At 42.1% G+C, this 175,531-nt stretch carries 171 protein-coding genes, 10 tRNA genes, 10 pseudogenes, 1 riboswitch and 1 other annotated feature; of the genes and pseudogenes, 44 read left to right on the forward strand and 147 right to left on the reverse strand.

Annotated features, from left to right (window positions below):
* Nucleotides 1-256: 256 nt before the first annotated feature.
* The 9 genes from M8E35_RS11480 to M8E35_RS11520 form a co-directional block, all read right to left on the reverse strand.
* On the reverse strand, nucleotides 257-991 hold the full coding sequence (locus M8E35_RS11480; RefSeq protein ID WP_252469425.1) for a nitroreductase family protein: 735 nt from the start codon (nucleotides 989-991) through the stop codon (nucleotides 257-259).
* 97 nt (nucleotides 992-1,088) lie between these two features.
* On the reverse strand, nucleotides 1,089-1,451 hold the full coding sequence (locus M8E35_RS11485) for a phenylalanine--tRNA ligase beta subunit-related protein (protein WP_252469203.1): 363 nt from the start codon (nucleotides 1,449-1,451) through the stop codon (nucleotides 1,089-1,091).
* A 143-nt stretch (nucleotides 1,452-1,594) separates the two neighbouring features.
* Complete coding sequence (locus tag M8E35_RS11490) at nucleotides 1,595-2,917, reverse strand: MATE family efflux transporter (protein ID WP_252469205.1); 1,323 nt, start codon at nucleotides 2,915-2,917, stop codon at nucleotides 1,595-1,597.
* A gap of 90 nt (nucleotides 2,918-3,007) precedes the next feature.
* Nucleotides 3,008-3,838: an AraC family transcriptional regulator gene (locus M8E35_RS11495; protein WP_252469207.1), complete on the reverse strand. Its 831-nt coding sequence runs from the start codon at nucleotides 3,836-3,838 to the stop codon at nucleotides 3,008-3,010.
* Nucleotides 3,839-3,903: 65 nt separating this feature from the next.
* The gene (locus M8E35_RS11500; protein WP_135551150.1) at nucleotides 3,904-4,119 is read right to left on the reverse strand and encodes a hypothetical protein; all 216 of its coding nucleotides are present in this window, start codon (nucleotides 4,117-4,119) and stop codon (nucleotides 3,904-3,906) included.
* Nucleotide 4,120: 1 nt separating this feature from the next.
* The gene (locus M8E35_RS11505) at nucleotides 4,121-4,798 is read right to left on the reverse strand and encodes a response regulator transcription factor (RefSeq protein ID WP_252469209.1); all 678 of its coding nucleotides are present in this window, start codon (nucleotides 4,796-4,798) and stop codon (nucleotides 4,121-4,123) included.
* 213 nt (nucleotides 4,799-5,011) lie between these two features.
* Nucleotides 5,012-5,920, reverse strand: a complete 909-nt coding sequence (locus M8E35_RS11510) for a VOC family protein (protein WP_252469211.1) — start codon at nucleotides 5,918-5,920, stop codon at nucleotides 5,012-5,014.
* Nucleotides 5,921-5,952: 32 nt separating this feature from the next.
* The gene (locus M8E35_RS26915) at nucleotides 5,953-6,057 is read right to left on the reverse strand and encodes a DUF3102 domain-containing protein (RefSeq protein WP_373887440.1); all 105 of its coding nucleotides are present in this window, start codon (nucleotides 6,055-6,057) and stop codon (nucleotides 5,953-5,955) included.
* 102 nt (nucleotides 6,058-6,159) lie between these two features.
* Nucleotides 6,160-6,501: a winged helix-turn-helix transcriptional regulator gene (locus M8E35_RS11520; RefSeq protein WP_252469213.1), complete on the reverse strand. Its 342-nt coding sequence runs from the start codon at nucleotides 6,499-6,501 to the stop codon at nucleotides 6,160-6,162.
* Nucleotides 6,502-6,614: 113 nt separating this feature from the next.
* Here M8E35_RS11520 and M8E35_RS11525 point away from each other — a divergent pair, with 113 nt between their 5' ends.
* Nucleotides 6,615-7,007, forward strand: coding sequence for a pyridoxamine 5'-phosphate oxidase family protein (locus tag M8E35_RS11525; protein ID WP_252469215.1), 393 nt, complete (start codon nucleotides 6,615-6,617; stop codon nucleotides 7,005-7,007).
* Between the two features lie 333 nt (nucleotides 7,008-7,340).
* On the opposite strand, the gene M8E35_RS11530 is transcribed toward M8E35_RS11525, so the two are convergent.
* The 18 genes from M8E35_RS11530 to M8E35_RS11615 all read right to left on the reverse strand — a co-directional run bounded on the left by M8E35_RS11530 (nucleotide 7,341) and on the right by M8E35_RS11615 (nucleotide 23,771).
* Complete coding sequence (locus tag M8E35_RS11530; RefSeq protein ID WP_252469217.1) at nucleotides 7,341-8,090, reverse strand: phosphate ABC transporter ATP-binding protein; 750 nt, start codon at nucleotides 8,088-8,090, stop codon at nucleotides 7,341-7,343.
* Entirely contained in the window at nucleotides 8,087-8,914 is an 828-nt protein-coding gene (locus M8E35_RS11535; protein WP_252469219.1) for a PstA family ABC transporter permease, read from the reverse strand. Before M8E35_RS11535 ends, M8E35_RS11530 begins: the two co-directional genes overlap by 4 nt.
* A gap of 31 nt (nucleotides 8,915-8,945) precedes the next feature.
* Nucleotides 8,946-9,818, reverse strand: a complete 873-nt coding sequence (gene pstC / locus M8E35_RS11540) for a phosphate ABC transporter permease subunit PstC (protein WP_252469220.1) — start codon at nucleotides 9,816-9,818, stop codon at nucleotides 8,946-8,948.
* Nucleotides 9,819-9,915: 97 nt separating this feature from the next.
* Nucleotides 9,916-10,830, reverse strand: coding sequence for a phosphate ABC transporter substrate-binding protein (locus M8E35_RS11545; RefSeq protein ID WP_252469223.1), 915 nt, complete (start codon nucleotides 10,828-10,830; stop codon nucleotides 9,916-9,918).
* Nucleotides 10,831-11,052: 222 nt separating this feature from the next.
* Nucleotides 11,053-13,731, reverse strand: a complete 2,679-nt coding sequence (locus M8E35_RS11550; protein ID WP_252469225.1) for a PEP/pyruvate-binding domain-containing protein — start codon at nucleotides 13,729-13,731, stop codon at nucleotides 11,053-11,055.
* A 31-nt stretch (nucleotides 13,732-13,762) separates the two neighbouring features.
* A complete protein-coding gene (locus tag M8E35_RS11555) occupies nucleotides 13,763-14,848 on the reverse strand; it encodes a C45 family autoproteolytic acyltransferase/hydrolase (protein WP_252469227.1) in 1,086 nt (361 codons plus the stop codon).
* Between the two features lie 144 nt (nucleotides 14,849-14,992).
* Nucleotides 14,993-15,628 carry a TetR/AcrR family transcriptional regulator gene (locus M8E35_RS11560; protein ID WP_252469228.1) on the reverse strand — a complete coding sequence of 212 codons (636 nt, stop codon included), beginning with the start codon at nucleotides 15,626-15,628 and terminating at the stop codon, nucleotides 14,993-14,995.
* Between the two features lie 95 nt (nucleotides 15,629-15,723).
* Complete coding sequence (locus M8E35_RS11565) at nucleotides 15,724-15,999, reverse strand: recombinase (protein ID WP_309446460.1); 276 nt, start codon at nucleotides 15,997-15,999, stop codon at nucleotides 15,724-15,726.
* A gap of 174 nt (nucleotides 16,000-16,173) precedes the next feature.
* Nucleotides 16,174-16,656: a GTP-binding protein gene (locus M8E35_RS11570; protein ID WP_252469229.1), complete on the reverse strand. Its 483-nt coding sequence runs from the start codon at nucleotides 16,654-16,656 to the stop codon at nucleotides 16,174-16,176.
* A 629-nt stretch (nucleotides 16,657-17,285) separates the two neighbouring features.
* Nucleotides 17,286-17,771, reverse strand: a complete 486-nt coding sequence (locus M8E35_RS11575) for a pyridoxamine 5'-phosphate oxidase family protein (RefSeq protein ID WP_252469230.1) — start codon at nucleotides 17,769-17,771, stop codon at nucleotides 17,286-17,288.
* A gap of 92 nt (nucleotides 17,772-17,863) precedes the next feature.
* Complete coding sequence (gene sugE / locus M8E35_RS11580) at nucleotides 17,864-18,181, reverse strand: quaternary ammonium compound efflux SMR transporter SugE (RefSeq protein WP_252469231.1); 318 nt, start codon at nucleotides 18,179-18,181, stop codon at nucleotides 17,864-17,866.
* 49 nt (nucleotides 18,182-18,230) lie between these two features.
* Nucleotides 18,231-18,330, reverse strand: a riboswitch (guanidine-I (ykkC/yxkD leader).
* A 324-nt stretch (nucleotides 18,331-18,654) separates the two neighbouring features.
* Nucleotides 18,655-18,951: a type I restriction enzyme HsdR N-terminal domain-containing protein gene (locus M8E35_RS11585; RefSeq protein ID WP_252469232.1), complete on the reverse strand. Its 297-nt coding sequence runs from the start codon at nucleotides 18,949-18,951 to the stop codon at nucleotides 18,655-18,657.
* A gap of 924 nt (nucleotides 18,952-19,875) precedes the next feature.
* The gene (locus M8E35_RS11590) at nucleotides 19,876-20,139 is read right to left on the reverse strand and encodes a hypothetical protein (protein ID WP_252469233.1); all 264 of its coding nucleotides are present in this window, start codon (nucleotides 20,137-20,139) and stop codon (nucleotides 19,876-19,878) included.
* Nucleotides 20,140-20,151: 12 nt separating this feature from the next.
* Nucleotides 20,152-20,334: a hypothetical protein gene (locus M8E35_RS11595; RefSeq protein WP_252469234.1), complete on the reverse strand. Its 183-nt coding sequence runs from the start codon at nucleotides 20,332-20,334 to the stop codon at nucleotides 20,152-20,154.
* A gap of 16 nt (nucleotides 20,335-20,350) precedes the next feature.
* Nucleotides 20,351-21,580: an MFS transporter gene (locus M8E35_RS11600; protein WP_252469235.1), complete on the reverse strand. Its 1,230-nt coding sequence runs from the start codon at nucleotides 21,578-21,580 to the stop codon at nucleotides 20,351-20,353.
* A gap of 1 nt (nucleotide 21,581) precedes the next feature.
* Nucleotides 21,582-22,313, reverse strand: coding sequence for an ABC transporter permease (locus M8E35_RS11605; protein ID WP_252469236.1), 732 nt, complete (start codon nucleotides 22,311-22,313; stop codon nucleotides 21,582-21,584).
* Nucleotides 22,306-23,034: an ABC transporter ATP-binding protein gene (locus M8E35_RS11610; RefSeq protein ID WP_252469237.1), complete on the reverse strand. Its 729-nt coding sequence runs from the start codon at nucleotides 23,032-23,034 to the stop codon at nucleotides 22,306-22,308. Before M8E35_RS11610 ends, M8E35_RS11605 begins: the two co-directional genes overlap by 8 nt.
* A gap of 83 nt (nucleotides 23,035-23,117) precedes the next feature.
* Nucleotides 23,118-23,771, reverse strand: coding sequence for a TetR/AcrR family transcriptional regulator (locus M8E35_RS11615; RefSeq protein WP_252469238.1), 654 nt, complete (start codon nucleotides 23,769-23,771; stop codon nucleotides 23,118-23,120).
* Nucleotides 23,772-23,952: 181 nt separating this feature from the next.
* Between M8E35_RS11615 and M8E35_RS11620 the strand changes: the two genes are divergently transcribed.
* Nucleotides 23,953-24,111 carry a helix-turn-helix domain-containing protein gene (locus M8E35_RS11620; protein WP_252469239.1) on the forward strand — a complete coding sequence of 53 codons (159 nt, stop codon included), beginning with the start codon at nucleotides 23,953-23,955 and terminating at the stop codon, nucleotides 24,109-24,111.
* On the opposite strand, the gene M8E35_RS11625 is transcribed toward M8E35_RS11620, so the two are convergent.
* From M8E35_RS11625 to M8E35_RS11700, 16 genes and pseudogenes are all read right to left on the reverse strand, one after another.
* Complete coding sequence (locus M8E35_RS11625; protein WP_252469240.1) at nucleotides 24,070-24,915, reverse strand: nitroreductase family protein; 846 nt, start codon at nucleotides 24,913-24,915, stop codon at nucleotides 24,070-24,072. The two genes, M8E35_RS11620 and M8E35_RS11625, sit on opposite strands and share 42 nt — an antisense overlap.
* A gap of 357 nt (nucleotides 24,916-25,272) precedes the next feature.
* Nucleotides 25,273-25,981, reverse strand: a pseudogene (locus tag M8E35_RS11630) (alpha/beta hydrolase).
* Nucleotides 25,978-26,397: a pyridoxamine 5'-phosphate oxidase family protein gene (locus M8E35_RS11635; RefSeq protein WP_252469241.1), complete on the reverse strand. Its 420-nt coding sequence runs from the start codon at nucleotides 26,395-26,397 to the stop codon at nucleotides 25,978-25,980. The pseudogene M8E35_RS11630 and the gene M8E35_RS11635 overlap by 4 nt, the downstream one beginning before the upstream one ends.
* A 92-nt stretch (nucleotides 26,398-26,489) precedes the next feature.
* A complete protein-coding gene (locus M8E35_RS11640; RefSeq protein WP_252469242.1) occupies nucleotides 26,490-26,849 on the reverse strand; it encodes a winged helix-turn-helix transcriptional regulator in 360 nt (119 codons plus the stop codon).
* A gap of 161 nt (nucleotides 26,850-27,010) precedes the next feature.
* Complete coding sequence (locus M8E35_RS11645; protein ID WP_252469243.1) at nucleotides 27,011-27,637, reverse strand: type 1 glutamine amidotransferase family protein; 627 nt, start codon at nucleotides 27,635-27,637, stop codon at nucleotides 27,011-27,013.
* 119 nt (nucleotides 27,638-27,756) lie between these two features.
* Nucleotides 27,757-28,719 (reverse strand): helix-turn-helix transcriptional regulator, encoded by a 963-nt coding sequence (locus M8E35_RS11650; RefSeq protein ID WP_252469244.1) that lies wholly within the window; start codon nucleotides 28,717-28,719, stop codon nucleotides 27,757-27,759.
* Nucleotides 28,720-29,402: 683 nt separating this feature from the next.
* Nucleotides 29,403-29,708, reverse strand: a complete 306-nt coding sequence (locus M8E35_RS11655; protein WP_252469245.1) for a hypothetical protein — start codon at nucleotides 29,706-29,708, stop codon at nucleotides 29,403-29,405.
* Between the two features lie 679 nt (nucleotides 29,709-30,387).
* On the reverse strand, nucleotides 30,388-31,185 hold the full coding sequence (locus M8E35_RS11660) for a hypothetical protein (protein ID WP_252469246.1): 798 nt from the start codon (nucleotides 31,183-31,185) through the stop codon (nucleotides 30,388-30,390).
* Nucleotides 31,186-31,669: 484 nt separating this feature from the next.
* Nucleotides 31,670-31,946: pseudogene (locus tag M8E35_RS11665) on the reverse strand (23S rRNA (uracil(1939)-C(5))-methyltransferase RlmD); the annotation flags it as partial.
* A gap of 3 nt (nucleotides 31,947-31,949) precedes the next feature.
* Nucleotides 31,950-36,293: a DNA polymerase III subunit alpha gene (gene polC, locus M8E35_RS11670; protein WP_252469247.1), complete on the reverse strand. Its 4,344-nt coding sequence runs from the start codon at nucleotides 36,291-36,293 to the stop codon at nucleotides 31,950-31,952.
* A 370-nt stretch (nucleotides 36,294-36,663) separates the two neighbouring features.
* Nucleotides 36,664-37,245 carry a Uma2 family endonuclease gene (locus tag M8E35_RS11675; protein WP_252469426.1) on the reverse strand — a complete coding sequence of 194 codons (582 nt, stop codon included), beginning with the start codon at nucleotides 37,243-37,245 and terminating at the stop codon, nucleotides 36,664-36,666.
* A gap of 152 nt (nucleotides 37,246-37,397) precedes the next feature.
* The gene (locus M8E35_RS11680) at nucleotides 37,398-37,754 is read right to left on the reverse strand and encodes a rhomboid family intramembrane serine protease (protein WP_309446464.1); all 357 of its coding nucleotides are present in this window, start codon (nucleotides 37,752-37,754) and stop codon (nucleotides 37,398-37,400) included.
* 45 nt (nucleotides 37,755-37,799) lie between these two features.
* Complete coding sequence (locus tag M8E35_RS11685) at nucleotides 37,800-38,924, reverse strand: RNA-guided endonuclease TnpB family protein (protein WP_252469250.1); 1,125 nt, start codon at nucleotides 38,922-38,924, stop codon at nucleotides 37,800-37,802.
* A complete protein-coding gene (gene tnpA / locus M8E35_RS11690; protein ID WP_252469252.1) occupies nucleotides 38,921-39,322 on the reverse strand; it encodes an IS200/IS605 family transposase in 402 nt (133 codons plus the stop codon). Before tnpA ends, M8E35_RS11685 begins: the two co-directional genes overlap by 4 nt.
* 117 nt (nucleotides 39,323-39,439) lie before the next feature.
* Nucleotides 39,440-39,772, reverse strand: coding sequence for a rhomboid family intramembrane serine protease (locus M8E35_RS11695; protein WP_373887441.1), 333 nt, complete (start codon nucleotides 39,770-39,772; stop codon nucleotides 39,440-39,442).
* A gap of 782 nt (nucleotides 39,773-40,554) precedes the next feature.
* Entirely contained in the window at nucleotides 40,555-41,058 is a 504-nt protein-coding gene (locus tag M8E35_RS11700) for an RrF2 family transcriptional regulator (protein ID WP_252469254.1), read from the reverse strand.
* A gap of 221 nt (nucleotides 41,059-41,279) precedes the next feature.
* On the opposite strand from M8E35_RS11700, the gene M8E35_RS11705 reads away from it, so the two are divergent.
* The 3 genes from M8E35_RS11705 (at nucleotide 41,280) to M8E35_RS11715 (ending at nucleotide 44,171) form a co-directional block, all read left to right on the forward strand.
* Nucleotides 41,280-41,654 (forward strand): pyridoxamine 5'-phosphate oxidase family protein, encoded by a 375-nt coding sequence (locus tag M8E35_RS11705; protein WP_252469256.1) that lies wholly within the window; start codon nucleotides 41,280-41,282, stop codon nucleotides 41,652-41,654.
* 439 nt (nucleotides 41,655-42,093) lie between these two features.
* Nucleotides 42,094-42,804, forward strand: a complete 711-nt coding sequence (locus M8E35_RS11710) for an alpha/beta hydrolase (protein WP_252469258.1) — start codon at nucleotides 42,094-42,096, stop codon at nucleotides 42,802-42,804.
* A 473-nt stretch (nucleotides 42,805-43,277) separates the two neighbouring features.
* Entirely contained in the window at nucleotides 43,278-44,171 is an 894-nt protein-coding gene (locus M8E35_RS11715) for a hypothetical protein (protein WP_252469261.1), read from the forward strand.
* A 375-nt stretch (nucleotides 44,172-44,546) separates the two neighbouring features.
* Here the strand turns inward: M8E35_RS11715 and ppsA are convergent, their stop codons facing one another.
* Nucleotides 44,547-47,159, reverse strand: coding sequence for a phosphoenolpyruvate synthase (gene ppsA, locus M8E35_RS11720; protein ID WP_252469427.1), 2,613 nt, complete (start codon nucleotides 47,157-47,159; stop codon nucleotides 44,547-44,549).
* A gap of 228 nt (nucleotides 47,160-47,387) precedes the next feature.
* Here ppsA and M8E35_RS26715 point away from each other — a divergent pair, with 228 nt between their 5' ends.
* A complete protein-coding gene (locus M8E35_RS26715; protein WP_309446461.1) occupies nucleotides 47,388-47,588 on the forward strand; it encodes a YkvA family protein in 201 nt (66 codons plus the stop codon).
* Between the two features lie 530 nt (nucleotides 47,589-48,118).
* Here M8E35_RS26715 and M8E35_RS11730 read toward each other — a convergent pair.
* From M8E35_RS11730 to M8E35_RS26500, 7 genes and pseudogenes are all read right to left on the reverse strand, one after another.
* Nucleotides 48,119-49,954: a hypothetical protein gene (locus M8E35_RS11730; protein ID WP_252469264.1), complete on the reverse strand. Its 1,836-nt coding sequence runs from the start codon at nucleotides 49,952-49,954 to the stop codon at nucleotides 48,119-48,121.
* 493 nt (nucleotides 49,955-50,447) lie between these two features.
* Entirely contained in the window at nucleotides 50,448-51,977 is a 1,530-nt protein-coding gene (locus M8E35_RS11735; protein WP_252469267.1) for a methyl-accepting chemotaxis protein, read from the reverse strand.
* Nucleotides 51,978-53,390: 1,413 nt separating this feature from the next.
* Nucleotides 53,391-53,939: a hydrolase gene (locus M8E35_RS11740; RefSeq protein WP_073032307.1), complete on the reverse strand. Its 549-nt coding sequence runs from the start codon at nucleotides 53,937-53,939 to the stop codon at nucleotides 53,391-53,393.
* 211 nt (nucleotides 53,940-54,150) lie between these two features.
* Nucleotides 54,151-54,276 carry a DNA-3-methyladenine glycosylase gene (locus M8E35_RS26920; RefSeq protein ID WP_373887442.1) on the reverse strand — a complete coding sequence of 42 codons (126 nt, stop codon included), beginning with the start codon at nucleotides 54,274-54,276 and terminating at the stop codon, nucleotides 54,151-54,153.
* Between the two features lie 106 nt (nucleotides 54,277-54,382).
* Complete coding sequence (locus M8E35_RS11745; protein ID WP_252469269.1) at nucleotides 54,383-57,835, reverse strand: pyruvate carboxylase; 3,453 nt, start codon at nucleotides 57,833-57,835, stop codon at nucleotides 54,383-54,385.
* 398 nt (nucleotides 57,836-58,233) lie between these two features.
* Nucleotides 58,234-58,665, reverse strand: a pseudogene (locus M8E35_RS11750) (DsrE/DsrF/DrsH-like family protein); the annotation flags it as partial.
* On the reverse strand, nucleotides 58,634-58,765 hold the full coding sequence (locus M8E35_RS26500; protein WP_289710799.1) for a hypothetical protein: 132 nt from the start codon (nucleotides 58,763-58,765) through the stop codon (nucleotides 58,634-58,636). The pseudogene M8E35_RS11750 and the gene M8E35_RS26500, both read right to left, overlap by 32 nt.
* A 329-nt stretch (nucleotides 58,766-59,094) precedes the next feature.
* Here M8E35_RS26500 and M8E35_RS11755 point away from each other — a divergent pair, with 329 nt between their 5' ends.
* The 5 genes from M8E35_RS11755 to M8E35_RS11780 all read left to right on the forward strand — a co-directional run bounded on the left by M8E35_RS11755 (nucleotide 59,095) and on the right by M8E35_RS11780 (nucleotide 64,633).
* The gene (locus M8E35_RS11755; protein WP_252469271.1) at nucleotides 59,095-60,567 is read left to right on the forward strand and encodes a glycosyltransferase family 39 protein; all 1,473 of its coding nucleotides are present in this window, start codon (nucleotides 59,095-59,097) and stop codon (nucleotides 60,565-60,567) included.
* Nucleotides 60,564-61,478 (forward strand): UbiA prenyltransferase family protein, encoded by a 915-nt coding sequence (locus M8E35_RS11760; RefSeq protein ID WP_252469273.1) that lies wholly within the window; start codon nucleotides 60,564-60,566, stop codon nucleotides 61,476-61,478. The genes M8E35_RS11755 and M8E35_RS11760 overlap by 4 nt, the downstream gene beginning before the upstream one ends.
* 15 nt (nucleotides 61,479-61,493) lie before the next feature.
* Nucleotides 61,494-62,456, forward strand: a complete 963-nt coding sequence (locus M8E35_RS26720) for a haloacid dehalogenase-like hydrolase (RefSeq protein ID WP_309446462.1) — start codon at nucleotides 61,494-61,496, stop codon at nucleotides 62,454-62,456.
* A gap of 79 nt (nucleotides 62,457-62,535) precedes the next feature.
* Nucleotides 62,536-63,237, forward strand: a complete 702-nt coding sequence (locus M8E35_RS11775) for a response regulator transcription factor (RefSeq protein WP_252469275.1) — start codon at nucleotides 62,536-62,538, stop codon at nucleotides 63,235-63,237.
* Entirely contained in the window at nucleotides 63,221-64,633 is a 1,413-nt protein-coding gene (locus tag M8E35_RS11780; protein ID WP_252469277.1) for a sensor histidine kinase, read from the forward strand. The genes M8E35_RS11775 and M8E35_RS11780 overlap by 17 nt, the downstream gene beginning before the upstream one ends.
* A gap of 147 nt (nucleotides 64,634-64,780) precedes the next feature.
* On the opposite strand, the gene M8E35_RS11785 is transcribed toward M8E35_RS11780, so the two are convergent.
* The 10 genes and pseudogenes from M8E35_RS11785 to M8E35_RS11830 form a co-directional block, all read right to left on the reverse strand.
* On the reverse strand, nucleotides 64,781-65,395 hold the full coding sequence (locus M8E35_RS11785) for a rhodanese-like domain-containing protein (RefSeq protein ID WP_252469278.1): 615 nt from the start codon (nucleotides 65,393-65,395) through the stop codon (nucleotides 64,781-64,783).
* A gap of 259 nt (nucleotides 65,396-65,654) precedes the next feature.
* A complete protein-coding gene (locus M8E35_RS11790) occupies nucleotides 65,655-66,683 on the reverse strand; it encodes a CPBP family intramembrane glutamic endopeptidase (RefSeq protein ID WP_252469279.1) in 1,029 nt (342 codons plus the stop codon).
* Between the two features lie 47 nt (nucleotides 66,684-66,730).
* Nucleotides 66,731-68,065, reverse strand: a complete 1,335-nt coding sequence (locus tag M8E35_RS11795; RefSeq protein ID WP_252469280.1) for a sensor histidine kinase — start codon at nucleotides 68,063-68,065, stop codon at nucleotides 66,731-66,733.
* Nucleotides 68,066-68,078: 13 nt separating this feature from the next.
* Nucleotides 68,079-68,783 (reverse strand): LytR/AlgR family response regulator transcription factor, encoded by a 705-nt coding sequence (locus M8E35_RS11800; protein ID WP_252469281.1) that lies wholly within the window; start codon nucleotides 68,781-68,783, stop codon nucleotides 68,079-68,081.
* 43 nt (nucleotides 68,784-68,826) lie between these two features.
* Nucleotides 68,827-70,044, reverse strand: coding sequence for a pyridoxal phosphate-dependent aminotransferase (locus M8E35_RS11805; protein WP_252469282.1), 1,218 nt, complete (start codon nucleotides 70,042-70,044; stop codon nucleotides 68,827-68,829).
* Nucleotides 70,045-70,173: 129 nt separating this feature from the next.
* Nucleotides 70,174-70,410 (reverse strand) — a binding site (T-box leader).
* Between the two features lie 113 nt (nucleotides 70,411-70,523).
* Nucleotides 70,524-70,911: pseudogene (locus M8E35_RS11810) on the reverse strand (DNA alkylation repair protein); the annotation flags it as partial.
* A gap of 337 nt (nucleotides 70,912-71,248) precedes the next feature.
* The gene (locus M8E35_RS11815) at nucleotides 71,249-71,776 is read right to left on the reverse strand and encodes an Imm42 family immunity protein (protein ID WP_252469283.1); all 528 of its coding nucleotides are present in this window, start codon (nucleotides 71,774-71,776) and stop codon (nucleotides 71,249-71,251) included.
* Between the two features lie 405 nt (nucleotides 71,777-72,181).
* Entirely contained in the window at nucleotides 72,182-73,918 is a 1,737-nt protein-coding gene (locus M8E35_RS11820) for a sigma-70 family RNA polymerase sigma factor (RefSeq protein ID WP_252469284.1), read from the reverse strand.
* A 585-nt stretch (nucleotides 73,919-74,503) separates the two neighbouring features.
* A complete protein-coding gene (locus M8E35_RS26725; RefSeq protein WP_309446465.1) occupies nucleotides 74,504-75,193 on the reverse strand; it encodes a DUF4830 domain-containing protein in 690 nt (229 codons plus the stop codon).
* Nucleotides 75,194-75,237: 44 nt separating this feature from the next.
* Nucleotides 75,238-75,774 carry a DUF4256 domain-containing protein gene (locus M8E35_RS11830; RefSeq protein ID WP_289710800.1) on the reverse strand — a complete coding sequence of 179 codons (537 nt, stop codon included), beginning with the start codon at nucleotides 75,772-75,774 and terminating at the stop codon, nucleotides 75,238-75,240.
* 840 nt (nucleotides 75,775-76,614) lie between these two features.
* Here M8E35_RS11830 and M8E35_RS11835 point away from each other — a divergent pair.
* Nucleotides 76,615-77,034, forward strand: coding sequence for a hypothetical protein (locus M8E35_RS11835; RefSeq protein ID WP_252469288.1), 420 nt, complete (start codon nucleotides 76,615-76,617; stop codon nucleotides 77,032-77,034).
* 101 nt (nucleotides 77,035-77,135) lie between these two features.
* On the opposite strand, the gene M8E35_RS11840 is transcribed toward M8E35_RS11835, so the two are convergent.
* The 6 genes from M8E35_RS11840 to M8E35_RS11865 all read right to left on the reverse strand — a co-directional run bounded on the left by M8E35_RS11840 (nucleotide 77,136) and on the right by M8E35_RS11865 (nucleotide 80,061).
* Nucleotides 77,136-77,360 carry a hypothetical protein gene (locus M8E35_RS11840; RefSeq protein ID WP_252469290.1) on the reverse strand — a complete coding sequence of 75 codons (225 nt, stop codon included), beginning with the start codon at nucleotides 77,358-77,360 and terminating at the stop codon, nucleotides 77,136-77,138.
* A 50-nt stretch (nucleotides 77,361-77,410) separates the two neighbouring features.
* Nucleotides 77,411-77,692, reverse strand: coding sequence for a hypothetical protein (locus M8E35_RS11845; RefSeq protein WP_252469292.1), 282 nt, complete (start codon nucleotides 77,690-77,692; stop codon nucleotides 77,411-77,413).
* Nucleotides 77,689-78,126 (reverse strand): hypothetical protein, encoded by a 438-nt coding sequence (locus tag M8E35_RS11850; RefSeq protein WP_252469293.1) that lies wholly within the window; start codon nucleotides 78,124-78,126, stop codon nucleotides 77,689-77,691. The genes M8E35_RS11845 and M8E35_RS11850 overlap by 4 nt, the downstream gene beginning before the upstream one ends.
* 182 nt (nucleotides 78,127-78,308) lie before the next feature.
* Nucleotides 78,309-78,695, reverse strand: a complete 387-nt coding sequence (locus tag M8E35_RS11855) for a hypothetical protein (RefSeq protein WP_252469295.1) — start codon at nucleotides 78,693-78,695, stop codon at nucleotides 78,309-78,311.
* A gap of 48 nt (nucleotides 78,696-78,743) precedes the next feature.
* Complete coding sequence (locus M8E35_RS11860; RefSeq protein WP_252469297.1) at nucleotides 78,744-79,508, reverse strand: DUF4367 domain-containing protein; 765 nt, start codon at nucleotides 79,506-79,508, stop codon at nucleotides 78,744-78,746.
* On the reverse strand, nucleotides 79,498-80,061 hold the full coding sequence (locus M8E35_RS11865; RefSeq protein WP_252469298.1) for an RNA polymerase sigma factor: 564 nt from the start codon (nucleotides 80,059-80,061) through the stop codon (nucleotides 79,498-79,500). Before M8E35_RS11865 ends, M8E35_RS11860 begins: the two co-directional genes overlap by 11 nt.
* Nucleotides 80,062-80,427: 366 nt before the next feature.
* Between M8E35_RS11865 and M8E35_RS27225 the strand changes: the two genes are divergently transcribed.
* Nucleotides 80,428-80,583 (forward strand): Rpn/YhgA-type helix-turn-helix domain-containing protein, encoded by a 156-nt coding sequence (locus tag M8E35_RS27225; RefSeq protein WP_508012314.1) that lies wholly within the window; start codon nucleotides 80,428-80,430, stop codon nucleotides 80,581-80,583.
* Between the two features lie 166 nt (nucleotides 80,584-80,749).
* Here M8E35_RS27225 and M8E35_RS11870 read toward each other — a convergent pair whose 3' ends face one another.
* From M8E35_RS11870 to M8E35_RS11990, 25 genes and pseudogenes are all read right to left on the reverse strand, one after another.
* Entirely contained in the window at nucleotides 80,750-81,742 is a 993-nt protein-coding gene (locus tag M8E35_RS11870; protein ID WP_252469299.1) for an NADH:flavin oxidoreductase, read from the reverse strand.
* Nucleotides 81,743-82,019: 277 nt separating this feature from the next.
* Nucleotides 82,020-82,502, reverse strand: a complete 483-nt coding sequence (locus M8E35_RS11875; RefSeq protein ID WP_252469300.1) for a GNAT family N-acetyltransferase — start codon at nucleotides 82,500-82,502, stop codon at nucleotides 82,020-82,022.
* Nucleotides 82,503-82,704: 202 nt separating this feature from the next.
* Complete coding sequence (locus tag M8E35_RS11880) at nucleotides 82,705-83,385, reverse strand: GntR family transcriptional regulator (protein ID WP_252469301.1); 681 nt, start codon at nucleotides 83,383-83,385, stop codon at nucleotides 82,705-82,707.
* Nucleotides 83,386-83,492: 107 nt separating this feature from the next.
* On the reverse strand, nucleotides 83,493-84,410 hold the full coding sequence (locus tag M8E35_RS11885) for a selenium metabolism-associated LysR family transcriptional regulator (protein WP_252469302.1): 918 nt from the start codon (nucleotides 84,408-84,410) through the stop codon (nucleotides 83,493-83,495).
* Between the two features lie 110 nt (nucleotides 84,411-84,520).
* Nucleotides 84,521-85,987, reverse strand: a complete 1,467-nt coding sequence (locus tag M8E35_RS11890) for a glycine betaine uptake BCCT transporter (protein WP_252469303.1) — start codon at nucleotides 85,985-85,987, stop codon at nucleotides 84,521-84,523.
* Between the two features lie 115 nt (nucleotides 85,988-86,102).
* Nucleotides 86,103-87,422 carry a betaine reductase selenoprotein B gene (grdH, locus tag M8E35_RS11895; RefSeq protein ID WP_252469304.1) on the reverse strand — a complete coding sequence of 440 codons (1,320 nt, stop codon included), beginning with the start codon at nucleotides 87,420-87,422 and terminating at the stop codon, nucleotides 86,103-86,105.
* Between the two features lie 14 nt (nucleotides 87,423-87,436).
* Nucleotides 87,437-88,762, reverse strand: a complete 1,326-nt coding sequence (locus tag M8E35_RS11900; protein WP_252469305.1) for a glycine/sarcosine/betaine reductase component B subunit — start codon at nucleotides 88,760-88,762, stop codon at nucleotides 87,437-87,439.
* Between the two features lie 82 nt (nucleotides 88,763-88,844).
* Nucleotides 88,845-90,227, reverse strand: a complete 1,383-nt coding sequence (gene selA, locus M8E35_RS11905; protein WP_252469306.1) for an L-seryl-tRNA(Sec) selenium transferase — start codon at nucleotides 90,225-90,227, stop codon at nucleotides 88,845-88,847.
* Nucleotides 90,228-90,251: 24 nt separating this feature from the next.
* The gene (grdD, locus tag M8E35_RS11910; RefSeq protein ID WP_366946875.1) at nucleotides 90,252-91,406 is read right to left on the reverse strand and encodes a glycine/sarcosine/betaine reductase complex component C subunit alpha; all 1,155 of its coding nucleotides are present in this window, start codon (nucleotides 91,404-91,406) and stop codon (nucleotides 90,252-90,254) included.
* A gap of 22 nt (nucleotides 91,407-91,428) precedes the next feature.
* Nucleotides 91,429-92,910, reverse strand: coding sequence for a glycine/sarcosine/betaine reductase complex component C subunit beta (grdC, locus tag M8E35_RS11915; RefSeq protein ID WP_252469430.1), 1,482 nt, complete (start codon nucleotides 92,908-92,910; stop codon nucleotides 91,429-91,431).
* A gap of 311 nt (nucleotides 92,911-93,221) precedes the next feature.
* Nucleotides 93,222-93,692 carry a glycine/sarcosine/betaine reductase complex selenoprotein A gene (gene grdA, locus M8E35_RS11920; RefSeq protein WP_252469309.1) on the reverse strand — a complete coding sequence of 157 codons (471 nt, stop codon included), beginning with the start codon at nucleotides 93,690-93,692 and terminating at the stop codon, nucleotides 93,222-93,224.
* 79 nt (nucleotides 93,693-93,771) lie between these two features.
* Nucleotides 93,772-94,089, reverse strand: a complete 318-nt coding sequence (gene trxA, locus M8E35_RS11925; RefSeq protein ID WP_252469311.1) for a thioredoxin TrxA — start codon at nucleotides 94,087-94,089, stop codon at nucleotides 93,772-93,774.
* Between the two features lie 42 nt (nucleotides 94,090-94,131).
* On the reverse strand, nucleotides 94,132-95,061 hold the full coding sequence (trxB, locus tag M8E35_RS11930) for a thioredoxin-disulfide reductase (RefSeq protein WP_252469313.1): 930 nt from the start codon (nucleotides 95,059-95,061) through the stop codon (nucleotides 94,132-94,134).
* 49 nt (nucleotides 95,062-95,110) lie between these two features.
* Entirely contained in the window at nucleotides 95,111-96,979 is a 1,869-nt protein-coding gene (gene selB, locus M8E35_RS11935) for a selenocysteine-specific translation elongation factor (protein WP_252469315.1), read from the reverse strand.
* Nucleotides 96,980-97,180: 201 nt separating this feature from the next.
* Nucleotides 97,181-97,276, reverse strand: a tRNA-Sec gene (locus M8E35_RS11940).
* A gap of 325 nt (nucleotides 97,277-97,601) precedes the next feature.
* Nucleotides 97,602-97,766, reverse strand: coding sequence for a hypothetical protein (locus M8E35_RS11945; RefSeq protein ID WP_252469316.1), 165 nt, complete (start codon nucleotides 97,764-97,766; stop codon nucleotides 97,602-97,604).
* A 104-nt stretch (nucleotides 97,767-97,870) separates the two neighbouring features.
* A complete protein-coding gene (locus tag M8E35_RS11950; protein WP_252469317.1) occupies nucleotides 97,871-98,785 on the reverse strand; it encodes an ABC transporter permease in 915 nt (304 codons plus the stop codon).
* Nucleotides 98,782-99,846 carry an ABC transporter permease gene (locus M8E35_RS11955; protein WP_252469318.1) on the reverse strand — a complete coding sequence of 355 codons (1,065 nt, stop codon included), beginning with the start codon at nucleotides 99,844-99,846 and terminating at the stop codon, nucleotides 98,782-98,784. Before M8E35_RS11955 ends, M8E35_RS11950 begins: the two co-directional genes overlap by 4 nt.
* Nucleotides 99,836-101,368, reverse strand: a complete 1,533-nt coding sequence (locus M8E35_RS11960; RefSeq protein WP_252469319.1) for an ABC transporter ATP-binding protein — start codon at nucleotides 101,366-101,368, stop codon at nucleotides 99,836-99,838. Before M8E35_RS11960 ends, M8E35_RS11955 begins: the two co-directional genes overlap by 11 nt.
* 374 nt (nucleotides 101,369-101,742) lie before the next feature.
* Nucleotides 101,743-102,768 carry a BMP family protein gene (locus tag M8E35_RS11965; RefSeq protein ID WP_252469320.1) on the reverse strand — a complete coding sequence of 342 codons (1,026 nt, stop codon included), beginning with the start codon at nucleotides 102,766-102,768 and terminating at the stop codon, nucleotides 101,743-101,745.
* 172 nt (nucleotides 102,769-102,940) lie between these two features.
* Nucleotides 102,941-103,738: a response regulator transcription factor gene (locus tag M8E35_RS11970; protein ID WP_252469321.1), complete on the reverse strand. Its 798-nt coding sequence runs from the start codon at nucleotides 103,736-103,738 to the stop codon at nucleotides 102,941-102,943.
* 8 nt (nucleotides 103,739-103,746) lie between these two features.
* Nucleotides 103,747-105,465, reverse strand: a complete 1,719-nt coding sequence (locus M8E35_RS11975; protein ID WP_252469322.1) for a sensor histidine kinase — start codon at nucleotides 105,463-105,465, stop codon at nucleotides 103,747-103,749.
* A 323-nt stretch (nucleotides 105,466-105,788) separates the two neighbouring features.
* A pseudogene (locus tag M8E35_RS11980) lies at nucleotides 105,789-105,962 on the reverse strand (HepT-like ribonuclease domain-containing protein); the annotation flags it as partial.
* A gap of 145 nt (nucleotides 105,963-106,107) precedes the next feature.
* Nucleotides 106,108-106,410: a nucleotidyltransferase family protein gene (locus tag M8E35_RS11985; protein ID WP_135553209.1), complete on the reverse strand. Its 303-nt coding sequence runs from the start codon at nucleotides 106,408-106,410 to the stop codon at nucleotides 106,108-106,110.
* A 302-nt stretch (nucleotides 106,411-106,712) separates the two neighbouring features.
* Nucleotides 106,713-108,365: an FAD-dependent oxidoreductase gene (locus M8E35_RS11990; RefSeq protein ID WP_252469323.1), complete on the reverse strand. Its 1,653-nt coding sequence runs from the start codon at nucleotides 108,363-108,365 to the stop codon at nucleotides 106,713-106,715.
* Between the two features lie 216 nt (nucleotides 108,366-108,581).
* Between M8E35_RS11990 and M8E35_RS11995 the strand changes: the two genes are divergently transcribed.
* Both M8E35_RS11995 and M8E35_RS12000 read left to right on the forward strand, forming a co-directional pair.
* Nucleotides 108,582-109,007 carry a MarR family winged helix-turn-helix transcriptional regulator gene (locus M8E35_RS11995; protein ID WP_252469324.1) on the forward strand — a complete coding sequence of 142 codons (426 nt, stop codon included), beginning with the start codon at nucleotides 108,582-108,584 and terminating at the stop codon, nucleotides 109,005-109,007.
* A gap of 212 nt (nucleotides 109,008-109,219) precedes the next feature.
* Nucleotides 109,220-109,939 carry a DUF169 domain-containing protein gene (locus M8E35_RS12000; protein WP_252469325.1) on the forward strand — a complete coding sequence of 240 codons (720 nt, stop codon included), beginning with the start codon at nucleotides 109,220-109,222 and terminating at the stop codon, nucleotides 109,937-109,939.
* 329 nt (nucleotides 109,940-110,268) lie between these two features.
* Here M8E35_RS12000 and M8E35_RS12005 read toward each other — a convergent pair whose 3' ends face one another.
* The 4 genes from M8E35_RS12005 to M8E35_RS12020 all read right to left on the reverse strand — a co-directional run bounded on the left by M8E35_RS12005 (nucleotide 110,269) and on the right by M8E35_RS12020 (nucleotide 115,018).
* Complete coding sequence (locus M8E35_RS12005) at nucleotides 110,269-111,072, reverse strand: MBL fold metallo-hydrolase (protein WP_252469327.1); 804 nt, start codon at nucleotides 111,070-111,072, stop codon at nucleotides 110,269-110,271.
* 373 nt (nucleotides 111,073-111,445) lie between these two features.
* A complete protein-coding gene (locus tag M8E35_RS12010; protein ID WP_252469329.1) occupies nucleotides 111,446-112,702 on the reverse strand; it encodes an FAD-dependent oxidoreductase in 1,257 nt (418 codons plus the stop codon).
* 16 nt (nucleotides 112,703-112,718) lie between these two features.
* Nucleotides 112,719-113,039 (reverse strand): thioredoxin family protein, encoded by a 321-nt coding sequence (locus M8E35_RS12015; RefSeq protein WP_252469331.1) that lies wholly within the window; start codon nucleotides 113,037-113,039, stop codon nucleotides 112,719-112,721.
* Nucleotides 113,040-113,134: 95 nt separating this feature from the next.
* The gene (locus tag M8E35_RS12020) at nucleotides 113,135-115,018 is read right to left on the reverse strand and encodes an aryl-sulfate sulfotransferase (RefSeq protein ID WP_252469332.1); all 1,884 of its coding nucleotides are present in this window, start codon (nucleotides 115,016-115,018) and stop codon (nucleotides 113,135-113,137) included.
* Between the two features lie 241 nt (nucleotides 115,019-115,259).
* Here M8E35_RS12020 and M8E35_RS12025 point away from each other — a divergent pair, with 241 nt between their 5' ends.
* Nucleotides 115,260-116,177 carry a LysR family transcriptional regulator gene (locus M8E35_RS12025; protein ID WP_252469334.1) on the forward strand — a complete coding sequence of 306 codons (918 nt, stop codon included), beginning with the start codon at nucleotides 115,260-115,262 and terminating at the stop codon, nucleotides 116,175-116,177.
* A 521-nt stretch (nucleotides 116,178-116,698) separates the two neighbouring features.
* A complete protein-coding gene (locus M8E35_RS12030) occupies nucleotides 116,699-118,096 on the forward strand; it encodes an SLC13 family permease (RefSeq protein WP_252469336.1) in 1,398 nt (465 codons plus the stop codon).
* A 38-nt stretch (nucleotides 118,097-118,134) separates the two neighbouring features.
* Here the strand turns inward: M8E35_RS12030 and M8E35_RS12035 are convergent, their stop codons facing one another.
* Nucleotides 118,135-118,839, reverse strand: a complete 705-nt coding sequence (locus tag M8E35_RS12035; protein WP_252469338.1) for a DUF429 domain-containing protein — start codon at nucleotides 118,837-118,839, stop codon at nucleotides 118,135-118,137.
* A gap of 381 nt (nucleotides 118,840-119,220) precedes the next feature.
* Between M8E35_RS12035 and M8E35_RS12040 the strand changes: the two genes are divergently transcribed.
* Together M8E35_RS12040 and M8E35_RS12045 are read left to right on the forward strand one after the other, a co-directional pair.
* Nucleotides 119,221-119,418: a hypothetical protein gene (locus M8E35_RS12040; RefSeq protein ID WP_252469340.1), complete on the forward strand. Its 198-nt coding sequence runs from the start codon at nucleotides 119,221-119,223 to the stop codon at nucleotides 119,416-119,418.
* On the forward strand, nucleotides 119,402-119,851 hold the full coding sequence (locus tag M8E35_RS12045; RefSeq protein WP_252469342.1) for a putative toxin-antitoxin system toxin component, PIN family: 450 nt from the start codon (nucleotides 119,402-119,404) through the stop codon (nucleotides 119,849-119,851). Before M8E35_RS12040 ends, M8E35_RS12045 begins: the two co-directional genes overlap by 17 nt.
* Before the next feature lie 148 nt (nucleotides 119,852-119,999).
* Here the strand turns inward: M8E35_RS12045 and M8E35_RS12050 are convergent.
* Nucleotides 120,000-120,260 (reverse strand): annotated as a pseudogene (locus tag M8E35_RS12050) (helix-turn-helix domain-containing protein); the annotation flags it as partial.
* A 107-nt stretch (nucleotides 120,261-120,367) separates the two neighbouring features.
* Between M8E35_RS12050 and M8E35_RS12055 the strand changes: the two are divergent.
* Together M8E35_RS12055 and M8E35_RS12060 are read left to right on the forward strand one after the other, a co-directional pair.
* Nucleotides 120,368-120,586 (forward strand): helix-turn-helix domain-containing protein, encoded by a 219-nt coding sequence (locus M8E35_RS12055; protein ID WP_252469345.1) that lies wholly within the window; start codon nucleotides 120,368-120,370, stop codon nucleotides 120,584-120,586.
* Entirely contained in the window at nucleotides 120,579-120,797 is a 219-nt protein-coding gene (locus M8E35_RS12060; RefSeq protein ID WP_252469346.1) for a hypothetical protein, read from the forward strand. Before M8E35_RS12055 ends, M8E35_RS12060 begins: the two co-directional genes overlap by 8 nt.
* Nucleotides 120,798-121,250: 453 nt before the next feature.
* Here the strand turns inward: M8E35_RS12060 and M8E35_RS12065 are convergent, their stop codons facing one another.
* The 5 genes from M8E35_RS12065 to M8E35_RS12085 all read right to left on the reverse strand — a co-directional run bounded on the left by M8E35_RS12065 (nucleotide 121,251) and on the right by M8E35_RS12085 (nucleotide 126,454).
* Nucleotides 121,251-121,832, reverse strand: coding sequence for an MATE family efflux transporter (locus M8E35_RS12065; protein WP_445012474.1), 582 nt, complete (start codon nucleotides 121,830-121,832; stop codon nucleotides 121,251-121,253).
* A gap of 192 nt (nucleotides 121,833-122,024) precedes the next feature.
* Complete coding sequence (locus tag M8E35_RS12070; protein ID WP_252469347.1) at nucleotides 122,025-122,597, reverse strand: MarR family winged helix-turn-helix transcriptional regulator; 573 nt, start codon at nucleotides 122,595-122,597, stop codon at nucleotides 122,025-122,027.
* A gap of 165 nt (nucleotides 122,598-122,762) precedes the next feature.
* Nucleotides 122,763-124,505, reverse strand: a complete 1,743-nt coding sequence (locus M8E35_RS12075; protein WP_252469348.1) for a sigma-70 family RNA polymerase sigma factor — start codon at nucleotides 124,503-124,505, stop codon at nucleotides 122,763-122,765.
* A gap of 309 nt (nucleotides 124,506-124,814) precedes the next feature.
* Nucleotides 124,815-125,003: a hypothetical protein gene (locus tag M8E35_RS12080; protein WP_252469349.1), complete on the reverse strand. Its 189-nt coding sequence runs from the start codon at nucleotides 125,001-125,003 to the stop codon at nucleotides 124,815-124,817.
* Between the two features lie 89 nt (nucleotides 125,004-125,092).
* A complete protein-coding gene (locus M8E35_RS12085; protein ID WP_252469350.1) occupies nucleotides 125,093-126,454 on the reverse strand; it encodes a DUF4830 domain-containing protein in 1,362 nt (453 codons plus the stop codon).
* Nucleotides 126,455-127,039: 585 nt separating this feature from the next.
* Between M8E35_RS12085 and M8E35_RS12090 the strand changes: the two genes are divergently transcribed.
* A complete protein-coding gene (locus M8E35_RS12090; protein ID WP_252469352.1) occupies nucleotides 127,040-129,205 on the forward strand; it encodes an ATP-dependent helicase in 2,166 nt (721 codons plus the stop codon).
* Nucleotides 129,206-129,590: 385 nt separating this feature from the next.
* Here M8E35_RS12090 and M8E35_RS26930 read toward each other — a convergent pair whose 3' ends face one another.
* Nucleotides 129,591-129,830: a PhzF family phenazine biosynthesis protein gene (locus M8E35_RS26930; protein WP_373887443.1), complete on the reverse strand. Its 240-nt coding sequence runs from the start codon at nucleotides 129,828-129,830 to the stop codon at nucleotides 129,591-129,593.
* A complete protein-coding gene (locus M8E35_RS12095; RefSeq protein ID WP_252469354.1) occupies nucleotides 129,746-130,462 on the reverse strand; it encodes a DUF5131 family protein in 717 nt (238 codons plus the stop codon). Before M8E35_RS12095 ends, M8E35_RS26930 begins: the two co-directional genes overlap by 85 nt.
* Nucleotides 130,463-130,995: 533 nt before the next feature.
* On the opposite strand from M8E35_RS12095, the gene M8E35_RS12100 reads away from it, so the two are divergent.
* The 4 genes from M8E35_RS12100 to M8E35_RS12115 all read left to right on the forward strand — a co-directional run bounded on the left by M8E35_RS12100 (nucleotide 130,996) and on the right by M8E35_RS12115 (nucleotide 136,694).
* Nucleotides 130,996-131,382, forward strand: a complete 387-nt coding sequence (locus M8E35_RS12100; RefSeq protein ID WP_373887444.1) for a 3'-5' exonuclease — start codon at nucleotides 130,996-130,998, stop codon at nucleotides 131,380-131,382.
* Between the two features lie 322 nt (nucleotides 131,383-131,704).
* Nucleotides 131,705-133,348, forward strand: coding sequence for a sigma-54-dependent Fis family transcriptional regulator (locus tag M8E35_RS12105; RefSeq protein WP_252469356.1), 1,644 nt, complete (start codon nucleotides 131,705-131,707; stop codon nucleotides 133,346-133,348).
* Nucleotides 133,349-133,702: 354 nt separating this feature from the next.
* Nucleotides 133,703-135,733 carry an anaerobic carbon-monoxide dehydrogenase catalytic subunit gene (locus M8E35_RS12110; protein ID WP_252469359.1) on the forward strand — a complete coding sequence of 677 codons (2,031 nt, stop codon included), beginning with the start codon at nucleotides 133,703-133,705 and terminating at the stop codon, nucleotides 135,731-135,733.
* Between the two features lie 121 nt (nucleotides 135,734-135,854).
* Nucleotides 135,855-136,694 carry an HPP family protein gene (locus M8E35_RS12115; protein ID WP_252469362.1) on the forward strand — a complete coding sequence of 280 codons (840 nt, stop codon included), beginning with the start codon at nucleotides 135,855-135,857 and terminating at the stop codon, nucleotides 136,692-136,694.
* A gap of 52 nt (nucleotides 136,695-136,746) precedes the next feature.
* Here M8E35_RS12115 and M8E35_RS12120 read toward each other — a convergent pair whose 3' ends face one another.
* Nucleotides 136,747-137,715, reverse strand: a complete 969-nt coding sequence (locus M8E35_RS12120; protein ID WP_252469363.1) for a DMT family transporter — start codon at nucleotides 137,713-137,715, stop codon at nucleotides 136,747-136,749.
* Nucleotides 137,716-137,916: 201 nt separating this feature from the next.
* Between M8E35_RS12120 and pdxR the strand changes: the two genes are divergently transcribed.
* Together pdxR and M8E35_RS12130 are read left to right on the forward strand one after the other, a co-directional pair.
* Nucleotides 137,917-139,242 (forward strand): MocR-like pyridoxine biosynthesis transcription factor PdxR, encoded by a 1,326-nt coding sequence (gene pdxR, locus M8E35_RS12125; RefSeq protein ID WP_252469364.1) that lies wholly within the window; start codon nucleotides 137,917-137,919, stop codon nucleotides 139,240-139,242.
* A 135-nt stretch (nucleotides 139,243-139,377) separates the two neighbouring features.
* Nucleotides 139,378-140,506: pseudogene (locus tag M8E35_RS12130) on the forward strand (IS110 family RNA-guided transposase); the annotation flags it as partial.
* 184 nt (nucleotides 140,507-140,690) lie between these two features.
* Here the strand turns inward: M8E35_RS12130 and M8E35_RS12140 are convergent.
* The 4 genes from M8E35_RS12140 to M8E35_RS12155 form a co-directional block, all read right to left on the reverse strand.
* On the reverse strand, nucleotides 140,691-141,236 hold the full coding sequence (locus M8E35_RS12140) for an AAA family ATPase (RefSeq protein WP_252469367.1): 546 nt from the start codon (nucleotides 141,234-141,236) through the stop codon (nucleotides 140,691-140,693).
* A gap of 269 nt (nucleotides 141,237-141,505) precedes the next feature.
* Nucleotides 141,506-141,946 (reverse strand): YiiD C-terminal domain-containing protein, encoded by a 441-nt coding sequence (locus M8E35_RS12145; protein ID WP_252469368.1) that lies wholly within the window; start codon nucleotides 141,944-141,946, stop codon nucleotides 141,506-141,508.
* A gap of 355 nt (nucleotides 141,947-142,301) precedes the next feature.
* Nucleotides 142,302-142,832 (reverse strand): group II intron maturase-specific domain-containing protein, encoded by a 531-nt coding sequence (locus M8E35_RS12150; RefSeq protein WP_309446463.1) that lies wholly within the window; start codon nucleotides 142,830-142,832, stop codon nucleotides 142,302-142,304.
* Nucleotides 142,804-143,112 carry a GNAT family N-acetyltransferase gene (locus M8E35_RS12155; protein ID WP_252469370.1) on the reverse strand — a complete coding sequence of 103 codons (309 nt, stop codon included), beginning with the start codon at nucleotides 143,110-143,112 and terminating at the stop codon, nucleotides 142,804-142,806. The genes M8E35_RS12150 and M8E35_RS12155 overlap by 29 nt, the downstream gene beginning before the upstream one ends.
* A gap of 364 nt (nucleotides 143,113-143,476) precedes the next feature.
* On the opposite strand from M8E35_RS12155, the gene M8E35_RS12160 reads away from it, so the two are divergent.
* Together M8E35_RS12160 and abc-f are read left to right on the forward strand one after the other, a co-directional pair.
* Nucleotides 143,477-143,629, forward strand: coding sequence for an RAxF-45 family protein (locus M8E35_RS12160; protein ID WP_252469371.1), 153 nt, complete (start codon nucleotides 143,477-143,479; stop codon nucleotides 143,627-143,629).
* 99 nt (nucleotides 143,630-143,728) lie between these two features.
* The gene (gene abc-f, locus M8E35_RS12165; protein WP_252469372.1) at nucleotides 143,729-145,651 is read left to right on the forward strand and encodes a ribosomal protection-like ABC-F family protein; all 1,923 of its coding nucleotides are present in this window, start codon (nucleotides 143,729-143,731) and stop codon (nucleotides 145,649-145,651) included.
* Nucleotides 145,652-145,738: 87 nt separating this feature from the next.
* Here abc-f and M8E35_RS26935 read toward each other — a convergent pair whose 3' ends face one another.
* The 9 genes and pseudogenes from M8E35_RS26935 to M8E35_RS12205 all read right to left on the reverse strand — a co-directional run bounded on the left by M8E35_RS26935 (nucleotide 145,739) and on the right by M8E35_RS12205 (nucleotide 151,780).
* On the reverse strand, nucleotides 145,739-145,897 hold the full coding sequence (locus M8E35_RS26935; protein ID WP_373887445.1) for a PhzF family phenazine biosynthesis protein: 159 nt from the start codon (nucleotides 145,895-145,897) through the stop codon (nucleotides 145,739-145,741).
* A gap of 146 nt (nucleotides 145,898-146,043) precedes the next feature.
* Entirely contained in the window at nucleotides 146,044-147,492 is a 1,449-nt protein-coding gene (locus M8E35_RS12170) for a M56 family metallopeptidase (RefSeq protein ID WP_252469375.1), read from the reverse strand.
* Nucleotides 147,489-147,869: a M56 family metallopeptidase gene (locus M8E35_RS12175; RefSeq protein WP_252469377.1), complete on the reverse strand. Its 381-nt coding sequence runs from the start codon at nucleotides 147,867-147,869 to the stop codon at nucleotides 147,489-147,491. Before M8E35_RS12175 ends, M8E35_RS12170 begins: the two co-directional genes overlap by 4 nt.
* Nucleotides 147,866-148,225 carry a BlaI/MecI/CopY family transcriptional regulator gene (locus M8E35_RS12180; protein WP_252469378.1) on the reverse strand — a complete coding sequence of 120 codons (360 nt, stop codon included), beginning with the start codon at nucleotides 148,223-148,225 and terminating at the stop codon, nucleotides 147,866-147,868. The genes M8E35_RS12175 and M8E35_RS12180 overlap by 4 nt, the downstream gene beginning before the upstream one ends.
* Nucleotides 148,226-148,712: 487 nt before the next feature.
* Nucleotides 148,713-149,756 carry a YncE family protein gene (locus M8E35_RS12185; RefSeq protein ID WP_252469379.1) on the reverse strand — a complete coding sequence of 348 codons (1,044 nt, stop codon included), beginning with the start codon at nucleotides 149,754-149,756 and terminating at the stop codon, nucleotides 148,713-148,715.
* A gap of 204 nt (nucleotides 149,757-149,960) precedes the next feature.
* Nucleotides 149,961-150,356 (reverse strand): DUF6262 family protein, encoded by a 396-nt coding sequence (locus tag M8E35_RS12190; protein ID WP_252469380.1) that lies wholly within the window; start codon nucleotides 150,354-150,356, stop codon nucleotides 149,961-149,963.
* Entirely contained in the window at nucleotides 150,343-150,954 is a 612-nt protein-coding gene (locus M8E35_RS12195; protein ID WP_252469381.1) for a TerD family protein, read from the reverse strand. The genes M8E35_RS12190 and M8E35_RS12195 overlap by 14 nt, the downstream gene beginning before the upstream one ends.
* A gap of 231 nt (nucleotides 150,955-151,185) precedes the next feature.
* A pseudogene (locus tag M8E35_RS12200) lies at nucleotides 151,186-151,369 on the reverse strand (NADH:flavin oxidoreductase); the annotation flags it as partial.
* Between the two features lie 258 nt (nucleotides 151,370-151,627).
* Complete coding sequence (locus M8E35_RS12205) at nucleotides 151,628-151,780, reverse strand: hypothetical protein (RefSeq protein ID WP_252469382.1); 153 nt, start codon at nucleotides 151,778-151,780, stop codon at nucleotides 151,628-151,630.
* A 273-nt stretch (nucleotides 151,781-152,053) separates the two neighbouring features.
* Here M8E35_RS12205 and panB point away from each other — a divergent pair, with 273 nt between their 5' ends.
* Complete coding sequence (panB, locus tag M8E35_RS12210; RefSeq protein WP_252469383.1) at nucleotides 152,054-152,890, forward strand: 3-methyl-2-oxobutanoate hydroxymethyltransferase; 837 nt, start codon at nucleotides 152,054-152,056, stop codon at nucleotides 152,888-152,890.
* Nucleotides 152,891-153,485: 595 nt separating this feature from the next.
* Here the strand turns inward: panB and M8E35_RS26940 are convergent.
* A complete protein-coding gene (locus tag M8E35_RS26940) occupies nucleotides 153,486-153,623 on the reverse strand; it encodes a DUF6904 family protein (protein ID WP_373887446.1) in 138 nt (45 codons plus the stop codon).
* The gene (locus M8E35_RS26945; protein ID WP_373887447.1) at nucleotides 153,616-153,741 is read right to left on the reverse strand and encodes a DUF6904 family protein; all 126 of its coding nucleotides are present in this window, start codon (nucleotides 153,739-153,741) and stop codon (nucleotides 153,616-153,618) included. The genes M8E35_RS26940 and M8E35_RS26945 overlap by 8 nt, the downstream gene beginning before the upstream one ends.
* Nucleotides 153,742-154,102: 361 nt before the next feature.
* Between M8E35_RS26945 and M8E35_RS12215 the strand changes: the two genes are divergently transcribed.
* Complete coding sequence (locus M8E35_RS12215; RefSeq protein WP_252469384.1) at nucleotides 154,103-154,243, forward strand: hypothetical protein; 141 nt, start codon at nucleotides 154,103-154,105, stop codon at nucleotides 154,241-154,243.
* A gap of 40 nt (nucleotides 154,244-154,283) precedes the next feature.
* Here M8E35_RS12215 and M8E35_RS12220 read toward each other — a convergent pair whose 3' ends face one another.
* From M8E35_RS12220 to M8E35_RS12245, 6 genes and pseudogenes are all read right to left on the reverse strand, one after another.
* Entirely contained in the window at nucleotides 154,284-155,450 is a 1,167-nt protein-coding gene (locus M8E35_RS12220; RefSeq protein ID WP_252469387.1) for an iron-containing alcohol dehydrogenase, read from the reverse strand.
* Nucleotides 155,451-155,850: 400 nt separating this feature from the next.
* Nucleotides 155,851-157,713 carry a sigma 54-interacting transcriptional regulator gene (locus M8E35_RS12225; RefSeq protein WP_252469389.1) on the reverse strand — a complete coding sequence of 621 codons (1,863 nt, stop codon included), beginning with the start codon at nucleotides 157,711-157,713 and terminating at the stop codon, nucleotides 155,851-155,853.
* Entirely contained in the window at nucleotides 157,714-157,983 is a 270-nt protein-coding gene (locus M8E35_RS12230) for a hypothetical protein (RefSeq protein WP_252469390.1), read from the reverse strand.
* Between the two features lie 156 nt (nucleotides 157,984-158,139).
* Nucleotides 158,140-158,517, reverse strand: coding sequence for a hypothetical protein (locus M8E35_RS12235; RefSeq protein ID WP_252469391.1), 378 nt, complete (start codon nucleotides 158,515-158,517; stop codon nucleotides 158,140-158,142).
* A gap of 269 nt (nucleotides 158,518-158,786) precedes the next feature.
* Nucleotides 158,787-159,140 (reverse strand): type II toxin-antitoxin system HicB family antitoxin, encoded by a 354-nt coding sequence (locus tag M8E35_RS12240; RefSeq protein ID WP_252469392.1) that lies wholly within the window; start codon nucleotides 159,138-159,140, stop codon nucleotides 158,787-158,789.
* Nucleotides 159,079-159,974 (reverse strand): annotated as a pseudogene (locus tag M8E35_RS12245) (DUF3102 domain-containing protein). The gene M8E35_RS12240 and the pseudogene M8E35_RS12245 overlap by 62 nt, the downstream one beginning before the upstream one ends.
* A gap of 352 nt (nucleotides 159,975-160,326) precedes the next feature.
* On the opposite strand from M8E35_RS12245, the gene M8E35_RS12250 reads away from it, so the two are divergent.
* The 4 genes from M8E35_RS12250 to M8E35_RS12260 all read left to right on the forward strand — a co-directional run bounded on the left by M8E35_RS12250 (nucleotide 160,327) and on the right by M8E35_RS12260 (nucleotide 162,464).
* Nucleotides 160,327-160,752 (forward strand): hypothetical protein, encoded by a 426-nt coding sequence (locus M8E35_RS12250; protein WP_252469393.1) that lies wholly within the window; start codon nucleotides 160,327-160,329, stop codon nucleotides 160,750-160,752.
* A 565-nt stretch (nucleotides 160,753-161,317) separates the two neighbouring features.
* Complete coding sequence (locus tag M8E35_RS12255; RefSeq protein ID WP_252469394.1) at nucleotides 161,318-161,656, forward strand: four-helix bundle copper-binding protein; 339 nt, start codon at nucleotides 161,318-161,320, stop codon at nucleotides 161,654-161,656.
* Nucleotides 161,657-162,175: 519 nt separating this feature from the next.
* Nucleotides 162,176-162,301 carry a hypothetical protein gene (locus M8E35_RS26510; protein WP_289710804.1) on the forward strand — a complete coding sequence of 42 codons (126 nt, stop codon included), beginning with the start codon at nucleotides 162,176-162,178 and terminating at the stop codon, nucleotides 162,299-162,301.
* Nucleotides 162,302-162,320: 19 nt separating this feature from the next.
* On the forward strand, nucleotides 162,321-162,464 hold the full coding sequence (locus tag M8E35_RS12260; protein ID WP_252469395.1) for a hypothetical protein: 144 nt from the start codon (nucleotides 162,321-162,323) through the stop codon (nucleotides 162,462-162,464).
* 536 nt (nucleotides 162,465-163,000) lie between these two features.
* Here M8E35_RS12260 and M8E35_RS12265 read toward each other — a convergent pair.
* Complete coding sequence (locus M8E35_RS12265; RefSeq protein WP_252469396.1) at nucleotides 163,001-163,594, reverse strand: hypothetical protein; 594 nt, start codon at nucleotides 163,592-163,594, stop codon at nucleotides 163,001-163,003.
* Between the two features lie 389 nt (nucleotides 163,595-163,983).
* Between M8E35_RS12265 and M8E35_RS12270 the strand changes: the two genes are divergently transcribed.
* Complete coding sequence (locus M8E35_RS12270; protein ID WP_252469397.1) at nucleotides 163,984-164,250, forward strand: four-helix bundle copper-binding protein; 267 nt, start codon at nucleotides 163,984-163,986, stop codon at nucleotides 164,248-164,250.
* On the opposite strand, the gene M8E35_RS12275 is transcribed toward M8E35_RS12270, so the two are convergent.
* Nucleotides 164,218-164,931 (reverse strand): class I SAM-dependent methyltransferase, encoded by a 714-nt coding sequence (locus M8E35_RS12275; RefSeq protein ID WP_252469398.1) that lies wholly within the window; start codon nucleotides 164,929-164,931, stop codon nucleotides 164,218-164,220. The two genes, M8E35_RS12270 and M8E35_RS12275, sit on opposite strands and share 33 nt — an antisense overlap.
* A gap of 179 nt (nucleotides 164,932-165,110) precedes the next feature.
* On the opposite strand from M8E35_RS12275, the gene M8E35_RS12280 reads away from it, so the two are divergent.
* Nucleotides 165,111-165,893, forward strand: a complete 783-nt coding sequence (locus tag M8E35_RS12280) for a DUF2268 domain-containing putative Zn-dependent protease (RefSeq protein WP_252469400.1) — start codon at nucleotides 165,111-165,113, stop codon at nucleotides 165,891-165,893.
* A 120-nt stretch (nucleotides 165,894-166,013) separates the two neighbouring features.
* Here the strand turns inward: M8E35_RS12280 and M8E35_RS12285 are convergent, their stop codons facing one another.
* Nucleotides 166,014-166,268: a hypothetical protein gene (locus M8E35_RS12285; RefSeq protein ID WP_252469402.1), complete on the reverse strand. Its 255-nt coding sequence runs from the start codon at nucleotides 166,266-166,268 to the stop codon at nucleotides 166,014-166,016.
* Between the two features lie 159 nt (nucleotides 166,269-166,427).
* Between M8E35_RS12285 and M8E35_RS12290 the strand changes: the two genes are divergently transcribed.
* Complete coding sequence (locus tag M8E35_RS12290) at nucleotides 166,428-166,574, forward strand: hypothetical protein (protein ID WP_252469404.1); 147 nt, start codon at nucleotides 166,428-166,430, stop codon at nucleotides 166,572-166,574.
* A 151-nt stretch (nucleotides 166,575-166,725) separates the two neighbouring features.
* Nucleotides 166,726-167,127, forward strand: coding sequence for a hypothetical protein (locus M8E35_RS12295; protein ID WP_252469406.1), 402 nt, complete (start codon nucleotides 166,726-166,728; stop codon nucleotides 167,125-167,127).
* Nucleotides 167,128-167,157: 30 nt separating this feature from the next.
* Here M8E35_RS12295 and M8E35_RS12300 read toward each other — a convergent pair whose 3' ends face one another.
* From M8E35_RS12300 to M8E35_RS12325, 6 genes are all read right to left on the reverse strand, one after another.
* Entirely contained in the window at nucleotides 167,158-167,331 is a 174-nt protein-coding gene (locus tag M8E35_RS12300) for a DUF1540 domain-containing protein (RefSeq protein WP_252469408.1), read from the reverse strand.
* A 54-nt stretch (nucleotides 167,332-167,385) separates the two neighbouring features.
* Nucleotides 167,386-167,583, reverse strand: coding sequence for a DUF2383 domain-containing protein (locus M8E35_RS12305; protein WP_252469410.1), 198 nt, complete (start codon nucleotides 167,581-167,583; stop codon nucleotides 167,386-167,388).
* Nucleotides 167,584-167,599: 16 nt separating this feature from the next.
* Nucleotides 167,600-167,800, reverse strand: coding sequence for a hypothetical protein (locus M8E35_RS12310; protein WP_252469412.1), 201 nt, complete (start codon nucleotides 167,798-167,800; stop codon nucleotides 167,600-167,602).
* Nucleotides 167,801-167,816: 16 nt separating this feature from the next.
* Complete coding sequence (locus M8E35_RS12315; protein ID WP_252469414.1) at nucleotides 167,817-168,524, reverse strand: DUF421 domain-containing protein; 708 nt, start codon at nucleotides 168,522-168,524, stop codon at nucleotides 167,817-167,819.
* Nucleotides 168,525-168,537: 13 nt separating this feature from the next.
* Entirely contained in the window at nucleotides 168,538-169,236 is a 699-nt protein-coding gene (locus M8E35_RS12320; RefSeq protein ID WP_252469416.1) for a YetF domain-containing protein, read from the reverse strand.
* Between the two features lie 806 nt (nucleotides 169,237-170,042).
* The gene (locus M8E35_RS12325) at nucleotides 170,043-170,231 is read right to left on the reverse strand and encodes a hypothetical protein (protein ID WP_252469418.1); all 189 of its coding nucleotides are present in this window, start codon (nucleotides 170,229-170,231) and stop codon (nucleotides 170,043-170,045) included.
* Between the two features lie 353 nt (nucleotides 170,232-170,584).
* Here M8E35_RS12325 and M8E35_RS12330 point away from each other — a divergent pair, with 353 nt between their 5' ends.
* The 4 genes and pseudogenes from M8E35_RS12330 (at nucleotide 170,585) to M8E35_RS12345 (ending at nucleotide 173,247) form a co-directional block, all read left to right on the forward strand.
* Complete coding sequence (locus M8E35_RS12330) at nucleotides 170,585-171,625, forward strand: RCC1 domain-containing protein (RefSeq protein ID WP_252469420.1); 1,041 nt, start codon at nucleotides 170,585-170,587, stop codon at nucleotides 171,623-171,625.
* 55 nt (nucleotides 171,626-171,680) lie between these two features.
* Nucleotides 171,681-171,923, forward strand: coding sequence for a hypothetical protein (locus tag M8E35_RS12335; protein ID WP_252469421.1), 243 nt, complete (start codon nucleotides 171,681-171,683; stop codon nucleotides 171,921-171,923).
* 636 nt (nucleotides 171,924-172,559) lie between these two features.
* Nucleotides 172,560-172,760, forward strand: coding sequence for a helix-turn-helix transcriptional regulator (locus M8E35_RS12340; RefSeq protein WP_252469422.1), 201 nt, complete (start codon nucleotides 172,560-172,562; stop codon nucleotides 172,758-172,760).
* Nucleotides 172,761-172,771: 11 nt separating this feature from the next.
* Nucleotides 172,772-173,247, forward strand: a pseudogene (locus tag M8E35_RS12345) (DUF6773 family protein).
* A gap of 85 nt (nucleotides 173,248-173,332) precedes the next feature.
* Here M8E35_RS12345 and rhuM read toward each other — a convergent pair.
* The 11 genes from rhuM to M8E35_RS12400 form a co-directional block, all read right to left on the reverse strand.
* Nucleotides 173,333-173,968, reverse strand: a complete 636-nt coding sequence (gene rhuM, locus M8E35_RS12350) for a RhuM family protein (RefSeq protein WP_445012475.1) — start codon at nucleotides 173,966-173,968, stop codon at nucleotides 173,333-173,335.
* Nucleotides 173,969-174,096: 128 nt separating this feature from the next.
* Entirely contained in the window at nucleotides 174,097-174,312 is a 216-nt protein-coding gene (locus M8E35_RS12355; RefSeq protein WP_252469424.1) for a hypothetical protein, read from the reverse strand.
* A gap of 156 nt (nucleotides 174,313-174,468) precedes the next feature.
* A tRNA-Phe gene (locus M8E35_RS12360) sits at nucleotides 174,469-174,544 on the reverse strand.
* Nucleotides 174,545-174,559: 15 nt separating this feature from the next.
* Nucleotides 174,560-174,648: transfer RNA gene (locus M8E35_RS12365), tRNA-Ser, on the reverse strand.
* An 8-nt stretch (nucleotides 174,649-174,656) separates the two neighbouring features.
* Nucleotides 174,657-174,732, reverse strand: a tRNA-Asp gene (locus tag M8E35_RS12370).
* A gap of 5 nt (nucleotides 174,733-174,737) precedes the next feature.
* Nucleotides 174,738-174,813 (reverse strand) — tRNA-Val (locus tag M8E35_RS12375).
* Nucleotides 174,814-174,821: 8 nt separating this feature from the next.
* Nucleotides 174,822-174,897, reverse strand: a tRNA-Glu gene (locus tag M8E35_RS12380).
* Between the two features lie 11 nt (nucleotides 174,898-174,908).
* Nucleotides 174,909-174,982: transfer RNA gene (locus M8E35_RS12385), tRNA-Trp, on the reverse strand.
* A gap of 6 nt (nucleotides 174,983-174,988) precedes the next feature.
* Nucleotides 174,989-175,068 (reverse strand) — tRNA-His (locus M8E35_RS12390).
* Nucleotides 175,069-175,070: 2 nt separating this feature from the next.
* A tRNA-Gly gene (locus tag M8E35_RS12395) sits at nucleotides 175,071-175,145 on the reverse strand.
* Nucleotides 175,146-175,154: 9 nt separating this feature from the next.
* Nucleotides 175,155-175,231 (reverse strand) — tRNA-Lys (locus M8E35_RS12400).
* Nucleotides 175,232-175,531 lie beyond the last annotated feature (300 nt).

Here is a 175,531-nt window from a genome sequence, read left to right on the forward strand (position 1 = left end):
CCCTGTAAAACAGAGTCAGTTAAATTTTGGCTATAGAGCCTCTTTTTCTAACTGTCTATTTTACAGGGTCCATTTTAAAAAGATTTTAGCCCCTTTTTTAGTGGTCTCTCCCCAATCGACCTGGCATGAGTACGAGTTCGTAACCATTTGGGATAAGTTAACACAATATAAATCAAATCGCACTTACGGGAACAGTTACCCGTTCAAAAGAAAGGAGAGCCGGGCAGCTCTCCTTTCTTTTTTTACCAAAACACCTTTATAAAATTCTATAATTTGCAACGGCAATTAAATCTTCATCTTCATCCTTTTTTTGCCCTGCATATAACATTCGTTTAAACTCATAGCCTTTATTCTTCATGGTAATTTCCATAAAGCACAGAAATATGCCCATATCAATGCTATTAAAATATGGGCGTCTGCCTTCCGGTATCATGGAACGAACTTGCGTTGAGCGATATATTTGAATATCCGCGCTCTCGCAAAAAACACGCCATGGCTGCGAATTACACGAACTTGGCGCATACCTCACTACATTTGCTACATCTACTAAACTCTCACCATTCCAAATAATCGCTAATTCTTTGCGTTTTGCTTTCGTATAATCTTTTCTGAATTCTACCGAATGACCTTTACCAAAAGCCAACATAATCACAAAATCCAATCCGCCATACTGTTGCTCAGTGGTTTTCCCCATACCATACCAACACGCGCCTATATTTTCCGAGGCCATCCATAAATCGAGCTGCGCCAAAACGTATCCTATATTCAAAAGATAATCCTCTTTTTTTTCACTGTAAACTAAAAGGCAGTATTCTCCACGTTTACACGTTGTTTTATCTTGTTTAACGATCTGATATTTTAAGTTAATATCATCAACTAAAGGTGGAAATTTGTAAAGCTGCTGCTCAATCTTCTGCAATTCCTCATTTGAAAGCGCAAGTGTATCATCAAAGCGTCTGAACGATTTTCGTTTAAATATCATATCATACATATCATACAAAATCTTTCTCTCCCCTCATAGAACATATTCGGAGAGTAACCGATTAAAAAATAATATTCAACTTAATTTTTAAAATATCCTTTCATTGCTATCCTTCAAAAACCTGATTTAAACAAGTAATTGATTTTTCTGAAAATATACGGACATAAGATTCAATATCTCTCAAATGTTCACGCACCAATTGTTCTTCTACTCCGAAAGGCGCATATACCGTATAAATAACACGGGTTGTATGCTCCGTTATGGCAGTTCGCAGGTCCGGGCCCCGAAGGATACTTGAGATGATGGCTTCTTGATCCTCAATCATAATGTCACCAGGTATGGTTGTTACATTATGACCACTCAGAGTTGTGAAGCTTTCGCTCCCAGTTGAGACTTTCAAACTCAGCGGTGTCTTTATTTTATCGAGATCGTGGCTGGCTGTCAGAAACGTATTTTTTAGCTCCGCCATAACATTGCTTCAACCAACGTTGTAGAACCTGCCGCAAAAAGGGCAGGTTTCACACATGTCAGATATTCTATCTGCAGGAAAAGATTATTCACATACTGCCTGACAGCAACATCATATTCTTAATTCCTTTAGGGGCTATTCTGTTACTCCGCCGGACACTTTTCATTTTGCCGAATTAAAACAAAGGTTATGATAATCGTAAAGGCTTCTGTTACAGGTGCTACAAGCCATACACCTGTCATACCAAATAATGAAGGTAATGTGAAGATACATATTAATAACACCACCAAGCCTCTGGAGGAAGAAATGAGTGCTGACTCTTTTGCTTTTCCAATGGATGTAAAGTAGAAGGTGGTAATGGTATTGATTCCCGAAAACAAAAAGGAAAACATAAAAATGCCAAGTCCTGAACGAATTAGGATTGCAACACTTTCACTGCTGACAAAAACATTGCTAAACCAGTCTGACACAACTGACAATATAATCATGACCGCTGCTCCTGATAAAAATACAAACAGATTGGTCAACTTTCGAATCGTTTTGCTTAATTCAATTTCTTCCGCACCATAAGAGAAACTGATCAGGGGACTCGCACCCTGTCCAAAACCAATAATGACCATTCCAAATAAATATGCCACATATCCTACTATGGTAAACGCAGCCACTCCCGGAACACCTACTGTTCTCATAATCACCCAGTTATACGCAAACATAGAGATACTCATGGACATCTGTCCAATGAATTCTGAGCTACCGTTTAATACAGTATCCCGTAACACACTTTTTGAAAATTTCAATCTCCGGAACTTGTAAACACTTGATTTTTTCAGAAAAAACATAACCATACAAATCAACCCGATTAAAAGTGATATAAACGAGGCCGTAGCAACCCCCTCTATACCAAAATGGAACCATCGTATGAATAAATAATCCAAAAATATATTGCTTACTACAGTCAGGATATTAATCAACATAAACAACTGCGGTTTACCTTCTCCTCGAATAAACATGCCAAACGTAGAATTTACGATCATAATAGGATACGCTATGATCATAATGCAATAATATTTTTCAAAAAAGCTGGCAACCTGTACATCCATATTAAGTGCACCCATAATAGGTCTGAAAAAAGCAAGCACAAGTATACTTAATATTAACGATACAATGATGGTGGACATAACGGTCTGGTTAAACACATCATTACTTTTCTTTATATCCCCTGCTCCCAGTGCCATTCCCGCAATTGATATGCCCCCGACGCTAAGCATGAGACCCACTCCCAAATAAATAAACAAAATGGGAAGACCAAGATTTACAGCAGCAATGCCTTCCTTCCCAACATAATTTCCAATAAAAAAGCCATCTACTATGGTAATAAGAGAAGTTAGCACCATTGCAATAATTGAGGGGATGGAAAACTGTAAAATCGTCTGCACCATTTTGTTTCTAATACTTTCTAAATTCATAAAAAATAGACTCCTTTCAAATCGAACTATAACTCAGTGGCAGTTCTCATTATAGAAAGAAGTCTATTTTTTTACTTCTGAATTCTTGCTCTATTTAATCGGTATACACAAGTCCATCACAACATGCATGTTTTCTCTATCAACCGCCCGATAAATATCCAAACCATATCTTTCATCCATTTCATAGCCACTACATGCCAGCCAGATATTAAAGATACCTTGAAAAGCGACAAAAATCTCCTGAATGAATCCTTCGAAACGGTAAACTGCAAATTTGCCGCCTTTTATAGTGGTCACGTTATCCAGAGAACAGCGTTTATCAACTGTCATACAGATATCATATAAACATTGCTCTACACTTGTTATGGAAGGATCGTCATAGGATCTTTCAATCAATAGCGTATTTTCCGTAAAGAAGTTTTTATACTTTTCTGTAAAGGCGCACCAATTATTTCCCAGATCAATATAGTTTCCAATGTGTCTTTCATAGATAACAAAGAAATCATCAAATACCTGAATTGAAGTCTGTTGATTATATTCTTCAAATGATTTAAATTTGGCAAGATCAGGATAAAAGGGATGAGGTACACAGGTAGTATTCACACTCTTTCGAAATTCTGCCGGAGAAATGCTATGATGCTTCTTGAATACAGAACTGTAATTTGATGAACTATATCCATAGTCAAATCCTATGTCAGTAATGGACCTGTCTTTTTCAATCTTCAGTCGAATAGCACTTTGTTCCATTTTTAACCGTTTTATGAAGCTATAGATACTCTCTCCGGTTTCTGCCTTAAAAACTCTGCTAAAGTAATATTTTGAAAAATTACAGTAATTTGCAACATCTTTAACGGTAATTTCCTCATCTAAATGAGGCATGATATAATCAATACTTTGATTTACCAATTCGTTTGTGATCATAATACGCAACTCCCATTGCTTTCTGCTATCATTTTACAATAACATCATATATTTAACTAGAAAATCTAAGGTGCCATAGCTCGCTTTAGATATTCGGTTAGCTTTTCTATTTGCTGATATCTCCATCTCGTAAACATGAAGGATACTGCACCCATTAAAAGCAACGCTAACAAGGCGATGATCCCTGAGACGGGATTAAAAAAATAGCAGGCAACAAAACCTACTATTACAACTGCAGCCAAAAGTGTGATATATAGTTTAATTTCCTTATTTCGCAACACCTTAGCTGCCCCCTTTATATCCGATTCCACGAACAGTTTTGATAATTGATGGGTTTTGACTATCATCCTCGATCTTTTCGCGCAGACGTTTAATATAGACCGTTAAGGTATTATCATTGACAAATTCCCCTGCAAAATCCCAGAGACCTTCTAGAAGCTGATTACGACTGAGGACTTGTCCCTCGTTATTCGCAAAAAATAAGAGCAAGCGATACTCTAGAGAGGTTAATACAATTTCCTGTTCTCCTTTATAGACCTTTGCCTGTGCAGTATCTATCTTAAGATTACTCAACTGATAAACTGTTTTTATAAGCTCTGTCTTGTCATACCTGCGAGTAACAGATTTTAGACGAGAGAGCAGCTCTCTTATTCGAAAGGGCTTTGTTATATAGTCATCAGCGCCCATATCGAGACCCATAACGACATTAACCTCGTCATCGATTGCCGTTAAAAATATAACTGGGATATCGACCTTTGCCTTGATTAATTTGCAAAGATCATAGCCACTTCCGTCTGGAAGGGATAGATCAAGGATCGCTAAGTCAAAGCTATTCTCATAAAGTGTAGTTTTTGCTGACTTAACATCCACACAGTGAGTTACAAGATATCCTTCTTGGGTGAGTGAGTAGCAAAGACCTGACGCAATGATTCGATCGTCTTCAACAAATAGTATTTTCATTTTGCCATGATCTCCTTGTCTCTGTAATCAATTCCCTTAACCTTTTCCGCCACACCTCATAGTGAACTAACAAGGCTTCCCATACTCTTCCATCGTGTATTCGTTAAATTCAACAGTATGGTATTAGCCACACTATGTCAAGAAGAAGCACACCCTAAGACAGACAAAAGGAGCATCACGTTTCATGATGCCCCTAACCGAATCAACCATTACTCATCCAGGCGAATACTTCATGGACTGGATTATTTTATAAGCCTTTATCAATTCAGCAATATCAAATTTCTTCATTTTAAGAAATGCTTCCGTTACTTGTGCCAATTTTGCAGCATTCTTAGTCTGCATCATCTCATTCATTACCGTGGGGACAATTTGCCATGAAAAGCCATATTTGTCCTTCAACCAACCACATTGTTCTGCTTCAGGGACTGCGGATAGCTTATCCCAATAATAGTCGATTTCTTCTTGAGTATCGCACATCACCATCAAGGAAATGGCCTCATTAAACGTAAAGTTGTGCTCATGAGCGCTGTCCATCGCTGCAAAGGTTTGGTTTTCAAGTACAAAGTCGACATGTTGAATCGTGTTAGCTTTGTCTGGGGCAGCATCCTCGCCGTATCTAAGGATATGACCAACACTTGAATGTTTAAATAATGATGTATAGAAGCGGATGGCGTCTTCTGCATTTCCACACTGATCCCCGACAAACATCAGCGTTGGGGTTATTTTTTGCTTAATCTCAAAATCACCCATGTACATTACTTGCCAAGAAAGGCCGTATTTGTCCATTACCCATCCATATTTTTCGCTAAACGGATAGGAGTCTAGCTCCATCAGCGCTGTGCCATTTTCGATAAGTTTGCCCCATAACCTTTCAACCTCTGAGACAGAACTACAAGCAATCAGAAAGGATACCGCTGGCGTAAATTTAAATAAGGGTCCCGCAGACAGCAACATGAATTCTTGTCCAGCAAGCTCAATTGTGATCATATCCACGGAGCCTGATGGTGTGTCATTCAAGATAGTTTTGTCCTTGAGTTTTGATCCTTCAAATAGGGACATATAGAACTTTGATGCCTCATCGGCTTCCTTGTCAAACCATAAGTGTGGGACAATCCTTTGCATATAGGTCTCCCTCGCCTTCACGCAGATTTTCCTCAATTATACTGCGTATTTAGAGAGACTCCAAATTTATAGAAAAACCGCTCCTCTTCCGGGACCCCAAGAAGGATGAGCGCCTGGGTGTAGGTCAAATTCGTCACCAGTGACGAATTTGGATTACCGTCACTGTCGAGGGAAGCAAGCAGTTTGTCCCATACTCTTCGCAGAGCTGCATCAGTACGACATGAAGGCAGCTCTTCAATTTAACAATTCTTATCCTTCAAAGTTTCGATGTATTCGTTTCCCCAAACTGCCAATTCTGCCAACACTTTTTTAAACTTTATCCCAATATCACTTAAAGAGTATTCGACCTTTGGCGGGACTTGGGGATAAATCTTTCTTTCAATCAATCCGTTCTCCTCCAAAGTGCGTAACTGTTTCGTCAGCGTTGACTGGGTTAAATCAGGCAACTGCCGCTGCAATTCTCCAAAGCGCATGGTCTTTTTTCCGAGATGGTAGAGAATAATTATTGACCATTTACCAGAAAGAACCTTCTGTGCAGTTGTATAAGGGCATATCCCAAATAAATCTTTCTCCAATTCCACAATCTCCTCCCGACAGTATCTATTTAGATACTATGTATCATAAATAATCGTACTTGTTATTTCAAGACTTTTACTGTAAATTTATTGTATAAATTTGAAAGGAGATTTCTTTAATGCAAGAAGTTTTTGATTTCTTAAAGAAGTGCCAGACTTATTACTTAGCAACCGTCGATGGAGATCAGCCACGAGTTCGTCCCTTTGGAACTGTCAACATTTTTGAGGGTAAGCTTTATATTCAGACTGGTAAGGTAAAGGACGTTTCAAAACAAATGACAGCAAATCCCAAAATTGAAATTTGCGCTTTTAATGGCCAAGAATGGATTCGTATCCAGGCCGTTGCAGTAGAGGATGACCGTGTTGAAGCAAAGGAGAGTATGCTTGAAAGCTATCCTACACTTCAGTCTCGGTACTCTGCAACAGATCCTAACACCCAGGTATTGTATTTGCAGGATGCAGTAGCTACGATAGCTACCTTTACAGGTGAACCTAAAATAATTAAGTTCTAATTTCCATTAAATAGCCACTTAAACATTACAAGCCGCCTGGCACTGTGATATGCTCCCCATTTTCGGTAGTAGGTTAGAATTATTTAACCTGTCTACCTTTAGGGGAGCATACCTGTGAACGGTGGCTTGTTCTTTTCACTTTTTAATCAATCATTAAAACACATCAAAAAGACTCATCTGATCACTTTCCGGAATTCCTTTAAAGCAGCCAAATTTCCGAAGTGAATCGATCGTGGCATTCCCAATCTTAGCCCTTTTCTTCACATCCTCTACGGAATCGAAGGGCTTTTCTTGGGCCGCGTAATTAATCCATGCAACAACAGAGAAGAAACCCTATCCAAATAATCCTTGCAGATATTGTTTTGTTTCTTCTTCTTGAGGGTTTGTGAAAAATTCCTCAGTATTATTCATTTCGATGAGCTTACCTTCTAGGAAAAAGGCAGTACAATCTGCAATTCTTCTCGCTTGCTGTAAATTATGAGTAACAATGACGATGGTATAATGCTGGGAGAGCTTCACGATCAGATCCTCAATTATTTTAGTATTATGGATATCAAGGGATGAACAAGGTTCATCCATCAATAAAACCTCAGGTTCTACACATAAGGAGCGAGCTATACTGAGTCTTTGTTGTTGTCCACCTGAAAGCTTTAAAGCAGACATCGTTAAATGATCTTTTACTTCCTCATAAAGTCCACATAATCTTAATTTAGCTTCGATAATCCTATATAAGTTGACCTTACCTCTTACGCCATGATATTTCAAAGCGTAGGCTAGATTATTATAAATCGACATGGGAAAGGGTGTGGGTTGTTGAAAAACCAGGCCAATGTCCTTCCTTAACTTTGCTAAGGGTATCTGATGAATAGACTTCCCCTTAAAGAGGATCTCACCTGATACTCTTGCTTGCTTTTCCTCGTCAATGAGTCGATTTAGAGTCCTAAGCAAAGTGGTTTTTCCACAACCGGATGGCCCGATAACCGCTAAGATTTTATTGTAAGGAATGGCCAGATTAACCTTTTTAAGTATTTCCGCATCCCCAATAGCGACACTTAAATCGTTGAGTATTAGATGATGTTTCATCGCTTTCCTCTCATTCCTAGTAGGGTAGGCACTGCTGCTAATAAATTAAGGAGTAAAACTAAAATCATCAAAACGAAAGCTGTACCATAAGCGTTTTCTAAGGAGATTCCTTGCCCTATTAAAACATAGAGGTGATAGGGCAAGGACATAAAGGGCGAGGCTAGGGACTCTGGCACGGGTGCATTCATCATGCATCCTGTCAGCATGACCGGGGCAGCAGCTCCCATCGCAAAACCTGAGGCCAGGGTGATGATTGAAAGGATCTGTTTTCTATACATTGGTAATAGCAGGTTAATGATGGTATAGGATCGATTGATGCCTAAAGAAGCCGACGCTTCCAGGAGCTGTTTGTTGGTCTCTAGAAATAGTTTTTGTAGCCTAATTTGAATATAGGGGAAAATCATAATGGCTAGAGTTAGGCCAGAAGCAAGGATCGATAATCCAAGCTCTAGCTTAATGACTAAAAAGGCATAACCGAAAAGTCCCAATACTATAGAAGGAATACCTGCAATACATTGAATGATTAGGTTAACGACTAGCTTAATCCTATCATCTCTACAGTAAAAAACCATATAAACTGCTGTAAAAAAGGCAAGGATCGTGGCAAAGAGGCTGGCAATCAAGGTAACAAGCAGGCTGCCTGCAACTGCTGGCCAGATGCCTCCTGCTGAACCCACCGGAAAACCCGCAGGTTTTGCCAGAATGAAATTCAGGCTTATAACTCCCTGGGCTTTTATGAAAACGAAACTCAGCAAAAAAAACAGAAGGCCTATGGAGAGAACAGTGCTTAAGACAGTCCAGCACCTCAGTGGAAAATTAGTCATGTTAATATTATCACCTCTGTTCCTCTCTACCTCATTCGAGATGTTCAGTCAAGTTCTTCTTGATTAGATAGAAAAGAGCGTTCAGGAAAATCAAGAACATCATCAGTACAAAACCCGACGTAAAAAGCGCGTGGTAATGTAAACTCCCAAGACCCGCAGTTCCTATTTCCAAAGCGATGAGCGCCGAAATGGTCTCACCTTTCCCTAGCAGTTTTGGAAGAATCGGTGAATTTCCCATGACCATCATCACTGCCATCGTTTCACCCATCGCCCTGGAAAAGGCCAAGATCATGGAGGTTAAAATTGCCCCTTTGGCGTTCGGCAAAATTAGAGCTCTTAACATATAACTCTTAGAAACACCCAAGGCTAGAGAGGTTTCCTTATACTTCTTATAGGATTTTTCCATTGTTTCTGTGACAGATGAAACGATGTACGGTAAAACCATTACTGCTAGGACAATTCCACCGCTAAGGATGGATTCACCGGCGGCCAGTCTAAACGTTTTCTCAAGAAATTTTACCACAACCAGAAGACCAATAAATCCATAAATAACGGAAGGTATTCCCGCTAACACCGCCAATATTGATGTAAAAAAGCCCTTTAGCCTTTCATTTTCAAGCGCAGCTAACTCTAGGGCACAGCCAATTCCTATCGGTAGAGAGATTAACACTGCAACCATTGAGACATAAAAGGTGGCTAAAATCATAGGCAGAATTCCTACCGTTGGCTCGCTAGCTAATGGGTTCCAGGTTAACCCACTAATAAAGTCCAAGAAATTAACTTCTTGAAAAATCAGCATGCTTTCCTGGGTAATAAAAAAAATCACTAGAAATAGCAAGACTACTGAGATTACCGTAAAGATTGTGCTTAAAATGCTAAATAGTTTTTCAAAGGTCTGCTCCACAAAAAACACCTCATCTGAAAAGACGCTCATTGGATATACTAGTGCAAAAAATTCAGAGGCTGAGTGCCCCTGAATTTTTTGTTTTCCTTATCTGGTACTATCTATTAGGAACAAAACCTAATTTTTCGATAATGTCCATCCCCTCGTCGGAAACGACATAGTCCATGAACGCTTTTTCTTGGGGTAACAGGTCTCCCTTTTTAAGTACAATCAGAGGTCGGGATACTTTGTAGGTACCATTCAAAATATTTTCTGACGTTGATTCTATCCCATCCACTTTAAAGGGAGCAAGTTTCCCTTTATTCTGATTAACCATACCATAGGAAGCATAGCCTATAGCATTTTCATTCTCAATAATTTTTGTAACTAACGCTCCCATAGAAGGTGCTTGAATCACATCGGCACGAACCTTGGCGTCTCCCATAATCGCTTTTTGGAACACCTCATGCGCTCCACCCCCGATATCACGAGTCACAACGACAATTTCTGTTTTTGGTAAAAAAGGATCAACGTCATTCCAAGTCTTAAATTCTCCGGCGAATATTTTCTTTATCTCTTCTGTCGTTAGTGAGTCTTTTAGTTTTGTGAGATTATTCTTAGGGTTCACGGAAATGGTTAAGGCATCCATGCCCAGTTTAAATTCCTGATACCCTTCAATTTTAGATTTTTCTTCATCGGATACCTTTCTGGAAGCCATACCGAAATCACTAACACCATCAATGATTGATTTAACACCTGCACTTGAACCGGCGCCAGATACATAAATTGCGATATCCTTTTTAGCAAATTGGCTATCAACTTTATCCCATGTCGCATAGTGCTCATTAAAGTTAGTCGATAATTGCGATAGGACTGGTGCTAAGGTTGTGGAACCATAAAACTTAATTTCTGATTTGAATTGAGTCTTAGCATCCTCGAGAGGTTTTGACCCCCCCGCTTGGCTGGAACATCCCACTAAACCAAAGGCCAACGATACGACCAAAAAGAGTGCGGTTAAAACTTTCCTGTTCATGTTTCTCCCCCTTATTCTAACTATCTACCCATATAATTCATCCGTAGGAAATTATATGATTGTTTTTTAAATATGTACAATATAAGTTTTTAATGATGTTATTGGCATACGTTTTTGTTATGTTAATGGCCCAGGAGAGTTATCTCAAACAAGGCCTATATCGGACGTGCCTTTTCTTCCATATAGCCACTAAGTAACCTGATTGATTTATAACAATCATGATTAATTCAGGGATGCTTCATTTATATAAACACGGCCTTCATCCCCATCAACGGTGACGGTCTGACCATCCTGAATGGCCTTCATAACACCTGGCACGTTAATTACACTTGGAATCCCATATTCTCTGGCAACAATTGCCCCATGCGACACATAACCTCCGGTTTCCATTACCACGGCCCCGGCTTTCAGAAACAGAGGAGTCCAACCCGGGTCGGTAGATGGAGCTATCATGACTTCGCCCGGCTGCAGTTTATTTCCCTCGTCAGGATGATTGATCAACCGGGCTGTGCCCGTGGCTTTACCGGCCGCAGCTCCCACGCCCTGCAAGTAATTTCCTGAGGGAATGATAGCAGCTTGGGTACGTGTTGCCTCATTACCCTGGATAATGTCCGGAGGGAGAACTTTCTCATTGGCTTTATGATTTGCGATGCGGTCTTTCACCAGGCTTTTGAGCCTAATCCCATTCCATTCCCCACCTAATATTGATAATATCTCGGGCCAAGTGCAGAAGAAAATATCGGAGGATTTACGAATAAGGTTTCGTCTAGCAAAGCGGTCGCCCAACTCAATCGCCAGAGAACGATAGGGTTGTAAAGCCATGACCAAAACCGATTTAGTCATTTCTCGCAATCCTGCCCCCCGCTGGGCGTCAACAATTGTTTTGTGGATTTCCTCCAGTTTATCAACGGGAAGTAAGGCAGTGATTTCCGCCCAGGCCTGATTAAACTTTTCCTTTTGACGGACTCGCAAGTCGTCCAGATTGGCAGTGGCCATTGTTGTCCTTATAATATCAAACAGATAGGTAGGGTCTTCCTGCCAGCGGGGATTGATAATGTCCAATTCATATACAGTTCTATGACCATATTCTTTTATGAATTTACGAAACGCCTGTTTAAACGGCGAATTTTCCGGAAGCTGTTGTTCCCATAAAAGCGGTAAAAAGGGACGGTTGTTAAAATATTGTACTGCATCATCATCCTGGCGTGCCTGTTCGGCCAATTCAACCAGGCGATACCCCTGATCGGCACTGGTTATAGAAGCACCTCCTCCCGCCATCAAGCCGTTGATAACCATGGGGGTCTTGGCACCCATAACCCCAAAAAGATCTTGCATCAGAATTGCCAAAGGCATCCCCCCGGCTCCACTTAACCAGGGGTATTTTTCACTATAAGATTTAATGTTTTTACCCAAAGCCTTAAAAATATCTATCAAGGCATGATCCGGCAAAGCTTTAAATCCCTCTTCAGGCAGATCTTCAAGAGCAACAGTCACTCCGTAAAGGATGTCGGTTACTTTGGCAGCTGTATCCTTAATTAAGGTCATAGTCCGCATGCCGGTTTTTTGCCGTCTCACACCTGCTTCCCCTTCAAAAGGGTTGAGATCATCGATTTCAATTTCCGGCTGGTGCCCTCCCCAGATAAATGTCAGATCATGAGGTAATGTTCCATTACAATCGTAGTGAGCCCAGTATACTGCCGACATATTACAGTATAAGCGGCCGTTAAAGAACCGGGAAAACTGAATTCCATCCGGCACCGGATAGCCGGGATCCGAAAAAGTAGTAATCCATATAGTGTCAATGATATCTTTAAGTATTTGTTTATGAAGTGGAGATACGACCATGGGAACCGCATCCCGGTAATTGGCATTTGACCACACCGTCGGCTGATTTTTGATAGCCTCGAAAGTACGATCCGGTAAAGTGGTGACCGGGCGGGCTTGAACCAGAACAAAGTCATTGCCGTCAAAAGCCCATTCTATGTCTTGCGGCTCTTCTCCGTTTCCCAAAGAGTCGAAAACTCGGGTTATCAATTGGCTCAATCTTTTTATATCCTCATCACTTAAAACCTGCTCTGACCTTCGACTGCCACTGGAAGCCAGATAGACCCCTCCGTCTTCGCGAGTCTGAGTCAGCCCTGATTTGGAACCTAATTGTTTCATTCTGATTTCCGGCAGTAAGGTATAGACAGAAGGTGCAACAAAGTAGGTATCAGGCTTTATGGCTCCGCTTACCACGGATTCTCCCAGACCGAAATTGGCATTAATTACATAAACATCCCGACGACCGCTCTGAGGGTCACAGCTAAAAGCCACGCCGGCCGACCGGGCCTCGGCCATCTCCATAATGATAACAGCAGGCATCAATTCGAGGTCGTCTATATTTTGTTTACGACGATAGGCTGCGGCCCTGGGTGTCCACAGGGATGCATAGCAACCCTTGATCGCTTCTGTGATGTTTTCCAGACCCCTGACGTTAAGGAAGGTATCATGGATGCCGGCGAAGGATGCCTGCCGCGAATCCTCCGCTGAGGCCGAAGACCTGACTGCTACCGCTTTATTATCTAATCCCTCGGCAGCTAACTTTCCTCGTATGGCTTCTACAGCAGCTGGGGGCAATGTTGCATTGATTATTTGTTCTCTTAAGCGGTACAGTATAGTATCGGCATCGCCCAGATTCTCACCATTTATCTGGCGGGAGATTAATTTTAGAGAATGACCAAGCTGGTTGTAATCTAAAAAGTCTTGATAAGCTGTAGTCGTTAAAACCCATCCATAAGGAATCTTAAAGCCATACCGTTCCAGTCTGGATAAGTTCCAAGCCTTTCCCCCCACCATACTGACGCCGAGCTGAAAAGCTTCTCTCCAGGAAACTACGAAATTACTCGCTCGATTTTGCATAGGATCACTCCATTTACCCGGGTATTATCATTTAACCAATCTCATACCGTACATACTCGTATTCGCAGGGATTGCCGGCGGCTATATAAATAGCTCCTTCCGCCGGAACCATGATGAACGAGGCCAGAGTCACTGAGGGGGAGGGACCTGAACAGTCGTGACGGCAAATGGCGTAAGGATGGTTTTCATGGTCGGTCAGAGCTTCCATGGCGGTTTCTGGCGTGATCCGACCATAATCTTTATACATCTGGTCGCGGATCCGATCGTAGCGATTGAGGCTCTCAGTAGCCATGGCAGGAGGAACGATTCCCTTTTTGGCCATGTAGGCCATCATATTGTCAGGTTTGAAACGCTCCGTCAGGTAATGATTGGAGTGCAGCATAAGATCATCTACCGGCTGAATGACCTCATAGTCGTTATAGGTGCTTTCAATACCTATAATGACTCCATTGGCGTCGGCTAATTGAAAATAACCCAGGCCGCGGGCGACCTGTTTCAGAAGCCTCATCGCCTCATGGATATTCTTCTGTCGCATCACCCGGGGCATATAGCAGGCCAAGGGAAGATGGAAGTCATAGTTCACACCTAAAGTACCCAGGGCGCAAATGCCGTAACCAGCGGAAGAGAAGGTATATTCAGTAGAATTGGAGAAGCTTAGGATATATTGGTCCGGTCCGCCTGCATGATGAACCTTTAAGAAGTCAATGGTGGCACCCGGCGACCAGTCGATATTTTGGCCCATTAAGGTTTGTCCACCGGCAGTGGCCTTCCCGGTGGCAGCAAAAGCAGTGCACAGGCCGCTGATCTGTTGATAATAGAAGAGCAGTTCGTTCATGCACCGCTGGGTTATGATCTCGTTAAAACTTAACCCGGTGGAATCGGCTTGTCCTTTCAAAATGTCCACCAGATAGGGGTCGAATTCCTGGATCTGAGTTGCGAATTTCATGGCTGTTGTAATCACGTCTTCCTTTTTAACCTTGTACATTAACTCCATATTGCGAAAGCTATTTTCAGAAATTTGATGGATACTCTCCCGACAGCCTTCACCCCATTGCAGTCCGATCTCATATGCGGTACCGCTGCACTCTACAATCTTGAACTCTTTGGTCGTCTTCATCAAAATACGCTCCTCTCATACACGCTTTTATATATCCTTTTTAACAAAATACCTGCTCCTGGCAAGAGAATCTTAACCCATAGTCAAATCATCCCAGAGATATCCCTTTGACCTTCTGGCATTCTTCCCGTATGGTGTATTGGATCACTCCTTCTTCAGTGAAAGATAATTTCGAGTATTATCTTGCTTGCCCAAAGCCCCGTAAAGTACCAGATCCACCAATCGAACGGTTTCCTCCCGAAGGTTTACCCGGGTATTGTCTTTTAGCCAATCTAACACCATTGCTGTACGCATGTATTCAATAATACCGAACACTCTTTCAATTGGGATGTCAGAACTAATTTTACCCCTTTCTTGATCAGCACGTAATATATTCATAATAAGAGTCTGAGTGCCACTCGATTCAAACTTGTGATTGGGTTCCTGCAACAAAACCTTCATACGATATCTTAAAACAATGCCGCAAAGTTCCGGGTTCAACTCCAGCCAGTCATAGCGATTGTTAATGGCTGAGATCAATTGTGATCTTGTATCCGGTAGATCAGAAAGTATTTCTGACGTTTCCCGTGCTGTCTCTTTAGATATGCTCCGTACATACTCATCTGCGATTGCTTCTTTGAGGGGGAAATAATTATATAACGTTTTCCTGGCCACAACCGCTTCGGCTGCAATTTGATCCATAGTTGTACTTTCAAAGCCCTGCCGATTAAACAACCCACCCGCTACGGCGATGATTCTGTCGCGAATCTCCTTTTTTTTTCTTTCAACCAGACCATCCATTGGTTACTCCTCCAAAATGATTAATCCGCACAATATATACTAAGTATATTTTTACACTGAGTATAAGTATATTATTCACCCTCTTGTTTTAATTGTCAAGAACAGTTTGACCCATTCCTGAAGTTCGGGTTGCTGACCGTTTTCTTACCAAATAGGTCGGAAAATCGAAGCGTTACAGCGTCCATCAGTTCCATCAAACCGGAACGATTCAGGATAAGATCGTTTCCTAAATCATGGGAATAACCAACCACAGTAAAACACATTTGGCTGGCATAGCTATCTAGTTTTTCGTGCTGACCTTTCAAAACACCATGTGTATCCTCCGGTGCATCGATACGACAATAAATCCATGCTCTTTTTGCTTTTTCCATACAGAACCCTCCATTTCATTTTCATTAATGTCACATTCATAAGGGTCATGCACTGTTACCTATTTTTGGTAATCATCGAATCCGATCATGGTAACAAATGAAAACCAAAATTATACGGTAACAGAGGAAAATGTGAAAGCGACATTCCTGTGGTCAGGAATGTCACCAAAGCTCCTAGGAGAATAACACAATCGAACTGTCTTTTAACTGTTCGGACATTAAGGTTTCCATAGCGTTTTGTAGCCTTCTCCATCTCTTGGCGTCGACAATGGTTATAATATATGCGTCAAAACCAAGACTCTCCAATATGGCTTTTCCAATGCTTCCGGGATAAGCAACCCCTGTCGCCTCGATAATCAGCCACTCCGGATTAAGCGCTTTTTGGATATTTTTAATGCTGGAGACCAGCTCTCCGGAAAGAGAACAGCAGGCACACCCGGCAAAGAGATTATCCACCTTGAATCCGGCATTTAACATCGGATGAATCCATAGATGCAATACTGTGCGGAGACATGCGGATTGGATGTCAAGTCTAAAGATTTGATAGGCAAGCCCTTCGGAAAACGGTTTCCACATGCCGCTTTGGATTTCCCCTATATGTGGTTTGAACGGGATTTGCAGAGCAGGAACGATGGATTGATCTAAAATACAATTCAAAAAGCTGCAACATTGGCATAGCTTATGTTGCAGCTTTATCGTACTAGGGTAGCATATCAAAGCTTTAGGTAAGTCCAGATATCAAGAGTCTCCATTGTGTTTCAATTGCCCTTAGTGGAAACAGGCCAAGGTTCCATAACATTCCGATTGTTTACGCCAAGGTAGTGACTGAGGTTTTCTACATTGCTATCTGCAATTGCAGCTAAAATTCTACGTTTCAATGGAACCAGAACCTCTAGCCTTTCCCATTATGTAATAATTAAAGGCAATCAGTTCTTAAAATATGATACTGATTGCCTTTTTTCGCCTAGGGTTGACGCTGAATTAAAAAGTCCGAAAGCTTGCCTGTCTGTTTTTAGTTAGCCAACACCCGGCTCATTGTAGTTTGAACATGGTAAAAATTTTAAATAAAATCATTCATTGATATCAATTTTCGTGGTGGGAAAATTGAAAAATCCTCGTCCCATACTATCCTCCGTTAATTTTTATTGGGGATTAGTGCGCCCAAAAATCTAAGTCCCCGGCAATACACCCCACGTTCCATCACACTTATCTTTTCATATAGCGGAGCTAAATTAACATCTCTGTTGGATGAATTACACATACTCTTTTTAGAAGGAAAATAGTTATTATCTTTTAGCGTTGACGTATTCAAGGGCTTCCTTGCCAGTTATGTGCTCGACGTCAATTGCAACCATATAAGATTGCGTACATCCGGATATTTCCTTATGCTTGGCTTCTTCAGGTTGATCTGCTGAATACTTTTCAACTAAAGCCTCAAAAGCTTCCAGCCTTTCATCACCTTCTACAATTCTAGCTTTACCAAAAGCAATAACGCTGCGGAAATAAGAAGTAAATTTTTCACTTACTATGGTATCTTCATCTATTACTGAAAAAGATACCTTTGGGTTCTTCGTCATAGCATCAATTTTATGTCCGGCTTTTGCTGAATGAAAATAGATTTTGTCATTCAAATAGACATAGCTAAGTGGAACTGCGTACGGATAATCTTCATCACCTAAGCACGCCAGGACACCATTTGTGCATCTGTCCATTACAGCTACGGTGTCTTCCATTGATAATAATTGCTTACCTCTTCTCATTTTTCTAAACATTATTATTTCCTCGCTTTCATTAACTAACTTTCATCCCACTATGCTTTAGGTGAACTGGATTGCTCTTCTGCTGTGTGCGGATCGGAGAAAAACTATACAGAAGTAAGTTTTAACCCTATAATACCCACCATTATCAAGCATAGAAATAAAATTCGCAAGATATTAGCGGGCTCATTGAAAAGGAAAATACCAATCAACACTACACCTAAAGCACCAATTCCTGTCCAAATAGCATATGCTGTGCCAATTGGGAGTGACTTAATAGCAAGTGACAATAAATAAAAGCTGACTACCACGCCTCCCAATGTAATCAAAGATGGGAATAATTTCGTGAATCCATGAGAGTATTTAAGTCCTATTGCCCATATCACTTCAAAAACTCCTGCAATTACTAAATAGATCCAAGCCATGTTTTCACCTCCATTACAAAAAATAAAGCCTGAAAGATACCATCTTGATATCTCCCAGGCTTTTATCCTTCCGTGACACAGCTATAAAACTGTGAGTTCTCTCTTGGTCACAGACCAGTTAAAACTGCGGAACCCTAGAGAACTTTTATTATTAACTTTTTATAAGCAAAACTCTTTCAAACTAATCATTAGTATATATTTATTTAATCAATAAATATATATCCTTTGTATGGTGAATTATCCATATCGATGAAATCATTTCCCACATAGGGCATCTCCTATTATAAAAAGAGAAAATATCCTATACATTTATGCTCCTTTTATCCTAATAGCGTGTTGTCAGATTTTAGCCCGCTATATTTTCTATACATCTGTGATTCCAATTAGTGTTGGACAATTTGCAAATTTGTGCGGGTTAGGGTAATCGGAAATGTTTTCAAATTCAAGTTTTCCAGTAAGAATGTTTGTCTTTTTCACAATACCCCAAAATTCGGGATAAGCACCTCTTTAATTTGATAAACAGTCCCATACTGAAGACTGGACTGAGCTAAAATAATCTTAACCTGTTCAACAGGTATAGTATCGCTTGTCACAAAAACTATCAAATAAGGAACTGATGGCTCCTTAGTTACAACTAAATCCGCTTTAAACGTACTCCCATCTTTCAGAAAAACTGGATAATCAATAATTACATGTTCCTCTGGATATTTGTAAGCATTAATAAGCAGGTTTTTTGCACTAATTATTATTTCTCTGTTATTATTTTCCAAAACCTGTTATCCTTTCTTCAAGTATTTTCTATGTCAAATCTGATGTTGAAAATTCAAAGCTGTGTTAGAAGCAATTCAGCAGCCAGATCCGCTTCCTTTTTGTCATTGAAGAACAGCTCTTGAATAAGCTTCTGTTCTTCATCGGTTAAGGCATGGATTGCCAGCCACAGATTTCGGAGCTGCTCCTGAGTGATGAGTGTGTCCTCAATGCTCGGTTGAAACTTAACAACGAGATAATCTGTGCTGACACCATCCTCTTGGAAACGCTCCAGCGAAAGCTCGCACTGGCGGATCAGCTTATTGCGGTAACGCTCGGCCTCTCGCTCTTGATGGTAGGCATGGTAGATCGTTTCGCTTACCTCTACCCGCTGGCTCTTTACAACTATCGTATATCTTTAATTCTCTGACATATTCTTGTCCTCCAAATTTTCAAAATGTGATTGAAAACGAAGGACAAGAGGCGGCGATCTGCACCGATACTCAATATCAGGGGAAAGTAAAAGAGCATACAAACGGATGTGATAATCCGCTTGTATGCTCTCAAATGATTTTTCGTATTTATTCTGTTCTGTCAGTTCGTGTCGTTGGCCACACTCTGTCGCTGGGGGTGGCAGGCTTTTTTTAATGGTTCACACAGCAAAGAAAACAAAAAGAACACAACGATACCCTCCTTGTACTGCCGTGTCCTAAAAAAGGGTGAACTTAATACGTCCCCTGAATTCTGATTTTTTTAAAGAAAACAGCAGCTTGATTTTAAAAAAATCAAAACCGCTGCATGGCCGCCAGTGTGCAATTTCAGCATGGGAAATCAACTGCCCAAACTACGGTTTTTTTTATTCGCCGCTTGGTAGTTTACAAGTTCTAATTAAATTGGTGAGCATTTCATACTCACAGAAGCTACACTGAGCAGAATGTTTATAAAACTTACTGCTTGTCCTTTATAGTATTTGAAACAACTGTGCAAACACCTGCCACACAGCCTGCAACGCCCCATAATGAACCATAGATAGTCCCAACTGTTCCGGCTATGAATAGCCCTACGCCCACAGTTTTGCCAATGGCTGATCCAATTCTTCTAACTTGAGGGGATGGATGAGTGAGCTTGTCAACAGTATATAGGGATTTTTTCAAGGTGTCGCTCGATACTTTTTGTGTTCTACTTAGTAGCCTTTCGTTATATTTTTTCACATTAAATCTCCTTTAAGCGTTAAATAAGTTAAAGTTAATGACTGCGCTAATTAAAGCAACCACACCGATTACAATTAGCCATACAGCCCATTTGCTTTTTGTTCCTTTGATTTTTGCCAAGCCCATTACAATAATCCCTACTACAATTAAAGCGATTGAAATAATAGTGCCAACAATAAAACCAATATGCATCATTCTACCTCCATGTTGATTATAAATTTTTAAATATGTTTTTTGAAAATAAGGCTATACAGCCCGATGAAACCGCTGCGCCAATGACTATAAAGTATGGTGCAGCTCCAAAGGCATCAAACAAAAATCCATATATTGCTTGACCGAGGGGTTGAGCGCACATGGACAATGCCATAACACAGGAGAGGACTTTCCCGGTTAGCTGTGTGGGCGTTTCTCCTTGAATAAAAGTAAGCATCTGCACCGTCACCATTGTTGCAACGCACATAAGGAAGAAGCAGCTTGCACTAATCACGAAGTAGCTGATTAAAGGGGGCAAATTAAGCCACAATGTAGCGGCAATGGGCAACAGCAATCCGGCGGTAATCAGCAAAAGTAGATGTAGTTTTTTAATGTTTAGCTTTTTGCCAAGCACCCCTGTAAGAATTCCGCCAACAAGTCCTCCTGCTGCCAGTGCCCCCTGCGAAAGGCCGTATAACTGGTCGGACAAACCGAGCGTCAATGTAATAAGCACAGGCATAGACACAATGAGCATTGAGCTTAAAAACAGGTTGAATGCACAGATAATGCCAATGCTTTTTAAAATAACCGGCTTATCCTTGCGCATAAATAAGAAACTATCATAAAAGTCCTGCTTTACAATATTGAAAACACCTTGTTTTGCTTTGATTCTTGTGTGTGGAATTTTTATAAATAGTTCCATAACCGCCGAAACGAAAAAGCAAATTCCACCTACTAAGACAATCGGAGTAATTCCCCACAGTCCAAAAAGCACACCGCCCAAAATAGGAGCTATAATTCCAGAAAGGGCATTGACCTGATTGATAATCGCATTAGCCGACAGCAAATGCTCTTTGCCCTGCAAAAGCGGCATACTTGCCTGTACCGCTGGCTGATATGCACCCTGTATGCCGTAAAGGAACATGAGCGTTATAATAAGGAGGCTTACCAAATCAACCTTACCAAGCATTAAGTAAAGTACGAGCATCAAAGCCGCAGTTAAAAAGTCAAGTGTCACCATAATATTTCTCTTGTTCACTCTGTCCGCAATAATACCGCCTAATGGAGTAAGTATAATCATCGGCACAAAGGAAAGGGCTGTTACAATACCGAAAAGTGATGCCGAGCCTGTTTGGTTCAGTAGAAACAAGGGCAGCGCAAAACGGACGATACCGTTGCCGAACAGCGAGATAATCTGCCCAATTACCACCAAGGTAAAATCTTTGTGGAACAGCTTTTTTTGTTCCATATTACACCGCTTCCATCTTGTTCACCTTTGACAGCAACTCCAAGAAAACGATTAGTCCGATAACAAGCAGAATTGCCATTCCAATCAACATAATCGTAAAGGTGCGATCGGGAAACATAGAAAATAAATTGCCGCAGGGACCAACCAATATAATGGCTGAAACAATCGTCCATGACAACGATTTTTTAATAAACCCAATACGCATTGCCACAAGCCCTACCGATGCGGCAAGTAGTGATAACACAGCGGTGGTTTTAAGGAGATACAAAAACTCGCTCGTTGTAAATGTTTCCGGCAATATCCCTACCGCATTTGAGATAGCACCGAATAACGAAATCACAGCGATATTACAGGTAAACATTGCAATGCATGTAAAGCTGAAAACCAAGATGCACTTGGCAAACAATATCCGGCTTCGCTTAACAGGATAAGAGAACAAATGAATTGCTTTCTTTCCAGCGTATTCCTCTACCGTGAATTTTGCATTCATAATTGCCGACATAACAGTAAAGGCACCTAAAGATATTGTACCAATCAGCGGTATACAGCCTTTCCAAGTCATAAAGATTTCAAAAGCCGTATCACTGGGCAATACACCTTTTGAGGCTTCTATTTGCGGGCCGTAACCGAACAAAAAGCAAAACCCAAGCACGACAATTGCGATTATAATGCTTGAAATGAGATAAGTGCTGATTTTGTTTCGCCGTAGCTCTAAGCCAATTAGCTTAATCATTATATTTTCCTCCTCTCATTTTTCCTATAAGATAATTTTCCAAATTGTTTTGATGTGTGTTTTTAAGTTCCTCCATATTTGCTACCTCAATTAAGGTGCCGTTTGCAATCACAACCACACGCTCCACAGTCTGTTCAACCTCGCTCAAAATGTGACTTGAAAGCAGGATGGTCATACCTTCATTTTTGAGTGAAATAAATAGCTCACGCATTTCTCTGATAGCAACAGGATCAAGTCCGTTAATCGGCTCGTCAAGCAGCAGTACCTTTGGTCTGTGGATGATACTGCGGGCAATGCCCAAACGCTGACGCATACCGAGTGAAAATTTTGATACAGGTTTATTTCCCACATCAGGAAGACCGACATGGCTGAGTGCTTTGTCAATATCAGCACTTACGCCCATATATTCAAGATGAATAGATAGATTTTGCGATGCCGATAGATGCTCATAAAAGTATGGTACTTCAATTAAGCTTCCAATATTTTGGAGTACCTTATTCCTTTGCTTCCATGAGTTTTCACCAAAAACATAAGCCCCGCCCTCCGTTGGCTCAAGGAGTCCGGCGATGAGCTTTAATAGAGTCGTTTTTCCTGCGCCATTTACGCCTAATATACCGTAAATCTCACCCTGCGCCACCTTGATTTCAAGACGATTTAATACCGCCTTGCCGTCAAACTCCTTGCTTAGATTTTTCGTCTGTACTGCTATTTGGGTATCCATATTTCCTCCTTAGAAACCGACTAGCGGTTTTTATTTCTTTTTAAAAAAACTGCCGCTATGGCAGCTATCTTTAGCTGAATTTTTTACCCTACGAAACCGCCCATTTTATCATAAGCATTCATCATTGCCACTATAAAATCATCGTCTATGATATCTAACCCAAGCAGGCACGTAAGGGATTTCAAATAATTTAACCGTTTCCTTGTTTGAGAAAAATCACGATCAAAAAGAACTGGATTCATCCAAAAGTTCAGAAGCAACAAAAATACTTCCCCGCATAACTCCGGGTCAGCCGTATGGATAGAACCATCCTCCACCCCAGCCGCTATCATCTTGCTAATAATTGGTGCATCCAGTTTGACGCAATTCTGAATGCCACTCACAACAAAATGTGGATTTTTAACCTGTACACTCAAAACAATATCAAGTGCGTGGGTTTCTGTGTCAGTTGCGATGTGGTGCAATATTTTTTTAAGCTTTTCTTTTGAATTTGGCGCAGGGGTGTTTTGTATGAGGTCGTTTAAAGTTTCGTAAACATGCTGCGAGCGCTTTTCTATGACTGCCTCTAAAATTTCCTCTTTAGATTTGAAGTGATGATAAACTCCACCCTTTGAAATACTAAGCGCATCCATAATGTCTTGTATGCTTGTCTGCTCATAACCCTTTTCAATGAATAGCTTTGCGGATGTACTTAGTATTTTCTCCAGCGTTTGTTCCGGGTATTTGTTGCGTCCCATAGTTCGCCTCCTTTAAAACCGACCATCGGTTTGTATATATGATATCATGTAGGCCATTAATTGTCAATATTATAATTTATGCATTTCAAATCAGTTCTAATTAATCGTATAAAACACGAACCTACAGAACGTTCCTCTTTCATCACCTGTACTGTAAAATGGTGTAGGAGGTGAACTGTGAATGGAGAATATTATAAAACAGCTTGGGCAGACAATCAAAACGGCAAGGCAAGCAGCCGGATTAACACAGGATATGCTTGGCGAGCGAGCCGATGTAACAGGCCGGTACATAATGGCTTTAGAAAACGAAAGCAAAAAGCCGGGCTTCGATGTGCCTTGAGGCGACAAAAAAGATGCCGTTTGAAGCTGGTGGGGCCTTGGCGGCAGAATACTTAACAAAAAGCTTATAAAATTCTCTATAATCTGCAACAGCAATTAATTCTTCATCCTTTTTTTGCCCAGCATACACCATTCGTTTAAATTCATATCCTTTATTCTTCAAAGCAATTTCCATAAAACAAAGAAATATGCCCATATCAATACTATTATAATACGGACGTCTACCTTCCGGTATCATTGAACGAGCTTTCGTTGAACAATATATTTGAATATCATCGTCCTCACAAAAAACACGCCATGGCTGAGAATTACACGAACTTGGCGCATACCTAACTACATTTGCCACATCTACAAAACGTTCGTCATTCCAAATAATCTCTAATTCTTTGCGTTTTGCTTTCGTATAATCTTTTCTGAATTCTACCGAACGACCTTTACCCAAAGCCAACATAATCACATAATCCAAACCGTCATACTGTTGCTCAGTAGTTTTCCCCATGCCATACCAACATGCGCCGATATTTTCGGAGGCCATCCACAAATCGAGTTGCTCCAAAACGTATCCAATGTTCAAAAGATAATTCTCTTTTTTTTCACTGTAAACCAAAAGGCAGTATTCTCCTCGTTTACACGTTGTTTTTTCTCGCTTAACGATCTGATATTTTAGGTTAATGTCATCGACTAAAGGTGAAAGCTTGTAAAGCTTCTCCTCAATCTTCTGCAATTCCTCATTTGATAACGAAAGTGTATCATCAAAGCGTCTGAACGATTTTCGCTTAAATATCATGTCATACAAATCATGCAAGATTTTTCTCTCCCTTTATAGAACATATTCAGAGAGTAAAAGATTATAAAATAATATTCAACTTAATTTTTAAAATTATCCTTTCGCAGCAGCAGAACCACAACCTCACAAGCCCCGTAAATTACCGTTTAATATTAAGTTATTCGTTATTGCATACAATCTCACATTTCATAATTTTTTTAGACAATAAAAAGAAGAGGCTATGTTTATTCAGTAACGAAGAACATAGCCTCTTAGATAAATGCCTGATGATAGCTTTATTAAGTTATTTTTGGTTTATATAGACCCCAAGGTATCAAGATTTATAAACTCAATACCTTGGGGTCTAACTATTTCATTTTATAGTGTTCAATATACTTATTTCATGATGATATGATCTTTTAGCCACTGCCTGAAAAATTGCAGTTGTACATCCGTATGAAAGTAATGTTCGCCATCTTCCATTATCACTAAATCACAATTGTATTGCTTAGCATATGAAGATACTACATCAAACTCGCACAATTCATCTTTCGAGCCATATAGAATTGATGTTGGCTTATCCCAATCTTGAATAGGATGGGACTTTACATAGCAATAATAATCCCAATACAAGATCTGCCCAATAGGCGTTACAATTTCCTTTTCAGTGCTTAACCTATCTTCGCTTATATCAAACCATGTCATCATGTTATTTATAATGCGTTCCATGTTTACCACAGGTGAAAGAAATAAGCACTGTTTTAACGATAAATTGTAATATGCCAGCAGACTGAAATATGCGCCCATGCTGCAAGCAAATACACTTATATTATTTGATATTGATTGAGCATAGTTTATTACTGTATTAAGATCATGAACACAATTTTGAACCTTGCAGGCGTAGGTTTCATTTTTGCGTTCGCCGTGCTCCGGCAAATCAAAACTAAGCACCTGGCAGCCCATCGGAACTACTTCTTCTGCAAGTATGACGATAACATCATCAGCCTTGTTCGACATATTTCCATGTATTGCAACGAATAACTGATCTGAATTATTGCCCCATAAAATTGCAGGGATATTTTATTTTTAACTTTTTCTTTATCATACGATAAAGTCCTGTGAGCTAAAATTTGTATAGTACCTGCCACATTGCGCGGTAAATCTCAAAACGCAATAGTCGGGGTCAGTGACTCCCTTCGAGTAGTACATCGTATCACCATCTCGCCAAATCATTTCCTTGCTCTCCTCATCCTCCATTACTTCCATCGTACCCTTTAACATAGCACCGCGAAAAAACCGCTTGTCGCAAAAATAAATACATGCTTTGGAATTAGCACGGTATTGAGCCACACGCATGGAAGAAGTATTGGTGGTAAAATAAAAGACCTTGATACCCTCACGCTTTCTTGGTGGCAGCATGGCCTTTGTGTTCGGAAAGCCGTCTTGGCCGACTGAACTGATAAAAGCAACACTTTGTTTATCAATCAGATTTCCAATAGTTTGTCCTGCGTCCATTAGCATATGATTACCTCCCGTATAACGAAGAATTTTTATATCTTCATAGTAATACGAGAAGGCCCCGCCGTAAATCACCCACTTTTTTGTGGGCATGATCAATCAAGAAAACCTTTGGCTTTCAAAACATCTTCCATACCGTTTTCTTTCATGAGCTCTATACCAACGCTTTGCATAATTGCTACTGCTTCCAACAACTTTTTACCACGGTCAGTCAAAGAGTATTCTACTTTTAAAGGATATCCTTTGAAAGACCTCTTATCGATCAAGTTGTAATCACGGAGTTCCTTGAGTTGCTCCAGCAACATTTTTTGATTGATACCTTTGATTTCCCGCTCAAGCTGAGATAAGGATTTTCCACCTTTACCAAGTTGCCATAGAATAATCGGTTTCCATTTGCCTTTTGTAAGATCATGCGTTAGTTCCAAAGGGCATGTGTATTCTTCGCGTATTTTCATTTTGTCACCACCTATAGCTTAATTCAAAATTGTAAGCAATGAAGTTCTCAAATACTCTTTCCATTCTTTGTATTTTCACCTGATACTCCAATATATTTATTTACCATCAGCCACTTTTTTCCTCCTTAAATGGACATAACAGATCCTCGCTTATAACCTAATTATTGGATTGAATTCATCAACTCATAAAAACATTCGGATTTATGAGTCCTATAAAGATTATACCAAGCATCTAATGTTTTTGTAGAAAACACATCCAAAACTCTCAAGACATGTACTGAGAATTCCAATGGAGCTGTTCCTGAAGCAGTTATCAATTTTCCGTCAGTTACGGCAGACTCCTGTTTATAGTACTTTTCTCCCGCATAGTTAGGGCAGATCATTTTAAGATATTCCAAGTCATTGCTTGTATGCCATCTTGAATCCAGCAAACCTTTCTGAGCAAGACCTATTGTAGAACCACAAATCGCGGCTACAATAATACCTTCCTTTAAACACTGTTCTGCCTTTGACAATATAGATTCATGAATTGTTTCTGTCCATGTATTTCCGCCAGGTAAAATCAAGGCATCTGTATTTTCGATGCTGCACTCCTCTAGTACAATATCAGGTAATATCTTCAAACCTCCCATTGTAGTAACAGGAGTCTTTGTAACTCCCACAGTAACTATTTTTGATGGGGTTAATCCTTTCTTATAATATCTTCCGGAGTTCAGTTCAGCAGTTAAATAACCTACTTCACAATCTGCCATTGTATCAAATACATAAAGATATACAGCATTATTCATTTGCATGTCCTCCACTTTTTAATTTATCAAACGCTAATCAAACATCCATCCATGATAAAGATCAATGTTTATCTCAATGATAAAACAGCTTCACTGACAACTACTGTCAGTGAAGCTATCTACAATTGATAATATTCCATTAAATCCGATGCAACAGAAACAAGCTTTTTCTTTAAACTCTGCGGTTCTATTACTTGAATAGCCTTTCCGTAAGTCAGAAGATAATAAGGTACATATGAATGAATTGCTCTTTCGTCAAGTAAAAAAACTGCTTGATTTGACGTCCGCTCTTTCAGATGATGACCTAAAAACCAATGAATGCACAAATCGTCCAAAGCTTCTGACCTGCCACTGATAATTAATGAAACCACCACATCCTTACTTTCTGAATCCGGTAAAAGATTCTGCAAAAAAAATTTCCTGGCAGAAAAGGCTTCAGGCCTTTTAAACATCATTTGCGTCCTCTTTATCCGAAAAATCCGTTCAACCCGGAAACTACGAATCTCATCCCGTAAATGACAAAATCCAATAATATACCATTTATTGTTCCAATAAATTATTCCATATGGGTTAATCACTCTTGGATAGAACTGTTCTTCACTTTTTGAGCGATATTCAATTTCTACAGAATATTCGTTTGCTACAGATTGCTCTAATTCCTCCAATGCCACTTTCACAGAAGGGGCGATCTCTCGATTTATCACTTCAAAACCGACTAAATGGCGATTAAGAATACTTACCTGTTCTTGATTTGAATACAATTTCAATTTGTCGGTTGCTCTACTTAAAGCCTCACTAAAGGGGTATCCTGCCTCTCGTGCAAATACGGCAGCATGAAGAAGTGCTTTTTGTTCTTCCATATCAAAAAACAAAGGTGCTTGGATAAAATTGTTCAGTAAACTATATCCACCGTTTTGACCTGAGTCTGATATAATTGGTACTCCACTGGCGCATAGTGAATCAATATAACGGTAAACGGTTCGTATATTTATCTCCAATTTCTCCGCTATTTGCTTTGCAGTTATTTTTGCTCCTGAATTCAGCATCCATAGAATTGCTAGCATACAATCGTTTTTTGACACAGCACAAACCCCTTTTATCTAATCTCCCATCATTTTAAATGCTCGATGTCATCTATAAAACACCTTAAAAAGCGGGGCTAAGAGATGCACTTTTTAAGTCCAATTTTCGCCCATGTTTTGCCCCAAAACCACAACATCTTGTGGCAAAGTTCCTTATTAACCGTTTTGACCACATTTCGTCATCAGTATTACCGTCTCTACATTCCTTGAACGGTCAAAAAAGATGCCGCTTGCCGCTTGAAGCTGGTGGGGCCTTGGTGGCATTGGAACTTTTTTATCACTTTTTATTCTGCAACATTGTCTTGCTATTTTCACAAAACTCTTCACCGGAAATATCTCCATAAAATTGCAAGTCAAAAAATCCAGCCTTTCACCTCAAAGCTTTGCTTCATTAAACAACCGCTTTAATTTTTGCTTTCAGCTCATCAATGCTATAAACTTTGCCGCTAGCCTTTGAGTGAAGTGCTAAATGGCAGTTAGGGCAAACCGGGCGCAAATCATTTATTGGGTCATTCTATGATTCCCATTAATTATAGCACGCCTAGTTGCTTTACTTTCTTGCATTATGATAATAGGATTTTTTTCTTTCTCTGCAAAAAGAATATCCCATTTTTCAATCCTGATTTTATTATCTCTCTCATAATCATCTTGATAGTCCTCTGACATAATCGCAAGCAAATCGCTTATATTTGTAATGCGTAATCCTGTTTTCCAATACGAATTGGAAAGAGCACGTTTGCATCAAATAATTCATCTTTTATATTAATCTTTTCGTATTCATCAATACTTGGCAATAGTACTAATTGTCGCCATTTCTTTCTAAACCTATTTAAGTAATAAATTGAAAAAAGTCTTAAGGGATGCTCTCTTTTGAATTTATCTAAAATACACAATTCATAAGCTGATATGGATTTTTCCATCATTTCCTTATCATGCTGATACTTTTTTAAAATTTCTTCATGTATATAATTTTCTATATATGTGTTCATTGTAAATCTCCGCTCTTTTTCACTTAACGAGGTGGTGATTTAACTAATGTCTAATACCATTAAAAATAATACCACATAAAATGGTTTTCCAATAAGAGCCGATCATAATCTTCTCCATAATTTCGAATATCCAATTCAAGATCAGAATGCAAACACGGTTTAAGTTTACCAACCCTGTTACTGATAACCGTAGGCAGTTAATATTTCTTCCATAAGGAATCCATCATAAATTCATCACTCCTAAAAAAAATCAAATGTCATCTATAAAAAGCCCTAAAAAAACGGGTCAAAAAATGCATTTTTTTGACCCGTTTTTTGCTCTTTTTTTGCCCCCAAAACGCTATATATGGTGTCCAAACCGTCTTATTTGCCCTTTTGACCACTATTCGTCATCATTATTACGCACTCCACATGCCTTGAGTGCGTAATAATGATGCCCGTTAAGCCTGGTACCCCCTTGGCGTTAGTGTATATTTCCGAAAAATCGCATGTGAACGCAGTTTTTTTCAGACTCCACTTTCCACCTTTGCAAATTTAGCGCTTCCTGTTACCACTTTCTTCTTGGCAATTCGGCACCTACTTTTTGCTTTACAATTCAAATAAAATTGTAAGCAATAAAACCTTCAAAATCATGACATTATAGGACTCGTTTTATTTTGTAAGGACTTGTGAGCTGTTATTAAATTAATCCTTCTTTAACAAGATAGACGTTATTTAAAAAAAAGGATATCAGGGTTGTATTCTCCCAACCCGAACCAATTGGAACACTTGTATCACGTTGAAGAGTGCTTCCTAACAGGCTAATTAGTTCTCCGTTTCTGACAAGGTAGAGAGATCTCCCAGAACCCGTCAAAACTGTAGTGCCATCCCACTCTCCGGTCTTGCCATCAAATTCAAGAGTATATTGTTTCAGCCTAATTAGTTCATCATTTCGGAAAAGATAGATATACGAATCACCAGGTGCTGTTAATAAAGTAGCATCGGTCCATCCAGTGTCTTTTCCCTCTTCTTTGAGAGTTATGGCATTCATCTGAATTAAATCATCACCTCTAACAATATAGAGGTAGTGTCCCGAACCATCCATAAGTCTTGCATCTTCCCAACCTGAATCATGAAGACCAACAGGTTCAAGTTCAAAGTCCAGTTTAATAAGGTTACCATCTTTAATCACAAATATGTGCTGACCATCAGCACCAGCAATAAGTTTAGTGTTACTATAACCTCCAACTGTTTTAAGTATTTCGAGTTCAGGGTGGGTTTCCATTTTAATTAGATAATCCCCTATGACCAGAAAAACATATCGATAATAAGCTAATAATGCAGTTGTGTCCTCCCGTGTTGGGATGCTTTGAACAATATTTGTAAGGTTATTTTGATCGACTTTATATAAGATCCCATTTTGTCTTGGTTCAGTTATTAGATTTGTTGCATCACTTGGACGTAAATAAGCCCCTGCTATTGTATCCCTTTTATTCATATGTCTATACACCTCCAGTAGTTTATATTTTTTTTGATTAATACGCTTTCTTATCTTGACTTTTTTTCTCCAAAATATTCACTACTTTTTTGTTTTGATGTAGCTTTGAAATAAAGTCGTACTGTTTATAAAAAAGATGTACCGTTTTAAAGAAAGTTATACCGTCTTAAACTGTGGGGGATTTACGTAAATTATCCTGAATTTCGAAAGTACGATTCTCTGAAAACGTGAAAAGGGCTCCGAATCTTTGGTAGAATGGTGTTTGTCCAAACAACATCACCCAAAGAGAGGAGCACCCTTTTAGGTGAAGTTTACCACACCCGTCAGCAAAATCAAGACCGAATTTTCGCTGCGGCATGCAACGAGTTTTGATGTGACCCCCATAAGTTAGACTAAAAAATCTAACTTATGGGAGGTAAGTTCATTTTCAGCTCCTTTTTTGCCCCTTTTTTGTTCCAAAGCCACAACATCTAGTGGTTAAATCCTACTTTTTCGCCTCCGAACCACTATTCGTCATCATTATTATCGTTTCAACGTGCCCTGTCCACGGAAACATATCCACTGGCTGCACCTCAACCACCTATAGCCCCTGCTCTGCAGTATCCCCAGATCCCGTGCCAAAGTCCTCGAATTACAGGAGACATAGATGATCTGATCCAGCCCCAATTCCAACAATCGTCCAGCACTCTCCGGTATGCTCCTGCGCGGGGCAGATCGATGACGACGATATCTGGACGGTCAGGAATTTGCCGAAAGGTGTCTCATCAGATCACATCAAAAAGACTCATCTGATCACTTTCCGGAATTCCCTTAAAGCAGCCAAATTTTCGAAGTGAATCTATAGTAGCATTCCCGATCTTAGCCCGTTTCTTCACATCCTCTACGGAATTGAAGGGCTTTTCTTGGGCCGCGTTGTATAGACCTTCGGCTGCCACCGTTCCCATGCCGGATATGCTGTTGATGGGCGGCCTTATGCCCTCCTCCTCGAGCAGGAACTTTGTAGCATGGGATTTGTATAAATCAATGGGCAGGAATCTAAAACCCCTTTCATACATTTCCAAAACCAATTCCAAGTCATCGTACATATCCTTATCCTTAGGGGTGGCAAGGTTACCCAGTTCCTCAATTTCCTTCATTTTGGCCTTAACCTTTTCTTTGCCGAAGATCATAAATTCAGCGTCAAAGGCCTTGGCTCGAATGGTGAAGTAGGCTGCATAATAAGCCTGGGGTATGTGCACCTTAAACCAGGCTATGCGGAAGGCCATCATGACATAAGCAGCCGCATGGGCTTTAGGAAACATGTATTTTATTTTTCGGCAGGAATCAATATACCATTCCGGTACCTTATGCTTCCTCATTAAAGCTTCATATTCTGCCCATTTTTCAGGGTTCGATAAAGCCTTTCCTTTACGCACCAGCTCCATGATCTTAAACGCCGTATTGGGCGGCAGGCCTTTACTAATCAAATAAGTCATAATATCATCCCGGGTACACACCGCTTCACTTAGGGTCACGGTTCCCGCATCGATTAAGTCCTTGGCATTTCCCAGCCAGACATCCGTACCATGAGAAAGTCCGGATATACAGATTAAATCCGTGAAGGCTTTGGGCCTTGTATCTAAAAGCATTCCTCTGACGAACTTCGTGCCAAACTCAGGAATTCCAAAGGTTCCGACCTTAGAATTGATCTGCTCCGGGGTAACCTCTAAGGCTTCCGTGGAGGAGAATATTGACATGGTCTCCTTATCATCCATGGGTATCGTTAGAGGGTCCACTCCTGTGATATCCTGAAGCATTCGGATGACCGTCGGGTCGTCATGACCCAGGATATCCAGCTTTAAGAGGTTCGAATCAATGGAGTGATAATCAAAATGGGTGGTTATGATATCCGAATTGGAGTCATCGGCAGGATGTTGCACGGGGCAAAATTCAAAGATTTCTCGTCCCTTCGGTACGACGATGATTCCTCCCGGGTGCTGCCCTGAGGTTCGTTTTATCCCGGTGCAGCCTTTGGAGACTCTCAGAGTTTCTGCCTTGTTTACGGTACGGCTTTTTTCCTCATAATATTTTTTCACGTAGCCGAAGGCTGTTTTTTCGGCGATAGTACCGATGGTTCCGGCCTTAAAGGTTGTACCCTTGCCAAAGATGACCTCTGTATATTTATGGGCCTTGGCCTGATATTCTCCTGAAAAATTCAAGTCAATATCTGGCTCTTTATCCCCATTGAAGCCTAAGAAGGTCTCGAAGGGGATATCGATGCCATCCTTGGCTAGCTTTTCTCCGCAAACCGGACACACCTTATCAGGCAAGTCAAAGCCGATCTTAACCCCATAATCGGAGAAGTCCGAATGCTGGCAACTGGGACACCGGTAATGGGCCTGCAGGGCATTGACTTCCGTAATCCCGGTCATATAGGCAACAACCGAGGAACCCACCGATCCTCGAGAGCCGACCAGATAGCCATCCTCATTTGATTTCCAGACAAGCTTTTGAGCAATGATATACATGACAGAAAAGCCATTTTTGATGATGGAATCCAGCTCTCTATCCAGCCTTTGCTGAACAATTTCCGGCAAGGGGTCTCCATAGAGGGCATAGGCCTTCTCATAGGTAATATCCTTAATAGTCTGCTCACAGCCTTCAATATGAGGCGCGCACTTTTCCGCTGAAATAGGACTGATCGGCTGGCACATATCGGCCACCAGATTGGTGTTGGTTACCACCACCTCATGGGCTTTTGCCGCTCCTAGATAGGAAAATTCCTCTAGCATCTCCTCAGTTGTTTTTAAATATAAGGGGGCCTGATTATCCGCATCCTTAAAGCCTTGACCCGCTTCCAGGATTCGCCTGTAGATCTCATCTTCTGGATCCAGGAAGTGAACATCCCCGGTGGCGACGACAGGCTTGTTTAATTTTTTACCCAGAGCCACAATTTTGCGATTGATTTCCTTTAAATAGTCTTTGTCGGGCACCTGCTCTGTTCTGACCAAATAATCATTGTTCCCTAGAGGCTGGATTTCCAGATAATCGTAGTCCTTAGCAATGGCTTCAATTTCCTCATTGGATTTTCCAAGCAAGATGGCCTGGTAAAGCTCGCCTTCACTGCAGGCACTGCCCAGAATTAAACCTTCAGAGTATTTTTTATAAAGGCTTTTTAAGATCCGCGGTTTTTTATAAAAATAATCTAAGTGGGAATAGGAAACCAGCTTATATAAATTCTTTAATCCCACATAGTCCTTGGCTAAGATGATGGCATGATAGGTTTTAAGCTTCTTATACTCCACGCTCTTGGAATCTTCATCGGAGCCATAGCGATCAATATCCTCAAGGGTTTCCGCTCCACGTTGTTTTAGTTTTTCCAGCATAACTTTAAAAACTTTGACCGTGGTATCCACATCATCTAAGGCCCTGTGAGCTACCTCCACCTTGAAGCCCATGTTCTTAGCGATTCTTCCTAATTTATAGGTTTTGTAATCCGGAAAGAGCTCCTTGGCCAAGGACAAGGTATCTAAATAGGTGTAATCAAAGTCACAGCCTAAGACCCGGGCATTATGCTTTAAGAAACCCATATCAAATTCAGCATTATGGGCCACCAAAACGCTTCCCTCTATAAAATCCAGCAGTTTAGGAAAGACCTGTTCTATGGTTTCGGCATCTTTTACCATATCATCGGTTATGTTGGTAACCTCTACCACCCTAGCTGGAATGGGCTTTTTCGGATTAACAAAGCAACTGAACTGGTCGATGACCTTGCCATCTTTGAGTTTCATAATTCCTATTTCTGTGATCTTTTCCGTTACAGCTGAAAAGCCGGTAGTTTCCAAGTCCAACACACAATAGGTAGCATCAATGCTCTGACCCTTGGCGTTAGTTACCGAGGACTTTTTATCCGGTGTCAGATAGGCTTCCACTCCATAGATAACCTTCATGTTCGGATTATCTCGTCCTAAGAGCTTATGGGCCTCAGGAAAAGACTGCACTACGCCATGATCCGTTATGGCAATGGATTTCATACCCCAGCTCATAGCTCTTTTAATCAGATCCGTGGCACTGGTCATGGCATCCATCTGACTCATCTGGGTATGCATGTGCAGCTCGACCCGCTTCTCCTCTGCCCTATCCTGCCGCTGAGCCTTCTTCCTGCCTGGTGTTTCAACGATGGTATTGGCAATAAGCTCAATTTCCCCAGAAAACTGGCTAAGGCCTGCATTTCCAGCCAGCTTGACACCCTTAGCCTTTTTAAGCCTAGATACTATTTCACCATCTTCACCGGGCTTAATGAAGGCCTTACAGGTCATGGAACTCGTGCCGTCATATAAATCAAAGGAAATTAAGGTTTTTCCGCTTCTTAATTCCTTGGCTTCGATATTGGATAATTCACCCTGGATAGCTATCCTACCCTCATCCGGAGTAATGTCCGTAATTTTAATGACCGTGTCCTTAATATTCGCGTTTCTGCCTAAAATCAAGGAAGGATCGCCTTTTTTTCCGTCCTTTTCTCCTTTGAGTTCCGGCTTTATTGGCCCAGCTTCCTTAGGGAATTCAGAGGTATATTGGCTTGGTGTGGCCACTTCCCTTTGCAGAAGCATCGTTTCCTTCTCTTGTGTATCTTCTTGTAGCCTTTTTAATTCTTCACTGCTTACATTATCCACAAAATTGATTTGATAGGTGGCGTCGCAAAGATTTTTTATGGCCTCTTGGATCTTTTTATCGTAACCCCTCGCTTTTAATAAGTAGGATGCTGCCATTTTAAACGTAAACTTAATCGAATGATTTTCAGCAATTTCATAGTCACAAGTTTTGAGTGCCCCTTTTAAGACCGGATGTTTGTCGGCCAATGATGACAAAATACTTTCCAGCACCTCTTCTAAGGGCTTTCTTTGGGTTCCCTCAGTGTAAACGACTGTGATGAACGAATCGTTTAAGGCTAATCGTTCCCTTATAAACTGATTTAGGGATTCGATTTCACTGAGTTCAATATGTTTATCAGAACTGATTTCCATCTCCAGGGTTTTCGTACTTTTAGTTAAGACCACTGCTTGTACAATAGCAGTATTGAGGTTACCCTCTGCTTCATAATCGCTAAAAATTTCACTTATTTTTTTCATGTACTTCGTCAGTCTCTCCTAATAATTTTTCCGGTTAAAGAAAACTTGGCTAGCGCCCGCACGAAGACATTGTCTTCGCACGTGTTAGTCCCTCTTGCAGACACTGTCTTCGCACGTATTAGCACTTCTTGCAGTCACTGTCTTCGCACCGTATTAGCCTTCTTAATAGTATATACATTAAAGTTATACTTTCTGATTAGTAAAAAACAGACACGACTTGGTATTAAATCGTGCCTTATCTTATCTAATCTTATCATCAAAGACCTTCCTCTGAAAAGGTATATTTTTCAGAAGAAGGTCTTTTTTAGAATGAGATATTCTTGCCCATTGAATTTTTCAAATCGATCCACAACCGAAATTAGCTTACAGATCATTTAAATAACTCTTCAAGATTAATACTAAATCCCTTCAAAATCTCTGAATGGGCTATCCCTGTTTCCTTCAATACCTCTACCTGGTGATACTGCCCTTCCTCATTTAAACCATAGATTTGTACAGTATTCAAAAGAGGATTAACAATCCAATATTCTTTAACCCCATATTGCATATATAAATTAAGTTTCTTAACGAGATCATGCGCTTGATTTGAAGGAGATATAATTTCAATGATAATTTCAGGTGAACCAACATATTTATTTTCGCCAAGTTTCGTCTTATCACAGATAACTGATAAATCTGGAATGACCACCTTGATTTTTTCAGTTTGATCCCTTTGGTCTTCATCAGCTGTCCTAAGCTCAATGTCAAAGGGTGCCGGGAAAACTTCGCATTCTTTTCCTTCAAGGAAATTGAATAACTTCGCATGTAATCTACTGGAAATCCGCTGATGCTTCGTCGAAGGAGATGGAGTCATATACACAATCCCATCAATGTATTCTAATCTACTCTCGGAATTTTCCCTGAGTTTATTATATTCAGCGATTGTAATGACTTGAGGTTCAGTTAAGCTCACCATAAACACCCCTCATCTGCAAAGATTGATGTTTTTCCATATTATAACACAATCAACCTACACATTCTATCGATCCCCTCGTTAACTTCATGCTGAGCATGCTTGATGGCCTGAACAATGAACAAACTTTTGAAATTCGTTCTGAGCTAGAATTAAAAGTTTATTAATCTACGTCTGCGTGGAAGACCAAAAGCGGCACCGCAGATTCCTCCCAGAATATGGGATATATGAGCTATTCCATCTTTCGATCCAACACTTAATATCTCGCCCCCGAGATAAATAATTATAACCAATATGAGGGTGAGTGGAATTTTCCCATCCTTCATGCCTGCAACTGATGATAAGACTATCATCATAAATACAATACCACTTGCACCTAGTAATACAGTACTCGAAAATAAAACAACATGAAATAATCCAGACACCACTGCAGTGATCGCAATCATTAGTGACATACTCCCACCACCTAAGAGGTGGGGGCTTCTTGGGACGTACCGACTAATGCCGATATAATTACCAAGCTATCCCCATTTGCCCAACGGTTCTTAGTCATTTTAGGCTATACCCAGTATCCGGCAGCCTTCATTTTTGATGTTTATGGCAGCGTTTATATCTCGATCAATCTCTGCGCCGCAATGCTTACAACTCCAAGTCCTATCTGCCAGCGTCAACTCCTCATTTATGTTCTTGCAATACCGGCATAGCTTACTGGACGGATACCATTTATCGATGATCACAAGCTGTTTTCCCTGTTCTGCCAGCTTGTATTCCAAAAATGTTTTCAGCATTCCAAAGCCATTGTCATTCGTTGACTTTGCCAAATTTAAGCATTGTGTCATGTTTCTCATGTTTAAGTCTTCAATTGCAACAGCGGCATAGGCATTGGCTATCTGCCTTGACAGCTTATGCAAAAAATCCTTTCGTTGGTTCGCTACCTTTTCATGAAGCTTAGCAACCTTCTGTCGTTGTTTGTTTCTGTTCTTACCGCCTTTCAGTCGTTTCGATAATTTCCGTTGCTCTTTCTTTAGTTTGGTTTCCGCCTTTCGGTAGAATCTAGGATAGTCGGAACTTCTTGCCTCGCTATCGATGACGAGTGACTTCGATGAATAGTCTAAACCTAACGTTGACTCGACCGTTGGTGTTATCCGTTCTATTTTGGCTTCAAACTCAACCAAGATCGCTATGTAGTATTTACCCGTTGATGTTTGGCTGATCGTGGCTGATTTAATAATCGAATTTAGTGGTAACTGTCTGTGCAGCATAATGCGGACATCTTTCAATTTAGGCAATCGAATGGTTTTGCTATCAATCAGACGGATACTTCCTTTTTGGTTATTCGTTGTGTAGGATTTTTTATCCCGATGCTTTCGTTTGAACTTTGGAAATCCGACGGATTTATCCCGGAAGAAATTTTTATAGGCCGTATTTAGATTGAGTTGGGCATTGGCAAGGGCCAAACTGTCCACTTCTTTTAACCACTCATATTGGTTTTTATAAGAGGCTGGTAAAGAATATTTTTGCTGCTTCAACGCTTCTTTATCGTCTTTATACTGCTCATAAATCGTTATTCTGTTGGCGAGCATTTGATTGTAGATAAATCGCACACATCCAAAGGTTTTATTAATAAGAATAGCTTGTTCAGAATTGGGATAAAGGCGATATCTATACGCTTTGTTCATAGCTTCTCACCCTGATTTTCAATGTAACGTTTAATAATCTCAATAGGTGCACCGCCCGTCGTAAGCAAACAAAAACTTCTTGACCAAAAGTATTCTTTCCAGAGGGACTCGCGTATTTGCGGGTATTCTTTTTTAATCAGTCGGGATGATGCACTTTTATAGGCGTTAATGAATTTTGATAATTCGCTGTTGGGGTGTGCCTTGAACAGAATATGAACATGATCTCTATCCTGATTCCATTCTTGCAAGGTAATATTGTAGTTGGAAGACACATACTCAAATATTTCTTTGAGCCTGTTAGAAATGACTTCATCGATAACGTTTCTACGATATTTAATGACAAGAACAAGATGATAATACATAAGAAATACTGAATGATTATTATTATCTAATTCCATTGATTTATCACCCTCTATTCTAATTACCACTGATTAGATTTTATCATAGATAGAAGTAACTAATCAATACTTATTTGGAATAAAATGGCGACAATTCATCTCCCACCTACGCACTCACTATCGTGAGCAAGGAAGCTTAGAGGTGGGAGACTTCTTGTCGCACGTGGTTAAAAAAGATTGAGATTTATATTTTTCTTCGAGTATGGGACCTAACACCAGAAATAATACCATATTGCTGGAGTAATGGCTCCAATCCGCATGGCCAAGCACATGGCCAAACAATCTGAAGTAAGTCAAAGGATCGGTCCAAGATGATCGATAGACACCAAAAAGCAAATTTGTAGTTAGTCCGTCTGTTATATAGCCTAACAGCAATATAACTAAGGAAACAAACGTAAATGTCAGGGTTACCGGTGAATTATATTGGAGTTTTCCCCAAAATTCTTTCATATATTTCGCCCCTTCCTTATTCAATAACAATATTTCTTTCGGTTGTTAAGTCGGTTCAGATCAAGTATAAACCTATTTGGTCGCAAAAAATACACTCAGGATAAGGACTTAAAGACAATCTAAGAGAGGCAGGCGAAAAAGATATGCCTGAATCTTTTTTATCTTCCTTCAGCCTTTCCATATGTGAGCTGGTTGAATATTTTACAATCTATGGGTATAATATAGAAAAAGGACTGACGTGTTGCAATCACGCCAGCCCAGCAGATTGTCTAACCGAGGGTTAGCCCGAATTGGAGTTATAAGAAATAACCGCAGTCCTTGCTAGGGGGCGGTTATTTCTTCTTTATGATCATAACAACGAGTGATGCAAATGCAATCATGAGATACATTGCCTCAACCATTGAGATCATCCTACCACCCCCTTTCTGAAGGGTGTGGCTAACCGTCCCTCGACAACCTGTTGCAAGTATTATAGCATAATCTTCCAGACAAAAAGATGAAACTTGTCACTGACTATTCAGAGAGTCCAGGCCGCCTCATAAAACGAGGCGGCCTGATTTGTTCCTCAGCCAAAGGTTAACCTTGAAGGACTCTGTTCCTCACAGCGATACATATAGTTGAAACGGAAATATATTCTACCAATCAATTTGTTCTGGATACACCAAATTCAGACGGATATCATCAGGATTTCTATCATACTCTTCGTCTCGACAATTCAAAGACACGATATCAAACAATCGTTTTGGAGAAATCTGATGTGGCAATTTTATGCTTCTTTAATTTTATCTCGATTTAACATTATTGAACCATTCAATCGTTGCTTTTACATGCTCTTCAGGAATCTTGTTACTTACTTGTTCATGAAGCCATCCTAAAGTCTTATTGTTCAAATATTGTCTCATCTGGTCTTCTGCTTCTACCATTACAACTTTTATTAAGCAAGGACATTTTGTATATGTATCAGGTAAATTATTTTTATCTAACAATATCTCATTTTGTCGAATCTCAGCACATTGAAACAGTGGAGTCGTCCCTTCTACTGCTTCAATAATATTCCAAAAGGTTATGCCCTCTGGAATACGTGCTAACTCATATCCCCCATTAACACCTGGAATTGACTTCACAATCCCTGCTTTCCTTAATTTTGTAAATACTTTTGATAAATAAGTTTCTGAAACTCCCTGAAATGCCGCTAAATCTTTAATTCCAACAGCTTTTCCTGATGGAATATCTACCATATATAATAAACAATGTAATGCATACTCTACTCCTATGGAAAATTGCATTACAATCCACCTCCTAAATTAATATAATAAAGTTCCCACATAATACTTATCATTTTTTGGTCATACAACATGATTCAATCGTAGATAATAATTATCTTTAATATATATTGACTTTTTTATAAAGTCAATATATATTAAAGATAGACAATGTATATCGACGATATATCTTGTCTGTGATTGGGATTCGTATTGTTAAATAAATTTTTAGGAGGAAATATTCAATGCTTACAGAAAAGTTTTTTGATGTACTAAAAAAGGAAGGTGTAGTTTCAATAGTGTCATGGGGGATAGATGAGCCGCATGTGGTTAACACCTGGAACTCATATTTAGAGGTAACATCTGATGAAAGAATTTTAATTCCTGCATATGCAATGCGTAGAACAGAAAAAAATGTAAATAAAAACAATAAAGTAAAAATCGCTTTGGGTAGTAAAGAAGTTTTGGGTTATAAAGATTACCAGGGAACAGGCTTCGTGATTGAAGGTACTGCGAAATACCTTGAGTCAGGTACAGAATTCGATATGATGAAAGAAAAGTTCTCTTTTTTAACTAGAGTGTTAGAGATAACAGTTACATCAGCAAAGCAAATGCTTTAATGTTGTTGTTTTCTGCTGTTGTATTTTTTTAGGTAATTTTTCAACCAACTGACGAAAAAACCTTTGCGATATATTACTATATCTCAAAGGTTTTTTTAACACATTCTCGCGTAGAATTTTCGTAAGGTAATCTGCCAGAATCTCAGAAGACTCAGCCGAATCAAGGGGCTGAGTATCTTTATGACAAGTTGCCGATCCACTCTATTCAGGTTTTCGTTGATGATTCCGTTAATGATTTCTTGTATAGGCCATAGATGATTTCTGACATGATGAACCTCTAATTCGGGACCAGTTTTAGCTTATTCTCAAGAGATATATTTTGGGGGGAATGTAAGTACTAAGAATAATTGGAACCCGTTTCCATGTGGTATAATTAACAGTGAGACGCGTTCGTATCACGAAGTAAAGATTATTATATTGGTTGAAAGAGGAAAGAATTATGTTACAAATTAATTTGAAGATTGAAGGCATTCCTGCAATTTTGTGGGGAGAACCATCTGATAAAATATTTATTTCCGTTCACGGAAACATGTCCAGCAAGGATGATGATTCAATTGTAATTTTTGCTGAAGAAGCAATTGACAAAGGATATCAGGTACTTAGCTTTGATTTGCCTGAACATGGTGACCGTAAAGGTGAAGGCTATGATTGCAAGGTTCAAAACTGTGTTAGTGACCTTACAGTCATTGTGGAGTATGTCAAAACTATTTCAAGTAATATAAGCGTATTTGCTTGCAGTATGGGTTCATATTTCAGTTTACTTGCATACAGAGATTTGTCACTCAAACAATGTCTGTTTCTTTCTCCTGTGTTAAACATGGAGCGAATCATAAACAATATGATGACATGGTTCAACGTAAGCGAGGATAGATTAAAAGCCGAAAAAGAAATTGAAACACCAATTGGACAGACACTTTATTGGGATTATTACTGCTATGTGAAATCCCACCCTATTGACACTTGGAACCAACCTACTGCGATTCTCTATGGTTCAATTGACAATCTTTCTGAGTTTAATGTGGTTTCTGAATTTGCAAAACGTTACCACTGTAAGTTAGATGTGTTGGAAGATGGGGAGCACTATTTCCATACTGTCGAACAACTGCACTATTTTAGGCAGTGGTTGAAGGATAATATTTCTGTGTTTTAGCATTATGGAAGATCGAGTTAGTTTATTTCTTCTTATCTGTGCGACAATCTTAGAGTTGGGAACCAGCTTCCCATTATTCTACTATAGTCACCAGTATAAGAATAATTCGACATATTTTATTGGGATTTTAGGCGTGTAGTGTTAAACAAAAACAACAAAGCAGTTACCAAATAAAGAATGCATATTACTCCAAACATCTTAAAAATTCCAGGTGTCCCTGCAAGATAAAAACTTATAGGTCAACAATATACTTTAACACAGCCAAATTTGAGTAAATGCAAAGGGAAGGGTTGAGCGGTACTGAATCCAAACGTTAGCATTCCGGAGCAATTGGGTCACTTTGGCAAGCCCATCTGCACTATATATCCTCTTTTTCATAAGATAGAGGATACTACTAATCTATTTAACGACGTAATGAGAATGTACGTTTTATCTCGTCTAACACTTTAAGTAAAGAAGGGATGAATGAATGAATGGCCATTTTATCAACCGGACCGATTGAAAACCGTCCGGTAGGTGGGGTCAGACCCACCCAACAAGTAACCGTTAAAATCGATAACAATGATTCAACAAATTCCTCCAGTGTTTTATTACAGGGATATCACTTAAACGGGACCAGAACGTTATATGTCCTTGAACTTTTCATCGTTGCCCCTAATCAAGTGGTAACCAAGGATTATTTTGCCAACTTTGATGCAATTGAATTTGTTTTTACCACAAGTGGTCCAGCAGAAGGAAGTACGGAAATTTCCGTTTGGGGGAAAAGTGGATCTGGACAGCTCATTGCGGCTCATCGCCTCGTATTGGATGAACTTTCGGTATCAGTTGGTCCAGGCGTTCAAACGGTCACATCAGGACCGATTTTTCGAGACGCAGATACCAGCTTTATTCAAGTTTCCGCCCTCAACGTCAGCAACGCCCCCCAAACCGTCACCGTATCGATCCTAAATTGGCAAAACCTGTGTCCCCCTGAGGAATTTCCGAAGTTCGGGTTCCTTTGCGGGGAGATTGTGAATGAACCAGAGATTGGAAATGGAAATGGAGATGGCGTCACGATCCAAAATGGCGTGATCTTTTTTCCGCCTGTAGGGTTTATCCCTGTTTTAACACCGTTTACGTTTACGATCCCAGCAGGGCAACTGTTCAGCGTTCAAGCCTATCCACCTGACCCTGTCATTCCACCAAACCCAATCTACGAAGTTCAAGTGACCCATCCAACGGATCCTGTCCATCCACCGGATCCTATCCTTCCACCGGACCCTATCAGAGTGAATACATGGGGAATCGATGGGTTTGGTTTCATACAAGAGGGAAATACGGTTCTCCATCATCAGTTCACACGTTTTCTTCCAATTGACCCTATCTAAGGAATGAATACCGTATTCATGTGAGGTTGGCATAACGTGTATTTTAGGAAGTCAGCAAAAACGCCAAACCCTTGAACCATAAGGGATTGGCGTTTTTGCATTTTTTATCGTTTATACAGGATTTTATACATCGTTGATGAATCAACGTTTAATCGTGGTTCGCTCGTGTTCCACATGCATAAAATCATGCATATTTCATTTTCATTCCCTTTTTTAGGATCGCCACATAGTCTATGGAAGTTAGAGCCTTCCACTTCAAACACTCCGTCTTTCAGTGCGGCATCGAAAGATCATATTGACGCTAACCCGAGCACCATCACCGCTTATGCAACCACTGGAGCGGTGCTACTCATTAAATCTGGACCTATTCAGCTATTACAATAGTTCGATATACCCTTCTGTTCCATGCACGCGAATTCGTTGCCCCTCTTTTATTCGTTTGGTGGCATTTTCTACTCCGACAACTGCTGGCAAGCCATATTCACGAGCGATAACTGCTCCATGGGTCATCAATCCACCAACTTCGGTGACCAGGCCTTTTATGGATACAAACAATGGTGTCCAGCTAGGGTCAGTAAAGGTGGTGACTAATATATCTCCTTCTTCTAGATCAGCATCTTCCATGTTTAAGATGACACGTGCTCGCCCCTCTATAACTCCGGAAGAAACAGGCAGACCTACAAGCGCACCGCTTGGGAGATTTTCTCGTTTGTAAGCACCTGTAATGATTTCACCATCAGACGTGATAACACGTGGGGGAGTTAGTTTTTCATATAGTTTGTACTCGTCTTTTCGAATGCTTACGATCTGGTAATCCAGTTTATTTGTGCCTACGACTTCGCCAAGTTCTTCTAACGTGAGATAGTATATATCTTCTTTTTCATGAATGACGCCCTCTTGTACAAGTTGTTCGGCTTCTTTCAGCAAAGCCTTTTTATAAAGGTCGTATCGATTAACCATGCCGTATTTTGGATATTCACGATAACCGATAAAATTCCGCATTAGGTCAATCATTCGTTTTGTCTCTTTGGCTTTTTGTTCACCATCCGGTAATTGCCTCAATCGATTTAATAACTCTTGTTCTTTTTCCAAAGCAATACGTCGCCCTTGTTCAAATTTCCGATGGCTGGCATTTGGCTCATTGTTTTTGATGTTACTGAGAATCATGGGGACAAGTGTCGTTGGTTTTTCGCTCCAACGCGTTTTAGTAATATCGATTTCTCCGGCACAGCGCATTCCGTATTTGTTGAGAAAAGCATAGATAGCGTCTTTGGTAACACGCCCGCCATCAAACTTAACTATTTTCTCCAAAAAGTTATCATCTTTTACATGCTGTAAATAATCAATAACTTCCGGATAAGGACGAATCACATCTGCGACATCCAATAAGTCCAGACCCATTTCCGAAGTAATATTGTTTGGTACAGATTGAGAAAGGGTGTCTGCTAGGTTTTTTTCACCTAACCACTTGTTCATATTTTCATTGATCCAGACGCTAGCATCTATAGCGGCCATATACACAGCTGAACTTTTTGGGTCGAATAAGATCTTCTTTAATTGCTGGATATCTTCCAGAATAAAATCAAATAGATCTGATCCTGATTTCCTTTGGATGGTTTGTTTTAACTCTTCTATGGATGTTTGACTACTCTTAATCAAATCGGAAACGATGGCCGGATCGTTTTCGATTTGTGCTTGAGACCCCGAAGACGGTATCCCTTTATTGCTTTTGCCTGGAACTTCTTTCTTATCCTTTGGCAACGGTTTTATAAAATCTCCTCGCTCTACAATGGTCATGAGTGCGTTCTTCATGAGCGGATCGTGTTCTCCCATGGTATTTAATAACGTTTTTCTGCTGTCAGGGGAAGCCAGCATAGGTGTAACATCAACAAACAACCTTCCACCAGCTTTAAACCTGGGTCCAAAAGATGTTAACTGGAATATCGACATTCCCAATGGTTTCAAGGGGTCAGTCATCATTTGTTGATGACCGACAGATACATAAACGTGATTTTCTTGGGTCTCTGCTTCAGGGATGGGGTATAAAGTAGTGATTGGCCGACTCTGGACAATATAAAATGTATCATCAACCAAACACCATTCGATATCTTGTGGGTAACCAAAATAAGCTTCGATCTGTCTTCCTATGCGTGCCAACTGTAAAATTTGCCGGTCGGTAAGTGTTTGCGTCTTTTGCTGATCAGGGTCGATCTGCTGTGTCTCTGTTCCGCCTTCTTTTAGTCCATAGATTGCCAATTTCTTGCTTCCTATTATCTTATCAACGATTTCCTCTTCCTGTACTTTATAACAATCGGCAGACACCAAGCCAGAGACCAGTGCTTCTCCAAGTCCAAAACTGGCATCGATTGATAGCAACTTTCGGTTAGAGGTAATCGGATCAGCGGTAAATAATATCCCTGAAGCCTGTGGGAAAACCATCCTTTGCACGATAACGGATAAATAAACTTGGCTGTGGTCAAATCCGTTTTGCATTCGGTAGATTACCGCACGATCCGTAAATAGGGAAGCCCAGCATTTGCTGATATGCTTTAGGATTGCTTCTTTTCCGATAATATTCAAATACGTATCCTGCTGGCCTGCAAAGGAAGCCGTCGGTAAATCCTCAGCAGTTGCGCTGGATCGTACTGCATAGGCATTTTTTTCATCAAGCCTGGAGAAAAGGCGGGTGATCTCTTCATTAATGTCTTGAGGGATGGCTATCCCTTCGAGACGTAAGCGAATCTCACCGCTAAGTTCACCGATTTTATCCCGGTCTTCCACCTTTAGCAGGGATAACTGATCAAGTAATTCGTTAATCGATGGCGTTTCCCTAATGATTCTCTTAAAGGCTTCAGTAGAAATGCAAAAGCCATCCGGTACGCGTATTCCTTCAATCTTGGAAAGTTCCCCCAGGTTTGCGCCTTTACCCCCAACAACCATGAGTTTTGTTTTGTCGATATCTTGAAAACCTAGCACAATGGAACTCAATACGTTTCCCTCCTCCTCTAAGGCTTTTTTTACTGCATTTAGTTTTGTTTCTGGAAACATATTATTTCCTTTGGATTCCATAATAATGCCCCTCCACCAAATCGCATTAAGGTGCTATTGCATTATAGCAGGAGCAAAGATGTTATTTTCGGCGAGAGAACAGGTTAGATGTTATAATAGAAATGAGCCGTTTACGTAGCGATAAATCAGAATTTGAAAGGCGATACTATGAATCTAAAAGAAAGAACAAGACAATTAAAAACAGTTATACTAGCCGTGTTTTTAAGTTTGAAAAGTAAAGATACACCAACGATTGCTAAAATTTTAGCCGGTATAACGATTGCCTATGCTCTTTCGCCTATTGATTTGATTCCAGACTTTATTCCTGTACTCGGCTACCTTGGCAATGTTATTACTTACCAGCGTTAATAGCACTGACAATTCACTTCATTCCCTAAAGTCCTTTTGAAAGATTTAGGAAAGAAGCCGAAGGGATGTGGCAAAACGGGAAGCCAAAGAAGTGGCTCTATACGATTCCTATTGCCCTAATTTGGCTATTAGTTATCTGGCTGGTTATTAAAGCTGTCTTTTTCTGAACCGTATATTATGCCACAAAGACAAGCAAGGCACACTACGTTGTAATTCCGTAGAGTGCCGCTTGTTTTATTGTTATGCTTCCACATCCACAGTCACGCCTGACTTGAATTCCACGGTGAATTTATTCTCGTAGACACTGACCTTTTAAATCAGATGCCTAGCCAGCTGCTCGGCATATTCTGAAATGGTGGTGGGCTGTTCTTGAAGGAATGCGCTCATATCATTGATTAATGACATTGGCGGTGATTGGTTAATCGCCAATATGCGTGCACAATTACAACAGGCCGTAAGCAGTCACTAGTAGATCACCTGCATAATGTTTCTAGCCTGGCGCGGGTTTTTGCCCGAGGCACCTGGCGGCATCATGCCAGGCTGTCAGCGAACTCCGCCAGCGGCGCAACAGTTGCGCCGACGGTCCCGACAATGTCGGTATCAGCCAGGGCCAGGTCCGAACGAAGCAGTGCGTCGAAGCCCGACCAATGCTCCTCCGGCAATTGCATTTGCTCGGCAAGTTCGGTCGTCAGGCCGCTGTTTATCAACTGTTCACGCGCGTGCCGAAGTTCAGTGCCTGGCGGGACGAGAGCCATGATATCTTGCTTCGCTTGTGGCTCGAGGCCACGAACCTCGTTCGCGAGGCTTCGTTGCAGGGCGGTCGCTGCGGCAAGATCCTGCTTGTGGTTCTCGGCCCACTGCGCGTCCCCCGCGGCCAGTGCTCCCAGCCGCCGACCTTCGATCAGGCTCTTCGTGAGTTCGATGCGCATAATACGCTCACTGAGCCGGTACAGCCGGATTACGTTGCGGTTCGGGCCAGACGCCGGCACCTCGCCGAGCGGCGGAAGCAGGATGCGGCCCTGGAAATTGGGATCCGGTTCAGGCGGATCGAGGGCGATCGCGCCCGCGACGGAGGCCGCGGCATACGCCGCCGCACCCACGGCGGCCATGATAATGCTTGCGGCGAAGACAGCAGCCGCGATTGCGGCCTTCATGGCAAACTGCCCCGCGAGGTACTTCGGCGTAGATACGATGACAGTAACGCGCAATTCGGCTGATGTTACCGGGGGATATGGATTTCCGTTGACATCCTTGGCTGAAATGAGCGCCTTGTATCGAAAGTCTTTATAAATTGGTCCCTTGACGACCCAGACCACGGGAATGAACCATTGCCACTCCTTCTTGAGAGATCCCGTCGCCCCGGTTACTTCGCGCGAAGGCATCACGAGGCCATGTTCCGTCGAGCCCTGGTTCGCCTCGCCCATAATGCTCCCCATGTCCTCAGTGGTCTCAAAGATGGTGATGGCAAGGTCTTGAATGTTAAACCCACCCTTGTTCGTGAATGTCCCCGATACCGAGTACTCCTCCTTCCATGGTCTATTTCGCGGATTCTCGCCACGCCATTGCCACCAGTCGGGTTTGATTGGTTGGATATGGGCCGGCGATTGCTCAGGCGGAATCGGAGCAGGGTGGATATGAAACGAGAGGGGCAGGAAGGTGACCTGTCGCCCGTCGAAAGCCGACATTTGCAGGTATTTCTGAAACTGGATTGTCTCTGCGAAGCGGGCCGCCTCAATGCGGAGCGACGCTTCTATTTGCCCGCTGCGGGGAACGGAGACGACCACCGGTTTCATCGATAGTCCCGTATTAGCATCCATTTCAAACCGGACAGCGGTGTCCGGCCCGAACGCCGACCGGACTGTAACGGACAGCACCGCTGTCTCCCCCTGAGTCACCGACACGGTGGTGGTCGGGACGTCCGCTTTCACCTGTCCCACCAGGGCCGACATCGGCACTGTGATCGGGCTCCCCGCTCCGATGATTACGAGTGTGGCTGAATGCCCACCCTCCGCCGCGTGGTCCTCGCCCCGGAATGCCACGTAAAAAACGACCTCCTGCTGCTCCCCGACGGTCAGCGGCGTGACGCCATCGGACGTGCCGATCACCGTCCTCTCGATCGAGACGTGGTAGCGAGGATCGTTTCGCATATGGGGCGGCAACTGGTCAATCTCATCAGGTGTAAGTTGCCGTGAGCTGACCGCTTGACACGCAACGGTTACGATGCGAAACCGGTCGCCGCCTCCGTCAATCCGGGCTGTGACGTTCGCGGCCGAAGAAGCGACGAACATTATAGACTTTTGCGCCTCCCCGGGAATGACAGCACCGAAATTAATCACGGAAGATTCACCAGAATCTAATTTTAGCATCGCACTACCTCCTATTCGTCTTGCCAACCCGCTGAACCTCAGTTTAGTCGAGTTATTTATTATGCCCCATTAGCTTTTCCTTATCCATTGTTTTTGCTCATTTTTCATATCTCCTATCCTTTTTTTTATCACATTACGCAATGTCTCTGACACGCCTTCAACTTCTTCTTGCGACAGTTCTTTAATCACTGTGCTTTCAAGACTGCGGACGGATTAGCCATATTGCCGGATCGCGTCGCGAAGTTGTTGATGTTCAGCAGCAGCGACACGCCGCCCGCCATTCTGCTCCGAAAAGGTCCCACTAGGCTCAACCGGCATCTTTTTTGGCCGTTCAAGGCAAGTAGAGAGGCGCTATCCCTTGCGGGACAAGGCCTCTCTCTTGCTTTTCCGTATCGGTTTGGGGTATGGTTCAACAAGTTTCCCTATTAAACCGCGCCTTTTGGCCGCCTCGCTTTCATATATCCGTATTACTTAGTAGGAAAGAAAAAAGACTTTACTTAAATTTATTAATGGCCTGTTGTAATTCATTAGCTAAAGTAGAAAGACCTTGGCTTGCATTCGCAATTTCCATCATTGATGCTGTTTGCTCTTCAGAAGCCGCCGAAACTTGCTGTGTACTGGCGGCATTTTCTTCAGCGATACGATCTAATTTCTTTACCATGTTAATAAGTTGATTCTCTTTTTTCTTCATACTTTGACCAGAAATATTTAAGTTTCCAATAATTTCTTTGGTCTTTTCTACGGCTTGGGCTATTCCTTCAAAGCGCTCACTCGTAATCTTAACACTGTTTTCTTGCTTCTCAGCAATGACCGAACTTTTTCCAATGATTTCTACGGCACTTTGTGAATTCGATTGTAGCTCATCTATTACGGAATGAATTTCGTTGGTCAAATTGCTTGATTGCTCTGCTAGCTTCCGAATTTCTTCTGCCACGACGGAAAATCCTCTTCCGGCTTCACCAGCCCGGGCTGCTTCAATAGCCGCGTTTAGAGCTAACAAATTAGTTTGATCTGCTACATTCTGAATCTGTTTGCTTGCAGAATAAATTTTCTCAGCACTTACATTCGTTTTGATAATCCCTTCCTCTATCCGATCGGTATAATGTTCTCTTTCTCTTGTGCGCTCTATTAGGTCTGTTATAGCGATTATACCTTCGTTTTTCATTCTTTCAACTGTTTCAGCTGAACTATTTAGGTCATTCAAATATTGTTGATCCAGTTCAATAATCTTACCTAACTCCGTAATCTCATTGACGCCGTTATCTGTCTCTAAGGCCTGGGTGGTTGCACTAGAGGCAATTTGTTCGATTGTTTTAGAAATCTCTTCAACAGCTTTGGCTGACTCTTGTGATATGACTGTTAGTCCTTTAGAAGTTTCCGTAACCTGGTTCGTTGTTTGCAACAACCGATTCAAGATCTGTTTTTGACTGACATTTGTCGCTTTGATTGCTTGTCCGAGAATACCAAACTCATCTTTTCTATTGACCAAACCCTTGACGATTGTTTCTGTTAGTGTATTTTTGAACCTATTTTTATACAATACAACATCCGTTTGTATTTCTTCAATCTCGTTCAAGACAATGTCTGTAGGAATAACCCCCAGGAACTTGCCCTTAAAAATAATCGGCATTACAACACTCGCCATTAAAATCTTTTTGCCTTTAATATTTTCCTCATAAGGCTCAGTTATTGTGATTTTGCCGGTTTTCTTTGGCACACTGTACCATGGCTGATTATAGATATCCCCGAGACTAATGACCTTAATGCCTTCGTCCCCATCACGGTAAACATAGGCCGTAAAAGTACCTTTATCATAGTAATCAATATTTTGAAAACTGCTGTCTCTCTGGTCAAAAGCATTGGGTTCCCAGAAAGAACTTAAAGCCATAAATTCGTGATTTTCCATTAATAATTTCTTTTGAATATTTATAAGCATTTCACGGTCTAAATTATTACTTTGAAGAATTGTCGTTATTTGGTCATTTAACTGCTCAACCAATCTTACTCCTTTTTCTAAAACCATGTAATCCCCTAGTGATCCCCGTTTCAAATATTCTATCGAGTAATCTAATAACTCGAAGGTCTTTCTGATATGTAATAAGCAAATAGTCATAAAGCCGCCGATACTAACTAAAAGTAATGGAAAAGTATAATTGCTATTCCTAAATATGACCCCTAGAAAAAGCATAGCCCCTGAAAATACTATAGGTACAATATAATGTTTCAACCAATTACTCAAAAAAACTCCCCCTCTAACCTTCGATATTATAAAAAAGAGCTCTTCATATAATCCCGGTAACCAGGATAAATGAAGAGCCCTATTGCCCACTATTCCTTTTTATATATGTTTAGTTTGACGCTAAAAAGTAACTTTTCAGCTACCTTCCTCGTAGCCACGAATATCTTCTACTTTATAAATTCTTTCGACATGTTTGATGAAATTCCTTCAAAGGTTGAAATGTATACACTTTATAAACTTTTAAGTGAATACCCTATCAGGATTCATCAGCTCCTGATACCTCGTCAACTCTAAAAGACCCTTTCTGCCAGATAATAGACGGTTACCAAAATTAGGAATATGCTAACTAATTGAAGTAGTTTGGGGGTAGTTCTCCGAGAGCTCAATAGATTTATCCCAATCTCTCCAAGTATCACTAGAATTGAAGACATAAGCGACAGTTCTAGGACCAGTATAGCGAAGATGCTGCCTATAATCCCTATAAAATGTACTAGAACAAAGCATAACAATCCTATACCAACCAGCAAAATCGTTGGAAGAAGTTTGCTTTTCAATGATTTCTTTTTTCTGAAAGCGTAAATTTCGTAAACTACTAATAGAGTAAATAGGATCAAGCGCCCAATATTCATAGAATTATCCAATTTATCCCTCCTAAGAAAGACATTCCCCAAACGACCTGCCTAGACTGGTAAACCCAAATAATATAACCACCGGCTATTAGACTTAGCCAATTTGTGACTATTCCGCAAAGTCATCTATACAAACCATAGAAACTGATACCTAATTGATTTTTTCTCGTATATCTTTAAAACTTTACCAACGATTTTAACGATTATCTTAAACAAAATAATACCTATAAAAATGTACATAAAGGGGCACTACTTTATTAAGTAGAAACAGTTCATAGATTAAGTAAATAATACATTGAACAGCAGTAATCAACAGAGTTATATTCTAATAATCTGTCGCCCAATTGAGAGGAATAGCTATTGCTACAAGTATAGTAACACGTTTTAACATAGTGTGCCCCCTCATTTAGGTATTCTAAGAAGAGGATGATTTGTAAATCATCCTCTTCTTTCTTTATAGATTAATATTAAATTATACACGCCTTCGATTCTGAAAAATACACCTATGTTTGATTTTATAATTCTGGCCGGCCAAAAATGAACTCTTGTGGCTACGTGCATTACTTCTCTATTTTATCAGTTTAGAGAGTTCCTTGAACAGAGGTGTACCTGATTGCTTAATCAAATCGAATAATACCGTTTCTGTGTTAGTCTCTACTGCTCCCATAGATGTCATCAGGGATAACCCGTTTAAGTAATTCTCCTTGGTTCTTGAACACACCGCATCACGCACTACAAAAACCTGATAACCATTGTCAAGTAAATCCCTTACCGTTTGAAAAACACAAACATGGGTTTCCGTTCCGGTAATAATGATTTTCTTTCGTCCCAGCCCCTTAAGTGCCGAAGTTACCTCACCGGTACAGCCTGAAAAGGTAGACTTTTCGTAGGTTAACGATCCCTCGAGATTGTTGCTTACCTCTGAAACGGTCTTCCCTAGGCCTTTGGGGTATTGTTCTGTGACGATGATAGGAGCACCTAATTTCTTGGCAGCGGAAATTAGTGTATTGATGTTTTGAATAACTTGTTCGCCGTATTTCATCACAGGAATTAATTTGTCTTGAATATCAATGACCAATAACACTACTTCGGACTCTTTTAAAAAATATTTGTTCAAGTTGGTTCCCTCCACTCTACTTTCTTCAATAACTTCGTTGAAGTAAGTAATTCATCGATTTGCTTTATCTCGGAAATTATTGAGATATTGCCTTTTAAGGGGATGCCGGTATTCTTGAGTATCTTATTCGCCGAACTTTCTGATTTTCCTTCTACCGATCACTGAATATTTCAAAAATAATGCCAAAGGGCACCTGTCAGCACGAAACACACTAGTAAAGGAAATTACAATGGGTATGCATAACATAAGTGTACGCATACCCAGGTGGTCCAAACATTACTTCAGTTCTTTTAGTCCTTCGGTTGCCATAACTATGGGCCGCCCTCTTCCGGTCCACTGTAGGCTTCAGTGTCTACAATCCATCCCGACCGCTGTGCCAAACTCTGTTTCCTTCACAAACAATTTCCCTACAAAGCACGAGCTAAGCTAAGGGTAGGTTGTTGCTATTCGACAACAATAAGGAGTTCTCCAGCCTTGACCTGCTGTCCTTCCTTAATATTTACCGACCTGACAATCCCTGAGATAGAACTCGTTATCCTTGTTTCCATTTTCATAGCTTCGACAACCACCAGGGTTTGATTTTGGGTTACCTGATCTCCTTCTTTTACCATTAACGTCACCACAGTCCCTGGGATAGTGGATCCAATCTCATTCTTATTGTCAGGGTCTGCCATCTCCGTCAAACTGTATTCTCCAGACTGGCTAAGAATGTTGATGTCGCTCCAGTTCTTGTCCTTGATTTTGATTTCTCTTCTATTCCTGTTGACTTCAAACACCAGAGTTCTGTACCCTTCCAGATCCGGCTTTCCAATGGAGCGGAGCTTGATCATTAGACTCCTTCCTTCTGCGACCTCAGCCTCGATAATCTCTCCTTCATGTAGACCATGGAAGAACACATCGCTCCCGAGCCTGCTCAGGTCTCCGTATTCGGCTACAATTTTCAAGAATCCTTCAAACACTTCCGGATACAAGGCATAACTCAGGATATCCTTCTTAGTTGGTTCAAACTCAAATTTATCCCTTAGGTGATTAGAGATTTTCTCAAAATCCTCATCTGGGAGCAGTTCACCTGGACGCTCAGTAATGGGTTTTTCCCCCTTCAGGACCAGCTTCTGGAGTTTCTCTGGGAAACCTCCCATGGGCTGGCCCATCATCCCCTTAAAATAAGCTACGACAGAATCAGGAAAGGTCATATGTTCTGCTTTCTCGTAAATATTTTCTGGAGTGAGGTTATTTTGGACCATAAATATCGCAAAATCTCCTACGACTTTCGAGGACGGAGTGACTTTCACGATATCCCCTAACATCTCGTTAACTGTCTTGTACATTTCCTTAATCTCGGTAAATTTATGCCCAAGCCCGAAGCTTTCCACTTGAGGCTTAAGGTTGGAGTACTGCCCTCCGGGAATCTCATACTTATAAATTTCAGCAGATCCCGATCTCAAGCCCGACTCGTATTTGCCATAAACCGGTCGTACTGCTTCCCAGTAGTCAGACACCTTTTGGATTCCTTTTAAATCAATTCCCGTGTCCCTTTCCATATTTTTAAGAGCTGCAGCGATGGAATTCAGGGCCGGTTGGCTCGTAAGTCCTGACATGCTATTAAATGCAGTGTCCACAATATCTACCCCCGCTTCCACAGCCATGAGTACGGTTGCCACCCCATTACCTGTAGTGTCGTGGGTATGAAGATGAAGGGGAATACCGATCTCATTTTTCAAGGTGCTAACCAGCTTATAGGCCGCATGAGGCTTTAAGAGGGCCGACATGTCTTTTATACACAGAATATGGGCACCGGTTTTTTCTATCTCTTTCGCAAGCTTGATATAGTAATCTAAGTTATACTTTTCCTTCTTACTGTCGAGGATGTCTCCCGTATAACAAATACAGGCTTCGGCGATCTTCCCGTTCTTTAAGACTTCCTCGATAGAGAGTTCCATGCCTCTCAGCTCATTTAGAGAGTCGAAGATTCTAAAGACATCAATTCCAGTGACTGCTGACTCTTTAATAAATTCTCTGATGACATTGTCCGGATAGTTCTTATAGCCTACCCCATTCGCTCCTCTTATGAGCATCTGGAAGAGGATATTCGGGACTCGTTTCCTCAGCAGCTCCAGCCTTGCCCATGGAGACTCTTTGAGGAATCTGTAGGCCACGTCAAAGGTTGCGCCCCCCCACATTTCAAGAGAAAATAGATCTTTGCCGTAGGCTGAAGTTGCCTTGGCAATCTTAACCATATCCTTGGTCCTGATCCTTGTCGCCATCAGAGATTGATGGGCATCCCGCATAGTCGTGTCTGTAAGCAATACCTTCTTCTGAGATTTTATCCAGTTGACAAGCCCTTCAGCACCTTGAGCATCAAGGATCTGCTTGGTCCCACTCAGATCGTTCAGACTGATACCTTCGGTTTTGGGTACCTTGGGAACGTCATATTCCTGCTTTAACCCCCTCGTCTCATTGACTACCACATTGCCGAGGAATTTCAGAAGCCGGCTTTCATCATCCGATTTCTGAGTAAGGGAGATTAAGTCAGGATTTTCCTCGATGAAACCGGTATGGCACTCTCCGTTAAGAAACTGCGGGTGATTAAGAACATTGATCAAAAATCCCATATTGGTCTTGACCCCAGTAATCTGTGTCTCCGTTATAGATCGGATGGATTTCTTAATGGCATCCTGAAAACTCCTGGACCAGGAGATGTTCTTGACGAGGAGGCTATCATAATAGGGACTGATTTCAGCGCCATTGAATCCGTTTCCGCCGTCCAATCTGATCCCGAATCCCGAACCCGTCTTGTAGGATTCGATCTTCCCAGTGTCAGGAGCGAAATTAGTCGCGGGATCCTCTGTCGTGATTCTACATTGAATGGAATACCCATTGAACATGATATCCTCCTGGGAGTTTATCCCGATCTCAGGAGAATTCAGGGCGTATCCTTGGGCGATCAGGATCTGTGCCTGGACGATATCTATCCCCGTAACCATCTCTGTAACCGTGTGCTCAACCTGGATCCGCGGATTCATTTCAATGAAATAATAATTCCCCTGGTTGTCTACCAGAAATTCAAGGGTTCCGGCGTTTCTGTATTTTACAGCCTTCGCAATCTTCAGAGCGTCCTGATAGATATTATTTCTAATTTCCTGAGGGATGGAAAAGGCAGGTGTGAACTCCACGACCTTCTGATGCCGTCTCTGGATTGAACAGTCCCTTTCAAACATGTGTACTATATTGCCGTACTTGTCCCCGAGGACTTGTACTTCGATATGTTTGGGTTTTTCAATGAATTTTTCCATAAATATATGATCAATGCCAAAGGCTTTTTTCGCCTCGCTTTTAGCGCCTAAGAAGCCAGACTCCAGCTCACTTTCGTCTCTGACGATCCGCATTCCCCTTCCGCCGCCTCCGGCAGTCGCCTTAAGCATCAGAGGATAACCGCATTCTTTCGCGTGCCTTCTTGCCTCAGCCACAGTTTTAATATCCTTCTCATAACCCGGAATAATCGGGACTCCGAATTTCTTGGCGACAATCTTTGACTTGATCTTGTCGCCCAGCGAGTCCATCATCTCTGCAGTCGGTCCAATGAATTCGATACCTTCCTGTTCGCAACGTTTGGCAAATTCGGGGTTTTCTGACAAAAAGCCGTATCCTGGATGGATTGCATCTACGCCCTTTTTGATTGCCAGACTGATGATTTCCTCAATATTTAGATAAGCGTCAACAGGACTTCTTCCTTCACCGATGAGATAAGCCTCATCGGCTTTGCTTCTGAAGAGGGAGTATTTGTCTTCGTTGGAATATATCGCGACAGTCCTTACTCCCAGCTCATTACAAGCTCTAAATACCCTAATCGCGATTTCGCCTCTATTGGCTACCATCACTCTTTTAAAACTACTCATAAATTTCTTCCTCCATGATTATTTGAACACTCGACTTTGCGAAGGGTACTTGATACAATGGGTTTTCTAAAAATAACTTTTTCAATTATTTAATGCATTTAATTATACATTATTTTTACGTTCTTGTTGCCATATAAACAATGTATACAAGAATACTTAGCACCATCCTTCCCTGATCCGTTTGGAAGCTTCTATTCCATTCAGCCCCGGCATTTCAATATCCATGAAAATTATTTGGAACTCCAGAAAATTGCCCAGTCGATCATAGGCAATTTTAAATTCCTCGATGCTCAAGGAATTATTGAGAAATCCACCTTGAGTTGAGCCCTTCCTTCAAGCTAAGCCCGGAGACAAAACTCTCCGGGCTTAGCGATTGACGGAATGAATGTTGGCTTTGTTTAAATAAATAAATTAACGTTTGAATCCTCTGCTTCTCCTAAATAATAACCCACTCCGCCAATTTTAACGCCGTCCAGCAGTTCCTCTTGTTTTAGACCCATCACATCCATGGACATTTGGCAGGCTACTACCTCTACTCCATTGCACATCGCTGCACTAATGAGATCCTCCAGGGAAGAAACATTTTTGTCCTTCATAACTTTTCTGATCATTTTTCCGCCCATGCCCAGCATATTCATGTTCGATAACTTAAGCCGTTTACTTCCTCTCGGCATCATCATGCTGAACATCTTATCCATAAAGCCCTTTTGAGTGCTGACTTTTTCGTGTTTACGAAGAATATTTAATCCCCAAAAGGTGAAAAACATCGTAACTTTCTTGCCCATGGATGCAACGTCTTCAAGCGTACCTGAATAAAAATCCAAGGACTTTCCATACTTCTTTATCCATGCCTAGTTTTGCATCGATACTTTCCAGTTGATTATTTATCGGTTGCACGTTGCTTGGTTGCTCTTCTAATTTAACTGTCATTGTCTAAATCCTCCTCCTATCATTTTTCCGTAAAGAATCTAAGTCCTCATCACCACCTCTTCGTTTAATGATGAGCTTACGGATTAGCTGCCCCCAAATAGTTGATTGTGCACGATTTCGCATGATTGGGTATAATCTAATCCGAATAAAACGATTATCTTTTTCTATTGTAGCTTAGAATAATTAATCTGCATAATATAGGTTTTGCTCCGATCAAAATTCAAAATTCCTCAGACTTATCTTCAGAAAGCCTTCATAAACTCAGGCGTTTTTCTTAATTTGTGTGTTTTACAATAGATACAGTTAACAAATTAAGGATGGATAAAACGATGAAAAAAATGACATTATGGCTTAATTCTGTTTTGAAGGTACTTTTTAGCATCATTATTGTGGGTTCAATCTATAACACCTGCATAGCATCGGGTTCGTATGATCAATCCCGCACAGGACTTGTCTTACTTGGTATTTGGACCGGATTGGGACTTTTGTTTTATAAGCTCAGGCCCAGACTCAGTTTTAAGGTACTTTTCACCGGCATCTTGCTCATAAGCTTGGATCTTCGAATTTTATGGTTCTTAAATATAGACAGTCTGCCGGTTTCTGATTTTGGCATGATGTTTTATAACGGCAGTCAGGTTATTCAAGGCCATACCGACATGTTTAAGGGTATCAACTATTTTGCTCGCTTTCCCCACATGTCACTTACCGTAATGTACTTCGGCTTGATCCAGTACCTGTTTGCGGATGCGCTCAGTATGACTCGTCTGATCAATATCGGCCTTTCGCTTATCAATGTTGTTTTACTTTATTTTATAGCCGATCAATTATTCCACGACAGGCCTAAAAGTCTTGGGGTCATGTTTATTGCCGGCATTTTCCCGCCAATGATCTATTACAACAACGTTTTTGCCTCAGAAAACCTGGCGATGCCCTTATTGCTGCTGAGTGTTCTTTTTTATCTTCAAGCAGTTAATGGCCAAAAAACAATCCCCTTCCTTTGTTCCGGTTTATTATTAAGCCTTGCCCATTTATTCCGGCCCCTCCTTTATGTAGTTCTTGTGGCTTACGTTCTTTACGCATTGATCTATTATCAAAATCATATCCAGGCCAAGCTTAAGGCTGTGCTTAGTGTTGTACTGTCCTCCCTTTTACCCTTTGTTCTGATCAGCCTGATATTGGTGCAAATGGGCATCACCCAGTACCCCTTGTGGCATGGTACAGAACCTTTGACGGTTTCCGTACTTAAAGGTACCAATATTTCCTCCGGCGGCGGGTGGAATAAAGAGGACGCTTCCGTGTTTAGTCAATTCAACGGGGAATATGAGGCTGTTAATCAAGAATGCCAAAGGCTAATTAAACAAAGATTCACGGAAACTCCGCCCAGCGGATGGCTTAAATTTTACCTGGTAAAATGCAGCAACCAATGGAGCTCCGGCGATTTTGGCGGCGCCTATTGGGCGGAAGCAGGACGTACGGACTTCAAGACCCAGACCCTATTTGCCCAAGGTATTCACAGGGGGAACAAAATGGCCATCTCCATGCTTTCCCAGGGCTTTCTTTTCCATCAGATGGTCTGGATCGTCCTCTTGGCGTTGTCCCTTGGGGGATTATTTCGCAAAGAAAAATCTGGTGCCCAAAGCCTGCAGCTTTTATATATCCTTTTTATCGGGTTTGCCCTCTTCTATTTGATTACCGAATCACAATCACGCTACGCTTATATTGCCTGTTGGATCTTTCCGATTTTGGCGATGACTGCTTTTCGAGGAGAGTCTGCTAAGCATAAAGCTGGTGATGAACTGTGATCAAGATAAAAACCAAAATGATTTTAAAAGCCATGCGCGTCCATCACTATCTGAAAAACTTTTTAATCTTTTTACCCTTGCTCTTTAGCGGCAATCTCTTCCAAGCAGAAATGCTTCTAAATACTATGGTTGGTTTTATCGCTTTCAGTCTGGCGGCATCGACTATCTATATTATTAACGACATTCGTGATGTCGAAAGCGATAGGCTGCATGAAATCAAATCAAAAAGGCCGATTGCTTCCGGCGCTGTTTCCATAAGGTCCGCTAAAGTATTGGCCCTTATTCTGGTCATCATGAGTCTATTTCTTAACTACCTGGCCTTTGGAACCAGGGCCTTGGCCTGGATCATTATCCTAACCTATATCTTTCTCAATATGATGTATAGCTTGGGACTGAAAAACATCCCCCTCTTAGACATTAGTATTTTGGTCTCCGGTTTTTTGTTAAGAGTGATCTATGGTTCTGCCATTTCTTCTGTGATTATATCGAATTGGCTCTATTTAACCGTTATTTCCTTGTCCTTCTATCTGGCGCTCGGAAAAAGAAGAAATGAAATTAAAAAACACGGCAATATTCGCCAAGTATCCCAGTTCTATAGTCAAAACTTTCTTGATCGGAATATGTATGTCTGTTTAGGATTAACCATCACTTTTTACGCCCTGTGGTGTGTGGACCCGGTGACTATGGCCATGCATTCCACAAATAATATGATCTGGACCGTGATGCTGGTTCTGATCATTTGCATGAAATACAGCCTGCAAGTGGAAGGGGATTCCCAGGGTGATCCGGTTGACGTCTTTCTTGGGGACAAAACCTTGATCGGTCTCGTTATTTCCTACGCCCTCATTATGTTTATCATTATCTATTGTCATTCGATTAATGAGCTTGCAGCCACGATTTTTTTGATGTGAGGATCTGAAGAAGCTATGAATGTTTATGACTTCGATAAGACAATTTACGGCGGTGACAGTACCCTGGATTTCTATGTCTATTGCTTAAAGAAATACCCAAGAACCGCATGTTATCTTCCCTCCCAAATCGGTTCAGCGCTATTGTATGGATTGGGAGTACACAGCAAGGTACGCTTTAAAGAAATCTTTTATTCTTTTCTACGGTCCCTGCAAAATGTTGACGAAGTCATCGATGGATTTTGGGAGTCTCATGAACGCAAAATCAAGGGTTGGTATTTAAAGCAGAGACATAACAGTGATCTGATCATCTCCGCCTCGCCGGAGTTTTTACTAAAGCCGATCGGCGAAAGACTGAGTATAACTATCCTGGCCTCAAAAGTAAATAAAACCAGCGGCCTGTATGAAGGGGAAAATTGTTACGGACAAAATAAAGTTGAGCGCCTGAATCGTGAAATCAAGGATTGGGTGATTGATGAGTTTTATTCAGATTCCCTATCGGATGCGCCCCTGGCCATGCTGGCTAAGCAAAGTTTTCGTGTTGACGGTGATGATCTTATCCCATGGCCGGACTATCATCCATCGGGATTCAAGAAAGCTAAGGGGTTATTGACAACCAAAGAGTTCATTGGGTTTTTGGTCATCGGTACGATCAATACACTAAACGGTGTATTATTTGCTTACCTGTTTTCCCTGCTGTTTAATGTCAATACGGCTTTTATGGTTGGCTATTTAATGAGCCTCAGCCTATCCTATCTGCTTAACAGCTGCCTGACATTTAAAGAAGCGGTGTCTTGGCCTAAATATTTTAAATTTTGTTTTTCGTACATTCCAAATTTTTTGATCCAAAACTTCATTGTTCTAATCTTTTTTAACGTTTGTGGTCTGCCTGAATTGCTTGTTTATTCCCTTGCCGCCATTATCGGAGTTCCGATAACCTTTATCCTAATAAAGAATCTTGCTTTTAGATCGGTTACATAGCAGCCTCTAAGCAACTCATTACAAGATATAATGTGGTATACTTTGGACGTATGGCCGGAAGATAGGAGGAAAACTCGGTATGGACAGCTACAAGATACTCATAGCCGATGACGAAGATGATATCCGGGACTTACTAGAGATCTATCTAAAAAGCGAAGGATTTGAAGTCGCCACAGCCGTTGACGGGTATGAAGCCTTGCAAATACTCGAAACACGTGATTTTGATTTGATCATTCTGGATATCATGATGCCGAGACTGGATGGCATTCAAACCTGCTTCAAAATCAGAAAAGATAAAGGCATCCCGATTATCATGTTGTCCGCCAAAAGTGAGGACGTCGATAAAATCCTGGGGTTAAACACAGGCGCAGACGACTACGTAACAAAGCCGTTTAATCCGTTGGAGGTTGTTGCCAGAGTCAAATCCCAACTCAGACGCTATACCCGACTCAATGACTATATTCCCAAATCAAATGATGAAATCGTCATTGGAGGACTTGTTATCAATACCGCCAGCCACCAAATCAAAGTGGATGGCAAGGATATCAAGCTGACACCAACCGAATTCTCCATCCTGGAGGTGCTTGCTCGGAACAAAGGAAGGGTCTTGAGCATTGAAAACATCTATGAAAACGTGTGGAACGAACCTCTCTACGAATCAGAAAATACGGTTGCCGTTCATATCCGCAATATCAGAGAAAAAACCGAAATTAATCCGAAAGAGCCACGCTATATTAAGGTCGTTTGGGGGGTAGGCTATAAAATTGATCACAATCCATAAAATTGACCTTGCCGAGATTGTTAAATCAAATATCATCCGGCTGATTATCTGTCTGGGTTCACCTCTTGCAGCTTATGGGATGGTCTTTACAGCCTACGGCTACCTGTATAATTGGTCCACTATAGCCGCGAAGGCGGCTGTACCGGTCTTCCTTATTGCCTTAATTCTTACCGGCAACTTACAATCAACTCTTTGGAAAGTGATCCTCGGACTTGTGGTTTCTATTGTTGTTTATCTTGCCGGTTATTCTCTGACCTATGACCTATGGATATCCTTAGCTATGGCCGTCCCCAGCTTTCTGATGATTATGGCCTTTACCGGCAGATATAAAACGTTTGAACATTTTTTAATAAAATCTTGGTTTATGATCAAAGGGATATGCCTGCGAAGCGTAGGTATGGAGCTTTTTGTCTTTAATATATTAAGCCTCCTGGGAGGATGTATCGTCTTCGGCGTTCTTGATTATTACTGGCCGTCGTACCTGATACCGACGGGGGTCCTCAGTGTTATTTCTTTCCTTATCATTAACATTCTGCTTGTCAGAAACAAGCTGAATTATCTTAAAGAAATCACCGGCGGGATTGCGGAAATATCCAAAGGCAATCTCGATTATCGGGTCACGGTAAAAGGCGAGGATGAATTTAAAACCCTCGCCCAAAACATAAACCATATGTCCGAACAATTACTTCACAAGATTGAAGATGAAAGGCGGGCCGAACGGACTAAAAATGAACTGATCACTAATGTCTCCCATGATTTGAAGACTCCGCTCACGACGATCATCGGCTATCTAACACTGCTCCACGACAAAAAATATGAAAGCCAGGACATCCTGGCTGAATACGTAGGCAAAGCTTACACTAAGTCGCTGAAACTAAAAAAACTAATTGAGGATTTGTTTGAGTACACCAAACTCTCCAATGGCATTATTCAAGCAAACAAATTAACCATCGATCTTATTGCACTTATGGAACAACAGATGGGCGAGATCTCTGTCCTGGCGAAACAAAATAACCTGTGTTTTGTCAAAAGTTTTTCTCACCCCAGTATCATGGTTAATGTCGACTCGGATTTGATCGCCAGAGTATTCGAAAATGTTTTTTCCAATGCCATCAAATACAGCTATAGGGATTTGCCGGGTGAAATCGTTGTCACTGTTACCAAGGAAACAAATCACGTCCATATCAGCGTGGAAAATCAAGGCAATACAATACCAACCGAACTCCTGCCGCTTTTGTTCGAAAGGTTTTTCCGGACTGATCAGTCAAGGAATTCAAGGACATCCGGCTCAGGACTGGGCCTGGCCATCGCCAAAAGTATTGTCGATCTTCATAATGGGGAAATCTATGCCGAATCAGAAGCCAATAAAATAAGGGTCTGCCTTGTTTTATTTTAACAACTGCCCTTCTTCAGGTGCGTATTCTGCATTCTGCAGCGCATTATACAAAATGATTTCCGGATTTTTCAAATTCTCAATGAGTACACGGAAATCAAAAAACTCCCCTTTGCGTAGTCCTGAATTTTTATTTTTTCAGGTGTCTACTCAAAGGGGAGCATTATCAGTTTGGCAGTTTTTGATTTGTATAAATCCGTGCTGAGTCAAGATTCGATAAGCAACGTAGCCTCGCAGCCCAATCTCACAGTAAACTACGATTTCCTTATCTTTCGGAAGTTCCGATAATTTGCTGCGCAGGTCATTTACAGGTATATGCAGCGAACCACGGATAAACTTAGCTTTTCGTTCCTCTTCATCCCGTACATCAATAATACATATATCTTTTGCACTAAGTTTACTGAGTTCCTGCCAATGGATCATTTTAACATCACCATTAATGATGTTTTCCGCCACATAGCGTGCCATGTTCACAGGATCTTTAGCCGATGAAAAGGGCGGGGCGTAGGCAAGTTCGAGTTCCTGCAAATCATAGATATACCCTTGGTTACGAATTACCCCAGCGATGTCATCGATCCGTTTATCGACACCCTGAGCTCCAACAGCTTGGGCACCCAGGACTCGGCCGTTGCTTTTATCAAAGACAAGTTTCATAGATAATCTTGTTGCTCCGGGATAATACCCGGCGTGGGAATTGGAGTGCGTAAACAACACTTCATGAGGAATTCCTAATTTCTTAAGCATTTTTTCATTTGCCCTTAGCATCCCGAATATTCTCTTTTTGGCACCTCGGCTGCCCCGTGTTAGTGTTGTCTTTTGAGTGAAGATCGAACATGACCCTAACTAAGTTTGGTTTAGCTTTAACTTTAGGCTATGTTCAAGAACTGTGTTGATAAAGGAACAATTTTAATGGACCCCATTCTGGAGTCCATTAGCTCACAATTTAAGAAAAAACGAATTATTATTTTCTATAAAGATTATCGTCTTATCCTTCTGTGACATACTGAATTTAACTTCAATCTCATCAGCCCGACAGCTTTTCGATTCCGGTTATCCCCATGAAAATTTGGAAAGCTAAAAAAATCAGAAGCCATATAGAAGTAAAGGTTAATCTCAGTAAACCTTTTTCTACTTTTTTATTTTTAATAAATTCCTTCATTTCATTTCTTTTCATAATTATAATCGCGATTGTCCCTGCAAAGAAAACTCCTTCAATCGCATAAATCACCATGGACTGCATTGTGTCATTCAAATTCGCAGTAAGATAGGAAAGTAAGTCTCCAAAGATAAAATTATTAATAATATGCAGCAGAATAGACCACTTTATGGAATATTTCATTGCTGCATACCCGAGAACAAAACCAACCAGAGTCGCAAAGATACTTTGAATCAGATTACCGTGAAATGCTCCAAAAATCACTGCAGACATAAAAATGGCATAATAGGTTCCATACTTTTGAAATCCTCTCATGACAAAACCACGGAAAACAATTTCTTCCGCAATCGGCCCAATAAAGGAAGCATATAAGAACATCGATACTGTGGTGCTATTACTGGCGGCGCTCTCAATCTCGCTCAGAATGCTAAATCCGAACCGGTTGAGGCCAGCCTCGATACCCGCACCTGCTATGCTGAAAACGGCCTGTGCAGACATAAAAATCGTCAATAAAATCAAGAAAGATATGCCGGTCATTTTCTCTTGTGAACGGAAAATTAAGTTTCGATAATCACATTTTCGAAAATAAAACACTAAAAAGATCATGCCTATAAAAACGGCAATGATGCTTGAAGTTCCGCTATACATTGCCTTATTGACAATATTATCAATAGCAGAATCAATATCCAGTTCATTATTGCCGAAAAAAAATGGCAGGATTCTTCGTATTATATCGACAATAATAATCAAAAACATGATTAGTTCATAAACAAGGACTCCTCCGGCCACCTTATTGATAGTTTTCCTGATTTCTTTTTTATGCCATTGTTTTTCGTGTGTTTCAAGCTGGTTTTTCAATTCTTTATATCCCCTTTGCAATGTTTCTGTATTAATCATAGCAAAGGGGATCTCCCCATAGTCAAGTTTGTTGTGAAATGCTTAAATTATGTTGCAGGCTGCACAAACAGTATAATCTCCAGTACAAAAAAGTTCTGTCCCCCATCATTTTCTACATGATATTCCATATGCCCCTGATATTTTTCCACGGCCATTCTTATATTGCCCAAACCGAAGCCATGATTAATATTGCCCTTCTTAGTTCTTATAAAAGAAGATGCTAATTGGTCTTGACCGATTGAATTACGAAACATAAGGAACTGCAAGGCATTCTGCTGTTTGAACTGGATCTGAATATCCTTCTCGGACACAGAACTATCCTTTAAGGCCTCTACAGCATTGTCAATTGCATTGGAAAAGATGGTACAAAGGTCAATTGCATCAACCGTCAGATTTCCCAGTTTTCCATCGATTGAAAAAGATATCTGATCTTTTTTGGCAGTTACATATTTTTCATTCACGATTGCATCCACGATATTATTGCCAGTATGTAATTCCTTATCGATCTGCTGAACCTGTGAATTTAAATCCATAATGTACTTTTTGGCTTCTTCATCTTTCTCCTTCGAAATCAGATTGTACAGGCAGGCAATATGGTTTTTCATATCATGGTGTACTCTCCTGGTCTCTCTTTGAGTCTCCTGATATGTCCTGAAATGCTCTAATTGCGCTTTTAAATAATGTTCATTTAGGATTGCTGCCTGCTGAAAATAGGTCTTTTCATTTCCCTGAATCGCCATTACGATTATTAAAGATAGCAAAAAAACAATAATGCAGATTCCGAAGCCGACAAACAATTTAGCATAGAGGGAAGCGATTTTCAACTCATCCACGCTTAAAAGCAAGATGGATAACATCAAAAGAAATAAACCTGTTATGTTGATTAGATTTCTTTCCCATGTGGATAGGGTTCTATTATTAACAACCTCTTCAAAACGTATCCATTTTTTCCTTTTCCACATAAACATTATAAAGCTTAGCCAGAATAAAACATCAAACATACTCATCCATGGGCTATCCGTATTAAGAATGAAATCCATAGAATTCGAATATGAAAATAGATACAGAAAAAAAGCGGGAATGCTCGGAATAGAAAGTATCATGCCGGCAATGGGCAATATTAAAAACACACCCCTGATCTTCTGTTTCTTTCTTGAATGAAAAATAAGAACCCCAAAAAACAGAAAAGGAAGGGCAATCAGTATCGGGTCTCCATTATCAAAAAAGCAAACAACAACTTCACTGAACAAAAATGTTCCCAAATAGAAATACCAAGTGCGTAAGTTATAATAAAACTTCTCGAAATATATGTACTTCCCAATTAAAATGAATAAAATTAAAAGCTCGATGCTTCCTAGTACCAGATACAATTTTTCAAACATAGCCTCACCTGTCTCATCCTAAGATCCGTAAATAGTTCATCATCGCTGTTTTAAATTCCGTTCCTTTTCCTCTGCTGAGCGGTATTTCATTTCCGTTTTTCATCGTGATTTTCTTTCCATTAAAGAATTTGACGAATCCCAAATTTATCAGATAACTTCTATGCGCCTTGTAAAACATCTGCTTCGGCATTTGCTCTTCCATATCGCTCAGTTTTTTACGGATTAGATATCGGGTATCTTCCAAGTATACATTAATGTATACATTTTCACTTTCCACAAACTGGATTTCCGTCCAATTTACCAACAGGATTCTTTCTCCGTCCTGTAATTCAATTTTACTGTTTACCAGCCTTAACTTAGCAAAATCCTGCAATACTTTCACTAACTTTTCCTTCCGCAGCGGTTTTTCAAGAAAGCGAAAGGCATTTACTTCATAGCCTTCCATTGCCCGCTCAGTATGACTTGTTAAAAAGATAATAGGAATGGACTGATTGATTTCCCTGATCCGTTTGGAAGCTTCTATTCCATTCAGCCCAGGCATTTCAATATCCATAAAAATTATTTGGAACTCCAGAGGATGTTTCTCGAACTTCTCCAAAAAGTCCTTTGCTGACAAAAATACTTCTATTTCAACCTCTAACGCCCCATAATACTCTTCCAGTTTCTCCAGGAAAACTTTTTGAAAATTAACCTCATCATCACAAATCGCTATCTTCATCCTATCACCCTAATAAATTATTTACTCTAATAAAGAATTCCCATCAAGACTGACGATACCCCTCCAGAAAATTGCCCAGTCGATCACAGGCAATTTTTAATTCCTCGATCTTAGGCAAATAGACGATACGGAAATGATCAGGCGATGGCCAGTTGAATCCACGCCCATGAACCATAAGGATATGTTTTTCATGAAGAAAATCCAGGATGAATCTTTCATCATCCGTAATATGAAACTGCTTGATATCAATCCGAGGGAAGACATAGAAGGCAGCTTTAGGTTTAATCACCTGAAGACCAGGAATATTGTTTAGGGCATTGAAGATAAAATCACGCTGCTCATAGATCCGTCCCCCTGGTAAAAGAGTGCCGTCGCATGTATGGATGTCAGAAAGGGCTGTTTTAATGACATACTGGGATTGTACATTTGAACACAACCGCATGGATGACAGAATGTTTAACCCGTCGATATAGCCTCGGGCTTGGGATTTGTCTCCGCTTAAGCACATCCATCCGCAGCGAAATCCGGCGATCTTATGGGATTTTGAAAGACCGTTCAGGGTTACAACTAATAAATCGGGAGCCAATGAAGCAATGGAAGTGTGCTGATAGCCATCCATCACAAGACGGTCATATATTTCGTCAGAGAAAATAATAAGACTGTGCTGCCGGGCAAGTTCTGCAATCTGTTCCAATAATTCGGTTGAATACACCGCACCGGTGGGATTATTTGGATTAATAATAACAATGCCTTTCGTCTTTGAGGTTATTTTTCTGCTGATATCTTGGATATCCGGATACCATTCGGACTGCTCATCACAGATGTAATGGACGGCTTTTCCCCCTGACAATGTAATAGCCGCCGTCCACAGCGGATAATCGGGGGCGGGAACAAGGATCTCATCTCCGTTGTCGAGCAGTCCCTGCATAGCCATAACGATTAACTCACTGACACCATTTCCGGTATAGACATCATTTACGCCAACCTGGGGTATTTTTTTTAATTCACAGTAATTTACGATAGCTTCACGGGCTGAGAGAATACCCTTTGAGTCCGAATATCCTTCCGCATTGTGTAGATTTTCTGTCATCTTGTGAATTATCTCTCCGGGAGCCTCAAATCCGAAGGGAGCAGGGTTGCCGATATTTAAACTCAAAATATCGAGGCCTTGACTGCGCATGCGCTCAGCTTCCTCAAGCACAGGTCCACGTACATCATAACAGACATAATCCAGCTTTTTTGACATATTAAATGTTCTCATTACAATCCCCCACTTTCAAAAATTATCATCTGCCCAACAGGTGGTTGAATAACTTTCTGCTTTTTTTACTTTCTCTACCTCAATAGGCCAAAACCTACAAATTATAAAAGCCCTAAGCTGATTTAATCAGCTTAGGGCGAATTAGCAAATCCGTGTTACCACCTAAATTCAGAGGTTACTCTGCTCTCTAACGGCATAAAATTCCGCTTCCGTTATAACGTACGGAACTCCGGTAAAGCTTACTGGACAGATATCATTCGGCTAAACAGCTCAGAAACGGCTTCCCTGTTTCTTCACGAAGATTTTCACCGGCCATCTTCTCTCTAGACATCTAAAACAGGTACTTTTTTTCTTCATAGCTTTGTGTATTTAATTTTTGTCATTATAGTTCAAGAATTTAAAAAAGTCAATAACTTTTTTATTGGTCTTCTGTCAAGATTTTTTTGCCTGCTACCCCTCATTGAGCTTCGTGCCCAGCCTTATTTTACCTTCAGCGTCCGCAGGTACGCCTTTGTTTCGTCGCCGATCCGATAGCTCTCAAGCTTTCCGGATAGCTTTGTTGTGCGTCCACTTCTCTAAACGCTGTTCCCGAATATACGGCACAGCGGCTTCGTACTGCTTGGCCATTGCCGTTGCGAAGTACCAGTCAATCATCATCTTGACATAGTATTCCTCCGACCGGATACCCGCCACAAGCTCAAGCATCTCCGGACGAAAAGCGTCATCAAGATAGAAGCTTATCAGCATTCCGATCCCGAAGCGCACCGTATAGGTCCTGCCGGATATCAGCCAGACCTTGATTTTCTCGTAGAGCTTGGGCAAATGCTTTTTAAATATTTTTGGTGAAATCAGGTCACAGGTTGCCCATCACCTCACAATCAAAGTATATTAAAACCCGTATTGGCCGTCCTCTCTTTTCCTGCACGGATATCAGAGGCCTGCCGCATTGGATTCCAATTTAAACTGTATCGGAACTTATTGCCAATCCTGCATACTGAGCCGACTGATTTTCCGAATTGTGGACTTCAAACACTCTTTCACCGATGAATGCTTTGCAAAACAACATATAGTACGTTTCGATTCCTATAGAGGAAAGCACTACTATTATTTATTGTACTGTTGGTTCTTTCGGATTTTGCCACGCCCAATTTAGAGATGTCATAAAACTCATTTTGTGGTGTGCACATATCTTTTAACTCACGTTTTACGGTTGTTTCATAAGTTCTAAATCATATATATTGTCGAGTTGCTTGTAAGTTTCACAAATTACCCTATCGAATTCTCCCTTGTTGATGTAAGCCTCATTGATTCCTCTAAGTCCTTGGCTAATACCTTCTCTAAAGACAATTCGTGACTGATTCTTACCCTCTACCAAAAAGACTTTACTTTCATCAAAAATGTCGACACGCGGAACTATATCGAAACGAGCCCACATTTCCTCAAGTCCGACCTCTTCGTACTCGGATTCTTTGTATCCGTATAGAACATCATTTAATCTGTTAAATAACTCGAACTTACTCAAGTGAAACAGTTCCTCATGTATTCGTTTTCCATTATCACGAATCATATTGTGTAGATGGAACATTACATCCCTCAATGATGTGCCTAGTTCATAATCACCTATTTGCTTGCCTTTAATAAAATAACAAATTCCTCCAAACATCCATACGCCACCATAATCCGAAGCTAATTCGTATTCAATTGCAAATTCCGATTTGTTACCTATAATCATAAATCCCCCAACTTACAAAAAACAATACTTATATAATGCATTTATTTACCCCCACAACCCTTGGCTTTAATTCAATCCTCTCGTGAATCCGCTCTTATGGACAAAGTTTGACGCATACTTTTCATTTTCGCCGGACCCGCCGAACCTTCCTGCTTTTCCTTCTACTAATCACTAACTATACCAAGGGGCGTTCATTTGCGAACAAGCAGGACTACTCATAGATTAGACTATAAAAGGGTACCCTTATAGGTACCCCAAAAGCCAAAAAACTAATCCTTACTCAGTGATTCCAGTAACTTCTGAAGATAGTCGATTTGTTCCGGTGAAAGCTTTTTCACGGTACCCAGTAGTCGTTGGATCTCCGGTCCCAAGATCTGTTCTTCTTCTGTGAAGAATTCCGCAAGGCTAATTCCGAACGCTGCACTGGGTCAATTTACCGGGGATTTTGAGCAATTCATCCTTTTGGAGCTGTCCGCCGCAGGAATAATAGTAACCATTGTCCTGCCAATCGAGCATATATTTAACACCCGCCAATTCGATCTTGATGAGTCCCCCGGTTGCTTTCCTGCCATCAAACTCAAGTTCTACGGGTGACCTGCTAGCATTTGAAGGCAGATTGGTATGCAGCACAGGCCCTTGGGTGACAATCAACAACGGGTTCTGCTCACCGAGGACGGAATACATACTGAGCAGGGCACCTTTACCCTCTTTTACTTCAACCCATTGGTGTTTGATCTTATAATTCTGACCAGGCAAAATATATGGAGCTTGATTCAAGCGATCTGCTGCCTCAGTCAGCGTTATATCCTGAGGAAGATTGAGGACTTGACTGTTTTCCTCCTCAATGGTTACCCCTTCGGGAAGATCCAGTTCAAACAAGGAATCAGGCAGTCCCTGATTGAGGCGAAGCTCCCTCACTTCCCGACGGTTTACCAGCTCTCCTTTGACATTATAATATTCCGTTCGCATTGGCATCCAGGTTTCTTTGTCCATCCAGTGATGAGTATTCATTTCCCCCAGCCCGGGAACTTGTTCACTGAATTGTACATGAAGAACCGGCCGACCTTGCAGGTATTCCGTACCTAAGATCCGGCTGGATTTATTCTCGGCCATCGCCTTGAGGCTGTCCGGGAAATTAAAGTTGGCACGTTCTCTATATTCCTGGCTTAAGATAAGTTTTCTGACTTGGCGCTTATCGGCAAGCCAACTCAGCATCATTCCGTCTTTTATAATTACCGTTATGTGCCCGGTTGCTGCACTGTCCCCGTCTGTCCGATAGCAATCAGGCTTCTTGAACCAGATATGGGAGGTCATGGTGGTCGGTTTTCCCTGCTCAAAGAAAGTAGCATCCACGATTTCCTCGTAATCCTCTGTTTTCTCTATCACCGCCTGCACCTTATCCTTAATCTCAGCTACGGAAAGGGTTATTTTTCCGGTCAGTGAATGCAAGAATGTCAGAAAGTCCTTTTGCTTTTTCATCTCCTGTTGCCATGCAGGGTTTTGCGACAGTTCTTGTTCAAAGGCATTTCTGGCTGCTGCCTCCATGGTTCCTTCCAAATAGTCACAAATTCGGTTCTTTATATCTGATGACTCTAGCGTCATGTCTACTCGCTCCTTTGGCTTTTTTCTATACTGTTTCAGTGTCTCCTGCAGACGGGCCCGGGCCCGGAATAACCGGGACTTGACCGTTCCCAGGGGAAGATTGTATTCTTCCGCCGCTTCCTGTAAATTCAATCCTCTTACATCAATATCAAGCAGGATTTGCTGTTGTTCCAGAGGAAGCCTTCTAATCTCCTGCCCCAATTCCAACTTCAGCGTGACAGCATCCTCGACAGACAGTTCCCCGGTGTTCAGCAGCTCCGCTGTTATCCCCGGCATTACCCTGCTGCTGAAACGCAGCAACAGGTATACTTCGTTGGTTAATATCCGCCGCCACCAGCCGGTAAAAGCGCCTTCATCTTTCAAGCCTGACAGGTTATTAAAAACCTTAAGCATAGTGTTTTGTACGGCGTCCTGAGCCAGATCCTTATCTCTCAGCAGGCAGAAAGCCTGTTTGGAAGCCTGGGGATAGATTTCCCGGATTAATTCTTCCCAAGCGTCAAGGTCACCCTGCCGAGCCCTCCCAATCAGATCTTTTTTCACGCTTTGATCCTCACCTCAACTATTTCAATTCGAAATGCATTTCAGTACTTAGGATTCATAATGGGGTTAAAAAGTTCCACTGATTTTAAATATTATCATGAGCCTAGTCTAGGCATTTTTATTATCTTCTATTTTGTATATAACAAAGGACCCATATGTGGGCTGGTTGCATATTTTACAATTCATGGGTATAATATAAGAAAAGGACTGACGTGTTGCAAGCACGCCAGCCCGGCAGATTGTCTAACCAAACGGTTAGCCCGAATTAGAGATTATAAGAAATAACCGCCATCCGGCCAGGGGCGGTTATTTCTTCTTCATGATCATAACAATGAGCGTCGCAAATGCAATCATGAGATACATCGCCTCAACCATTGAGATCATCCTACCACCCCCTTTCTGAAAGGGTGTGGCCAACCGTCCCTCGACAACCTGTTACAAGTATTATAGCATAATCTTCCAGACAATAAGATGTAACTTTTCCCTGATTATTCACAGAGTTCAGGCCGCCTCACAAAACGAGGCGGCCTGATTTGTTCCGCTGCCAAAGATTAAACTTAAAGGATTCTGTTCCTCACAGCGATGCTAAGGTCCTGTTCCTTCACTATCAATCCTCCAACCGCTTTTATCCGATTCCTTTTTTAGAATAATAAATCTGGTTTGCTTTCCGCTGTTTGAAGTAATCTCATTTTTAAATTTGAACTCTATTGTTGCAGCATACTCCACAGTCCCCTTTGGATTACCCAAGCCGCTTACTTCTCGCAAACTAATAAATTTTGCTGATTTTACATTCTGTTCGCCATCCATATAGACATTATTATAACCAGCGTTCATAAGCAGATTATTATCCATGTTTGCAGCCAAATAATTACATAGATTTTGTCGAGTCAAACAGGCAAACTGCATTTTTTGATCATGGCTATTCATAGCTTTATAATATTGTTTTACGATGTCCTCTGGTTCCATTTTAGATAATTCTATTTCTAGTTCATTATTATAATTGATATAGTCACTAATCCAATGATCCCATTCTTTATTGGTGAAATCTGTTAAGCTTTTTCTATCAAGTGAGCAGGCAAAGCAGTCATGTCTCCCCGCATCAATATAAGCTCCAACGATTTTGCTATTGTATTTCAAAACGATTCCTCGTGAATTCATTCTTGGATTCATATACTCAGGCAAGGGCTCCCTAAGCCTATAAATATCAACCTCTACTTCCTTCCCCAGGTATTCACTATAGTCCAGGCCGATATTTTTAGAAAGTTCATTATTGATTTCTCAACTTCACAGTATAGACATACTACCGGGGTTATGGATTTTTAGACCCTTAGCGAGCCACGAAAACCCCTGGCAGCATAGTAGGATTCTGCTCCATTGTGGTATACAAAGACAGTCTCGTAGCGACGATCACAAAAGATGGCCCCGCCGAGTTTTCGAATATCAGCAGGTGTTTTCACCCAGCTCGATGTTTTCGTATCAAAATTCCCAAGTTTCTGCAGCTCCCTGTATTGTTCTTCCGTTAAAAGCTCAATGCCCATGGCAGCAGCCATATCAATAGCATTATTTTCTGGTTTATGTTCTTTTCTTGACTCCAGTGCTTCACGGTCGTAACAAACACTTCTGCGGCCTTTAGGACTTTCTACTGAACAATCATAAAAAATGTAATCGCCCGTCTTTTTATCATGACCAACAACATCCGGTTCACCGCCAGTTCTTTCCATTTCATTGAGTGACCACAGCTTTTCAGTATTAGCTTCCAGTTTTGCTTGTACTTTAGCCCATTCAAGACCTTGATGGCGGTTCATGTTTTTCTCAAAACGGGCTTCCAATACTCTGAGTAGTGCTACGTTCGACAAATTCAGTTCCCCCTTATTGATTTACTCACAATAGTTTAGGGATATCCGTAGTTGTTGCAGATATACCTTCTTATAATACGTTTACATTAATCATTATTGCTTTTGTCTTAAAACTTATCCTAGAGCAGGAAATTAAGTAGTTTATGCAAAAAAACCTCGTAGATTACAAGGTTTTATTTGTTCTCACAGAAAAGGAGGCGCCTTTTGAACTGCACTCAGTTCTTTAGGCGCCTCCTTCTTTTGTCTTCATTCCCGAACACTGGAAAAGCGGTCACTATGATTACTAAATCGTAGATTAGATGAATTGAGAATTTTCGTATTTGCTGACTATATAAGAATTTATTAAATTAAAAGAGTCGGATAAATTGCATATCCGACTCTTCTTAATATATAGTTTAGGATAGCTTATCTACCCAATTCAGAATGAACTACTAACATTTGTATATAGGCTATTGGTATTTATTTTAGAAAGAAAATTGATTTAATTATAGCTGAAGGAGTTAAATAAATGTTGCAAAAAGTCTTCTTTGTTGTCTTTAGTTAATGGAAAGATATTCAAAGGAGGTTTTTATTTATGAAAAATTATCAGCCCGCTACCCATCGTTATTGTTCCTTTCTCCACCGCACAGACGAAATCAAACTTATAGCCTTCCCCCTGTATTAAGGTAGTTGACATAGAGACCAAAGAGAAATATTCTTAGAAAGGAATAGTAGGAAGGAAAACGATACAGAAGATTCATCAAACAAGGGATATACGGAAAATAACAATGATCAGGAGATTCAATGACTCATAAATGGTTGTTTTGAAACGCTAAAATTAATTTCAAAGAGGAAATATTATTGAAAAAAATTAGACTCTTATTCATTATAATAAGTATAGTGGGGTTAATTGGAATCTTAAATTATGTACCACAGCCTGATAAGATAATAATTACACATAATGGCATAACCAAGGAAATTACTAAGACGGATAATACTTATAGTTTGATTCTAGAAGTTGTTCGAAAGTCCATATATTTTAATACTTTCAATTTGGAGAAACTCAAATGTGCAGCACCGTCAGAACCAAATAAGATTGATGGCATCGAGTTTTTTTATAATAGACCAATTGTTTTAGGTTCAAACATTTTAATAAACAAATTCTTTATTGATGACCATTCCGTCCTGTTTGTTTACAAAAATGGTCAATACATATATGGCGGGCAAAAACTGAAATACAAGACAAATTTATATGACGAAATTATCCAATATTTAAGTTGAATGGGTAAAAATCCAATGAGTTATTGTTATACTTTGCCCCAAGGGCGGCTGTATTTTCCCCACTGAGTAGAGAAATCCCCCATATTATTTCACGGATCCTTTCACTTCACCGCATAATATGTGATTAACCCGGCAAGAGTGACAATCTTCTCTTCGGCTTGTACCAAGAATCTTACGCGCGTACGATTCTTGGTACAAGCTCGGCCGGTTACCCCTGCAATAGTACCAATATTACTAGTACTCCCTGTAACAGATACTAGGAGATCCGTACCATGGTTAATATAAGCCTTTCTCCTTTCGGGATCTCCGCTGCAATTTATCCACATTTTAGTATCTTTATAAGCATACCTAGGGAAACCAAATGTTTCTCCATTATCTATTGTGGCGTCACAGAATAGTCATAAAACGGTTGAATAAAGACTTCATTAGTGTCAACCAATTGATTATCTTCGTTAATACTGTATATCTTTCCATCTACAATAACGGATACTTCATCTTTATATCTCTCATCAACACATACTTCTACATTCAGGCCCTGTGTATCAACTTCAACAAGATACTGATTTAATGTCGATGCTTCAACAGGTGTATTCAATAACCCAATAAATCCACAAATCAATAAAACACTACATAAAGCAAAAGCAATAATTTTTTTCATTCTTTTTCTTCTCCTTTATTTGGATTAATCTGTATTTTCCCAGATGCGATATTAGTAAAACTAGCAGATGCTCCTATACTGTATATATAATACTCACCTCCTTTTGGGGCAATAAAACTAGCTTCCAAAGTATCAGATATTGGGGCTAAAAAAAAATCTGTATATTCTTCATTAATGCAATAGCCTAAAACACAATGATCTACGTTTTCTGTTTTAATATTTAATACTATTAATACCTCATCGCCTTTTTCAAGATTAATACCATCTCTTCCATTGATTTTATAAAACCCTAACTCGCCATTGTCAATCTGGGATTTTGGAATTTCATATACGTTTTCATTTTGATTTTTAATTGATATAACTTTTGATTTTAATTCCATACCGTTATGATTAACTGTCTTATTTGGCATTTTCAAGGCAATAAGTATTGACAAAAATACTGCTAACATGAATATAATGAAAATCATGTATCTCTTTTTATTAATAATTCTTCCTCCTTCGCTTTTCCATGTCTGTTTTAGACAATTGTTCGTTTCCTTCCTTGTAAATGAACTTAAATTGCAGACAGTGAATATATCGAATTTCTAGTTTCTACTGACCCTGACCTGATATGGAATCAATATGTCACCATAGGGGAGTATAGTGATTGGGTTTCCAAAAGTTTGCCCGAAGTATCATAGATTTTAGCGGTGGCACAAACCCGGTAAGTCCCATGAACAACGTAGTACTCCCCTTCTACTGAGGCAATTGCGGCCCCGGTTGCCGACGCTGTCCATGTCTTAATTTTACTCCAGCTGCTGCCGGAGGATTTTTGCAATTCAGCTGTTACCACCGTTGTGTAGGAGTCAAAATAGCCGGCGGCAGCCCCTACACAGGTAGCCAGGCCCGATGAGCTTATAGATAATCCCGGATTTAAATAGGAAATGTACGTAAATTGAGGAGAACAAGAATTATACAGAATAATCGTTTCATAAACTAAAAACCTCCTTTGAATGTCTTTCATTAAATAAAGACAAGCAAGGAGGTTTTTTGCAACACATTTTTTTAAATTTTAATTTATATATTTTACCCCTTCAGAGATTTTCATCGCCACATCCTGGTCTGTCTGAGCCCGAATCATAAATATACGGCTATTCATTTCCCATATGATTGTCACCACTGAGTTCTTTTCCACCAGTGTTCCCTCATGACCGTTTATATCGACGGTTTTAGTGACTAAAGCATTCTCCGTATCCAGCGCGGGCCTGTTGCCCTCAATTAACTCTGTATAAGTAATCAATCCTCCCTGCTCGTTCTTAAATTGGATTTCATTGTGAATTTTACCTTTAGAAATATTGGTGGCTTTATAGCCCTCCGGTATATAGGTCGGCACATAGGCTTGGCTCCAATTGACAACCGCATTGCTTCCCTTCAAGCCATTCTCACTCTCCTTTAGTTCAAAAGACGTATATTGCTGCCGGATATCCTTTAATAGATTGAGTGCTTTTACTCTCAAGGCCTGCACGCTTGCGACGGTGGTAAACATGATGACAAGCATGATCAGTATTGCTACTGCCGCTTTGTTTAAAATCCCCAACATTCGTCGCCTTGCGGTATAAGTTTTTGCCTTGTTTAACCGGGTGTCCAGTTGCAGGCTGAATTTTTGAAGTGCCTCTTTTGAAGGAGCAAATTCGGGATCATTTTTGAGTTTTTCCTTTTCCTCCAGGTAAAGCTTTCCTTCCCTTTCGGCAGCATCGTGCATAACCAGCTTAAACAAACTGTCATCATATTCTTCAAGAAGCTTTTTTCGGATCTGATCCGGACGGTTATTTGGCATGATTATTCATCTCCTTGCCCATCATTTGTTTAGCGTTTCTGCGGGCTCTTGTTAAATACTGCCGGACGCTGTCGGGAGCGATATTCAAAATTGGCGCGATTTCACTATCATCCATATCCAAAATATATTTAAAATACAACAGTTCTTTTTGCTTTTCAGGAAGTTTCAATATGGCATTTCCCATTTCTTCGATTTCTTCCTGATGAATAATCCTGTCCACTATCGTATCTTCACCATCTGGAATAGATTTTGCCATGTCACTTTCTTCTCCATAATACAAATGTTTTGTTTCTACGTCTCTGTGTTTAATAAAGTTGATAGCCACACTCCTAGAACTATAGACAATATAAGCGGCCGTTTTGCAACTATTTAAAGTACGAATTAGAGAGATTTTGTCAACTAATTTTAAGAAAGTATCATTAATCAGGTCCTCAAGGTTGTCCAAATCATGGGTAATATTATAAACAGTCTTCCGTACAAGACCATAATAATCATGATATAAGTTCAACATAAAGGCCTTATCGCTATCGACGGCTAGTGCCGCGATTATCATCAGATCACTTCCTATTATTACTTTTGTAAAGTTTTTCCCAAGAAAAATATCATAAAGAGTTGTCTTTATAGTCCCTACCGAAAGCTTGTTGATCAAGATATTTATTTCAGGCCTTTAGAGGTTAGTAGGTGATCAGTCTCTTTAATATAATCTGAAACAGATCCCAAGGCCCCATTGAAGAATACCTCTTCTTTTTTTATTTCAGAATCTCCTGCAATCGGGATGCGAGTTGTCAGGATTTCCCCAAGATAATAAGAAGATCCGGTATGGAATAAATTTTATTTAGGTGAGAATTTTCTCCCTCCGGACCTTGGTTCTAGGGGTAAGCAGCTTGATCTGGGCAACCGCCAGCTCATTGCTCACCCTTTGGTAACAAGGCTGAAGTCTGAGAAGGATAAAGGGAGAGCTGAAGGAAAGGCTGAAGTTGCAAAAAACCTTTTAGACATGGGATTTGAAATTCCAAAGGTAGTCCATGCAACTGGTCTCTCTGAAGAAGAAGTTAAGAGATTACGAGATAACTAAAGTCAAGTAGGAGATAGCCTACACAGCTAAACAAGGTGCTTCGCGTCAACACGCGAAACACCTTGTTTTTCGTTTTTTTGTAAACTGCCTGGAAGGGTACCTTAAACCTTTACATGCATTACCCGGTGAGCCACGTTGTAAGCAGTTCTTGACCTAGGGCATTCCCTCATCGCAATGTTTCAATTGCCTGTTTCGCCCATTGCGAATCCTGAAGTACAGCGCGACCGACACCGATGAGGTCAGCTTTTTCATCTAACAGCAATTTCTCAGCCGCTTGGGGTTCAGTAATGCCGCCAGTTAGAATTACAGGGATGGATACAACCTTTTTAATTGCTTCAGTCAGAGGGGAGAAATAGCCTTGCTCAGAAATTCCCGGAGATTTATAACCTAAAAAGCTACCGGAAATATCGAGAATGGTGATGCCTGCTTTCTCGAATTCTTTGGCCGCTATCTGGCTATCTTCAATCGTGATTCCGCCTTCCTTATAATCGCAAGACCCTAACCGTAAGAGTAGTGGGAAATCGTTGCCCACAACAGCTTTGACTGCTGCGATAACCTGCAGATGGAGGCGAAGGCGATTATGAATAGTTCCACCATACTCATCGGTTCGCTTGTTGCTCAAGGGGGAGAAAAATTGGTTAAGTAGGTAGCCGTGCGCAGAATGGATCTCCACTCCGTCAAAACCTGCTTCCTTTACACGACGAGCAGCATCCTGAAAGGCTTGGACGATACCGGTAATTTCCTGTTTGGTAAGCTCTTTAGGGGTATTTCCATTCCAAGGATGGGGAACTGGGGAGGGAGCGACCGGAATCGTTCCAATGACTTCCTGAGTGGTGGCGCTTCCAGCGTGATTAATTTGCATCACAACCTTTGAACCATTGCTGTGAATAACCTCGGCTAAACTTCGTAATCCTTCCACCAGATGATCATTAGCGACACAGAGTTGATTCTTGCTAGCTTTACCTTCGGGGCTTATGAAGCTGTGTTCAACTATGATGAGCGAGAAATAGCCGCCGTTCGATTTTTCTTGGTAATAGTCGAGGACCGCCTTGCTTACACCACCGTCCGCTTCGGACTTGGCAGTGGCCATGGGAGGCATTATCAGACGATTATGCAAGGTCAACGAGCCCGCGTACAATGTATCTAGTAAATGAGCCATAAGGAACCCTCCTTAAATTTTAAACTATATTCCCATTGAGAAAGCCTGTCCTATCTGATCTCCTATACGATAATACAATCGATACATTTTTTTAATATTGCCCACTGCAACGGGAATTAATGTGAATGAGTAGTGTTCATTAATTCACTATGTTATTTTACAAAGCAGCAAAAACCGGATTAAGATCAATTATCAAGTCAGGTAAAGCGCTCACGGTTATTTTCTTCATCTGAATAGGCCGTCCATAGCGCTTATTCTTCTGTTCAGATTTCTTGGTTCAAAAATAGTTGGGTATTGCATCTATTGAACAATTCAAAAGTTCATTCCAGCTAACATCATTACAATATACCATGCAAACGCTTTTTTCATATCTTTGAAATTTCAAAGGTAATATTTTAAAGTTGAATTTCTTATAGAATTCAGGATTTATATCTGAGAATAAAAAAATGAAGGAGTCTTCTTTTTCTTTTTGTAGGCAGTTTTTTAACAATTCCGTGGCATAACCTTGACCGGCGTGAATTTTTGGTGTTAATACAGACCCAATACCATATGCTTTTTTTCCAACAATATCCTTGAGTTTTAATATTATCAGAGAGCTGACAATTTCGTTATTGACATCTAGGACATACCTTGTACCACACACATCTTCCTTGGCATTATCGGCACAATATTGTTCAAAGGTCCTGTTTTTGCTCCACTCCTTGTACCCTTCACTGAAGATAAAATTTATCTCTTGAGGCAGCGCCTGTCTGAAAATCATCTTAATAGTCTCCTTTTTGTGCATAGTTTTCCTGCCGCTTCCGCGGCAAACTATCAAAATAGTCTTTACAACTCCAGACCTATATCCTTATGTATACAAACTATTATAACATTATCTCGTTGTAGTATGGTGTGTTGACAATGACAAATAAAAAAAGCGACGGATTGCAGAGTGCATTCCATCGCAGCATCACCGATACAGGCTATTGCAGTTCCCGCTGTTCAACTGCCTCTATATAGCTGTTAAAATGGGCTTCAATTTCCCGGTATACCAGCGGCAGGTCGTTCTGCTTCAACGCCTGTACAATCCGGGTATGCTCCTGCGCCTTTTCATGAAAGGTACCAAGCGTGATCACATCCTTATTCATGATGATCAGCAACTGGTAGAAAAGCCCCTCCAGAATCTTTCCACGGCGCAAGCTACCAGACGCCTTCCAGAGGTAGCTGTGAAACGACAAGTCCAAGTGATTCAGGCGGTACAACATCTCATGCGGTTCCATCTGCTGGCCTTCCAGCGCATACATCTCCGCAGTCAAGTCGTCCAACTGCCGGAAATCCATATCCTGCAAGGCGCTCGCGCCGACGAGCAGCTCCAGAATCCGCTTTTCCATGGCGATGCGGATATCAAACACCTCCATGGTTTCCTCATGTGACATCTCCAGCACGTAATTACCCTTGCGGGGCGAAAACATAACCATGCCCTGCATATTTAGTTCCCGCAGGGCCTCCCGTACAGGTGCACGACTGATGGACAGATCGTTGGAAATATCGGATTCAACGAGCTTATCGCCACTTTTAAACTCCCCGGACAAAATTTTATTCTTAATATATAGTACAGCCAGTTCGCTCAGGTTGTGCTTTGTATAATTTTGCGCAAAGTCCATTTCTATCACCAATCATCTTTATAATGCATTTTATTATACTATATATTTCTGAAGATGCACAGTGCCGGAGGATAACGACAATATATAGGAAAATACGGAGCACAAAGCTATGCCGGTTTCTTTGTTCCATAGTAATATTGGGCGATAAAATCTACAAACAGCTTCTGCACCGGGGATAACACCATATCCTTCTTTAGCAGCAGGTAGAACCTGCGCAGGAAAAACTGGTGGTCAACCTCGATGGTTTTCACCAGGCCCATTTGCACATAAAGAGCGGTTGCTGCCTTCGAAAGGAAGGAAATCCCCATCCCGCTGGAGACTGCCTGCATGACGCCTTGTGTGTTATCCATATAGCAGGCCGGCTTTAGATCATCGAGCGACAGGTCGTGCTTTTTGAGATACAGGTCGAGCTCCTGCAAGGTTCCTGAGCCTGTCTCGCGCAGGATAAACGGCTGACTGCGGATAAAATCAACCAGGTTTTTACGGATAATTGCCTCATCCATATCCAAATCCGCTGGATACACAAATACCAGCGTATCATCACAAAAAGGCTCCTGTATAAATTTATTGCTTTGTATTTTCGTACCCACAATTCCAAAGTCGTAATAGCAGTTGCCAAGCTTCGCACCGACAAGGTTACTGTTGCACTGGTGGACACGGATGATAATATTCGGGTAACGCCGGCGAAACGCTGTGATGATCTCCGGCAGCAGGTACTGTGCAGGCACACTGGAGGACAGTACGGATATCTCCCCCCTGCTGTTGCGGCCAAGGCCGCTGACAGACTGGATCGCCTGATCACGCAGCGCCAGCATGTTTTGTGCATAGGAAAAAAACTCCACCCCAACTTTGGTGGGATAGACTTCTTTTGTAGAGCGCACCAGCAGCTGCGTGCCGAGCTCTTTCTCCAAAGAGCTGATATGTGCGCTGATGGTCGGCTGGGATAAATAAATCGTATCCGCCGCCTTCGAAAAACTGTTGAGCTTCACAACATATACGAAGGCTTCCAGTTGCTTCAAATCCATAGCTGCCCGCCTTTCCGGGAAACATCCCGCCCTGATCAAGATAAGAAAAACAAGCCGCCCGGTTTACCAGAGAAGCTTGTTTCAGTTGGTGCGAAGTCCGCTTGCTGTGTCTATTTTGCTTTTGGAAGCTGCTCCTCGAGCAGTGCCTTATACAGGCATACGCAGCACAGCAGCATAATAATAGCAAAGGGGAATGCCGCCACGATGGAACATGTTTGTAGCGCAGACAGGCCGCCGGTCATCAGCAGGACGAAGGCCAGTACAGCCTGCAGCACACCCCACAAAATCTTCTTAGAATTGCCCGGGTTCAGATCGCCCTCCGATGAGAACATCGACAATACGAATGTTGCCGAATTTGCACTTGTCGCAAAGAACGTGCACAGTAGCAGAACCGCAATAATCGAGAGGATAAAGCCCAGCGGATATTGACTAAATACAACAAATAGCGCTGTCTCTGTGTTTTGGATCGCAGTCTGAATCACGGAGTTGTCCAAATTGAGGCCAAGGCCGCCGAAAATAGCAAACCATACCATAGAAACCAGCGACGGCACACAGATAACACCCACTACAAACTCCTTGATTGTCCTGCCTTTGGAGATACGGGCGATAAAGGTGCCCGTAAACGGACCCCAGGCAATCCACCATGCCCAGTAGAAGATTGTCCAGCTGCTCAGCCAGCTGTTGTCGCCAAAGGGGTTGATACCAAAGCTGTCAGCAACAAAGTTGTTCACATAGCTCCCCAAACTATTTGTAAAAATATTAATGTCCAAGAGCGTGGGACCGATCAAAAAAGCGCCACCCATTAAGGCAACTGCCAACACCATATTGATGTCGGAAAGCAGCTTGATGCCCTTGTCGATGCCGCTGACGGCTGTCCAAGTATAAACAACTGTAATCGCGGCGATGATAATAAATTGTACGAAAATCGTCGACGGAATACCAAACATATGGCTGAGACCGCCGTTTATCTGAAGCGCACCCTGTCCGAGTGATGTTGCTACACCCGCAACCGTCGCAAATACTGCAGAAATATCAATGAGTTTTCCAATTGGCCCGCGCACGCCCTCTTCTCCAAGCAGCGGTACAAAAATACTGCTGATAAGGCCTGGCATCTTTTTGCGGAACTGGAAGTAGCCAAGCGCCATTCCGATTACCGCATAGCCCGCCCACGGGTGAAACCCCCAATGCATGAATGACTTGCGCATCGCCAGATTGGCGGCCTCTTCGGTCATGCCGAAACTCACGTAATGATTGAGTGGTTCGGCCACGCCCCAGAATACAAGGCCGATGCCCATGCCGGCGCCAAAAAGCATGGCAAACCAGGAAAGCGTGCTATATTCCGGTTTGGAATCATCATCACCCAGCTTGATTTTACCGTATTTGCTGAATGCAAGCACCAGGCAAAAGGCAACGAAAATAAACATTGACATCAGGTACAGCCAACTGAACTTGTCAGTCAAAAAAGCAAATGCGGCGTTCATGCCGTCCGCAAACTGTTTCGGGATAATGAGCCCAAGCACAACAATAATTAACGTAATCGCTAGGGATATAATGAATACGGTGTTGTTCTTTTTCATATTGCTCTCATCTCCTAATCTAATCGTCTGTCTTCTGTATTGTGGGCAGCAGCGCCCTCCATGTCACTGCATGAAAGGCGCTCAGCCCCTTAAAGGAAGAATGAATTGGCAGCCGTTAGATTTTGACCTTAAAGACCTCAGGTTCCTTAATATCTGTTGTCAAAGCATCCAGTGCAACGCCTACACGGTGGTAGCGCAGCTTGAATTGCTCTTCGGCAGATGTGCTCGGGTCACCCAAGGGATAAGGAATGGAGATGGTGGGCACCAGACGGTTTACACCAACGGTCTTTGAAACAGGAATCAGGTTGGCCATCTGTACGATGGTGATGCCAGCCTTTTCAATTTCTCTTGTCATCGTTGCACCGCAACGTGTACAGGTTCCTCATGTGGAGGTCAGGATGGCGGCACGAATACCATCCTTTAAAAGCTCCTCTGCAATTTCGCGACCCATTCTGGCGGCTTCGGCCTGTGTGGTGCCGGTGCCGACGGTAGAGTAGAAAAATTTGTAAACGCCACCGATCTTACCTTCCTTCTGGTATGCGCGCATGGCATCCAGCGGCACGATAACGTCGGGGTCGTTATTGGCGGCAGCCGGGTCAAAGCCCGCGTGGATCGTCATGTACTCGCCCTTCTGCAGGTTCTCGAGCATGCTGACATCGTATTTGCCCCATTTTGTGGCAGATGCAGACTGAATGCGGTCCGGGTTGCCTACCGGCACAATGCCGCCGGAGGTGACCAGCGCAACCTCCATTTTGCTGAGCTCTTCCGGGGTGATGGCGGTTGCAATCGGCGCCCGGTCGGATTTCGGAATCGGCAGCTCGGTCTGGTATGCCTCTCCACGAACTTTCTTGAGCAGCATATCAATTGCGCGGTCCGCTGCTTTAACAGGCGGATCAAGCCAGATCATATCGCGGATACCGCGGCCAAAATAGCCTTCCACAACTGCAGGCAGCAGTTTCTCACCCTTGAGCAGCTTCAGACCATATTTAGCCATTGCCTGAACGTCTTTTTTCATCGCTGCGGCGCTTGCGCCGCCCTTGAAGATAACCATCTTGGAGCGGTACATTTCCACACCGGGGTTCTCTTCATTCATGGATGTAAGCACCGGTACGCCGAACTTGTTTTGTACCGCATTGCAAATATGGCCGCAGGCTGCACCATAACGTCCGGCGCGGAATGCCGGGCCTGCAAAGAAAATATCGAATTCCTTGTCGTTGAGGAAGCCCAGAATCCTATCAATGCCTTCCTCTGTGCGCGAACCCATAAAGTTGTCGCCGCAGATAACCGTGTGGGTTACGGTCACCTGATCGCCCAAGGCTGCCTGTAAAGCTAATGCCGGACCGACACAACCTTCGCGGATTTCAGGCTCATGATCTGCAAGTTCTTCGCCGCCAATCTGGCCAAAGAACTGGTTTAAATACAGAATTGCTTTCACGCCTTGACCCTCCTTTAAAATTCCACCATAGTTTTTGTCGACCAGCCAACTACCTGGTCGCCACAGAACATGGCATTGTTTTCCATGATGATCGAGCCATCCGGCCGCACAGACGGCCCAAGTTTCTCATCATTGCCCCAGCCGCCGGACAGGCCGTCGCGGCTAAGAGATTCCAACTCACCCAGCACCGCAGGCATGGCCGGAAGTTCGATTAACGTGGATACATTACCGCAGGAGACAATTGCGTCTTCTTTTACATTCATAGAAACAAGCGGCTGGCTCGCTCCGTCGCGGCCAGTACATTCGTTGGAAAGACCGACTGTTTTTATGCCGGCCTCTTCCAGCGCCACCAGGCATGCCGTGAAGTCGGTGTCCGGGTTGCCATAGCCCTCCTCGGCCACAATCGCAGAGTCTGCGCCAAGGGATTTTGCCATCTGTGCCACAAAAATTGCCGCGCGCTCTTTCTGCTCCAGTGCGACATTCAGGTTCGACATGATGACGCCGAGGAAGTTCAGGGTCTTGCCATGCTCTTCATACAGGCGGCGAATCATCGGGAAGTTCTGGAAATCATAGGTCGACCACTTGGATGAGCAGGGCATGAAAGAACCGGAGATCATCGCCCCGTCCAGCACCTCGTTCGGATGCATGAAGGTCGGTAACATATGGTTGCAGTCCCAGCCATAGTTCAGGTCGTTGTAGCCCATCTCTTCCATCTGCGACTGTGGCTGCAGTACCAGCACGACGCTCGGCAAATCGTTGACTGCCTTCGGGCGCTTGGTTACCGGCTCCAACTCGTAGACGTCGGTGTCATCCGGCTGCAAATCCTTTGTGCAGGCGCCAATATACTCTGCCAGACGCATCCCCGCCCAGCGCAGCGCACGGTTCTTCTTCTGCTGCTCATGGCGTTCGAATTCCTCATCGGTATGGGCAACGAGCACGAGGTTTTTCAGCTGTGAGTAGTATGAATATTTTGCGCCTTCGCCCCCCATGTCGATCAGGCCATCCTGGAAGCCACCATAATGCTTGCCAACCACCAGCACACTCATATCTTTGAGCGCATGGGTTTTGCCATTGCCGGCCTGCATCAGTTCGCCTGTCACACCGGGGAATACCGGCCCGCCACCAACGCGATAACGGGGCTCGATTGCTTCCTTGACCGGCACCAGGCGAACCATATCGCCGGGCTTGACAACGTGCAGTTCTGCTTCTGTAATATGGGTATCCTCCCGCACAACGGCGAGAGCCTCTTCCTTATTCACCGTCAGGACTCCGTCTTTCAACTCGGTTTTAGCGCCGAAACAGATATCCTTTACATGAAAGTTTGCAAGGGTTAGTTTCACAGAGACATCTCCTTTCCGATACTTATTGATTCTCATGCGACCGGGAACATTTTCCATCCGCCGGTTCAGCATGGATCGATGGTTATGTCTTTGAAATATGGTTCAGACATGCCGCCAAAGTTGGTATTTCATTGCCGTCGACCGTGCGCATATCGAGCAGGACGCTGTCCTGTGAGACACGTGCGATCACAGGCGGATTGCCCATTCGCAAGCGCTCTTCCATCGCATTGGCTGAAAGCCGATCAGACAATATACCAACCGCACACGATGCAAGCGTCACATCTGGCAGCGAGCCGCCGCCAATCTGCGACAATGTATCCATAATCGAATAATGTACATCGGGCCGCGCCTCCAGCAGGCTGATAAGCATCTTTGCCTTTGCCTCCATTTCCGAGACGGGCGAAGTAATCATCCGTAATGTCGGAATACTCTTCACCGCGTTATCCGGGTCAAGGTACTGACGTAACGTATATTCCAGCGCAGCCAGTGTCAGCTTGTCGATGCGCAGCGCACGCAGCAGGTGGTTTTTCTTCATGCGATCAACCAGTGCTTTACTCCCCACAATGATGCCGGCCTGCGGCCCGCCGAGCAGCTTGTCGCCGCTGAAGCACAGCACATCAGCATACGGCACGCACTCAGCCACGGTCGGTTCCGTGCGTATGCCATAGTCTTCCAGCTGGGCAAGCAACCCGCTGCCCAGATCGTAAATGACTGGAAGCCGGTTTTCCTGCCCGATCTCCCACAGCTGGGTGAGCGGCACCTCCTGGGTGAAGCCCACAATGCGATAATTGCTGGTATGCACCTTAAGCAGTGCGCCGGTTTCATCTTTAATGGCGTTCGCATAGTCGGCCGGGTGCGTTTTGTTGGTTGTGCCCACCTCGACCAGCTTGCAACCGCTGTGCGCCATGATATTCGGCACACGGAAGGAACCGCCGATTTCCACCAGCTCACCTCGCGAGACAATCACTTCGGTGCCTTTGGCCAGTGTATCCAGTATGAGGTAGACCGCCGCTGCGTTGTTGTTGACCACCAGCGCAGCCTCCGCTCCCGTAATTTCCGTGAGCAGTGCCTCCACATGTGCATAGCGTGAGCCTCGCTCGCCGCTCTCGAGGTCATACTCCAGATTGGAATAACCCGTTGCTGCGGCGGTCAGCGTCTCCATTGCCTCATCCGAGAGCCGCGCCCTGCCAAGGTTCGTGTGCAGAATAACGCCCGTCGCATTGATTACACCCCGCAGATGGCATTGCAGCACCTGCCCCAGTGCAGTCAGAATCCTGTCCGTAATGCCCGGCACACCCACTTCACTCGGGTTTCCGTCCAGAATTGCGTGCCGGCATAAATCAATCTGTTCCTGCACCACGCGCTTAACGACCTGGCCGGGCATGTCGGCCGTTACGGTTGAAAGCCGGCGCAGCAAGTCATCCACCTTGGGGAGCGCACGCAACAGGGCTTGTTTCTCTTCCACAGCATAGCCTCCAGATTTCATGAGTTACGAACCGATATAGCCCTTGTCGGCCAAAATCGATCGCGCCTGTTCCAATTGTTCCTCCGCGACCAGCACCACCGGCCCAGTGCAGCCCATGCCGCTTTCGGCATAAATGCCCGCAGCCCAGAGCTGGCGAACGGCGTCCTCAAGATCGAGGATTTCAATCCCCATGATCTCCTCGGTGACGACAACCTTCGGCGGCGCCTTTATCTCCTGCGGTTCTTCCGCACCCTTTTTCTCCTTTTGCAGGCCGGCCAAAAGGTTGTCCAAGCCCGCTTTTTTCGCTGCGGCCAACTCCTGGGCGAAAATCTTTTGATAGCCGCCCTTTACAAGCTGTGCGGCAAACACCATTGCGCCCCGCGCCACTGGCATGCCGGATGCCCGTGAGATAATCAAAATCAGCTTGTCGAAACCTTCTCCCAAGCCGGGCCCGTAGCCATAACCAAGGGATTCGTAGTTGCCGCCGGTTGTATAGGCGGCCAACAGCTTCATCAGCAGGTTGCCGGTCAGCGGGTCCGTCACCATCACATCGCAGGAAGCCGCCAGCAGGTCATTACCGCGCATCACCGCGCCGCCGTCGCTGCGCCTCGACTGTGCAAATGTAATAGGATAACCCGCCGCCTGCAATTTCTGCAGTGCGATCTCTGCCTGTCTGGCGCCGTCCACATTCAGGATGCCAACCGTTGGATTTTGAATGCCGCAGGCTTTGGCCGTGACAATTCCATAGATCGCGTTGCGCACCATGCCCTCCACGCGATCAAGAGCAGTTGTGCCGGTCGTTGTTGCGATAAACATTTCCTTTCCGGTGGCCGGCGTAATCACACGGCCAACGGTAGAAACGCCGATTGGGAACGGGTAATGCATGGTTACGCCGCCCAGCGCTTCACCGCTGTCGAGCAGGCTTTCGAGGCGCTTGTGGCCCTCCTCGCTGCTAGAGACGGATACGACCTCCACACCGGGGTAGTCAAGGGGCTGGCTGCCGATCAGCTTCACGAGAAGCCCCTGGTCAGCAGCCTCTTTGGCTGCATGGTAAATCAAATCCTCGCCGTGCTCACTGCCCATCGCCGTTACGGCAATCGGCACCCGCTGCATGGACGCACCGTTTTCCAAGATATCCGCCATTTGCAGAAATACATTCGAGATTGTCTTGTTGATCATATTACTCAACTTGGCTTCCCCCCTATTCCTGCAGCAAGTGGCCAGCAAAATCCTTGAGCGACTGCGCGATCAGCTTCTTCACGGTTTCTTCCGAAACCGCTTCCGACTGGCCCTTTCCGCTGTTTTGCTGCAAGACGAAGGATACGCCATCAAACAGGTTTGTCATACGGCCGAGGAACAAGCTCCCCTTGCCGATAAACATGGCACGGCTGATTTTGCCCTCCAAGATATCTTGCCTGGCAAAGCCCATATACGGCACGCCGGAAGGAATATGCCCCTGTGTCGGCGCCCAGCCGACCATGCCGTGCTTTTTGACGAAATCGGCAAGCTCCGCCTTTTGAATTTCACCGCGCATGGCAGCGAGGGCACCGATCATCTTGTAGTTTGCTTCCGGCACATTGCCTGCGCCCGCGGGCTTTGTAATATCCGGATTCTGCATTTCCACGGAATACTTGTCAACATCCGTCAGCTTGAGCCCGGCCTTTTCGAGGGCGGCGGCTGTCAGCGAGGAGATTACAGCCTGCGGTGATGAGCCGGTACCCACCGTATGCCTGCCGAGGATATCTGTGTTGATTTCCGGGCTGATGCCGTCGTTTTCGCCGACAAGTATGGCAAACCCGGCCACACAGTCCTCCAGTGCCGGCATACCCTTTTTCACGTGGTCTTTGCCGTTCATACCCAGCTTCGCAGTCGAGCCGCCGGCTGCAACAACCACATATTTGAACAAGCCGGCCTTTACGAGGGATGCCGCTTGTAATAGCGCATGGGTAGGCCCTGCGCAGAAGCCGCGTACATCACAGCCGGTTGCGTTAGTAAGGCCCGCGATTTCCGCAGCAGCCTTTGCAAAGTTGCCACCGCCGCGCTGGTTCATATCGCCACAAGCCTCTTCCGAGCATTCGATGACATAGGCAATCTCGTCCTTGGCCACATCTGTTTGATCCATCAGATGCAGGATCGACAAGACGCAAGACGCCTTAGATACAATATTTTCAAAGATAACATGCGCCGACAGAGATTCATCGAAGTCATGGGCAGCCTTGATGCAGCCTACCATCTTGCCCAGATAATAGATCGGTTCTGCGTGCTCTTTATCAATAAGTTTACGCAGTTCCGCCTCCTTGCTGGGCTTATCAAACACCTCGAGCTGAGATGCATCGATCAGGGCATGCTGCCCCAGCTTTTCCTTTAGGTCGGCAGAGAAGCCAGCCTCAAGCTTGACCAGGTCGAACACATCGCAAATCTTCATCATACCAATAAATTCATCTTCCGGCATGATTTCCCCATATTTCCCCTTGCGCTGTGCGCCCAGGGCCTTCTGCTCATACCACGGTAAAGCATAACCCTCGAGCTCTTCAGGAGTCATATTGCCGATGTACACCTGATTTGGCAGGTAAGCTACACAATCCTCGTAGCTGCGCAGGCTTTTTTCCAACTGTGTCAGGTATTCGGCATTCGGATCCGCTTTGCGCTGTGTAGTCTGTGTTGTACCATTGTTCACAACCATATCCGGCGCGTGGGCAATAAAGTAGCTCGCGCCTTTTACCACGCTGTACAATTGAAACACCCTTTCCGTTCTGGCAATATAGTTAGTCTAAAATTAAATCGTTTCGAAGCAGCAAGCGAAGCCTGCCTGCACACCAAAGGCGTGCGATTGACTAAGATGACAATGCATCGCACCACAGTTGCGGCGGTTGTGCATTGCACACCCCTCAAAAACAAATAGATTGTTTTTAAGGCCATTAGTATACAAAGGGGCGATGACACGAAACAAAACCGGTATGCTGGTTCCTTTCGTTTGTCATCATCCCTTGCCAATTAGTTGTATTTACAATATTGCTCCCGGATCGATGTCATTTCCTTGATGATATCATCAATGTCCAACACCATTTCCATCATGCTGATCTGCTCCTCATACACCTGAGGGTCGACTTCATCCTTAATCTCTGGTTCGCAGACATGGTATACACGCAGTCCTAACTGGACTCCCGCCAATGGACCTGCAAAAGTCGGGTCACCTGCGGTTACGGTTTCAGCTGCCAGTCCGGCTGCTTCACCTTCGGCTGCCCCGAGAACAATAACGATGTTCTCGGCACCGAATTCTTCCGTAAACTCTTTCACCCGCTTTTGATTCTCCAGGTCCATGGCGCCTGCCGCGGTTCAAACGAAGCATTCTGTCGATGAGAATACAACTTCTGCGCCGGCTGTTGAGCAGCAGGCTGCAATCGCCGGGCCGGGTATGCCATCCCTGTCGCCAACGATAATGACTTTCTTATCTTTCAGCAACATGTTTTCTTCCTCCTTTTAGAATTTTATAAGTCATTAGGATTTTATAGTCAGTGCGCAGGGGCAAAGTGCCGCTGCTTCACTAAATATACTTTTGAATCATGGCCTCGATATTTTCGGGAGTTGCATCGTCCTTGATAAGCTCCTCCACCTTTTCCCCGCCTTTGTAAATCGCAATAACAGGCAGGCCCAGAATCTTCTGGCTGATGGCCAAACGGCGCGCGCCGGTGGTGTTCAGCTTCGTGAACTTGATCTTGTCGCCATACTTTTCACTGAAGCCCTCAATATGCGGCAACAGAGCCTTGCAGGGCTCACAACCGTCACCGAAATAATCGACCAGTACAGTGCCCTCCGCCTTCAGAACTTCGGCTTCAAAGGTTTCCTTGTCCAATAACAGCATGTCCTTCTCTCCTTTTCTTTGACTATATTTGAGACGTTTATGTTAATGCTCCAGATATTTTTCCACCGTCATGGCTGCAATTGCTCCGTCCGCTGCCGCGGTGACCACCTGACGCAGTGTTTTGATGCGGATATCCCCCACTGCAAATACACCCGGAATATTTGTGCGCATCTCTTCGTCGGTTTTGATATAACCGTTTTCCATTGCCAGTACGCCCTCAAATATAGCCGACTGCGGCAAGAACCCAGTAAAGCCAAATACACCAAAGGTACCATCTTCTTCATTGGCGAACACTTCGGTCAATTCGCCGGTCTTGACATTTTTGACCACCATGCTCTCCAACAGGCCGTCGCCCTTCAGCTCCTCTACGACGGTATCCCACATAAATTTGATCTTCGGGTTGGCAAAGGCCTTTTCCTGAATGGATTTCGCTGCACGCAGTTCATCCCGACGATGGATGATCGTGACCTTGCGCCCAAATTTTGCAAGATATATACCTTCTTCTACAGCGGTATCGCCGCCGCCAACTACATAGATATCCATATCCTCGAAGAAATTGGCATCACAGGTTGCACAATAGGACACACCCTTGCCGATCAGCTCCTTCTCACCCGGGCAGCCAATCGGGCGCGGGAATGCGCCGGTCGCCACAATAATAGCCTTAGCGTGGTATTCACCGTGCAAGCCCTTGACAACCTTGACATCGCCGGAAAAATCCACAGACGTGATAGTATCCTGCGCGCGCTCCACGCCAAACTTTTCTACCTGTTTGGTCATTCGCGCCACCAGCGACGCGCCGGACTCTTCGTCCAGACACCCAGGATAGTTTTCAATCTCCGATGTGATGACAATCTGTCCGCCATCCTTCTGCTTTTCGATCAGCAGTGTGTTTAGTCGAGACCTGCCTGCATAAAGGCCGGCGGAAAGTCCGGCCGGGCCTGCCCCGAGAATAATGACGTCATAAACCTGCATATCGTTCCTCCACCCATTCTTTTCATAGTTTTGTTTATGCCTATAGCATCTACAACAAAATACGATCCTCGCCGGCGCGCTTTGTCAGCTTCTCCTTGTCGAAACGTTCCAACAGCAACAGCGCATATTTCCGGCTCGTCTGCAGCCTGTCGCGAAAATCCGGTAGCTTGATCACGCCATGTTCGACCGCGAGCTCTTTGACGATCTCTCTGGCATCCTGGTATAGCTGCCGGTCAATCACCAGCTGCCCATCCAGCGCCATCAGCGTATCCAGCAGCAGATATTCCATCACCTGCTGTTTTTCCCTAAAATTGCCGACAAGCTCCGGCAAGCTTGGCAACGTATAGCCACATTCACGCACCTGACTCTCCAACTCGGCACGGATTTCCTGCTGGTGCGGCGAAAACTGCGGGCTGAAATCAGCGGTTGCCACCAGATTGTCGGCAATTTTCACCACGTTTCTGGATTCCAAAAGGGAGAGCAACAGGGCAAACTTCCTATCGCCTCCGGCGAATGTCTGGCGGGATTTCAGCTCCGCCTTGGACATTCCCCTGCGCAATGCATATGTGTGATGGTAGTTCAGCAAAAGACCTATCACCTCTTCTGTAAACACACCAACGCTGTCCGGATGTATGAGGAAATCCTGCAGCTGAATCAGCCGTCCGGCTGCCAGCAATTCCTGCAGGGTTTCCTCAATCGATGCCAGATATACCAGCCCGGCCAGCATATCTTTTGTAAGCAGCGGATGCGCCCGCACAAATGTCTCCAGCATATCGGGCGCAGAGCCGGTATCCTTCAGTCGTACAGTGTCCAGAATCTCCTGTGTTACTTTGGGGTACCTCGGCGCAGTAGGGTCAACTACCCTGCCGCCGCCTATGGTTTCGACTGGCGAAATTGTACGCAGCACAAAGGCATCCCCCTTGCGCACCACCGCCTCCTGCTCAAACAAGATCTGCCCATACGCCTCCTGGCCTGCGGTCACTTGCCTAACGCCAAATGGGATAATTTTCACAACCAGCTCCCGCGCACCAATATACAGTTTCAGCCGATCCATTTTCTTGACGGTAAAGTCCGTGTTTCTGCTCAAGCTGAACCGGACATCCATCACCTTAGTGGCAAAGACCGAATCTTTTTTTGCAATGACACAGCCACGGCTTACCTGTGTTGAAGCGATACCTGCCAGATTGATCGCCGTGCGCTGTCCAGCGCGCGCCTCACGCACATCCTGCTCATGTATTTGCAGGTTGCGTATCTTCGCCGGGCGCCCTTGCGGATAAATCACCACCTCATCGCCGACATGTAATTTCCCGTCCGATAAGGTTCCGGTGACCACCGTGCCGAATCCGTTAACAGAAAACACCCTGTCCACGCTCATTCTGGCGTCCTTTTCCACACTGCGCCGGTCCGTCTGTACCGCCATACCATCCAGGTGGCCAACCAAGGCATCGAGCCCCTTGCCGCTCAGTGAATCCACCTCGACCAGCGGTGCATCCCGCAGGAAGGTATCCCGTAAATACTCTTTGGTGTCTTCAAGAACCAATTCCTTAAACTCCTCGTCCACCATATCAATTTTAGTCAGCACAACAATGCTCTGTTTGATATCCAGATAGCTCAGGATATCGACATGTTCTTTTGTCTGCGGCATTACACCTTCATTGGCTGCAATGACCACCATTGCAATATCAATGCCGCTGGCACCTGCCAGCATATTCTTTACAAAGCGTTCATGCCCGGGTACATCCACTATACCGGCGACTTTTCCGCATGGCAGCGTAAAGTAGGCAAATCCCAAATTAATCGTAATGCCGCGCCGTCTCTCTTCTTCCAGCGTATCTGTATTCCGCCCGGTCAGCGCCTTTACCAAGGCTGTTTTTCCATGGTCGATATGGCCTGCGGTTCCTATGACAATACTCTCCATGTCTTCAAACCCCGCACAACGATGTTATAGTCACCCCGAGGCTGCCACGATTGCCACCTTGGCAATCGGCAGCTCCAATACGGATAACGCGCCTAACGGCGCATCCGCTTACTTTGCATAATAATTCCTTCCACTTGCTGTCCGGCAAAATTGGTGGCCCGAGCGAACACGCCTCATTCTGACAACGTACCCGGGCCGTATTGGCGGAAGCATATGGGAATCGAACCCACCCACGGCAGTCAATGCCGCAACACGGTTTTGAAGACCGGTAGGCACACCAGTTACCTTTCTGCTTCCATAGTCGATTGTCTACAATCAACAATCTATGAATTCATTATAGCCGTTAAACAATTATTTGACAAATGCATTTTTAAATATTTGGCATACACTTTATTTCGATTATCTATAAATATAAATGTGATCATTCGTGCTAGATATTAATTTTTCGACAAATTAAAGGAAAAATAATAACTCCAAAAAAGTAGGTATTCTAACGAAGAAGGCGCACAAAACTTGATAAAAAAAGAGATCCGCTTTAAGCCTCATGGTTTATACCCCCAACGGCCAAACGGATCTCTTCATAATTCTTTTCTTTTTTTTCATATCTTTTGGTAGATGTTCGCTAAAATTGGCTGATGATTCCGCTTTGCGGGCATCCGGTTACTGAATGTCTAACCATTCCATCGATGTCCAAGATGCCTGCTTTTAGCCATTTCTTGATCAGTCTCAGAAATGCTTTATCTGCTATGCGCAGTTCCAGCATTCGTATGCGCCAATCATGATCCAATAGCACCAAAGCCTTTGATGTCTGCTTCTACAATGTAGTATCTGGAATGGTTATTTGGCTTCCCTTCAGTAAGGTGGCCAGCTCTTGCTGAGGTCATCAGGGAGTTAATTTTCTTTCACATAAGGAACTCCCAATTTAGCCGGTACACTAAAGGATTTTCTGGAAATTGTTAAAACAATGGTCATAATATAGGGCAGAGCAATAAATAATTCATTGGGAAAAAACGCACTGTTCCCTATCGACTGCATATAAATAGCAATGGCTTCGGCAAATCCGAAAGCCAGGGTACCAATCACTGCCCCTTTGGGATTCCAATTGCCTAAGAAGCAAATGGCAAAAGCAATCCAGCCACGGCCACCAATAATATTCGTAGTAAACATGCCCAGAAAACCTATCGAATAAAAAGCACCGGCTACTCCGCCCATAACCCCTGCTAAAAGCACCGTAAGAAAGCGAACCCTAAGAACATTGATGCCTGCCACATCCACCGCTTCCGGATTTTCCCCGGCAGACCGGATCGTTAAACCGATAGAAGTTTTATAGAGCATGAAATAGGAGAGCGGTGCCAACACATAGATAATGTAGGTCAATATGTTTTGATTAAACAGTATTTGTCCAATCAGCGGAATTTCTGAAAGCAGGGGAATTGGAATCGTTGCTAAAGGATTAATGGTTAGCGGAGTTATAGGAACTCCAAAAATGACCCGGTACAAAAATGAACAAAGGCCTACTACCAAAAGATTGATGGCCACCCCGGTCACCACTTGATGCTGCTTTAAATAGATGCAAATCCAGCCATATAAACCTGCCACCAATAAACCGGCCAGCATGGCCGCTAAAAATCCCACGGTCAAACTGCCGCTTAAATACCCTCCCACAAAACCGGCCCAGGCTCCCATTAAAAAGATCCCTTCAATAGCCGTTACCATCATCCCAGTTCGTTCGGCAATGACTTCTGCTAGAGCTCCAAAAAGCAATGGCGTCCCCATCATGATTGTTGCACTTAACAAATAGATCATTTTGCCACCGCCTTTTGTAATTTGCGTTTTTCCCGGTTATTTTCCAACCAGGTCCGAACAAAATACGAGAGTATGACAAATACCATCACAAAGCCTTGCATCAATTCAATGATACTTGAGGGGATCCCTGACATCTGCCCCATAATAGTACCGCCAACCTTCAGCGCACCAAATAAAATAGCGGCAAAAATTATGCCTATGGGGTTGCCATTGGCTAAGATGGCAATGCCAATCCCAGCTGCTCCAAGGTCCGGATTAAAGCCCTGAACCAGCATATGCTGTACCCCGTTAACTTCCGTAAATCCGGCCACTCCAGCTAATGCCCCACTGATAAAAAACGCCAGTATATAAAGTTTCTTGGCATTGATGCCTGACATTTCCGCGGCTCCCGCATTATAACCTACGGCCCGGATGCGATAACCCAGGGTCGTCTTGTAAAGCAGAACCCAAACCCCAACACAGGCCAGCACTGCCAAAACAAAACCAATGTGCAGCCTGGTACCGGGGATGATACGAGGCAGCCAGACAGAGGCAGCCAGAGCATCCGTTTGAGGGTATTCTGCTTTCCCTTCTATGAGAAACGTTCGCAGCAAATAATTCATAATGGCCAAAGCCACATAGGTGGACATCATACTCACTAAAAATTCATTGGAATTGTACCTGGCCTTGACAAAGCCGATAAATGCCCCCCAGAGGCCGCCGCCAACAATGGTTAGGAGCAAGGTAATAATCAGGACCAGCCAACCAGGCAGGATGTTCTGAAGCAACAAGGAGCCGGCGGCGGCAATTACCGCGCCGATGTAAAACTGCCCTTGGGCACCAATATTGTATAAATTAGCTTTGTAAGTAAAAGCAAAGGCTAAAGCCGTGAACATTAAGGGCGTTGCTTTCACAAAGATGTCGGCAAAGGTATAGCCGTCACGCACCACCGAGGTGATTAATACGCTATAGGCGCTAAGGGGATTTTTACCCAGAAAAAGAAGCATTAACCCACTGGCAACGAGTCCTAAGACAATGGCCAGAATATTGGTGATCAGGAGATCTCTTAGCTTAGCCTGCATCGTTGCTCACCTCTCCTTCGCGAAATCCGGCCATTAACAGACCAATCTTTGCGGTGGTAAGCTCGGCACTGTTAAATACCCCTTGTATTTCGCCCTTATACAAGATCGCAATCCTGTCAGAAAGGGCAAAAATCTCCGAAAGCTCAGTAGAAACCAGTAAAACACTTTTTCCTTTGGCACGTTCCTGAAGAATAACTTGGTGAATGTGGTTAACCGCGCCCAGATCTAACCCTCTGGTCGGTTGATCGAAGACGATGACCTTCTCTCCATTATCCACTTCCCTGGCCAAAACTACTTTTTGTTGGTTGCCCCCCGATAAACCCCGGGCAATGGTCTCCGGAGAAGGAGCCTTAATTGAATATTCTCCGATCTCCTGTAAGGCGTATTGATTAAGCTTTTTCTTGTCAATAAACCCGCGCTTTTGCCATTTTTTATCGTAACTACTTTTCAGCAGCATATTCTCGGCAATGGACATATCCATAATCATGCCATCACTGCTTCTGTCCGCAGGAACATAGCCAATTCCCAAGTCAATCCTGGCTCTGATTTTCCGTTCAGTAATATCCTCCCCATCCAGCAAGACTCTCCCTTTTGTCGGCAAAATAGCACCACACACTATTTCGCAGAGTTCCTGCTGGCCATTGCCGCTAACCCCTGCAATCCCCAGAATTTCTCCTTTGTGCAAGGTCAAAGAAATATCCTTCAAGGCCGGAACCCCGGTTTTCTCCTGCAGGGTAACATGTTGGATTTCCAAGCGCACTTCCTGATCAAGAGATTCCTGCCGGTCATCTTTAGTTACCCATTTTAAATCTCGGCCGATCATCAATTTGGATAATTCCAGTTCGTTGGTCTCAGCCCGTTTTATGTCTCCATAGACCCTTCCTGCCCTCATGACAATAATCCGATCCGCAACACTCATGACCTCTTTTAACTTGTGAGTGATAAAAATAACCGAATTACCTTGGGCGGTAAAATCCCTGACAAAGCCCATGAGGTTTTCAGCCTCTTGAGGGGTGAGAACTGCCGTTGGTTCATCCATAATTAACAGATTGGTTTTTTGATACAGGGCCTTTAAAATTTCCACTTTTTGTTGAACACCTACTGCCAAGTCGCGGATATAATCATTAGGATTAAGCTCAAAGCCATAAAGCTCAGCCAACCTTTTGATTTCTTCTCGGAACAATTTATGATCAATTATTCCCCGAACATTGCCCAGGATAATATTTTCAGTCACAGTGTGAGCAGGAACCAGGGAAAAATGCTGTTGGATCATGGAAATCCCAAGCTCCATGGCCTCCTTGGGCGAAGCTATTTTTATCTCCTTACCATCCTTAAAGAAGTTCCCTTCGTCAGCCTTGTATAGTCCGTAGAGGATCTTCATAATCGTACTTTTACCTGCTCCGTTTTCTCCCAACAAAGCTAAAACTTCCCCTCTTTGAATGGAAAAAGAAACATCTTGATTAGCAATAACTTTGGCAAAGTATTTACTGATCCCCCTAAGTTCAAAAAAAGCTGTCCCCACAATTTCACCACCTATTCAAAAAAATAGAGGCACCTCTCGGAACCGCTATTTTTTGCTTTATTGATTTATCCTTAAATACCTTTATATTTATAATCAAAACGAACTTCTACCAAAAAAAAACCAATCAGACCCCAAACGGCGGCTTCGTCCACAGGAGTGAACCCATTGCATGGAGAGGCGGTAAGGCCCACAAAGCTGGCGCGGGGAAGCGGAGCCACGGGTTCACATCAGGTATTACCCGGAGGTTTGGCGGAGCCCCGCGCCAGCGAGTGGGCGAGCCTCGGAGTGCTGGGTGAGCGGATGTGGGCGAAGCCGCCCCCGACCGGAACGACTCCATTATCATCCTCTGATGGCGCCGCACGCGGCATGACGGTCTATTTATTGACAAACATTGCGTTAAAATCAACTTCACCTTTTTTGGCTTTCTCCATGCCTGCAGCTACTTTGTCTTGAACATCTTTACTAATGTTGGCTGTATAGACCGGCTTAAAGATATTCTCAGCAATTCCTGCTTCATGGACTTTGTTGCCATCTAAACTGCTATCAAGGTATTTTTGAATAGCCCAGACGTAGAAGGTTTCAAAATCAAATACTACAGAACTGACAACTGTATTGGGGTCAATCGTTGTTTGATCTCCGGAGAAACCGATGAATTTAACCCCTTTTTCCTTGGCGGCCTGGATAGAGCCTAAGCCAACCTGATTGGCATAGACAAACATCATATCGGCGCCATTATCAATCATTGTAGCGGCCATTTGTTTGCCTAAAGCTACATCATCCCAGCTATTGGCATAGGCCCGAACTGCTTTGGCATTGGAGATTCCGCGCTCTTTGGCGACATCCACAGCAACCTTTTCATAGACATCCAGCAAATGCTCCATAGCCTTATTGGGGAAACCGCCGATGGTAGCAAATTGACCGTTTTTGCTAACTTCTCCTGCCATTAAGGCAGCTATATAACTGGCCTCATATTCTTTCGGGAAAATTGGAGCGACATTCGGACCCTTGCTAACCATACCATTGACAACGCAAAAGGTTGTTTTCGGATAGCTCTCCGCAACCTTATTGGCCGCTTCATCAAATTGAGTACCTGCTGCCATAATCAGGTTATAACCACGCTCAGCATAATTTCTAAAGGTAGACTCATAATCAGCCGCCTGTACGTTTTCGACGTATTCCATTTTTGTGCCCAGAGTTGCATTGGACTTAACCAGCCCGGCGTAGTTTGTGGCATTCCAGCTTTGATCGTTAATAGGACCGGGTAATATCAGAACCATTTTGTAATCGCTTGCACCTTTTTTACCTGAATCTACTACTTTGGTGGTGCCACATGCTGTCAGTAAAAATAGCATTAAGACGGCCAAGACAGCTGCTGTCAATTTGGATTTTTTCTTTAACATTTCTCTTACCCCCCAATTAAATCTAGTTTTTGCCATTGGATCAGGATCAGCCCTTCAAATCTTAGCCTAATTGTAACAAAAATAAGCCGCTCAGATAGTAACGGTCATGTCGAGTTTCTAGCACTATCTTGCTGCAGTACACCAGCCCATGTCACTTTCTTAACATTTAGCACTATTTTGCTTTAAGGCTGTTTTTTCTCCGCTCATCCTCTGGGGTAATTCCCATATACTTCTTGTAAAGTCTGGAGAAATAACTTGGATTCTGGTACCCTACCCTATACGCTATATCTGTAATTTTAAAATCTGTATTGATTAATAGTTTTCTCGCTTGGGTCAATCGATAATTGATCAGGTAAATACTAAAGTTTTCGCCGGTTACCTCCTTAAACAATCGGCTGAAATACTCAGGAGACCGATACACCTGACCGGCAACATCTGCCAGGGAAATGGTTTTATCGAAATGTTCATGAATATAAATTAAGGCCTTTTCGATAAATTGGTTGTTGTTGTCAATATGCTCGCCGGAATACTCTGTCAGGGTTTTTTGGGCCGCACGTTCCAACTGATCCGCGATTCTTGGTCTGTCATATTGCGTAGAGCGATCCTCTTCAATTTTTGCCAGTATTTCAATTAATTCCGAGCTTCTTAATTCAGACTTCAAGATGTACTCCTTAGCACCGCAGGTAATTGCTTGCTTGGCATAGGAAAAATCAGCGTAATTTGTCAAGATAACAAATTCCGTCTGAGGCAGTACTTTCTTAATATTTTTCATCGCCGTAATTCCATCCATTTTCGGCATCCTGATATCCATGATCACCACATCAGGCTTCTCTTTCACCGCCAGCTCTTGGGCCTGCAAACCATCTGAGGCGATTCCGACAATCTCCAACCTGGTATTTTTATCTTTCAGACAATAGTTCAGCCACTCCCGAATCGGCAGTTCATCATCTGCAATGACAATTCTTAACATAATTCCTCCTATGCATATCGTAATTTAAGAATTACTTTAGTTCCTTCCGGCTCATTCTGTTCAATGGTCAGACCGTAGGCGCCTCCGTAAAGAATTCTAATTCGTTCATGCACATTTAAAATTCCTACTCTGCTCATTTGAACCTCTTTATTGAAGATCTCGCTAATTTTCTCCTGGCTCATGCCGATTCCGTTGTCGGAAATCGTGATATATAAATCATGGTCTGCTAATTCAGCTTCCACCTTAATCACGAGCAATCTATTGACCTGCAAGCCGTAAAAAATTGCATTTTCGATAATTGGCTGCAGGATAAAGGAGGGGATCTGAACATTTAAGGCGTTTTCATCCAGTAAAAATTCTACGATAAAGGCGTTGGAATATCTCATCTTTTGCAGGGCTACGTAGTCCTCCAAATGCTTAACCTCATCCCTTATCAGTACGAATTCACCCGCTCGGGACAGCACCCTGCGCAACAGCTTAGAAAAATGATAAAGCATCTCCTCTGCTTCTTTGTTTTTCCCCATTTCAACATAAAAGCGAATGGAGCTTAAGGTGTTGTAGATAAAATGCGGATTGATTTGAGCTCGCAAAAAATCAAGCTCCAGCAAGCGTTTTTGTCGTTCATTGTTGACGTTTTCTTTCAGCAAAAAATTCACCCGCTGAATCAGTTCATTAAAGGAAATGGAGATTTCCGAAAACTCCTTATAGGTACTATCCTGAATTTGAATGGAAAGATCACCATGATTGAATTCAGTCATTTTGTTGGTGAGTAAACTTAAGGGTTCCGCAATCTTTCTTGCTACAACGCTTAGTACCACACCAGTCAGTAAAGTGCATAAAATCCCAAAAGCAATTAAAAACAGCTCAATTTTTTTGAGAGGCATCAAGGCACTTGCTAAAGAAACAGACTCGACAATGTACCAACCGTAACCGCTGATCGGTTGAGAAATAAAGAGCTTATCATCTTTCAAATAATAGTTATTCAGCTTGTTTTTGCTATTGGCTTCCACAAAGCTATTCAGTTTTTCATTGATTTTGTTTTTATCCTTGTGAGAAATGATCAGCCCATCCCGGTCAACGATAAAGAAATCTTTTTCTTCATTGGTCAAACGAATATAATTATCACCCAGTAGTTTTTCATTGACATTTAACAAGAGCACCCCATAGTCTTGTTTGGAAATATAGTCTTCAACTTTTCTGGCTAGCTGGAAATAATAATTATATCCCCCTGTGGCAGTAAAGTAAGACTTGATGGGAAAAATTTCACTATCCTTGCCATTTTCCAGAGCTTTGTCAAAGGCAGCTAAGTCAGCCTCCTGATTGGATGACATGGAATAGGAGGTGGAGTAGGTAGTGCCGCGCTTATCGATCAAATGGGCGTCGATGAGCATGGCCGTACTTCGATAAGACCAGATGTAACCCGACATAATTCCTTCAATTTTCAGAAGCTGTTCCTTGTTGGCACTCTCTCCGCCTGAGCTTTTTTTCAGGGATTCAATAATACTTGTATCATAGGCAATGCGGCTGGCTAGAACTTCAACATCCTTTAATTCCTGATTGATCCTGATGGCAATCTGCTGAAGCATATTAGTGTTCAGCTGAATTACCTCTTTGAGGATAACTGATTCCGCATATTTATAGGTCGAAAAGGCCAAAAACCCAATGAGGCATTGGAGAATGATAAACAACATAATGAATAACTGCAGAATTAAACTTCTTTTTTTCATTCACAATTTTCCTTCAACCTGGAATTCTTTGCGCAATGCTACTTAAGAAACAAATTCGACAAGGCTTAGAATTACCCTGCACCCCTTGTTGAAAAGCAGCAACTATTTACGACTCTTAATCTAAGCGGCACCTTGCTTTAGCGTCTAAGGTCCCAGATGAGAGCTGGTTGCTAGTTTACAATCTATGGGTAAATATTAAAAAAGGACCGACGTGTTGCAAGCACGCCAGCCCAGCAGATTGTCTAAACGAATGGTTAGCCCTGATTAATAGTTGCTTCAGAAAGTATGTACTGCAAAATGTTTAAAATGAAAATGTATAACACTTAGAACTGTTTGTTGACAAGCTGTTGAATAATATTTAAACAATAGTCCTTGAGTTTCGGAATATCACTTGTAATCGTTTCCCATAAGCTCTCATCGTCAATTTTACCATAGTTATGAGCAACTACATTACGTAATGCCTTGATTTGTGTCCATGGAATTCCAGTATAGGTATTTTTAAAATCGTCCGAAAGGGTGAGTGGTCAGTTCTCCTATTTGTAAAACACAAAGAGCTGTGGCATTCTTATAAACAGAATCTCGGGCAAACACAGTATAGTCCTTCCCAAACCGCTGAATCGCCGCAGTACATCAGCGTTTCGGTTATTCTGCATATAAAAGCACTTCCTCCTTCTGGATTTTACGAAGAAAATCATCTTCCAGACTTCCCGTTGTCAGAACATCGACTTTTATCTGTAAAGCTTCCTCAATTTCCGTATACAACCCACATAAAGCAAACATCCCTTTAAGAGATCCTTTATCCACTCGTAAATCCACATCACTGTTTTCTGTAACATCTCCACGAGCATAAGAGCCAAATAGATACACCCGTTCAACACCATATTTCCGTGCAATCGGTTCAACAATAGCTTTGATTTCTTCTATCGTAACCTTTTTAACTGACATTGCTCTTACCTCCTTTGAATCATATTACGTCAATAGCACTATTTACAATATTATATCACAAACTTTTTCAAAAAGGTTAATACGATATGGAATATTATGTAATTCACTCCGACTCATTAATTCTTTTGTTGCGACACCTTTGCTCGGAAATCATAGAGGGATCCACAGACTGTAAAATCGATAATAGAGTTCCCATAAAAATATGACGCCCCCAAAGTATTTTGGCGACGTCATATTTTTATGGGAGGGAGATTTAAGTTATCAGCCGTAACCGGTTTTTGGACTGCTGCCGATTTGATACCTTATCCAAAAACAGCCGGATAATATGTGACCCAACCTCCGCACAAATTCCTAACTTGAGTAAATCCATGTTGAGTTAAAATTCGATAAGCAACATAGCCTCGCAGCCCAATCTCGCAGTAAACGACGATTTCCTTATCTTTGGGAAGTTCCGATAATTTGCTGCGCAGGTCATTGACAGGGATATGCAGCGAGCCGGGGATAAATTTAGCTCTACGTTCTTCTTCATCCCGTACATCGATGATACATATATCTTTTGCTTTAAGTTTACTAAGTTCCTGCCAATGGATCATTTGAACATCACCATTAATGATGTTTTCCGCCACATAGCCGGCCATGTTCACAGGATCTTTAGCCGATGAAAAGGGCGGGGCGTAGGCCAGTTCGAGTTCCTGCAAATCATAAATAGTCCCTTGGTTACGAATTACCCCGGCAATGTCATCAATCCGTTTATCGACACCCTGAGCTCCGACGGCCTGGGCACCCAGGACTCGGCCATTATTTTTATCAAAGACAAGTTTTATGGATAATCTTGTTGCTCCAGGATAATACCCGGCGTGGGAATTGGAGTGAGTAAACAACACTTCATGAGGAATTCCTAATTTCTTAAGCATTTTTTCATTCGCTCCGGTGGACGCCGCAACTAAATCAAAAACCTTGGCAATAGCAGTGCCTTGAGTTCCCTCATATTTCTTGTCCCGCCCGGCAATAATGTCGGCCACAATTCGTCCTTGTTTATTAGCAGGCCCGGCAAGGGGCAGGAGCGCAGCTTGTCCTGTTACTAAGTGTTTTACCTCAATGACATCGCCAACAGCGTAAATATTAGGGTCTGAGGTCTGGAGTCGTTCATTAACTTTGATGCCACCTAACTCTCCGATAGTTAGCCCGGCTTCCTTCGCTAATTTAATTTCCGGTTTGACACCAATAGCCAAGATCGTTAAATCAGCTTGCACTTCCTGGCCACTTTGGAGTGTAATAAGAGCTCCATTTTCCTTTTTCGCAAAGGATTTTACCCCATCTTCCAAAATGAGGTTGATTCCTTTATTGAAAATGTGCTCATGAAGAATTGCTGCCATTTCATAATCCAAAGGAGCCATGACCTGATTGCTCATTTCGATAATCGTTGTATCTACTCCTCTGGCATGGAGATTTTCTGCCATTTCCAGGCCGATAAAGCCCCCTCCCACGACTGCTGCCGTTTTAGGTTGCTGCTCATCGATAAATCGTTTAATCTGATCAATATCTGTAACATTACGTACTACAAGAGCCTCGATGTCATTGATCCCGGGAATCGGCGGCCGCAGAGGAGCTGCCCCGGGAGAAAGGATCAATTGATCATAAGATTCTCGGTAGACCTTACCACTCTGTTCTTGGACTTCGACGGCTTTTTCCTCAGGAAAAATACGGGTAACCTCACTAAAGATTCTCACATCAATACGGAAGCGGTTTCTCATAGCTTCAGGCTTTGAAACCAAGAGAGCTTCCCGCTCATTAATAACTCCACTGACATAATACGGTAAGCCGCAGTTAGCATATGATATATGTTCTCCCCGCTCAAAGATAATGATTTCCGCCTCTTCATCCAAACGGCGCAAGCGTGCTGCAGCACTGGCTCCCCCTGCAACTCCACCAACAATGAGTACCTTTTTACTCATTACAACATCTCCTTTAGCATATAGATTATCTCAGTTTCACCAAGTTTATGAAAATAATAACATGATTAATTGGCATTCACAATCATGTTATCTTCTCTTTTGTAATTTAATTACTCCCTTAGGAGATCTTGATATGAATTCATCTATCTTAATATTGACTGAAAAATACAACGCATTTATAATATAGTTGTTAAGACAACTGAGGTGACGATTAAGATGGACTTTAAATTAGAGGATTCATTGGGATTTATACTAAGTAAGACAAATACAAAACTTAAAAATAAGTTATTACAACGATTCAATGAATATAATGTAACACCGGAACAATGGTCTGTACTTAACTGTTTATGGACACAAGAAGGTCTTAGCCCTAAAGAGTTGGCTGATATGATCTTTAAAGATAAACCAAATACTAATCGCATTCTTGAAAAATTACAAACAAAAGAATTAATTGTCCGTAAGCCTCATCCAGTAGATAGAAGAGCTTATCAAATTTTTCTAACTAATCGTGGTTGGGCATTAAAAGATGAATTAGTTCCTAAGGCTATCCAATTATTAGAGGAAGCTACACAAGGAATCGAAAAACAAAAAATCGCAGAAATGATAAAACTGTTAAATCAAATGTACGATAATATCAACTAGTATTATTTTAGGGTTATAGTTGTTATGACAACTATAACCCAGAATTAATTAGGGTGGACTAAAACGATAAAAGGAGGTAACTGGTATGAAAAACTGTTTATAAATTGCGTCTGCATTAACCACCAGTAATCGTTAGTTTTATAATCAATGACAACCCCAAGAATCATGCTATTCAGGATTAATAAGCGAAAAGAAGAATAAGAGGTGTTAGTATGAAAAGCAAGATTGCCGATTCCATAAAACTTAAAACCCAACCCGTTGCAGTATTCCGTACAGATCTCAAACCTGAAGGGGCCTTACAGTTTAAGGAAGGAAAATGGGGCTGCGTGATTTCCATGTTAAATGCTGCCGCCAAAGGCCGTGTCGCTGTTTTTGACGACAAAACAACCTCATGTGTAGGGGGCAAAGTTGGCCTTGGTTTTAACCGCTTTCAATTAGGCTTTATTGAATATTTTTTGTCAACCGGCGGTGTAGGAGATAGAGAAGGAGAATTCTATAAAAAAAGTCCCGAGCTTGCAGCAAAATTTGCTACCGGATTACCGGAAGTTACCGCAAAAACTTATATTGTCTTTAAACCTTTACTAGAGTTGGCTGAGGACGAAACACCGGAAATCGTTATCTTCCTTGTTAATGCAGACCAACTATCTGCTCTGGTACAGTTCGCTAATTATGATAAATCGACCCAAGACAATGTCAAAATAGAATTTGGTGCCGGCTGTCATCAGTCCGTACTCTATGCTCTTGAGCAAGTAGAGAATGATAATTCCAAGTGCATTGTAGGGCTAACTGATCCCTCGGCACGTAAATTCATCGACAAAGACATCCTTTCATTCAGTATTCCCTATAAACGGTTTTTAGAGTTAGAAGCCCAAGTGGACGAGAGCTTTCTGACCAAAGAAACCTGGTTGCCAATTGCAGCTCGGATTGAGTAGGCTTTTCCTTGCCTGGGGCGGTTATTTCTTCTTTATGATCATAACAACGAGTGTTGCAAATGCAATTATGAGATGACAACCTGTTACAGATATTACTGCATAATCTTCCAGGCAAAAGATAATACTTATCCCTGACTATTTGCCGGATTCAGGCCGCCTCAGAAAACGGGGCGGCCTGAAATTGTTACCTCAGCCAAACGTTAAACTTGAAGGACTCTGTTCCTCACAGGGATGCATAAAGTTATTTATTCTACTTTTCTGCTCCATAACATGGCGATTAGCCCGTTTATTGTGCGAATAAGTAATAAAATTCCTCAATTTACATTTCCTTATAGTTCAATGACTTCTAAGTCGTTCGGAACAAAAATATTTCCGTTATAATAGATTTTTCCCTCAGTCGTATATAACTGCTTGCGTTGTTCAATGTTTTTGTCCTCAGTGTGCCACAGAACAATATTTTTAATGTTCAATTTTGTGGCAAGTTCACAGGCTTCCTTTACTGTGCTATGGTTTTTCTCGTAGGGTTTGAAGATTTCCCGTTCACTATAAAGACAAAACGCCTCGCTTAATAACCAGTCAATATTTTCTACGTATTCCTTACATAACGAATTATAAGGTTCATCTCCCAGAAACGTAAGAGTTTTACCATTATTAATTTTTGTAGTAAAGCCAAACTGTTTTGCTTTCGTTGAATGTATATCAAAAAAGGTAACCTCGTACCCTGCTAGAATTTCCTTCTGTCCATCTGCTACAGGAATTAGGATAATTCTCTTTCCAATTAAATCAGTAAGTTCTTTATCCAATGTCGCATCAGTTAGCGCTAAGATATTGTTAACTAGCTCGATATGGCAGTAAATCTTAAAGGTTCCATCATATCGGTCAGTAAGGATTAGTGATGCTATACTACGAATAACCCACACCATACCCAATAAATGATCTGTATGCCGATGTGTAACAAAGGCATTATGTATATCAGTAACAGGAATTTGAGCTTTTTGCAAGATTCCAATAATGCCATTCCCACCTCCAGCATCCACTAAAATGTTTTCCTTCCCGTTAGAGATTGCAAAACAGGTGTTATAGCATTTCGTCACAAAAGCATGACCAGTTCCCAAAACGATAAGTTTTTCCAATTCTATTTCACTCCAATACACGAGTCCCGATTAAGTCATCTGTAGTTTATTACATACATTGATATGACAGCCATGGTCTTTTGGGTAATTATACTTGAAGCAGAGCCAGCTAACAACGCACAACGCAATAAGACATAGCTGCTAAAGCCGGAAGGGTTAATAAAAGTTGGGTATGTAAATAATTTTCACTTCAGGAAAATGATATGAACTTAATTTTCATTTCTTTAGATTGGCGATTTAGAGACATGATTGCATAAAGAGATTGGGGGTATGCCCCAATCTCTTATGCGCTTTGAATATTTAAAACTTAAATGACCCTAAAGGCTCAACTTTCTTAGGCCAACCCATTGCACCTTCATCAGAACTTGAAGGGCTAACTTTCTTTAGCGGGACAATCACGGACCGCCGAAATATTATCTTGCAATTGAGCATTTAAATTCTCAGAATCCATCAAACAATTTAATTGTTTGATAACTGTGTCTTTATTTAGAACAATACTGAAAGGTGTTTCTTTGACACCATATTGTTTTGCTAGCATTTTCTTCCTGGAAATATCAACTTTAACTATTTTATACTTGCTGCCGCTATCACTAACCACTTTTTCTAAAACAGTATTAAAAGTCAGGCTCCCTGCAACTATAGGGTTAAAAAAGGACAGTATGACAGGCTTATCGCTTTCTAAAACATTTGCCTTAAAATCATTAAACTCTTCTATATATCTTTCCGCTGCCACTGCTGCAGTTGCACCATCACCTGCAGCTGAAACAATCTGTCTTAAATACTTGACCCTGTTGTCACCAACGGCATAAACACCTTCAATATTCGTTTCCATTAACTCGTTAACCGGAATATATCCTTTTTGATCCATCTCCACACCGCTGTCATGCAAAAATCCGGTAGATGGTATCATGCCTACAAAAAAGAATACCCCCTGACAGGTTAGCTCACTGCTTTCTCCTGTCTTAATGTTCTTGATTTTAACTCCCTCAACATTCTCTTTACCTAATACTTCTTCAATAGTGGAATTCCAAACGAAATTCATCTTTTCATTGTTAAAGGCCTTTTCAGCACTAAGCTTATTGCAATCAAGTATCCCATCATCATGTAAAACGATTGTAGTCACCATATTAGCGAATTTAGTAATGTACATGCCTTCTTCAATGGCCTGGTCACCGCTGCCGATGACAACTACATCTTCATCTTCAAAGAATTCAGCATCACAAGTAGCACAATATGCTACACCACTGCCTCTTAATTTAGTTTCACCCGGAATGTTCAGCAGTCTTGGCTTGCAACCACTGGCTATGATCACTGCTTTAGCCGTAAGCTCTTTTCCTTTTTTGGTTTTAATTAATTTCTCGTCTAGTGAGAAATCTACTTCCATAACCTCATCATTGAGAAATTCTGCTCCAAAATCTTCGGCATGTTTTTTAAAGTCTTGCATTAATTGGGGGCCGGTTGTTTGTCCATACCCGGGATAGTTTACAATCTCCCTAGTGGTTTCGGCCATTCCGCCTATTACCCCTTTATAAATCACCAAAGTTTTTAATCTCGCCCTGGCACCATAAATAGCAGCCGATAAGCCTGCAGGTCCTCCACCAATGATTACGATATCATAATGATTCATCATGCACCTCTATAATAGCTTATAATAGCTCTTCAATTTTTCCTACCATGTCTTCTTCCTCAACATCGCCTGCTAACTTTCCATAAAACTCCCCGTCTTTGAAAAATAACAGCTGAGGAACACCCTTTAGGGAAAAACTTTTAAACAAAGCTTTATCCTGCTCAACATCCAGAGCGTAAAACGATAATTTGGCTTGATACTTTTCTGATACTTCTTCCAACCTAGGAACAACTTCTTTACATACGTGACAATCATGTCTGGTAAATACAACTACGCAGGCCTCATTGTTATCATAAATTGCTTTATTAAAAAGCTCAGCGTTAATTTTTTTGAGTTCCATTTATATACCTCCCTTGTACAACCATAGAGGTTCTACCGTGAAGTTATCACGGTAGAACTCCAATCAATTTATAGATATAACACTAACTACAGTTTTTATAGTTTTAATGAAGCTTTTATTTCGTACTTCAGGTTATCGATATTCATATAAATATCAAATTCACCGGACAAACCTTCCCTGCTCACATAGTACTGCACATCATTTTCCTTTTGTTCTTCAAACGATACACAGGCGGCTGTGATGTCATGCACTTCGGTGGGTACTGAGTAGAACTTAGAGCCATCCGCACCTTTTAATTCCAGCAGAACCTGGGAACCTTCCACAAATGTGCCGCGCAGCGCCAATCGATCTTCTTCAAGCACTAAGGAGAGAGCATATTTTTCCGGCAGTTCCACACCGGCCTCTTTAAACTTAACTTTCAGACCAAATTCCGGAGTAACTCCAAAACCACCTAAGAATTTCCCTTTACCCAGCCCGTATTGAGTTTTTTCATCATATAAGGCAAGTCTTCTGGCTCTGAAGTAATTGCCGCCTACAACCTTTAATTCATACCTAACTTCATTGTTGAGCAATTCTACAGTGATCATTTCCAATGTTAAGTGAAGATGCTCGTCTTTATGCATATTTAATTGCAGTGCCCCTAAATCATCGGTATGCTTCCCCCTGAAGGTTGAGATACCGCCTGAGTGAACCATGTAGTGTCCTTCACCGTAGTAATCTACATTGCTGATATATGGGGAATAGAATTCTGCTCCTCTTTCTTTGCCATACTGCCAGACTTGTTCTATTTCCATTTTGTCAATATCTATTCTGTAAATAACCCCTCTGGAGAAATTATCATTGGGCTGCACTCGGTTTTCCTTGGTTTTGGATCGATAGGTTCCGTTATCAAAGACGAAGACATCTCCGTTAGGTAGAATTCTAGCCGCATGCTGCTCATACTGCCAATCAAAATCGCCTTTAGTTACATTTTTGAAGAAATATTTTTGCCACTCTTCTCCCCAGCCTTCAGAGTCACCGAGAATCCAGTTTAACTTGCCGGTATCATAATTAAAGTTAATGACAGCATCCTGGTGCCGTCCGGACATCGTAATGGAATTGGTGGGTTTGTCATACCAAACAGAGTTATTGTGGAACCAGTCATGGTGATTCCAATCTCCCGCTTTACCTTGTTCTCTCGGCAATATCTTAAGCAAATCCCAGGATTTAACGATTGAGCCGGTTTCTCTATCAATTTCAACAACATAGTCCTCAACAGATTCATCGAAATTATTATCCGAAGCCGCTAATAAGTTGCCGTTTTCTAATTCTATTGCATCATGGTGATATCCACCCGGCAGTCTGTATTCGACGTAGATTTTACCACAAAAGCCTATTTCCATAAGTCCTACAGTATAGTAAGGTTTTTGCAATGAGCGGTAAGAAGTTACTAAAAGTCTTCCGTTAGCTAGTTGCTTAATATCATAGCTTGCTTTTTCAGTCATCACCCATCTTAAATCACCGGCGTAATCAAAACCACAAGTTCTGGCGGAATCAACTAGAGGAGTAGCCGTTGATATAATCATAATATCTTTGCCAAAGTAATCATAAGTCGTATCACAAGTTAAGGCTTTGTTTACGTTTAATTCTTCAACTTCTATTTTCACCTCAGCTGTTTCACCATTTTCCAGCGTTAAAACAACGGTATTCTCATAAGCATCATATAATCCATAAATAGGCAACACGTGCTCCCGAGCGGCAGCAAAAGTATGCTCGAAATCCCCTTCTACTGCTTTACCCTTCACAGTTACTTTAACCGCAACTTCTTCTTTGGTATTAAAACATATCACTGCGGCCAGTGGGTTAACCAAATATGGGTTTTTAACAACATAAGGATTTTTCAAAGTATAGTTTCCTGCTCTAAATTCAGATAAAAACTTTTCTTCGGATTCATGTTGTAACGTGATTAAATGTTTTTGAGTTTCTAAATATTGTTTCATAATCTTCTCTCCTTTTAAATCCTCTTATTTTGTGTAGTGGGCCATAAGCAACCTTTACGAAACATTTAAGAAGTTTAATTCATCAGCCTGTTTTTTTATCAGTAGGCAACCTATTCATCCTTTCGTTTTTTGTAATTATGGGTTGTGACTAATGTAATGTGACTTATAATGTGTATAATAAGTTAAATACACATTAGATATGGAAATTCGACATATTATAACTATAGGAAGGTGTTTGACTATGCGTATAGAGCATCTCTATTATTTAGTTGATATAGCAAAAACAAAATCCATAACACTTTCTGCAGATCGTCTCTTCATTTCTCAACAAGGCTTAAGCCAAGCAATTCAAAAACTTGAAGCAGACTTAAATGTTGCTTTGCTTCGGCGCAGTCGCCAAGGAGTATCTCTAACAGCGGCAGGTAACAAGGCTGTAGAAAAAACCAAGGAGGTTATACTTAAATACGAGGAGTTACTCGAAAGTATGGGACCCTATACGAGTGATTACATTTCGAATTCGAGCAATAAATTAACCATTGGTATAACTCCCCATATGACCGACTTTTTACCTCAGATCCTAGATTTATTTCGAAAAAAGCATGCTGACATCATTGTACACATTGAAGAACAAAAACCGAATGATATCGTTACGAAGCTTAATGAAGGGTCTACTAATATAGGACTTGTTAATTTATCTGATCACTATAATTACCAACACCTAGAAAACAACCAAATAGTCTTTGAAAAGATCAGCAATTATCAATTTATGGTTTGTGTGGCTAAATCATCTCCCTTAGCTAAGAAGATAATCTTTAACAAAACTGAGATAAAAAAGCACCCAATTGTAGCCTATAATCAAGAACCATATTTTGAAATCCTAAATCAATTGTTCGGGGATTTAAATCAACTAAATATCATTGTTAAAACGAATAATCGAGAAATGTACCTGAAGTCCATTATTCACAGTAAAGCCCTAGGTATTACAACACTCGCAGATATTAGCTTATTCAATGAAAAATCAATCATTGCAATCCCGATAAAAGACAGCGTTGGTATGGATTTTGGATTGCTCATCTCTATGAAACATCCCCTATCATCGGCAGGTTTGGATCTTCTGGAGATTTATAAAACTTATATGACGAGTAAACCATGGTTGTAACTTTTTGACCATGTCCATTATGTGATGTGAGGGCTGTTTTGTAGTTCAAAGTATATTTGTTTGCAATACTTATCACAAACAAGGATTTTATGTATGCGTCACAATTTATCTTTGTAATAACACTATGAGAATACCACCTAGTATAAAAAAAGTAGGGGATTTGACCATTAGGCCAGATCTCCTACTCTTTTTTGCGTCTTTTATAACCGTTGGTAGCTATTCCGTCCAAATGTCTCGCCATTGACGACAAGCTGGGTCAGTGGACGAGAATAGTATTAGTTTTTTCAATAAGAATCATTAGCACAATAAATAGTTGATACCTTATCAATAAAACATTGTTGGTCAAAAAGCATTTAACAATCTAAACTGTGCTAGAAACAACTTTCACAATCTTAGGAAAAACCTCATTTCATTTTAACACAGGGATATTGATATTAATGTCATAAAGAAAGGATGAAGCTATACAAAAATCAAAGTATCATTGTCACTTTTCTACAAACAATATTTGAGGAGGTTAATGTATGTCAGTTCAAACAGAAAAACAACCCATTAGTATGAAAAATTTAATCATCATGATCATGACCTTTGCTCTGCCACTTGCAATTTTGCTTATCCCAACTAACGAACTTTTCACCCCCCAGATCAGACTATACTTAAGTATAACTCTATTCGCAATTTTAACCTTTATTTTTGGTAACCTAAATCAGACTGCTATCGCAATTTTATTACCAATTGCCTATGTCGTCATAGCCCAAGCACCTGCTGCAGCAGTTTTTGCTCCATGGTCAACCTATATTCCATGGTTTGCCATTGGTGGTTTATTTCTGGCCAATGTCATGGATCGCACAAATTTGCTCAAACGTATTGCCTATAACTCCATTTTGTTAACTGGGGCAAGTTATAACGGCATTATCTGGGGATTAGCTTTGGCCGGGATAGTACTCTATCTCATGATTCCTGGAAATACCGTTTTCCCTTTAGCTGCTTTAGCTTATGGTCTTTGTAAGGCCTTGAATCTTGACGTAGGAAAAGAAACAGCCGGCATCACCATGGCTGCAGCGATTGCCGCACTGCTTCCGGCATGGTTCATCTTTAACGCCTACTATGGTTTGCTGACAGGATTAGGTCAAGGAGTAGCTGGTCCGGTCAATTTGACCTGGATTCAGTACTTCATGAACAATAGTGTATCCTTTCTTTTCTATGCCTTTATGTTCTGGATCATTACCAAAATGTTTAAACCATCAGTACCCGTCAATGCTAAAGAGTATTTTAAGGTTGAATTGCAGAAATTAGGGAAAATGTCCTTAGATGAGAAAAAGATTATTATTATGAGTGTTTTTCTTTTTATTTTTCTCTTAACTACTCAATACCATAAGATAGAGGCTGGCTGGGGCTTTATAATTTTCCCGATGTTGCTCTACTTCCCCGGATTAAGCGTAGCTACCAACGAAGACCTCAAAAACGTCAATTATGGAATGGCGATCTTCACCGCTTCCTGTATGGGTATTGGAACGACGGCTGGAGTCTTAGGCATAGGAAAAGTTGTCGCCGCGGTCATCATGCCGTTACTCGCCGGTAAAGGGATTATGTTTATTTTTGGCACGATCTATGCGATGGTCTTTAGTCTGAACTTCTTGATGACTCCGCTGGCCATTATGTCCGCCTTCACCTTACCGCTCACCCAAATTGCTATGAGCTTTGGAATTAACCCTGCTGCCTGGTATATGTTCATGCAAATATCATTCGACTCGATTATATTGCCCTATCAATATGTCCTATACTTGATCTTCTTCTCGTTTGGAATCGTAAAGCTGTCCGATTTTGTCAAGTTCCAAGCAGCTAAAACCGTATTAACTATGATCTTCGTTTTCGTGATCCTCATTCCATTCTGGAGATTAATCGGCTTCTTAATGATGTAGATAAAAAAGTTATTTAAGGGGTTCCCACACGAATAGCATTAAGTCCGCAATTCTGGCCCTAACAATCGCCCACATTTGACTTTTACCCTCTCTGATCTGCCGTCACGGACTCCATTCTCGTCAATTATTGGGATGGTAATGAACCCATCCTGATCATCCCCGAAAACCTTCCCTTTATGATTGGCCAGCCAATAAGCGGCGTAAGCACATAAAAAAGCATCCAGCTTGTCCTCAAGGTTCTTATACCTCTTCTTTGGCAATGCTTGAATGCTCGATGAATGATTGAAGAAATCTTCTATATTATGGACGGGGGGATTGAAATCACTCAACCTTTTTAAAAGGTTAATGCTCCGGCCCATCTCAGTTTTAGTTGTTTCAAATTTAACCTTATGTTTGATTTTATATTTAATGGGAAAAGCATCGGGAAAAAGGCCTAAAGTTATTCCCGTGGGAAAGGTTTCGATAATCACGTGCTTTTTATTGGTTAGGTCACCCGTGAGAGAAAAAGCTGGCATCCGCTTTCTAATGGCTTTTACGACCTCTTCTCCTCTAACTACTCCGAAGTGGTTTAGCATAAAGCTTTTACTGCAGGTGAAAACGGACAGATTTTTACCATGAATTTTTTCTCTCATAATAGCTCCGTCACAGTATCTGGCACCTGTTTCGTTATTCACGATTAAAGGAGCATCAATCCCAACGATTGCTCCTTCCCAGGCATGCTCTTCAACGATTGCCGCAATCATTTCGTCGCTGAAAACCTTGGACTCACAATAGACGATTCTCCATTGTCAGCGATCACACAAATTCCCGATTCATTGGCATAGGTTCACGCTAAGTCGATACCGATATAATTCATTCATTAACCCCCAAAAACCCCTGGCTTTAAATCTATCCTCAAGCGAATCCGGTCTTATGGACAACGTTTGACGTATATTTTCTTTTTCGCCGAACTTCCTGCTTTTCCTTCTACTAATCACCAAATATTTCAAAAACTATGCCAAGGGGCGCCCGTCAGTCTTAAAATCTGATGGGCGCCCTTTTTATTTTCAAGCAATTTTTGTCACCTTCTAGCTGGATGAAAATGGGCATACTATATTGAACAACAGTTTGGAAGGTGATAAGATATGGACAAAGAAAACGCTGAAATCGGTAAGGAGGAGGAAGAAAACATGGCAATTTCAACAGCTAATAAATCACAAGTTAAACTTCCGCCTATGGATAGAATGAAGCAAATGGCTCAAGAAGCTATGCAAAAAAAGGGACTTACTGAAAAAGATATTAGAAAATCGATTGGAATAAAGAGGTATGAAAAAGAAGATTAGGGTTGTAGTTGATACAAATATCTTTATTAATTCGTGGTTTTCTAATAAGCACTTATACTGTGATGCAGTCATTGATTTGATCAGCAGAAACAAAGTTCAATTGCTTTTTTCTCAGGAAACAATTGGCGAATTATTTTATATTATAAAAAATATTGTTTTACATTTATTTGATGATAAAAAAGAAAGACTTGAATATCTATATAATCTTTCGTATATTTTTCTTGATGCAATTTCAGTTAATACTTTAGAGATTGAGTGCCCTAAGCTCAATGATCCATTTGATGAGATGTTTCTAAAAACAGCTATCAAAGGTGAAGCCGATTTTATTGTAAGTAATGACTTTAGAAGTGGTATTCATAATATTCAAATAGAAGGATTAAGAATTCTTTCTGCTGAAGATTTTGTATCTGTCTATGAAGGATTAGTAAAATAATCAGGGATTTGAAGGGAAAGGCCTCTACCAAGGGGTCTTTTGAATTTTCTTTTTGAGTTTTATAGCGATTATAAAAAGGCTAACGCGAGATAACAAAAGCTGTCTCGCGTTACTTCATTTTCTATGCTCAATCGTGATAATTAAAAATCTAATCCTTACTCATCGATTCCAGCAACTTCTGAAGATATTCTATTTGTTCCGGCGAAAGCTTTCTGGCTGTGTCCACCAGACAGCGAAATTCCGGCTCAAGCTGCGGGCGTTCCTCGGCAAAAAATTCTGTAAGCGTAATATTGAGTGCCAAACATATCTTTTCGATGGTAATAGCGTTTGGTGATTTTTTCCCAGCTTCTATATCGCTAATCGTAGTTTGCCCAATCTCCGCAATATTGGCCAAATCTTTTTGACTTAACTTATTCTTTTTTCATAATTCCAAAAATTTAGAGCCATAATCGATTCCCATTATTTCACTCCTATCGCTAAAGCAATTATAATTGTTGATAAAAGAAAGTATGCTGTATGCAAAATCTAAACTATTTTCGAACCAAACAAAAATTGTCTCAGGCTGAGCTTTCCAGACGCTCGAGTGTTTCCCAAACCTATATTTCTGAACTGGAAGCCAACAGAAAACAGCCTACCTATCCTATCCTGAAGAAACTTGCTGCCGCTCTCGGTGTTAGTATTGCCGAATTGATTGGAGAACAATCCCCTGAACAGCGGGAGGAAAACGATGTCTAGACAAAGCCTCAGTGATTTTGAGATTGGCTATGAATATGTCCGCAAGCGCTATTCGATTTTGGCCAAACATAGCTCTAAACAATTATGGGAACTGGGAACTGCTTATCTGCAGGCAAGGGGGGCCAACGCCGAGCTTTCCCGAGGCATGGGCTTCTATTTCCTGGAGTTAGGCATTAAAATCCGCCTTGCTGAGATTATCCCGGACAATTAGAAAACTTATAGTGCAGCTGCCGGGCGAGCGCCTCATAAATACAAGGAAATAAGGGCTATCATCAATAATAAAAGTTAAATTCGTTTGGATTTCTTGTATAATACATATAGCGAAGCGAAGCAGAAAGATTATAAAAACAGGAAAGAGTAAGCGAGGATGTTTGAATTTTTCTGTCCAAAGTGTAAAAATACTTTATTTAGTGCAAGTGATCATCCCCTTGAAGAGAAGATCTACTGCTCAATTTGCAACACTTATCTTGATAATCCATATTACAAGAAACCATCTAATTAGCAAAACATTCCTCTAAAATTCCGGATTAATCCGGGGTTTTACTATTTATTTACCTTACAGTTCAATTTCCTTCTGACCAAGATTTAACTTTTCATCCCAAGAAGGATGAGCACCTGAGTAAGGTCAAATTCGTCACCAGTGTCGAATTTGGATGAAAATTCTTTATGAGTAGGCGAGATTAATTCTCTTCCAGATTCCCAGAAACAGAATAAGCCCTACCAGACAGGTGAGTCCTTCTGAAATTGTATTAGCCCAAATAACGCCATTGACAGCAAATAACAAATTTCCAAAAATCAAAATGGGAATAAGTATAACACCCCTTAGAGAGGACATAACCGTGGATTGTACACCTGTGCCAAAGGCTTGAAAGATACCTGTAAAAAGTGCAGATAGACCGGCAAATATGGTCGAGCAATCCCCCTTTGCTCCCAAAATCTGCAAGAGGGGAGATAGCAAAGGCAGACATAACGCCATAAAGATGATCCCTGTGAGGATTGATGACCAAAAGTTTATGGAACAAACTTTTTTGGCACTTTCCGAATTACCTTCGCCTAAAAGTCTTGATACATAAGTTCCTGCACCCACTCCGAACAGGTGGCCTAGGGCCATTAATATGCATGAAAATGCCAATGCCAGAGTAACTGACGCCATCATCGCTGTGTTGTCAAGCTTTCCAATAAAAAAGGCATCCGTAATATTGTAGATAATTGTAACAATAAAACTCAGCATCATAGGAATAACCATGTGCATAATTGCTTTGGAAACGGTTCCTTTTACAGATAGTCGAGTGATGCTTAATCCATTTTTTCAATGTTTTCCATATTAAAATCCTCCCTTTGCATAGGAAATGCTCAAAATTGGCGCAAAAAAATAAGGCACTGTTACTAGAGGTTGCCGCAGTGCCTTCAGATCGTGCTGCTTTACTACTGATAATTTTTATTCAGGTTTATCTGGGTATGAGCCAGGGCGTCGTCCATGTCCCATTCCGCGCCGAGGACCAAACTGAAAAGGTTGATCAAATGGATTTCCTCCACGTAAGCGCGGGTCGAAACTAAATTCAGGTTCTTCATCCCCAAGTTGAGTTTCCAGGGTTTTGATAATACGGTCAAGAAAGCCGCTCATGGTCTTTTGTTCTTCTTCACTCAGGCATTCAAACAACTTGTCAAAGCTGAATTCTTGCTCAGTTGATTCAGTTGCCTCAATTCCCTCTTTTGTAAGCTTAATATTCATAACCCGGCGGTCCGTTTCCGATTGTTCGCGAGTAATATACCCGCTTTTCTCCAGCTTAGAAAGAAGTTCTCCTAAGGATTGCGGTCTCATATCCAGCAGGTAGGATAAGTCTTTTTGGCTAATTTCCGGCTGCATCTTAAGAATTCCTAAAACTCTACCCTGCCCTCTGCGGGGATCTCCCATTGGGCCAAAATGCCTGTGGTTTTGTTGATGGTACCTGTGAAGCAGCCATTCAACCCGTGTAAGTTGCATAATCAAGTCAAAGTTCTTTTCCACCATTTATATCTCTCCTTTTTAGTGATGTCATATTTCTTATAAGGTACCTTATGATTTTATTCTACAGGTACCTTAGTTTTTTGTCAACGTTTTTTAAAGGTACCTTATAATAAAGAGAAACAAAAAAAGGAACACTCCAGGTGACTTACCCGAAGTGTATCCATAAGTTTACGCTATATGTTTTAACTCTGCCTGTGTCAATTTTCCGGGGATTTTGAGCAACTCATCCTTTTCAAGCTGCCCGCCGCAGGAATAAGAGTAACCATTGTCCTGCCAATCGAGCATGTATTTGACACCCGCCAATTCGATCTTGGTGAGTCCTCCGGTTGCTTTCCTGCCATCAAATTCAATTTCTACGGGTGACCTGCTAGCATTCGGAGGCAGATTAGTATGCGGCACCGGCCCTTGGGTGACAATCAACAACGGGTTCTGCTCACCGAGGACGGAATACATACTGAGCAGAGCACCTTTACCCTCTTTTACTTCAATCCATTGGTGTTTGATCTTATAATTCTGACCAGGCAAAATATATGGTGCTTGATGGAAACGCTCTGCTGCCTCAGTCAGCGTTATATCCTGAGGAAGATTGAGGACTTGAGTGTTTTCCTCCTCAATGGTTACCCCTTCAGGAAGATCCAGTTCAAACAGGGAATCAGGCAGTCCCTGATTGAGGCGAAGCTCCCTCACTTCCCGGCGGTTTACCAGCTCCCCTTTGACATTATAATATTCCGTTCGTATTGGCATCCAGGTTTCTTTATCCATCCAGTGATGAGTATTCATTTCCCCCAGCCCGGGAACTTGTTCACTGAATTGTACATGAAGAACCGGTCGACCTTGCAGGTATTCCGTACCTAAGATCCGGCTGGATTTATTCTCGGCCATCGCCTTGAGGCTGTCCGGGAAATTAAAGTTGCCACGTTCTCTGTATTCCTGGCTTAAGATAAGTTTTCTGACTTGGCGCTTATCGGCAAGCCAACTCAGCATAATTCCGTCTTTCATAATTACCGTTATGGGCCCGGTTGCCGCATTGTCCCCGTCTGTCCGATAGCAATCAGGCTTCTTGAACCAGATATGGGAGGTCATGGTGGTCGGCTTCCCTTGCTCAAAGAAAGTAGCATCCACGATTTCCTCGTAATCCTCTGTTTTCTCTATCACTGCCTGCACCTTATCTTTAATCTCGGTTACGGAAAGGGTTATTTTTCCGGTCAGTGAATGCAAGAATGTCAAAAAGTCCTTCTGCTTTTTCATCTCCTGTTGCCATGCAGGGTTTTGCGACAGTTCTTGTTCAAAGGAATTTCTGGCCGCTGCCTCCATGGTTCCTTCCAAATAGTCACAAATTCGGTCCTTTATATCGGATGGCTCTATCGTCATGTCTACTCGCTCCTTTGGCTTTTTTCTATACTGTTTCAGTGTCTCCTGCAGACGGGCCCGGGCCCGGAATAACCGCGACTTGACCGTTCCCAGCGGAAGATTGTATTCTTCTGCAGCTTCCTGTAAGTTTAATCCTCTTAGATCAATATCAAGCAGGATTTGCTGTTGTTCTAGAGGAAGCCTTTTAATTGCCTGCCCCAATTCCAACTTCAGCGTGACAGCATCCTCGACAGGCAGTTCCCCGGTGTTCAGCAGTTCCGCTGTCATCCCCGGCATTACCCTGCTGCTAAAGCGCAGCAACAGGTATACTTCGTTGGTTAATATCCGCCGCCACCAGCCGTTAAAAGCGCCTTCATCTTTCAAGCCTGACAGGTTATTAAAAACCTTAAGCATAGTGTTTTGTACGGCGTCCTGAGCCAGATCTTTATCTCTCAGCAAGCAGAAAGCCTGTTTGGAAGCCTGGGGATAGATTTCCCGGATTAATACTTCCCAAGCTTCAAGGTCACCCTGTCGAGCCCTTCCAATCAGATCTTTTTTCACGCTTTAATCCTCACCTCAACTATTTCAATTCGAAATGCATTTCACTACTTAGGATTCATAATAGGGTTCAAAAGTTCCACTGATTTTAAATATTATCATGAGCCTAGTCTAGGCATTTTTATTTATCTTCTATATTTGTATATAACAAAGGACCCATATGTGGGCTGGTTGCATATTTTACAATTCATGGGTATAATATAAGAAAAGGACTGACATGTTGCAAGCACGCCAGCCCGGCAGATTGTCTAACCGTAGGGTTAGCCCGAATTAGAGGTTATAAGAAATAACCGCAATCCTTGGCGGGGGCGGTTATTTCTTCTTTATGATCAAAACAACGAGTGTTGCAAATGCAATCATGAGATACATCGCCTCAACCATTGAGATCATCCTACCACCCCCTTTCTGAAGGGTGTGGCTAACCGTCCCTCGACAACCTGTTACAGATATTATAGCATAATCTTCCAGACAATAAGATGTAACTTTTCCCTGATTATTCACAGAGTTCAGGCCGCCTCACAAAACGAGGCGGCCTGATTTGTTCCGCTGCCAAAGATTAAACTTAAAGGATTCTGTTCCTCACAGCGATGCTAAGGTCCTGTTCCTTCACTATCAATCCTCCAACCGCTTTTATCCGATTCCTTTTTCAGAATAATAAATCTGGTTTGCTTTCCGCTGTTTGAAGTAATCTCTTTTTTAAATTTGAAATCTATTGTTGCTGCATACTCCACAGCCCCCTTTGGATTACCCAAGCCGCTTACTTCTCGCAAACTAATAAATTTTGCTGATTTTACATTCTGTTCTTCATCCGTATAGACATTATTATAACCAGCGTTCATTAGCAGATTATTATCCATGTTTGTAGCCAAATAATTACATAGATTCTGTCGAGTCAAACAGGCAAACTGCATTTTTTGATCATGGCTATTCATAGCTTTATAATATTGTTTTATGATGTCCTCTGGTTTCATTTTAGATAATTCTATTTCTAGTTCATTATTATAATTGATATAGTCACTAATCCAATGATCCCATTCTTTATTGGTAATATCATTTAAGCTTTTTCTATCAAGTGAGCAGGCAAAGCAGTCGTGTCTCCCCGCATCAATATATGCTCCAACGATTTTATTATTGTATTTCAAAACGATTCCTCGTGAATTCATTCTTGGATTCATATACTCAGGCAAGGGCTCCCTAAGCCTGTAAATATCGACCTCTACTTCCTTCCCTAGGTATTCACTATAGTCCAGGCCGATATTTTTAGAAAGTTCATTATTGTAAGCCCAGTATATCTTGACAGGATACTCTCCCGCATCGTGTTTCAGGTTAGACGGGAGTGTCACATTCATTGTGTTGACTCGATAGTCAATCGTCCAATTATATTTTTCAAATAATTCTTCAACCTGATTATTTATGTTTGGATCAAACTGTCTATATTCAGTAAAGTCCTTAATGTACCTGAAAAAACTAAAACCAGGGTCATACTTGTGATCATCAATTTCCAAATACCCCACTGCAAAGGCCGGGTCATCAAAGGCAAATTTGATTTCTTTTTTACTCCCATTTCCTGCTACAAGTATCAAACTATTGTTCTTTGTTGCCATACCACTCATCTTATTAATTTTTGATTCGTCCTTTATTAATTGGCTTTTGCCAATCATCGTTAAAATATCCGATAGCATTTTGTTATCTTCGATTTTTGCTTTATATGTACCAAACATACCCTCAGCGTCAAAATTGACATCTATCTCAACTGTATTCTTATATATTTCATCAAAATTGGGTACAGCAGAATTTTCTATCTCGTTGATTTTTTTCTGCGCTGTCTGATTTACAATTGATATTTTCTCATTCTTTATGTTTGTTTCTTGTGAGCTCTTTTCTTGAGAGCAACCCGTTAAAGTAAAAACCATACTAATAATAATCCACACTGTAAAAACTTTTTTAAGCATTACACACCTCATTTAGCATAATAAATTTAGGAATTTCAGCCAAACTAAGTTCCTCGGCCGAGCTCAAGCCATTGGTATCCTGATTTACTGTTGAAGATTCGGAGTCCCATTATACTTACTTTTTTCGCTGAACTTCTCACTTTCCCTTCCAGAGATCACCAAATATTTTAAAACAATACTAAAAGGGCGCCAAGCAGTCAATAGATATGCTTGGCACCCTTTCAAGCTGTAAGTCTTATAGCTTGAACATCCTTCTAATTTCTTGTGCAATCATCTAACTTCCAGAACGATTTAAACGTTCTGGCTTTTTATTCCGGACACATCGTCGAAGCTGAATCAAACGCCGGGAGCACTGGGGAGTAGCGCACTGCTCTATTTTTATAAAAGCTAATAACCGTACCCATATTGAGAAGAAAAGCAGGCTGAAGACCTTCAAGCAAAGGGTTTAAGTTATGGATGGATTTAACAAAGTAATGTATAATAAAAATAACAAACGCATGTTCGATGCAAGCTTAATTTTGTATGCTTGCAACGGTTAAACAAACCTATTATTGAATTAAGTTAAAGAAAGTGGTGACTAACAGGATGACTGACATCTTGGCGGGACTTAATGAACAGCAGCGACAGGCAGTAACTGCCACGGAGGGCTTCATTCGCGTGATTGCGGGTGCGGGGTCAGGTAAGACCCGCGCGCTGTCGCATCGGTTTGCCTATCTTGTCAATGAGATTGGCATTATGCCGTCCAACATCCTCTGCGTCACATTTACCAATAAATCCGCCCATGAGATGAAGCATCGCATCCGCCGGCTCTGTGGGGACAACGATACCGGCTATATCAGCACGTTCCACAGCTTCTGTGTGACTGTTTTGCAGGAGGACATCAACGCTGTCCACTATCCGAAAAGCTTTCTTGTTCTTGACAATTCTGATATAAACGACATGCTGAAGGTCATTTATGAAGAACGGGGCCTCACCTTGCGGCACATGACCTTCTCTAAAGCGAGAGACATGATCGAAATCCGCAAGTTGTTTAAAGATCCGGAGTACTACAAATTTATGGTCTCTCTTTCCCTTGAAGCGCTCCATCTCAAATATCTGAATGCCCTAGAAGCGGAGGACATCATCTTCTGGGGATACCTGTATCAAGAAAAGAAATGTTTCGGACTCGACTACAACGACCTAATTAAATATGTACTCCACATCTTCAGCGTGGACGCAGGGATCCGGCTGAAGTGGCAGCAGCGGCTGGAATACATCATGATCGACGAGTATCAAGATATTGACGAGCTGCAGTATCGGCTGATGAAGGTGCTGTGTGATTATCACAAAAACCTTTTTATCGTAGGCGACCCGGATCAGACGATCTACACCTGGCGCGGTGCCAAGCTGAAATATTTACTGGACTTTGACCAAGAATTCCCACAGGTCCGCACCATCATGATGATGGAGAATTATCGCTCAACACCGCAGATTCTCGCTGCTGCAAATTCTTTAATCGGAAACAACAAAAACCGCATCAACAAGGTCTTGCTTCCTATGCTACCGGGCGGGGTTCCGGTTGTTTACCATCATGCCAAAACAGCGGAGGCGGAGGCCAGATGGATTGCGCTTCAAATCCATGAACTGGTTGCTCAGGGCGTAAAGTTGAGTGACGTGACAATCCTTTATCGCGCCCATTTCATCTCCCGTACGCTGGAGGAGGTATTTCTGAAAGAAAAACTCCCCTACACCATCTATAGTGGCGTACAATTTTTTGGCCGGATGGAGATTAAGGATACTCTCTCTTATCTCCGGCTCATTGTCTATAAGGACGACCTGTCCTTCCTGCGGGTAGCTAACGTGCCGAAACGCAATATCGGCCTGCGGCGCATGAAATTTTTAAAAGATTATGCAGCCCAAAATCACTGCTCCCTTTACAGCGCTCTCGAAAGAACCATCGACCATGAAATTTTCAAGGGCACGAAGGCCAAGGGGTTTCTCGATTTAATCGAGGGTTTTTCCGCAGGTTATCAGAATGTGCCGGTTTCCGACTTGTTCAATTCGCTCCTTGACCAAAGCGGCTATGAGGCAATGCTCCGGACAGAAGGAAGTCAGGAGCGGCTGGACAATTTAGCAGAGCTCAAACAATCGGTTTATGAATACGAGATCACAAGCGGAGAGGAAAACACCTTAGAAAACTATTTGTCTCATATTGGGCTGCTGACAAATACGGATACAGCTTACACCAAAAATACGGTTAAACTGATGACCATACATACGGCAAAGGGCCTGGAGTTTCCCTATGTGTTTCTTTGCGGTCTTGGGGAAGGCGTGTTCCCATCAAAAAAGACCGCGACGCTTGAAGCTATGGAAGAAGAGCGGCGGCTTGCCTTTGTCGCCTTCACCCGTGCGGAAAAAGCTTTATACCTGACTGATGCGGAGGGACGGAACTTGGACGGCTCCTATCGGTATCCCTCCCGTTTCATTTTCAATGTAGACAAGGACCTGCTTGTTTACACGGCAGAACTTGATGAAGGTCTGGTCAAGGAATCAAATTGGCATATCGGCAGCAGCGAGAAGCTAATAGAAGCGAAATCTTCTGAGTTTACTTTTCGACCCGGCGACCGTATCGTGCACGGCATCATGGGTGCCGGCGAAGTAATCGGAATCAACCGTGACAAAGCTGCCTACTTAATCAAGTTCGACGACCTTGGGACGGTGAGGAACATAAGCCTGAGAGCCAAAATCGAAGCGGAAAACGGGAGAAATTAGTAACTTTGAAAACACTCCCTCTTTTTTATACTCCCTGATTTATGAAGGATTAGTAAAATAATCATGATTTGAGATAACACATATTATTAAATGCGTCAGATCGCGTTTTACAACGATTTTTAAAAGAGTAACGCGAGACAAAAGTTGTCTCGCGTTGCTTCATTTTTCTATGCTCAATATTAGTCACTATTTCGTTTTACTGCCCGATACTGCTGTCGTAAAAATTTCAAGCATAATACGTCACCTCATCAGATAACCACACCATATTTTATTAGGCAGGTCTTTCCATTCTCTTAAAAACTTCTCAAAGAGTTCAGAATATGGAGCCAAGCCCCTTACTAAGGTGCTATTATTTCAATCGCTCTGTTCAGCAAATTAAGACCTCCTAAAACATTTCCCTCGAAATATTTTGCATCCATTCGTCAGTAACCTGCTGGGGCAAAAAACACACCTCAGCATGATTACCATAGTATGGTTTATCTGCAAAAGCGTGCATGTTGATTTGTGTACTTTTATTGGGATCGGGAGCAGCATTGTCAGTTATTTGGCCCCGATTTCCGGCATAGCATCCCAGGTTTTCCCAAGCAATAACCGTCCATTTTTCTTCTTGTTTATCCCACCCCATTGTTTGAAATAAAAGCTAACACCTTGTTGATCACATTCATTCTTGATAGATAATACCCACTCAGGGTCCATCCTTCGAGACTTAAACCCACTTTCTCCACCAACAATCGCCCAGTCCACGCCCGTTAAATCAAGGTTTTTAACCTCATCTATTAGCGGTTCAAAGGAAATAAATCGAACCTTCGCATTCACTTTCCTCAAGGAATCAATGCGGTATTTATATTGATCACTTTCAACGGTTACCCCTTGCCAGATGTTAGGGCTCCAATTCAGATAAGGAGCCAGTTCTTCAAGTCGTTCTGCTCTCTTCGTTAGAACTTGGAAGGTATGCCAGGATGCTTTGTTCATAATCCCAAAAATCTTTTGGATAAAATCTAAAGGGATGTCTTCATGGAACAGATCCGACATGGAATTTACGAAGATTAGAGAAGGCTTTTTCCACTTTAAAGGATCAGTCAGGCAGTATTCGTGGAGTGTAACCTCAAATCCATTATCATATTTCTTATTTCCCATTAACTTTAGACGTTGCGCCATGACAGCAGCATAACAGTTTTTACATCCATCAGATATCTTCGTACAACCGGTAACTGGGTTCCAAGTATTTTCTGTCCATTCAATTTTCGATTTTGACATTTTTATCGCCTCGTTTATAAATTACTATTTAAGTGTGTGTTAAAATGTGGTCCACAGCTTTTAGAGAAAGATTTATTGCAGAAGATGATGGATTGCTTACAGGTCCACGGTCCACCAAATGCTTGCACCTTATCCCCTCCATTTTAAGAACATTTGTTCTATTACCATTCTAATCCATATAATAGATTGTTACAATAGGGAACCCAAAATATTCCACAGATAAATTCCATAACCAAATTCCACTTAACCATTCACCTAATACTACTTCTTCTCCGCAAGCGAAGCCGAATGCGTTCATCTATACCCTGGTCGGCGGAATCACCACCAAAGTCCTCTCCCTCTCCTAAATCCCGTTAGTCTTTTTTCCTAAAATGGAGACCATTTTCTTTTAGATTGGGGTTTTTCGATTTAATCGAACATTTTTCCGCAGGCTATCAGAATGTGCCGATTTCCGACTTGTTCAATTCGCTCCTTGACCAAAGCGGCTATGAGGCAATGCTCCGGACGGAAGAAGTCAGAAGCGGTTAGACAATTTGGCAGAGCTCAAACAATCAGTTTATGAATACGAGACCACAAGCGGAGAGGAAAACACCTTAGAAAACTATTTGTCTCATATAGGGCTTCTGACAAATACTGATACAGCTTCCAACAAAAATACGGTTAAACTGATGACCATCCATACGGCGAAGGGCCTGGAGTTTCCCTATGTGTTTCTTTGCGGTCTTGGGGAAGGCGTGTTCCCCTCCAAAAAGACCGCGACGCTTGAAGCCATGGAAGAAGAGCGGCGGCTGGCCTTTGTCGCCTTCACCCGTGGGGAAAAAGCTTTGTACCTGACAGATGCGGAGGGACGGAACTTGGACGGCTCCTATCGGTATTACCACCGCGCGGATCTTGGACATCTCCGTTATAACGCGGGATGACATGTGCAGGTTAAATTCGCCACTCCACATGGCTTCTTGAATTTTTGCTTCAGAAGGGAGTTTCCAGTTGACTTTTGGGCAGGAATTAAAGACAAAAAATAGAAATAGGCTAGTGTTCCTATTTATTATTAGTAAAGCACACTCCAACTAAGGGTTATAAAGAGATACAGATACAATAATATTTTGTGGGTTTTCTAATATTTTTTTTGGAAAACACCACCAAATAGGAACGTTGGTAAAGGATTGAGAGGTCATCACAATATATTGTCCGAGCTCCCATCATAAAAAATGCAAATTCCTAAAAAAATCGCCGAGGTGCCCTATGACTCAAAATAAATTCAATTTGGATTTCGAAAGCTTTCAGCTATTGCTTCTAGAGATGGCGCAGCAGCGTTCGGTCGATGAATTGCTACAATTGGTTACATCATCTCTGGCATCGAACTGTAACGTGGCCCTGGCCAGGGTCTGGATGATCACCCCTGGGGATATTTGCGACACCTGCAATGAGTACGCAGCCTGCCAGGACAAAAGCCGCTGCCTCCACCTGATGGCTAGCCGCGGGCTCTCCATAGACAACAAAACCACCTGGAACACCATCGAACACGGTGCCTTTAGCCGCTTCCCCATGGGAGTACGCAAGGTAGGCCGGATTGCATCATCGGGCCAGCCCGGCAACATCCCAGCCATTAGCGGCAACTCTGACTGGATTGCCGACAGGGCCTGGGTGAAAAAGGAGCATATCGCCAGCTTCGTCGGCCAGCCGTTGATCTATAAAGGTGAAGTCCTTGGTGTTCTGGCAATGTTTACGCGCATCGCTCTAGATCAGGGAGCACTAGGGCTTATGCGTATGATTGCTGATCATTTGGCTTATGCCGTTTCCAATGCGCGAGCCTTTGCCGAGATCAAACGTCTCAAAAGGCAAATCGAGAATGAAAACGCTTATCTGCGCGAAGAAGTCAATATCGCCCAATCCTTCAACGGTATCATCGGTAAAAGCAACGCCCTCCATGAAATTCTACGGCAAATCGTTCTTGTTGCGCCCATCGACACCAGTGTGCTTATCACCGGGGAATCGGGCACAGGCAAGGAGCTCATCGCCAGGGAGATCCACGCTAGAAGCAAGCGGGTCGGGCATCCTATGATCAAAATTAATTGTGCCGCTATCCCCAAGAATCTTTTCGAGAGCGAATTCTTCGGGCATGCTCGGGGTGCTTTCACTGGAGCGCACAAGGATCGGGAGGGATTTTTTCAGATCGCCGACCGAGGAACGCTATTCTTAGACGAGGTCAGCGAGATCCCCCTCGAACTGCAGAGTAAGCTTCTGCGCGTCCTGCAAGAAGGTGAATACCAGCGCGTAGGCGAGGAAAAAGTCCGAAAAGTTGACGTGCGCATCATTTCCGCTACAAACCGCGATCTCGGGCGAGAGGTCACATCAGGACGCTTCCGTGAAGATCTTTACTACCGAGTTAATGTATTCCCCTTTCTTCTGCCTCCACTTCGTGACCGTAAGGACGACATACCGCTTTTGGTCAACCACTTTTTGGCTCTTACCTCTCGAAGACTTAACCGCCCAAAGCCTCTCCTCACCCAATCTGATATTGAGCTCCTGACACAATACGACTGGCCCGGTAATATCCGTGAACTACAAAATGTCATTGAGCGGGCGGTCATTACTTCTCATTTGGGGAAGCTGGACTCCGGTATTTCCTCCATAGCTCACTTGGGAGTCAGCGCCACTTCCCCCAGCGTCCACACCAAGGGTCAGATCGACAAGCGCGGCATCCTAACTGACGCCGAAATACGTCAATTGGAGAGAGAAAATATGATCGAGGCGCTTAGCGTCTGTAACGGTAAGATCTACGGGCCGAGAAGTGCAAGTGAGAAACTTGGGATAAAGCCGACCACTCTGATTTCGCGCTTGAAAATGATGGGGATCACTCTTGACGATTGGCACGGCCGCAGCTAGTCTTACACGCCCAAGCAAATCGGGTCTTGACATATCCTGGCACCATCTCGTCTACGGGAAAAGATTTAACCGCTCCTGCGCTTACAACGAAAACACAATGACAGCAACGAAATTTCGTTAATAAAAACGGACTATCGTTGCTGTCATTGTGTTCTTCCTTTTAAGAAACTTCGTATCCACCTCTCATTGTTGATTATTTTGATTATTCCCGCAACAAAGGACTCTGGCATATCGATTGCATTGTTGTAAACACAAAGGGGGGATCATGATGCCGCTGATTAAAATACCGGCATAGCAATTGTGACAGGGAACTTGTTCTAAATTGCAACCTTTAATTAAGAGAGGAGTAATCATATGGGAGACAAGAAACATTCACAAACGCATGGTGCTGACCATCACGATCACGATCACGATGACCACCACCACCATCATCATCACCACGATAACGATTTCACCGATTACATGGCAGCAGTTACGGAATATCGCAGGTCCTTTGCCAGCAAAGCTGACGTTATGTCCCAGGCTCCTGATCCCGCAGTGAGGGAAATGGTTGCCTATATGGATAGTATGGGCATTGAAAACTGTTTTGACCGTTTCGACAAACAAAAACCTCACTGCGCTTTTGGATTAGCCGGTGTCTGTTGCAAAAACTGCTCGCTCGGTCCTTGCAAGATAACTGAGAAGTCTCCACGGGGCACCTGCGGAGCGACTGCAGATCTCATCGTAGCGCGAAACATGGCCCGCGCGGCTGCTGGAGGTGTAGCAGCGCATGGGGCGCGCGCCCGTGAAGTCATGCTAACCCTGAAAAAGGCCGCCTCTGGAGAGATCGATCTCCCCATCGTGGGCAAAAACAAGGTGCTTGGCGCAGCCAACATGTACGGGCTTGAGACCGAAGGCAAAACCGTCGAAGCTTTGGCCGGTGAAATTGCGGATATTTTGCTCGAAGATATGAGCCGTACGGTGCCTGGCAAGCACCGAACCCTTACTGCAGTAGCCCCGCCCGAAAGACAGCAGGTATGGAACGATCTCGGGATAACTCCGATCAGCTCGTATCACGAGGTTTTTGAGACCTTGCACGCGACCACGGTCGCAACCCAAGGCGACTGGCGTAAAGCGATGGATCAGTTCCTGCGCTTAGGTATCACCTTTTCCATGAACAGCGTGGTGGGCGGCTCCATTGCCAGCGACTGTCTCTTCGGCATTCCCACGCGAAGCACCATCAAGGCGAACCTGGGGGCGCTGAAAAAAGACTTTGTTAATATAGCCATTCACGGTCATGCTCCTATGCTGGCCACGGAAGTCATCAAAACGGCCCGAACCGCTAAATTCGTCACCATGGCTAAGGAGGCCGGAGCCCAGGGTATCCAATTTTACGGAATCTGTTGTTCCGGCCTGTCAACCATGTACCGCCTTGGCGGGGTCATTCCGCTCTCCAACGCTAACGGCGCTGAGCTGGTAGTGGCCACAGGCGCGCTGGATCTTTGGCTGGCTGACATCCAAGAAGTTTTTCCGGGTATCATGGATGTCGCGAACTGCTTTAAGACTGTGGTTGTCACCACGAACGAATCCAACCGCCTGCCGGGGGCGGAACATATCGGTTACAAGCGAGATCTCTCCGACCTGAATCGACTTCCGGAACTAGCCGACAGAATTGTAACCCGCGCGATCGAAAGCTTCAAAAACCGCCTGGACGTAAAGAGACATATCCCTCCCTACGAAGTGGAAGCGGAAGTGGGATTCGGTCTGGAGTACCTCAGCGAATACTATGGCGGAAGCGTCAAGCCCATCGCCGATGCTCTTAAGGAGGGCAAAATTCTCGGCATCATTAACTTGGCTGGATGCACAAATACCCGCATCGTATTTGAAAAGGCCATCGTGGATGTTGCAGACATCTTGCTGAAGAATAACATTCTTATCTTTGCCAACGGTTGTGCCTCCTTTCCAATGGCAAAGCTCGGTTACTGCTCGGTCAAGGGACAGGATAAATGCGGAAATAGTTTGAAGGAATTTCTCGGTTCGGATATGCCCCCGGTCATGCATTTTGGCGAATGCATCGATAACGCTCATGCCGTCGGCACCTTCGCTACCATAGCTGGCCTGCTCGGCCATCCAATCAAAGATCTGCCCTTTGCTGAGGTGACGCCCGAATGGTCTAACGAGAAGGGCGTAGGCGCTGCCCTTGCTTTCCGTATGCTGGGGTTTGATTCCTACCATTGTGTTCATGCTCCGGTACAAGGTTCTAAAAAGGTGATGGATTTCCTTTACGGAGGCACAAGAGAACTGCTCGGTTCCTGCATGAACGTTGACCCGGACCCCGAAAAACTTGCCCAGATGATTATCTCAGACTTTAAGACTGCAAGAAAGAAGCTTGCGTGGGACGTTTAGCCCTCTCATTTCCAAGCCCAGGGAGGCCGTTACTCATGACATGTCGGTCGAAACACGCTAACTTGCCTCAGTACACGGCGGCAAGAGTCATTAACCAAGTTCTGGTGGGCACAGTGCTTTATTGTGCCCACCACGAACTTGCAGTCGAGCCAAAACTTTGCCTGGAGGGGAGAGTGCAAAAGTGCCTAAGAAATTGAATTCGGTGCAGATAAGAGTTACGTCCATTTGCCGAAGAGAATTTGCGAGGGACGTTTACCGCCCGGGAGTCATTTCGTTGTCGCGCATCGTCTGGGGCTCACTTGGCGGCAGCATAGCGCTTGCCATCATCGGTATGCTGTCTAAAGTCGCGGGGATAGGAGTGCTCTTTCCGCCTCTGGCAGCAACCTGTTTTATCAATTCCAGTTGCGTGTACTTGCGCGTGGCTCGGCCCAAACCGGTCATTGTCGGACATTTTGTCTCAGCGATCGGCGGGCTGGCGGGAGTTTGGACAGGAGACTTGTTGGCAGGGGGAACCGACTTTGTTATTCCGCTTAAACTCAGTCTAGCGTTGCTTTACGTTGCAGTGCTGATGCAGGTTTTTGATGCCGATCATCCTCCGGCGGCAGCCACCGCTGTCATTCCAGCTATTTTACCCTTGCCCATGCCCGCGCAGCTATTTCCCGTATACATGGCTTGGGGAGCAACCATCGCCGTACTTTTCGCCCTCGTCTGGAACCGGGTTTGGTTCGAATTTCCGGCTAAAGATGACGACTATTGCGTTAAATATGCAGGACTGTACATGGAAAAACCGCAGGTATGGGGCATGGCTTTATGCATGGTTAGCACGCTCTTGATGAGTTGCAAGCAAGTTGCGTCGACACTCTATTCGATTGGGCTTTGGGGCATGACCCTGGGCGTCTTGCTTCTAGGGATGCACCATTTTGTGGTTGCCTTGGTAACTCCGAAAACTGAAAATCACTAGAAAATTGGCCCTTCTGCATATTCCGGTTGAAATTCATTCTGCATGATATGTATCATTTTACCACCTGCTCCTTTATACTTTTTACTTCTTGCAATTTAGATACCTTGGCGGGAATGCTGCCGTTTCCGATCAGAATCATTCCGGATATGACCAAAACCCCACCCATCCACTGCTGCCATCCGACTTGTTCACCCAGAATGATTACCGACAGAAGCATAGACACAAATGGCATCATGCCGGAGAAAGCTGCGGCGGTAAACGCGCCACAGCGTTTGATTCCGGCGTACCAAAAGACAAAAGCCAGTGCAGTCACAAAGAGTTCGTACCACAAAAGTGACAACCATTCCCCAAGTCCGATTTCGGATAACCTTCGCACAGGGGATTCAAAAAGCGTCGGAATCAGACAGAGAATGAACGCGATTGCCGAGACAAGCGCAGTCTGGACCAGCGGATGGATCGCTTTCTTTTGAACAGACACAGTCTTGACGGCGAAAACACGCGAAAAAATGTTGAACGTGGATTCGCTTGCCGCCGCACAGAGCACCAGCATATTCCCGCCCAGATGTAACAGAGAAAAACTGTTCCCCGCATTAAGAAGTCCTTGGATCATCAGGATACCGCCTACCGTGCCGGCAATTCCCGCGAGCTTTTTCCCGCTGAACGGTTCCTTTAATAATGCCATTGCGAAAAGTGCTGTAAAGGCCGGTGTCGCTCCTGTGAGAATACCCGCTTCCATGGAACTGGTAAAAAGCATGCCGTACAGCAGAAACATACGAAATAGAAAAATACCAAATATCGCCTGAAGAACAAGGGAGAAAACGTCTTTTGCAGACATCTCACACAGGCTTTCCATCAGCTTTTTCCCGCAGGCAGGCAATAAAAAAAGAAGAGCAAAGAAAAGACTCACCGATGCAATGGTAAATGTTCCAAGCTTTCCGGAAACAAGACGTGCTGATATGACGCTGGTCCCCGCCAGAGAAAACGCAAAAAATAAACAAACTTGTCCCGCCCATCTCTTCAAGCTCAAATCTTCCTTTCATAGCGCCTTGCTTTGTACTGGATGAATGATACAATATTACCAAGCTGACTGGTATCAGTAAAGTGCCAGTTCAACCTAGATTATAGTAGACCAGTTGGAGGCAGTATGCTGGGAATTGAGTTAGAACGGGAAAGCGAACAGCCGTTAAAACGGCAAATCTATCAGAAACTGAAAGAGCAAATTATGAGCGGAAAGCTGAAATCAAACGACGCCCTTCCTTCTACACGGGAGCTGTCGAAGGATCTTGGCATATCCCGCAATACCGTGGGTGAGGCTTATGAAATGCTGATTGCAGAAGGCTTTGTCATTAACCGTCAAGGTTCCGCCACACGGGTTGCGGAAGGTGTGTATATGGAACAGTCTGATCTTTTTGCGCTATGTAAGACTAGTCTGCCTAAGCGGATGTTAAAAGCCGATTTCCGGACGGGACGGCCGGATTTGCGTCAGTTTCCACAGTTTTTATGGCAACAGTTCTTACATAAAGCTTCAGTAGAAATGCCGATTGAACTGTACGGATATACAGGTCCACAAGGCCTTCCCGCCTTGCGTGAGGAAATAGCCGCATGGCTTTTCAGAAGCCGCGGTCTTACAGTAAACTCAGAGGATATTTTTATAACAGCGGGTGCTACCCATGCTCTGCATCTGCTGGCCGATCTGCTGTGCATGAACAGTAAAAAAGTTCTGATAGAGGACCCCTGTCACAGCGGCATGCTTAAGACTTTTCTGAACAAAGGATGCCCGATTGAGCCCATCCCTGTGGATTCTCAGGGAATGCGGACGCAGTGCTTACCCGATGGCAGGGACGCCTGTGCCGTCTATGTAACCCCATCACATCAGTTTCCGTTGGGTGGAATCTTGCCCGCTGCCCGCCGAACCGCGCTTGTCCATTATGCCAGAGAAAATGGGCTATATATTATTGAGGATGATTATGACAGCGAGTTCCGGTTTTGCGGAGAACCCATCGCACCGCTGTATGCAATGGATCAACAGCGTGTAATTTACGTTGGAACCTTCAGTAAATCACTTTTTCCAGCGCTCCGAATCGGCTATGTCATTCTGCCCAAGCCTTTGCACAGGCAATGGAGCGATATGCGCACCCACGCGGATGTACAGAACCCACCCTTCGAGCAGGCGGCAATGGTCGAGTTTTTGCGGACGCGGAAGCTGGACAGGCATGTACAAAAAATGCGCAGAATTTACGGACAGCGGCGACAAGAGCTGATGGAAGCGCTGAAAGAAGCATTCGGCAGCGGATGGACTTCCTACGGCGATGCTGCCGGACTTCATATTGCCATTGATTTTCCGGGAAAATGCTTTGATGAAGGATTCAGAAAAGGCTGCCTTCAAAACGGTATTGATATAACGCCGGTGGAACACCATTGTATTGAAAAAGGCAGGCACCAAGGCAAACTCCTTATGGGATACGGACATCTGGAGCCGGAAGAAATTCGAAAGAGCGTTCTATTATTGCGCGATTATATTGAATCGGCTGCAGGAACTGTCAGATAACCAAATCAATATTTCTACTGCCTTTATTCAAGGATCTCCTGATCTGTTATTGGCATATAATTTATAAAACAGTGAACCGTTTTCTTCAAAGAAGTGGCTCACTGCTTTACAGCTAACTTTATATTAAAGTACCGGCGACCCTTTTCGTTCTCTCATTCACCCAACGATTTATCTCAATTAATCGATCGACTCAGCAAGTTAGAATTGGAGACGGGTCAACGTCCTCATGTGGTTATGGAGGCTACTGACAACTACTCCAAGCCTATTACCGCTTTCTTTCAAGATGCTGGGTTCAAGGTGGTCGTTTTAAATCCTCTTCAGACTCACGCTGAGAAAAAGAAATCCGTTCGTAAAGTTAAGACTGACCCTATTGATGCAAATCGTATTGCTCAGGTTTACTACCTGAATCAATTTACCGAGGCTAAACCTCATATGGATTACATCTCGGAGTTGCAGAATCTTTGCCGCCAATATGATGGGTTCAACACTATCTATATTGAGACTCAACTCCGGTTTCGTTCCGTCTTAGACCTTCTGTTTCCTAAGTTTGAGTCAGTATTTGCTCATTTATGTAGTCCTACTGCTTTGAGAGTCCTTTCTTCTTTTCCTACTCCCGATGCTATTCTGTCGGCTAGTAGGGACCAGATTATCAATTGTCTTAAGCCAGCAAAGATGTCGAAGAACTGGTACGAGTTGAAAACGGATGCACTGATATCGGCTGCCAAGGAAAGTCTGCCTTTTAACCGCGCCCAACAGTCAAACTTACGGGTTTTAAGGATGTACATGGACCTCCTCAGATCCCAACAAAGTATTCTGACAGATATACGGGCTCAAATGGTCTACTGGGCAAACTTTTCCCTTGATTACCCTCTCCTTTGTTCAATTCCTGGCGTAGGAGAGGCTACAGCCCACCACCATTCTCGCTGAGATTGGTGATATTAAGAGATTCCCGAGTTCTAAACAGTTGGTCGCTTTTGCAGGCATTGACCCCTCTGTCTTCGAATCGGGAAAGTTTAAATCGAGTCATAACAAGATTTCTAAGAGAGGGTCACCTTGTCTTAGAAAGGCAATCTATCAAGCCACTGTAGCTGGAATTAGTAATAGAGCCAGTGGCCCTCTAAATATGATCCTCAGAAGTTTTTACCTTCGAAAAATAAACGAAGGTAAGCCTTCTAAAGTCGCGATCATTGCTACTTCTAACAAATTACTTAGGATAATTTTCGGTATTTTAGCTTCTCAGCAGCCATTTTCTGATCTTAAATAACTATTCTATGTGGACTTATGGATACCTTTTATTTACATACCGTTTTTGTGCTTACTTTTGGTAGGTTAACAATTAGCTGGTTTAGATGACGTACGGTCTTCAGCTGCTTTCATACCAAATGGCAATGAGTGGATGAACTCTAACCAATGTCAACAAAACGCAATGTCCATTTTGGACTCTCCTGCTAATTCTTTCTTATTGTTTCAATTACTGCTTCTACACGTTCTTCAACAGACATATTTCCTTCAAGCCGAAGAACCTTACAGTTTAAGGATGCCATCCATTGTTCATGCATAGCTTTACTACGCATATTTAGTCCACCATTATCGTAATCAGATGCCCATTGAATGAAATCGTTGAAAGCAGAATACATCTTTCCGCCTACTTCGATTTCTGTTTTACCATATCTCCGTGTCTCTCGCTTAACAAGTCTTTCTATGCGCAAATCTTTCGAAATCCACAGATACACTACTAAATCGAATCTCGGAATAAAAATATCTCCCCATCCACTAAGTGAACCAGATAATATCCATCTGTCAGTACTGTCTAAATCCGTCATTAATAGTGTTTGCCTATCTTCTAGCTCTCTCTTTTTTTGAAATGGTGGATTTGTAGGAAGCCAAAAATAATTGTCTGTATCAAAATGCTGATAACTTAATCGTTCTGCAAGTGCCCCGCCTAATGTGGTGGTTCCTGACCCTGACGATCCTGTAATATGTATTCTTTCCATCATTTATCCTCCTGGACTACCTTTATCCGTCATAGAATAGCCGCAAATTTCAAGTAGACTGCAAAAGCTTTCTATTAAATAAAAACAAAAACCGAGTATGGCGTCTAACGTTCTGCGTATTCCCGACGCGCCATAGTACATGCATATTACCAAGTGTTGGGAATACGTTGTTATCGGACGTCGGTTAAGAATGCCCAGACAACCCCGTAACCCGTATTTACTAAATCTGCCCTCAACAGTTGTTATGCGAAGAAAAATTCTCTAAAAGGCTATCGAAACACTACGTATTGTCCTTCGAATTTTGATAATACCTTGTTGTCTTCCCTACAAAAAACATTTAACTTTATTCGAGCACGATTGAACTTTTTGTAGGTTATTAAGAGCTTCTCTATAACTTCTTGCTTTTCAATTTTGCACTCCGCTATGAAATCCATATTTATAGGAGAGAAGTATTCAATATTACTCCTTTGGATAACAATATGTGAGTTTGAATCAAATTCCTTTATATTAACAAAAACTGCTGCCCAACCACACATCGTCATTAAACTATTGATACTACCTCCAAACGCAGTACACTTGTGATTGAGGTTTGGTTCAAGCTTAGCCAGTATCTTTACACTAGACGGCTTGAATTCAATAACCTCAAACCCCATTTTTTCAGTTATGGGTATTTGTTCATATAATAATTGTTGAAATGCCAATTCGTCCATGATTTCCTCCATCTTAAAACTATATTTAGTAGACTTCCCGAAAAAACATGAGCTACATTTTATTTAGCATATCCGACATGCGTATTAGTACACTATCAACGAACTCCAATCATCTCTTACCCTTTCCTGCTCACTAAACCTAATCAATCAAATACTTATCCAACTCTAACTCCCTCTCATTCCTAATGGACCTAGATGTCCGATAACGTCCCGCGTATTCCCGAAGTCTGAATACTACTTTCATATTCTCTCAGATTTGGTGAGTAGGCGGGCCCTTTTCTTACGAATTGAAGCCCAACCCCTCTCAGAACCGGACGTGCCCAATTTAGGCATCCGGCTCCACATATGAGCCTCTTTATACATACGCCGAGTTAAGATTAATTAGTGTTTTCGGTGTCACTAGCGGGTACCATTTTAAAAGTTGATTAAACCTTATCCATGACAACTTACTACGTTGACTTCTGCGCCTTAGCCACTTGCATAGCAATCGTTTCACTGCATTCCTATATTTTAAGAGTCCGTCCCAGTTGTCGCTTACCCCATAATAATTAAAATGTCCTCTTAGTTTGGCGTTAACTTTCTCCCAGATATCTTTGATCGGCAGGGTTCTATTTGCTTCTATCCAGGAGGGAAGGTTACTGCTATCGATTAAAATGGATAGGTTCGGACTACCAACCGAAACTGTGTTTTTATCTCCACTAGATATTATACTAAGAAATCCAATAATTGTATAATACTTAACAAATATGAAGTGATACTTAAACCTTTTCGTCCGTGCCAAGGATGGCGCGTCCTTTGCACGATATGTCGTAGAACGTTTAAGTGTTTGCGACGCGTCCCAACTGCTTTCATATTGGCTAAGTGTCGCTAAACAAAGCAAACTCAATTAATTTACGTCCAATTCCTCTTCCCTGTGAATCTGGGTGAACTGCTACATTTTCGATAAATAGGGAATTCCCCTTTGGAAAAAAGACAATAATGCCCATAAATTCTTCCGAATCTGTTGCTATATATACAACATTCTTCTCAATAAGTTTAGAATAATCTGAAAGCATAGGAGCAGGCTTTTTACCCATTCTTTCAATGTACATACTATAAGCTATACTTACACATTCAAAAATGGCTTGTTCATGTTTCTTTTCAGCAAGCTTAATATCCATACTCATTGCGCACTCCCTAAATTTATCCTACTACTTCGAAGGGATACCAAAATCATTCGTTGCTTATGGAATCATTACCTTTATTTGACTACAATCGGTTTATGAATACGAGACCACAAGCGAAGCGGAAAACGGGAGAAATTAACCTGACTGTTTTCCTCCTCAATGGTTACCCCTTCAGGAAAATCATGATGACATTTCGGGCCCATATGTGAACTGATTGCATATTTTACAACTTAAAGACAACCTAAGAAAGGCAGGCAAAAAATATACTTCCTGCACCTTTTTATATAGACTAAGAATTTGGTTGATTATTCCACAAGGATTATGTTACTATATTCATATCATTCAGTGAAGGAGGTGTGGTAGGATGAATCGTGATTTTGCAATGCTCCGTCTTGAACAGTTGCCAATAGCAATCTTTGGAATTATGTATGCAGTTTCATTTAACGGGATAGCTATGCCCATTTTTAAGCAACTGAGTACGGATCAACAAAATTGCGAAATGACACACCTACCATAACCGCAACGAAACATTGAAGCTGCGACCGTAGGGACATTTCCCTGCGGTTTTTTTATGCTTAAATCCGTGAAAGTGTCATTTCCCTGGAGGAGAATGAACATGATTATTGATTTTCAACACATCAAACTATCTTTTGGCGCCAATGAAGTGCTTACCGACGTCTCCTTTGAAATTAAGCAAGGAGAACGAGTAGGTCTAATAGGCCGTAACGGAACAGGAAAGTCCACAATTTTAAAATTAATCATAGGATCCCTTCAACCTGAACAAGGGCAAATCGCAATACGCAAAAATACCAAGGTTGGTTTCTTAGCTCAGGCCCCTGAATATGACGACAAAATGAGCGTCTATGAAGTATTGGAACAGTGCTTTCAAGAAGTAAAGAATTGGCAGCAGCAACTAGAACGATTAGAGCAAAAAATGTCCGACCCGATGAACACCGAGAATAATAAACTTAGTCAACTTATGCTGGAATATGGCAAACTTCAGGAAAAGTTCGAAGAGGCTGGTGGATACCAAATCTCTTCCCACATCGACGGGATTGCCATCGGACTCGGTATAACGGCGGATTACTATCCACGGCCATTTTCCTCTTTATCCGGCGGAGAAAAAACGAAGGTGTGCTTAGCAGCCTTACTATTGACTCAGCCTGATATTTTATTACTGGACGAACCAACCAATCACCTGGATATGTCTTCCATTGAATGGCTTGAGACCTTTTTTAATAACTATAGGGGCACCGTCATCGTTGTTTCTCATGACCGTTACTTTTTAAATAGAGTGATAACTAAAATCATTGAGCTGGAAGACGGGGAAGCCGTAACTTATCAAACGAACTATACCGACTATCAGAAAGAAAAAGAGAGCCGCCTGCTCTCAGAGTTTACAAATTATCAAGAACAACAGAAAAAGATTAAAAAGATGCAGGAATCCATCAAACAATTAATTGAGTGGGGCAACCGCAATCCACCGAATCCCGGTTTTCATCGCCGTGCCGCATCGATGCAAAAGGCCTTAGATCGCATGATTAAATTAAAGAGGCCGATCTTAGAACGCAAAAAAATCGACCTGCATCTCGAACAAAGTGACCGTTCAGGAAAGCAGGTGATTTCGCTGGAGGGAATCAGCAAATCCTTCGCTAACCGCTCGCTTTTCAGTCAAGTCAGTGCCCAGCTATTTTACGGCGAACGGATCGTCCTCATCGGAAAAAACGGCTGCGGTAAAAGTACTCTTCTAAAATTAATCTTAGATCAGGAAAACCCAGATCACGGTGAAATACGCCTTGGCTCACGAGTTGACATCGGATATCTCTCCCAAGACAGTGCACCGCTCAAATCCGACCAAACCGTCCTTCAATATTTCCGTGCAGAACTGGATATGGAAGAAGGTGAAGCCAGAAAACAGTTAGCAAAATTTCTCTTCTACGGTTCCGACGTTTTCAAGAAGATTAGCAGTTTGTCCGGTGGAGAATGGAGCCGGCTGCAACTAGCATTACTCATGTATCAAAAGCCAAATCTGTTATTGCTCGATGAACCTACGAATCACCTGGATATCGATTCGCGTGAAGCTCTGGAAGAAGCATTGGAGGAGTTTCCCGGCACGCTGCTGGCAGTTTCTCACGACCGGTATTTTATCAATCGTTTGGCTCACAAGGTTTGGGTGCTTGACCAAGGCGAGATTACTTCCTACTTGGGCAATTATAATGACTATCTGGAAAGAAAGCACAAACAAATTATTAAGATCGCAGGTAAAACAGACAGTCCGGCAAGCCTTGCTAATAAACGGGGGCAGCAAGTTAAAGCGTCTGTTGCCAAGGCAGATAATCCGTATAAATCAGCTACTCAACTAGAAAAGGAAATAACCGCACTGGAACAACAAATTCTCGATATTGAAGCTCAAATGTCTGACCCTGCAATTTCTTTTGACTCATCAAGACTTTCTTCGTTTCAGCATGAACGGGAGACTATTGAAAGCCGGCTTAATTTATTGTATGAGAAGTGGGTTATGATATCTGACAAGGCCTAGATAATAGGGTTCCCTGAAGGTGCTCCAGCTTTATCAACTTGTCCTGCATGAGCACGAGTGGCAATTTCAATCGCTTTGTTCAGCAAATTAAGACCTCCTAAAACATTCCCTCGAAATATTTTGCATCCATTCGTCAGTAACCTGCTGGGGCAAAAAACACACCTCATCAGGATTACCATAGTATGGTTTATCTGCAAAAGCGTGCATGTTGATTTGTGTACTTTTATTGGGATCGAGTAGCAGCATTCAAGGTTTTTAACCTCATCTATAGTTGGAGTGTATTGTTTATTCGTATAGAGTCAAATCGCAAAACCATAAAGCTGCGGTTGACCGATTGCTTTTGCTGTACCAATAAAATTAATATCTTTCTTTATAGCATACCTTAATAGTTTCTAAGCTCTTATAAGCGATCCTTTGGGAGCGTTTTGGTGCACCCAGTCTATACCATTTTCATTCACCATCCGTTGTATATGGTCTTTATAGGTGTCATACCAATCTTGAGGGGTTGTAATCGCAGACTTAATATCTTCGCCGTCCAAAATAGTTCTACATAAATTCATCATGATATGCCCCTTTAATCCATTTTGGTCGCCTTTTTTAAACTCGGAGAATAGATAGGTCAGGGCTTTATGATCCATAGCGAGAATGGCATTATACTCATTTTCATGCGCCTTTATATAATCCTGTGGATTAGACGAGATTTGAGGCGAAGACATGATTTTTGCAAGGTATTTCTCAATTTGGTCCTTATATGGACCTTGTGCAGTGATCTTGTTTATATCTGGTGCGATGATCCTTTTGCCAAATGGAATACTGTTTATGCGGTCTATAAGTGTTATAAGCGTGCTGGTGTTGCTGGCATAGTCGCGAACATCACCATCCATCAACTGGTCTGCATATTCTCTAGTATAAGGAAAAGTAGATGTAGAAGTAGAGGGCTTGTTGGTGATATCCAAGATTGAGCTGTAAATAACATCAACATTGTCCACTAAGCTAAAGAGCAGTATAGGATTGCGAAAAGCATAAGTGTTATCTCGGCCTTCCAACTCACTCACCGTATAATGTATCGTTATACTATAGGGCGTAGCGGATGTCTGAAGCTCTACGCTATCACGTACAACACCAGCGGGCAACGGCATGGCGTCGATAAGTGCAACAACCTTGCTGGCGTCACCCACGTAAAGGGTTTTGTTGGCCAGTAAGGTCTCCGTTTTAAAGCCTGAGTAAACACCTGTAGCCAACAGGTCATTCTTCGGATTTGCTGTAAACAGTACAACTAGAGCAAATGTTGCTATTAGCGCTACTACTACAACCCAAAAAGGAGGTTTCTTGTAGCTTAGAACATTTATAATCCTTGCTTTCGCGTTACTTTCTCCAAAAGCAAGTGGACTTCCGGAAAGCAACTGACGTTTGCCGGTGGCCAGAGCTAACAAAGATTGGCTGTAATTCGCTCTAGTCTCATCGCCGAATAATTTCAGAACGCTTTCATCGCAGGACATTTCCAGGTCTTTGCTCATCAGAAAAAAGCTAAGCCACATCAACGGATTAAACCAGTGGACTGACAGGACTAGAAACGCAAACGGCTTGATGAGGTAATCCAGTCTTTTTATATGCACCCTTTCGTGTGCCAGAATATAGGGTAGCTCACTTTGCGAAATATCTGTCGGTATATAAATCTTAGGTTTCATAAACCCGCAAACAAACGGCGTGACGATTCTATCTGTTTCGAAAATATCATCTCTTACGAGAGTAGATGTTTTTACATTGTTGATTACCTTCAGATAAGAAATTACGCTGTATAAAATAAGCAGTGTGACACCGACCACCCATACTAGGCTCAAAATAGCCATAACAATCTGCATGGGGTAACACTGGCAGTTTGTACCGCCTGAGGCAACGAACTATTTACAGCCTTGTTTATGCCAGCGACGCCAACATCAATGGTGGGAATTTGCATAAGACCCAAATTATTTGGCACATAAGCAAAGGCTCCCGAAGTTTGTTGTGTTCCCGGTTTAATCACGGTAAAAAAGCTAAAGGTGGATGTGAAAGAAACAGGGAAAACTAGTCGTATGAGTACCACTGACCATAATGTATATGAAAAAATCCTGGGCATTTTTTTGAGCATTAAACGAGCGATGATAACCCCTATGGCAACAAAGGATGCCGTTATGCTCATATTGAGGACTGTTGTAAAAATCACTTGTAATGTATTCATTTGATCGCCTGCTCAATGATGGTTTTCAGGGCCGCTGCATCTTTGGACGTTAATCTTTTCCCATCTAAGAAAGCGGTCAAAAATTGTGGTAGCGACCCGTTAAAAGCTTTCTCAATCAATATTTCACTCTCATATTTTTGGACCTCTTCACGTTTTACGAGTGAAGTGACAACCGCATCTTCGTTTTTCAAGATTCCTCGCTCACATAATTTTCTGAGGACCGTGTATGTAGTAGACTTTTTCCACCCTAATTTTTTGAGGCAAAGCCCTACCATCTCTGTAGAATTCACAGGCTCATTTTCCCATATGAGAGATACAAATTTATGTTCAGCATCAAATAACTTGTATTGTTCCATAACGTCACCCTCCACAGAGGTTTAATTCGATAGACCTCGCCTTGAGTTTATTGCAATAAACCTTTTATGTCAATAGGAAGTTTTGTGACTTATTCAGCAGTACCCCCTGATAGAATAGTTGAGATAAGGACTATAGAAATGGGCTATCATAGAGCGATGGTTTATGGATTTTGTGAAGTTCAGTTAGCAGGAAAATACTGTAACAAATTAAGAATAACTGGAAGTTAAAAGTTTTAAAGATACGTTCAAAATATGGGTCTTTAGCGAATGACGGTTTACATATAAGTCGATCCTTTTCCAAGCATTAAATGAATCCTAATACCTGATGATAGTTGTTCAACTTGTCCTGGGTCGGCTAAGGGTAACGTTCAACATTGTTACTGGAAGGAATAATTTGATCAACAATAAGACCTCTCGGGCAAAAATGAACGCTCGAGAGGTCTTATTTAAGTTGAAACAACAACACCCCACTCCCAAAAGGTACAACTCAAAATAAAAGAATTGGGGTAATCGCAATTCCAATAGGACCGGTTCCGGCAGGCAAGGTTCCAATGACAGCATTTAAAACCGTATCGAGCACCGTGACGGTATCATTAGTACCAGGATTCGTAACATAAGCTCGTGAAGCGTCCGGGGTAATCGCAATTCCAGCAGGAGCGCTTCCGGCAGGAAAGGGAATGGTAGTCAATATGGTATTCCTTGCCGTGTTAATTACCGTAACGGTACCACCAAGATTCGCGACGTAAGCCCGTGAACCGTCGGGAGTAATCGCAATTCCAATAGGACCGCTTCCGGCAGGCAAGGGAATGGTAGTTAATATGGTATTCGTTGCCGTGTCAATTACCGTAACGGTACTATTAACAAGATTAGTGACATAAGCCCGTAAACCGTCGGGGGTAATCGCAATTCCATTTGAAGCACTTCCGGCAGGTAAGACGAGAATCGTAGTCAATATCGTATTCGTTGCCGTGTTAATCACCGTAACGGTATCATTAGCAAAATTCGTGACATAAGCTCGTGAACCGTCGGGGGTAATCGCAATTCCAATAGGACCGCTTCCGGCAGGCAAGGGAATAGTAGTCAAAATCGTATTAGTTGCCGTGTTAATTACCGTAACAGTATCATTAACCAAATTTGTGATATACGCATTCAAAAGCTCCTGAATTCGGGAAAGCTCCCCTTCCAGCACATGTTCCTTGAAAATTTGCCCATCCGTTCCTTTTTCCAAAACGGTAACGGCGATATCGTTGGCACCGAGTCCGCTGGTGAGCACCCGAACCCCAAAAACGTCCAGGTCCGCAAAAACGTTATCCAGGGTAAAACCAGAATCAGGTGCACCAAATGGATTAAGTGGAACTAGATTGACCACATAGAGCGTTTCACTGGTAAATCCACCTCCAGGCGGATTTATTTGGTATACTTCAATACCCACAAGGGCGGGCAGTTGACCAGTATTGAACAATCGAATCGTGAGCTGAGTTGTACGCGGTGCGTCCCTGTTATCAATCGGCCCTGTATCGAATACAGCCATAAAAAGACCTCCTTATCAAATCATATCCTATAGATTAGTATACGTCTGATCGAGACGATTGGTGTACAAGCCAATCGCGGTACGGATGCTATTTGGTTCATTAAACTCCCATTTACACAACTTCCAGTTGGATTATCCTACTTTGGAGAAATATACCAAAGTAGCTCTCCATCCGGACGGGTAGCTCAATTTACTCTGAATTATTCAAGATTTTGATGACTTCCGATTTTTAAGTCTTTCGTTTTCTTGCTTTAGCTCTTCCATCTCAACTAATTGAGCGATTAGTTTCGCCTTATCTTCCTCTAGTTGTTTAACCTTCTGACGTAGAGCAATAATCTTTTCTTCCTGTAGCTGTTTCTTATCTTTAGCAACAGTTATCGTACCAACAAGAGGAACTCCTTTGGATACAGCCCGTAGACTCAAAATGCGTTCCTTTAGCTGAGGATTGTTATAAAGGGTTGCCCTAGAAACGCCTGCTTCTTTTGATACTGAATCGAAGTTGATATTCTTTTTCTTTCTTTTCAAAGAATCAATAGCTTTGTGGACCTTCGCAATGGTTTCTTTGCTTTTTTGTTCTGCATAAGCTTTAATACCAGCCACCTATCTTGAGCAGGCTGATCTTCGATAAGTTTACAATCAACGGTTCCGGAGCAACCGCCGCATTATCCGGCTCAACCTCAATTCCGAAATTATTGCAAAGGGCTTCAAGCCCTCCTTTAAAGCCGCTTCCTATGGCATTGAATTTCCAAGCTCCGTTGTGAAGATACAGTTCTGCAGGTACCAGAGCAGTTTCAACCATAAACTGCTCACTGACTTCATACTGCAGCAGGACTTCCTGAGTATCTCTATTACAGACAGCTACTCTCACTTTGTCAATTTGACCAAAGTTCTGTCCCTTGGTCTCAGCCGAATGAATCGTAATACTGAAAGCAATTCTGCAAATATCTTGGGGAAGATGAGCCAGATCTATGGTTATTTGTTCACCACCCCTGTCATGGTCTACAGAATGATGAATCGCTCCATTGCCTCCCGCTGGATTATTATAGAAAACGAAACCTTGATCATCTCGTGTCTTTCCGTTCATGGTTAATAAAAAGGCCGCAGAATCAATCTCATAGTGAGAATGATTATCCTCGTCTTTGACATGCCAGCTAAGGTTAACCGCCAAATTTTTAATATCCGGTCTATTCTTTGACATCTGCCTTTTGTCCCTTAATCACCTGATTCATATCATCACCCTTTCATGGCTTTTATCAGCGTATCACAATAACTATAAAACAAAAGATACAGCCCGAATCCAAGCCTATCTATAGCAAAGCTTCTTTACTGTGATGACATTTCCTGCCCTTTGAGAACAAAATTTAAACTTAATCATCTTCTTTATTTGATATTAACCATGTTTATTGGGAAAAATTATGGGGTTGTGATCTCATCCAATAAGTAGGAATTGTGACAAGCTATTGATAGCTTGCTCTGCCCTAGAATCATTAAGTATTGTGTTCTTCCAACCCAATAAGGTCAGCTTTTTGTTCCCGGAGCAGTTGTTCTGCTGAATGAACTTCGGTAATTCCGCCCGTGAGAATCACGGGAATGGATACCCGCTTTTTTAGGGATATGCCCTTATAGCCGAATTGTTCTTGATCTTAAAGTGAAGGCTGAGAAACTGATTTAATCACCTTCTCACAGGCTGGTAGTAATGAATATCTCGCTGTGTAGATTACTAATGATATCTGCTAAAAATCCCGCAATCACTTACGGGATAAAGTAAGTAACATGTTGGTCAGGTTGACCTGATTTATCACTCCTTGATTAGAAGTTAGCCATTGGCAAGTCAATCAATCAACTTTCCGTTAGATTTAAGTATATATCGTTTACTGTTTCAGTAGTTTCGTTTCGTTATACGGAGCCGCTAAAGCATCGTCTCCCCTTGTCAAGGTTTTATAAAATCTTGTCTCAGAAATAATGTCACTTGCAGGACTCCATTGTTCTGGTTCCTTGATGAAAGACCATTTGCCACCTTCCATCGATGAACCTCCAAATTGAACTACTAATGAATAGATCAAATCCGAAAGGCTTACTCTAGCCACCTTAGATGTGATCTGATATACTTAATTTGGGCAGTATCATTAGAACTGCACCTTTTCATAGGAATCATTTAAGTATACTGCCTGTATCCGTTGCGGACCGGGACAGAGGGATAAAACAGTTCTATGTTTGAAAAGTCCCTTCTGGCTAAAGGGACTTTTTTTGATGCCAAGCTTGTTTTGTCACCTCTCCTGAAAAAAGGAGGAAAAACAATGAAATCAACCAAAGACTTCTGGGAACTGAAAAATCAGAGCAAGAAAATTGTAATGGTTACAGCCTATGATTATCCCTCAGCCAAGCAGGTTGAGCAAGCTCAGGCGGACGTGATTCTTGTTGGCGACTCTCTGGGCAATGTTGTGCTGGGTTATGACTCAACAATTTATGTAACAATGGAAGATATGCTTCATCACGCTAAAGCGGTCAGACGCGGGGCTCCCAATACTTTCATCGTAGTAGATATGCCATTTATGAGCTATCACCTTTCAGTCAGGGATACACTTTTAAACGGCGCAAGGCTTATTCAGGAAGCAGGAGCTGATGCAGTGAAAGTGGAAGGGGCTGATGAAGTACTCCCGCATATAAAAGCACTTGTCAAAGCAGGTATACCTGTGGTATCCCATCTGGGGCTTACGCCGCAATCCGTTGCTGTTCTCGGCGGATTTAAAGTGCAGGGCAAAGATGCCAAAGCCGCCAAGAAAATGTTAGAAGATGTAAAACGCTGCCAGGAAGCAGGAGCCTTTGCAATTGTTCTTGAATGTATTCCTCAACAGCTTGCCCAGGAAATATCAACGTCCTTATCAATTCCTACTATTGGAATCGGGGCAGGTGTCCATACCGACGGACAAGTTCTTGTTTACCATGACATTCTCACTTATGGTGTGAATCGAGTTCCCAAATTTGTCAAATCCTACGCAAATTCGGATGAACTAATGACTAAGGGCTTACGGACATATGTAAGTGAAGTAAGAAACAAACTTTTTCCTGGCGACCAGCACAGTTATACGCTGAAAGAAGAAGAATTAAAAACTCTTTACGGAGGCAGGCAATAACATTTACCTCTCCCTAAATAGGAAGGGACTTCTCTCAACAAACATGTTATCTTCTCTTTATAATTCAATTACTCCTTCATTTTTTTATATCTGCGAATATCTAAATGCCCATCCTTTTGTTATCTTCCTCCAGTCTTACCTATATGTGAGCCGGTTGCATATTTTACAGTCTCTGGGTATAATATAAGAAAAGGACTGACGTGTTGCAAGCACGCCAGCCCGGCAGATTGTCTAACCAAACGGTTAGCCCGAATTACTGGTTATAAGAAATAACCGCGATCCTAGGCAGGGGCGGTTATTTCTTCTTCATGATCATAACAATGAGTGTCGCAAATGCAATCATGAGATACATCGCCTCAACCATTGAGATCATCCTACCACCCCCTTTCTAAAAGGGGGTGGCCAACCGTCCCTCGACAACCTGTTATAATTATTATAGCATAATCTTCCAGACAAAAGATGGAAATTATTCTGATTATTCACAGGGTTCAGGCCGCCTCCAAAACGAGGCGGCCTGATTTGTTCCTAGCCAAACGTTAAACTTCAATGGCTCTGTTCCTCACAGCGATGCGTATAGTTAAACAGAAACATTTTGCTACCAATCAATTTGTTCTGGGTACTCCAACTTCAGACGGATATCATCAGGATTTCTATCATACTCTTTGGCTGCCTCAAGTATAGTTCTCTCAATAGATCTATACTCCTCTCCCTTTTCTGTCAGTCGTTTAACCATTATCGAGAATTACATTAATAGAATAATAAACATTTGCATCATGAGTAATTGTGCCCATGCGTTTCATTTTTTCCTTATCCATCCCGTTTTCTACTAATATTATTTCCCGGTCACTCATCCTTACTGCTTCTTCGCTCAGACCTCATAGCTTAATATTCCATTCCAATCCGCTGGTCATGGCTGACTCAGAGATATTCGATGATCCGATATAAACATTACTCAGTTAATGCTCAAATGATATGTGTTCAGCAGAAACGATAAATTCTATTAACCCATCATTCTTATTTCGAAGCATTACATGCAATTCATATTTTCCGTTTGTTTTATATATTTCATCGTTAACCCACAATAAGTTTTGCAGTAAAGATTCTTGTCTGATAATCTCATAATTATCCAAATGCATTTTAGTTATGTTAGTGAAACTACCTGAATTATCAAATATAATGGTTAAAGGTTAGGTGGAGGTGTAAGAAATAACTATGAAAGGGCTAAAAGCAGCCCACCCAGAGCGCTGGTCCAGAGAAATCCGAAACTGGACGTTAGATAATGAAGTATGGCTCAATCCCGAGCGTACTCAAACTGAAATCAATGAGGAAAAGGATAGTATGAAAAAGGGCTGATTCGATCAGCCCCAAGAAGGAAAAGTTACTAGCATAGTTATTACATAGCAGATTTATAAATAGAAATCACATCATCTAATGTTGCTATCCGTGGGTTAGTTAAACTACATATGTCTTTCATTGCATTCTGGGCCATAACTTTGAAATCTTCTTCCTTAACATTTAGCTCCGAAAGTCCAGATGGAATTCCCACATCGGCAGATAATATCTTGATAGCCAAAATAGCTTTATTAGCAGCTTCACGAATCGACAGACCTTCTACCTTTTCACCCATTGCAACAGCTATATCTACAAAGCGCTGGGGACAGGCAATTAAGTTAAACTCCTCTACATGGGGTAAAAGTATTGCATTACATACACCATGAGGAAGATTATATAACCCTCCTAATTGGTGAGCCATCGCATGAACATAGCCAAGTGCAGCATTGTTGAATGCCATGCCAGCTAAAAATTCAGCATATGCCATTTTATCCCGGGCTTCAAGATTCTGACCGTTTGCTACTGCACTTCTAAGATTGTTTGCAATTAACTTGATTGCCATTAAAGCCGCAGAATCTGTGACTGGGGTAGCAATGATAGAAACGTAGGCTTCTACAGCATGGGTTAAGGCATCCATCCCAGTTGCGGCTGTTAGAGCAGGTGGCATCCCAACCATTAATAAGGGGTCGTTTACCGCAATGTTAGGAGTAACACGCCAATCTCCAATAGCCATTTTTACATGGTTTGAGGTATTTGTTATCACGGCAAAACGAGTCATTTCTGCACCGGTCCCAGCAGTTGTGTTTACCGCAATAAGCGGAACCATTGGTTTGGTGGATTTGTTTAGGCCCTCGAAGTCTCTAATGTTACCCCCATTGGATGCCACCAATCCAATTCCTTTAGCGCAGTCATGGGAGCTGCCTCCACCTAAGGATAATAATAAATCTGCTCCACAATCTTGATAAACCTTCAATCCATCATGAACATTTTTATCGGTCGGGTTCGGTTCTGCTCCAGGATAAGTTGTAACTTTAATTCCTTCAGCTACTAACATTGCCTTAATATCGTCTGCCATCCCACCTGGGCGACCGAGGAAAGTATCAGTAACGAGCAAAATATGGCTGCCCCCAAGGGCTCTCACCTGAGCAGGAATTTCTTTATGAGCGCCAACCCCCATGAGATTTACAGTTGGCATAAAATAACTATAAACTTGTTCACCTAAAATCATTTATATATCCTCCCTTTTCAAAAAAACTTTTCTTTGTCTTAATTTAAATAATTTGAATTGATTAAGCGCAAACCCTTTAAGACACCTCCTTGGAAGTTGGAAATATTCAGAAATTCGAGTCGTAGTCTCAATTCAGTGCAATTTCCGTGCCAAAATTAGGGACTATAGCGATTTGTATGTAATCATGTCTTAATCAAACTTCCCTAGAGCCTAGACGTCCGCCGTATGACACGCTGATTTCGGTATTTTTTTCGAAAGGACTTTACCCATCTAGTTAATCACTACGCTTAGCTCACAAAAAAAGAAGTGGTGAAAATAGTCACCACAAAACATAAACTTATTGTCTTTTACAATTGTACGGAAATCACCCATTGGTGATAAAGTTCACCATCCTTTCAAATCACCTTTGCCAATGTAATAAATCAATTCCATATTTAGAAGCTTTTTTAACAATAGTTGAATGGTCGACCTCAATTTGTTTAGCCGCTTTCCGTGTTGAGCCATATTTTTCAATTACTTGCTGAAAATATTGCCGCTCAAACTGCTCTTTTGCTTGTTTATAGGTCATAATGCTCCTAGACACGCCAATTGTCTTAGTATCATTTAAAAATTTTTTCAAAGCTTGCGGTATATATTCTAACGTAATTGTATCCATCTCCGATGTTACAACTAACCGTTCCATTAGATTTTCCAACTCACGTACATTACCCGGCCATAAATACTTAGTAAAAATATTGTAGACCTCAGATGATAGTGTTTTATTAGTATGATATGTCTCATTGAACTTGTTTAGGAAATAGTTTGTTAAAGGAATAATATCACTTAGTCGATCACGAAGAGCAGGTATGTGAATTGTTAAGACTTGTAACCGATAGAATAAGTCGGAACGAAATTGTTTATTCTGAACCATGCATTCCAAATCACGGTTTGTTGCGGCCACAATTCTGGTGTTTACCTTAATTAAACGCTTTCCGCCAATTTTATAAAAATCATAGCTTTGAACGAAACGCAGCAGTTTTACTTGAAGTTGTAGGGGAAGATCACCAATTTCATCAAGTAGTACCGTACCATTATTCGCTAATTCGAAAAAACCGATTTTACCACCCTTCTTCGCACCGCTAAAAGCACCTTCTTCATAACCAAACAACTCCGACTCTAGTAAAGCCTCGGGAATGGCCCCGCAATTTATCTTTAAAAAAGGAGCCTCCTTGCGGTCACTGAAATTATGAATTAGATCAGTGACAACCTCCTTACCTACTCCAGATTCGCCTGTAATCAGAATAGGTGCATCAACTTTGGCATATTTTTCAATACTTTTCACTAATTCCTTCATTTCAGAACTAATAAAAGTAAGGTTTGGGTCTAAGCCCTGCTTTTTAGTAAGGGTATTAATAATCTCGCAATACCGATTCAACTTATCCTCTGAGTCTTTGATTTTTTGTTTTTCATGTTCTATGTCCCTTATTGTACCGGCTACACGTAATGGTACGCCTTGATCATTCCGTAAAGTAAAACCATGAGCATGAAACCAGCGGTACTCGTCGTTTTTTAGACAGAGACGATAATCAATAGAATAAGGAGTATTTCCACTATAATCATTTAAATGTCCAAAGAAAGCATTTAATGTCATTTCCTTGTCCTCGGGGTGAAGTCTGTTGATCCAACTGTTTAGCACGTTGGGGAAATCATCTTCATCATGGTAACCTAAAAGATTTCGAAATTGTGGCGACCACCAAAACTTAGGATTAATCGGGTCGCCAGCAACAACCTCCATATCCCAAGGGCCTTCTGTCAATGCGCGGCTGATCAGTTCAAAACGAGTTAACAAGAACTCCCTTTCTTGTTCTCTGTTTCTCTGTTCATGAATATCCAATAAGCTTCCGATAAATCGGAGAGGAATCCCTTGTTCATTCCTGACTGTCTCACCGATGGTTCGAAACCAGCGGTACTGGTTGTTCTTTAACCGCATCCGATATTGCTCATCAAAGGAAGTCTCGCCGGAATTATCTTCCACATGGGAAGTAAAAGCCTGCAGTACCCGATCACAATCATCTGAATGAATTCTTGATAGCCAGCTCTCAAGAACTCCAGGAAAGTCTAATTCATTGCTAAAGCCAAGTAATGTGCGAAATGCCTGCGTCCACATGACCTTACCGCCTGGATTTTTAGAATAGCCCTCCTCAAAAGTCATTTCCCATAACCCGGCATTCATCAAATTGATAGATTTTTTGATTAAATAATTTTCATTTGCTTCATTAAGCATTTATTTCTCCTTAAGTAAACCTAATCTCTTCATTGATTTATTCTGAATATCTTTAAAGGGTCTATCAATAAGATAAGGGTTATTTCTGATGTAAATCATGGCTGCTCCAAATCCACGGTCCCTTCTATACATAGAAACTTCAAAAATGTTCGCATTGGGTAAACATGCCACGTATTGAGTGAAGAAGTACCTTAAACTATGCGGAGTAAGATTTTCGTTGATGATTCCGTTAATGATTTGCTCGTATAGGCCATAGATGATTTCTGACATGTTACACCTCTAATTCGGGACCACTTTTACCTTATTCTCAAGAGAGATATTTTAGGGGAATGTTAAGTACTAAGAATATGGGAAGTTTATACTTACCTTCACAAGGCTAATCATAAATATAATGGAAAGTTGCTCATACCGCAATGGGTATCACTATCAAATAGCCGGAAGATCCAATTGATTGAGTGCTTTCGCCGTATTTAGAACGCGGTTCATGTATGCCATATGAATTTTGGGTAGGATGTCATTAACTTTTTCGCCCACTCCAAAAAAATGTCTTCTATTTTTGACAGTTGCTAAATGTCCTTGCTCAATATCAGGAAAAAGCATAAAACGCTCGACATCAACCCCCTCATTTCTAACAATGAAAACCTTTGGATTCAATTCCCATGATCCGTTATGTACGACTTCATTTCTTAGCGCTTCAATTGTACTAATTAGATCGCATTTTTCGAAAACGGTCTGGTTTGTTCCATTTATTTTTAGGTCTTTTCTCGTTCCCAAAAACAGCAGGAAATTAAGTAGTTTATGCAAAAAAACCTCATATATTACAAGGTTTTATTTGTTCTCACAGAAAAGGAGGCGCCTTTTGAACTGCATCCCGTTCTTTAGACACCTCCTTCTTCGTCGTCTTCATTCCCGAACACTTCAAATAAATCATGAGCGTTTTCAGGCAGCATGTCAATTCCCAGCCTCTCCCTCAATACCTCCCGCATGTCCTGCGCAGAAATCGGCCTGCCTTTTTTCCCCAATTGGAAGAGTCAGCTGGGAAACCCGATGGCTTTTCTGGCGAATTTGGGACCTTACATGCGCCGGTACTCCTGCAGATCGACCGCTACCGGAACAACAACAGCGTCCGCCGCGATTTCCCAGCCTGAAGTATCCGAAGCTTCGGGGATGTGCTCATGCTCTCTGTCCATCATACATAAATGAAACCCTAGCCTGGGCCCGGCCCAGTAATAAGCCTGGATAAAATCCTCCCCTTCGATACCGCAGCCCGGCAGGTCCGGGAAAACAACCGTATATTTGCCGCTTATTTTATCCCGCTCTATAATGGCCCAGAAAACATATTTCCTCTTCATCATCCACCATTCCTTACTGCGCATCTCCGCCGGGACGAGCTTGCCTGCTCCACGTCTCGTCCTTAAGCCACACATTCAAACGATCGTAAACTTTATTCTTATAAGTGATATACGTCTCCTTGTCATTGGGGGCGATTTGGAGTAGCTCATGCTTTACTTCCTTAATGGTTTTATCCAGGTTTTCACAGAGGAAGGCGATTTGGTTGGCCCTGACCTTGAGCGAGGTATTAATGAAGTTCGTTTTCATCCTCTCGTAGCCCTTGGCGGATGAGCTTTGTTCGAGCGATTCCAGCGAATCCTTCAGCTGCCTCGCCGTTTGATCGAGTTCCGCTTTGGACGTTTTGACGTTCTCCAATTGGACCTTCAGATTGGCAAGCTCCGTAGTCAGCTCGGTGATGATACCGCTTTGGTCTTCCACTGTTTTCTGGAGGTTCGCGTTCTCCTGCAGAGCCTGGTCTTTTTCCTGTAAAACCTGGTCTTTTTCTTGCAGGGTCTGCGTCCGTTCATTGACCGCTTGCCTGAGTTCCTGTTTGGTCATTCCCTCGATATCCATATCGATGATAAATTGCGCCCGTTCCTCCTTTAAAAGAAGCACCGCCTGGCTGTAGTTCAAATTCGGATCCGGATCCGAATTTGAGGAGGTAAGCTGTTCGTCTCCGTACTCTTTGAAGATACGCATCAATTTATTGGCCCTGCTCTGGGAGAAATCCACCGACTCCTCCAGCCACTTGCCCCATTCTCCATACTTGAGCAGGGCCTTGGCCTCCGTCAGCCGCCTTCCGATCTCGACGGCGGCAGCAAGGTAGATCCTCTCAGCCTGGTATTTGATCAGGTTAATTTCAGCCGCGATACATGCGTGGTGCGTCCGCTGATGACATCAGTTACTGTATCAGTTACTGTATCATTCATGATATCCACACTCCTTGGGGCTAATCTCACTCATAGGATATGTGGCCAGGCTTAAGAGTGTGACAACCTCAGTCGTCAGGCGCCTCCTTCTTTTGTCTTCATTCCCGAACACTGGAAAAACTATAGTTTCCCTTTATTAACTGGAACCAAGCAGTTGGACAAAGCAAAGCTTTATTATGTAACAATCTGGACGGCCATAACATAAGATGTTGTATCCCCGTTGTTTAAGCCTGGGGCGTATCGTAAAGGGAAGAAACCCGCTGCTCTTTAAGAGTTCAGCGGGCTTCTTCTTTATTGTCATTATCCTATTCAAGATATGAAACCTATAGTTGTTCAAAACTATAAGTCTCTATTGCAAACACTTGTCGAATCAAATATTAGTCTGAATGTCACTTGGGCTACTCCTATATCTAATAAAATAACCACTTCTTTATCTCTCAAAAATGCAGAAATAATATTAGATACATTAGAGCCAAACATAGCAAAAGTAGGTTGCTCTTATTTAAGGGCACCTGAGCACCTACTTCTAACAGAACCTGATGAAGAAACTAGCATTCTAAGATTGGAGGATACACTATTAGGCCTGAATCTTGGAAATAGATCTTTTGAATTCAGATCCATAGATGGTGTAAAATATCGAGGAAAAATAAGTTCAGTTTTGTTTGAGGTCTCATCCTATATACCAGCCAATGTAATAATTGAAATAGAAAAGCAAATAACAATCATTTCAATTTTCGTTGTGTCCCAAACTTCGGCAGGTTGGAATTATGTTCGCTAAACTCCCAGTAATCGAACTATGAACAATTCCTGACGCCTACATTGTATTCCATTGGTAAACTTCTTGTCAGTCGAAAGGCGGTCATAATGACTACGATAAGTCGCAACTTTAATAATGGGCACACTCAACGTGTGTTTGGGCAAGGAAGTGATACTGAAGCGCGTAAATATTGTTTTTGCGGAATAGTTAGACCCCCTAAAAGCAAGGGGGTCGTTTTAATGTACGGTTTAAACCTTTGCGCAAAATATTGTATATACTTTACGTGTCCTGTCACCCCCAAAAGAGCTATATTTATTATAGTCATATTGCCGTTGACCAGGGTGCTATATATTACTCGCTTTCCAAAGCCCATCATTAGTAATCCTTTCCCATTATTCAGCCGGTTCTTCCCTCATTGTACGTCATCGACGTTATCGGTATTAGCAAATAAATATTAGTCAGGAATTAAATATATTTATTTGCTACCTTTAAAGTATAGGGCACTACGATAAACCAATGAATTGTACACACACAAACTTTAGTGCAAAGCATAATCTAATCAAAGAAGTGTGAAAGGATGGTTTCTATGAATTTACATCAAATGCCCCATACTAATCTCACAAATACTGTTCAAGATTGTGAAGTCATGTGTGAACACATGATTACCCATCTCCTTATGCATTGCCAAGATCTTCATCTAAGGCATAGACAATTACAACTACTACGAGATTGTGCAGATATCTGTACAGTGACTGCTAAATATCTTGCTCGCCATAGCACTTATAGTAAATCAATAGCAGGCCTTTGCGCGAGTATATGTGAAGCATGTGGAAATGAATGTGCACGATTTGCCGACCAGGAATCTCAAAAATGTGCCCACATCTGTTTACACTGTGCCATGGAATGTCGTGCGTTTGCAATGTAGAGAAGATAGCCCCGAATCTCAATTAGTATTGAGATTCGGGCTATCTTGAATTTTATTCTGAGATCTCATCAATAGAGCAAGATAGGGCATTAGCTGCTTCTCGCTCTTAAAAGATATTACCTTTGCTAAGCAATGGTCCTAGTCTTATCATGAAGATATTCCAAGGTACCCATTGCCAGCAGTGAGCTAACTTCTGAAGAATGTGTGCTGATGAATGCCGTAATATTCTAATATGTAAAATCAGATTTGTTAGGCAGGTAGGGTAAAAACTTACCTACCTTTTTCTACTGATATTGATTTTAGGGAGGTCCTTCTTGAATAAAAGCATTGTTTGAACAGCTTTTACGAAATGATTGACCTTAATGCGCTAGAGGAATAATGCTCAAAGTCGAAGTGTAACGAACCGTGCGCTTTCAATTGGGAATACCTTATTTCAACACAAATCCAATTACCATATTGTTCCATTTTATTTATCCCCTACATATTATGAACCATCTCTTAACAAAGGAGGAAATGCAAATGGCATTCGTTGGTGCTGGTGTTAATGGAGCTTGTGATTGTGGAACAGGACGTGGCTTTGGTGCCGGAATCGCAGCAGTTGTCGTGATTATTCTTCTTCTTATCGCATTGGGAATCGTATTCTAATTTAAAGGAGGAAATATTTATGTACGGAATGGGTTATGGTGGTTACGGTGGAACATGCTGTCCTGCTCCTATCGCCCCAGTCGCGCCAGTTGGTGTAGGGGTCGGTGTGGGAATTATCGCGATTGCAATTCTAATTCTTATCGCTTTAGGTGTAATCTTCTAAAATATACGATATTGAACACGCTATCATCTTAATAAAGTGGTAGCCTGTTCATAATGATCTCGAATAGCCTACTTAATATCTGAAATTTTCCCCAACAATCATTATTATAGTCTTGCTCTTCAAGTGTTAAGCGAACTAAAGTCACAAGGACTTATTTAACTTTTTCATATATCAATGCAATAAAATGTCTATTCCTAGCATTATATTGGCGGGATAAAGGAGGTGGCAAAAACTATGTTCTTAGGTATAAACCGTTCCTCAAATCTAGGCGGAGCACCTGGAGAGAAGGTGTTGTCCTCAAGTAGGGGAAAACGTGGGATTTCTTAATCCAGCACAAAACTTGCCGGTGGGGATGCAACGTTTCCTTGGTAAAAAGGGAATCAACTCTTCTGATGATCTAGCAAACCGTGTTCAGTTCGCACCTCGTATGCCTTTCAGAAAAGTACGCTAAATAAAAAGGGCGGGGATATTCCCGCACTTACAGACTATCTGGTTGAGTTACTTCTTTGATGGTCCAAAAATACATATTCTTACAATTAGGGGTTTCTGTACTCGGAAGATTTATACTTATCTATTTTCCAAGTTCCCTTCTCCTTTTTTACTAATAACTCATATTTAGTTCTAAAAGGAATTCCTGCGCTAATTCTATTTTTCTTATTGTTCTTTTTGTTTAGTTCTTTAAAGTATTTGTCGACAGCACTTACCACACAGGTCCTTACGTTATATACTACCTCAGCCTGCTCTAGGTCCACACTAAAAGTAATTGAGAGAAACTCACAATCCTCATACTTGGATTTAATCTTGTTTTCGATAAATAGTTTTATGGTACTTTGCTCGTCATTATTCTTAAAGAGCTCTATCAGGTGGTCCACTGTATAAAGATGATACTCGGCCCTACCGTCCAGGCGCTCAAAATCACGGTTGTTTATGGCTTTTGCAAAATCCCTGGACAACCCCTTTATTAATTGTTCATCCTCTGTATCATTCGTTAAAGTCGCTGCCCTGCTGTCAGCCTTACCGCAGTTGTTATTTATTGTCCCATCCGAAACAGTAGATTCTTGGATTACTTCCAAAACCTTTTGTATGATATTTAGCTTGCTCATTTTCCCCCTTCTTTCACGGCCTTTCATTTCATATATCTTATGAACAATGGGAGGAAAAGTATCTACCTAAATTCACTTTTTTAATGTCTTTTAACAACTCTCCGCTATTACCCATCCTCATATCCCTATCCCTATCCCTATGCACCATATCCTTACGGATGGTATTAGTATTAGATCAGCTATATCGACAAATACAGTCAAAGATTGATCAACGCTTTAGTAGTATCTTCTAAAAAATTCCTAAATTTATTGATTACGAAGAAAGGAGAGGTCAAAACTCTCCCCTTTTCATTATAAAACAAGAACTTTTTTAGAAAATCTTGTCCCATATATTCGCTAGAACCCATAGCCTATAGGGTATTGTACAAAAGACCTCCTATTAAGGTATTTTTAAAAATAGTTTGGAGGTTGATTTAATGCCTATTGCTACCAATGCCACGGCTTCGATGCAAGCCTGTATTGATGCTTGCAATTCATGTTTTCAAGCTTGTGAGGAATGTTATACTGCCTGTCTAAATGAACCTGATGTTCAAGCGAGAATCCATTGTATCCAGGTACTACGTGATTGTGCTGATATCTGTGCTATGGCTTCTCAATATATGTCACGAAATATTCGTCGCTTGGATTTACTTGAAAAGAGCTCTAGAGTATTAAACACAACACCTAAATATACAAAAACCTAGTTTATCCTTATAAGTTGTTGTTAAATGCTCATGCTGTTCAAAAATTTCAAGTAATTTATCATCTATATTTTCCGAAAGTAAAAAATCATTAACATTATCAATATTATTTTCATCAAATTGCTGTTTGAATTTTTCTACACTTATTTGTTTAAAGCCGGCCTTTTGAAAAAGGTTATACCATTCTGATTCGGTTAGTAATTGAGATATGCCATAAAATTCAACTATTGTTTTTAATTCTTCCTCAGAAAATGAATCTTCAAGTACCATTTCAATTGCAAGTAATACACCATTTGGTTTAAGCACTCTTTTAAATTCCTGTATTGTTAAGGAGACATCTGTAAACGATGTTACAGATTCCGACAGGATAAAATCAAATAATCCATCGTTAAAAGGTAAATTCTCACCACTTCCATACATAACATTAATAGGTAGGTGTAAGGATAAAAACCTTTGTTTTGCTTTTTTTAACATTGTATTATTTTTATCTAAAGCAGTAACAGAGCATCTGTACTTTTCTGCAATGTATGCAGATGTCTGACCTGTGCCACATCCAACGTCAAGAATTGACTTTTCCTGATCTATAAATTCCCTTGATAAAATACCTTTCGTAAGTTGAAGGCCTCCGGGGTGAGCACCCCCAACTCCGAACGATGCCAAACAATCGAGATATGTGTAATTCAATTTCAGTCACATCCTTGTTGTTAAATAACTATATTATATTATGATAAAGAGGATAAATTGTCACTTTATGGTTTCTCTTATTCAAGTTGTTGGGTCTTACAAGGAGGGGCTAAGAGCACGCAACATGTATTTATTGTTGCATATTGTATTAGACCAGATGTAAAGTTAGGGGTGCGTCTATGAGCGTTATTAGAACAGACAAGTGGTTAGTAGATTTATATGAACAACCAATTAAAATGTGCGAAAAGATAACAAGGTATTTTGATGGCGCTCAAGCTTACGAAATCTATGATTACTTAACCCTACATGGAATGTATCATCCCTTCAAGAACGGGAACGAGCAAGTGAGAAAATTACAAGAAAATAAAGTATGGGAAATTGTACAAAATGAAAAACAACGACTTCAAGAAATGTGGGAAGGGCCCAATGTCCCTGTCTTCATTTTCCCATCAAATACTAACAACCGGAAAATTAAAACGGATTTTAACGGAAAATCAGGCCTAGCCTTTAAAGATAAATTATTTTTATTCATTTCAAAAGATACCCTGGAAAAGGAAATAAGGTCATTATTTACTCATGAATACAACCATGTATGTCGGTTATTTAAATTTCAAAAAAGTGAAGAGGATTATTTATTGCTTGACACAATTATTTTGGAAGGGTTAGCTGAAAATGCAGTCCGTGAAAGATTTGGTGAAGAGTTTATAGCAACCTGGACATCTTATTACTCAACTGATGAGCTAGAGAAAATGTGGAACAACCTTGTACACCCAAACAGAAATATATTAAAAACTGATCGTAAACATCAAGACATATTATATGGATTATGTTCTTATCCCAAAATGGCGGGGTACTGTGTTGGATATTATTTAGTCAAGAAATATCTTGAAGCAAATAGCTTAACATCTAACGATCTACTTAATACCCCAACTGATAAGATAGCTCATTTAAAAATGACTTAGAAATTTGCAGATCAAATAATGAGAATGTCGTTCGGACAGATAGTTGAAAAGACCGAGGGCAAAACACAACCTCCGGTCTTTTCAACTTTTAAAATCTTTAAAAGTTTTACCAATATAAGATTAGATAAAGAATAACGGAAGTAAAGCCAATGTGGCAATTGCACCTAATGCAATTCCTGCACCCCAACCAGGATAACCATACCAACCATAGCCGAAGCCACCCAAATCTCTAGTGCGACTAAGCGGTTGTAAATATACGCTGTTATTGTCAACATCCCCAATAATACCTCTGTGAATTCTTCCGTCATGAGTTACGATTTCAACTGCTCTACCTCTGTATCTTTGGCATAGAGAATAATAATCTCCGACTGACATTTTGTCACCTCCATATCTTGAATATCTAATGAGCCATATGATAGTTTATGTATTGAATCTTAAATTTGGTCCATTATTTTCCAAACACATAATAGAGACAATGTCTTCTCCAATGGTATAAATAGTCACCACTATAAATTCATCCAAGGGAGGAAAAAAATGTACGGAGTAGGTTATGGTGGATACGGTGGTTATGGAGGAGCATGTTGTCCAGCTCCTGTCGCCCCAGTTGCTGGAGTAGGGGTTGGTGCAGGAATTATTGCGATTGCTATTTTAATTCTTATCACTTTAGGAGTCATCTTCTAAAACTATACTGGCTATCATCCATTCAGGGTGGTAACCTTTAATTATTTGAAATTTTGGGGATGTTTTGTATGTAAAGTGGCAACCCGTTCTCACGTTTACGTCCATAAATCAATAAATTGTGTTATAAACACAATAGTGAGGAAGTTGATAATTGATGAATAATTGTTTTACTTCTCCCCAATTCCTTCCCGGTTCAAATGTTATATCAATAGTTAATCACCCACCAGAAATCCACCCCGGAACTTCTGTTACCATAGTTAAACCTTGGTTTGGAAGTCTTTGTGCTGTTCAATTACCAGATGGCATGATTCATCGTTGGTTTGCGTGGTTTGAGTTAAGACCCCAGAACCCTTATCCAGGCAATCCTCTCTCCCCGGGTAGTTATGCTACAGTAATAGAATCAACGGGCCACGGCAAGCCACCTCATGTTCCTGTTGGAACTACGGTGCGAATTGTTAAATGTATCCCGAATACTATTTTTTACGATTTAATACTAAGCAATGGCGAATACCACAGATGGTTAGCTGAATTTGAGTTGGCAAAACCGATATAAAAAAATACCCCTCATCGGGGTATCTCAATACTATTTGTTACTCTTAAATGTTGTACAACAAGTACCGTCACTTGTTTCTGCTTTGCCATCTCCCATTGCGTTTACTTCTAAACTATCAGCATGGCACATACGGCTTTTGTTATAGTGGCAATTTTCTACACCACATTTAACTTCCATTCTAGGGGCATCACCACAGCATCCCATAATTTTCGCCACCTTTTAAAGTATACTTTATCATTTTGTCCATTATACTTTACATTATTGAACCGGCATCATATTTTTTATCTCCTGCTGCAGCTGTGTTACCTGTTGCATTTTAGAATCCCTCATCTGCATAAACATTTGCCTCATTTCAGGGTTCTGTATATCCATCATATACTTGTTATAACTCATTTGATTCATCATTTCAGTATGAAGAATGTCATTTAACATGTGCATATTCATCATTTTATCCATGCCTATATTCCTCCAATTAAACAATAGCCATATCCGTCATTTTTTGGGAAATGGACTTAAAATTATTTCTCGCAGACATTTCCATTCCTTTAAGCATGTTTTGCATATTCGGGTCAGTCATCTGCTGCGACATTTGTGCATATTTCTGAGCGGTCATTTCCTCCATATCTTGCATTTCTTTTAAAGCGTTATTGATAATTTCCTGTTCAGTTAACATCCTTATCCCTTCCTTTCTATTTACTTAATGAGCAATATATATTTCCTGAGCCGTCTATCGTGGCAAGATATACTTTCTTAAAATCAGCCGTACCAAACTTAAGTATCTGCTCTTTTAGCCAATTTTTATCATATCCCAACTTCTTAAGGTTCTTATCGAGTACTTTTCCATCATTTACAAGGATTATAGGCAAACCACTTTCCACGGTTTTTATGTTTAAGTCAGCTGCTGTTACAGGTAAGTGGTCTGACTTTTTTAGAACGCTAATTCGCCCACTCGTTTCATGTATAGCCATTTCTACTTCACTTAAGTTTGCTACATCAGATTCTCTAAGCTGTGCAAGTAAAAGCTCAATATTCATCAAAGATTTAAACATTGTCTTTTTCTGTATTTGCCCTCCTGCCACAAGTACTTCTGCTCTTCCTATTACCACTTCCGCAAAAGTCCTGGACTTAACAGCAAGGAATGATATGAGATAGTGCATAAGGTAGATTGTAACTGCTGCTGTTATTGTATTTATAAAATTTATTTTAGGGTCAAACAAAGGAGATGCAATCAGTCCTCCCATCATCCAGAAAAACGTAAAATCAAACCCTGCATACTGCCCGCCGGATCTTTGAGGAAGAAATTTGCTTGCAATATAAAGCATAACACCTACGATTAAAGTTCTAACTGCAAAACCGGAAGCACTCAACTCTTCTACAGAGTTCCATATACCTTCCAATGTATCACCACCTTTAAACACTTACATGTACTATTCCATCACTTTCCAATAGTGCCACGAACACATCTTTAATCTGAATGATTCCTTTTTCCTTCAGCTTACCGTCAAGCCAGTTAAAGTCATGTCCAACCATTCTAAGATTCTCGTTTTGAACCTTGCCATCATAAATTAACACTGTCGGAACACTTACATTTTTTATAGGCAGCTTCATTTGTTTTCTTGTAACCGGAAGTTGTGAAGCTTTTTTTATTACATTTATCTTTCCTGAAGGTTCTACTATAGCAAGCTCTACTTCTGATAAGTTAAAAATATTTTTTACCCGAAGTTGCCCCATAAGGTTATCAATGGTTATCCTTGAATCCAACATATTTTTCTTTATAATTTGACCATTTTGAACCAATACAGTTGCGTGTCTATCAATAACCCGTGGAAATTTTACATCCAGGTATGACAAAAAAATATTAATTGCAGCATACAATATCACGATGAGCAATCCTGCCGCAAGAGAAGCTTCCGGATTTACCATTCTTACTGCTGCCAAACTTACAATTCCCGCTGCCACAAGGTAATTATGCCCCGTATGTATTGCAATCTGTCTTTGACGCATGAATCTTGTCGCAATTATAAGGGCTAAATACAGTAATATAGCTCTAATAGAAAATGCCCAAAATGGAAGTTCTTTAGATCCGTTCCATATGTCATTCCAAGTCATAGCTTACCTCCATCTTTACCAACTTGCTTTTTTAACACCAGGTATCCATAAACTTCTCAAACATTTAAATTTTAGCCAGTTCTGTTTCAAAATATTCTATAAGCATATTGTTTAGCATTAAAAAATCGAGTGAACTCCCCACCACATTTGGGACAACTATTTGTGCCAATTTGGTTCGCTACTTCAGCTTTCCTTTTATGTATACCTTCGGACATGCTGAGTTCTGACTTTTCTATTACGCGGGTCACCCGTGAGCGGATAATCTGTCATCCTATTTCTAATAGCTCGTAAAACTGCAAACACTTTCTATAGCCTGAATTCTCCTTTATTCTGTAAAAACCCTGCCAACAACTGTTCCTTTTTACAATATTCTTTAAATTACACTCTATCAGCACAGACCTTCTGCTTGATAATCTATCTTGCATAGCTTACTCTACGTAAACCATAACACTCAGCTCGGACAATTATATGTGAAAAAGGAGCGAAGCCTAAGATCCCTTAGTTTCGCTCCCAGTAATCCCTGCATAGCTTAGTCTAGTCGTTTTTATTTATTTTCCGTTTTGTATATAACAAACAGCAACGGCTCCTTCTTCTTCCATGCATTGCTGACCGGTACTGAAGTAAGTAATCGTTCCCTCTTTGTAGCCTTTCCATATGTGAACCGGTTGCATATTTTACAATTCATGGGTATAATATAAGAAAAGGACTGACATGTTGGAAGCACGCCAGCCCAGCAGATTGTCTAACCGAAGGGTTAGCCCGAATTAGAGGTTATAAGAAATAACCGCATTCCTTGGCGGGGGCGGTTATTTCTTCTTTATGATCAAAACAACGAGTGTTGCAAATGCAATCATGAGATACATCGCCTCAACCATTGAGATCATCCTACCACCCCCTTTCTGAAGGGTGTGGCTAACCGTCCCTCGACAACCTGTTACAGATATTATAGCATAATCTTCCAGACAATAAGATGAAACTTTTCTCTGACTATTCACAGAGTTCAGGCCGCCTCCTAAAACGAGGCGGCCTGATTTGTTCCGCTGCCAAAGATTCAAGTTGAAGGACTCTGTTCCTCACACCGATGCAAATAGTTGAACGGAAATATTGGCTACCAATCAATTTGTTCTGGGTAGATGTCCTCTGGCGTCAATCAGTCAATAGCATCGGTATTATATGATGAAACAAGATGGATTTAATTGGCACTTGAAGCAGATTCCCAGAAAAACCCCTACTAGACAGGTGAATCCTCAAGGATTATTTTGCCAAAAGGAAATATCATTCGCTAAAACGAATTAACTCCTGTCCTACGGATCAAAAATAAGCCGCAATAGAAAGAGAGAGTGACTACTTGAAAAAGAATAAAGGATTCTTTGCACTCATGATAATTGTTTTTATGTTGTCTTCACTATTTACTGAACAGCCAGCCTATGGAGTTACCCATAGTTTCATCGCGGCATCAGGTGGCTCACAGTCTATGCTGGCTCTTAACTCAGACGGAACCGTCTGGGGTTGGGGAATCAATCAAAATGGACAAATCGGAGACGGCTCTACGGATACAAGACCCTATCGAGTGAAAGTTACAGGACTGGCAGATGTTAAAGCCATTGCTTCCGGTTCCACACATTCGGTTGCTCTTCAAAGGGACGGTGAAGTTTTTACCTGGGGCTCGAACTTTAGTGGTGAATTAGGAAACGGAACCCTTAAAGAAAGCTATCACCCTGTCAAAGTAACCGGTTTGTCAGACGTAAAAGCTGTTTCTGCCGGCAGTTTGTTTACTGTGGCATTAAAAAATGACGGAACCGTCTGGGCTTGGGGAAAAAACCATAGCGGTCAATTAGGGGATGGAACGATAACTTCTCGAACCAGTCCGATTCAAGTTCCAGGGCTAACTGCGGTCAAAATGATTTCCGCTGGAGTTCGTAACACAATCGCCTTACGCCAAGACGGTACGGTTTGGGTTTGGGGGATCGATTTCACTAAACCCATGGATCAGCCGACAGATCTAGGTTATCATCTTAATTTAAGCCCTGTTACCGTTCCCAACCTAACCGATGTCCAAGGAATTGCCGCCGGTCCAAGCAGTTATCTCATCATAACCACTGAAGGCTCCATGTTAACCTGGGGTTTTAACCACGGGACATTGGGAGATGGCACAGCCAATAACCGCACAACACCCAGCCCTGTAGTGGACTCCCTTCTTCATGACAATATGCGACTTGCCGGTTATGACTTAATTGATACTTCTATAGCTATTTCTCAAAAAACCTTTCCTGTTACTCACAGCGCAGATGCCGTACTGTTAGCCACCGGTTATAATTTTCCGGATGCTTTAGCCGGAGCAAGCCTCGGAGTGCTGGAAAATGCTCCGCTTTTACTGTTTTCCTTCTAAATTGGAAAATATGGGAATACTACATATTGAACAACTGTTTAGGGGCTGATATGATATGGATAAGGAAGAAAAGGATAAGGTTAGTAAGGAGGAAAATGAAATGTCTCTTCCATTGAATAAAACTCGAAAACCTTCATTTTCTGATTTTGTTTCTCAACATCGTGATAAAATCCAAGAATTATCTGATGCAAATTGGCCAAAGAATTCTGAAGGCGAATATGTAATAACAAAAGATGATCCTTGGCGACAAGAACATGAGTGGGACGAACTCTATAAGGAGTTAAAGCGGCAAAAGTGAAATTCTTTCAACCAAAGTCACTAGACATGATCCAAGAGCTACTGATCGGTATGATACCCCTATTCAGTATTGGAAGAAGCAAATCTCAAGCATCCATCAACAGCAAGAGTATCAAAGACAGTTCCTCTAAAGTTATCAAACTTTATTCACTTTATTGGTAGGGCCAATTTCAATGATCTATTGAAAATTCAAGAAATTTATACAGAATTTTTCTTTAAACATATGTAAGATCTCTCAAGGGTCTTTTTCCAATATTGGTTGACATGCCACAATGTTCATGAATCTTCCAGGGATCACCAAATATTTCAAAACAATACTAAAAGGGCGCCAATCAGTCAATAGATCTGCTTGGCGCCCTTTCAAGCTATAATTCTTATAGCTTGAACAACCTTCTAATTTCTTGTCCAACCATCTAACTTCCAGAACGATTTAAACGTTCTGGCTTTTTATTCTGGACTCATCGTCGAAGCTGAATCAAACGCAGCGAATTGCGGACAAAAAATCGCCCCACACATCCATAGTGTGAGGATAGCTTTTTCTGATTCGACAGGCACCGATGCTCCTAGGGGGCCCCTAACATCATGCAATTTATATATTATACTATGCAATGTAAGGAGAAATAAGGGGAAAAATAATATGAAAAACAAACGAATGAAAATCGCTCGTATGGAATGCGATATGAAGCAAGAAGATTTAGCAAAGGCTGTTGGTGTTACAAGGCAGACTATTGGATTAATAGAGGCAGGAGACTATAACCCAACGCTAAATTTGTGTATTGCGATCTGCAAAGCATTGAACAAAACACTAAATGATTTATTTTGGGAGGAATCAGTATGAAAAGACAAAATATGCAGGACGAAAGAGTTTCAGCACAGCGCCGTAAAATAAATAGTGAAGCATACGGCATTTTAATGATAGTGCTTCTCGCATCAATACTCGTACAACAATCTTTACTAAACGCTCCGTTTGAGCAATATGCCGCTGAGTTCATATGTTTTTTTGGAATGTCCATTTACATGATAGTACGATACATGACGCTCGGACTTAACATATACGGCGAAGGAAAACGGGCAAAAAGCATTCCTTTGGTGAACAGTATAGTAGCCGGAATTACAGTAACGGCGATTAACGGCGTTTTAAACTATACAAGATACGCAGAACACTATAAGGAGGATGGTATAGGCTTTTTATCGCTGCGTTGGTGGTTACTTTTATCAGCGCAACCGTCTTCGTTTTTGTTTTAATGTCGTGCCTTAATTATCTGAACAAGAAAAAACAAGCGAAAATTCAAAAGCAATTGGATGAAGATGAGCAAAACGAATAGCTGTGCTATAACCTCTTTATGTTAGGCTTGCCATTATAATTATTCTCACAGAAAAGGAGGCGCCTTTTGAACTGCATCCAGTTCTTTAGGCGCCTCCTTCTTCATCGTCTTCATTCCCGAACACTTCAGATAAATCATGTGTGTTTTCAGGCAGCATGTCAATTCTCAGCTTCTTCCTTAATACCTCCCGCATGTCCTGCGCAGAAATCGGCCTGCCTTTTTTCCCCAATTGGGAGCCAGCGGGAAACCCCATGGCTTTTCTGGCGAATTTGGGACGGTACATGTAACCGTACTCCTGCAGATCGGCCGCTACCTGAACAACGACAGCGTCAGCCGCGATTTCCCAGCCTGAAGTATCCGAAGCTTCGGGGATGTGCTCATGCCCTCTGTCCATCATACATAAATGAAACCCCAGCCTGGGCCCGGCCCAGTAATAAGCCTGGGGCGGATCGAATAGGGAAGAAACCCGCTGCTCTTCAAAGAGTTCAGCGGGCTTCTTCTTTATTGTCATTATCCTATTCAAGATATTAAAGTGGTGCCTTTGATATTCCGAGTACCTCGCTTCCGCCATGATGGCGAAAGTACGCAATACTCCGGTTGCCCATTGTCGAAACTGCGTTGCTCTGAGTGAATTCACCCTATAACCAACTGAAATGATGGCGTCGAGGTTATAGACTAAAACATCTCTTCTAACTTCTCTATTTCCCTCTTTTTGAACTATCCGGTTTTTTTACTCACAACTTAGCCAACTAAACGGCTGGCATAAGCCCATATTATCATTTGCGTATATTCTCCATAGGACGTCTGCGGGGTACATCCAACACCTACTAAAAAAGAGCCTTTCGGCTCTTAATAATATTTATATTGATCAGATTTCAATAAACATTTTTTATCACTTATTTTTTCGCAGTATTCAAACATTTTCCTTCCACCAGTACCTGGAATTTCTACGTAACATGCGCTACACTTATATACTGTCTTTAAAACAGTATCCTTATCCTTTTCGTCTCTGAATTCTTTCCACACATCAATTTGAACGTCCTTATTTAATAGATCGCAATACATATATCTCCCTCCCTTTCAACTTATCTCTTCGACAAAAGGAAGAATTATCCTGCCCATTAATTACATCATTTTGAAATATATGTTATGTAACGTATAACAGAGGAATATAGGTTTTGCAGGCCTCTGCCTTACCACTTGGTATGCTACCAGACTGAGTGGTGCCTCAGGACGGAATCGAACCGCCGACACGGGGATTTTCAGTCCCCTGCTCTACCGACTGAGCTACCGAGGCAAATATTATAAATAATGGCGGAGGGGGTGGGATTCGAACCCACTGCTCCTTACGAAGTCACTGGTTTTCTAGACCAGCTCCTTAAACCACTCGAACACCCCTCCAAGTATGATGGCGACCCCGATCGGACTTGAACCGACGATCTCCTGCGTGACAGGCAGGCATGTTAACCACTACACCACGGGGCCATGATTGGTGGGCAATGACAGGGTCGAACTGCCGACATCCTGCTTGTAAGGCAGGCGCTCTACCAACTGAGCTAATCACCCTTGTTTTTTGGTGACCCGTACGGGATTCGAACCCGTGTAACCGCCGTGAAAGGGCGGTGTCTTAGACCGCTTGACCAACGGGCCAGATAAGAGATTGGCAGGGGATGCAGGAGTTGAACCCACACTAACAGTTTTGGAGACTGCTGTTCTACCATTAAACTAATCCCCTATGTATTGGGGTGGATAATGGGACTTGAATGAACCCACGAGTGCCGGAACCACAACCCGGTGCGTTAACCACTTCGCCATATCCACCATGGAGCGGGAGACGAGATTCGAACTCGCGACTTTCACCTTGGGAAGGTGACACTCTACCACTGAGTTACACTCGCAAATTTTTTTGGTGGGCCATCCGCGACTCGAACGCGGGACACCCTGATTAAAAGTCAGGTGCTCTAGCCGACTGAGCTAATGGCCCGTTTTGGCTGGGGTGCTTGGCGACACCCAATTATATATATTAAGCCTGAGCTACGAGCGCAGAATATATCACCAAACCTCACGCTTATCAGGCGTGCGCTCTCTGCAAATTACCCTTGTTTTTCTCTAAATAAGGACACAAAAGGAGCTACCATTAAGGTAGCCTCTTGCTTGGTTTACCTGGCGATGACCTACTTTCCCAAGAGCTATGCTCCAAGTATCCTTGGCCCTGGAACGAAAGGCGGATGAGCCTTTCGCCACACTGCGACTTGTAACGCTCTCTCCTGCAGTGTGGATTCTT

This window comes from Desulfosporosinus nitroreducens (genome assembly GCF_023897015.1).
GTDB classification, from domain to species: domain Bacteria; phylum Bacillota; class Desulfitobacteriia; order Desulfitobacteriales; family Desulfitobacteriaceae; genus Desulfosporosinus; species Desulfosporosinus nitroreducens.

Bases quoted from the DNA above. Each gene is read 5' to 3' on its own strand.
- M8E35_RS12320 (WP_252469416.1), bottom strand. From the start codon at position 169,236: ATGACTTGGAATGACATATGGAACGGATCTAAAGAACTTCCATTTTGG.
- M8E35_RS11510 (WP_252469211.1), bottom strand. From the start codon at position 5,920: ATGCAAAGGATTGTCCCACACTTATGGTTTGACAAGGAAGCCGATGAG.
- M8E35_RS12290 (WP_252469404.1), top strand. From the start codon at position 166,428: ATGTACGGAGTAGGTTATGGTGGATACGGTGGTTATGGAGGAGCATGT.
- M8E35_RS11615 (WP_252469238.1), bottom strand. From the start codon at position 23,771: ATGGGACGCAACAAATACCCGGAACAAACGCTGGAGAAAATACTAAGT.
- M8E35_RS12220 (WP_252469387.1), bottom strand. From the start codon at position 155,450: ATGATTTTAGGTGAACAAGTTTATAGTTATTTTATGCCAACTGTAAAT.
- M8E35_RS12000 (WP_252469325.1), top strand. From the start codon at position 109,220: ATGAAAAGCAAGATTGCCGATTCCATAAAACTTAAAACCCAACCCGTT.
- M8E35_RS12140 (WP_252469367.1), bottom strand. From the start codon at position 141,236: ATGGAAAGAATACATATTACAGGATCGTCAGGGTCAGGAACCACCACA.
- M8E35_RS11605 (WP_252469236.1), bottom strand. From the start codon at position 22,313: ATGATTAAGCTAATTGGCTTAGAGCTACGGCGAAACAAAATCAGCACT.
- M8E35_RS11575 (WP_252469230.1), bottom strand. From the start codon at position 17,771: ATGTTTAGAAAAATGAGAAGAGGTAAGCAATTATTATCAATGGAAGAC.
- M8E35_RS12090 (WP_252469352.1), top strand. From the start codon at position 127,040: ATGACTGACATCTTGGCGGGACTTAATGAACAGCAGCGACAGGCAGTA.
- M8E35_RS26500 (WP_289710799.1), bottom strand. From the start codon at position 58,765: ATGACAGTTAAATTAGAAGAGCAACCAAGCAACGTGCAACCGATAAAT.
- M8E35_RS11790 (WP_252469279.1), bottom strand. From the start codon at position 66,683: ATGATTAATACAGAAACATTGCAAAGGGGATATAAAGAATTGAAAAAC.
- M8E35_RS11955 (WP_252469318.1), bottom strand. From the start codon at position 99,846: ATGCAGGCTAAGCTAAGAGATCTCCTGATCACCAATATTCTGGCCATT.
- M8E35_RS12255 (WP_252469394.1), top strand. From the start codon at position 161,318: ATGAATTTACATCAAATGCCCCATACTAATCTCACAAATACTGTTCAA.
- M8E35_RS11660 (WP_252469246.1), bottom strand. From the start codon at position 31,185: ATGAATAAAAGGGATACAATAGCAGGGGCTTATTTACGTCCAAGTGAT.
- trxA (WP_252469311.1), bottom strand. From the start codon at position 94,089: ATGCTGTTATTGGACAAGGAAACCTTTGAAGCCGAAGTTCTGAAGGCG.
- M8E35_RS11875 (WP_252469300.1), bottom strand. From the start codon at position 82,502: ATGATTTTCAGACAGGCGCTGCCTCAAGAGATAAATTTTATCTTCAGT.
- M8E35_RS12045 (WP_252469342.1), top strand. From the start codon at position 119,402: ATGAAAAAGAAGATTAGGGTTGTAGTTGATACAAATATCTTTATTAAT.
- M8E35_RS12270 (WP_252469397.1), top strand. From the start codon at position 163,984: ATGCCTATTGCTACCAATGCCACGGCTTCGATGCAAGCCTGTATTGAT.
- M8E35_RS11555 (WP_252469227.1), bottom strand. From the start codon at position 14,848: ATGAAGACGACCAAAGAGTTCAAGATTGTAGAGTGCAGCGGTACCGCA.
- M8E35_RS12310 (WP_252469412.1), bottom strand. From the start codon at position 167,800: ATGTTAACTGAACAGGAAATTATCAATAACGCTTTAAAAGAAATGCAA.
- grdD (WP_366946875.1), bottom strand. From the start codon at position 91,406: ATGATCAACAAGACAATCTCGAATGTATTTCTGCAAATGGCGGATATC.
- M8E35_RS12340 (WP_252469422.1), top strand. From the start codon at position 172,560: ATGAAAAACAAACGAATGAAAATCGCTCGTATGGAATGCGATATGAAG.
- panB (WP_252469383.1), top strand. From the start codon at position 152,054: ATGAAATCAACCAAAGACTTCTGGGAACTGAAAAATCAGAGCAAGAAA.
- M8E35_RS11860 (WP_252469297.1), bottom strand. From the start codon at position 79,508: ATGCCAAATAACCGTCCGGATCAGATCCGAAAAAAGCTTCTTGAAGAA.
- M8E35_RS11700 (WP_252469254.1), bottom strand. From the start codon at position 41,058: ATGCAATTTTCCATAGGAGTAGAGTATGCATTACATTGTTTATTATAT.
- M8E35_RS11795 (WP_252469280.1), bottom strand. From the start codon at position 68,065: ATGTTTGAAAAATTGTATCTGGTACTAGGAAGCATCGAGCTTTTAATT.
- M8E35_RS12335 (WP_252469421.1), top strand. From the start codon at position 171,681: ATGGATAAGGAAGAAAAGGATAAGGTTAGTAAGGAGGAAAATGAAATG.
- M8E35_RS11640 (WP_252469242.1), bottom strand. From the start codon at position 26,849: ATGAAAATACGCGAAGAATACACATGCCCTTTGGAACTAACGCATGAT.
- M8E35_RS12085 (WP_252469350.1), bottom strand. From the start codon at position 126,454: ATGCTTAAAAAAGTTTTTACAGTGTGGATTATTATTAGTATGGTTTTT.
- M8E35_RS11620 (WP_252469239.1), top strand. From the start codon at position 23,953: ATGGAGAATATTATAAAACAGCTTGGGCAGACAATCAAAACGGCAAGG.
- M8E35_RS12265 (WP_252469396.1), bottom strand. From the start codon at position 163,594: ATGAAAGGCCGTGAAAGAAGGGGGAAAATGAGCAAGCTAAATATCATA.
- M8E35_RS12180 (WP_252469378.1), bottom strand. From the start codon at position 148,225: ATGGAACAATACAAGTTATTTGATGCTGAACATAAATTTGTATCTCTC.
- M8E35_RS12020 (WP_252469332.1), bottom strand. From the start codon at position 115,018: ATGAAACAATATTTAGAAACTCAAAAACATTTAATCACGTTACAACAT.
- M8E35_RS11530 (WP_252469217.1), bottom strand. From the start codon at position 8,090: ATGAAACATCATCTAATACTCAACGATTTAAGTGTCGCTATTGGGGAT.
- M8E35_RS11705 (WP_252469256.1), top strand. From the start codon at position 41,280: ATGCTTACAGAAAAGTTTTTTGATGTACTAAAAAAGGAAGGTGTAGTT.
- M8E35_RS11745 (WP_252469269.1), bottom strand. From the start codon at position 57,835: ATGAGTAGTTTTAAAAGAGTGATGGTAGCCAATAGAGGCGAAATCGCG.
- M8E35_RS11815 (WP_252469283.1), bottom strand. From the start codon at position 71,776: ATGATTATAGGTAACAAATCGGAATTTGCAATTGAATACGAATTAGCT.
- M8E35_RS11480 (WP_252469425.1), bottom strand. From the start codon at position 991: ATGTATGATATGATATTTAAACGAAAATCGTTCAGACGCTTTGATGAT.
- M8E35_RS11710 (WP_252469258.1), top strand. From the start codon at position 42,094: ATGTTACAAATTAATTTGAAGATTGAAGGCATTCCTGCAATTTTGTGG.
- M8E35_RS11600 (WP_252469235.1), bottom strand. From the start codon at position 21,580: ATGGAACAAAAAAAGCTGTTCCACAAAGATTTTACCTTGGTGGTAATT.
- M8E35_RS12025 (WP_252469334.1), top strand. From the start codon at position 115,260: ATGCGTATAGAGCATCTCTATTATTTAGTTGATATAGCAAAAACAAAA.
- M8E35_RS11965 (WP_252469320.1), bottom strand. From the start codon at position 102,768: ATGTTAAAGAAAAAATCCAAATTGACAGCAGCTGTCTTGGCCGTCTTA.
- M8E35_RS11975 (WP_252469322.1), bottom strand. From the start codon at position 105,465: ATGAAAAAAAGAAGTTTAATTCTGCAGTTATTCATTATGTTGTTTATC.
- M8E35_RS11685 (WP_252469250.1), bottom strand. From the start codon at position 38,924: ATGAACAAAGCGTATAGATATCGCCTTTATCCCAATTCTGAACAAGCT.
- M8E35_RS11495 (WP_252469207.1), bottom strand. From the start codon at position 3,838: ATGATCACAAACGAATTGGTAAATCAAAGTATTGATTATATCATGCCT.
- M8E35_RS11595 (WP_252469234.1), bottom strand. From the start codon at position 20,334: ATGATGCATATTGGTTTTATTGTTGGCACTATTATTTCAATCGCTTTA.
- M8E35_RS12035 (WP_252469338.1), bottom strand. From the start codon at position 118,839: ATGATTGCGGCAATCGTTGAAGAGCATGCCTGGGAAGGAGCAATCGTT.
- M8E35_RS11785 (WP_252469278.1), bottom strand. From the start codon at position 65,395: ATGCTAAGGGCAAATGAAAAAATGCTTAAGAAATTAGGAATTCCTCAT.
- M8E35_RS12110 (WP_252469359.1), top strand. From the start codon at position 133,703: ATGGGAGACAAGAAACATTCACAAACGCATGGTGCTGACCATCACGAT.
- M8E35_RS11505 (WP_252469209.1), bottom strand. From the start codon at position 4,798: ATGAAAATACTATTTGTTGAAGACGATCGAATCATTGCGTCAGGTCTT.
- M8E35_RS11735 (WP_252469267.1), bottom strand. From the start codon at position 51,977: ATGGTTTTAGAAAAAGGAGTAAGATTGGTTGAGCAGTTAAATGACCAA.
- M8E35_RS11755 (WP_252469271.1), top strand. From the start codon at position 59,095: ATGAAAAAAATGACATTATGGCTTAATTCTGTTTTGAAGGTACTTTTT.
- M8E35_RS11565 (WP_309446460.1), bottom strand. From the start codon at position 15,999: ATGGAAAAAGCAAAAAGAGCATGGATTTATTGTCGTATCGATGCACCG.
- M8E35_RS11865 (WP_252469298.1), bottom strand. From the start codon at position 80,061: ATGATAATCGCGGCACTAGCCGTCGATAGCGATAAGGCCTTTATGTTG.
- M8E35_RS12065 (WP_445012474.1), bottom strand. From the start codon at position 121,832: ATGGTTATTCCTATGATGCTGAGTTTTATTGTTACAATTATCTACAAT.
- M8E35_RS11990 (WP_252469323.1), bottom strand. From the start codon at position 108,365: ATGAGTAAAAAGGTACTCATTGTTGGTGGAGTTGCAGGGGGAGCCAGT.
- M8E35_RS12285 (WP_252469402.1), bottom strand. From the start codon at position 166,268: ATGTCAGTCGGAGATTATTATTCTCTATGCCAAAGATACAGAGGTAGA.
- M8E35_RS11775 (WP_252469275.1), top strand. From the start codon at position 62,536: ATGGACAGCTACAAGATACTCATAGCCGATGACGAAGATGATATCCGG.
- M8E35_RS12015 (WP_252469331.1), bottom strand. From the start codon at position 113,039: ATGGAACTCAAAAAAATTAACGCTGAGCTTTTTAATAAAGCAATTTAT.
- pdxR (WP_252469364.1), top strand. From the start codon at position 137,917: ATGAGCGGAAAGCTGAAATCAAACGACGCCCTTCCTTCTACACGGGAG.
- selB (WP_252469315.1), bottom strand. From the start codon at position 96,979: ATGGAGAGTATTGTCATAGGAACCGCAGGCCATATCGACCATGGAAAA.
- M8E35_RS12060 (WP_252469346.1), top strand. From the start codon at position 120,579: ATGTCTAGACAAAGCCTCAGTGATTTTGAGATTGGCTATGAATATGTC.
- M8E35_RS12280 (WP_252469400.1), top strand. From the start codon at position 165,111: ATGAGCGTTATTAGAACAGACAAGTGGTTAGTAGATTTATATGAACAA.
- M8E35_RS12195 (WP_252469381.1), bottom strand. From the start codon at position 150,954: ATGTCAAAGAATAGACCGGATATTAAAAATTTGGCGGTTAACCTTAGC.
- M8E35_RS11490 (WP_252469205.1), bottom strand. From the start codon at position 2,917: ATGAATTTAGAAAGTATTAGAAACAAAATGGTGCAGACGATTTTACAG.
- M8E35_RS26945 (WP_373887447.1), bottom strand. From the start codon at position 153,741: ATGAGTGACCGGGAAATAATATTAGTAGAAAACGGGATGGATAAGGAA.
- M8E35_RS12030 (WP_252469336.1), top strand. From the start codon at position 116,699: ATGTCAGTTCAAACAGAAAAACAACCCATTAGTATGAAAAATTTAATC.
- M8E35_RS12010 (WP_252469329.1), bottom strand. From the start codon at position 112,702: ATGATGAATCATTATGATATCGTAATCATTGGTGGAGGACCTGCAGGC.
- M8E35_RS12055 (WP_252469345.1), top strand. From the start codon at position 120,368: ATGCAAAATCTAAACTATTTTCGAACCAAACAAAAATTGTCTCAGGCT.
- M8E35_RS26930 (WP_373887443.1), bottom strand. From the start codon at position 129,830: ATGGGGTGGGATAAACAAGAAGAAAAATGGACGGTTATTGCTTGGGAA.
- grdC (WP_252469430.1), bottom strand. From the start codon at position 92,910: ATGGTTGTGAACAATGGTACAACACAGACTACACAGCGCAAAGCGGAT.
- M8E35_RS12230 (WP_252469390.1), bottom strand. From the start codon at position 157,983: ATGTCAGAAATCATCTATGGCCTATACGAGCAAATCATTAACGGAATC.
- abc-f (WP_252469372.1), top strand. From the start codon at position 143,729: ATGATTATTGATTTTCAACACATCAAACTATCTTTTGGCGCCAATGAA.
- M8E35_RS11715 (WP_252469261.1), top strand. From the start codon at position 43,278: ATGGCCATTTTATCAACCGGACCGATTGAAAACCGTCCGGTAGGTGGG.
- M8E35_RS11695 (WP_373887441.1), bottom strand. From the start codon at position 39,772: ATGAAAGAATTTTGGGGAAAACTCCAATATAATTCACCGGTAACCCTG.
- M8E35_RS11985 (WP_135553209.1), bottom strand. From the start codon at position 106,410: ATGTCAGTTAAAAAGGTTACGATAGAAGAAATCAAAGCTATTGTTGAA.
- M8E35_RS11655 (WP_252469245.1), bottom strand. From the start codon at position 29,708: ATGAACACATATATAGAAAATTATATACATGAAGAAATTTTAAAAAAG.
- trxB (WP_252469313.1), bottom strand. From the start codon at position 95,061: ATGCAGGTTTATGACGTCATTATTCTCGGGGCAGGCCCGGCCGGACTT.
- M8E35_RS12160 (WP_252469371.1), top strand. From the start codon at position 143,477: ATGAATCGTGATTTTGCAATGCTCCGTCTTGAACAGTTGCCAATAGCA.
- M8E35_RS12225 (WP_252469389.1), bottom strand. From the start codon at position 157,713: ATGCTTAATGAAGCAAATGAAAATTATTTAATCAAAAAATCTATCAAT.
- M8E35_RS11645 (WP_252469243.1), bottom strand. From the start codon at position 27,637: ATGAATAATGCTGTATATCTTTATGTATTTGATACAATGGCAGATTGT.
- M8E35_RS26940 (WP_373887446.1), bottom strand. From the start codon at position 153,623: ATGGTTAAACGACTGACAGAAAAGGGAGAGGAGTATAGATCTATTGAG.
- M8E35_RS11840 (WP_252469290.1), bottom strand. From the start codon at position 77,360: ATGTGGATAAATTGCAGCGGAGATCCCGAAAGGAGAAAGGCTTATATT.
- M8E35_RS12095 (WP_252469354.1), bottom strand. From the start codon at position 130,462: ATGTCAAAATCGAAAATTGAATGGACAGAAAATACTTGGAACCCAGTT.
- M8E35_RS26935 (WP_373887445.1), bottom strand. From the start codon at position 145,897: ATGCTGCTACTCGATCCCAATAAAAGTACACAAATCAACATGCACGCT.
- M8E35_RS12300 (WP_252469408.1), bottom strand. From the start codon at position 167,331: ATGGGATGCTGTGGTGATGCCCCTAGAATGGAAGTTAAATGTGGTGTA.
- M8E35_RS12305 (WP_252469410.1), bottom strand. From the start codon at position 167,583: ATGGATAAAATGATGAATATGCACATGTTAAATGACATTCTTCATACT.
- M8E35_RS12260 (WP_252469395.1), top strand. From the start codon at position 162,321: ATGTACGGAATGGGTTATGGTGGTTACGGTGGAACATGCTGTCCTGCT.
- M8E35_RS11885 (WP_252469302.1), bottom strand. From the start codon at position 84,410: ATGGATTTGAAGCAACTGGAAGCCTTCGTATATGTTGTGAAGCTCAAC.
- M8E35_RS11525 (WP_252469215.1), top strand. From the start codon at position 6,615: ATGCAAGAAGTTTTTGATTTCTTAAAGAAGTGCCAGACTTATTACTTA.
- M8E35_RS11560 (WP_252469228.1), bottom strand. From the start codon at position 15,628: ATGGATGGTCTGGTTGAAAGAAAAAAAAAGGAGATTCGCGACAGAATC.
- M8E35_RS11535 (WP_252469219.1), bottom strand. From the start codon at position 8,914: ATGACTAATTTTCCACTGAGGTGCTGGACTGTCTTAAGCACTGTTCTC.
- M8E35_RS12040 (WP_252469340.1), top strand. From the start codon at position 119,221: ATGGACAAAGAAAACGCTGAAATCGGTAAGGAGGAGGAAGAAAACATG.
- M8E35_RS12240 (WP_252469392.1), bottom strand. From the start codon at position 159,140: ATGTGTGGCTTAAGGACGAGACGTGGAGCAGGCAAGCTCGTCCCGGCG.
- M8E35_RS11550 (WP_252469225.1), bottom strand. From the start codon at position 13,731: ATGCAAAATCGAGCGAGTAATTTCGTAGTTTCCTGGAGAGAAGCTTTT.
- M8E35_RS11610 (WP_252469237.1), bottom strand. From the start codon at position 23,034: ATGGATACCCAAATAGCAGTACAGACGAAAAATCTAAGCAAGGAGTTT.
- M8E35_RS12070 (WP_252469347.1), bottom strand. From the start codon at position 122,597: ATGGTGGAAAAGAACTTTGACTTGATTATGCAACTTACACGGGTTGAA.
- M8E35_RS11845 (WP_252469292.1), bottom strand. From the start codon at position 77,692: ATGAAAAAAATTATTGCTTTTGCTTTATGTAGTGTTTTATTGATTTGT.
- sugE (WP_252469231.1), bottom strand. From the start codon at position 18,181: ATGGCTTGGATCTATTTAGTAATTGCAGGAGTTTTTGAAGTGATATGG.
- M8E35_RS26715 (WP_309446461.1), top strand. From the start codon at position 47,388: ATGAATCTAAAAGAAAGAACAAGACAATTAAAAACAGTTATACTAGCC.
- M8E35_RS12205 (WP_252469382.1), bottom strand. From the start codon at position 151,780: ATGGAAGGTGGCAAATGGTCTTTCATCAAGGAACCAGAACAATGGAGT.
- M8E35_RS12145 (WP_252469368.1), bottom strand. From the start codon at position 141,946: ATGGACGAATTGGCATTTCAACAATTATTATATGAACAAATACCCATA.
- M8E35_RS12215 (WP_252469384.1), top strand. From the start codon at position 154,103: ATGAAAGGGCTAAAAGCAGCCCACCCAGAGCGCTGGTCCAGAGAAATC.
- M8E35_RS11880 (WP_252469301.1), bottom strand. From the start codon at position 83,385: ATGGACTTTGCGCAAAATTATACAAAGCACAACCTGAGCGAACTGGCT.
- M8E35_RS11730 (WP_252469264.1), bottom strand. From the start codon at position 49,954: ATGCTAAAATTAGATTCTGGTGAATCTTCCGTGATTAATTTCGGTGCT.
- M8E35_RS11870 (WP_252469299.1), bottom strand. From the start codon at position 81,742: ATGGCTCATTTACTAGATACATTGTACGCGGGCTCGTTGACCTTGCAT.
- M8E35_RS12105 (WP_252469356.1), top strand. From the start codon at position 131,705: ATGACTCAAAATAAATTCAATTTGGATTTCGAAAGCTTTCAGCTATTG.
- M8E35_RS11995 (WP_252469324.1), top strand. From the start codon at position 108,582: ATGGACTTTAAATTAGAGGATTCATTGGGATTTATACTAAGTAAGACA.
- M8E35_RS12155 (WP_252469370.1), bottom strand. From the start codon at position 143,112: ATGAGTATGGATATTAAGCTTGCTGAAAAGAAACATGAACAAGCCATT.
- M8E35_RS11855 (WP_252469295.1), bottom strand. From the start codon at position 78,695: ATGAAAGACATTCAAAGGAGGTTTTTAGTTTATGAAACGATTATTCTG.
- M8E35_RS12175 (WP_252469377.1), bottom strand. From the start codon at position 147,869: ATGAATACATTACAAGTGATTTTTACAACAGTCCTCAATATGAGCATA.
- M8E35_RS11890 (WP_252469303.1), bottom strand. From the start codon at position 85,987: ATGAAAAAGAACAACACCGTATTCATTATATCCCTAGCGATTACGTTA.
- M8E35_RS11800 (WP_252469281.1), bottom strand. From the start codon at position 68,783: ATGAAGATAGCGATTTGTGATGATGAGGTTAATTTTCAAAAAGTTTTC.
- M8E35_RS26510 (WP_289710804.1), top strand. From the start codon at position 162,176: ATGGCATTCGTTGGTGCTGGTGTTAATGGAGCTTGTGATTGTGGAACA.
- M8E35_RS11635 (WP_252469241.1), bottom strand. From the start codon at position 26,397: ATGCTAATGGACGCAGGACAAACTATTGGAAATCTGATTGATAAACAA.
- M8E35_RS12185 (WP_252469379.1), bottom strand. From the start codon at position 149,756: ATGGCTGTATTCGATACAGGGCCGATTGATAACAGGGACGCACCGCGT.
- M8E35_RS11950 (WP_252469317.1), bottom strand. From the start codon at position 98,785: ATGATCTATTTGTTAAGTGCAACAATCATGATGGGGACGCCATTGCTT.
- M8E35_RS11805 (WP_252469282.1), bottom strand. From the start codon at position 70,044: ATGAGAACATTTAATATGTCAAAAAAGCTGGATTATGTCTGTTATGAT.
- M8E35_RS11545 (WP_252469223.1), bottom strand. From the start codon at position 10,830: ATGAACAGGAAAGTTTTAACCGCACTCTTTTTGGTCGTATCGTTGGCC.
- tnpA (WP_252469252.1), bottom strand. From the start codon at position 39,322: ATGGAATTAGATAATAATAATCATTCAGTATTTCTTATGTATTATCAT.
- M8E35_RS11970 (WP_252469321.1), bottom strand. From the start codon at position 103,738: ATGTTAAGAATTGTCATTGCAGATGATGAACTGCCGATTCGGGAGTGG.
- M8E35_RS11485 (WP_252469203.1), bottom strand. From the start codon at position 1,451: ATGGCGGAGCTAAAAAATACGTTTCTGACAGCCAGCCACGATCTCGAT.
- polC (WP_252469247.1), bottom strand. From the start codon at position 36,293: ATGAAAAAAATAAGTGAAATTTTTAGCGATTATGAAGCAGAGGGTAAC.
- M8E35_RS26720 (WP_309446462.1), top strand. From the start codon at position 61,494: ATGAATGTTTATGACTTCGATAAGACAATTTACGGCGGTGACAGTACC.
- M8E35_RS12355 (WP_252469424.1), bottom strand. From the start codon at position 174,312: ATGTATTGCGATCTATTAAATAAGGACGTTCAAATTGATGTGTGGAAA.